Genomic DNA, 225,411 nt, shown 5'->3' on the forward strand with positions numbered 1-225,411 from the left:
GCGCTGGGCCGTCGTTCGAACATGCCGGCGATTCGAGTGGTCTGCGTGACCTTCATCGAATTCTGGCGCGGCGTGCCGTTGATTACGGTGCTGTTCATGTCCGGTGATGCTGCCGTTGTTCCTGCCTGAAGGCATGAACTTCGACAAACTGCTGCGGGCGCTGATCGGCGTGATCCTGTTCCAGTCGGCCTATGTTGCCGAAGTGGTGCGTGGCGGTCTGCAAGCGATTCCCAAAGGTCAGTACGAAGCAGCCGCAGCGATGGGCCTCGGTTACTGGCGCAGCATGGGGCTGGTGATTCTGCCGCAAGCCCTGAAGTTGGTGATTCCTGGCATCGTCAACACCTTCATTGCGCTGTTTCAAGGACACCAGCCTGGTGATCATCATCGGCCTGTTCGACCTGCTCAACAGCGTCAAACAAGCTGCCGCCGACCCGAAATGGTTGGGCATGGCCACCGAAGGCTATGTGTTCGCGGCCCTGGTGTTCTGGATTTTCTGTTTCGGTATGTCGCGCTATTCCATGCATCTGGAACGCAAGCTCGACACTGGCCACAAGCGTTAGGAGTTCTGTAATGAGCGAAGCAATCAAAAAGCCTGTGAGCCCTGAAGGCATTATTCAGATGCAGGGCGTGAACAAGTGGTACGGCCAGTTCCACGTGCTGAAAGATATCAACCTGAACGTCAAGCAGGGCGAGCGAATCGTCCTGTGCGGCCCGTCGGGTTCCGGCAAGTCGACCACCATCCGCTGCCTCAACCGTCTGGAAGAACACCAGCAGGGGCGCATCGTGGTCGATGGCGTGGAATTGACCAACGACCTCAAGCAGATCGAAACGGTCCGTCGTGAAGTCGGCATGGTGTTCCAGCACTTCAACCTGTTCCCGCACCTGACCATCCTGCAGAACTGCACGCTGGCACCGATGTGGGTGCGCAAGATGCCCAAGCGCCAGGCCGAAGAAATCGCCATGCATTACCTGGAGCGCGTCCGCATTCCGGAACAGGCGCATAAATTCCCGGGACAACTGTCCGGTGGTCAGCAGCAGCGTGTGGCGATTGCCCGTGCTTTGTGCATGAAACCGAAAATCATGCTGTTCGACGAACCGACTTCGGCACTCGACCCGGAAATGGTGAAAGAGGTGCTCGACACCATGATCGGCCTCGCCGAAGACGGCATGACCATGCTCTGCGTGACCCACGAAATGGGCTTCGCCCGCACCGTGGCCAATCGTGTGATCTTCATGGACAAGGGTGAAATCGTCGAGCAGGCTGCGCCGAACGACTTCTTCGACAACCCGCAGAACGATCGGACGAAGATGTTCCTGAGCCAGATCCTGCATTGATCGGCACTTGGCAGTGAAATAAACCCGGACAGTGTTCCGGGTTTATTTTTGTCTGCGGTTTGCAGTCAGGATGCGAGCGCGGAGGGGGGATGATCGATCGAGGTCCACCAATAGACGTTGCAAGTCTGCACCCTCTTGAAGTATTTGCACGTCGCCCAGTAATTCTGGATGCCGATCAAGCAAAGGGTAATTCTTACTAATCGAAAATCCCGCTTCCTCTCCTGCCCTTTGAACTTGGGCGGTTGCCGTCCTACGCATAGCTGACTAACATGTCAGAAAATTCATCCTATGATTGGATGAAAGGGCGAATCCTATGTCAGACATTTCTCCACTCGTTAAGCGATCCCTGGTCGATCAGGCCCTGGATCAACTGCGCCAACGCATCAACGCTGGCGCCTGGCAGGTCGGCCAGCGTTTACCCACAGAGCCAGAGCTGTCCGCCGAGTTGGGCATCAGCCGCAACACCGTGCGTGAAGCCATGCGTGTATTGGCGTTTTCCGGTTTGATCGAAATCCGTCAGGGCGACGGCAGCTATTTGCGGGCGGTGATCGATCCACTGGACACCATGAAAGCCTTGTCGCGCTGCTCCCATGAACAGGCCCGCGAGACCCGGCACATCCTTGAAGTCGAAGCCATCGGTCTCGCTGCTCTGCGCCGAACGGATGAGGATCTGGTGGCCTTGCGCGAAGCATTGGGTGTCAGCGGCAGCCACTATCACGGCGATCTCGACAGCTACATCGCCTGCGATCTGGTGTTCCACCGCCGTCTGGTGGACGCCGCGCACAACCCGACCCTCAGCGAGCTGTATCGCTATTTCTCCAGCATCGTCGGCGCGCATTTGCGCCAGACCCTGAACATCACCCCGCGACGCCAAGAGGTGTTCGACCTGCATATCGAACTGCTTGATGCCGTCGAGCAACGCGACCCGGAACGGGCCAAAGCCCTGTCTAGGCAGTTGATCAATGAACCTTGAAACCGAGAACTCCATGTCGAGCCGCAACAGCAACATCACTCAACCCAAGCGCACGGCAGAACTCGAAGAGCTGCTGATCGACGCCGAGGCCGATGACGAAGAGGTCCAGCAGCGTCATCCCGTCCTGCGTCGCCCATGGCTGTTGCTGCTGGGGCTGATCCTGGTGGCGCTGAACCTGCGTCCGGCGTTGTCGAGCATGGCGCCGATGCTCAGCGAAGTGTCGAAGACCCTCGGCCTGTCGGCGGCCCAGGCCGGGTTGCTGACGACGTTGCCGGTGCTCTGTCTCGGCTTGTTTGCTCCGCTAGCGCCCTTGCTGGCGCGACGTTTTGGCGCCGAGCGCGTGGTGTTGGGCATTCTGTTGATGCTGGCCGGCGGAATCATTCTGCGCAGTTCATTCGGTGAGATCGGCCTGTTCGCCGGCAGTGTGCTGGGCGGCGCGAGCATCGGTGTGATTGGCGTTTTGTTACCGGGCATCGTCAAGCGCGACTTCCCGAAACAGGCCGGCACCATGACCGGCGTGTACACCATGGCCCTGTGTCTGGGCGCGGCGATGGCGGCGGGGGCGACCGTGCCGCTGAGCGAGCATTTCGATAACAGCTGGGCCTTGGGCCTCGGTTTCTGGGTAGTGCCTGCGCTGGTCGCGGCGGTTTTCTGGTTGCCGCAAGTGGGGCAGAAACACGGCGCACATAACGTCGCGTATCGGGTTCGCGGCCTATTGCGTGATCCGCTGGCCTGGCAAGTCACGTTGTACATGGGCCTGCAATCATCCCTGGCGTACATCGTCTTTGGCTGGTTGCCCTCGATCCTGATCGGTCGCGGCCTGACCCCGACCCAGGCCGGTCTGGTGCTCTCGGGTTCGGTGATCGTCCAGTTGGCCAGTTCTCTGGCGGCGCCCTGGCTGGCGACGCGCGGCAAGGATCAGCGGCTGGCGATCGTGGTGGTCATGCTGCTGACCCTCGGCGGCCTGTTCGGCTGTCTCTATGCACCGATCGAAGGCCTGTGGGGCTGGGCGATCCTGCTCGGCCTGGGGCAGGGCGGTGCATTCAGTCTCGCGTTGACCCTGATCGTGCTGCGCTCGCGCGATGCCCATGTGGCGGCCAACCTGTCGAGCATGGCCCAGGGCTTCGGTTACACCCTGGCGTCGATGGGGCCGTTCGCGGTCGGGATCGTGCATGACTGGACGGGCGGCTGGACCGCGTTGGGCTGGATCTTTGGCGTGATCGGCCTCGGCGCCATCGTTGCCGGCCTCGGCGCCGGGCGTTCGCTGTACGTTCAGGTCGTCAGCGAAAAGGTCTGAACTACAGGTAAACAACGTCCAGGGTCGCCGAGCCGTCGAGTTGCACTTCGGCACTCAGGTCCAGTTCGGAGGTGGGCGCGATGACCGTTTCGACCGTCACCCGGCTGGTCAGGTTGCGGATGGCTATCGGGCCGGCGCTGCTGCCTGCGCTGTCGGTAAAGCCGAGATAGCTTCGGGAGCCCATCGGGATGGGCTGGCTGTTCGACGGGCTCCAGGCTTTGCCCCCCGTGGTCGAGTCGGTTCGATAGACCTGCGTCAGGTCGTCCACCACCGTGCTGGCAGGATCGAAGTTCAGCGAATACAAGCCGATTTTATTGTGGCTGTGGTCGTGGTTCAGGCCGTAGTAAATCTCGCTGTTGACGATGGCCGAGCCGTCGCGGTTGTCGCGCATCAGCAGAGCAAAACGCGTGAGCGCATTGCACTGAATGTTGAGGTCGAGTGTCTGGTCGCGCAGTCGAGTGCGTTTGTCGACGTTCAGGTCTTGCCGGGAGATTTTTCCGTAATCGACGAGGCCGCTGTTGGACAGCATCGGGGTGCAGGCAAGTGGGGTGATGAGGCCTGTGACCCTCAGGTCTGTCGATGAGGTGGCCAAGGTGAGCGGCGACGTCAGGACGAAGATCGCCATCGTCAGCGCGTGTGGAGTCTTTTTCATGGGACAGGTTTCGCTGTGTGTGGTGAGCGGAATCAGTCCTTGCCCGAAGCAGGACCTCGGGCAAGATGCACGGCTTACAGGTACTTCATTTCAAATGTGGCTGAACCGTCGATAGTGACATCGTCGGTTAAGGTGAGGCTATCGGCGCGGGCAATGAAGGTGTAGATCATCAGTTCCATCGTGAGGTCTTTCACGGAGATTGGCGTGAGAGTGCCGACAGCGCTTACCGATGTGAGGTTATCCTTCAGGATCTGATAGATGCGCGTCCAACTCGCACCGTTATCAGTTGATCTGATCGAGTGCACAGGTTGTCCGTCCGCAAGCGCGCTTTGGATCGATGGCGTGAAATAACCTATTTTTTCGTTATTGCTGGTCAGGCCCAATCCGAAATACAGGTTGGACGATGATGTTCCTGCTTTGTTATCAATACCGTTAAGTGCAAATGGCGTTGACGCGTCACACGCGACCGTCAGCTGTATCGGATGACTGCCTACTATCGTGTCACTTGTCAGGTTGAGGTCTTTTGCCTGCACCTGGCCGACGTCGACCGTTCCTCCATCGGACAACGAAGGAGTGCACGCTCTCGGCGTGATGAGACCTGTGACAGTCAGGTCAATGCTCGAAGCCGCCACTGCATAAGGCGCAACGCCAATCAGTGCGGTGGCGGAGAGTGCTGCAAAGTACTTTTTGATCATTATTTGCTCACTTCTAGGGTTGTGTCCTGACTGCCCCGGGCCGCTCAAGTGCGCCCCGAAACCAGCAGGATCGGGCTGGGTGTTACAGGTAAATAATCTCGATCGTCCCCGCGCCATCGAGCTCGATGGCGCGGCTCAGGTCCAGGCTGTGGGTGGGGGCGATAACGGCGTCGACGGTCACGGTGGTGCTGAGGTTCTGGATCAGCACCGGGCCGGCACTGCTGCCGTCGTTGTCGGTGAACGCCAGGTAACGGCTTTTGCCGATAGCGATCGGGTTGGCGCTGCCGGTGTTCCAGGCTGTGCCGGCGATGCTGGAGTGGGTTTGATAAAGGCGGGCGAAGCCGTCGGCATTGGCGTCGGCCGGGTCGACGTGCAGTGAAAAACGGCCAATCCTGTTGCCGCTGCCGTCCTTGCCCAGGCCGTAGTCGATCTCGCTATCGAGCATCGCCGAGCCTGAGCGGTTGTCGTGCATGATCAAGGCGAAGGACGTCGGCGCGTCGCAGCCGACCCTCAGCGTCAAGGACTTGGGCGGCAGGCGTGTGTCCTGGTCTGCGTGCAGGTCTTTTTTCGACAGGGTGCCGAAGTCGACCACGCCGCCGTTGGACAGCACCGGCTCGCAGGCCGCCGGAGCGAAGCGGGCGCGCAAGGTCGCCTCGCGGGTGCGTCCGGCGGCGACGGCGTCGAACACCCCGAAGGCTTCCCAGGTCACCGCGTCACGCACCTGCATGCCTTGCTCTTGAACCCAGGCCGTCAGCTGAAGCTGGGCCGAGAAACTGCGCCCTTGCACCGCCACGCCGGCCTGCACCGGGACGATCCCGTGCTCCGGTCGCCAGATCAGGCTCGACGCCATTTCTGCCGGCGGCTGACCGACCCCGGCAATCAACCCGATCTCGACCGATTGGCCATCGAGCACGGCATCGCGAATACGCATCTGATAGCTGCCGCGTTCGGCAAAGTGAAAGCGTTCGGCGGTCGCGGCCATCGCCCGGTAGAACAGGCTCATGTCGATGGGCTGCGCACAGCTCAAGGTCAGGCTGAGCTGGCGTTCACCGAGGTTGCGCTCCGGTGCGGCATCAGGCCGTATCGCCCGGTTCATCAGCCCGTAATCGAGCACCGGCTGGCTCAGGTTGAACTGGCAGTCGTCCATGGACGCCGAGGCCACTGGCGTGAATCCACTCAGTGCCAGGAGCGCGAGGGTCAATAGCAGAAAGTGCAACAGGTTCATGAAGTCATCCTCAGAGGGCTCGGCACTTGGCGGGGGCGGTTTCGTAGTACGCGTCGGCGTCGGCGTCGGTGGGCAGCTCGAAGCGCAGTTCGCAGCGCTCCAGCTCCGGCGCGCTGATCCACAACGCACGGCGGTCGAGCGCGTTGGGCAAGAACACCAGGCCGCCGTCCTGCACCAGGGTCACGAACTCGCCATCCTCGGTGTTCACGGAGGCACCGCGCGGCAGGGGCGCGCCGTTGGCGGTGGTGGCCTTGAGTAAGGCCCGGCGGGTCATCGTGATGCCGAATTCAACGTTGTCGACGGCGCCGCGACCGGCCGAAATCACCGCCAGCCCGTTGTGAATGTCGGCGTTGCGCGGCAGGGTTTTGGTGTCGACTTCCACCGGGCTTTTGCCATAAGCCGTCACTTGCGGGATCACCGCCTGACCTTGCCAGTCGGTCCAGACCGGACCGCTGGGCGTCGACACTTTGATGGAACCCATGTCACCGACCGACAGCAACGCAAAGGTGTCGCTCACCGGGTACGGCGACAGCGTCACGCCACCGCCATGCAGCACGGCGCCACCGCGAGCGCTGGCCTGATAGCTGGAGCGCTCGGCATCGGCGCGGGTGTAATTGAGATCGAGCTGGGTGTAGCGCGGTAGCAGCGACACGCCGGCCGTGGATTGCACCTGTTTGTCGCGCGTGTCGTGTTCGACGCCAACCCGGTAACCCAGCTGATCGTTGACCCGTTCACTCAAGCCCACGCCGCTGCGGTATTCGCCGGCGGAACGGCGTACCCAGCTGCGTGCCCGGCGGTTCTCGCCCAGCGGAATGCTGAGGTTCAGGTAGATGCTGTCATCGTTGCCGTTCGAACCGCTGAGCTGCCATTCGGCGGTCGCCGAGACGGATACGCCCGCGATGCTGGTGCCCCAGGATGCGAGGGCGCGGCTGCTGCTTTGGCCGTCGAACGAACTGGACCGGCTGAAGCCGCTGCTGAAGGCGCCGAGCCATGGATGCGACCATGACAGGGCCGCGCTTTGCTGATCGCGGTAACGTGACTGGCTGTTGTCGGACGTGTTGGCGAACACCGCCTCCTCCAGTTCCCGGTAGCCCAGGGTTCGGTAAGAACTGCCGGCACTGAGCGCCCACTGCTCGTTCAACCGATGCGAGACGTTCAGGTCGGCTTGAAGCCCCTGGCTGGCGTGTCTGCCGCTGGCGTCCGCGCCGGTCAGCGTGGCTTGCACCTGAGTGAACGGCGAGGGCAACAGGCCGACGCTGGCACCCACCGCGCGATAGTCGGCGGCGCCGGTGAGGCCGGCGCTGAGCAATAGTTGCGGGGCGAGCGCACCGCTCCAGCCGCCGCTGATGACCCAGGGATCGCCTCCCTGAGCGTCACCGACACTGCGCACCTGACCGGCGCCCAGCGAATAACCGGGCGCTGGCAAACTGACCCCCAACATCGCGGCCGGCACGGTAAAACGGCGCTCGCTGCCATCGGTCTCCTTGATCGTGACTTCCACGTCGGAACGCGTGTTGAGCCGCCGCACGTTGGTGAGCACGAACGGGCCGGCGGGTACCACCGTGGAATGGATCAGCGAACCGTTTTGCCGGACCTCGACCTGGGCCTGACTGTTGGCGATCCCTTCAATGACCGCGCTTTGCCCTTCGACCTGCAGGGCTTGTTCATTCAGCACTTGCACGCCGGTGATCTGCGCACCGGCGAGCACCGGGTTGTAGAGGTTGATCTGACCCGCCTGCAACACCGCTTCCTGGCTGGCGAAAGTCCGCTGGGCGTAGGCCGCAATATGAGTCGTTGTGGACACGTCGTCCTGCCAGGTCTGCACCTGGCGGCTGCGCACGATCCAGTCACCGGCATTGAAGCCGAGTTCGGTATTGGCCGAGGCGTAGCGGCTGGTGCTGTCACTGGAACGGCTGTGCAAACCGGTGACGTCGTAGTTGATCAAGCCGGCGAAACCACCGGTTTGATAGCCGGAAAAATCCCGGGCAGTGGGGCGTATCGCATCGGTGGGCACGATCAGCGACAGGGCCAGGCCAGCGGGGTTCGGTTCGATGACGGTCTGCGGCGCGCGGCCTAGAAAGTCGTGGCATGGGCCATCGTCCAGCGTAAGCGCGGGCACCGTTAGGTTCGCCGCATCGAGCAGCGTGCGATCGAAGCACAACGCCCCTTCGCGATCGAACGTGACGTCGACCCGGCCATGACGCTGGCCGTTGACGGTGAGCGTGACAGGGTGGCGGCCGGCCGTGAACTGCGGCGCCTGCATCAGCAGCGTCGCCAGCGCCGGATCGATGCCGCGCTGCCGTAACGTGTCTTTGTCGAACGACGCTGGCATCGACGCCTCACCGTAGGCATCGAGCATCATCAGCGCGTTGCTCAGCAGCACCGCCAATATGGTTCGCTGCCATGGATGAGGGCGAGCGCCGTCGCGAATAACGGGCACGGCTTCGCCATCACGGTAATTCGATACTGTGTTCATCAGGATCACTTGGGTTATTGCGGCGTGCGGTTACAAGCACGCCTGTGGCAACGACCTGGGGGCCGTCGCCTTGAAACATGGGCGCTCATCGTTCCTTGATGACGCCGTCAGGGTGGTTCAGGACTGGATGGGCGCCTCGTAATGCGGCACGGCAAAGCCGTAGACCGTCGCCGGTTGAAAACGCACCTGCGTGGCGGCGCCTTCGGGCACCTTGATGCTGATGTGCTCACCGGGCAGCACGTAGGTTTTCGGCAGCATCGCGTTGCCCGCGGCCGGCAACAATTGCACTTCCTGGCCCAGACGCACCACGTAAGGCGTGTCGTTGCGCACGGTCAGTTGACCGTCTTTCAGCGACCATTGCAGGTCGGTCCACGGCGTGCGATTGGGCGCCAGGCCTTTGGGGTGCAGGATCACCGGTAAGTTCTGGCGCACCGTCACGCCGACACGGGCCTGACCTGCCTCGGCAGGCGCTTTGCCTTGGGGGATGCCTTCGAAGATCACCCGCTTCAAGCGCTGAGTGAGCAGCGGTTTGTCCGTTTGCAGAATGAACCGCACCAATTGGGTTTTGCCCGCTTCGACGCGCGCCAGGGGGGGCGTCACGAACACCAGCGATTCGCTGTCTTCGGCAATGTCTTCGAGGGTGACGTGCATCAACGCCAGGTTGGCATCGGTGTTGGTCACCGACACGGACGCTTCACCGTCAGCCTCGTTGACGATGACCACCGAAGTGTTCGGCACCATGCCGTCGGCCTGGGCGTGTGCGGTCAGCAGCAGGGCGAATGCGCCGATGCCCGAATGGAACAGATGACGGGTGACACTGGAAAGCATCGTCATGACGTGTCTCGTTGAAAGTTTTAAAAAAGGAGCCTGGATTACCGGCCTATCGATAATTCAGCTGCACGGTGACATGCCCGTCGATGGGGATTTCGTCGGTCAGCGTCAGGTCGTTCGCGCGAACGATGGTGGTAAACGCCGTGAGCCGCGCGCGCAAATTCTTGATGGCGATCGGTGTACCCAGGTCGTTCAACGCCGCGAACGCGGTCCGGCCGGCGTGTCCCAGGTAGGAAGACACTCGCCAGGAGGCACCGTCGTTCAAGGACATGATGGTTTTCACCGCCGCCCCATCGGCCACCGTATCGAACAGGCCGAACGCAACACTGCCCAGGTTTTGGTCGTCATTGACGACGCCCAGCCCGTGACTGTTAGGGTGAAAGACGGAAGAGCCTTCGCGATTGTCGATCGTCGTCAGGGTAAACCGCGTGGCGGCATCACAATTCACCTCCAGATACAGCGTGCCGTTTTCCAGGGCCGTGGGCTGGTCAGGTCTCAGATCTTTCACCGTCACTTTGCCGTGGTCGACGATGCCGCCGCCGGACAGGCTGGGCGTGCAGGCGCCGGGTGTAATCAGGCCGGTAACGCTCAGCTCGGTGCTGCTGGCGGCCAGGGCTGCGGGGGCACAGATGAGCAACAGGGGCGCCAATCGAGCGAGGGAGCATCTTTCCATGATGGTTCGTCCTTTGAGTGAGCGGGCATTGCCGTGGGCCGGGCTTTGCTCGTTGATGACGGAGGGTTACAGGTACTTGATCTGTAGGGTTGCGGAGCCGTCGAGCGTCACTTCGTCGGTCAGGGTCAGGCCGTTGGTGGGGGCAATGCCGGTACGCACATACAGATCAAGGCTCAACTCCTTCATCGCGATGGGAGCAATGACGGTCCCCAGAGCACCGACACTCCAGATGTTGTCGACCCCCCAGAATGCTGTCGACCCTTCCTTAAGCCAGGTCTTGCCGCCATCAGTGGAGAGAATGGCTTGAGCTTGGGTGGCGTCCGCCATCACATTGCGCGGAGCAACGCGAAAGTGCCCCAGCTTTTCGTGGGTATTGATCAGCCCCAGACCAAAGTAATTGCCCGACGTGCCTGTGCCTGCACGGTTATCAATCGGGCTGATCGCAAACGGCGTAGCCGCATCGCAGTTCACTGTCATTTGCATGATTATTTCAGGCAAGTAAGTGTGCTTGTCGGGATTGAGGTCTTGTACGGAAAACTTGCCGTGATCGGCAATACCGCCGCCGGCCAGTGCTGGTGTGCATGCATTTGGCGTGATCAGACCCTTCACGGTCAGGTCCGTGCTGGAGGCGGCAATAACGGACGATGCGCCAGTCAGCAGCAAAGTAGCCGTCAGGAGGGTTATGTATTTGTTCATGCGTCGACGCTTCCTTGATGAAAGATGATTGAGGAGTTTGCCCGGAGCGGGCAGGGCGCAATCTATCGGTCGAGGTCGCCGGACGAAATGCAACTAATACGAAAAAGGCGGGGCGAGTGTATGAAAGGTCAGGGCGGGCTACAGAGCGTCATCGTTCGACCTGTTGTCTGTAGTCTTTTGGTGTGAGCTGCGTAGCTTTAAAACGTAGGGCGGTTCCTTTTGTTTTATCAGAGAAAGGACAGGGGCCCGGATCCGTTGAGGACGGTGGTTGAGCGGTCGAGATTGGTCGTTGTGGTCGGAATAGGACGGCGTTACTTTTCGCGTATTCCAGTCACCACACAGGATAAATCCGACAATGCGCGTAATTATTGCTGACGACCATCCTGTCGTCCGCATCGGGTTACGGATGCTCATCGATCTAAGCCGGACGTGTGTGATCGTGGGTGAGGCCGATGGCCCGGACAGCCTGTTGAGCCTGCTCTCGACCACGCCGTGCGATCTGTTGATCACGGACTTCTCCATGCCGGGCAACCAACAGGCCGACGGACTGAAGATGCTGAGCACGGTTCGACGTCACTACGCTTCGACGCCGATCATTCTGGTCACCATGTTTGCCAACGTTGCGACGCTCAGGGTGGCATTCGCGCAAGGCGTGATGGCGATCGTGGCCAAGGATGCCTCGGCGACGGAGCTCCCTCTGGCAATCAAATCAGTGGGTGAAGGGCGGCGTTTCATCAGCGAGTCCTTGCGTACCGCGCTGGCTCAGGCAGACGTCGAGGCTCATTCGCATTCCCCTTCGCTGTCGGCCAAAGAACATGAAGTGGTGAGAATGCTCGCCAGCGGCATGACCGTCAGTGAGATCGCGAGCTATTTCAAACGCAGTGTGTCGACCATCAGTAAACAAAAAAGCATGGCCATGCAGCGGCTGGGCATTTCCACGGATGTGGATCTCTTCGCTTATGCCCGGGACAACGGCATGGTGCACTAGGCGACAGCGGACCCCAGGGTATTCCCGCCACGAATGCCGATAGTGTTCCGCGCATTTGTTGACTATCGTGCAGGCAATCCTTCAAACGTCCGGAGCCTGCCCATGAGTGATGCCAACCGCGCATTGATCACCCAGTTCTACCAAGCCTTCCAGCGGCTGGATGCCGAGGCCATGAGCGCCTGCTATACCGATGATGTGCTGTTCAGCGATCCGGCATTCGGCGAATTGCGCGGACGCGATGCCGGGGACATGTGGCGCATGCTCACGACGCGGGCGAAGGATTTTTCCCTGACGTTCGACAACGTTCGCGCCGAGGACCGCACGGGCGGCGCGCATTGGGTCGCGACCTATCTGTTCAGCCAGACCGGCAACACGGTGGTCAATGATATTCAGGCGCAGTTCGTGTTTCGTGACGGCAAGATCTGCGAGCACCATGACAGCTTCGATATGTGGGCCTGGTCGCGCCAGGCGCTGGGTTTCAAAGGCCTGCTGCTGGGCTGGACTCCGGCGGTAAGAAATGCCGTTCGCGCTCAGGCGTTGAAGGGGCTGAAGGCATTCCAGGCCAGTCGCTGATAAGATCGCGGCTTGTTTCCTATCAAGCCTTGATCGTGACGTGACTACCCTCAGCGAAATCCCCGCCGATGCCGATACGCCGGTGAGTAAACCCTGGTTCGTCTACCTCGTTCGCGCGGCCAATGGTTCGCTGTACTGCGGGATCAGCGACGATCCTGTGCGCCGCTTCGCTACCCACCAAAGTGGCAAGGGCGCACGCTTCTTCCTCTCCAGCCCTGCCGTTGCCTTGGTCTACACAGAAGTCTGCCGCGACAAAAGCGAAGCCTTGCGTCAGGAACGCTTGATCAAAAAACTCAGGAAAAGCGCCAAGGAATGTCTGGTCGCAAGCGCCGTCGCGGGCTTATCAACCTGACTGATAAGTGCCCATCAGGCAGACCTGTAGGCTGCTCCCGAATTGCGCGCTAAGCTGCGGATTCCTAATCCGTGCGGCGGAGCCGAGCATGTCCGAGTTGATTCTTCATCATTACCCGACGTCCCCTTCGCCGAAAAGGCCCGCTTGCTGCTGGGTTTCAAGGGGTTGTCCTGGCGCTCGGTAAAGATCGCGCCGATCTTGCCAAAACCCGATCTGACCGCCCTGACCGGTGGCTACCGCAAGACGCCAGTGCTGCAGGTTGGCGCAGATATTTACTGCGACACATCGCTGATCGCCCGTCGACTGGAGCAGGAGAAAGCCTTGCCGGCCTTCTTTCCGGAAGGCCAGGAAATGATCGCCGCGACGTTCGCCGCCTGGGCCGATTCGGTGGTATTCCAGCATGCCGTGAGCCTGGTGTTTCAACCGGAATCGATCGCGGTGCGTTTCGGCAATCTGCCACCGGAAGCGATCAAGGCGTTTCTGGCTGATCGCGCCGGACTCTTCAGTGGCGGCAGCGCGACAAAGTTATCCGCCGAGCAAGCCCGGCATCAATGGCCGACAATCATGGCGCGCCTGGAGCAGCAGCTTGAGCGCGAGCAGGGCGACTTTCTGTTCGGCGAGCCATCGATTGCCGACTTCGCGCTGGCCCATCCGATGTGGTTCCTCAAGGCCACGCCCGTGACCTCGCCGTTGGTTGATGCATATCCGGCGGTGTCGGCGTGGTTGGGTCGCGTGATGGGGTTCGGGCATGGCGCGTTCAGCGAGATGACCTCCGAGGCCGCGCTGGACGTTGCGCGTAATGCCACACCCGCCGCGTTACCGGACGAGCAGTTCGATGAGCCGAACGGGTTTGAGCCTGGCCAGCAGGTGGTCATCGCGGCAACGGATTACGGCGTTGATCCGGTGGCGGGCGAGTTGTTGTTTGCGGGCAGAGAGGAATTGATTCTGCGTCGTGAAGACGAGCGGGCCGGAGTGGCGCATGTGCACTTTCCGCGGTTTGGGTTCCGAATCGACAAACGCGTATAAAACTGCCTGTGGCGAAGGGATAAATCCCCTCGCCACAGGTGTGTGAGCCTGATCAGTTACTTCAGGGCGGCGAGGATTTCATCCGGGTCATACCCGCGAATCAACGTCCCGTTCACATCGATCAGCGGAATCCCGCGTCCACCCAGCGCCTCATATGCCTTGCGTGCCTCGGCATCCTTTTCGATATCGAATTCCTTGTACGGAATGCCTTTCTGATCGAGAAAGCGTCGGGTCAGCTTGCAGTAGCCACACCATTCGGTCGCGTAGAGCACGACGTTGGCTTTGGCCTGGGTCTGCTCGGACACCACTTGGCTGGGACTGAACACCCGCTCGATCTTGCCCCAGTTCTGGTAAACCACGACCACCAGCAGGATCAGCAGGAATTTCTTCAGCACGCCGTTCAGCATCAGTTGCGTCGCTTCAGCTGATCGGTCAGCTGCGTGGGCAGGCCCTTGATAATCAGTGTGCCGGCCTCTTCGTCGTATTCGATCTTCGAGCCCAGCAGGTGCGCTTCGAAGCTGATGGACAGGCCCTCGGCGCGGCCAGTGAAGCGACGGAACTGGTTCAACGTGCGTTTATCCGCCGGGATCTCCGGAGACAAGCCGTAATCCTTGTTGCGGATGTGATCGTAGAAGGCTTTCGGGCGCTCTTCGTCGATCAGTTCGGAGAGTTCTTCCAGGCCCATCGGTTCGCCGAGCTTGGCCTGGCTGCTGGCGTAATCGACCAGGGTCTTGGTTTTCTCGCGGGCGGATTCTTCCGGCAAATCTTCGCTTTCAACGAAATCACTGAAGGCCTTGAGCAAGGTACGGGTTTCGCCAGGGCCGTCGACGCCTTCCTGGCAACCGATAAAGTCGCGGAAATACTCCGACACCTTTTTCCCGTTCTTGCCTTTGATGAATGAAATGTACTGCTTGGACTGCTTGTTGTTCTGCCACTCGGACACGTTGATCCGCGCGGCCAGGTGCAACTGGCCCAGATCCAGGTGACGGGACGGGGTCACGTCCAGCTGATCGGTCACTGCAACGCCTTCGCTGTGGTGCAACAGGGCGATCGCCAGGTAATCGGTCATGCCCTGCTGGTAATGCGCAAACAGCACGTGGCCGCCCACGGAGAGGTTCGACTCTTCCATCAGCTTTTGCAGGTGTTCCACCGCCACCCGGCTGAACGCCGTGAAATCCTTGCCGCCCTCGAGGTATTCCTTCAGCCAGCCGCTGAACGGATGCGCCCCGGACTCGGCATGGAAGAATCCCCAGGCCTTGCCTTGTTTGGCGTTGTAGCTCTCGTTGAGGTCGGCAAGCATGTTCTCGATGGCGCTCGATTCGGCCAGTTCCGAGTCGCGAGCGTGGAGAACTGCGGGTGTGCCGTCGGGTTTTTTGTCGATCAGGTGGACGATGCAATGACGGATCGGCATGGGCTTCTCGGCTGATTGAAGAGAGGAGGGCGTGCTCCCCCAAAAAGTGCCAAGTGTACCGCAACCACTGGTTTTGGCGCGGTTCGTAGGGTAATTCGCAGCCGTGCGACTGCCCTTATGCAGTTTTTTCCCGTTTTAGAGCAATAAAGCTGACCAAATGGGTAGCTAGAGGCGGATATTTCCCCGTCTCTGTGCTAGTTTTGCCCCGTCTTACGCGAAGTCACTGCGTTAAGCGTGCATTCAGCATTTGTCAGGTCGAACCAAACCCTGATTTCGGTATCTATAACCCCGATCCAGTGGTTATTGGCCGAGGGTGCCAGATCCAGAAGATCGGGCTCGATGGCTGACACTGCACTCTGCAATCCATATGAATTTGATAGGGAAGGAACACTACATGGCTCTTACTAAAGACCAACTGATCGCCGACATCGCTGAAGCTATCGACGCGCCAAAAACCACCGCGCGTAACGCTCTGGACCAACTGGGCCAAATCGTTGCCGATCAGCTGGAAAACGGCGGCGAAATCACTCTGCCAGGTATCGGCAAACTGAAAGTGACTGAGCGTCCAGCCCGTACCGGCCGTAACCCTTCGACTGGCGCTGCCATCGAAATCGCTGCCAAGAAAGTTATCAAGCTGGTTGTGGCCAAAGGCCTGACCGACGCTGTTAACAAGTAAGACGCAGTAAAAAAAGCCGTGCTCCGGAGCAATGCGGGCACGGCTTTTTTGTGTCTGTGATTCAGTGACTGACCTGAAAACACCGCTAACCCCATGTAGGAGTGAGCCTGCTCGCGATGGCGCTGCATCAGTCGACATCATCGTTAACTGACACGCCGCTATCGCGAGCAGGCTCACTCCTACAGTTGATCTGCGGTGGTCAGTGACTCAGCTCTTGCGAGCCCAACGTTCGCGCCAGACCTGCTGCTCGGACTTGGTCTGGAAGGTCCAGGCGACGAAGCGGCTTTGCTTCTGCCCCTGGGACATTTCCACGACCTGGCTTTCCAGAACACCGGCCTTTTTCAGCGCCGTCTGGATCGAAGGCAGGTTAGAAGCCTTTGACACCAACGTGCTGAACCACAAGACCTTGTGCTGGAAGTGCGCACTCTCGGCGATCAGTTGCGTCACAAACCGTGCTTCGCCACCCTCACACCACAATTCTGCCGATTGACCGCCAAAGTTCAGCACCGGCAGTTTGCGTTTAGGATCGGCGCGGCCCAAAGCGCGCCATTTACGCTCGCTGCCTTTGGTCGCTTCGTCCATCGAAGCATGGAACGGCGGGTTGCACATGGTCAGGTCAAAGCGTTCGCCGGGTTCCAGCAAGCCCAGCAGAATGTGCTTGGGATTGCTTTGCTGACGCAACTGGATGGCTTTGTTCAGTCCGTTGGATTGCACGATGGCTTTGGCCGCAGCCACCGCAGTCGGGTCGATTTCCGAACCGAGGAAGTGCCAGCGGTAGTCGCTGTAGCCGATCAACGGATAGACGCAGTTGGCGCCCATGCCGATATCGAGCACTTTGACCGGTGCGCCACGAGGGATTTCGCCGTCGTTGACGCTGGCCAGCAGGTCGGCCAGGAAGTGCACGTAATCGGCACGGCCCGGAACCGGTGGGCAGAGGTAATCGGCCGGGATATCCCAATGGGCGATACCGTAGAACGACTTGAGCAGCGCCCGGTTGAACACCCGCACCGCATCCGGGCTGGCGAAGTCGATGCTTTCCTTGCCATAAGGGTTGATGATCACGAACTTCGCCAGTTCCGGCGTGGTTTTGATCAGCGCCGGGAAGTCGTAGCGACCCTGATGGCGGTTGCGCGGGTGCAGGCTGGCCTTTTCGCGCGGCTCAACGGCTTTGGCCGGTGTCGCGGTGTCGGGCTTCTTGCGCGCAGGTCTTGGAGTGCGGGGGGCGTTCATGGGCGTGGTCGATTCGGGTATGGCTAAAAGTGGCGGGTATTGTCCCACAGTCGATAGCCGCGTGGGGATCCTGTAGGAGCGAGGCTTGCCCGCGAAAGCGATCTGTCTGCCACCTCAATGCCAGACATGACGGCCCCTTCGCGGGCAAGCCTCGCTCCTACAGGAAGTGGTTTGCGGTGTATGGGGGGAATGTGGCGGGCATAAAAAAGGGAGGCCGCTTGGCCTCCCTTTTCATCGCGATTAACCGTTACAGGCTGGCAATCCGCGCATGCTGCTCGGCCAACTTGCCCAAAGCCTGTTCAGCCTCAGCCAGTTTGGCGCGTTCTTTCTCGATGACTTCGGCCGGAGCCTTGTCGACGAAACCGGCATTGGACAGCTTGCCGCCCACCCGCTGAACTTCGCCCTGCAGACGCAGGATTTCCTTGTCCAGGCGTGCCAGTTCGGCGTCCTTGTCGATCAGGCCGGCCATCGGCACCAGCACTTCCATCTCGCCCACCAGTGCGGTGGCGGACAGCGGTGCTTCTTCGCCGGCAGCCAACACCGTGATCGATTCGAGGCGAGCCAGCTTCTTCAGCAGGGCTTCGTTCTCGGTGAGACGACGCTGGTCTTCGGCGCTGACGTTCTTCAGGAACAGGTTCAACGGCTTGCCCGGGCCGATGTTCATCTCGGCGCGAATGTTGCGCGTGCCGAGCATCAGCGTCTTCAGCCACTCGATGTCATCTTCGGCACCTTGATCGATGCGCGCTTCATTGGCCACGGGCCAAGGTTGCAGCATGATCGTCTTGCCTTCGATACCGGCCAGCGGCGCGACGCGCTGCCAGATTTCTTCGGTGATGAACGGCATGAACGGGTGCGCCAGGCGCAGGGCAACTTCCAGCACCCGAACCAGGGTGCGGCGGGTGCCGCGCTGACGTTCGACCGGGGCGTTTTCGTCCCACAGCACAGGCTTGGACAGTTCCAGGTACCAGTCGCAATACTGGTTCCAGATGAACTCGTACAAGGCTTGTGCGGCCAGGTCGAAGCGGAACTGGTCGAGCTGACGGGTTACTTCGGCTTCGGTGCGTTGCAGCTGCGAGATAATCCAGCGATCCGCCAGGGAGAGTTCGTAAGCCTCGCCGTTCTGGCCGCAGTCTTCGCCCTTGTCCAGAACATAACGCGCGGCGTTCCAGATCTTGTTGCAGAAGTTGCGATAGCCTTCTACGCGGCCCATGTCGAACTTGATGTCGCGACCGGTGGACGCCAGCGAGCAGAAGGTGAAGCGCAGGGCGTCGGTGCCGTAGCTGGCGATGCCGTCGGCGAACTCTTCGCGGGTCTGCTTCTCGATCTTCTTCGCCAGTTTCGGCTGCATCATGCCGGAGGTGCGTTTCTGCACCAGCTCTTCGAGCTCGATACCGTCGATGATGTCCAGCGGGTCCAGGACGTTGCCCTTGGACTTGGACATTTTCTGGCCCTGGCCATCGCGGACCAGGCCGTGAACATAAACGGTCTTGAACGGAACCTGCGGCGTACCGTCTTCGTTCTTCACCAGGTGCATGGTGAGCATGATCATCCGGGCGACCCAGAAGAAAATGATGTCGAAACCGGTCACCAGCACGTCGGTGGAGTGGAATTTCTTCAGGAATTCGGTCTGCTCCGGCCAGCCGAGCGTGGAGAAAGTCCACAGGCCCGAACTGAACCAGGTATCCAGAACGTCGTTGTCCTGTTGCAGCGCAACGTCCGGGCCGAGGTTGTTCTTGGCACGCACTTCGGCTTCGTCGCGGCCGACATAGACTTTGCCCGACTCGTCGTACCAGGCCGGAATCCGGTGGCCCCACCACAGCTGACGGCTGATGCACCAATCCTGGATGTCGCGCATCCACGAGAAGTACATGTTTTCGTATTGTTTCGGCACGAACTGAATGCGGCCGTCTTCAACCGCAGCGATGGCCGGCTCGGCCAATGGCTTGGTAGAGACGTACCACTGGTCGGTCAGCCACGGCTCGATGATGGTGCCGGAGCGGTCGCCTTTCGGCACTTTCAGGGCATGATCGTCGACGCTGACCAGCAAACCAGCGGCATCGAAGGCGGCCACAATCTGCTTGCGCGCTTCGAAACGGTCCAGACCGGCGTATTCGGCCGGAAGCGTGCCGTCGATGCTTTCGTTGAGCGTGCCGTCGAGGTTGAACACCTGACAGGCCGGCAGTACGGCGGCGTTCTTGTCGAAGATGTTCAGCAGCGGCAGGTTGTGGCGCTTGCCGACTTCGTAGTCGTTGAAATCGTGGGCCGGGGTGATTTTCACGCAACCGGTGCCGAATTCAGGATCGCAGTAATCGTCGGCGATGATCGGGATGCGGCGGCCGACCAGCGGCAACTCGACAAATTTACCGATCAGGGCCTGGTAGCGTTCGTCGTTCGGGTTAACCGCGACGGCGGCGTCGCCGAGCATGGTTTCCGGGCGAGTGGTCGCGACGATCAGGTAGTCCTTGCCTTCGGCCGTCTTGGCGCCATCGGCCAGCGGGTATTTCAGGTTCCACAGGAAACCTTTCTCGTCGTGGTTTTCCACTTCGAGGTCGGAAATCGCCGTGTGCAACTTGGTGTCCCAGTTGACCAGGCGCTTGCCGCGATAGATCAGGCCGTCTTCGTGCAAACGAACGAACGCTTCTTTAACGGCTTCCGAGAGGCCGTCGTCCATGGTGAAACGCTCGCGGCTCCAGTCGACGGACGAGCCGAGGCGGCGGATCTGACGGCTGATGTTGCCGCCGGACTGATCCTTCCACTCCCAGACTTTCTCGAGGAATTTTTCCCGGCCCAGATCGTGACGATTCTGGCCCTGGGCTTCGAGTTGGCGTTCCACCAGCATCTGCGTGGCGATACCGGCGTGGTCGGTGCCCGGCTGCCACAGGGTGTTGCGACCCTGCATGCGGCGGAAACGGATCAGGGCGTCCATGATCGCGTTGTTGAAGCCGTGACCCATGTGCAGGCTGCCGGTGACGTTCGGCGGCGGGATCATGATGGTGTAGGACTCGCCCGCGCCTTGCGGGGCGAAGTAATTCTCTGACTCCCAAGTGTTGTACCAGGAAGTTTCAATGGCGTGCGGCTGGTAGGTCTTATCCATGCGCGGCGGGACCCTATTGGCATTTATTCAGGAAAAGCCGGCAAGTATAGCGGGGCATGGGGCAGAGGGCGAGCAGGGGCAGACCGGGCGCAGATCAAATGTGGAATGATCCTGTGGCGAGGGAGCTTGCTCCCGCTGGGGCGCGAAGCGGCCCCGATAACAGCAAGTCAGGTGTGTCAGGTACATCGTGTGTTCAGGTTTTGCGGTTGCTTTGCAACCGAGCGGGAGCAAGCTCCCTCACCACAGACGCCCGCTCGACTCAGTGTTATTCGTACTGGCTGAGCAACCGTTCCATCCGCGCATCCAGCCGGCGCTTGATCTCGGTTTCGATATGCGGTGCGAAGTCGTCGATCACGTCTTGCATGATCAACAGCGCTGCCGCACGCAGTTCACTGTCCAGGTGCAGCAAGGCGTCGGGGCCTTTGCTGGCCGCGGGTGCCGGTTGCGCGGCAGGGGCGGGCGGTGTCGGTTCGACGGTCTGCGGCGCAGCGCTGACGGAGTCGAACAGCATGGGAATCTGTTCCTGATCACCTTCGATGACCGTGTCGGTCAGCAGCGGCGGTTGCAGGTTGTCATCGCCGAGCAGTTGGCGGATCGACTCGAGGTCATCCAGCAGGTGCGCGGACTTTTGCTGCGGTTTTGGAGTGTCCATCGGAATGCTCAGAGTCGCTGTAAACGGTGATCTTGCAGAGGATAGCCCTGTTCGCGATAGAAACGGAAACTCTCCCGCGCGGCCGCTCGAATCGTCGGATCCTCCACCACCACTTCCGCTACACGGGCGAACTTGCTGGCAAAGGCCGGGACTTTCAGGGCAAGGTTGACCAGCAGATCCTGATGCGGACCGCAGTCATCGCCAAGACCCAGGACAATCAAGCTATCCGGCTCACTTTCGGCAGGACCGTGAGGCACGAAGCTTTCGCCCTTGAAGGCCCACAAACGCGCGTCGAGATCCTCGCGTTGGGCGGCATCGCTGCAATGCAGGTAAATGCGGTGGCCCATGCGCCAGGCTTTTTCGGTGAGCTTGCAGGCGAAATCCAGCCGTGCCGACGGATCGGCGCTGGGCAGGACATAGAAGTCGACTTTGGTCATTGCGGTTCCTGAGCCCGGGGCTGCGTTACTCGAAAGCAACGCAGCCCGAGGTCATCGGTTTCAGGCTTTGGCGCGGTCCAGCAGGTATTGGGTCAGCAACGGAACCGGACGGCCAGTGGCGCCCTTGTCCTTGCCGCCGCTGGTCCATGCGGTGCCGGCGATGTCCAGGTGCGCCCAGTTCAGGTTCTTGGTGAAGCGCGACAGGAAGCAGGCGGCGGTGATGGTGCCGGCTTTCGGGCCGCCAATGTTGGCGATGTCGGCGAACGGGCTGTCCAGCTGCTCTTGGTACTCATCGAACAGCGGCAGTTGCCAGGCGCGGTCGTCGGCGGACTTGCCAGCGCTCAGCAGTTGAGCGATCAGTTCGTCGTTGTTGCCCAGCAGGCCGGAGGTGTGCGCGCCCAGTGCAACGACGCAAGCGCCGGTCAGGGTCGCGATGTCGATCACGGCTTGCGGCTTGAAGCGCTCGGAGTAGGTCAGGGCATCGCACAGCACCAGACGGCCTTCGGCGTCGGTGTTGAGGATTTCCACGGTCTGACCGCTCATGGTGGTGACGATGTCGCCCGGGCGCGAAGCATTGCCGCTCGGCATGTTCTCGGCGCACGCCAGGATACACACCAGGTTGATAGGCAGTTTCAGCTCGAGCACGGCACGCAGGGTGCCGAACACGCTGGCTGCGCCGCCCATGTCGTACTTCATTTCATCCATGCCCAAGCCAGGCTTGAGGCTGATGCCGCCGGTGTCGAACGTGATGCCTTTGCCGACCAGTGCGTAAGGTTTCTCGGATTTCTTGCCGCCGTTGTATTGCATGACGATCAGGCGCGGTGGCTGGGCACTGCCCTGGCCCACGGCGTAGAACGAACCCATGCCCAGGTCCTTGATCTTCTTCTCATCGAGGACTTCGACTTTGAGGGTCTTGAATTCCTTGCCCAGGTTCTTGGCTTGTTCGCCAAGGAAAGTCGGGTGGCAGATGTTCGGCGGCAGGTTGCCCAGGTTGCGGGTGAACGCCATGCCGTTGGCAATCGCAGTGGCGTGGGCCACGGCGCGCTCGACTTCGGCCTGTGCCGCCTTGATGGTCACCAGGGTGATTTTCTTCAGGGCGCGAGGTTCGGCTTTCTGGCTCTTGAACTGGTCGAAGGTGTATTCGCCATCCACCAGGGTTTCGGCCAGCAGGCGGGTCTTGCCGTAGCTGTCGCGGCCCTTGACCACGATTTCGTCCAGCGCCAGAACGGCGTCGGTGCCGCCCAGGCCTTTAAGGGTATTGAGGACGCCGGCGATGATTTTACGGAACGGGCGGTCGCCCAGCTCTTCGTCCTTGCCCACGCCGACCAGCAGAACGCGTTCGGCCTTGAGGTTCGGCAGGCTGTGCAGCAGCAGGCTCTGGCCGACTTTGCCGGCCAGGTCGCCGCGCTTGAGTACAGCGCTGAGGGCGCCGCCGCTCAGTTCGTCGAGTTGTCTGGCAGCGGCGCCGAGCTTGCGGCCTTCGCCGACGGCGACCACCAGAGTGGCGGTCTTCAACGTTTCTGGGCTAACGCTCTTTACAACCAGTTCCATGTCCGGGTCCCTGAATGAATGGTCAACGTGCGCGGGCAAAACGGCGGCGCACAGACGCTTGCTTATAGATAGAAAGACGCAGGTCACGGCCCGCGACAAAGGCCGCAGTTTGAACCTCGCTCCCTGCGCCTGACAACCCTCGGTTGTACGATCTTCAACGCATTACCCGCCTGCTTGAGCATGCGCAGTGACAGGCGCACCCAATCACAGGATAATGCGCCAACTTTTTCGGCGGCTCTGCCCTGCGGGCTGTCTGATACGTTTGCTTGTTTGGCCGCCTTAGCCTGACAACCCTGGAGTGTCTGGTTTGATTGTCTTCCGTTATCTGTCCCGCGAAGTCCTGTTGACCTTGAGCGCCGTCAGCGCCGTGCTGCTGGTCATCATCATGAGTGGGCGCTTCATCAAATACCTTGCCCAGGCGGCCTCGGGCCTGCTGGATCCGGGCTCCCTGTTCCTGATCATGGGCTTTCGTCTGCCAGGTTTCCTGCAACTGATCCTGCCGTTGGGCCTGTTTCTCGGGATCCTGCTGGCCTACGGTCGCCTGTACCTTGAAAGCGAAATGACCGTGTTGTCGGCCACCGGCATGAGCCAGCAACGTCTGTTTGCCATGACGCTGTTTCCGGCCACGCTGGTTGCGCTGGTCGTGGCCTGGCTGAGTCTGAGCCTGGCGCCACAAGGTGCCAATCAGTTCCAGTTGCTGCTGAACAAGCAGGATGCGCTGACCGAGTTCGATACCCTTGAGTCGGGTCGCTTCCAGGCGCTACGTGACGGGACTCGGGTGACCTACACCGAAACGCTGTCGGATGATCGCATCAACCTCGGTGGCGTGTTTATTTCGCAAAAGAACGTCTCGTCCGATAAGAAGGATCGCGGGATCTCCGTGCTGGTGGCCGAGAAGGGTCGTCAGGAAATCCGCCCTGACGGCAATCGCTACCTGATTCTCGACAACGGCTATCGCTACGACGGTAACCCGGGGCAGGCCGACTACCGGGCGATCAAGTACGAGGAATACGGCGTATTGCTGCCCAAGCCGGACGTCAGCGACGAAGTCACCGACCGCGATGCAATGACCACCCGTTCCTTGATCGGCAGCGATGACATTCGTTCGCGCACTGAGCTGCAATGGCGTCTGTCCCTGCCGTTGCTGGTGTTCATCGTGACCTTGATGGCGGTGCCGCTATCGCGGGTCAATCCACGTCAAGGCCGTTTCCTCAAGCTGCTGCCGGCGATTCTTCTTTATATGGCTTACCTGAGCATCCTGATTGCCGCGCGCGGCGCCCTCGAAAAAGGCAAGATCCCGCCGGCGCTGGGGTTGTGGTGGGTTCACGGCATCTTCCTGGCCATTGGCCTGGGCTTGCTCTACTGGGAGCCGTTGCGCTTGAAGATGGCGAGTCGCCGCAGTGCGCTGGAGGTGGCTCGTGGTTAAGCTCGATCGCTACATTGGTAGCAGCGTATTCGTAGCCATCCTGGCGGTGCTGGGGATTATCCTTGGCCTGGCGACCCTGTTTGCCTTCATCGATGAGATGAGTGAGGTCAGCGACACCTACACCTTGGTGGACGTCTTGAGCTACGTCTTGCTGACCGCGCCCCGTCGTTTGTACGACATGTTGCCGATGGCGGCACTGATCGGTTGCCTGATCGGCCTTGGTAGCCTGGCCAGCCACAGCGAACTGACGATCATGCGCGCCGCCGGTGTGTCGGTCGGCCGGATCGTCTGGGCCGTCATGAAGCCGATGCTGGTGCTGATGGTGGCGGGGGTGCTGATCGGCGAGTACGTCGCGCCGGCCACCGAAGTCACCGCTCAGGCCAACCGTTCCCTGGCTCAGGGTGGCGGCGATGCACAGAGCGCCAAGCATGGCTTGTGGCATCGCCAGGGTGACGAGTTCATTCACGTCAACTCTGTGCAGCCGAACGGTCTGCTGTACGGCGTCACCCGTTATCGTTTCGACAATGAGCGCCATATGCTGTCGTCCAGCTTCGCCAAACGGGCGAAGTTCGATCAGGATCACTGGCAGTTGAGCGACGTCACCACCACGCTGTTCCATGAAAAGAGCACCGAAGTGGTCACTGCACCGGAAGAGCGTTGGGATGTTGCCTTGAGTCCGCAGCTGCTGAGCACGGTGGTGATGTCGCCTGACACGCTGTCGATCAGCGGTCTGTGGGGTTACATCCACTACCTGGCTGATCAGGGCCTGAGCAACGGCCGTTACTGGCTGGCATTTTGGGTCAAGGTGTTACAGCCGCTGGTGACCGCCGCGCTGGTACTGATGGCGATTTCCTTCATCTTCGGGCCATTGCGCTCGGTGACCCTTGGTCAGCGGGTCTTCACTGGCGTGCTGGTCGGCTTCACCTTCCGCATCGTCCAGGATTTGCTGGGGCCTTCGAGCCTGGTGTTCGGTTTTTCGCCGCTGTTTGCGGTGCTGGTTCCGGCCGGTGTCTGTGCCCTGGCGGGTGTCTGGCTGTTGCGCCGAGCCGGCTGATCAGGGCGTTCCCCCGACCTCGCTGGTGATAAAAAACGCCCCTGTCGCAAGACCGGGGCGTTTTTGTAGGTGCCGTCTGACCTGCGAACGTGACGCTTGCGCCGTGGATCAGGTACAATTCCCGGCTATTTTTCGGCGGGCTATGCCTGCAGCCTTTTTGAGTGTTGATCCGTGAGTGATTTGAGTCATATCCGCAATTTCTCCATCATCGCCCACATTGACCATGGCAAGTCGACGCTGGCCGATCGCTTCATCCAGATGTGCGGCGGCCTTGCCGAGCGCGAAATGGAAGCCCAGGTGCTGGACTCCATGGACCTGGAACGTGAACGCGGGATCACCATCAAGGCCCACAGCGTCACCCTGTATTACACCGCTCGCGATGGCATCAAGTACCAGCTGAACTTCATTGACACCCCGGGCCACGTTGACTTCACCTACGAAGTCAGCCGGTCGCTGGCGGCCTGTGAAGGCGCGTTGCTGGTGGTCGATGCCGGTCAGGGCGTTGAAGCGCAGTCTGTAGCCAACTGCTACACGGCGATCGAGCAGGGCCTGGAAGTCATGCCGGTCCTGAACAAGATCGACCTGCCGCAGGCCGATCCGGACCGCGTCAAAGAAGAAATCGAAAAAATCATCGGCATCGATGCCACCGATGCGGTCGAGTGCAGTGCCAAGACCGGCCTGGGCGTCGACGAAGTGCTCGAACGCCTGGTTCACACCATTCCTGCGCCGACCGGCAACTACGAAGATCCGCTGCAAGCGTTGATCATCGACTCCTGGTTCGACAACTACTTGGGCGTCGTTTCCCTGGTCCGCGTGCGTCACGGTCGTGTGAAGAAGGGCGACAAGATCCTGGTCAAGTCCACCGGCAAGATCCACCTGGTGGACAGCGTCGGTGTCTTCAACCCGAAACACACCGCCACCGTTGACCTGAAAGCCGGCGAAGTGGGCTTCATCATTGCCGGCATCAAGGACATTCACGGTGCACCGGTCGGTGACACCCTGACCTTGAGCTCCACGCCGGACGTTGACGTGCTGCCAGGCTTCAAACGTATCCAGCCGCAGGTCTATGCCGGCCTGTTCCCGGTCAGCTCCGACGACTTCGAAGATTTCCGTGAAGCCCTGCAAAAGCTCACGCTCAACGATTCGTCCCTGCAGTACACCCCGGAAAGCTCCGACGCTCTGGGCTTCGGCTTCCGTTGCGGGTTCCTCGGCATGCTGCACATGGAAATCATCCAGGAGCGCCTGGAGCGCGAGTACGACCTGGACCTGATCACCACGGCGCCGACCGTAATTTTCGAGCTGTTGCTGAAAACCGGTGAAACGATTTACGTCGATAACCCGTCGAAGCTTCCAGACCTGTCCTCGATCGAAGACATGCGTGAACCAATCGTGCGGGCCAATATTCTTGTGCCGCAAGAGCACCTGGGCAACGTCATTACCCTGTGCATCGAGAAGCGTGGCGTGCAGCACGACATGCTGTTCCTCGGTACGCAGGTCCAGGTGACCTACGATTTGCCGATGAACGAAGTGGTCCTGGACTTCTTCGACCGTCTGAAGTCCACCAGCCGCGGCTATGCTTCGCTGGATTATCATTTCGATCGTTACCAGTCGGCTAATCTGGTGAAACTGGATGTGCTGATCAACGGTGACAAGGTCGACGCCCTGGCGCTGATCGTGCACAAGGATAACGCGCACTACAAAGGTCGCCAGTTGACCGAGAAGATGAAAGAACTGATTCCGCGCCAGATGTTCGACGTCGCGATCCAGGCCGCCATTGGCGGGCAGATCATTGCGCGGACCTCCGTCAAGGCACTCAGAAAGAACGTATTGGCCAAATGCTACGGCGGTGACGTTAGCCGTAAGAAAAAACTGCTTGAAAAGCAAAAGGCCGGTAAGAAACGCATGAAGCAAGTCGGCAACGTGGAAATTCCACAAGAAGCCTTCCTTGCGGTGCTCAGGTTGGATAGTTAGGTCCTATGTCACTAAATTTCCCGCTGTTGCTGGTCATCGCCGTGTTCGTCTGCGGCCTGTTGGCGTTGCTCGATCTGTTGTTCCTGGCGCCTCGGCGCCGGGCTGCCATCAACTCCTATCAGGGGAGTGTCAGCCAGGCTGACATGGTGGTCGTCGAGAAACTGAACAAAGAGCCGCTGCTGGTCGAATACGGCAAGTCGTTCTTCCCGGTGTTGTTCATCGTGCTGGTGCTGCGTTCGTTCCTGGTGGAGCCGTTCCAGATTCCTTCCGGCTCGATGAAACCGACCCTGGACGTCGGCGACTTCATTCTGGTGAACAAGTTTTCTTACGGGATCCGCTTGCCGGTGATCGACAAGAAAGTCATCGAAGTCGGTGATCCGCAGCGCGGCGATGTGATGGTGTTCCGCTACCCGAGCGATCCGAACGTCAACTACATCAAGCGTGTGGTGGGCCTGCCGGGTGACCAGATTCGCTACACCGCCGACAAGCGTCTGTTCGTCAACGGTGAATCGATTGCCGAACAACTGGTCGGCTCCGAGCCGGGCACGTTGGGCAGTGCCGAGCTCTACAAGGAAAAACTCGGTGTCGCCGAGCACCTGATTCGCAAGGAGATGAGCCGCTATCGCGCATCGCCGGACCGTTCATGGACCGTGCCGGCCGGGCATTACTTCATGATGGGCGACAACCGCGACAACTCCAACGACAGTCGCTACTGGGACGATCCGAGCATTCCCAAGGATCTGCTGGGCATGGTTCCCGACAAGAATATCGTCGGCAAGGCCTTCGCAGTCTGGATGAGCTGGCCGGAACCCAAACTCAGTCACCTGCCGAATTTCTCGCGGGTTGGCCTGATCAAGTAATCACGCACGGCGCTGTTGAACACAGCGCCGAATGCATTTCTGGAGTCGGCACAATCGGCGCCAGAGGCATGAAAACAACGATATTCAGGACGTAATTTTTGAACACAGCGTTAATTGTCCCAAGCCTGCGTCGTATCACGGCCATGGCGGTGGAATCCAGCCACGAACTCAGCGTGGGTAAACCGTGAGCGTCTCCTTAAGCCGTCTAGAGCGTCAGCTCGGCTACACCTTCAAGGATCAGGAGCTGATGGTCCTGGCCCTGACTCACCGCAGTTTTGCCGGGCGCAACAACGAACGCCTGGAATTCCTCGGTGATGCCATCCTCAACTTCGTCGCTGGCGAGGCGCTGTTCGATCGCTTCCCGCTGGCCCGTGAAGGCCAGTTGTCGCGTTTGCGCGCACGTCTGGTGAAAGGTGAGACGCTGGCCGTACTGGCCCGCGGTTTCGATCTGGGCGAATACCTGCGCCTGGGCTCCGGTGAGTTGAAAAGCGGCGGGTTCCGTCGCGAGTCGATTCTGGCCGATGCCCTCGAAGCGTTGATCGGTGCGATCTACCTGGACGCTGGCATGGACATGGCGCGCGAACGCGTGCTGGCCTGGCTGGCCGGTGAGTTCGAAGGCCTGACGCTGGTCGACACCAACAAAGATCCAAAAACCCGCCTGCAGGAATTCCTGCAATCGCGTGGGTGCGAGCTGCCGCGTTACGAAGTGGTGGATATCCAGGGTGAGCCGCATTGCCGGACGTTCTTCGTCGAATGTGAAATCACCTTACTGAATGAAAAAAGCCGAGGTCAGGGTGTGAGTCGTCGTATTGCCGAACAGGTAGCGGCCGCCGCAGCACTGATTGCCCTGGGTGTGGAGAATGGCAATGACTGATTCAACTGCAACTCGCTGTGGCTATGTTGCCATCGTCGGCCGTCCCAACGTGGGCAAGTCCACGCTGCTGAACCACATCCTGGGTCAGAAACTGGCGATCACCTCGCGCAAGCCGCAAACCACCCGCCATAACATGCTGGGCATCAAGACCGAAGGCGCCATCCAGGCCGTCTACGTCGACACCCCGGGCATGCACAAGGGCGGCGAAAAGGCCCTGAACCGCTACATGAACAAGACCGCCTCGGCGGCGTTGAAAGACGTCGACGTGGTGATCTTCGTGGTGGATCGCACCAAGTGGACCGACGAAGACCAGATGGTCCTCGAGCGCGTCCAGTACGTGACCGGCCCGCTGATCGTGGCGCTGAACAAGACCGATCGCATCGAAGACAAAGCCGAACTGATGCCGCACCTGAGCTGGTTGCAGGAGCAGCTGCCGAACGCGCAGATCATGCCGATCTCGGCCCAGCACGGGCACAACCTCGAAGCGCTGGAGCGGGTGATTGCCGGTTACCTGCCGGAAAACGATCACTTCTTCCCGGAAGACCAGATCACCGACCGCAGCAGCCGTTTCCTCGCCGCAGAACTGGTGCGCGAGAAAATCATGCGCCAGATGGGCGCCGAACTGCCGTACCAGATCACCGTCGAAATCGAAGAGTTCAAGCAGCAGGGCAAAACCCTGCACATCCATGCCTTGATCCTTGTCGAGCGTGACGGCCAGAAGAAAATCATCATTGGCGACAAGGGCGAGCGCATCAAACGCATCGGCACCGAGGCGCGCAAGGATATGGAATTGCTGTTCGACTCCAAGATCATGCTTAACCTGTGGGTGAAAGTGAAAGGCGGCTGGTCCGACGACGAGCGCGCATTGCGTTCGCTGGGCTACGGCGACCTGTAACACCGGATCCAGATACACCGAAGAACCCCTGTGGGAGCGAGCCTGCTCGCGATGAGGACCTGAAATTCAACATCACTGTTGACTGGCAGACCGCAATCGCGAGCAGGCTCGCTCCCACATTGGTTTCTGGTTGTTTATAAGATCGCGTTTCTTCATTGAGAACTCCATGTCCCAGCCCATTGGCCAACCCGCCTACGTCCTCCACTCCCGCGCCTACCGCGAAAGCAGCGCGTTGGTGGACTTCCTCACGCCGCAAGGTCGGCTACGGGCGGTGTTGCGCAGCGCGCGGGGCAAGGCCGGGACATTGGCGCGGCCCTTCGTGCCGCTGGAAGTGGAGTTTCGCGGGCGGGGCGAGCTGAAGAACGTTGGGCGAATGGAAGCCGCCGGTGTTTCAACCTGGCTCAACGGCGAGGCGCTGTTCAGCGGCCTCTACCTCAACGAACTGCTGATCCGCTTGCTGCCCGCCGAAGACCCGCACCCAGGCGTGTTTGATCACTACGCTGCGACGTTGCTGGCGCTGGCCGAAGGCCGACCGCTGGAGCCGTTGCTGCGATCCTTCGAGTGGCGCCTGCTCGACGATCTCGGTTACGGTTTTGCCCTGACCAGCGACATCCACGGCGAGCCCATTGCTCCGGACGGTCTGTATCGTTTGCAAGTGGATGCTGGCCTGGAGCAGGTCTATCTGCTGCAACCCGGTCTGTTCAACGGCACCGAGCTGTTGGCCATGGCTGAGGCTGACTGGACCGCACCCGGTGCGCTGTCCGCCGCCAAGCGTCTGATGCGTCAGGCATTGGCTGTTCACTTGGGCGGTCGTCCGCTGGTCAGTCGCGAGCTGTTTCGCAAGCCGTAGTCTCCCCGTATGCTGTGCGCCGAATCTTTAAATTCAGGAGCGCTTCCGTGACCACCAGCAATCGCATTCTTCTTGGCGTGAACATCGACCACGTTGCCACTCTGCGTCAGGCCCGGGGCACTCGTTACCCGGATCCGGTCAAGGCAGCGCTGGACGCGGAAGAGGCGGGGGCTGACGGCATCACCGTGCACCTGCGCGAAGACCGTCGACACATCCAGGAACGCGACGTGCTGTTGCTAAAGGATGTACTGCAAACCCGCATGAATTTCGAAATGGGCGTCACCGAAGAAATGATGGTGTTCGCTGAGCGCATCCGCCCGGCGCACATTTGCCTGGTCCCGGAAACCCGTCAGGAACTGACCACCGAAGGTGGCTTGGACGTGGCAGGGCAAGAGGCGCGGATCAAGGCGGCGGTGGATCGCCTGTCGAAGATTGGCTGTGAGGTGTCGCTGTTCATCGATGCAGACGAGCGGCAGATCGAAGCGTCCCGTCGTGTGGGTGCGCCGGCTATCGAGTTGCACACCGGTCGTTATGCCGACGCCGAGACACCGACCGACGTGGCGCAAGAGCTGAAGCGTGTGGCGGATGGCGTAGCGTTTGGCCTGGCTCAGGGGCTGATCGTCAATGCCGGCCACGGCCTGCATTATCACAACGTTGAAGCGGTGGCCGCGATCAAGGGCATCAACGAACTGAACATCGGCCATGCGCTGGTGGCGCATGCGTTGTTTGTCGGGTTCAAGTCGGCGGTGTCCGAGATGAAAGCAATGATCTTGGCTGCGGCCTTGAAGGGCTGAGACCGAGGTGCTGCCTTCGCGGGCAAGCCTCGCTCCTACAGGTCCGTGTTGTGCCGCAACTTTGCATACGACACCGGCCCTGTAGGAGCGAGGCTTGCCCGCGAAGGCGTCCTCAAAAGCAACCCAGATTTAAAGCTGCGGGGTTTCCTGATTCGGCTTGGTCTTGTCGACCCCTGGCACATGCAGGTTGCCTTCAGCCACCTGATTGCCTTCAAGCTGTGGCTGCGTGACCCACGTCAGGATGTCGTAGTAACGACGGATGTTCGCCACGAAGTGCACCGGCTCGCCGCCCCGGGCGTAGCCATAACGCGTCTTGCTGTACCACTTCTTCTCTGACAAGCGCGGCAGGATCTTCTTCACGTCCAGCCACTTGTCCGGGTTCAGGCCTTCTTTCGCCGCCAGTTTGCGCGCGTCATCCAGATGGCCGCTGCCGACGTTATAGGCCGCCAGTGCAAACCAGGTGCGATCCGGCTCCTGGATCGATTCGTCCAGCTGATCCTTCATGTAGGCCAGGTATTTGGCGCCGCCCATGATGCTTTGCTTGGGGTCGAGGCGATTGGATACGCCCATGGCCTGCGCGGTGTTCTGGGTCAGCATCATCAGCCCGCGAACGCCGGTCTTGGACGTGACCGCGGCTTGCCATAACGACTCCTGATAACCGACGGCCGCCAACAGGCGCCAGTCGACTTTCTCTTTCTTGGCGTAGGCCTTGAAGTGTTGCTCGTACTTGGGCAGGCGTTGCTGCAAGTGTTGTGCGAAGGTGGTGGCGCCCACGTAACCCAGTACGTCGACGTGCCCGTAATAGCGGTCCTTCAGGCGTTGCAAGGTGCCGTTTTTCTTCACCTTGTCGAGGTAGGCATTGATCTCGTTGAGCAAGCTGTTGTCGTCGCCAGCGGCCACCGCCCAGCTCTGGTTACTGGAGTCACCGAGGTCGAAGGCTACTCGCACGTTGGGGAAGTAGACCTGGTTCATCGCGACTTCGTTTGAATCGACCAGGGTCAGGTCGATCTGATCTTCATCGACCATCCGCAGCAAGTCGACGACTTCAACGGCGTCGGACTCTTCGTATTCAATGCCGGGGTATTTCTTTTTCAGCTCCGCCAATTGCTCGGCGTGGGTGCTGCCCTTGAGCACCATGATCTTCTTGCCGACCAGATCGCCAGCATCGGTCGGCCGCGATTGGCCGTTGCGGTAGATGACCTGTGGGGTGACTTCGAGATAGGAGTGGGAAAACCGCACCTGCTGTTTGCGTTTCTCGCTGCTGACCAGACCGGCAGCAGCCAGCACCGGGCCGTTAGGTTTGCCCACCTGATTGAACAGGTCGTCGAGGTTGTCGGCGGTCTCTATCTTGAGTTCCACCCCCAGATCGTCGGCGAAGCGCTTCACCAGCTCGTATTCGAAGCCGGTTTCACCGTTGCGATCCTGAAAGTAGGTGGCGGGGCTGTTTCGGGTAACCACCCGCAGCACACCATCCTCCTTTACGCGCTCCAGCGTGTTGGGTTTATCAACACAGCCACTGAGCATCAGGAAGAGTCCGGTTGCGATCAGCCATTTGGCGAACCGCGGACGCAAAGCCGTTGGGGAAAACATCTGCGCAGTATACGCAAAGGACCACGAGCGCCATATCTCGACAGCGAAGGGCTTGTCTGCTAGACAGCGTAAAACCCGCTTGGAGCCCGCAGGAATGGGCCCGAACGGTAATTTGTGACATAAAAAATAACCCTCGGCGAACCGCTGTTTAAGGTCCAAATGCCCGGCCCGACGTTCGGGTGCACCCGCGCGCACCGTTTCGGGTGATGTCGCGGGCGGTTTAGGCTAGAATGCACGGCCTCAAAGCACACCCCTTCCCGAGGCTGTCCCGAAGATGTTGATCCTGCGCGGCGCTCCTGCCCTTTCTGCCTTTCGCCACAGCAAACTCCTTGAGCAACTGAGCCAGAAGGTCCCGGCTGTCAGCGGCTTGTATGCTGAATTCGCTCACTTCGCCGAAGTCACCGGCGTCCTGACCGGCGACGAACAGCAGGTGCTCGCGCGCCTTCTGAAGTACGGCCCAAGTGTTCCGGTACAAGAGCCGACCGGTCGTCTGTTCCTGGTGTTGCCACGTTTCGGCACCATCTCGCCGTGGTCCAGCAAGGCCAGCGACATCGCTCGCAACTGCGGCCTGAGCAAGATCCAGCGTCTGGAACGCGGCATCGCGTTTTACGTGGCCGGTCAGTTCAGTGACGCCGACGCGCAACTGATTGCGGACGGTCTGCACGACCGCATGACTCAAATCGTGTTGGGCAACCTCGAACAAGCCGCCGGCCTGTTCAGCCACGCCGAGCCGAAACCGCTGACCGCGATTGACGTGCTGGGTGGCGGCCGCGCCGCGCTGGAAAAAGCCAACACCGAGCTGGGCCTGGCCCTCGCCGAAGACGAGATCGACTACCTGGTCAACGCCTTCGTCGGCTTGAAGCGCAATCCTCACGACATCGAACTGATGATGTTCGCCCAGGCGAACTCCGAGCACTGCCGTCACAAGATCTTCAACGCCAGTTGGGACATCGACGGTCAGAGCCAGGAAAAAAGCCTGTTCGGCATGATCAAGAATACCTACGTGATGCACAGCGAAGGCGTTCTGTCGGCTTATAAGGACAACGCTTCGGTGATCGTCGGTAACGTCGCCGGCCGTTTCTTCCCGGACCCTGAAACCCGCCAGTACGGTGCGGTGCAGGAACCGGTGCACATCTTGATGAAAGTCGAAACCCACAACCACCCGACCGCGATTGCCCCGTTCCCGGGCGCGTCCACCGGCAGTGGCGGCGAGATTCGCGACGAAGGTGCTACCGGTCGTGGCGCCAAGCCAAAGGCCGGCCTGACCGGTTTCACCGTCTCCAACTTGCAGATCCCGGGCTTCGAACAGCCGTGGGAAGTGCCGTATGGCAAGCCTGAGCGCATCGTTACTGCGCTGGACATCATGATCGAAGGCCCACTGGGTGGCGCCGCGTTCAACAACGAATTCGGCCGTCCAGCCCTGACCGGTTACTTCCGTACCTTCGAACAGTCGATCACCACCCCGCGTGGCGACGAAGTTCGCGGTTACCACAAGCCGATCATGCTGGCCGGCGGTATGGGTAACATCCGTGCCGAACACGTACAGAAAGGCGAGATCACCGTTGGCTCCAAGCTGATCGTCCTCGGCGGCCCGGCAATGCTCATCGGCCTGGGCGGCGGCGCCGCTTCCTCCATGGCCACCGGCACCAGCTCGGCAGACCTGGACTTCGCTTCCGTACAGCGCGAAAACCCTGAGATGGAACGTCGCTGCCAGGAAGTCATCGACCGTTGCTGGCAACTGGGCGACAAAAACCCGATCAGCTTTATCCACGACGTCGGCGCGGGTGGTCTGTCCAACGCCTTCCCGGAACTGGTCAACGATGGCGACCGTGGTGGCCGCTTCGAACTGCGCAACATTCCAAACGACGAGCCGGGCATGGCCCCGCACGAAATCTGGAGTAACGAATCCCAGGAACGCTACGTTCTGGCGGTCGGCCCGGCCGACTTCGAACGCTTCCAGGCGATCTGCGAACGTGAGCGTTGCCCGTTCGCCGTGGTTGGCGAAGCCACTGCTGAGCCGCAACTGACAGTCACCGACAGTCACTTCGGCAACAGCCCGGTGGACATGCCGCTGGAAGTGCTGCTGGGCAAAGCCCCGCGCATGCACCGTTCGGCCGTTCGTGAAAACGAACTGGGCGACGATTTCGATCCGTCGACCCTCGACATTGCCGACTGCGTCGAGCGCGTGCTGCATCACCCGGCCGTGGCGAGCAAAAGCTTCCTGATCACCATCGGCGACCGCACCATCACCGGCCTAGTGGCCCGTGACCAAATGGTTGGCCCGTGGCAGGTTCCGGTGGCTGACGTTGCCGTCACCGCCACCAGCTTCGACGTCTACACCGGTGAAGCCATGGCCATGGGCGAGCGTACTCCGCTGGCACTGCTGGACGCTCCGGCGTCGGGCCGCATGGCCATCGGCGAAACCCTGACCAACATTGCCGCTTCGCGCATCAACAAGATCTCCGACATCAAACTGTCGGCGAACTGGATGTCCGCTGCCGGTCACCCGGGTGAAGACGCGCGTCTGTACGACACCGTGAAAGCGGTCGGCATGGAGTTGTGCCCGGACCTGGGCATTACCATTCCGGTGGGCAAGGACTCCATGTCCATGGCCACGCGCTGGAACGACGAAGGCGTTGACAAGACCGTGACCTCGCCGATGTCCCTGATCGTGACCGGTTTCGCGCCAGTGGCTGACATCCGTCAGACCCTGACCCCGGAACTGCGCATGGACAAGGGCACCACCGACCTGATCCTGATCGACCTGGGCCGTGGCCAGAACCGCATGGGCGCCTCGATCCTGGCCCAGGTTCACGGCAAGCTCGGTTCGCAAGCGCCGGACGTCGATGATGCCGAAGACCTGAAAGCTTTCTTCGCCGTGATCCAAGGCCTCAATGCCGACGGTCACCTGCTGGCCTACCACGACCGTTCCGACGGTGGTCTGCTGACCAGCACCGTGGAAATGGCGTTCGCCGGTCACTGTGGCCTGAGCCTGAACCTCGACGGTCTGGCTGAAACCTCCGCCGACATCGCCGCGATCCTGTTCAACGAAGAACTGGGCGCCGTGATCCAGGTTCGCCAGGACGCCACGCCGGACATCCTCGCGCAGTTCAGCGCTGCCGGTCTGGGCGAGTGCGTGTCGGTGATCGGTCAGCCGATGAACAACGGCCAGATCAACATCACCTTCAACGGCGAAACCGTGTTCGAAGGTCAGCGTCGTTTGCTGCAACGTCAGTGGGCTGAAACCAGCTACCAGATCCAGCGTCTGCGTGATAACGCCGACTGCGCCGAGCAAGAGTTCGACGTGCTGCTGGAAGAAGACAACCCGGGCCTGAGCGTCAAGCTGAGCTACGACGTCAACCAGGACGTCGCCGCGCCTTACATCAAGAAAGGCATCCGCCCACAGGTTGCCGTGCTGCGTGAGCAGGGCGTCAACGGTCAGGTGGAAATGGCGGCCGCGTTCGACCGCGCCGGTTTCAACGCGATCGACGTGCACATGAGCGACATTCTGGCCGGCCGTGTCGACCTGAACGAGTTCAAGGGTCTGGTGGCTTGCGGCGGTTTCTCCTACGGCGACGTATTGGGTGCCGGTGAAGGCTGGGCCAAGTCCGCGCTGTTCAACAGCCGTGCTCGCGATGCGTTCCAGGGCTTCTTCGAACGCAACGACAGCTTCACCCTCGGCGTGTGCAACGGTTGCCAGATGATGTCCAACCTGCACGAGCTGATCCCGGGCAGCGAGTTCTGGCCGCACTTCGTGCGCAACCGCTCCGAGCAGTTCGAAGCGCGTGTGGCGATGGTTCAGGTCCAGGAGTCGAACTCGATCTTCCTGCAAGGCATGGCCGGTTCGCGCATGCCGATCGCCATCGCTCACGGTGAAGGTCATGCCGAGTTCGCCAGCGAAGAAGCGTTGCTGGAAGCCGATCTGTCGGGTTGCGTGGCGATGCGTTTCGTCGACAACCACGGCAAGGTCACCGAAAACTACCCGGCCAACCCGAACGGCTCGCCGCGCGGGATCACCGGTTTGACCAGCCGCGACGGTCGCGTAACGATCATGATGCCACACCCGGAACGCGTGTTCCGCGCTGTGCAGAACTCGTGGCGTTCGGAAGACTGGAACGAAGACGCTCCTTGGATGCGTATGTTCCGTAATGCGCGTGTCTGGGTGAACTAAGGGCTGTGTACAAGCTCAGTTTTTTTGTTCCGGCCAGCCATGTCGAGTTGGTCAAGAGTGCTGTATTCGCTGCCGGTGGTGGGCGGATCGGGGCTTATGATCATTGCGCGTGGCAGGTGCTTGGATTAGGCCAGTTTCGGCCTTTGGACGGCAGTCAGCCGTTTATCGGGGAAGCGGGGCAGGTCGAGCAGGTTGAGGAATGGAAGGTTGAGCTGGTGGTGGCGGATGAGTTGATCGTGGCCGTGGTGGCTGCGCTGAAACTCAGCCACCCCTATGAGACACCGGCTTATGAAGTGTGGCGGTTGGAGGATTTTTGATCTTCCTTTTGCTGTAAAAAACCCGTTGGTTTTCCAACGGGTTTTTTTTCATTCGCTAGATGCCGGCGCTTAAATTGCTCCTGCTGGCGAATCGAGTCTTTGAGCTCTCGAGCAATAGTAGCGGCGCAAAATGAAAAGGCCGGGCGACACCTTTGGCAGTCCGCTGGTTTTTGGTGTCCAGTGGGAGCTTTATACCTCCGGTCAGATAATCGTACATACCTGTTAGTTCTGACAGTTGTCGAAAATGGCGCACCACGATTTGATGGGCTTCCATAAATCAATTCTTAAAGGACTATTGCCATGGCTGTCGAAAATTCAATTTTAATACGTGATTCCAAAGGGAAAGAGATTGTTGAAGGAGCCCAAATCAAAGAGGGGGACGTTAAGTTTAGTGGTCAAACAAAGCCCTTTAGTCAAGTAAGCGTGTTCGATAATGGCCAACGAAGGTTTTCTTCAGAAGCCGGGCCGGATAATAGTTTTGGCACAGCCTTAATTCCTTTTAAAGCAGGAGCTCATACAGTCACTACCAAATTCGACCACTTAAATGAGGAGCAGAAGCTCTCTTTCACCGTGGTCTCTGATTGAAAAGGCTAGAAGCTGTCTGCTGCCTGAACAAAACACCGCAGACCTGACAGGTCAGCGGTGTTTTATTTTCCACTTTTTTAAACTATGACCAGGCAGCTCGGGATCGGTAGCGATGACGAGTGAACCTGTGGCATTAAACCTTGGCACTCACCTCACTACGATTAACCAACACCTCCAGCGCCCCACTCAAACTCGGCGCCTTGTCGCCAATCAGCAGGTGCCAGACACCACCGTCAAGCTGGCTGACCCCCTGACAACCCAGCGCCTTCAAATCACTCTCTGACAACGCTTTGCCATCCGCCAGGTGCAGTCGAATCCGGGTCATGGCCACGCAATCCATCTGCAGCACGTTGTCCCCACCGCCCAAGGCATCCAGCCATTGCTGCGCTTCTGCATTTGCCACCGCCGCAGGTTTCGGTGCATCGATCACCGCGGGAGGAGAGGACACCAGCGCACGACCCAGCGCCGGCATCGCCAGACGAATTTCATCGGCAATGCTGTCCGCCATCGGCCCAACCACCACTTGCAGGCTACCGCCCTTGCCAGGACGCACGACCGCCATCGCCCCCAGTGCTTTCAACTCGGCATCGTTGGCCTTGTTGCGATCCACCATGTCCAGCCGCAACCGCGTCGTACACGCGCCCACGGTAATCAGATTCTGCGCCCCACCCAGTGCCTTGATGTATGCCCCGGCTCGTTCATTCTCGGTGACCACAATCTTGTCACCCGTCGGCACCTCTTCACGCCCTGGCGTCTTGAGGTTGAAGCGGCGAATGCAGAAATCAAACACCCCGTAATAGACCACCGCATACGCCAAGCCTACCGGCACCACTAACCAGCCGTTGGTGGATTTCCCCCATCCGAGCACCATGTCGATGAAGCCGCCCGAGAAGGTGAAACCCAGGTGGATGTTCAGCGCATTGGTGATCGCCATCGACAACCCCGTCAGCAGCGCATGGAGCAAAAACAGAAACGGTGCGAGGAACATGAACGCAAATTCGATGGGTTCGGTGACGCCGGTCAGGAAGGAAGTCAGCGCCATCGACAGGAAGATCCCGCCCATGACTTTGCGGCGTTCCGGCAGGGCGTTGCGGTACATCGCCAGGCAGGCGGCGGGCAGGCCGAAGATCATCACCGGGAACATGCCGGTCATGAATTGGCCGCCCTTCGGATCACCGGCGAAGTAGCGCGACAGGTCGCCTGTGACCATGGCGCCCGTGGTCGGGTCGGTGAAGTTGCCGAAGACGAACCACGCCATGTTGTTGAGGATGTGGTGCAGGCCAGTGACGATCAGCAACCGGTTGAACACGCCGAAGACGAAGGCGCCGATGCTGCCGCTCTCCATCATCAGTGCGCCGAAACCGTTGATGCCGTGTTGGATCGGCGGCCAGATCAAACCGAAGATCACGCCCAGGCCGACGGCGGCGAAGCCGGTGACAATCGGCACGAAGCGCCGTCCGCCGAAGAACGCCAGGTACTCCGGCAGCTTGATGTCCTTGAAGCGGTTGTAGAGCGCGCCGGCCATCAAGCCGCTGACGATCCCGGCGAGCATGCCCATGTTGATGCTCGCATCCAACACCTTGAGCGTGGAGATCATCACCAGGTAACCAATCACCCCGGCGAGGCCTGCGGTGCCGTTGTTGTCCTTGGCGAAACCGACCGCGATGCCGATGGCGAAGATCATCGCCAGGTTGGCGAAGATCACCTGGCCGGCGTCATGGATGATGGCGATGTTCAGCAGGTCGGTGTCGCCCAGACGCAGCAACAGGCCGGCAATCGGCAGGATCGCGATCGGCAGCATCAACGCGCGGCCGAGACGTTGCAGGCCCTCGATGAAATATTGGTACATGGCGGTTCTCCCTGTGCTCTTTTTGTTTGAGAGGTGTTGTAGTTGTTCAGCTCAGAGGCCATTGCTGGTGACAGGCGTGACGCACCGCCCCGGCGCTGCTCAGCTTGAGCAGGTCGTGGCTGACGCTTCGGCATTGCGCGGCGTCGAGGTGGCGCACGCGATCCTTGATTTCACCGATCTGCACCGGGCTGACCGACAGCTCGCTGACGCCCAGGCCGATCAGGACCGGCGTGGCCAGCGGATCGGACGCGAGTGCGCCGCAGACGCCGACCCAACGGCTATGCACCGCCGCACCGGCGCAGGTCTGGGCGATCAGCCGCAGCAGGGCCGGGTGCATGGCGTCGACGCGCGAGGCGAGGCCGGCGTGGTCGCGGTCCATCGCCAGGGTGTATTGCGACAGATCGTTGGTGCCGATGGACAGGAAGTCCGCATGCTCTGCAAGCTGCTCGGCCAGCAGCGCAGCGGCCGGGACTTCGATCATCACCCCCAGCTCCGGGCGTTCATTTACCCCGAGTTCAAGGCACAACGCATCGAGGCGCTGGCGGATGTGCAGCAACTCATCGACCTCGGTCACCATCGGCAACAGGATCCGGCAGCGCGACAGCGGGCTGACGTGCAACAGTGCGCGCAGTTGCTGATCGAGTAATTCCGGCCGCACCTGAGCCAGGCGAATGCCGCGCAAGCCGAGCACCGGATTGGCTTCGACCGGCAATGGCAGGTAGTCGAGTTGCTTGTCGCCGCCAACGTCGATGGTTCGGATGATCACCGACTTGTCACCCATGGCGTCGAGCACGGCTTGATAGGCGAGGCGTTGCTCCTGTTCGTCCGGCGCGGTGTTGCGGTCGACAAACAGAAACTCGGTGCGCAGCAGACCGACGCCATCCGCGCCGTTGGCCAGCGCGTCTGCGGCTTCTGCGCTGGACGCGACATTGGCGGCGATTTCGATGTGCACGCCATCGCGTGTCAGTGCCGGGGTATGAGCCTGCGATTGTTGAAGCGCACGGCGTTGCTGATGATCGCGTTGCGCCTGATGCACGTCGGCCAGGCGTTCGGCCGTCGGCGCCCATTCGAGCCGACCACCGTCGGCGTCCAGCACCACCGCCTGGCCTTGTGCCTGATCCAGCAGCGCCGAACCCAGCGCCACCAGGCACGGCAAACCTTTACCCCGCGCCAGAATCGCGACGTGGGACGTCGCGCCACCCTCGGCCATGCACAACCCGGCGACCCCTTGCTCGCTCAGTTGCAGCAAGTCCGACGGCGTCAGCTCATGGGCGGCGACGATGGCGCCGGCCGGCACGTCGTAGTGCCAGGCTTCGCCGAGCAAGGCGCGCAGCACCCGTTGCTTGAGATCGCGCAGATCGTTGGCGCGTTCGGCCAGCAACGCGCTGCCGAGTTGTTGAAGGACGTCGCACTGCACGTCGATCGATTGGCTCCAGGCGTGCGTCGCGGCCATGCCTTGAGCGATGCAGGCGTTGGCCGCGTCCAGTAGCGCCGGGTCTTCGAGCAAGGCGAGGTGCGCGGTGAAAATCGCTTCTTCGTCAGTGTTTTTGTGTTTCCTGGCCTGGGCCAGGGTGTGCTCGATTTCGCCGCGCACGGAGGTCAGCGCGGTATCGAGGGCGTGCAGCTGTGGCTCGGGAGCGTGGTGGCCGGCATCCACCGGCAGGCTGATGGTATTCAAGCGAAACAAGGGGCCAGCGACCAGGCCGGGCGCGGCGCAAACGCCGTGCAGCACACCCGCTTCGGCAGTCCGAGTGCGTCGGGTGATCGGCGCAGGCGCAGCGGCATGGCTGTCTTCGGCCAACGCCGTGGACAAGGCGATCAGCAACGCTTGCAATGCCGCCTCGGCGTCCGGGCCCTGGCAGCTGACCTGAACCTCATCCTGCTCGCCGACGGCCAGGCTCATGAGCCCGATCAAGCTGTCACAGGTCGCCGATTTGCCAGCGAAATGCAGCTGCGATTTGCTCTTGAACCCTTGTGCGGTCTGACGAATCAGCGCAGCAGGGCGAGCATGCAGACCGCCACGATGAGCGATGCGCACGTGGCCGAAATGCGCTTCAGCCGAAAGGTCCGCCTCTGCCTGGGCGCCCGGCGCCGCCCGGCGAATGATGTGCAGCAGCGGGTCGCCGACTTTGACCGATTTCAGCGTGATGGGCCGCGCCTGAAACTCCTGGCTGTTGGTCAGGATCATCAGGCTGACCAGGCTTTTGCACTGCTGCGCGACCTTGTCCAGGTCGTAGCGCAGCAACGGTTGGCCATTGCTGACGCGGGCGCCTTCCTTGACCAGCATCGAGAAGCCTTCGCCCTGCAACTCGACGGTGTCGAGGCCCAGGTGCAGGAGCAATTCGGCACCGTTGTCGGCACGCAAGGTGACAGCGTGACCGCTACGGGCTACGTGCACCACGACGCCGGCGCAGGGGGCGTGAAGGGTGTCGTTCAGTGGATCGATAGCGATACCGTCGCCCATCGCGCCGCTGGCGAACACCGGGTCCGGGACTTTGGCGAGCGTGAGCACCGGACCGCTGAGCGGGGCGCTGAGGGTCAGCTCTTTATTGTTGTTATGCATGGCTCGGTCTCATCAGGAAATCGTTCGGGGCGGACTTAGTGCGTGCGCGTCACTTTGCTCAAATGCCGCGGCTGGTCCGGGTCCATGCCACGGGCCACGGCCAAACCGGCGGCCATGACGTAGAAACTCTGGATCGCCAGAATCGGGTCCAGGGCCGGGTGTTCGGCGCGGGTCAGCGTGAGGTCACGTTCGGCAATGTCATCTGGTGCCGCCAGCAGAACGCGAGCGCCGCGCTGGCGCATGTCGGCAGCAAGGCTCAGCAAACCGGCCTGCTCGGCACCCCGTGGAGCGAAGATCAGCAAGGGATAGTTCTCGTCGATCAATGCCATCGGGCCGTGACGCACTTCGGCGCTGCTGAAGGCTTCGGCCTGGATCGCCGAGGTTTCCTTGAACTTGAGGGCTGCTTCCTGAGCGATGGCAAAACCGGCACCGCGGCCGATTACCATCAAGCGTTGGCAATCGCGCAGGGCGTCGATGGCCAGGCTCCAATCCTGTTGCGCCGCCTCGCGCAGACCTTCCGGCAAGGCGTTGCCGGCTTCGAGCAATTCCACGTCTTCTTTCCAGTGGGCGATCAGACGGGCGCTGGCGCTGAGGGTGGCGATGAAACTCTTGGTGGCGGCAACGCTGCTTTCCGTTCCCGCGCACAGCGGCAGGCTGAATTCGCACGCGGCTTCCAGCGGCGAGCTTTCGGCGTTGACCAGGGCAATGCTCAGGGCCCCGCGTTTGCGTAACAGGCGCAGGCTGTTCACCAGATCCGGACTTTGCCCCGACTGCGAGAACGCGAACGCCACTTGGCCGCTGACCTTCAATGGTGCTTGCAGCATGGTCACCACCGACATCGGCAGCGACGCCACCGGGTAGCCCAGTTGCTGCATGGTCAGGTAGGCGAAGTAACTGGCGGCATGATCTGAACTGCCGCGAGCGACGGTCATCACGACTTGCGGCGGCTGACGGCGCAGGCGCCCGGCGATCTCGATCATCTGCGGGTCGAGTTGCTGCAGTTGGGCTTGCACGGCCTCGAACGAGGACAGCGCCTCTTCAAGCATTTTTGAAGTCAATGTCTTCTCCTTCGACCATGACGGCGGTGAGTGTGAGTGAGCGATCCAGTCGCACGCAGTCGGCCCAGCTGCCAGGTTGCAGGCGACCGCGTTCTTCGAGGCCGAGGTAATCGGCGGGGAATTGCGAAAGACGTTGCGACGCCTCGGCGATCGGCAGACCGATTTTCACCAGGTTGCGCAGGGCCTGATCCATGGTCAGTGTGCTGCCGGCCAGGGTGCCGTCGGGCAAGCGCACGCCGCCCAGGCACTTGGTGACCGTGTGGCTGCCGAGCTTGTATTCGCCGTCCGGCATGCCGGCGGCGGCGGTGGAATCGGTGACGCAATACAGGCACGGGATCGCGCGCAGGGCGACCCGCATGGCGCCGGGGTGCACGTGCAGCAAATCCGGGATCAGCTCCGCGTATTTGGCGTGGGCCAGCGCCGCACCGACGATGCCCGGCTCGCGGTGATGCAACGGGCTCATGGCGTTGTAGAGGTGAGTGAAACTGCTGGCGCCGGCCGCCAGCGCGGCGACGCCTTCCTCATAACTGCCGAGGGTGTGACCGATCTGCATGCGGATACCGCGTGCACTGAGGGTGCGGATCAAGGCATCGTGGCCGGCGATTTCCGGGGCGATGGTGATCACGCGGATCGGTGCCAGCGTGAGGTAGTCCTCGACTTCGGCCATCAGCGCGGTGTGGGCAAAGTTCGGCTGGGCGCCGAGTTTGCCGGGGTTGATGTACGGGCCTTCCAGGTGCACGCCGAGCACCCGGGCGCAGCCTTCCGGCCGCTGCTCGCAGAACTCGCCGACGGCTTTGAGCACGCTGGAAATCTCCTCCGGCGGCGCCGTCATGGTGGTCGCCAGCAGCGACGTGGTGCCGAAACGCACGTGGGTCTTGCTGATGGTTTCGAAGGCGGTTGCGCCTTCCATGATGTCTTTGCCGCCGCCGCCATGGACGTGCAGGTCGATGAAGCCGGGCAGCAGATAGGACAAGTCGTTGTCAGCCGGATCGCACGGCACGCCTTCGATGGACACGACCTTGCCGTGTTCGTGAATCAGCCGGCCGCGAACCCAGCCGTGGGCGGTGAGGATGTTGTCTTCGGACATGATCGGTTCTCGGTTTTAGCGGCGAAGCGGGTTATCGACGAAGCTCTGCAACAAAGTCGTAGTAGTCGTTGCGGCAGTAGGTGTCGGTGACTTCGATTGGCGTGTTGTCTTCCAGGTAGCCGACCCGGGTCATCAGCAGCATGGCGGTGCCGGGGGCGATGCCGACGAGGGCGGCGAATTCGTCCGAGGCGTTGATCGCCTGGATGTGCTGCAAGGCGCGGACGATCGGTTTGCCGATGCCGTCGAGGTATTCGTAGAGCGAATCGCCCACCGCTTGCGGCTTGGGAATGATCGAGGCGGGCAGGGTGCTCATCTCGATCGCCATCACCGTGTCGTCGGCTTTGCGCAGACGTTTGAGCCGCGCGACCTTGTCGTTGGGCGAGAGGCCGAGGCGGATCAGTTCTTCGTGGGTCGGCGGGGTGATCTCGCGTTCCAGCCATTGCGAGCCGGGAACGAAGCCCTTGAGGCGCAGCATCTCGCTGAAACCCGAGAGGCGCGACAGCGGTTGTTCCAGGCGCGGCGTGATGAACGTGCCGGAGCCTTGGTTGCGGCGGATCAGACCCTGTTCGAACAAGACTTCCAGTGCCTTGCGGGCAGTGACGCGGGAGATGCCCAGCAGCTCGCTGAGGTTGCGCTCCGAAGGCATGGCCTGCTCGGCTTTCCACTGCCCGGCATGGATCGCCGCTTCCAGATTGCGCGCCAGTTGCAGGTAGAGGGGCGTGGGCTGGGTGTCGTCAGGGCGTAGGGCCTGGAGGTCATTCATGTCAGGGATGTCCGATGCGGATATTGGAGTGTTGTGTTCCGCGAATGGCCGAAAATTAATACCACTTGAATACCATGTCAATGCCAGTACTTTGCCGTTGGCGTGGGAAAGGCGGCCCTGTTGAGTGCGGGAAATGGGGTTTGGTATCAAGTGGTATTAGAGGTGGGGGTTTTGAGCGCAAAGATCGCAGCCTGGGGTAACGCTTGCCGGGGAGATTGGTATCTTCCCGGCAGTCATTACTGCAGGCTGCGATCTTTTGAATTTATTTTTCGAGGAGCGACCGAAGGTAGCGCTAAGAAGAAGGACTCGGTGCTTTTGTGGCGAGGGAGCTTGCTCCCGTTGGGCTGCGAAGCAGTCCTGAAATCAGCGAATGCGGTGTCAGGTCATTTTTTGGGGCCGCTTCGCAGCCCAGCGGGAGCAAGCTCCCTCGCCACAGGTAAAGGGGTTACGGCCGAATCTCGATCATCGTGCCATCCGGCACCAGGCCCCAGACCTCACGCATGTCCATGTTGCGCATGGCAATGCAGCCGTCGGTCCAGTCCAGGGTGTGGAACAGGTCTTCCGGGTTTTCTTCGGTATCTGGTGTGCCATGGATCATGATCATGCTACCCGGATCGACGCCTTCACGCCGGGCGCGGGCAGCGTCGCTGATGTTGGGGTAGGAGATGTGCATCGACAGATTGAATTTATCGCTGACCTTGCGCCAGTCCAGCCAGTAAAAACCTTCAGGCGTGCGTCTATCGCCTTCCATCAGCTTTTGGCCTTTCGGATTTCTGCCCAGGGAAATGCGGTAGGTCTTGAGCGGCTTGCCGTCATTGATCAATTGCAATTGGTGGGCGGATTTGAGCACCAAAACTTTTTCGATGACTTTGCCGTTCAGGGTTTCCGCAACGGAAGCCTGTGACAGAGTGACGAACGACAAGCAAACCACGGCAAGCAACCAGCGCATTGAAACGATATCCCTGAAAGGTGTCGCGACTATTTAGTTATAGGTGATTCTGGAGCCAGGAGCTTTAGGTGATGGCAGGCTGAGCAAGCGGCGGGATCGACTCGGACCGCACGGGGTAGACCTCGGTCCGCCGGTCAGCGAAGAAGCATTCTAAGGTACGACCCACCGTGCGGAAAGCCAACTCGGACCACGGGATGTCGGCTTCGTCGAAAAGCTGCACTTCCAGGCTTTCGGGGCCGGCAGAAAAATCCGGGTCCACCAGCTCCGCGCGAAAGAACACATGCACCTGACTGATGTGCGGCACGTCGATCAACGTATAGATGCTCAGGTTACGCACCCGCGCACAGGCTTCCTCGGCGGTCTCGCGAATGGCCGCCTGCTCGATGGTTTCACCGTTTTCCATGAAACCGGCGGGCAGGGTCCAGTAACCGAGCCGAGGCTCGATGGCGCGTCGGCACAGCAACACTTTCGAGCCCCAGGTCGCCACGCAGCCGGCGACGATATTGGGGTTCTGATAGTGAATCGCCTGACAGCTGTCACAGACAAAACGCAGGCGCGAGTCGCCTTCGGGAATGCGTTGGGTGACCGGGTTACCGCACTGACTGCAAAATTTCATGCTGGGGTTCCTGAATGCTGCGCCTATCTTGGCGTGCGGCGGTGTCTGTCGGCAAGTTGTCGTTTAGCGACATGCAGTGGTTATGGGGTTGGGCGGCCGGTTCGATTGGTGCATGATGCATAGGGTCTGTTGACGTTTGCTGACGAACTGCGTTGGCGCGCAACGCGGTTCGTCAGCAAACGTCAACAGACCCTACGGCCAACAGATCGAGAAGACTCATGCTGGACGAGCTACTGCATCGAGTAAGCAACCACACCCCACGCACAATGGAAACCGACAAACGTTTCCCCGAAGCCGCGGTATTGGTACCCATCACCCGTAGTGACGAACCGGAGCTGGTTCTGACCCTGCGCGCCAGCGGGCTCTCGACCCATGGCGGTGAAGTCGCCTTCCCGGGTGGGCGGCGCGACCCCGAAGACCCGGATCTTATTTTCACCGCGCTACGGGAGGCTGAAGAAGAAATCGGCTTGCCACCGGGGCTGGTCGAGGTGATCGGCCCGCTGAGCCCGTTGATCTCCCTGCATGGCATCAAGGTCACGCCGTATGTCGGAGTGATTCCGGGTTTTGTCGAGTACCTGGCCAACGATGCCGAGATCGCCGCCGTGTTCAGTGTGCCTCTGGAGTTTTTCCGTGAGGACCCAAGGGAGCACACCCACCGCATCGATTACCAGGGGCGCAGTTGGTACGTGCCGAGTTATCGTTACGGCGAGTATAAAATCTGGGGCCTGACGGCAATCATGATTGTCGAGTTGATCAACCTGCTCTATGACGCCGACATCAGCCTGCACCACCCGCCCAAAAGCTTTATCAATACTTGAAGCCATCGTTCGTATGGCGTGAACCGCGGCTGCCTGAGCCTTGAGGACAACAAGATGAAATATCGCCTGGGCGATGCCCGCGTCGAAACCCATCCGCAGAGCTGGGTTGCACCCAATGCCGTGCTGGTGGGCAAGGTCAAACTGGAAGAGGGCGCCAACGTCTGGTTCAACGCCGTGTTGCGTGGCGACAACGAATTGATCCTGATTGGCAAGAACAGCAACGTCCAGGACGGCACGGTGATGCACACGGACATGGGCTACCCGCTGACCATCGGCACCGGCGTGACCATCGGCCACAACGCCATGCTTCACGGCTGCACCGTGGGCGATTACAGCCTGATCGGTATTAATGCAGTGATTCTCAACGGCGCGAAAATCGGCAAGAACTGCATCATCGGCGCCAACTCGCTGATCGGCGAGGGCAAAGAGATTCCCGACGGTTCGCTGGTCATGGGCTCGCCCGGCAAAGTAGTGCGTGAACTGACCGAGCAGCAAAAGAAAATGCTGGAGGCCAGCGCCGCGCACTATGTGCACAATTCGCAGCGTTACGCCCGTGATCTGGTCGAGCAGGAAGAATGAACGCCACCGAACGACCGGTCCTCTCGCCATGCGTGAACATCTGCGCGTTGGACGAAGATGATATTTGCACCGGGTGTCAGCGCACGGTCGAAGAAATCACGCGCTGGAGTCGCATGGACAACGAAGAACGCCGCAGGGTTTTGGGGCTGTGCCATGAGCGGGCCAAGTCGAGCGGGTTGATCTGGATGTTGCCTTCCAGATCCGATTCCTGAGCCCTGTGAGCTATTGTGGCTGATGAGGTTTCTTGTGGCTAGGGAGCTTGCTCCCGACGGGCTGCGAAGCAGCCCCATAGCTGACAAACACATTCAACCTGACACACCGCGCCCCCTGACTTCAGGGCCGCTGCGCGACCCAGCGGGAGCAAGCGCCCTCGCCACAGGCTATTTGTAAAGCCGAGATGGTAATCTGTGCGCCAAATTGACAGGTATCCCGCCACCTCATGTTCTTCCTGATCGCCTATATCAGCAGCGTCGTGCTGATCAACTACGCCTTCTCCACCGCCCCGCACCTGGACATCATCTGGTCGGCCTGGGGCGGGTTGGTGTTTGTCCTGCGCGACATGGTACAAACCCGCTTCGGCCACGGCGCGATCGCGGCGATGCTCGCAGCGTTGGTCCTGTCCTATGTCACCTCCGATCCGTCCATCGCGCTGGCCAGCGCCACGGCCTTCGCGGTGTCCGAATGCATCGACTGGCTGGTGTTCAGCATCACCAAGCGTCCGTTGCACGATCGCCTGTGGATAAGTTCGGCCCTGAGCATTCCCCTCGACACCTTCATCTTCTTCGGCATGATCGATGCTTTCACCCCGGCCGTAATCCTTACCGCCATGGGCTCGAAGTTCGCCGGCGTGACGGTCGTGTGGCTGATCATGGCCTGGCGCTTGCGCAAACAGGCTGTCGCCAGCTGAAGCCAAACCTTGCGGTTCATGTAAAATGCCGCGCTTTCTCCCCATGGGAAGCGCGCCAGACGCCGCGACCCTCGATGATCCGCTTCTTGAGGACCTGAGATGACCCGTATCGGAACTCCATTGTCGCCAACCGCGACCCGCGTATTGCTGTGTGGCTGTGGTGAGTTGGGCAAGGAAGTGGTAATCGAGCTGCAACGCCTGGGCGTTGAAGTGATTGCCGTCGACCGTTACGCCAACGCGCCGGCCATGCAAGTTGCGCATCGCAGCCACGTTATCAACATGCTCGACGGCGCCGCCCTGCGTGCCGTGATCGAAGCCGAAAAGCCGCACTTCATCGTGCCGGAAATCGAAGCGATCGCCACCGCGACCCTCGTGGAGCTGGAAGCCGAAGGCTTCACCGTGATCCCGACCGCTCGCGCCGCGCAGCTGACCATGAACCGTGAGGGCATCCGTCGCCTGGCTGCCGAAGAGCTGGACCTGCCGACCTCGCCGTACCATTTCGCCGACACTTTCGAGGACTACAGCAAGGCCGTCCAGGATCTGGGCTTCCCGTGCGTGGTCAAGCCAGTGATGAGTTCGTCGGGCAAAGGCCAGAGCCTGCTGCGCAGCGCCGATGACGTGAAATCCGCTTGGGATTACGCTCAGGAAGGTGGCCGCGCCGGTAAAGGTCGCGTGATCATCGAAGGCTTTATCGACTTCGACTACGAAATCACTCTGTTGACCGTGCGTCACGTCGGCGGCACGACCTTCTGCGCACCCGTCGGTCACCGGCAGGAGAAGGGCGACTATCAGGAATCCTGGCAGCCACAAGCCATGAGCCCGATTGCCCTGGCCGAATCCGAGCGCGTTGCCAAAGCCGTCACCGAAGCACTGGGCGGTCGTGGCCTGTTTGGTGTCGAGCTGTTCATCAAAGGTGATCAGGTGTGGTTCAGCGAAGTGTCGCCGCGCCCGCATGACACCGGTCTGGTCACCCTGATTTCCCAGGACCTGTCGCAGTTCGCGCTGCACGCACGGGCGATCCTGGGCCTGCCGATTCCGTTGATTCGCCAGTTCGGGCCATCGGCGTCGGCGGTGATTCTGGTGGAAGGGCAGTCGACCCAAACTGCGTTCGCCAACCTCGGTGCTGCGTTGAGCGAACCGGATACGGCACTGCGTCTGTTTGGCAAACCAGAGGTCATTGGCCAGCGCCGGATGGGCGTGGCGTTGGCGCGGGATGAGTCGATCGAAGCGGCTCGTGCCAAGGCAACCCGTGCTTCTCAGGCTGTCGTGGTAGAGCTGTAAACCGAGGCGCGGCAGGCTAGCTCTCACAGGGTTATTGGTTGGTCACAGATTTTGTGTACACCCTATTTCCATGGGGGAGCCAGCCTGCTGGCGATGCTTCTGCTTCAGGTCACCCGATTCAAATCGTTATGTCGCGTCTCCTTCAGACACAGCACCGCAATCAAGCTCAGCACCGCCGCCCCAGACACATACCCTCCGACATAACTCAGACCGCCCATCGCCACCAGTTTCTGCGCGAAAAACGGCGCCGCCGAGGCCCCGACGATTCCGCCCAGGTTGTAGGCTGCGGACGCGCCGGTATACCGCACATGCGTTGGAAACAGCTCCGGCAGCAACGCGCCCATCGGTGCAAACGTCACGCCCATCAGAAACAGCTCGATGCACAGGAAAAGCGCCACGCCCCAGGTCGAGCCTTGGGTCAGCAGCGGTTCCATCAAGAATCCCGACAGGATCGCCAAGACGCCGCCAATGATCAGCACCGGTTTGCGCCCGTAGCGGTCGCTGGCCCAGGCTGACAACGGCGTGGCGGCGGCCATGAACAGGACGGCGAAGCACAGCAGCCCAAGGAAGGTTTCGCGGCTGTAGCCGAGTGTCGACACGCCGTAGCTCAATGAAAACACCGTCGAGATGTAGAACAGCGCGTAGCACACGACCATCGACCCTGCCCCTAGCAACATCGGTACCCAGTACTGGCTGAACAGCTCGACCAGCGGGATCTTCACTCGCTCCTGACGTGCCATGGCGTTGGCAAACACCGGGGTTTCGTGGAGTTTGAGGCGCACATACAGGCCCACCATCACCAGTGCGGCGCTGAGCAGGAACGGAATCCGCCAGCCCCAAGAGCGGAACTGCTCGTCATTCAGGGTCATGGCGAGCGTCAGGAACAGTCCGTTAGCCGCCAGAAAGCCAATCGAGGGGCCGAGCTGCGGGAACATGCCGAACCAGGCGCGCTTGCCTTTGGGCGCATTCTCCGTCGCCAGCAGGGCCGCACCGCCCCATTCGCCGCCTAGCCCCAGTCCTTGGCCGAACCGCAGCACGCAGAGCAGGATCGGCGCCCAGGCTCCGATGCTGTCATAGCCCGGCAATACGCCGATCAACGTGGTGCACACACCCATCAATAGCAGCGAAGCGACCAATGTCGATTTGCGCCCGATGCGGTCACCGAAGTGCCCAAACAGCGCCGATCCCAAGGGGCGGGCGAGGAATGCGATGCCGAAGGTGAGGAACGCCGACAGCATCTGGGCGGTGCCGGAGGTCTGCGGAAAGAACACCGGACCGATCACCAGCGCCGCAGCGGTGGCATAGACGTAGAAGTCGTAAAACTCGATGGCGGTGCCGATAAAACTCGCCGTGGCCACGCGGGTGGCGGAGTTCGTCGGTTGGGTAGGCGCGTCGCTATAAGTCGTGCTGGTCGTCATGCGGTTATCCCTGACAGTCATGTGCCCCAGTGGAGCGAATTATTATGGTCGAACACCCAGGGATGTGGGAGTGAGGCGCGGCCGCTGTTCAAGGTAGGAACAGTCGTCGGTGTGGTGCGGAAAGTGCCGATGGTCTGGCCGGAACCTGCTGCGTGCGGGGTAAGCACGTGGTTCGGCCGGGGCTTGGGTAAGCGGATTCGATTATAGGAAGGTGGCTAACGATCTAACAAGGGGCTTGGGATTGGCGAGGTCTTTTTGGCGAGGGGGCGTTCCGACAAGCCTCTCGCCACGGTGTTATGTGTCCGACATCAAATCACTGTCGGAACGGAGCTGGTATGCCAGATCAAAACCTGAGTAACCCGATTGTCTTCCGTCTCCAGAATTTCCAGCCGATAACGCCCGATCTTCAGGCATACCGCACTTTCTGGAATGGTCTCCAGTGCCTCGGTCACCAAGCCGTTCAGGGTTTTCGGGCCGTCGCTGGGCAGGTGCCAGCCCAGGCTCTTGTTCAATTCGCGAATCGACGCCGCACCTTCGATCATCAGTCGGCCATCGGCCTGCGGGTGGATGTGCGGGTTGTCCAGGCTGTGCTGACTTTCGAATTCGCCGACGATTTCTTCGAGAATGTCTTCCAGGGTCACGATGCCAAGTACTTCGCCGTACTCGTCGACCACCATGCCCAGGCGCCGCTGCTGTTTGTGGAAATTCAAGAGTTGCAGTTGCAACGGCGTGCTTTCCGGCACGAAGTACGGTTCGTGGCTGGCGGCCAGCAACGCTTCCAGGGTCAGGCTCGCATCGGGTAGCAAGTGGCGGATCTGCCGGGTATTGAGCACGGCTTCGACCTGATTGATGTCGCTGTGAAACACCGGCAGGCGGGTGCGCTTGTTGTTGCGCAGTTGCTCGACGATCTCTGCGAGGGAGTCGTCGAGATTGATCCCGTCGACGTCACTTCGCGGCACCAGAATGTCGTTGACCGTGATGTTGTCGAGCGCGTGGATGCCCGTCAGCGGGTGAGGGCGGCAGACGGCTTCGTGATCGTCCTTGCGCTCGCCGGGGCTCTCGTCTTCGCTCTGTTGCACCACCTTGACCTTGCGGGCAAACGGTCGCATCAGCAGCCGGGTGAAGCCATTGAGCAGCCAGGCGGCCGGGTAGATGATTTTCAGCGGCGCACCGAGCAGCGTGTTGCCCAGGGCCAGGACGGCGTCGGGATAGCGCACGGCGAGGGCGCGCGGCAGGTAGTCGGCGAACACCAGCAGTGCGATCCCGGCGCCCAGGCAGGCAATCCACGGGCCGTTTTCCGCCCAGATGAAGATCGCCAGCAAGGTGCTGATGACCACTGCCAGTGCGCGGCACAGGGTATTGCAGAAGATCAGGCTGTTGAGCGGGAAGCTGAGCTTCGCGACCGGTTTGTCGCTGGAACGCGAGGCGGTGCGCTGGGCCAGCAAGTGCTGTTGTGCGGATTCGATGGCGGTAAACAGCCCCGACCATAAAATCAGCAGGGCCAATACCGCGAGCATCGGCCCTATGGGCAAGTCGTCCATTAATGCCGCCCGTCAGATGTGCAGGATGTATTCACGGACCAGCTTACTGCCGAAGTACGCCAGCATCAGCAGGCAGAAACCGGCGAGGGTCCAGCGAATGGCCTTGTGTCCGCGCCAGCCGAGGCGGTTACGGCCCCATAGCAGCACGCTGAAGACGATCCAGGCCAGGCAAGCCAGCAAGGTTTTGTGCACCAGATGCTGGGCAAACAGGTTGTCGACAAACAGCCAGCCAGAGAGCAGCGATAACGACAGCAGGGTCCAGCCGGCCCAGAGGAAGCCGAACAGCAGGCTTTCCATGGTTTGCAGCGGCGGGAAGTTCTTGATCAGGCCCGACGGGTGTTTGTGCTTGAGCTGATGGTCTTGCACCAGCAGCAGCAAGGCTTGAAACATCGCGATGGTGAACATGCCGTAAGCGAGGATCGACAGCAGGATGTGCGCGAGAATGCCCGGCTCTTCGTCGATGACCTGCACGGTGCCGGCAGGGGCGAACTGCGCCAGCAGCACCGTGGCGGCACCGAGCGGGAACAGCAATATAAGCAGGTTTTCCACCGGGATCCGCGAACAGGCCAGCAGGGTCAGGGCGATGACCGCCGCCGCAATCAGGCTGGCGGCGCTGAAAAAGTCCAGGCCCAGGCCGATCGGGGTCAGCAGGTGGGCGAACAGGCTGGCACTGTGAGCCAGCACGGCAAGCACGCCAAGCGTGACCAGCAGGCGTTTGTTCGCCTTGGCACCAGTGGCCAGGCGAGTGCCTTGATAGATAGTCGCAGCGGCATATAAGCAGGCGGCGGCGAGGGTAGTCAGCATACTGGGTGACAAGGGGAGCATAAATCCTGTTAGGCAAGCCCGAAAGGCGCTGAGTTTGGCATAGAACCCCCGCAGCACGAAAGACCATGCAACCTGACGACGAGGTGTCCGCCAGACGCAGTCTTCGCTATAATCCGCGACCTGCCCACGCCGCAGGCTCGCCGAGCACATGTTTATTCCGGTCTGGGCCGCCATTATCCCGGTCTACACAGGGCCTGAAAGGATCGCGCAATGTTTGAAAACTTAACCGACCGTCTCTCGCAGACGCTGCGCCATGTCACCGGCAAGGCCAAGCTGACCGAGGACAACATCAAAGACACCCTGCGCGAAGTGCGCATGGCGTTGCTCGAAGCCGACGTCGCCTTGCCGGTGGTGAAAGACTTCGTCAATTCGGTCAAGGAACGCGCCGTTGGCACCGAGGTGTCTCGCAGCCTGACGCCGGGCCAGGCCTTCGTGAAGATCGTCCAGGCCGAACTCGAAAGCCTGATGGGCGCGGCCAACGAAGACTTGAACCTGAGCGCCGTTCCGCCGGCCGTGGTCCTGATGGCCGGTTTGCAGGGTGCGGGTAAAACCACCACCGCCGGCAAACTCGCGCGTTTCCTTAAGGAGCGCAAGAAGAAGTCGGTCATGGTCGTGTCCGCGGACGTTTACCGTCCGGCGGCGATCAAGCAGCTGGAAATGCTCGCCGGTGAAGTCGGCGTCACCTTCTTCCCGTCCGACCTGAGCCAGAAGCCGGTCGACATCGCGCAAGCGGCTATAAAAGAAGCAAAGCTCAAGTTTATTGATGTGGTCATCGTCGATACCGCCGGTCGTCTGCACATCGACGAAGAGATGATGGGCGAGATCAAGGCCTTGCACGCCGCGATCAACCCGGTCGAAACCCTGTTCGTGGTCGACGCCATGACCGGCCAGGACGCCGCCAACACGGCCAAGGCCTTCGGCGACGCCTTGCCGCTGACCGGTGTGATCCTGACCAAGGTCGACGGCGACGCCCGTGGCGGTGCCGCGCTGTCGGTTCGCGCCATCACCGGCAGGCCGATCAAGTTCATCGGTATGGGCGAGAAGAGCGATGCGCTCGAACCGTTCCACCCGGAGCGTATTGCTTCGCGCATCCTCGGCATGGGCGATGTGCTCAGTCTGATCGAGCAGGCGGAAGCGACCCTCGACAAGGACAAGGCCGACAAACTGGCCAAGAAGCTGAAGAAGGGCAAGGGCTTCGACCTCGAAGACTTCCGCGATCAGCTGCAACAGATGAAGAACATGGGCGGCCTCGGTGGCCTCATGGACAAACTGCCGAACATCGGCGGCGTCAATCTGGCGCAGATGGGCAATGCCCAGGGCGCGGCAGAGAAACAATTCAAGCAGATGGAAGCCATCATCAATTCCATGACCCCGGCCGAGCGCCGCGACCCTGAGCTGATCAGCGGTTCGCGCAAACGCCGGATCGCCATGGGTTCCGGCACCCAGGTGCAGGACATCGGTCGCTTGATCAAGCAGCACAAGCAGATGCAGAAGATGATGAAGAAATTCTCCGCCAAAGGCGGAATGGCCAAAATGATGCGCGGTATGGGCGGTATGTTGCCCGGCGGCGGCATGCCGAAAATGTAAAGAATTCGCGCAATGGCTTGCTCTTGCGCAGCCCACACGGAAGTGGGATCTCCAGCAAACCCGCACTTGGCGGGAGCTGACTGGCCGTTTTCAACGACGGCTCTATAGCAAATCTTGATGGCGACCGGAAGGCCGCCGGAAAAAGACATTTGCAAAAGTCCGGATATTCCTTAGAATATGCGGCCTTTCGGGCACCTATGCCCGCTGTGCCTTTAGATTTGCAGCACCGACTACAGGAACGATGTTCACATGCTAACAATCCGTCTTGCCCTTGGCGGCTCCAAAAAGCGCCCGTTTTACCACTTGACCGTAACCGACAGCCGCAACCCGCGCGACGGTTCGCACAAGGAACAGGTTGGTTTCTTCAACCCTGTTGCTCGTGGTCAAGAAGTCCGTCTGTCCGTGAACCAAGAGCGCGTAGCCTACTGGCTGAGCGTTGGTGCACAACCTTCTGAGCGTGTTGCTCAGTTGTTGAAGGATGCATCTAAGGCTGCGGCCTGAGCAATATGAACGCGACGCCTGCCATTGCTGATGATTTGATCGTTATCGGCAAGATTTATTCTGTTCATGGCGTTCGCGGCGAAGTGAAGGTTTATTCCTTTACTGATCCGACTGAAAACCTGTTGCAGTACAAAACCTGGACGCTCAAGCGCGAAGGCAATGTGAAACAGGTCGAGCTGGTCAGCGGACGTGGGAACGACAAGTTCCTGGTCGCAAAGCTCAAGGGTCTTGATGATCGTGAAGAAGCTCGTCTTCTGGCCGGTTATGAGATCTGCGTGCCGCGCAACCTGTTCCCTGAATTGACCGACGGCGAGTACTACTGGTACCAGCTGGAAGGTCTGAAGGTTATTGATCAACTCGGGCAGTTGCTCGGGAAAATCGATCATCTTCTGGAAACCGGCGCCAATGATGTAATGGTGGTCAAGCCTTGCGCTGGCAGCCTGGATGATCGCGAACGCCTGTTGCCCTATACGGAGCAATGCGTGTTGGCCGTCGACCTTGCCGCAGGCGAGATGAAGGTGGAATGGGATGCGGACTTCTAAGCGTGGCTAACTTGCGCGTAGAAGTGATCAGTTTGTTTCCCGAGATGTTCTCCGCCATCAGCGAGTACGGCATCACCAGTCGTGCGGTGAAACAGGGGCTGTTGCAGCTCACCTGTTGGAATCCGCGAGACTACACGACGGATCGGCATCACACTGTGGACGATCGCCCATTTGGCGGTGGTCCGGGCATGGTGATGAAGATCAAGCCCCTGGAAGATGCTCTGGTTCAGGCCAAGGCAGCAGCCGGGGAGGCGGCGAAGGTGATTTACCTGTCCCCCCAAGGCCGTCAACTGACTCAGTCGGCGGTACGCGAGTTGGCGAATCTGGATGCATTGATCCTGATTGCCGGCCGCTATGAAGGCATTGACGAGCGTTTTATTGAAGCTCATGTCGATGAAGAGTGGTCGATTGGCGACTATGTACTGTCTGGCGGCGAGCTGCCGGCGATGGTCCTGATCGATGCGGTTACACGACTGCTGCCTGGAGCTTTAGGGCATGCGGACTCCGCCGAGGAAGATTCCTTTACGGATGGTTTGCTGGATTGCCCGCACTACACCCGACCGGAGGTGTATGCGGATCAGCGTGTTCCCGACGTGTTGCTAAGTGGCAATCACGCGCATATCCGGCGTTGGCGTTTACAGCAGTCCCTTGGTAGGACCTTTGAACGACGCGCCGATCTTCTGGAAAGCCGCTCGCTTTCTGGAGAAGAGAAGAAGCTGCTCGAGGAATACATCCGCGAGCGGGACGATAGTTAACAACGTATCGATGGTAGATCCGACGATCTACCTTAGGAGCACAGCATGACTAACAAAATCATCCTTGCACTCGAAGCAGAGCAGATGACCAAAGAGATCCCTACCTTTGCCCCGGGCGACACCATTGTCGTTCAGGTGAAAGTGAAGGAAGGCGACCGTTCGCGTCTGCAAGCGTTCGAAGGTGTTGTTATCGCCAAGCGTAACCGCGGCGTAAACAGTGCTTTCACCGTTCGTAAAATCTCCAACGGTGTTGGCGTAGAGCGTACTTTCCAGACCTACAGCCCGCAAATCGACAGCATGGCCGTTAAACGTCGCGGTGACGTACGTAAAGCCAAGCTGTACTACCTGCGTGACCTGTCCGGTAAAGCAGCTCGCATCAAGGAAAAACTGGCTTAAGTCCAGCTTCCGATGCAGAAAAAAGCAGCCTACGGGCTGCTTTTTTGTTGCCTGCGATTTATCTTTCGTGACCGTACTGTCGGTCTTGCCTGAGCTTATATGCCCGCCATCGATCATCCATTGATAGACCAATTCCTCGACGCGCTGTGGCTGGAAAAAGGTCTTTCCGATAACACTCGCGATGCCTATCGCAGCGACCTGGCCTTGTTCAATGGCTGGTTGCAGGAAAAGGGTCTGGAGCTGATCAGCGCCGGCCGCGAGTTGATCCTCGATCACCTGGCCTGGCGTCTGGAACAAAACTACAAACCCCGTTCGACGGCGCGATTCCTCTCCGGAGTGCGTGGGTTTTATCGTTATCTACTCAGGGAAAAGCTGATCGCGGTCGATCCGACCTTGCGCGTCGATATGCCCCAACTCGGTAGGCCTTTGCCTAAGTCTCTGTCGGAAGCAGACGTGGAAGCGCTGCTGAAGGCGCCGGACTTGAGCGAAGCTATCGGTCAGCGGGACCGCGCCATGCTCGAAGTGCTTTACGCGTGCGGCTTGCGGGTGACGGAGTTGATCAGCCTGACGCTGGAGCAGGTCAATCTGCGTCAAGGCGTGCTGCGGGTCATGGGCAAAGGCAGTAAGGAGCGCCTGGTTCCGATGGGCGAGGAGGCGATTGTCTGGGTCGAGCGATACATGCGCGATGGCCGCCAGGAACTGCTCGGCGGGCGTCCCAGCGATGTCATGTTCCCCAGCCAGCGCGGTGAGCAGATGACTCGCCAGACCTTCTGGCATCGCATCAAGCACCAGGCCAAGGTCGCCGGGATCGGCAAGTCGCTGTCGCCGCATACCTTGCGCCATGCGTTCGCCACACACCTGCTCAACCACGGCGCCGACCTTCGGGTGGTGCAAATGCTGCTCGGCCACAGCGACCTGTCGACCACCCAGATCTACACCCACGTCGCCCGCGCACGCTTGCAGGACTTGCACGCCAAACACCACCCGCGCGGCTGACGGATGGAACAAATCACCGGTGGCGAGGGCGCTTGCTCCCGCTGGGGCGCGAAGCGATCCCAAAACTATGGACCACGGCTAATCAGGAAAATCGAGGTGCCTGTCTTACGACTGCTGCGCAGTCGAGCGGGAGCAAGCTCCCTCGCCACAACACGTGTTATCAGATACGCACCATTATGTGTGTTGCGTCAGGCGCATTCGGCCACAGGAGCCTTATGTGGTAGGCTTTGCCGGTTTGCACGATGGGCGGTTATGACCCGGTGTTTCGGCACGGGCGTTCTGATCGTCCCATTTGTCCGCCTTCAGGAGTTCTCATGCGTCTGACCCAGATTTTCGCCGCCGCAGCCATTGCGTTGGTCAGTACCTTTGCCGTCGCCGATGACGCGGCCGACAAAGCCATTCGTAAAAGCCTGGAAAATCTCCAGCTGGAAGTACCGGTAGAAAGCATCTCCGCCAGTCCGTTGCCGGGCCTGTATGAAGTCAAACTGCAAGGCAGCCGCGTGCTCTACGCCAGCGCCGACGGCCAATACGTGGTGCAGGGCTACCTGTTCCAGCTCAAGGACGGCAAGCCGGTCAACCTGACCGAGAAGACCGAACGCCTGGGCGTGTCCAAACTGGTCAACGCCATCCCGGTTGCAGAAACCGTGGTCTACCCGGCGATCGGCGAAACCAAATCGCACATCACCGTGTTCACCGACACCACCTGCCCGTACTGCCACAAACTGCACGCCGAAGTGCCTGAGCTGAACAAGCGCGGCATCGAAGTGCGTTACGTCGCGTTCCCGCGCCAGGGCCTGGGCTCGCCGGGTGACGAACAGTTGCAAGCGGTCTGGTGCTCGAAAGACAAGAAAGCTGCCATGGACAAAATGGTCGACGGCAAGGAAATCAAGGCCGCCAAGTGTGATAACCCGGTTTCCAAGCAGTTCGCTCTCGGTCAGTCGATCGGCGTGAACGGCACACCGGCCATCGTTTTGGCTGACGGTCAGGTCATTCCGGGCTACCAGCCTGCGCCACAAGTCGCCAAACTGGCGCTGGGCGCGAAATAATTCGCATCGTCACGGCCAGCCTTTGACGATCATGGTCCGGCGGTACCATTTGCCGGGCCATTAATAGAGAGCCGCGAGTATGCGGCTGTTTTCACGGCCGGCCTTGAGTCGGCCGTTTTATGGGGAGTTCACAGTGAAACCGGTCAAAGTAGGCATCTGTGGGTTAGGGACCGTCGGTGGCGGTACCTTCAACGTACTTCAGCGCAACGCCGAGGAAATTGCTCGTCGTGCCGGGCGTGGAATCGAAGTGGCACAAATTGCCATGCGCACGCCAAAGCCTCAGTTCCAAACGACCGGTATTGCGATTACCAACGATGTCTTCGAAGTGGCCACGAACCCTGAGATCGACATCGTTATAGAGCTGATGGGCGGCTACACCGTTGCCCGCGAGCTGGTACTCAAGGCCATCGAGAATGGCAAGCATGTGGTCACCGCGAACAAGGCACTGATCGCCGTTCACGGTAATGAGATTTTCGCCAAGGCACGTGAGAAAGGCGTGATCGTGGCGTTCGAAGCGGCTGTGGCCGGTGGCATTCCGGTGATCAAGGCGATCCGTGAAGGCCTGTCCGCCAACCGCATCAACTGGGTCGCCGGGATCATCAACGGCACCGGCAACTTCATCCTCACCGAAATGCGCGAGAAGGGTCGCACCTTCGAAGACGTACTCGCCGAGGCGCAAGCCCTGGGTTACGCCGAAGCCGATCCGACCTTCGACGTTGAAGGCATCGACGCGGCCCACAAGCTGACGATCCTGGCCTCCATCGCCTTCGGCATCCCGCTGCAGTTCGACAAGGCTTACACCGAAGGCATCACCAAGCTGACCACCGCTGACGTGAACTACGCCGAAGCGCTGGGTTATCGCATCAAGCACCTCGGCGTCGCTCGCAGCACCGCGTCCGGTATCGAGTTGCGCGTGCACCCGACGCTGATTCCGGCCGATCGTTTGATCGCCAACGTCAACGGCGTGATGAACGCGGTGATGGTCAACGGTGATGCGGCCGGTTCGACCCTGTTCTACGGCGCGGGCGCCGGCATGGAGCCGACGGCTTCGTCGGTGATCGCCGACCTGGTGGACGTGGTTCGCGCCATGACCTCCGACCCGGAAAACCGTGTGCCGCACCTGGCCTTCCAGCCGGATTCGTTGTCGGCGCACCCGATCCTGCCGATCGAAGCGTGCGAAAGTGCTTACTACCTGCGCATTCAGGCGAAAGACCATCCGGGCGTACTGGCCCAGGTCGCGAGCATCCTGTCGGAGCGTGGCATCAACATCGAATCGATCATGCAGAAAGAAGTCGAAGAGCATGACGGTCTGGTGCCGATGATCCTGCTGACTCATCGTGTGCTGGAACAGCACATGAACGACGCGATCGCCGCGCTGGAAGCCCTGGCAGGCGTGGTCGGTCCGGTCGTCCGGATCCGCGTCGAGCACCTGAACTAAACAAAAGCAGCGGCAAGCTGCGAGCTTCAAGCGACAAGTCAAAGGCACTCTGGCTTTTACTTGCCGCTTGTAGCTTGAGACTTGAAGCTCAAACCAAAGGTTTGCCCCTATGCGTTATATCAGTACCCGCGGCCAGGCACCGGCCCTGAATTTCGAAGATGTCCTGCTGGCCGGTCTTGCCACCGACGGTGGTCTGTACGTCCCGGAAAACCTGCCACGTTTCACCCAGGAAGAAATCGCTTCCTGGGCTGGCTTGCCGTATCACGAGCTGGCCTTCCGGGTGATGCGCCCGTTCGTTACCGGCAGCATCCCTGATGCCGATTTCAAAAAGATCCTTGAAGAAACCTACGGTGTGTTCTCGCACAGCGCCGTGGCACCGTTGCGTCAGCTGAATGGCAACGAATGGGTGCTCGAGCTGTTCCACGGCCCGACCCTGGCGTTCAAAGACTTCGCCCTGCAACTGCTCGGTCGTCTGCTCGACTACGTACTGGAAAAACGCGGCGAGCGCGTGGTCATCGTCGGCGCGACCTCCGGTGACACCGGTTCGGCCGCCATCGAAGGCTGCAAGCACTGCGAAAACGTCGACATCTTCATCCTGCACCCGCATAACCGCGTGTCCGAAGTGCAGCGTCGCCAGATGACCACCATCTTCGGCGAGAACATCCATAACATCGCCATCGAAGGCAACTTCGATGACTGCCAGGAAATGGTCAAGGCCAGCTTCGCTGACCAGAGCTTCCTCAAGGGCACGCGTCTGGTGGCGGTGAACTCGATCAACTGGGCGCGGATCATGGCCCAGATCGTTTACTACTTCCACGCAGCCCTGCAGTTGGGCGGCCCGGCGCGCTCGGTATCGTTCTCGGTGCCGACCGGCAACTTCGGCGACATCTTCGCCGGTTACCTGGCACGCAACATGGGCCTGCCGATCAACCAGTTGATCGTCGCCACCAACCGCAATGACATCCTGCACCGCTTCATGAGCGGCAACCAGTACGTCAAGGAAACCCTGCACGCCACGTTGTCGCCGTCGATGGACATCATGGTGTCGTCGAACTTCGAGCGCCTGCTGTTCGATCTGCACGGTCGCAACGGCGCAGCGATTGCCGGTTTGATGGACAGCTTCAAGCAGGGCGGCGGTTTCAGCGTCGAACAGGAACGCTGGACCGAAGCCCGCAAATTGTTCGATTCCCTGGCCGTGGATGACGCGCAAACCTGCGAAACCATTGCCGAAGTCTACGAGCAAACCGGCGAACTGCTGGATCCGCACACCGCCATCGGCGTGAAGGCCGCGCGCGAATGCCGTCGTAGCCTGGATATTCCAATGGTGATCCTCGGCACGGCCCATCCGGTCAAATTCCCGGATGCAGTGGAGAAAGCCGGCGTAGGAAAAGCGCTTGAACTACCTGCACATCTTTCTGATTTGTTCGAGCGAAATGAGCGTTGCACCGTGTTGCCGAATGATTTGAAAGCCGTGCAGGCCTTTGTCAGTCAGCATGGCAACCGCGGCAAGCCGCTGTAACCACTCAAAGCTGTCACATTTTGAAGCCCGTCTCCTGACGGGCTTTCTCATTTCTGCATGCCACACTTGTCGTGTTTTCGCCCCAGAAAGGATGGGCGAGTTGATTGCGAAGGAAGTGGTAATGCGGTTTTTCAGAGGGTTCAAACCAGCCGTGTGCTGGATGTTTTTGATCGGCGTCCTGGGCTTGGATCAAGCAGGGACGGCCGCGCAATTGGCGACGCCCGAGTCCAGGGGGGCGGGCGTCGGCGCAATCATCGAACTGGATGCTCAGGAACTGAGGTGGGTTGCCGAGCATCCGCAAGTCATCGTCTCGTCGGTGCAATACCCGCTTTATCTGTTCAAGGATGAACACGGTCAGTGGAGCGGTCTGAACAACGATCTGCTCAATCGCATCAGTGCCATGACGGGTTTGCAGTTTGTTCACGAGGAGTCGTTTTCCACCGACCAACTGCTCGGGCGTCTGGAAAGTGCCGAGGCGGACATGAGCACAACGCTGGCGATGAATGACGAGCGTAAGGCGTTCCTGGATTTCAGTCATGCGTTCGGTGGCGCTGGATGGGTGTTTGTCGGACGGGCAGACGCACCGGTCGTGCACTCCCTGGCGCAGTTGGCTAAAAGAGTGCTGGTGTTGCCGGCCCGGCACGCACTCGAAGGCACGATTCGCCGCGACTACCCGGCGATAGAGTTGCGCACGGTCAAGACTTACGCCGAGGCCAGAGCGCTGGTTGAAAGTGGTGAAGCCTTTGCCACCATCGAAAATGAAATCGGGGCGCAGCTCTATCCATTGGGGCAACTCAAGGTCGGCCGGGCCGTGGAGGGCAAGTGGGAGGCTGATCACCTCGCGGTACGCAAAGGCCAGTCGCCGCTGCTGAGCATTCTTAACAAGGCGCTTGAGGCCTTCCCTGCGGCCGACTTGCGGGCCATTCGCCTGAAATGGCTCAGCGGTATCGCGCCCGTCGAGTCGCCTTCTCGCTGGCGGCAGCTGACTCACTGGTTTTGCTGGGGCATGTTTATCGTCAGCCTGTTCGGTCTGCTTTCCTTGCTCTGGAATCGCAGGCTCGCGGCACTCATCAAGCAGCGCGCAGACGCTGAGAAGGGGCTGGGCGATCAGCTTGCTTTCCAGCATGCATTGATCGACGCCATGCCCGATCCGATGTTTGTTCGTGATCTGCAAGGGCGGTTGATCATGTGCAACAAAAGTTATGAGGAGAGCCTCTGCACCCGTTTTGACCAGGTTCAAGGGCGACGGCTGGTTGAGCTCGATGTCCTGCCGGCGGAAACCGCAGCGCTGCTGCATGCCGAATTCATGGCGCAGATGGAGACTCGAAAGCCACGCTTCAGTGAACGTCAATTGCTGTTCAACAACGGGGTCAGGGACATCTACCAATGGACGGTGCCGTTCTACAGCGTCGACGGCCAATTGCGAGGGTTGCTGGGGGGATGGACTGATATCGGTCACCGGACAAGGCACCTGTGAACAGGCTGTTTTTTCCCTGTCATCTTTTCCGTGCATGCTCTATCGACCAGGGACGCCGACGCGTCTGCACCTGGAATCCAGAACTTTCTTCTCGGGTCGGTGGTCATTTACTGTGAACACACCCCAGGCACTTTGTTTTCGGACTATTGAGTGGTGATCGAGATGGAAAGTATCAGTCTATTGCTCGGTGAGGCTCTGAGCCCGTATCAGGTCAAGCTGACCCCGTCGGGCGCCCATGGCGAATGCCTGGTGACACTGAAGAATGCGACCGGCGCGATCGTGGTCGAACGGGCGTTCAACCAAGCCCAGTTAACCGATTACCGTCTGCTGACGGATGTCGTCGACGGCTTGCACCGCGACGTGCTGATTGCCGAAGGACGGCTGGAACCCTGCGTCATCGCGGCGCTGCGCAATGCGGCTCAGGATAAGGTCCTGGCCAGTCGAAATTGAATTGTTCTTTTGTGGGAACCTTCCTGCGCTCAGGTCGTCAGACCATGTAACAGCAGGATCAAGCATTGTGCTCCGGTGCTTGTAGCTTGCTGCCACTGGTCTTTATGTAGGCCACGTTTAACCCCGAGTCGTCTCCCCACTTCTCGGGGTTTCTTTTGCCTGCGATTTGTCATTGCCCAGCCTGATTCTCGAAAAAGGCTTTGGCTTCTTTCAGGTAGTCGTTGCGTCTTTCGGGGTCCAGCCACTCAGCGTACAGCTGGTCCAGTCGCTCATGGGGCAGGGTGCGTAACAGTTCATTGATCTCTTGGATGGCCTTGCGGCCCTGGACTGTACCGGAGCAGCCAATGTGCCCCGACAGGTATTTGCCCGTGCCCTTCACCGGGTAAAATTCCAGCTGATCGTCGGCGATGTGCTCTCGATTAGCCTGATAGCGAATTTCCGGCCAGTACCCCAGAACCATTTGCAAACGGCCCAGGCGCTGCATCTGCAACAGACTGGCAAGGGCATCGTTGCCGTAATGGGGAGCCAGTGCGTCCGGTGGCGCCAGTTTCAGCAGCGTGTCGAGGACTTGGCCGTAACTGCGCTCGGCGACGACCCCGATTTTCTTTTGGCCACTGGCCAGCAGAGCCGCAAGATCGACTTCGCCGTCGATCAGAAAAGGATCCAGCTGCGCGCGGTCTTCCCGGCGGACGACAAGTCCATTGCTCACCGCGCGGAAGGCCGGAATGGAGAACGCAATCCATTGTTCGCGCTCTTTGGTCCAGACCAGTGACGGATCGCAGGTAAACGATTCTTCGCGGAGCATTTGCATGGCGCGGGCCCGGTTGACTCGCATCAGGGTGTGCTCGTATTGCGGCATCCCGGCTATCAACAGCGGCAGGATCTGATCGACAATCCCCTGACCTTTTTTCGGACCTTCAAAGATCATCGTGGGTGGCAAGTCGCGGAGTAACCAGATCAGCGTCGCTTTGGGTTGTGCCCAAACGGGTGTCGCCAGCGCGGCCAATAGCCCCAATACCGCCGCTGTACGCCAGTTGCGGGTGTTGTGAGTGGCTGTTGAAAGCAGGCGTTTCAGCTTAGATGGCCCCGTCTTCGCGCAGCTTGGCAATCTGTTGCGGGTCGTAACCAAGATCGTTGAGTACCTGCGCGTTGTGCTCGCCTAACTGCGGCCCGACCCATTCGCAATCGCCGGGTGTCTCAGAGAGTTTCGGCACAATCCCCGGCATCTTGAAGTCTTTGCCGTCCGGCAGCTTGGCCTGCAGGAACATTTCCCGGGCCAGATACTGCGGGTCACTGAACATGTCTTCGGCGCTGAAGATCCGACTGACAGGTACATCGGCCTGATTCAGCTGCGTGAGCACGGTGTCCAGCGGCTGCGAATTGACCCAGCGATCGATCACCCCGTAAATCTCGTCACGGCGGCTGTCGCGGCCATCGTTGCTGGCCAGCACCGGGTCGTTGGCCAGGTCTTCGCGACCGATGACCAGCATGAAGCGTTTGAAGATTGCATCGCCATTGGCGCCTATCTGCACATGCTTGCCGTCGGCGCTGGTGTGAATCGAGGAGGGCGTGATGCCTGGCATGATGTTGCCGGTGCGCTCGCGAATGAAACCGAACACATCGAACTCCGGCACCATGCTTTCCATCATGGCGAAGATTGCTTCATACAGCGCCACATCAACCACCTGGCCCTGGCCACCGTTGACCTCGCGGTGACGCAACGCCATCAGTGCGCCAATCACACCCCATAGCGCGGCAATCGAGTCACCGATGGAAATCCCGGTGCGCACCGGTGGCCGGTCTTCGAAACCGGTGATGTAGCGCAGGCCGCCCATGGATTCACCAACGGCGCCAAAACCGGGTTGATCCTTCATCGGCCCGGTCTGGCCGAAGCCCGACAGCCGTACCATCACCAGTTTCGGGTTGAGGGCGTGCAAGACGTCCCAGCCCAGGCCGAGTTTTTCCAACACGCCAGGGCGAAAATTCTCGATCAGGATGTCCGCTTCGGCCAGCAGCTTTTTCAGGATTGCCAGGCCGTCAGGGTGTTTCAGGTTCAGGGTCAGGGATTTTTTGTTGCGGGCCTGGACGAACCACCACAGCGAGGTGCCTTCGTAGAGTTTTCGCCATTTGCGCAGCGGATCGCCGCCGTCGGGGGATTCGATCTTGATTACTTCGGCGCCGAATTCACCGCAAATGCGCGAGGCAAACGGGCCGGCGATCAAGGTGCCCAATTCGATGACTTTCAGACCTGAGAGCGGTTTGGCGGTGAGCGGCATGCTGGATCCTGTAGGACAAAGGCTGAGCGGATATAGCCTTTTAACATAGCCCAACGTCAGACGACCAAGGTTGATCGCCTTCTATTCGTTGATTGCCTACTGCATCGGTTAGACTTGCCGCCTTTCCTCGTATCAAGAAGCCCGTTCATGGCCCAGCCGTCCACGACCTACAAGTTTGAACTGAACCTCACCGACCTCGACCGCAGCATCTACGAGACCGTGAAGCAGACCATCGCCCGTCACCCTTCGGAAACCGAAGAGCGCATGACCGTGCGGCTGTTGGCCTACGCCTTCTGGTACAACGAGCAGCTGTCATTCGGTCGTGGTCTGTCAGACGTGGATGAACCTGCCCTGTGGGAAAAGAGCCTGGACGACCGCGTCCTGCACTGGATCGAAGTCGGCCAGCCGGACGCCGATCGCCTGACCTGGTGCTCGCGCCGTACCGAGCGCACCAGCCTGTTGGCTTACGGCAGTCTGCGCGTCTGGGAAACCAAAGTGATCCCCGCGATCAAGAACCTGAAAAACGTGCACATCGCAGCCGTGCCTCAGGACATCCTGGAAACCTTGGCCAAAGACATGCCCCGCGTTATCAAGTGGGACGTGATGATCAGCGAAGGGACGATTTTCGTCACCGACGACCGGGGTCAGCATGAAGTCCAGTTGCAGTGGCTGAGCGGCGAGCGCGGCTGATTTTTCGCCGTTTGTCCGTTTGATCCGGTTTTATCCTACGTATTCAAGAGAAGCACCTGTCACCCCATGCGCATCGAACCTCGCCTGTTGCCCGACACCCTGCCATTCCTCGGCGATCTGCCGCCGCTGCTGACGCGTCTTTACGCGGCGCGTGGCGTGCAATCCGAGGCGGAACTGGACAAGAGCCTGGCGCGGTTGATCCCGTTCCAGCAGCTCAAGGGCATGGATGCGGCGGTGGATTTGCTGGTCACGGCGTTGGAACAGCGCCAGCGGATTCTGATTGTCGGCGACTTCGACGCCGATGGCGCGACCGCCAGTACCGTGGGCGTGTTGGGTTTGCGGCTGCTGGGCGCGGCACATGTCGATTATCTGGTGCCGAACCGCTTCGAGTATGGCTATGGCCTGACCCCGGAAATCGTTGAGGTGGCGCTGACGCGCACGCCGCAGTTGCTGATTACGGTGGACAACGGCATCTCCAGCGTCGAAGGCGTGGCGGCAGCGAAAAAGGCAGGCCTGAGCGTGCTGGTCACCGACCACCACCTGCCCGGCGACGAACTGCCGTTAGCCGATGCCATCGTCAATCCGAACCAGCCGGGGTGCGAATTTCCGAGCAAGGCACTGGCCGGCGTCGGGGTGATTTTCTATGTATTGATGGCCCTGCGCGCACGCTTGCGTAGCCTCGGCTGGTACGCGAGCACGCCGCAGCCGAACATTGGCGAGCTGCTGGACCTGGTGGCGCTGGGCAGCGTCGCCGACGTGGTGCCGCTGGATGCCAACAATCGGATTCTGGTGCACCAGGGCCTGGAGCGGATTCGCGCCGGCCGCGCCCGTCCGGGCATCAAGGCGATTCTCGAAGTCGCCAAGCGCGAACCGGCACGCATCACCTCGACCGACCTGGGCTTCATTGTCGGCCCGCGCCTGAATGCGGCGGGGCGCCTGGATGACATGAGCCTGGGCATCGAATGCCTGATCACCGACGACGCCGGGTTGGCGCGGGAAATGGCCGTGCAGCTTGACGGCATGAACCAGGACCGCAAATCCATTGAGCAGGGCATGCAGCGTGAAGCGCTGGCTCAGCTCAAGGATTTGCCGGTCGAATCGATGCCGTTCGGCCTGTGCCTGTTTGATCCCGAGTGGCACCAGGGCGTCATCGGCATCCTCGCTTCGCGTATGAAAGAGCGCTATTTCCGTCCGACCATTGCCTTTGCCGATGCTGGCGATGGTTTGCTCAAAGGGTCAGGGCGTTCGGTTCAGGGCTTTCATATTCGTGACGCCTTGAGTGTGGTGGCCGCGCAGCATCCGAACCTGATCAGCAAGTACGGCGGCCACGCCATGGCGGCCGGTCTGACCTTGCCGGAAGCAAATTTTCCGTTGTTCGCCGAGGCCTTCGACGCTGAAGTGCGCCGGCAATTGCGCGAAGAAGACCTGACCGGGCGTCTGCTGTCGGACGGGGTTTTGGCGGTCGAAGAATTCCATCTCGAACTGGCCCGTGCGCTACGCCATGCCGGACCTTGGGGGCAGCACTTCCCTGAACCTTTGTTTCATGGCGTGTTTCAGTTGGTTGAACAGCGCGTCGTCGGCGAGCGACACCTCAAAGTGGTGCTCAGAAGCGAATGTGGCTCGGTGAAGCTCGATGGCATTGCCTTCGGCATCGACCGCGACATTTGGCCGAATCCGACCATCAAGTGGGTGGAATTGGCCTACAAACTCGACCTCAACGAGTTTCGCGGGAACGAGACGGTGCAGCTGATGATTGCCCACATCGAACCGCGTTGAGCCCTTCGCGAGCAGGCTCACTCCTACAGGATTTGCACAAAACCTGTGGGAGCGAGCCTGTTCGCGATAGCGATCTTTCTGACACCGAATCCCTCGGAACCCTCCCTCATCCCCCGATGTCGACTAGGCTCTAAGCACTGCTTGATTATCCTTGTGACGTCTTGTCCAATTTTTGCCCGCGGGGGCGGGTGCTGCGCCTTTTTCCTGTCACTCGTCGACTTTTCAAACAGAACCCTGGAGCCTGCCCACTGATTCGAGAGGTGCCCCATGAGTCTGCTGCTTGAACCCTATACCCTTCGTCAATTGACCCTGCTCAACCGCATTGCCGTATCACCGATGTGCCAGTACTCCAGCGTCGATGGGCTGGCCAATGACTGGCACCTGGTCCACCTCGGCAGCCGCGCCGTCGGCGGGGCCGGCCTGATTTTTACTGAAGCCACGGCGGTCACGGCCGACGGGCGCATCACCGCCGAGGACCTCGGCTTGTGGAATGACGAACAAATCGAACCCCTGCAACGCATCACGCGCTTCATCGCCGCTCAGGGCGCGGTGGCCGGTATTCAACTGGCGCACGCCGGGCGCAAAGCCAGCACCCATCGGCCGTGGATCGGCAAGCATGGCAGCGTCAAACCCGAAGACGGCGGCTGGGTGCCGGTAGGGCCGTCGCCGATTGCTTTCGACCCGCAGCACACACATCCCAAGCAGCTGGATGAAAGCGAGATTGCTGAGGTCATTCAGGCCTTTGTCGCCTCAGCCAAGCGAGCGCTGACTGCCGGTTTCAAAGTGGTCGAAGTCCATGCCGCTCACGGTTACCTGCTGCATCAGTTTCTTTCGCCCCTGAGCAATCAGCGACGCGATCAATATGGCGGTTCGTTCGAGAACCGGATTCGGCTGGTGCTGCAAGTCACCGAGGCGGTGCGTGCTGTCTGGCCGGAAGAGTTGCCGGTGTTTGTGCGAGTGTCGGCCACCGATTGGGTGGAAGATGGCTGGAACCCTGATGAAACAGTGGAGTTGGCGCGGCGCCTGAAAGATCTGGGTGTGGACCTGATTGACGTCTCGTCGGGCGGTACGGCGGCCAACGCCGAAATTCCTACAGGGCCGGGTTACCAGACCCGATTTGCCGAACGGGTGCGCAAGGAGTCAGGCATCGCCACCGGTACGGTCGGAATGATTACCGAACCGGCCCAGGCCGAACACATCTTGCGCACCTGCCAGGCGGACATCATCTTCCTTGCGCGGGAACTGTTGCGCGATCCGTATTGGCCGCTGCATGCCGATGATGATCTGGGCGGTCGCAAGGCGATCTGGCCGGCGCAGTATCAGCGGGCGACCCATCGGGATCAGCCGATTCATGAGTCGGATTTGCGAGACTGAATTCGGCTGTAAAAGCAAAAAGCCCCGATCGCTGTGATCGGGGCTTTTGTGTTTCTGTGCCGAAACATTTGTCGTCTGTCAGACCGTCTTCGCGGGCAAGCCTCGCTCCTACAGTTGATCGCATGCCCTGGTAGGAGCGAGGCTTGCTCGCGAAGGGGCCGGCCCAGACAACCTCTTGTTATCAGGTGTACTTACGCTTATCCGGCGCTGGCGGGAAATACTGGTACAACCAGGTCTCACTCAACGTCCGGTCATTAGTGCGAATGAACAACCGCAGCTCAACCGGCGCCACGCTGTCATTGGTCGGGTACCAATCGAAGGTAATCCGATAGCCCTTGATGTCATCCAGCACCAGCACGTTGAAGTCCTTCACCTCGCCGTTCGAGCAGGTCACCACGGGCTCGATCCCCGCGCCTTCCGGCAAGCGATCCAGGCCGCCACCGTTGAAGTCCACGGCAAAGCGTCGAGCCCAGACTTCCGGGTAATGCTCGCCCGGCGCCCAACCTTCGATAAACCCGCCCATGCCCGAACGGGTCGCATTGACCCGCGCCAGCGGCGTGCTCACCGGTGGCAGGGCGCTCCAGTAGAGCTTGTAGCCGTAGTTCAGGGAATCACCGGCCGCGACCGGCTTCTTCGGAGTCCAGAACGCGACGATGTTATCGAGGGTTTCGCCGGTTGTAGGAATTTCCAACAGATCGATAGAGCCTTCGCCCCACGCGGTCGTAGGTTCTACCCACAGGCTTGGACGCTTGCTGTACCAGTCGACAGTGTCCTGATAATTAGCGAACTCGTGATCGGTCTGCACCAGGCCGAAACCTTTCGGGTCGGTGTCGGCGAAGGCGTTGAACTGCAGGGTCGCCGGGTTGTTCAGCGGGCGGCAGATCCACTCGCCGTTACCGCGCCACATGGCCAGGCGATCCGAGTCGTGGATTTGCGGGTGAATGGTGTCGCACATCCGGCGCTCGTGGGTGCCGCAGCTGAACATGCTGGTCATCGGTGCGATGCCCAGTTGTTCGATGGCGGTGCGCGCGTTGATGTGGGCGTCAATCTCCATCACCACGCGTTCGGCCTGGCAATCGATGTCAAAGCGATAGGCGCCAGTGGCGCTCGGCGAATCCAGCAGCGCGTAGACCACAAAGCGGGTGCTGTCCTTGCCCGGCGTCTCGAACCAGAACTTGGTGAAGTCCGGGAATTCCTCACGCTTCTTGGCGTAGGTATCGACGGCCAGGCCGCGGGCCGACAGACCGTACTGGCCAGTGGCGTCTACCGCGCGGAAATAACTGGCGCCGAGGAAGGACAACACATCGTGCCTGTCCAGTTCCGGGGCCTTGAACAGCTTGAACCCGGAAAACCCCAGGTCGCCGGTGAGCTGCTTGGTGTCGACCGTGGTTTTTTCATAGTTGAACAGGGAAGGGCGGAAATGCACTTCCCGGGCCTGGCGGGTCTTGGGATCGACGCTGTACATGCGCACCGGCTGCTTGAAGCCCATGCCGACGTGGAAGAACTGCACGTCCAGCTGACCGTTCAAGTCTTTCCACAGCGAGTGGTTGCCGTCGTAGCGGATCGCGTTGAAATTCTGCGGCGTCATGGTCGCCAGCGTCGGCGGCAGCACCTGCTTGGTGTCCTGATAGCGATTGCCGGCGAGTTGCTTGGCCTGAATCTTCAGCGTCTCGAAATCGAACGCCTGGGCTGCGCCGTCAGCGGTGCCGCTGGCCGCCCAGGCACGGGAGGCGAGCAGGCCGGTGGCCGACAAACCGGTGTAGGCAGCGATGGCCATGGACGCTTTGAGCAAATTCCTGCGATGCATAAGTACAACCTGTCGTGAACAATCCCGCGCCGTTCCTGGCACGTGCTGGATCAAAAATATCGGTTCGGACATGCCTTCGGCCAAACGCAACGGACTTTAAACAGATAACAAATAGCTTAAACCGTTCGGTTGCAGAGAAAAAATGATTGGTAGCACTTTGATGATGCGGCAATGAAACAAGACATGTCGGTGAATTTTTCCGACAGCACTTTCTGATTTATAGGGCATTTCTGCTTTTTTTGACTAATTACTCTAAAAACCGCTTTTCAGCGCCGGGAATGTTCCTATCCTGTGTTCATGACCGGTTTCTGCCCTTCAGGCCGGCGGCTAATAAAAGGATAGGGCGATGCGGTTTTTGAAGTTTTCTCGGGCTTATAGAAGGACATCGTCCATGACGAAAGTACAAGGCATCACAGAAATGTTGGGAATCTTCCCTTGCCTGGCCACCGGGCGGCGAAGGCATCGCCTCAGTTCGGACGAAATGAAGCTGCTGGAGCGGTATCGCGAGTTGTCGGAAAACGACCGGATTGCGATGCGGTATCTGGTGGATGCGATGCGGAGTGTTTCGCGGTTTTGAGCGCTAAGCCAAGGGGCGGACTGTAAAGTCTGCCCCTTTTTCATTTTTCACCCTGCCTTCAACTGCAAGTGCCCACGATCGTGAACGGTCGCTGTACCTGCATCAGATCCGGCATGTCGCGCCACTTGATCCAGGCTTGATGCTGCCAGTGCAGCAGCGGCACCGAGATGCCTGCCCACTGCAACGAGCTCAGACTTGGAATGTTATCCACAGCCGCTTTCGACTCGCGCAGCGTCGGGATGACTTCGTTGCTTAGCCACTGACGCAGGTTTCGGTTTTCCGGGATGAAATGGTGGACTAGCAGCGCATACATTCCCGATTCGCTGACCATCAACGATTCGACGGTTTTGCCATCCTTCAGCAACCAGACGTATCGGCGTTGATCGGGATCGAGTTTCAGGGTGAGACGTTGGTCCAGCGGACGGCCCATCAAGCGACCGAGGTCCTGGACGCAGAACCAGGCTTGGTTGTCCTGCATGAAGGCGTGGAGGAAGCGGTTGTGGCGGGTGAAGACGGTAGGGATGAAATGAGGATGGGTTTCAGACGGATTTAGCGGGTGCTTGAGCATTTTTCGACTCCATGTTGAAAAGGGAGCCGCCACTAATCCTTCGACAGATTATGGGTGGCGGACCGTGCGGCGTTCGAAGTCGGGACATTCTCGATCAACATGCAAGCCAAGAGGCCCGCGCCACACGGCCCACCATAAAGCAAAACTGAAAGGCAAAAAATTGCCCCAGTTCATATGGGGGCGCGGATGCGCCATGTTGATGATTTACCGGCTTCGACACCGGGTCGCTGATTTGGCAGCGACGAGGTAAAGCCTATCGTTCAGGCGCTCGCGGCGCCAAGTCTACTCTGGCGCCGCGCGTTGTAGGAATTGGAGCTTCTAACGGAAGGCTCGGTCTGTAGGAATTTCCTGTTTTTGCGTGAAGTGCAGTGCGACTGCGCCGAACGGCTGTTTTTTCCTTTATTTTTTGGCCTTTCAGGACTGAACTGCGGGTTCGCTGCATGCTGATTGAATTTTCTGTTTCCAACTATCGCTCCTTCCGCGACAGGCAAACCCTGTCCATGGCTGCGACGCCGCGCTTGAGTAAAAAACGCAACCTGTTTACGCCGCCCTTAAATGGAGAAAAACTACCGGATTTGTTGAAGGTGGCTGCGATCTACGGGCCGAATGCGTCCGGTAAATCTTCGCTCATCCGGGCGATGGGGATCATCGGACAGCTGCTCACCGCATTACCTTCCTCAAATGATGAACCGCTACCGGTCTCGCCATTTCGTTTTGACTCGCAACTTCAAAACGAACCCAGTTCTTTTGAGTACAACTTCATTCAGCGCGGGCTCCGATATCGCTTTGTTCTACGCCTGACGGCTCAGCGGATTATCGAGGAACAACTGATTTCCTATCCCAACGGTAAGGAAACGCTGCTGTATCAGCGTCTTTTGGGGGAGAAGGGGGAGCAATATGCCTTTGGGGCAAGTCTTGAGGGTGGTAAAGAAGTCCACAGTGCATGGCGGCGCCTGACGAGCCCAAAAATGTTGTTTATTTCACAGGCGGTGGCGAACAGTAGCGAAGAGCTGACCCAGTTGCGGGCCCCGTTTAGCTGGTTTCAATCAGGTCTGTTGGTTATTGAGCAGAACAACATGATGGGGCTGTCTGCTGCGTCCATCAGATTTCTGAAGATGGCCTCGGATCACACTGGCAATTTGCGAGACTTTCTAAAGGAAGTGGATATCCCGGTGTCAGCTATTCACCTCAACACCGAAGACGCAGAATCTTTTCACCGTACAAAAAAACTCACACTTAAGGAGTTCTTTGCGGAGACCCAAAAAGACAAAGTCACCCTGACGCATACGAGCCTTTTAGGAAAAGCCGAGTTCGATTTTTCAGAGGAGTCCGGCGGTACAAAAAACCTGATCGGTTTCTGGCTGCCCTGGTTCATGATCAATCACGCCGATGGGAGCGGGATTCTTTCTGTCGATGAATTGGACAGCAGCCTTCATCCCTCAATAGTCGATGGTCTGATTGAGAAACACTTGGACAGTGGGCTAGGTACTCAACTGATCTTTACCACCCACGACACTCATCTAATGAATACCAAAGCACTTCGGCGCGATCAGTTCTGGATTACCGAACGCGATGCTAAGGGTGCGACCTGTCTTTTTTCGGTTCACGATTTTGAAGGCAGGGAAGGAGAAAACGTCGAAAAACGCTACTTTGAGGGCCGTTATCGTGGGTTACCGTTGATAAGGCGAGGTTGAACATGGCGCGTTCAATACGGCTGTTTGATCGGAAGGCACCCCGGTTCAAGCCTCAACCCAAAGTGCTGATTCTCTGTGAAGACAGCAAGTCAGGAAAACGATATCTGGAGGAGGCCGCATTCCATTTTCGTGCCAGCGCTCTAGTAGAAATTGCCCACTGCGGCATCACACACCCAAGCGGCATTGTTGAAACAGCTATCGCCCGTCAGAAAGGCTTCGACAAGGTGTTTTGTGCATTGGATCGCGATACGCATTTGTGTTTTGAGCGAGCCATCAATCTGGCGAGACCGCATCCGAAAATCAAAGTCATCGCGTCGTATCCTTGCTTTGAGTTTTGGCTGCTTCTGCACTTCGGATTCAATCGAAAGCCTTTCCGTGCAGTCGGGAAGCGTTCTCCCGGCGACCTGGTCGCCAAGAGCCTCAGAAAAAAGCCCAACATGGATAAGTACGCCAAGGGCGAAGATGTCAATTATTTCGCCCAACTCCTGGGTGAGCCATTTCAAAAGGCGAGAGCTTTAGCGCCAAAGATTATCGAGGATGTCGCCATCAGCGGCGAACCCAACCCGAGCACCGAAATCCATTTGCTGATGGACGAATTCGAAACCCTCTCCAAACTTCAGCCGATCTAACACCAAGCGTCCAGCCGGCATCGCTGCGGGCTGGACACTGGCTATTACCGACTAACCTTCCACGCATCCCCCGCTGGCGCAGTCCCGTGGTCATACGGCTTGGCCAACCACATGTACAACAACCCCAACCCAATAACGATCGCTGTACTCAACACCATCGCATAGTTGATGTACCACGCCGCATCCGGTGTGCGCGGCCAGGCCATGTTGATGATCGCGCCGACGCCATAAACCAGCGCGCCGATGTTCACCGCCCACCCCCAACCGCCGAGGGTGAATTTGCCGCTTGGTTTCCAGCCTTTCAGGCGTGCGTATAGCGCGGCGAGGACGATCATCTGGAACGCCAGATAGATGCCGATCGCCGCGAAACTGACGATGGTGGCCACCGCATCTTGCAGGAAGAAGCCGAGAATGATGATCAGGGCCGGCAGGACGCCGGACACGAACAGCGCAGCCACAGGCACTTGGGTCGTAGGGGAAATCTTCTTCAGCAGTGAACTGCCAATGACCATTTCATCTCGGGCGTAGGAGTACAGCAGACGACTCGCCGCCGCTTGCAGGCTGATGACGCAGGAGATGAAGGAAATCATCACCACGCCCATGACCACTTTCGAGCCGACCGGGCCGAAGGCGTTGTTGAGGATGGTGGTGACCGGGTCTTTGTCGGTGCCGTTGATTACCGCTTGCATGTCCGGCACGGCGAGGATCAGCGCCAGGCAGGCGAACATCGCCGCGATGCCGCCGATGTAGATGGTCATGCGCATGGCCACCGGAATCTGCTTGCTTGGGTTCGGGGTTTCTTCGGCCACGTCGCCGCAGGCCTCGAAGCCGTAGTACAGGAACATCCCCGCCAGCGAGGCGGTGAGGAAGGCCGGCAGGTACGAGCCGTCAATGCTGATATCGAAGGTGTTGAACAACACGCTGATCGACTGGTGACGCTCGAAGATCAGCAGGTAGACGCCAACGATCACTGCGCCGACCAGCTCGCAAAGGAAGCCGAACATGGCGATCCGCGCCAGCATTTTGGTGCCGCTGAGGTTGACCAGGGTGGCGAACAGCGTCAGGAACAGCGCGATGACGATGTTGGTGTTATTGCTCGGTTCAAAGCCCATCATTGCGGCCAGGTACGGACCGGCACCGACGGCAACGGCAGCGATGGTCACGCACAGGGCGATGGAGTAGATCCAGCCGACCATCCACGCCCAGCGCTTGCCCACCAAGCGACGAGCCCAGGGGTACACGCCGCCGGAAATCGGGAACTGCGAGACCACTTCACCGAAGATCAGGCACACCAGCAACTGGCCGCAACCGACCAGTAAATAAGCCCAGAACATCGGCGGTCCACCGGCGGCCAAGCACAGGCCGAAGAGGGTATAAACCCCGACGACCGGGGAGAGGTAAGTGAAGCCCAGGGCGAAGTTTTCCCACAGGCTCATGCTGCGGTTGAAGTTCGAGGTGTAACCCAGCTTGCGTAGCTGCTCGGCGTCGCTGTCGGCAACGGCTACAGAGAGTTCGGGTGATGCGCTCATGGTGTGTCAGCTCCGGAAAATCGGCAGATTTCGGATGTCCGAAACCGTGGCGGGGCCTTGGAGGCGCTGCCCGGATCGGTGGTTATTGTTTTGGTTTTCTGGCGTTGAACCCTGATGGTGCTTGGTGCCGGTTTCGACCTTGAAACCGTGGTGATGCCTTCGTGGGCAAGCCTCGCTCCTACAGGTACTGCGGCGAACCTGTAGGAGCGAGGCGTGCCCGCGAAGCTTTTAATGCTTGAACATTACATGCCGCACAACGGTGTAATCCTCCAGCCCATACATGGACATGTCCTTCCCGTAGCCAGACAGTTTCTGACCGCCATGGGGCATTTCGCTGACCAGCATGAAGTGCGTATTCACCCAGGTGCAGCCGTATTGCAAGCGGGCAGACAAGCGATGCGCGCGACCGACGTCAGAGGTCCAGACCGACGACGCCAGGCCGTAGTCCGAATCGTTGGCCCAACCCAGCACCTGCGCTTCATCGATGAATTTGGTCACCGACACCACGGGCCCGAACACTTCGCGACGGACGATTTCGTCGTCCTGTTGAGCGTCCGCAAGCACCGTCGGCTCGAAGAAGAAACCATTCCCCTCCACAGACTTGCCACCGGTGACCAGGCGGATATGCGGTTGCGCCACGGCACGTTCGACAAAACCGGCCACGCGATCACGGTGCTGCGCAGTGATCAGCGGCCCCAGCTCGGTCGACGGGTCATCCTGCAACCCATACTTGATGCTGCTGACCGCTTCGCCAAGCTTCTCGACGAATTTGTCGTAGATGCCTTCCTGCGCGTAGATGCGGCAAGCGGCGGTGCAATCCTGGCCAGCGTTGTAGAAGCCGAAGGTGCGAATGCCTTCCACGGCGGCGTCGATGTCGGCGTCGTCGAAGATGATCACCGGGGCCTTGCCGCCCAGTTCCATGTGCATGCGTTTGACGCTGTCGGCGGTGCTGGAAATGATGTTCGATCCGGTGGCGATCGAGCCGGTCAGCGAGACCATGCGCACTTTCGGGTGCGTGACCAATGGGCTGCCAACGGTAGGACCACGGCCGAAGACGAGGTTGAGCACGCCGGCCGGGAAGATTTCCGACGCCAGTTCCGCCAGACGCAGCGCGGTCAGCGGGGTTTGTTCTGACGGCTTGAGCACCACGGTATTACCGGCGGCGAGGGCCGGGGCGATTTTCCAGGCGACCATCATCAGCGGGTAGTTCCACGGCGCGATGGAGGCGATCACGCCAACCGGGTCGCGGCGGATCATCGAGGTGTGGCCGGGCAAGTACTCGCCACCCGCCGAACCGCTCATGCATCGGCTGGCGCCGGCGAAGAAACGGAACACGTCAGCAATCGCCGGGATCTCATCGTTCAGCGCAGCGCTGTAGGGTTTGCCGCAGTTGTCCGACTCCAGCTTGGCCAGCTCTTCGCCGTGGGCTTCGATGGCGTCGGCGAGTTTGAGCAGCAGCAGCGAGCGTTCCTTCGGCGTGGTTTGCGACCAGCTTTCGAAGGCGCTGTCGGCGGCTTGCACGGCGGCATTGACCTGGGCTTCGCTGGCTTCGTTGATTTCCACCAGCACACGGCCGAGGGCCGGGTTGAACACCGGTTGGGCGGGGCCGTCGCCGTCGATCAGTCGGCCGTTGATCAAGAGTTTGGTTTGCATGGCATTGTCCTCTTCAAACTATTGTTTTTCTCTGAAGGAACCGGTTCAAACTGTGGGAGCGAGCCTGCTCGCGAATGCGGTTTAACATTCAACATTGATGTTGGCTGACACACCGCTTTCGCGAGCAGGCTCGCTCCCACATTCGATTCGGTTACGACAGGGAGTAATCGTTGTTCGTTATTTCCCGCCGCTACCCGCCACGCTCTCACCGCCCCGGGTCAGGTAATAAGCACCGAGAATCGGCAGCATGGTCACCATCATCACCAGCATCGCGACAACGTTGGTCACTGGCACGTCCCGTGGGCGGCTGAGCTGGTTGAGCAGCCACAGCGGCAGGGTGCGTTCATGGCCGGCGGTGAAGGTGGTGACGATGATTTCGTCGAACGACAGCGCAAACGCGAGCATGCCGCCGGCCAACAGCGCCGAGCCAAGGTTCGGCAGGACGATGTAACGGAAGGTCTGCCAACCGTCGGCGCCGAGGTCCATCGACGCTTCAATCAAACTGTGCGAAGTGCGGCGTAAACGGGCGATGACGTTGTTGTAGACGATCACCACGCAGAAGGTCGCGTGGCCGACGATGATGGTGAACATCCCCGGCTCGATCCCCAGTGTCTTGAAGGTCGCCAGCAACGCGATCCCGGTGATGATCCCGGGCAACGCAATCGGCAGGATCAGCATCAACGAGATGCCTTGCTTGCCGAAGAAATCCCGCCGGTACAACGCCGCTGACGCGAGGGTGCCGAGGACCATCGCAATCAGTGTCGCGATGGCGGCGATTTCGGCCGACAACTTGATCGCTTCCAGTACATCGGGCCGAGAAAACGCCACGCTGAACCAATGCAGGGTGAAGCCCTTGGGTGGAAAGCTGAACGCCGCTTCTTCGGTGTTGAAGGCGTAAAGGAAGATGATCAGGATCGGAAAGTGCAGGAACACCAACCCGCCCCAGGCTGCGATTTTTAATCCGATAGAAGCCTGCCCCTGTGATGAAGAGTCAGAGTGCATCGAAAGCCCCCAGTCGTTTGACGATAGTCAGGTAAATGGCGATTAACACAATCGGCACCAATGTGAAGGCCGCGGCCATCGGCATGTTGCCGATTGCGCCCTGCTGCGCGTAAACCATGCTGCCCACAAAGTAGCCCGGCGGGCCCACCAGCTGCGGCACGATGAAGTCGCCCAGGGTCAGCGAAAAGGTGAAGATCGAACCAGCCGCGATGCCTGGAATCGACAGCGGCAGAATCACCTGCATGAAAGTCTGGCGTGGCTTGGCACCCAGGTCCGCAGACGCTTGCAACAACGACGGCGGCAGGCGTTCCAGCGAAGCCTGGATTGGCAGGATCATGAACGGCAGCCAGATGTAGACGAACACCATGAAACGGCCCAGGTGCGAGGTCGATAAAGTGCTGCCGCCTACGCCGGGAATGCCCAGCACGAATTGCAACACCGGCTCCAACCCCAGGTGTTGAACGAACCACTGCGCGACGCCGCCCTTGGCCAGCAGCAAGGTCCAGGCATACGCCTTGACGATGTAACTGGCCCACATCGGCAGCATCACCGCGATGTAGAAAAACGCCTTGGTTTTGCCAGTGGTGTAACGCGCCATGTAATAGGCAATCGGGAACGCGACGATCGCGCTGGCGAGCGACACGGCGACGGCCATGCTCAGCGTGCGCAGGATGATGTCGAAGTTCGACGGCTGGAACAGCGCTGCGAAGTTCGCCAGGGTCAGGTCGGGGGTGACCGCCATGGTGAAGTCATCGAAGGTGTAGAAGCCTTGCCACAGCAGCACCAGCAGCGAGCCGAGATAAATTGCACCGAACCACAGCAGCGGCGGCACCAGCAGCAGCGACAGGTAAAAATTCGGTCGGCGATACAGCAGGTTGGAAAACCTGCGCAGCGGCGAACCGCCGGCCGGGGTTTGAGGGATAGCCACGCTGGTCATCTCACACCCCACCGACAACGTTGTCGTGCAGCGGGACCATCGCCTCGCGCGCCCAGCGTGCGCTGATGCGTTGCCCGGTCTGGTGCTGGGCGCTGACGTCCAGCCACTGCACGTTGGCCTGGCTGATGTTCAGGGTCTGGCCGTTTTCCAGTTTCAGTTCATAGCGCGTGGCGCTGCCCTGGTACTGAATGTCGTGGAGCAAGCCGCTGACTTCAATCTCGTGGCTGGCCAGCGGGCCTTCGGCAAAACGCACGTGTTCCGGGCGAATCGAAAACGGCTGTGGATTGCCACTCAATTGCTTGGCCAGATCGCCGCGAATCACGTTGGACGTGCCGACGAATTCCGCGACGAACGTGGTGGCCGGTTTCATGTACAGGTTGCGCGGGGTGTCGACCTGCTCGATGCGTCCTTTGTTGAACACTGCTACACGGTCGGACATCGACAGCGCTTCAGTCTGGTCGTGGGTGACGAAGATAAAGGTAATGCCGAGCTGGCGTTGCAGCTTCTTCAACTCGCTCTGCATCTGTTCGCGCAGCTTCAAGTCGAGCGCGCCCAACGGCTCGTCGAGCAGCAGCACGCGAGGGCGATTGACCAGGGCGCGGGCCAGGGCCACACGCTGGCGCTGGCCACCGGACAGTTGCACCGGTTTGCGCTCGCCGTAGCCGCCGAGGGCGACCATGTCGAGGGCTTCTTCGGCGCGTTTCTGCCGTTCGGCTTTACCGACGCCTTTGACTTTCAAGCCATAGGCGACGTTGTCGAGCACGTTCATGTGCGGGAACAGCGCGTAATCCTGAAACACCGTGTTGACGTCACGCTCATACGGCGGCAGTCCGGCGGCTTCCTCGCCATGAATTCGGATGGAGCCTGCACTCGGTTGTTCGAAACCGGCGATCAGGCGCAAACAGGTGGTTTTGCCCGAGCCGGAAGGGCCCAGCATGGAGAAGAACTCGCCGTCCTGGATATCGATGGAAACCCGGTCAACGGCCTTCACTTCGCCGAACTGACGGGAAACGTTGGTGAACTGGACTGCAAGCGTCATGGTGCGGTGCTCCAAAAAGGCGAGGGCCGTCACAGCGGCCCTGCCTGGACTTCTGAAAAATCTGAATCAACTTTCTGGTTGGAAAACTTATTGTGGCGAGGGAGCTTGCTCCCGCTGGAGTGCGCAGCACTCCCAAAAGGACTGATGCGGTCTCTCTGATAGACCGCATTAACTGGTTTTGGGGCAGCTTCGCCACCCAGCGGGAGCAAGCTCCCTTGCCACAGGGGCCGGTGGGTTAGCGGCCGCCCATAATCGCGATGTAGTCCTGGGTCCAGCGGCTGTAAGGCACGAACTTGCCCCCTTCAGCCTGCGGGGTTTTCCAGAAGGCGATTTTCTCGAACTGGTCGAAGCCGTTGGTCTTGCAGCCTTCGGCACCCAGCAATTCACTGCCGGTACAGGCCGCTGGCACCGCTGGCAACGAACCGAACCAGGCCGCCACATCACCCTGGACTTTCGGTTGCAGTGACCAGTCCATCCATTTGTAAGCGCAGTTCGGGTGCTTGGCTTCGGCGTGCAACATCGTGGTGTCGGCCCAACCGGTGGCGCCTTCTTTCGGGATGGTCGAGGCGATCGGTTGTTTCTCGTTGATCAGGCCGTTGACCTGATACGGCCAGGCGCTGGATGCGACCACGCCTTCGTTTTTGAAGTCACTCATCTGCACGGTGGTGTCGTGCCAGTAGCGATGGATCAACGGCTGCTGGGCGCGCAACAGATCGAGTACCGCCTTGTACTGGGCTTCGGTGAGTTGGTACGGGTCCTTGATGCCCAGTTCCGGCTTGGTGGTCTTCAGGTACAGCGCCGCGTCGGCGATGTAGATCGGGCCGTCGTAAGCCTGCACGCGGCCCTTGTTCGGTTTGCCGTCCGGCAGGTTCTGCGCATCGAACACCACGCCCCAGCTGGTCGGCGCAGTTTTGAATACGTTGGTGTTGTACATCAGCACGTTCGGGCCCCACTGATACGGGGTGCCGTAGGTCTGCTTGTTGACCACGTACCACGGCGCATCTTTGAGGCGTGGGTCGAGGCTTTTCCAGTTCGCAATCAACGCCGTGTTGATCGGCTGTACACGCTTGCCGACGATCAACCGCAACGAGGCGTCGCCCGACGCCGTCACCAGGTCATAACCGCCCTTGGCCATCAGGCTGACCATTTCATCGGAAGTCGCCGCAGTCTTCACATTGACCTTGCAGCCGGTTTCCTTCTCGAAACCGGTCACCCAGTCGTAGGCCTTGTCGCTTTCGCCACGTTCGATGTAGCCGGGCCACGCCACGATATCCAGCTGGCCTTCGCCGGCACCGACGGCTTTCAGCGGTTCGGCGGCCTGGAGACTGGCGCTGGCCAGCAGCGCCGTGGTGATTGCACTGAGCAGTGCGGTCTTGTGCACGAACATGGGGATTCCCTCTTCTTTAATTATGGTCGGGGCAGTTGTGAACGTGGTGAAGCATGCCGTTAGCGGCTTGTTATTAGCGTAGTCAGAGATGCTGTCCGTGGCGCGCCATGATGTGCCGCACCACGCTGTAGTCCTGAAGCGAATCGCTGGATAAGTCTTTGCCATACCCGGACCGCTTGAGGCCGCCGTGGGGCATTTCGCTGACCAGCATGAAATGGCTGTTGATCCAGGTGCAGCCGTACTGCAACCGCGCCGCGACCTGCATGGCCTTGTCGAGGTTCTGCGTCCAGACCGAGGAGGCGAGGCCGTATTCCGAATCGTTGGCCCAGTCCACGGCTTGTTCGAGCTGATCGAAACGGGTCACGGTGACCACCGGCCCGAATACTTCGCGCTGGACGATCTCGTCGCTCTGCTTGCAACCGGCCAGCAGCGTCGGCTGGTAATAGAAGCCGGCACCGGAATGCACCGCCGCGCCGGTCACCCGCTCGATGTGCGGCTGGCCGAGGGCGCGCTCGACGAAACTGGCCACGCGGTCGCGCTGGCGGGTGCTGATCAGCGGGCCGATTTCGTTGTCGGCGTCGCGTTTACCGGCAAAGCGCAGGCTGCTGACCGCCGCGCCGAGTTCCGCCACCAGGCGGTCGTGAATCCCGGCCTGTGCATAAATCCGGCATGCCGCGGTGCAATCCTGCCCCGCGTTGTAATAACCGTAAGTGCGCACACCTTCGACCACGGCTTGAATGTCGGCATCGTTGCAGACGATCACCGGCGCTTTGCCGCCGAGCTCAAGGTGCGTGCGTTTCAACGTCTTGGCGGCGGCCTGGAGGATTTTCTGCCCGGTGACGATATCGCCGGTCAGCGACACCATGCGCACTTTGGGATGGCTGACCAAGTGGCTGCCGACGCCTTCACCGCCGCCGCAGACGATGTTGATCACGCCACGTGGAAGGATCTCGGCCAACGCCGGCGCCAGGGCCAGAATCGACAGCGGCGTGTGTTCGGACGGTTTGAACACCAGCGTATTGCCGGCGGCGAGGGCCGGGGCGATTTTCCACGCGGCCATCATGATCGGGTAGTTCCACGGCGCAATCGAGGCGACCACACCAATCGGATCGCGCCGGACCATGCTGGTGTAGCCCGGCAGGTATTCGCCGCTGAGCTGGCCGGTCTGGCAACGCACGGCACCGGCAAAAAAACGGAACACATCGACCGTCGCGCTCAAGTCGTCCTGACGGGCCAGGTGCAACGGCTTGCCGCAGTTCAGGGATTCGAGTCGGGCGAGGAGGTCGGCTTGTTTTTCGATGGCGTTGGCGATGTCCAGCAACAGGTTCGAGCGTTGCTGCGGTGTGGTCCGCGACCAGCCGGCAAAGGCGCGGTGGGCGGCAAGGATGGCGGCTTCGACTTGCTCGGTGCTGGCTTCGGCGATGTGAGTCAGCACTTCCCCGGTGGCGGGGTTGAGGATCGGCTCGACAAAACCCTGACCCGCGACCAATTCGCCATCGATCAACAACGCGGTGAACAACGGGGTCTGCGCGCCAGCCATTTTTCGGGTTCTCTTTTCTTGTGTGGCCATGGTGCTCCCAGTGACTGGGCCCGGCCGTCTTATTGATGGAGCAAGACTAGTGCGCGGGCCCGAGGTCGACAAATTCTAAATACTGAAGGTGGCGTTCGATTAAATAGATGGCTTGCGCCCGCCGTGGGGTTGTTCGCGGGCCACGGTCAAAAACGGGTCCACCAACGCCGGACGCGCCGTGCCACGGCGCCATGCCAGGCCGACGTCGAGGGTCTGGCTCAGGTCGGCAATCGGGCGGGCTTCGATGATGTCGCCCTCCAGTGACCAGGGTCGGTAGGTCATGTCGGGCTGGATCGATACACCCAGGCCTGCGGCCACCAGGCTCCGAACGGCTTCCGTCGACGCGGTTTTCAGGGTGATGCGCGGTTGCAGCCCGGCACCGCTCCACATGCGGTGGGCGTTGCGGTCCATTTCGTCGACGTTGAGCTGAATCAGCGGTTCGCGGGCCACATCGGCAAGGTTGATGCTGTCGTGTTCCAGCAACGGATGCTGGGCCGGCAACCACAACCGGTGGGGCGAATGAGTCAGCACTTCAGTCTGCAAGGCATGGCGGTCTTCGAGGTTGGACAGGATCAGCACGCCGACATCGATCTCACCGCTGACCAGCAAATGTTCGATGTATGGGCGTTCGTCCTCCATCACCCGGATTTCGACGTTGGGATAGGCGCGCTGGAAACGGGTGAGCAAATCCGCAAGGTAATAACCGGCCACCAGGCTGGTCACGCCGATGATCAGCTGCCCGGCGACCTGATCGGTGCTTTGTTGCAGGCTGCGTTTGGCGTTGTCCACCGTGGCCAGAATCAGGTGCGCCTGGCGCAGGAATTGGTGGCCCTGATGGGTCAGGCTCATGCCCTTGGCGTGTCGGTTGAACAGGCCGACGCCAATCTCCTCTTCCAGTTGCTGGATCGCCAGGGTCAAGGTTGATTGGGAAATGAACGCGGTTTGCGCGGCGGCGGAGATCGATCCGGTCTCGGCCACGGCGATGAAGTGACGGATCTGACGCAAGGTCATCATGGGGAGTTACCCGGTGGGCGGTTTTTATAGATTCGCTTGAGTGTATATCGCTTTAATCGATGGCCCGTTTTTTTCAGGCAACATCCAGAAGCACTCTCGTCCCCGGTCGCCGGGCACTTTCGTTCTAGGCTGGTGGCCTTATGTGTCCGGTTAACCCCTTTCGTGGAGGCGGCAAAATGAATACGCGTGGATTGCTCGATCAACTACTCAAGTCCGGTCAGGACCTGATGAAGAACAAGGCCGGCGCAAATCAAAACAAGTCGTCCAGCGGTGGATTGGGCGGATTGCTCGGTGGCAGCGGTGGTTCGGGCGGCCTCGGCGGTTTGCTCTCAGGCGCGGGCGGTGGTGCCTTGGCGGCTGGTGCCATGGGCCTGTTGCTCGGCAGCAAAAAGGCCCGCAATGTCGGCGGCAAAGTCGCCATCTACGGTGGTCTCGCGGCGCTCGGCGTGATTGCCTACAAGGCTTACGGCAACTGGCAGGCCCAGCAGGGCACCGCGCCGAAGACCGAGCCGCAAACACTCGACCGCCTGCCACCTGCGCAGGTTGAGTTGCACAGCCAGGCGATTCTCAAGGCATTGGTGGCTGCGGCCAAAGCCGATGGCCACGTTGATGATCGCGAGCGTGCATTGATCGAAGGCGAATTCACCAAGCTCGACAACGATCAGGAATTGCAGCAGTGGCTGCATGCCGAACTCAGCAAGCCGCTCGACCCGACAGAAGTCGCCCGCGCGGCCAGCACGCCGGAAATGGCGGCCGAGATGTACATCGCCAGCGTGATGCTGGTGGATGAGGAGAGCTTCATGGAGAAGTCCTACCTGGATGAACTGGCACGGCAGTTGAAGCTGGAGCCGGGATTGAAGGCGGAGCTGGAAAAGCAGGTGCGGCAGGCTTCCCTTTAATTGCGCAGTCAGGTCAGTTAAACCGTGTCATCGTTTTTCGCGAGCAGGCTCGCTCCCACAAAGGACCGCGTTCGATTGATCAACCCGGTCAATGGAGCGAGCCTGCTTGCGAAGGCGTTTGCTTGTCTCATCCCGTGATCCATTCACCGCACGCGCCTGCCAATTCGCTTTCATCGCGACGAAATAGAAGCATGACACCCGTCTTATAAATGAAACACCCTCAGCTATACTCCCCGGCATTTGAATCGCCCGAGGATTGACCCGTGAAGAACTGGACGTTGCGCCAACGCATCTTGGCGAGCTTTGCGGTGATTATCGCCATCATGTTGTTGATGGTGGTTGTCTCCTATTCGCGGCTCTTGAAGATTGAGGTCAGCGAAGCCAGTGTGCGTGAGGACGCGTTGCCCGGGTTGTATTACAGCTCGATGGTTCGCAGTGCCTGGGTCGACACGTACCTTCGAACCCAGGAGATGCTCGGTTTGAAAGAGGGGCAGGGTTTCAGCGCAGAAGAAGCCGACAGCTTCAAAAGCTTCGAAGCTCATCTGCAGGAGCAAATGAAGAACTACCAGGCCACCGTCACCACGGATGAAGACAAGGTCGAATACGCCGTTTTTGAAAAACTCCATGCCGATTACAACAAGGTCCTGGCCGCTGTGCTCGACTTGCACAAGCGCAATCAGGGAGCCGACGCGATCAAACTGTTCAACGAGCAACTGACCCCGGCCTGGACCGCAGGTCGCATGAAGCTCAATGACATCATCCGCGAAAACAAAGCGGTCGCCGACCAGAGCATCGCGGCCATTGATGACGCCGTGATCACCGCGAAAGTCATCATGGGCATTTCCCTGTTGGTCGCGGTATTGGCCGCCGGCCTCTGCGGTTTGCTGTTGATGCGCGCGATCATGGCGCCGATGAACCGGATTGTGCAGATCCTCGAAATCATGCGCACTGGTGATCTCAGCGGCCGTCTGAACCTGGAACGCAAAGACGAATTCGGGGCCGTGGAAACCGGCTTCAACGACATGATGACCGAGCTGACGTCGCTCGTGTCCCAGGCCCAACGCTCTTCCGTCCAGGTCACCACGTCGGTGACCGAAATCGCCGCCACCTCCAAGCAACAACAGGCCACCGCCACCGAAACCGCCGCCACCACCACCGAAATCGGCGCGACGTCCCGCGAAATCGCGGCCACCTCTCGTGATCTGGTGCGCACCATGACCGAAGTCTCTACCGCCGCCGACCAGGCCTCGGTCGCGGCCGGGTCCGGGCAGCAAGGCCTGGCGCGCATGGAGGAGACCATGCACTCGGTGATGGGCGCGGCCGATCTGGTCAACGCCAAACTGGCGATCCTCAACGAGAAGGCCGGCAACATTAACCAGGTGGTGGTAACCATCGTCAAAGTCGCCGATCAGACTAATCTGCTGTCTCTGAATGCCGCGATCGAAGCCGAAAAGGCGGGTGAATACGGGCGCGGGTTTGCCGTGGTCGCCACCGAAGTGCGGCGTCTGGCGGACCAGACCGCCGTGGCCACGTATGACATCGAGCAAATGGTCCGTGAAATCCAGTCGGCGGTGTCGGCCGGGGTCATGGGCATGGACAAGTTCTCCGAAGAAGTGCGGCGCGGCATGTCTGAAGTGCAACAGGTCGGCGAGCAGTTGTCGCAGATCATCCACCAGGTCCAGGCGCTGGCGCCGCGGGTGTTGATGGTCAACGAAGGCATGCAGGCGCAGGCCACCGGCGCCGAACAGATCAACCACGCGCTGGTGCAGTTGGGTGATGCCAGCAGCCAGACCGTCGAGTCCCTGCGCCAGGCCAGTTTCGCCATTGACGAGCTGAGCCAGGTGGCCGTGGGGCTGCGGGGCGGCGTCTCGCGATTCAAAGTCTGATGAGCGAACTCGCGGCCAAACACAGCACGGTGATGCCGGCCAGACAGGCGTTGTTTCTGCTGTTTCGCATCGGCAACGAACGTTATGCCTTGCAGGCGCGCGAGGTGGCCGAGGTGCTGCCGCGTCTGCCATTGAAGCCGATTGCCAAGGCGCCTGACTGGGTCGCCGGGGTGTTTGCCTATCGCGGCGCGGTGGTGCCGGTGATCGACCTCAGCGCGCTGACCTTTGGCGAACCGGCGCAATCGCGCACCAGCACACGGCTGGTGCTGGTGCACTATTGGCCGGACGAGCAGACGCCTTCTCAGTTGCTCGGACTGATTCTTGAGCAGGCCACCGACACCTTGCGTTGCAATCCGGCGGACTTTAAGCCCTATGGCCTGGACAATCGCCAGGCGCCGTACCTGGGGCCGGTCCGTGAAGATGCCCAAGGCTTGCTGCAATGGGTGCGGGTGGCCGATCTGCTCGATGAACAGGTACGCGCGCTGCTGTTTCCTTCGCCACCGCTGGCCCCGGCGCTGCTTGAGGACGGGCCATGAGCAGTGATCAGCGGTTCTTCGATTTCCTCAAGGAACGCATCGGCCTCGACGTGACGTCGGTGGGGCCGGCAATCATCGAGCGCGCGGTGCGCCAGCGCAGCACCGCCTCCAGGGTGCTGACGGCCGATGAGTATTGGCACACATTGCAAGGTTCGCAGGACGAACAGCAGGCGTTGATCGAAGCGGTGATCGTTCCCGAGACCTGGTTCTTCCGCTACCCGGAATCCTTCGCAACCCTGGCGAAACTGGCCGTCCAGCGTTTAGCCGACATCAATTACATGCGCGCGCTGCGGATTCTCAGTCTGCCGTGCTCCACGGGCGAGGAGCCGTACTCCATCGCCATGGCCTTGCTCGATGCCGGACTCAAGCCGCATCAGTTCAAGGTCGAAGGCATGGACGTCAGCCCGCTGTCGGTGGAAAAAGCCAAGCGTGCGCTGTACGGCAAGAATTCGTTTCGTGGCCAGGACATCGAATTTCGCGAGCGACATTTCAGCGCCGAAGAAGACGGCTACCGCCTCAACGAGCGAGTGCTTGAACAGGTGCGTTTGCAAGTCGGCAATCTGCTGGATCCGGCGCTGCTGGCCAGCGAGCCACCCTATGATTTTGTGTTCTGCCGCAACCTGCTGATCTATTTCGATCTGCCTACCCAGCAACAAGTCTTCGAAGTGCTCAAGCGCCTGACCCATGTCGACGGCGTGCTGTTTATCGGCCCGGCCGAAGGCAGTTTGCTCGGTCGATTTGGCATGCGCTCGATTGGCATCCCGCAGTCGTTTGCCTTCAGTCGTCAGAGCGCGCCCGAGCCTCTGCCAGTCTTTGTTCCGACACCGCTGCCAGTGCGTCAGCCGGTGCGTAGCGTGACTCCGCCGCCCGTGCGCCATCGTCCGTTCGCAACGCTCACACCGCCGGCCGTCACGCCAAAAGCTTCGGACGCTGCCGCCTTGCTGGCCAACATCGCTGCCCTCGCCAACGAAGGCAAAAGTGCCGAAGCTCGCGCCGCCTGTGAGGGTTATTTGCGCAGCCACGAGCCTGTGGCCCAGGTGTTTTATTGGCTGGGGTTACTCAGCGATGTCGCTGGCCGAGCCCTCGAAGCCCAGGGATTTTATCGCAAGGCCCTGTACCTCGAACCGCAACATCCCGACGCGTTGATGCATCTGGCAGCCTTGCTGCAATCCCAGGGCGACACGGCGGGTGCGAAAAGATTGCAGGACCGCGCCGCCCGCAGCGAACGCGCCGCCGACAGTGAGCGTAAACGATGAACGCCTCCGACACTTTGAACCTCACCCATAAAGATGCCCAGGCCATCGATGACTGCTGGAACCGCATCGGAATCCACGGCGACAAGTCCTGCCCGCTGCTGATCGAACACATTCACTGCCGCAACTGCGCGGTGTATTCCGCCGCGGCCACGCGCTTGCTCGACCGCTACGCCTTGCAACAGGACGATCGCGAGCAGGTCTCGGTGGCGGTGGAAATCGACGTGAAAACCCGCTCGCTGCTGATGTTTCGACTTGGCGAAGAATGGCTGGGCCTGGCCACTCGCAGCCTGGTCGAAGTGGCACCGCTGCAAGCGATTCATTCGTTGCCGCACCAGCGCTCTCGGGCCTTGCTCGGCGTGGCGAATGTGCGCGGTGCGTTGGTGGCGTGCCTGTCACTGGTGGAACTGCTCGGTCTCGATGGCACTGCCAGCGTGACGTCAGGCGCGCGCGTGATGCCGAGGATGCTGATCATCGCCGCCCACGGCGGACCAGTGGTGGTGCCGGTGGACGAAGTGGACGGGATTCACGCCATCGACGAACGCATTCTCGAGGCCGCCTCGCAGTCCGGCACCCAAGCCAGCGCCAGATACACCCGGGGCGTGTTGCAATTCAAGGGTCGCAGCCTGCGTTGGCTGGATGAAGAACAGCTATTGTCCGCCGTGACCCGGAGCCTCACATGACCCCCGAGCAACTGCGCGACGCCTCGTTACTGGAGCTGTTCAGCCTCGAAGCCGAAGCTCAGACCCAGGTGCTGAGCGCAGGTCTTCTGGCGCTGGAACGCGATCCGACCCAGGCCGATCACCTCGAATCGTGCATGCGCGCGGCTCACTCGCTCAAAGGCGCGGCGCGGATTGTCGGGGTTGATGCCGGCGTCAGCGTCGCCCATGTGATGGAAGATTGCCTGGTCAGCGCGCAGGAAGGGCGCCTGTACCTGCGGCCCGAGCACATTGACGCCTTGCTGCAAGGCACTGATTTGCTGATGCGCATTGCGACGCCGAGTAACAATCCCGAATCGGCGGATATCGAGGCCTATGTGGCACTGATGGCGCGGTTGCTGGATCCAAATGCGCTCGCCGCGCCGATCAGCACGCCGATCGCCCCGTTTATGACCGAGTCCGAGCCGGAGCCTGAAGCACTCGCGCCCAAAGTCGAGGAACTGATTCCGGTCGCCGAACCGCCACCCGTCGAACCGCCGAGAAAGCTCCGGCGCACCACTGAAAATGGCGAACGCGTGTTGCGCGTCACGGCCGAACGCCTGAACAGCCTGCTCGATCTGTCGAGCAAGTCCCTGGTGGAAACCCAGCGACTCAAGCCGCACCTGGCCACGATGCAGCGCCTCAAGCGCATGCAGAACAATGGCCTGCGGGCGCTGGAAAACCTCAACGTCCACCTCAAGGAACATGCCTTGAGCCTTGAAGCTCAGGAGGCCCTGGGCGATGCCCGGCGGCTGCTGGCCGAAGCGCAGCAATTGCTGGTGGAAAAAAACGCCGAACTGGACGAGTTTGCCTGGCAGGCCAGTCAGCGGGCGCAGGTCTTGTACGACACTGCGCTGGCCTGTCGCATGCGGCCGTTTGCCGACGTGTTGAGCGGGCAAGTGCGCATGGTCCGCGACCTCGGTCGCAGCCTCGGTAAACAGGTGCGGCTGGAGATCGAGGGCGAGAAAACCCAGGTCGATCGCGACGTCCTGGAAAAGCTCGAAGCGCCGCTGACGCATTTGCTGCGCAACGCTGTCGATCACGGCATCGAATCCCCCGAGCAGCGTTTGCTCGCCGGCAAGCCTGAAGAAGGGCTGATTCGTCTGCGCGCCTCTCATCAAGCCGGTCTGCTGGTGCTGGAATTGAGCGATGACGGTCACGGCGTCGATCTGGAAAAGGTCCGTCGCAGCATCATCGAACGGCAGCTATCCCCCGCTGAAACCGCTGCCCAGTTGAGTGAAGAAGAGCTGTTGACCTTCTTGTTTCTGCCGGGTTTCAGCCTGCGCGACCGGGTCACCGAAGTGTCCGGTCGCGGTGTCGGCCTGGACGCGGTTCAGCACATGGTCCGTCAGTTACGCGGCGCGGTGGTGCTGGAGCAGACCGCAGGCGAGGGCAGCCGCTTTCATCTCGAAGTGCCGCTGACGCTGTCGGTGGTGCGCAGTCTGGTGGTGGAAGTCGGTGACGAGGCGTATGCGTTCCCGCTGGCGCACATCGAGCGCATGTGCGACCTGGAGCCGGCGGACATTGTTCAGGTCGAAGGGCGTCAGCACTTCTGGCACGAAGGCCGGCATGTCGGGCTGGTCGCTGCCAGTCAGTTGTTGCAGCGTCCGACGGGTGCGAGCAGTCAGCAAACCCTGAAAGTCGTGGTGATCCGCGAGCGCGAGGCGATTTACGGGGTGGCGGTCGAGCGGTTTATCGGCGAGCGGACATTGGTCGTATTGCCGCTGGACGAACGTCTGGGCAAGGTGCAGGACATTTCCGCCGGGGCCTTGCTCGACGACGGGTCGGTCGTGCTGATCGTCGACGTCGAAGACATGCTGCGCTCGGTGGACAAACTGCTCAACACCGGGCGTCTGGAGCGGATTGCCCGTCAGGGCAGCCAGGCCGTCGAAGCGGCCCGCAAACGGATTCTGGTGGTCGACGATTCGTTGACCGTTCGCGAGTTGCAGCGCAAGTTGCTGCTCAATCGCGGCTACGACGTGGCCGTAGCGATCGACGGTATGGATGGCTGGAACGCCCTGCGTTCGGAGGATTTCGATCTGCTGATCACCGACATTGATATGCCGCGCATGGACGGCATCGAACTGGTGTCTTTACTGCGCCAGGATAATCGCCTGCAATCGCTGCCGGTTATGGTGGTGTCCTATAAAGACCGCGAAGAAGACCGTCGTCGTGGACTGGACGCCGGAGCCGACTATTATCTAGCCAAAGCCAGTTTTCATGACGACGCCCTGCTTGATGCAGTGGTTGAGCTCATCGGAGGAGCGCGGGCATGAAAATAGCGATCGTCAACGACATGCCCATGGCGGTTGAGGCCCTGCGCCGCGCCCTGGCATTCGAACCGGCGCATGAAGTGGTCTGGGTCGCCGGCAATGGCGCGGAGGCGGTGCAGCGTTGCGCCGAAAATACCCCGGACCTGATCCTGATGGACCTGATCATGCCGGTGATGGACGGCGTCGAGGCCACCCGGCGGATCATGGCCGACACTCCCTGCGCCATCGTCATTGTCACGGTTGACCGTCAGCAGAACGTGCACCGGGTGTTCGAGGCCATGGGCCACGGTGCGCTGGACGTGGTCGACACCCCGGCCCTCGGTGCCGGCAATGCCCAGGAGGCAGCGGCGCCGTTGTTGCGCAAGATCATGAACATCGGCTGGCTGATTGGTGACAAGGGCAATCGTGAGCGATCGGCCCCCAGCCCGCTGCGTAGCTCGGCCTCGCGCCAGCGCCTGATTGCGATCGGCTCGTCGGCAGGCGGACCAGCAGCGCTGGAAGTCTTGCTGAAAGGGCTGCCACGGGATTTTTCGGCCGCGATCGTGCTGGTGCAACATGTTGACCAGGTGTTCGCCGCCGGCATGGCCGAATGGCTCAGCAGCGCCAGCGGCCTGAAGGTGCGCCTGGCTCAGGAAGGCGAGCCTCCTTTGGCCGGCACAGTGTTGCTGGCGGGCACCAACCACCATATTCGCTTGCTGAAAAACGGCACGCTGGCCTATACCGCCGAACCGGTCAACGAGATCTATCGGCCCTCGATCGACGTGTTTTTCGAGAGCGTGGCCAGTTACTGGAATGGCGATGCCGTGGGCGTATTGCTCGCCGGCATGGGACGCGACGGCGCGCAGGGGCTTAAACTCATGCGCCAACAGGGCTACCTGACCATCGCGCAGGACCAACAAAGCAGTGCGGTTTACGGAATGCCGAAAGCGGCAGCGGCCATCGACGCCGCCGTGGAAGTTCGCCCACTGGACAAGATAGCGCCACGATTGCTGGAGATTTTCCCAAAATGAAGACTTTTCGCAGCAATCCTGGCCCAAGCAGTATTCAGGTGACCGCACATGACTGACCTACAGCTCGACGACTTCAAGACCGACGAAAACGCCGCCATGGTGTTGCTGGTGGACGATCAGGCGATGATCGGCGAGGCGGTGCGTCGCGGGTTGTCGAATGAAGACAATATCGACTTCCACTTCTGCGCCGATCCACACCAGGCCATTGCGCAGGCGATCCGCATCAAGCCAACGGTGATCCTGCAGGATCTGGTGATGCCCGGGCTGGACGGCCTGAGCCTGGTACGTGAGTACCGTAATCATCCGGCGACCAAGAACATTCCGATCATTGTCCTGTCGACCAAGGAAGACCCGCTGATCAAGAGCGCGGCGTTCGCGGCCGGGGCCAATGATTACCTGGTCAAGCTGCCGGACAACATCGAGCTGGTGGCGCGAATTCGCTACCACTCGCGGTCCTACATGACGCTGTTGCAGCGCGATGCGGCCTACCGCGCGTTGCGGGTCAGCCAGCAGCAGTTGCTCGACACCAACCTGGTGTTGCAGCGGTTGATGAACTCCGACGGCTTGACCGGGCTCTCGAACCGTCGGCACTTCGACGAATACCTGGAGCTGGAATGGCGCCGCTCCCTGCGTGATCAGAGCCAGCTGTCGCTGCTGATGATCGATGTCGACTACTTCAAGTCCTACAACGACAGCTTTGGCCACCTCGAAGGCGATGAAGCCCTGCGTAAAGTCGCGACCGCGATTCGCGACGCGAGCGCCCGGCCCTCGGACCTGCCAGCCCGTTACGGCGGGGAAGAGTTCGCCTTGGTGTTGCCCAACACCACGCCGGGCGGGGCGCGGCTGGTGGCGGAAAAACTCCGCCTCACCGTGGAAGCGCTGAAGATTCCGCACATTGTCCCCAGCGAAGGCTCTGGCCTGACCATCAGCATCGGCCTGTCGACCATGATCCCGCAGCCGGGCAGCGATTGCCGGCAACTGATCTCGGCGGCGGACAAGGGGCTTTACCTGGCGAAGAACAATGGGCGCAATCAGGTGGGCATCGAGTAGCGGACGACCGAAATTGCGAATATTGATCTCTTGGATGGCAAATACCCCCAGTGGCGAGGGCGCTTGCCCCGCTGGGCCACGAAGCGGCCCCTCTTCTGCGCAAAAAGAAGGGGACTGCTGCGCAGTACAATGGGAGCACGCTGCCTCGCCACAGATTACTCGGCGTCCGCTTTAATCATTCGCCCCTAAAGCCGCCAGGCGGGCTGCCGTGACAGCTTGATTACGTTATACTCGCCGGCTTTCAAAAGTTCGCCAACGAGTGCTGCCCGCCATGGAAATCAACCCGATCCTTAACAGTATCAAGGACCTGTCCGAGCGCTCCGAAACTATTCGGGGGTATCTTTGACTACGATCAAAAGCATGAGCGTCTGACTGAAGTCAATCGCGAGCTTGAAGATCCGGCTGTCTGGAACAACCCGTCGTACGCTCAGGAACTGGGCCGCGAGCGGTCGCTGCTGGCTCAGATCGTCGAAACTCTCGACGAAATGCACAGCGGTCTGGCCGATGCCAAAGATTTGCTGCTGATGTCCGCCGAAGAAGAAGACCAGGCCGCCGTCGATGACGTCGCTGCCGAAGTCGAGCGCCTGCGCGAGTCGCTGGAAAAACTCGAATTCCGTCGCATGTTCAGCGGTGAGATGGACGCCAACAACGCCTACCTGGACATCCAGGCCGGCTCCGGTGGCACCGAGGCCCAGGACTGGGCCAACATCCTGCTGCGCATGTACCTGCGCTGGGCTGACAAACGCGGTTTCGACGCGACCATCATGGAACTGTCGGCCGGTGAAGTCGCCGGGATCAAGGGCGCCACGGTCCACATCAAGGGCGAATACGCCTTTGGCTGGCTGCGCACCGAGATCGGCGTGCACCGTCTGGTGCGCAAGAGCCCGTTCGACTCCGGCAACCGCCGCCACACCTCGTTCTCGGCCGTGTTCGTGTCGCCGGAAATCGATGACAACATCGAAATCGACATCAACCCGTCGGACCTGCGCATCGACACCTACCGCTCCTCCGGTGCCGGTGGTCAGCACGTAAACACCACCGACTCGGCCGTACGTATCACCCACGTACCGACGAACACCGTGGTCAGCTGCCAGAACGAACGCTCCCAGCACGCCAACAAAGACACCGCGATGAAAATGTTGCGGGCGCGCTTGTACGAGCAGGAAGTGCAGAAACGCAACGCCGCCTCCCAGGCCCTGGAAGACACCAAGTCGGACATCGGCTGGGGTCACCAGATTCGCTCTTACGTGCTCGATGCGTCGCGAATCAAGGATTTGCGCACTAACATCGAACGCAGTGACTGCGACAAGGTGCTCGACGGCGATATCGACGAATACCTGGTGGCCAGCTTGAAACAAGGGCTTTAACGCACGCCCTGCGGGGGTCAATACGACCCTGTAGGAGCGAGGCTTGCCCGCGAACCCCGGCGAATGCCGGGGGCAACGAACCTGATGGAATATTTAAAGACATGAGCGACCTACAACTCGACCCGCAAGCCCTGCAACAGGAAGAAAACTCCCTGATCGCCCTGCGCAAGGAAAAGCTTGCTGCCGAGCGCGCCAAGGGCAATGCCTTCCCCAACGACTTCCGCCGCGACAACTACTGTGAAGACTTGCAGAAACAGTACGCGGACAAGACCAAGGAAGAGCTGGCAGAGGCTGCAATCCCGGTCAAGGTTGCCGGTCGCATCATGCTCAACCGCGGCTCGTTCATGGTGATCCAGGACATGACCGGGCGCATCCAGGTCTACGTCAACCGTAAGACCCTGTCCGAAGACACCTTGGCCGCGGTGAAGACCTGGGACATGGGCGACATCATCGCAGCCGTTGGTACCCTGGCCCGTTCCGGCAAGGGCGACCTGTACGTTGAAATGACCGAAGTGCGCCTGCTGACCAAGTCGCTGCGCCCGCTGCCGGACAAGCACCACGGCCTGACCGACACCGAGCAGCGCTACCGTCAGCGTTACGTTGACCTGATCGTCAACGAAGAGGTACGCCAGACCTTCCGCGTTCGTTCCCAAGTGATCGCGCACATCCGCAGCTTCCTGATGAAGCGTGACTTCCTCGAAGTCGAAACGCCGATGCTGCAAACCATCCCGGGTGGCGCAGCAGCCAAGCCGTTCGAGACGCACCACAACGCGCTGGACCTGGAAATGTTCCTGCGTATCGCGCCTGAGCTGTACCTCAAGCGCCTGGTGGTTGGCGGTTTCGAGAAAGTGTTCGAGATCAACCGCAACTTCCGTAACGAAGGCGTTTCGACGCGTCACAACCCTGAATTCACCATGTTGGAGTTCTACCAGGCGTACGCCGACTACGAAGACAACATGGACCTGACCGAAGAACTGTTCCGCGAACTCGCGCAGCTGGTCCTGGGCAGCACCGACGTGCCGTATGGCGACAAAGTGTTCCACTTCGGCGAACCGTTCGTGCGTCTGTCGGTGTTCGACTCGATCCTCAAGTACAACCCCGAGCTGACCGCTGACGACCTGACGGACATCGAGAAGGCTCGCGCCATCGCCAAGAAAGCCGGCGCCAAGGTGCTGGGCTTCGAAGGTCTGGGCAAGTTGCAGGTGATGATTTTCGAAGAACTGGTCGAGCACAAGCTGGAGCAGCCGCACTTCATCACTCAGTACCCGTTCGAAGTGTCGCCGCTGGCCCGTCGTAACGACGACAACCCAAGCGTCACCGACCGTTTTGAACTGTTCATCGGCGGCCGTGAAATCGCCAACGCCTACTCCGAGTTGAACGACGCGGAAGACCAGGCCGAGCGCTTCATGGCGCAGGTGGCCGACAAGGACGCGGGCGACGACGAAGCCATGCACTACGACGCCGACTTCGTTCGCGCGCTGGAGTACGGCATGCCGCCAACGGCTGGTGAAGGGATCGGTATCGATCGTCTGGTGATGTTGTTGACCAACTCACCGTCGATCCGCGACGTGATCTTGTTCCCGCACATGCGGCCACAAGCGTAAGTGTTTCAATAAAAAAGCCGCCTATAACAGGCGGCTTTTTATTGCCTGTCTGGTACAAACGTATCAAATGGTTACTTTTGAAGTAAGAGAGGAATACCTGTCGTGAACCGTGCAATTGCTCAAGAAGGTGCAGCGGGCGTCGCCACTGCGGTCGCTGAAAGCGTTCAGTACCAGGGCCGCAAGGCCAGCCGACAGGGCAGCGAGCAGCGTCGACAGGACATTCTCGATGCGGCGATGCGCATTGTCGTGCGCGATGGCGTGCGGGCCGTGCGTCACCGAGCGGTAGCGGCCGAGGCCGGTGTGCCGCTGTCGGCCACCACTTATTACTTCAAGGATATCGATGACTTGCTCACCGATACCTTCGCCCAATACGTGGAACGCAGCGCCGCGTTCATGGCCAAGTTGTGGATCAATAACGAGGGCCTGCTGCGCGAGATGGTGGTCAGCGGCGACGGCAGCCCCGAGTCGCGCTCGCAGCTGGCGGACGACATTGCGCGGTTGATGTCGGACTACGTTCACCGGCAGCTGATCAACCGTCGGGAGCACTTGATGGCCGAACAGGCGTTCCGCCAGGAAGCGCTGCTGAACCCGCGCCTTGCTGAGCTGGTACGTTCACATCAGCAGATTCTGCTCCAGGGCACATGCCAGCTTTTCCAGGTATTGGGTTCGCGCGAACCACAACAGGATGCCAAAGTGTTGACGGCGATTATCGGACGGATGGAATATCAGGGCCTGCTCAACGACGCCGAGCCTGTCGCCGAAGCCGAAATGCTCGGCATCCTGACCCGCTACATGCATTTGGTATTGGCGTCGGTGTAATTCCTGCGGGGCACTCGACCCTGTAGGAGCGAGGCTTGCCCGCGAAGGCGGTATAACATTCAACCTATGTGTTGACTGACACAACGCCTTCGCGGGCAAAACTCGCTCCTGCAAGGTCGGTGACCATTCGGGGCTGTGTGTTCATAGGGAGTGTTGAATGAAAGCCTGGCGTGTCGTTGTGATCGCCTTGTCGTTCCTGCTGCTCAGTGGCTGTCTGGTGACCTTCAGGGACCCACTGCCCGCCAGCGACCCCGCGCCCAAAGGTCTGCTCGGCAAATGGACCAGCACCAACGCCTGGGGCGAGCCGATGAACCTGGAGCTGACCCGTCTGGGCGACAGTCGTTACCAGGCGGTCAGCTACCTCAAGGCCAAACCCAAAGAGCGCGAGGCCTACCCCTTTACGGTGTCGCGCCACGGCAGCCGCTGGTACCTGTCGGCGAAGGTGCCGGCGCAGTTCGGCGGGCATTTCATCATCGCCGGGTTTGAACTGACCGATAAGCACGAATTGGTGGTCTACAACCTCGATCTCGAACAGATCAATCAAGCCCTCGGACAAAAAGTCCTGAGCGGTGAAGGTTTCCAGACCGATGATGGCGACGGCGTATTGATCAATAGCAGCATGGATCAGGTCTTTGCCTACCTGGATGACCCGGCCAATTCCGATGTCTTCGTCGAGGCCGTGCGCTATCAGCGCCTGGCCAAAGCCAACGTTAAATAAAGCCAGCACCTAACGGTTTTTCTACAGGAGTTTCGGGTGGACGATTACCAGCAGACGATACGCATTTTGTCCGATCGCATTGTGCTGGCGCAGACGCCGATTCGCGTCCTCGATGCGGTCAAGTGGGACGACAGCATCCGCAAGGGGTTCCTCAAGGCCAAGGGCAAGGAAATGCCCGCTGTAGATCGCGATTATTACCTCAATCGGCCGCTGTCGTTCGATTCCAGCAAAGTGAAGCTGGAGTTCCAGAACATCGAGCGTGACATCACCCGTCAGCTCGGCCAGTTCAACCCGGTCGGCCAAATCATGCGGCGCATGTGCAAGGAATACCGGATGGTGTTGCGCATGCTCGAAGCGCGCGGCACCGAAGATTTCGGCCTGATTTCCCAGGAGTTGTACGGCGCTGCGTCCGACGCGTTCCATGCCGGTGACCCGACCCTGTCCGACCTCGGCCTGATGCTCTCCGATTACCTGAACAACATCGATGGCCGGGGTGACCTGAAGGACGAGCCGAAAATCCTCACCGCCAAGGATGCCGTGCATTTGTTGCAAACCCGGCTGAGCAAAGTGTTTGGCGAGGCCGAAGAAACCATTCGGGTGTTCGAGTCCGACGGCATTGTCGCCGATGCGGCGGCCGGCGCCGACTACATCAAGATTCGCACCGACGCGATGTTCAACGAACGTGACGTGCGCGCCCTGGAAGTTCATGAAGGGCTGGTCCACGTCGGCACCACGCTCAACGGGCTGAACCAGCCGATCTGCACCTTCCTGTCCAAAGGCCCGCCGTCGTCGACGGTGACCCAGGAAGGGCTGGCGATCCTGATGGAAATCATCACCTTCGCGTCCTACCCGAGCCGCCTGCGCAAACTGACCAACCGCACCCGGGCCATTCACATGGTAGAGGAGGGCGCGGACTTCTTGCAGGTCTTCGAATTCTTCCGCGAGCAAGGCTTCGAAATGGCCGAAAGCTACGGAAATGCCAGCCGGGTGTTCCGTGGTTCGATACCGACCGGCCTGCCCTTTACCAAAGACTTGTCCTACCTCAAGGGCTTTATCATGGTTTACAACTACATTCAGTTGGCCGTGCGTAAGGGCAAGCTTGAACAGATTCCGCTGCTGTTTTGCGGCAAGACCACGCTGGAAGACATGCGTACCTTGCGTCAGTTGGTGGACGAAGGGCTGGTGGTGCCGCCGAAGTATTTGCCGGATCAGTTCCGCGACCTGAACGCACTGTCGGCGTGGATGTGCTTCTCCAACTTCCTCAACCACCTGAGCCTGGACCGGATAGAAGCGGATTACTCCAACATTCTCTAACGATTACGAAATCCCCTGTGGGAGTGAGCCTGCTCGCGATAGCGGCCGAACATTCAACATTGATGTTCTGACACACCGCCTTCGCGAGCAGGCTCACTCCTACAGGGGAATGTGTTTCAACTCCAATTCTTGCGAGGTTTCAACGGATGAGAATCCTCGGCATCCTTTGCCTTCTCCTGACCCTGAGCGGTTGCAGCTCCCTGCTGTTCTACCCTGAGCCGGGCCAACTGTTCACCCCGGAAAAAGCCAAGCTCGACTACCGCGAAGTGACCCTGACCACCGCCGATGGCCTCAGGCTGAACGCCTGGTGGCTGCCGGCGAAAAAAGGTGTCGAGGTCAAGGGCACGGTGCTGCATCTGCACGGCAATGGCGGCAATCTGCCGATGCATCTGGGCGGCAGTTGGTGGTTGCCGGAGGAAGGCTATCAAGTGCTGTTGATCGATTATCGCGGTTACGGGTTGTCCGAAGGCGAACCGAGTCTGCCGGCGATATATCAGGACATCGACGCCGCGTTCAAGTGGCTCGACCAGGCACCGGAAGTCAAAGGCAAACCGTTGATCCTGCTGGGCCAGAGCCTCGGCGGTTCCATGGCGGTTCACTACCTGGTCCAACATCCCGAACGGCAGAAACAACTCAAGGCTTTCGTCCTCGACGGCGTGCCCGCCAGTTATCGCAGCATCGGCCGGTTCGCCCTGAGCAATTCCTGGCTGACCTGGGCGTTCCAGGTGCCGCTCTCGTGGCTGGTGCCGGACGGTGACAGCGCGATTAACTCCATGGCGCAGCTCAACGACGTACCGAAACTGATCTACCACAGCATCGACGATCCGATCGTGCCCCTTTCCAACGGCATCCGTCTGTATCAAGCTGCGCCGCCGCCACGCGTGCTGCAATTGACCCGCGGTGGTCATGTGCAGACATTTGCCGACCCGGTCTGGCGCAAGGTCATGCTGCGGTATCTCGACGACCCGCAGCATTTCAACGGCCTGCGCCGCTTGGGTGAAATCCCCAACTACCCGGCACCCCCGAATTCAGAAGATGAACCATCAGAGAGTCCGCAATGAGTGAAGAACGTAACGCCATCCCGCTGATCATCACCGGTATCTGCAGCATCCTCGGCACGGTGGGTGCCCTGTGGTTCTACGGCTACCTGCACTTCGCCAAACCGGAAGATGCGCTGCTGCTCAGCGACTTCACCATGATCAAGACCGTGCCGGGAGAGGACTACAAAGTCTCCCTGGAGCCTGCCTCGCAAGTGGCCCAGTGCATCGATGGCGTGCTGGTGATGTTTGACACTGAACAGAAAGGCCTGACGGGCGTCTTGGTCAACAACAAGAAAAAAGCCGTGCGCTGCATGGGCGAAGAAACTCCGCAGAAGCTGGAGCAGTAACCCGGTCCTGCATTCACTGAAGATCCTTGTAGGAGTGAGCCTGCTCGCGATAGCGGTTTAGCATTCAACACTTCTGTTGTCTGACACACCGCTATCGCGAGCAGGCTCACTCCTAAAAGGGGTGTGTGAACTGCGGACGTAAAAAGCCCCGCCTGATCGACTCAGGCGGGGCTTTTGTGTTTCAGCGGGTGAAGCTTAGTTCGAGCTGATCGCCGAACGCGGCATCACGGGCTGGTTGTCGTTGGAAATGGTCACTTCCACACGACGGTTCATCGCACGACCCGAGGTGCTGGTGTTTTCCGCAACCGGGTATTCCTTGCCATAACCCTGCGCAACGACGCGCGCTGGATCAACGCCCATCTTCACCAGCGCCATGCGCACGGAACCGGCACGACGCTCGGACAGCGACTGGTTATGCGAAGCCGTACCGGTGCTGTCGGTGTAGCCTTCGACGATCACTTTGCGATCAGGGTTTTCCTGAAGGAACTGCGCCAGTTTGTTGATGTTCACCAGACCGCTGGATTTCAGGTCGGCACGGTCGGTGGCGAACAGCACGTCACCGAAAGTCACCAGCGTACCGCGATCGGTCTGCTTGGCGTTGAGGCTGTCTTGCAGCTGCTTGATCTGCTGATCTCGAGCGTCGAGGCGGGCCTGGGCACGTTGCGCTGAAGCATTTTTCAGGTTGGCTTCAGCGGTGCGCAGGGCGATGGTTTGCTTCGCCACTTCAACACGCTGATTGGTCAGGTAAGCCAGTTGGTCGACCTCGTTCGGGTCTTTCTTGTCCATATAGGCCTTGTCGGCCTTGTCCAGGTAATCGCTGGCGTCTTTGGTTTCCAGTGCCGCCACTTTGCTGGCTTGCGGGTTGGCTTGCAGGCCGCTGTAGTTGGTGCGTGCCTGTTCCAGGTTCGCGTTAGGCGGTGTGGAGCAGGCAGCCAGTGCAACGCTTGCGGCCAGGAGAGCGGGGATCATCAATTGTGTACGCATAATAATTCGTCCTTTCTATCGATAAGAGCTTCAAGTCTGGTGTCGGGATGCGCGCTTACTGCACGGTGCGCTGGCTTTCCTGACGCAGTTCCTGAACCCCTTTCTGAGAGTCCTTCACAGCTTGTTCGGCTTTCATCGCCTGAGCTTTGCGTTCGGCTACGCGAGCGTCCCACTCAGCCTGCTCGGCCAGCACTTTGGCCTCGGCATACTTTTTGTCGTGCATGGCGATTTCGGCTTGCTTGAGCTTGTCCTGCGCGGACTTCATTTCCACGGCGGCGAACTCGGTGCCGCCGGCGCTGACGGCGCCATTCACAGCCGATTGGGTCACGGCGAATTGCTCGGTCGGCGGATTGCCAGCACAACCGGCCAGTACGAAGCTGCTGCCGATTGCCAGGGCAGCCAGTTTCAGACTGCGCAGGTGGGTGAACGAGGATTTGGCAGTTCGGGTCTTCATGGTCTTCAACTCCATTGGTGTAACTCCTGAAAAACTTAAAATCCATGCTGGGCAAGGAGCCGTAACCGTCAATTTCCGGGGGTGTTTTGAAACGGCCGTCCCAGGCGTGGTTAATGGCTGTGACCCGAGGGGTTTTTCAAAAGTTCAGAGAAGATGGCCTATCGCCCGAAAATACTTTGACCGAACGGACAAGGCTCTAAATCGGGAACTTTGGCGATGTGCAGCGGTATGCCCGACCTTTTCAAGGCTCGGGAACACGCAATTATCGAAGGGATACGCAGGCTAAATGTGGGAGCGAGCCTGCTCGCTAGCGGTGTATCAGCCAACAGAAACGTTGAATGTTCAACCACATTCGCGAGCAGGCTCGCTCCCACAGGGTTCGGCGGGGGGATCAGTGTTTCTGCTTGTCATCGCTCGATGACAAATCGTGCAAATGACGCCGTGACAACGCGAGAAAACGCGGTGTCGGGCCGATGTCTTCGTACAGCGGATCACCTTCTTCATCGGTGGCGACCACGGTCGATCCCTTCACGTATGGAAAGCTCTTTTCGAGCTCTTCCAGCGCGGCGCCGATCAGTTCGCCAAGCAGTTCTTCGGGTTGGCGTTTGGGATACATCTCGGTAATCGCCGCCAGCCGTGCGGCCGCTTCCATGTCCAGATGAATCCTGTAACCGGTGTCGGTCAGGCGACCCTTGGCGTTTTCTTCCCAATGCTGGGCAAGTTCGCGGATTTTCATAAAAACCTCATTTCGCTCCTGCTCGTGGCAGGCGTGTGAGTGTCCGCCAGTGGCCGGCGGCAAGCCGTTGTACGGCTTACTCTTCAGACTAGCTCGAACCCATAAGGTTTACCGCCCCTTCGTCGTCTGCTTGTAAGAAGCGCTTTAGAGCGGCACTCTCTGTGGTCAGAGCATGGCATTCATAGACACCCGGATTTTCGCTGGAGAACTGCTGATGACCGATATTGATGCACGCTTGCGCGAGGACGTTCACCTGTTGGGTGAGCTGTTGGGCAACACCATTCGTGAACAGTACGGGGACGGCTTTCTCGACAAGATCGAGCAGATCCGCAAGGGCGCCAAAGCCGACCGTCGCGGTTCGATGGACGCCGAGCTGAGCGCCAGCCTCAACCAATTGAGCGAAGACGAGTTGTTGCCGGTGGCGCGGGCGTTCAACCAGTTTCTCAACCTGGCCAATATCGCCGAGCAGTATCAGCTGATTCACCGCCGGGAAGAGTCGCAACCGGCGCCGTTTGAAGCACGGGTGTTGCCGGAACTGCTCGCGCGCCTGCGTGCCGAGGGGCATAGCGCCGAATCCCTGGCCCGGCAACTGGGACGGCTGGAAATCGAGCTGGTCCTCACCGCGCACCCGACCGAAGTGGCGCGCCGCACGCTGATCCAGAAGTACGACGCCATCGCCGCGCAACTGGCCGCTCAGGATCATCGCGACCTGACGACAGCCGAACGCGAGCAGATCCAGGCGAAGTTGCAGCGCCTGATCGCCGAAGCCTGGCACACCGAAGAAATCCGCCGCACCCGCCCGACGCCAGTCGACGAAGCCAAATGGGGTTTCGCGGTGATCGAGCATTCGTTGTGGCAGGCGATCCCCAACTACATGCGCAAGGCCGATAAAGCCCTGCACGCCGCCACCGGCCTGCATCTGCCGCTGGAAAGCGCGCCGATTCGCTTTGCCTCGTGGATGGGCGGCGACCGTGACGGCAACCCGAACGTGACGGCCGCCGTGACCCGTGAGGTGTTGCTGCTGGCGCGCTGGATGGCTGCGGATTTGTACGTGCGCGACATCGATCACCTCGCCGCTGAACTGTCGATGCAACAGGCCAGCGATGCACTGAAAGCCAAGGCAGGGGACAGCGCCGAACCTTATCGCGCGGTGCTTAAGCAGTTGCGTGAACGTCTGCGGGCCACGCGTAATTGGGCGCATGCCTCTTTGACGGCCACCACCCCGGCACCGGCCGATGTGCTGCAAAACAACCGCGACCTGCTGGATCCGCTGGAGTTGTGTTACCACTCCTTGCACGAGTGCGGCATGGGCGTGATCGCTGACGGTCCATTGCTCGATTGCCTGCGTCGGGCGGTGACCTTCGGGCTGTTCCTGGTGCGGCTCGATGTGCGCCAGGATTCGTCCCGTCACACGGCGGCGATGACTGAAATTACCGACTACCTCGGCCTCGGTCGCTACGAAGACTGGAGCGAGGAAGAGCGCATCGCCTTCCTGGTGCGTGAGCAGAACAATCGGCGGCCGTTGCTGCCAGCGTACTTCAAGCCGTCGGCCGACACCGCCGAAGTGCTGGCGACGTGCCGGGAAATTGCTGCCGCCCCGGGGGCCTCGCTCGGCTCTTATGTGATCTCCATGGCCGGTGCCGCTTCCGACGTGCTCGCCGTGCAACTGTTGCTCAAAGAGTCCGGCGTATTGCGGCCGATGCGTGTGGTGCCGCTGTTCGAAACCCTCGCCGACCTCGACAACGCCGGCCCTGTGATTGAAAAGCTGTTGCTGCTGCCGGGCTATCGCTCGCGCCTGCAAGGGCCGCAGGAAGTGATGATCGGCTATTCCGACTCGGCCAAGGACGCAGGCACCACCGCCGCGGCCTGGGCGCAGTATCGGGCGCAGGAGCGTTTGGTCGACATCTGCCGCGAGCAGCAAGTCGAGCTGCTGTTGTTCCACGGTCGCGGCGGCACCGTGGGGCGCGGTGGTGGTCCGGCGCACGCGGCGATTCTGTCGCAGCCGCCCGGTTCAGTGGCGGGACGTTTCCGCACCACCGAGCAGGGGGAAATGATTCGTTTCAAATTCGGCCTGCCGGACATCGCAGAGCAGAACCTCAATCTGTACTTGGCGGCGGTGCTGGAAGCGACACTGTTGCCACCGCCGCCACCGGAACCGGCGTGGCGCCATTTGATGGACGAATTGGCCGCTGACGGCGTCAAGGCTTACCGCGCCGTGGTGCGGGAAAATCCGCAGTTCGTCGAGTACTTCCGCCAATCCACCCCGGAGCAGGAGTTGGGTCGCTTGCCGTTGGGCAGCCGCCCGGCCAAGCGCCGCGCCGGCGGGATTGAAAGCCTGCGCGCCATTCCATGGATCTTCGGCTGGACCCAGACGCGCCTGATGTTGCCGGCCTGGCTCGGCTGGGAAGCGGCGCTGAGCAAGGCGCTGGAACGTGGCGAGGGCGAGCTGCTGGGGCAGATGCGCGAACAGTGGCCTTTTTTCCGCACGCGCATCGACATGCTGGAAATGGTCCTGGCCAAAGCCGATGCCGACATCGCCCGATCCTACGATGAGCGTCTGGTCGAGCCTGATTTGCTCCCTTTGGGTGCGCATTTACGCGACCTATTGTCGCAGGCGTGCGCTGTGGTCCTCGGGTTGACCGGTCAGTCTCAGCTACTGGCACATAGCCCAGACACCCTCGAATTCATCCGCTTGCGCAACACCTATCTCGACCCGCTTCATCTATTGCAGGCCGAACTGTTGGCGCGTTCGCGGCAACAGGAAGTGGCGCAGGGCAGCCCGGTAGAACAGGCGCTGCTGGTGTCTGTGGCGGGGATTGCTGCCGGTTTGCGAAATACCGGCTAAGGTTTTCGTCGTGGGGGGAAGGCACCCGGCGCGAGCTTCGGGTGCCAGTGGACAAGGGGCTGAAAAGGTCTGACAAGCGACAGTTAATGACGGGGTTGCGACTAGGAGTACCCCGTCCCAAGGTCACGCAAGGCGCGGGTTTCTCCGACTTTCGGCGGCTTGTGTGGTCCGGGCCTGCTGTGTATCTTGATCAGCCTTTGGCCGTTTGGGCGGTCACGACCCTGTTTTTGAGATTGGCCCCACGAGGCGAATCCGTTGTTATCTATATAAAAAATTGAGGAGCACATCGATGCGCGTCATTCTGCTGGGAGCTCCCGGGGCCGGTAAAGGTACTCAGGCTAAGTTCATCACCGAAAAGTTCGGCATCCCGCAAATCTCCACCGGCGACATGCTGCGTGCCGCAGTCAAGGCCGGCACCGAGCTGGGCCTGATCGCCAAGAGCGTCATGGACAGCGGTGGCCTTGTGTCCGATGACCTGATCATCAATCTGGTCAAGGAACGCATCAGCCAGGCCGATTGCGCCAACGGTTTCCTGTTTGACGGTTTCCCGCGCACCATTCCCCAGGCTGAAGCCCTGGTGAAAGCCGGCGTCGAGCTGGATCACGTGGTTGAGATCGACGTCAAGGACGAGGACATCGTCCAGCGTATCGCCGGTCGTCGCGTGCATGAGGCTTCAGGTCGCGTGTACCACATCGTCTACAACCCGCCGAAAATTGCCGGTAAGGACGACATCACTGGCGAAGAGCTGGTACAGCGCAAAGACGATACCGAAGAAACCGTGCGTCATCGTCTCTCCGTCTACCACGCTCAGACCGAGCCTTTGGTGAAGTTTTACCAGGAGCTGTCCACCGCTCAAGGCAAACCGAAGTACAGCCACATCGAAGGTGTTGGCTCGGTTGAAGCGATCACCGGCAAGGTGCTTGAAGCGCTGAACTGAAAAGTCTGAATCGCTTCATCTTCTACGGCCCGCTTGCGGGCCGTAGTTGTTTATACTGGCGCACTTTTTCTGACCTCTCTTACGGAAACATCGATGAGCACCTTGCTGGCCCTGGACACCGCGACTGAAGCTTGCTCCGTTGCCTTGCTGCATGACGGCAAGGTCACGAGCCATTACGAGGTGATCCCGCGCCTGCATGCGCAAAAGCTGTTGCCGATGATCCAGCAGTTGCTCGCCGACGCCGGGACCACCCTGCAAGCGGTTGATGCCATTGCCTTCGGTCGTGGGCCGGGCGCATTCACCGGCGTGCGGATCGCCATTGGTGTGGTGCAGGGCCTGGCGTTTGCGCTGGATCGCCCGGTGTTGCCGGTCTCCAACCTGGCGGTACTGGCACAACGGGCTTATCGCGAACACGGCGTCAGCCAGGTCGCAGCCGCCATCGATGCGCGCATGGATGAGGTGTATTGGGGGTGCTACCGCGAAACGGCAGGGGAGATGCGCCTGGTCGGCAATGAAGCGGTGTTGGCGCCGGAAGTGGCCGCATTGCCGGCTGATGCCAGCGGCGAATGGTTCGGCGCCGGCACGGGGTGGGGGTATGCCGAGCGCATCGCTGTCAATCTGAGTGGGCAGGATGCAGGCATGCTGCCGCACGCCGAAGACCTGCTGACGCTGGCGCGGTTTGCCTGGGCGCGTGGAGAGGCAATCGTGGCGGACGAGGCTCAGCCGGTTTATCTGCGCGACAAAGTGGCGACGCCGAAAGCGCGTTGATCCCAATGCTGTTGTGGCGAGGGAGCTTGCTCCCGTTGGGTTGCGAAGCGACCCCAGGATTCCATCAGCAACACCGAGCCGGCAGGTTTTGCGACGGCTGCACAGCCGAACGGGAGCAAACTCCCTCGCCACAATGGACATTCCAACTGCGGCCAATCGTCGATTTATCCCCCGGCTTTTAAACCTTTTCGTATTTCTGTGTTCTAGTTATCACTCGGTGGTTTGCGAAGTGGGTTATGTGCCACTAAACTGCCATTACTGATACCGGACATGTACTTATGCGTATAGACGGCCTTTCCTCCCAGTCCTACCCCCTCAAGCGCAAGCCTCGCAAAGGCCCTGTGGCGGATGACGACTACGTCGATATCGACGGCGAGCTGGAAATCCCATCCGAAGAGCAAATGGCCGCCCGTGCCGCCAAGGCTTCCGCGCAACGCCTGAGCAATCTCCCGGCCCGTCAGCAAGACATGATCTACCACCGCGCCATGAGCAAAAGCGTCGCCACGGCACTCGCCAGCTACCTGAGCACTGCCGGTTTTGTCGATTGGGATACCGATGTAATGGGCCTCGACCTGTACATCTGATGCGGCTGCCTTATTACCTCGGCTGCCCGTCCTGGAGTGAAAACGCCTGGCGCGATTATCTTTATCCGCCAGATGCCAAGCCCGCTGACTTCCTGAATCTCTATTCCCAAGTATTCAACGCCGTAGAAGGCAATACGACCTTCTACGCGAGCCCGGCTGCCAGCACCGTGCAGCGCTGGGCCGAAATCATGCCCGAACACTTTCGCTTCACCGCCAAGTTTCCCGGCGACATCAGCCACGGCGGTGACCTGCGCGAGCAACTGACCGCCGCCGACACCTTCCTGCAATTGCTCAGCCCGCTCGGTGAACGGGTTTCGCCCCTGTGGCTGCAACTGTCGAAAAGCTTCACGCCACACCGATTGCCCGAACTGGCCGGCTTCATCGATGCACTTGAGCGACCGCTGGCCGTTGAAGTGCGGCATGACGAGTTCTTTGCCAAAGGCGATAGCGAGCGCCGGCTCAATCGTCTGCTGCTGGATCGGGGCGTAGAACGCATCTGCCTTGATCCGCGAGCCCTGTTCAGTTGCACGTCGACCGATCCTTCGGTCCTCCACGCCCAATCGAAAAAGCCCAGGGTGCCGCCACGTCCGGCAGCGTTTACCCAGTTTCCGCAGGTGCGTTTCATCGGCCATCCGCAGCTTGAGGCGAACGATCCGTTTCTGGAGCCGTGGGTCGAGAAAATCGCTTTGTGGATCGAAGAGGGCCGCACACCCTACATCTTCCTGCACACTGCCGATAACTTGCTGGCGGCCAAACTGGCGCAACGTTTTCACGCAAAACTGATGGTGCGTTTGCCTGGCTTGCCGCCGTTGCCTGAGCTATACAGAGAACCCGCCGCCGAGCAACTTGGCCTGCTCTGAGGCGGATTCGTTCCCCTTTTCAGGAGCCTGCCAATGGATGCGCAAACCCTTCGAGCCCAGGCGTTCAAAGCACTGCACGAACGCGAGGGCGCTTTTGTCATTCCCAATCCGTGGGACGCCGGCTCGGCGAAGATGCTCGCCAGCCTGGGTTTCGAGGCGCTGGCGACTACCAGTGCCGGTTATGCCTTTTCCAACGCACGCCCTGATGGAGGGTTGACGCTCGACGATACGCTGGCGAACGTGCGAGCGATTGTCGCGGCCACCGATCTGCCGGTGGCAGTGGATCTGGAAAACGGTTTTGCGGACGACCCGGCTGAGTGCGCACAAAGCATTTTGGCGGCCGCGGCGGCCGGTGCGGTCGGGGGCTCGATCGAAGATGCCACCGGTCATGAAGACGCGCCGATCTACTGTTTCGAACATGCCGTGGCGCGCATTGAAGCCGCCGTCGCAGCGGCTCGCAGCCTTCCTTTCCCTTTTATGCTGACCGCCCGTGCCGAGAATTTTCTGCACGGCAATCCTGACCTGGCCGATACCATTCGCCGTTTGCAGGCGTTCGCCGAAGCGGGCGCCGACGTGTTGTACGCGCCGGGGCTGCGCAGCGCTGAAGACGTGTTGGCGGTGGTCCGCGCCGTGGCGCCGAAACCGGTCAACGTGTTGATGTCCGGGGGGCTCAAATTGACGGTGGAGCAATTGAGCGAGATGGGCGTCAAACGCATCAGCGTCGGCTCGGCCCTGGCCTTGGCGGCCTACGGCGAGTTTTACCGCGCGGCCGAAGAGATCAAGACGTCGGGCACCTTTGGGTTCACGTCACGGTCGATGCCATATGCCAAGGCCAATCAATTGTTCAAAGGCTGACGATGCGGTTTCGGTGGTGGCTGTTGTTGATGCTGTTAATGATCGGTGCGGCGGGCGTGAGCGTCTGGCGCGGCTGGATCTCGCTGCCACCCCAGTGGAACCCTTGGGCGCCGCTGGACGTGAAGGCCGCCCCGAACTTTCTGACACGCTACAAACTGATGCGCCTGCGCGATGATCCGCAATTGTGTGATCAGGCCTTGAGCAGCTCCGGTTTACGCGTTGCGCATCAGGCCGACAGCCCCGGCGCGACGTGCCCATTGATCAACACCTTGCGTGTCCAGGGCGGCGATGTGGCGTTGAGCAGCAGTTTTCTCGCCAGTTGCCGTTTGGCGGTGTCGTTTGCCCTGTTCGAGCACCACGCCCTGCAACCCGCCGCGCAAGCGGTGTATGGGCAGCCTGTCAGCCGGGTCGATCATCTTGGCAGCTTCGCCTGTCGCAACGTCTATGGCCGCGAAAACGGCAGGCGAAGCCAGCACGCCAGCGCCGATGCGCTGGACATCGCCGGTTTCCGCCTGGCGGATGGTCGCTCCATCAGCGTGCTCAAGGATTGGCCCAAGGATAATCAGGACGCCCAGTTTCTGCGCCAGGTCCGCGATGGCGCCTGTGGCGTGTTCAGTGTGGTGTTGAGCCCGGACTACAACGCCGCCCATCGCAATCACTTTCATGTCGATGTCGGGCCGTGGTGGGTGTGTCGCTGAGGGCTTTTGTTGAAGGTCAGGCGGCGATGCGCAGATTTTGCAGGACGATCGGGCGAGCCCAGCCAGTATCGAAATCGAAGTGTTTTTGTTGCTCGACCAATTCTTCGGGGGAGAACGGCGGGAACGGTTTGTCCAGCAGGTCGAGTTCGAATTCGGCGATCGGCAAGTGCAGAGGACGCGGTTGTGGTGCCGGGCCGGCTTCTGGCGCAGGCTGACCGGCGGTGAGCACGATCGGCCGCACCCAGCCACTTTCAAAGTCTTGTTGCTTCTGCTGGGCGACGATTTCTTCAGCCGGGAACGGCGGGAAAGGCTTGTCGGCCAGGTCCATTTCGAACTCGGCAATCGGCAAGAACAGCGGCTCGGGTGGTTTGACTTCGGTTTCTTTCACATCGCATTCGCGTTGGCTGACGATGTGCGCCAGCAGTTCGCTGCCGACGGTCGGCTCCACCGGGCTTTCGAGATCAACCGGAGGAAACGTGCCACACGCCGGCACCACATCCGTCGACTGTTCGGCCAGGGCCTGGGCAAAAAAATCCTGCCACAGGTGACTGACGCCGCTCAGTGCCTGGGAATTTCGCAGGCCATAATCGCCATGACGCGATATGTAGCCTACGGATGTGGATTGAATGCCTGACATTTTTCTCGGTCGACGCTCAGCTCTGGCAAAATGCTCGTTAGTTTTGTTATCGGCCGTTTTTGCCGATCATTAATTTTTTGAGCGTGTTTTCCCATGATTGAGCAACCTGCGGCCTGCCGCATCCATGTCGAGGCCTCAGCCCCGGCGTTTCAGCCACAAGCCGAGCAGTGGGCCGAACGCCTGGGCTTGCCTTTGCACGTGGATGACGGCGAGTTTGCCTTGCAGGTGGGCGAACAAGGTTTGCAGCTGCAACAACTGGGGCCGGACGCACCGGGGCCGGTGCGGGTGGACTTCGTCGAGGGTGGCGCGGCGCATCGACGGTTGTTCGGCGGTGGCACTGGGCAAATGATCGCCAAGGCGGTGGGCATCGCCCAGGGCGTGCGTCCGCGTGTGCTGGATGCCACGGCGGGGCTGGGCAAGGATGCGTTCGTGCTGGCGAGCCTTGGCTGCGAGATGAGCCTGATCGAGCGTCAGCCGCTGATTGGCGCGTTGCTCGAGGATGGACTGGCCCGTGGCGCGGAGGATTTCGACGTGGCGCCAATCGTGGCGCGGATGAAGTTGCTCAAGGGCAACTCAATCGAGGTCATGCGCAACTGGGAAGGCGAGCCGCCGCAAGTGATCTACCTCGACCCGATGTTTCCGCACCGTGAGAAAACGGCGTTGGTGAAGAAGGAAATGCGTCTGTTCCGGCCGTTGGTCGGCGATGATCCCGATGCGCCGGCACTGCTCGAGGCCGCATTGGCACTGGCCAGCCATCGGGTGGTGGTCAAGCGTCCGCGCAAGGCACCGTGTATTGCCGGACCCAAGCCCAGTCATGCGCTGGACGGCAAATCCAGTCGGTATGACATTTATCCGAAGAAAGCGCTCAAGCCGTAAGACCGCGTTGCACCATTCGCGGGCAAGCCTCGCTCCTACAGGGCCTGCGTTAAACCTGTCGGAGCGAGGCTTGCCCGCGAAGGCGCCAGACCAGACAACCAAGCCTTATCAGGCTGTCTCTGGTCGATAAGCCCGCATAAACAACCCCACCACTTCCCGTACATGTTCCTCGGCCGCATCGCCCGTCACCGGCTCTCCGCAGCCATACAGCAAGCGGAAATTGCCCGCGCCCTTGAGCAGGCAGAAGAAATGCTCGGCCGCATTGCGCGGTTTATCGATGCTCAACGCGCCGCTCTGATCAACCTTGGTCAGCAACCGTTCCATGCCATGCAACATGCGTTGCGGCCCGGCCTCGAAGAAGATCAGTGAGAGTTTCGGGTCCTGGCTGCCCAAGGCCATTATCAGCCGATGCAGGTTCACCGATTCATCGCTGTTGATCAGCTGGTGAAAGCCGCGTGCGATGTTCAGCAGCACCGTTTCTACCGAAATGCCATCCGGCAACTCGAAAAACAGCGTGGGCAACTGCTCTTCGCACTTGGCCATCACGGCGGCGGAGAACAGCGTCTCCTTGTCGTTGAAATGGCTGTAGACCGTCAACTTCGACACGCCGGCTTCAGCCGCCACGGCATCCATGCTGGTGCTGGCGTAACCATTACTCAGAAACAAAATTTTCGCCGCATCGAGGATGGCCTGGCGCTTGGCCAGATCCTTGGGGCGGCCCGGGCCGTTGGGTGCTGAAAGATTGTTCGACATTCTTCGCTTTAATACTGGACTGGTGAGTTTGCTATTAATAACATACTCGCCAGTATAATTATTCCAAGCACCATTAGCGAAAGGTCCTTCACCATGTTCCGCTATGCCTTGCCCCTCGCGTTGCCAGTGTGTCTGGCGTTTTTATTGTCTGCGTGTGGCCACGAAGAGGCGCCGAAAACCACTGTCCGCCCGGCCATGGTGGTGCAGCCAGAGCCTTCGGCCCAGGCAATGGAAAGCTATCCGGGTGAAGTGCGGGCTCGTTATGAGCCGGACCTGGCGTTTCGCATCGGCGGCAAGGTAAGTCGACGACTGGTAGAAGAAGGGCAGCGGGTCAAGGCCGATCAGCCTTTGGCCGAACTCGATCCCCAGGACGTGCGCCTGCAACTGGAAGCCACCCGTGCCCAAGTGGCCGCCGCCGAGGCCAATCTGAGCCTGGTGCGCGCCGAGCGTGATCGCTACAAGACGCTGATGGACCGTCAGATGGTCAGCCGTTCGCAGTACGACAACGCCGAAAACCTTTACCGATCCGGTGAAGCACGCCTCAAGCAAATCAAAGCCGAATTCAACGTCTCGACCAATCAGGCCAGCTACGCGGTGCTACGAGCGCCCCAGGATGGCGTGGTGGCCAAGCGTGCGGTGGAAGTCGGGCAAGTGGTGGCGGCCGGGCAAACCGTGTTCACCCTCGCCACCGATGGCGAGCGTGAAGTGTTGATCAGCTTGCCGGAGCAGAGCTTCGGCCGCTTCAAGGTCGGCCAGCCCGTCTCGGTAGAACTCTGGACCCAGCCCGATCAGCGTTTTGCCGGGCGCATCCGTGAGCTGTCGCCGGCTGCCGATCCAAAGTCCCGCACCTTCGCTGCCCGGATTTCATTCACCGGCGGCAAGGTCCCGGCCGAACTCGGCCAGAGCGCCCGGGTGTTCGTCCAGACAACTGACGTGATACCGCTGTCCGTACCGCTATCGGCACTGACGGCGGAAAACGGCGCGACCTATGTCTGGGTCGTCAGTGCCAACAATACCTTGAAGAAAACCCCGGTCCGGGTCGGTGCCTTCGGCGAAAAAACCGTCCCGGTGCTCGAAGGCCTGAATGCCAGCGACTGGGTGGTGGCCGCTGGCGTCCATGTTTTGCTTGAAGGGCAGCAAGTGCGCCCGGTGGATCGCTCCAACCGCGTGGTCAATCTGGCGGACAAGGAGTAATCCCCGATGGGTTTCAATCTTTCCGAATGGGCGCTGCGCAATCGCCAGATCGTACTGTTCCTGATGCTCTTGCTGGCCGTCGTCGGCGCGCTTTCCTACACCAAGCTCGGCCAGAGCGAAGACCCGCCGTTCACCTTCAAGGCCATGGTGATCCGCACCAACTGGCCGGGCGCCACGGCGCAGGAAGTCTCGCGCCAGGTCACCGAGCGCATTGAAAAGAAACTGATGGAAACCGGGGAATACGAACGCATCGTGTCGTTCTCCCGTCCGGGCGAATCCCAGGTGACGTTCATTGCTCGTGACTCCCTGCATTCGGTGCAAATACCGGACCTTTGGTATCAGGTTCGCAAAAAGGTCAGTGACATTCGGCATACGTTGCCGCCGGGCATCCAGGGGCCGTTTTTCAACGATGAATTCGGCACCACCTTCGGCAATATCTATGCGCTGACCGGCGATGGATTTGATTACGCGGTGCTCAAGGATTACGCCGACCGCATTCAGATCCAGCTGCAGCGGGTGAAGGATGTGGGCAAGGTCGATCTGCTCGGGCTGCAAGACGAGAAGATCTGGATCGAACTCTCCAACGTCAAACTTGCCACGCTCGGTCTGCCATTGGCCGCCGTGCAGCAAGCCCTTGAAGAGCAGAACGCGGTGTCCACGGCCGGGTTCTTTGAAACCACCAGCGAGCGATTGCAGCTACGGGTCTCGGGGAATTTTCAGACAGTCGATGAGATCAAGAACTTCCCGATCCGCGTCGGTGATCGCACTTTCCGTATTTCCGATGTGGCGGACGTGCGTCGCGGCTTCAACGATCCACCGGCGCCGCGAATGCGCTTCATGGCGGAAAACGCCATCGGTCTGGCCGTCGCGATGAAGGACGGCGGCGACATTCTGGTGTTGGGCAAGGCGCTGGAGATCGAGTTTGACCGCATCCAGAAAAACCTTCCGGCCGGCATGCAGCTGCGCAAGGTCTCCGATCAGCCCGCAGCGGTGAAAACCGGTGTCGGCGAGTTCGTTCAGGTGTTGGTGGAGGCCCTGGCGATTGTGTTGCTGGTGAGTTTTTTCTCCCTAGGTGTGCGCACCGGCATGGTGGTGGCGCTGGCGATTCCGCTGGTGTTGGCGATGACCTTCGCCTGCATGTATTACCTAGGCATCGGCTTGCACAAGATTTCCCTCGGCGCGTTGGTGCTGGCCTTGGGCTTGTTGGTCGACGACGCGATCATCGCCGTGGAAATGATGGCGATCAAAATGGAGCAGGGCTTCGACCGCATCAAGGCCGCCAGTTACGCCTGGACCAGCACCGCGTTCCCGATGCTTACCGGCACGCTGATTACCGCCGCCGGATTCTTGCCCATAGCCACGGCGCAATCGGGCACTGGGGAATACACGCGCTCAATCTTCCAGGTGGTGACCATCGCGTTGCTGGCTTCGTGGATTGTGGCGGTGGTGTTTGTGCCGTACCTGGGGGAAAAACTCCTGCCGGACCTGGCGAAGATTCATGCCGCCAAACATGGCACGGGTCAGCCCGACCCTTATGGCACGCCGTTCTATCAACGGGTCAGGCGCTTGGTGGAGTGGTGCGTGCGCTGGCGTAAAACTGTCATCGTGCTGACCGTGGTGTTGTTCATCGGCTCGATCGTGCTGTTCCGCTTTGTGCCGCAACAATTCTTCCCGGCCTCGGGTCGGCTCGAATTGATGGTCGATCTGAAACTCGCCGAAGGCGCGTCCCTGAGCAACACCGCCGACGAAGTCAAACGCCTTGAAGCCTTGCTGAAGGATCACGCCGGTATCGACAACTACGTGGCCTACGTCGGCACCGGTTCGCCACGTTTCTACCTGCCGCTGGATCAGCAACTGCCGGCGGCCAGCTTTGCTCAGTTTGTCGTCCTGGCCAAGACCATTGAGGAGCGTGAAACCCTGCGCACCTGGCTGATCGAAACCCTCAACGAACAATTCCCGGCCTTGCGCTCTCGGGTCACACGCCTTGAAAACGGTCCGCCGGTTGGCTATCCGGTGCAGTTCCGGGTGACCGGTGAACACATCGAGGAAGTCCGCGCATTGGCCCGCAAAGTGGCGGCCAAGGTTCGCGAGAACCCGCACGTGGCGAACGTCCATCTGGACTGGGAAGAACCGAGCAAAGTCGTCTACCTGAACGTCGATCAGGACCGCGCCCGGGCCTTGGGCGTGAGCACGGCGAACCTGTCGAAGTTCCTGCAAAGCTCCCTGACGGGGTCCAGCGTCAGCCAGTACCGCGAAGACAACGAGTTGATCGAGATCCTGCTGCGCGGCACCCTGCATGAGCGCACCGAACTGTCGTTGTTGCCGAGCCTGGCGGTGCCGACCGACAACGGCCGCAGCGTCGCGCTGTCGCAGGTCGCGACGCTGGAATATGGCTTTGAGGAAGGCATCATCTGGCACCGTAATCGCCTGCCGAACGTGACGATTCGCGCCGACATCTACGGCAAGGAACAGCCGGCGACGCTGGTGCAGCAGATCTTGCCGACCCTCGACCCGATTCGCGCCGAATTGCCGGACGGTTACTTGCTGGACGTCGGCGGCACGGTCGAAGACTCGGCCCGTGGCCAGAACTCGGTGAAGGCCGGCGTGCCGCTGTTTATTGTGGTGGTGCTGACCTTGCTGATGCTGCAACTGCGCAGTTTCTCGCGCACGGTGATGGTGTTCCTGACTGCACCGCTGGGTCTGATTGGCGTGACGCTGTTCCTGATGGTGTTTCGTCAGCCGTTCGGTTTTGTCGCGATGCTCGGGACCATCGCACTGTCCGGGATGATCATGCGTAACTCGGTCATTCTGGTGGACCAGATCGAGCAGGACATCGCCGCCGGGCTCAAACCGTGGCAAGCAATCATCGAAGCCACGGTGCGACGCTTCCGACCAATTGTGCTGACCGCGCTCGCGGCGGTACTGGCGATGATTCCGCTGTCTCGCAGCGTATTCTTTGGGCCAATGGCGGTAGCGATCATGGGTGGGTTGATCGTGGCGACGGCACTGACATTGCTGTTTTTGCCGGCGTTGTATGCGGCGTGGTTCAGGATCAAGAAAGAGTCGGTGTAATCTCGGCGGCCTTCGGGCCGCCCGCTCTCTTGCTGACGTTCACCGCTCTAAATTGTGGGAGCGAGCCTGCTCGCGATGGCGTCGTGTCAGGCAATACATTTCGCAAATGGACGACCGCTTTCGTCGGAACGCCGCCCGGAGCCGGCTCGCTCCCACAGTTAATCTTCTGAATACAAATACCGTGTACGACACAAAACCCTGTGGGAGCGGGCTTGCCCGCGATGGCGATCTGGCAGGCGACTATGTTTAAAGATCTGCCAAAACATCAGAACCTTCCCACGAAATTTTCAGGTTGTCTGTCGGAAGCGCGATCTCTAGGCTTTTGGGTGTCGCTGCAAAAAGCAGCGACCGGGTTTCGCAGCCCGGTTAAACTTCAGACGCACAGCGTCCACCATCCGAAAGCGGGCGTTTTTTTATGCCTGTGTTATGGCGGCTGTGCGCGGGAGATCTTCGGGTCTGCCGGGTTCCTGAAGTCCCGGTCTGCGAACCTGCGTACAGCTGCCACCTTATGTTCGTTTCGCAGCGAACGGTGACAGCTCCACTACTTCAGGAGTTACACGATGATTAAAGACAGCCCAAATCCTCCAGACACGGAAGCAGAACTGGAAAAAGAAACCGACCCGGTTTCCCCTTACGCCTTTCTCGATTCCAAAAAACTCCACGACGCGGCAATTCGCGCTCTTGATCACTATTTGGCGCCACCACCCGAAAAAAAGGCTAAAGCTGACCGTCGTCCCAGCTCGGTTTTCGTCATCGCCCCCAACGTTGATTCCGAAACCCTTTTGGCTCACGCCTGCGAAACCCTCGCTTCGGCAAATGTGATGGCCAGTGAGTTAGCCTTCGGTCTGAACGGACCGACATGCAATCTTATGTTGGCGGTTCAACAGATGATTTCGCTGGCGGAGTTATCGGTAAATCGCGTTCTGGATCAGGTTGATCCGCACCAGTAGCGCAAACGGAAAAAGCCCACTGACCTGTAAAGACCAGTGGGCTTTTTTGCGAGTTTCAATTGCCTGGAATTAAAGCGTACCAAACACCTTCTTCGCCAGACTCGTCGCCGCCGCCGCAGGGTTCTTGCGAATGGCTTCTTCCTGCTTGCCGATCATCTCGAACAAGCCGTTCAGTGCCTGCTCGGTCACGTAGCTTTCGATGTTGGCGTTCTTGGTATCCAGCACGCCCATGGTCGCTGCCTGGCCTGCGAAGGTGTTGTATTGCTTGGCCAGGCCGACCTGGTCGGTGGCTTGTTTCACGATCGGCAGAAACTTGACCCGAATCTGTTCACGGCTGGTTTTGCTCAGGTACTGGGTGGCCGAGTCGTTGCCGCCGCTGAGAATCCCTTTGGCGTCATCGACGCTCATCTTCTTCACGGCATCCACCAGTATTGGCTGGGCCTGGGTCACGGCGGTTTCGGCCGCTTTGTTCATGCTGGTTTCGAGCTCAGTGACCTGATCGCCCATGCCGAACTGTTTCATTTTGCTGGCGACTTTGCCCAGTTTGCCCGGCAGTTCGATTTTCACGTCCGGGTTGTTGCTGAAGCCGCCTGGCGTGCCGAGTTGTTTGACGGCCAGTTGCGCGCCTTGGGTCAGGGCATCCTTGAGGCCACCGGTGGCGTCTTTTTGCGACAGGTCATTGAGCGACAGCGCCAGTGCGCTGGCGGAGATCATCAAGCCTGCACACAGGCCGGCAAAGCGAAGGGTAGGGCGGAGCATGGCGGCTTCCTTGTTCAAAAAAGAGACATTAGCGAATGGCGTCGACGCGGATTTTCAGTGGCTGCGGATCGCTGCCATCCAGCTGTACGGCGTGGTGTTCGGTGGTGATGAACATCAGTTTGCCGCCGACTTCGATGCGCGCGCTGACGGAGTAGCGATGGCCGGGTTTGACCTGGGCCGGATCGTAACTCAGATGAAACGGCAGCGGCACCTGGCCTTTGACCGGGCCTTTCTGTTCGTCGAGGACCACGGCAGGTGCATCGGCCAGGGACACGTCCTGCAAGCTGACGCTTAAGGTGGCACTCGGTGGCAGGGCAATGCGTTGCAGGTAGAAGACTTCGCCATCGAGGGCGGTTTTAGCGGCGGGTTGCATCGTCTGACAGGCGCCCAATAAAGTGGTCATTGCCAACAAAGAGAGTTTTTTCATCGCCGATCTCCGGTCAATGTGGGCGCGAGCAAGCTCGCTCCCACAGGGATTACATTAAGCCTCGGGCTGAGGGGCGACCTGATCCGCCGCATCTTCGCTGCGATGCAACGCCACCTGACGGATCGACAAACGAATCTCCGCCGGCAACACCCGTTTCGCCGCGCCTTCGGCCAGTTCGCCCAGCAGTTCGTGATAACTCAGCTTGCCGGCTTCGTCGCGTTTGAGCACGTCAAGATCCAGCATGGTTTGAATGAAGTGGCGGAACAGGCTCTTGTCGAAGAACTCCGGGGCATTCAGTCCGTGCAGGATCGACAGGCGCTGGGCCATGACGGTGCACAGGTCTTCCAGTTCTTCGGCGCTGATGCTGTTCTGGCCGCTGTTGAGCAGCAGGGACACGGTCATGTAGAAGCGTTGCAGTGTCTGGGCGATGCTCTTCGACAACAACGTCAGCAACACGAAATGCCGCGAACTCGGCGCCGGGCGCAGGTAGACGTCGTTCTCGAAACGCAGTAACCCTTGTTCGACGAACGCTTCGAGCCATTGATCGATCACGCCATCCAGCTCGTCCAGCGACCAGCGAATGAACAGCTCCGATTGCAGGTACGGATACAGCGCCCGGGTGTAACGCAGGATCTGTTCGCGGCTCATGCGCGAGGCGCTCTGGAAGAAACTCGCGAGCAAGGCGGGCAGGGCGAAGATGTGCAGCACGTTATTGCGGTAGTAGGTCATGAGGACGGCGTTCTGCTCGTCCAGATACAAAATCTTGCCCAGGGCATCGCTTTGCTCGGACAACAGGTCCATGTCCTTCACATGCTCGATCAACGCCCGGCCGTCACCGTCCGGCAGCGTGGTGTGCGGCGAATACGGGACCTTGCGCAACAGCGCCAGATACAAATCAAGCACCCGCGCCATGGCGCGATCATCCAGCGCCAAGCGGGTGGTGGACAGCAACGCCAGGGCCACCAGGTTGACCGGGTTGATCGCCGCCGCCTCGTTCAGATGCTGTGCGACTTTTTCGCCGAGACGGTTGGTGGTTTCGTTGAGCCAGGCCGGTTTGAACTGCGGGCCGAGTTCCTGTTTACGCCAGTCGGGCTGTTCGCTGTCGAGGAATTCCGCGAGTTTGATCGGTTCGCCGAAGTTCACCGCCACCTGGCCGAAACGCTGCTTGAGCGCACCGATGACTTTGAAGATGTCGAAGATCGATTCTTTCTTCTTGCTCGCACCACGCAGTTCGCCGAGGTAGGTTCGGCCTTCCAGCACACGCTCGTAGCCGATGTAGACCGGAATGAACACGATGGGCATGCGCGATGAACGCAGGAAGCTGCGCAGGGTAATTGCCAGCATCCCGGTTTTCGGTTGCAGCATGCGCCCGGTGCGCGAGCGGCCGCCCTCGACGAAGTACTCGACCGGGAAACCTTTGGTGAACAGAGTGTGCAGGTATTCGTTGAATACCGAGGTGTACAGCGGATTGCCCTTGAAGGTGCGGCGCATGAAGAACGCGCCGCCACGACGCAGTAGGCTGCCGATCACCGGCATGTTGAGGTTGATCCCGGCGGCGATGTGCGGCGGGGTCAGGCCATTGCGGAACAGCAAGTAGGACAGCAGCAGGTAGTCGATGTGGCTGCGGTGGCACGGCACGTAAATCACTTCGTGGCCCTGGGCAACTTTCTGCACGCCTTCGATGTGGTTGACCTTGATGCCGTCGTAGATCTTGTTCCAGAACCAGCTCAGCACTACTTCCAGGAAGCGGATCGCGGTGTAGGTGTAGTCCGAAGCGATCTCGTTGCCATAGCGCAGCGCCTGGGCCTTGGCTTTCTCCGGAGAGATGTTCTCGCGCTCGGCTTCGTCGAGGATCGCTTGCTTGACCAGCGGTTGATTGAGCAGGCCTTTGACCAGGTTGCGACGGTGGGAAATGTCTGGGCCGATCACCGCGGCTTTCAGGTTGCGGAAGTGTACCCGCAGGATCCGCTGGGCCATGCGCACCGTGCGCTCGTGGCCTTTGTTGTGGTCGATCAGCTCTCGCAAGTGAATCGGTGCCGAGAACTGCACGCGGGTCTTGCGCCCCAGCACGATGACGCTCAGCAATCGACGCAGGCGACCGGTAACGGCCCAACTGTCGGCGAAGAGCAATTTCCACGGGCTCGATTCGCTGTCGGGTGACTGCCCCCAGAACACGCTGACCGGAATGATCTGCGCGTCTTCGGCGGCGTTCTGGCTCAGGGCACTGACCAAGCGGGTCAGGGTGGGCGGCGCACCACGTTTGTCCTGTCGGCCGAGCCAGTCGGGCTCCGGTGTCAGGTAGAAAAATGCGGCGGGTTCCACCAGATTACCCACCGACACAGGCAGCACCGGACGGGGCAGGCCGGCTTTGCTGCATTCGGTGTCGACCACGGCCAGGTCGGTCAGCGAAGGGTTTTGCAGGACGTAGAACACCGGACGACTGCGGTCGAGGTTGAGGGTGAACGACGACTGGTTGATCGTCTCCGAGCGAACCCAGAGATAGAGCAGTCGGCGCAGGGTGCCAAAAACAAGACGGCGGAACGGGGAACGGGTCATACGGCTTCTGCGTGAGTGAGTAAAACCAAGCAATTGCTCGGGCGGCCGATAGTGTGCCGTATTCGTCGAAAATCGGCAAAAAAGCGGGTAAGTAAAGTTGAGTTGAGAGTTTTGGCGCCTGTCATATACTCGGCGCCTCAACAATAAAAAGAAGGGGGTATCGATTCATGGCTACGCGCGAAACCGGCAATGTGAAGTGGTTCAACGACGCCAAGGGCTACGGCTTCATTCAGCGCGAGGACGGGGTGGACGTGTTCGTGCACTACCGCGCGATCCGCGGCGAAGGGCATCGCTCGCTGGCTGAAGGTCAGCAGGTGGAATACGCCGTGGTGACCGGCGAGAAAGGCTTGCAGGCAGAGGATGTGGTGGGTTTGTAACCCCGCTCCTCATATCACACAAAAAACCTGTGGGAGCGAGGCTTGCCCGCGAAGGCGTCATCACTGGCGCTAAAAGCTTCGCGGGCAAGCCTCGCTCCTACAAGTTTTGTGGGAACGTGGATTACGCGGTTTTCCAGATGATTTCTTCTTCACCGTCAGCGCTGATGCGCATCCAGCGATCGGCCGTTTCTTCACCTTCTTCCTCAACCCAGCTGCCCGGTGCGCAACGCACTTCGACATTCAGTGCGGCAAACGCGGCGCGGGCGCAGGCGATGTCGTCTTCCCACGGGGTCTGGTCGCTGTCCAGGAACAGGCTGTTCCATTTGCCCACGGCTTTCGGCAGCCAGGTGACCGACACGTTGCCGGCCTTGCACTTGTAGGTCTGGCCCTTCTTGACCCATTCACTGCACTGGCCCAACGCTTCGCTAAGCCAGTCTGCAACGGCCTTGTAGTCGACGTCAGCGTCTTTCAGGTAAATCTCGATATCGGGTTGGCGCATGGATGTCCTCACTGCGGTCTTGAAAAATCCATTCGCGGATTTAGCCGGCCTCAAGCTGTTGCTCAAGACCAAAAATTATTGAAGTACGAAATAATCGTAGCGCATCGACACGGTGACCTCGAACGGCTCCGCCTGCTCGATGACCGCCGTCCGGCGTTCGGCACTGGCACGCCAGCCGTGTGGCGTCATGGCCAGCAGGTTGGCGCGATCCTGACCCTTTTCCAGCGTCAGTCTGAATTCCAGGGTCTCGCTGTGTTGCAGCGCCATGCCTTCCGGCACCAGGGCCAGATGCTTGTCGTCGGTGTATTCACGGACTTCGTCGTACAGCCGCTCGCGCAATTCCATCAGGTGGCCGCTGGTCGGCCCGACTTTCATCAAACCGCCGCCGGGGCTGAGCAGGCGTTTGGCTTCTTCCCAATCCAGCGGACTGAAGACGCTGGCGAGAAACTGGCAGCTCCCCGAGGCCAACGGCACCCGGGCCATGCTGGCGATCAACCAGGTCAGCTGCGGGTTGCGTTTGCAGGCGCGTTTGACCGCTTCCCGGGAGATGTCCAGCGCATAACCATCGGCATTGGGCAGGGCTTCGGCAATTTGCGCGGTGTAGTAACCCTCGCCGCAACCGATGTCCAGCCACCGCTGGGGCGCGTACTGCGCGGCCAGTTCGGCCAGGCGCTTGGCCACCGGCGCGTAATGGCCGGTGTTCAGGAAGTCGCGACGGGCCTCGACCATGGCGAGGTTATCCCCAGGGTCGCGGCTGTTCTTGTGCTGCACCGGCAGCAGATTCAGGTAACCCTGCCGCGCACGGTCGAAACGATGCCCGGCGGGGCAGGCCACGCCGTTGTCCACCGCGTTGAGCGGTTCGCTGCAGATCGGGCAGGCGAGCATCAGGCGAGCAACTTGATCAGGGTCTGGTAGTAGATTTCGGTCAGCACATCGAGGTCGGCGGCCAGTACACGCTCGTTGACCTGGTGAATCGTCGCGTTGACCGGGCCCAGTTCAACCACTTGGGTGCCCATGGTTGCGATGAAGCGCCCGTCGGAGGTGCCACCGCTGGTGGAGGCTTTGGTTTCACGCCCGGTGATGTCCTTGATGCTCGACGCCACGGCATCCAGCAATGCACCCGGCTCGGTCAGGAACGGCAGGCCGGACAATGCCCAGTCGATGTGCCAGTCCAGGCCATGTTTGTCGAGGATGTCGGCGACGCGCTTTTGCAGGCCTTCAACGGTGGACTCGGTGGAGAAGCGGAAGTTGAACACCGCCACCAGGTCGCCCGGAATCACGTTGGTCGCGCCGGTGCCGGAATTGACGTTGGAAATCTGGAAACTGGTCGGCGGGAAGAAATCGTTGCCGTGGTCCCAATGCTCGGCGGCCAGTTCGGCCAGGGCCGGGGCAGCGAGGTGGATCGGGTTCTTCGCCAGGTGTGGATACGCCACGTGACCTTGCACACCGCGAACGGTCAGCTTGGCACCGAGTGAACCGCGACGGCCGTTCTTGACCACGTCACCCACCAATGTAGTGCTCGATGGTTCGCCGACGATGCACCAGTCCAGACGTTCCTTGCGCGCGGCGAGGCGTTCAACCACGGCCTTGGTGCCATGGTGCGCCGGGCCTTCTTCGTCGCTGGTGATCAGGAACGCGACCTTGCCCTTGTGATCCGGGTAGTCGGCGACGAAGCGCTCGGCGGCCACGGTCATGGAGGCCAGGCTGCCTTTCATGTCGGCCGCGCCACGACCGCAGAGCATGCCGTGTTCGTCGATCAGCGCGTTGAACGGGTCGATCTGCCAGGCAGACACCGGGCCGGTCGGCACCACGTCGGTGTGTCCGGCGAAGCACAGCACCGGGCCGTCGTGTTTACCGTGGGTCGCCCAGAAGTTATCCACATCTTCGATGCGCATCGGCTCCAGGGTGAAACCGGCATCGCCCAGGCGCTGCATCATCTGCTTCTGGCAATCGGCGTCGACCGGCGTCACGGACGGACGGCGGATCAGGTCGATGGCGAGTTGAAGGGTCGGCGAAAGGTCGGCGTGGGCCGTCATGTAAGACTCCGGAGCTTTATTTGTAGGAGCGAGGCTTGCCCGCGAAGAACGATAGTGAGGTGTATCTGTTACACCGAGTCGCTTCATTCGCGGGCAAGCCTCGCTCCTACAGGAATTGAGGCAAGGCGCGCAAAATGGCGGTTATCTTAAAGCAAAACGGCGGCCATTGGCCGCCGTTTAGTGCATCTGTACTGATTTAGACAGCCGGTGCGGTCGCGGCTTCGGCCACCGGTTTCGGCAGCGAAGACAGGAACGCCATGATCAGCGCCGCCAGGTACGGCAGCGACTGCACCAGCAACATGGTCACCCAGAAGCGCATGTCGTTGCTCGGCATGCCGTTCACCAGGTAAATCCCCAGCGCCGCACCCCACAACAGCAGCATGATGAACACCTCTTCGCGCGCCTCCGAAATCGCCACCCAGAAGCCGTGGTTATCGGCGTTCTTTGGTGTGCGGAAAAACGGAATGCTGCTGGTGAAGAAACCGTACAGCACTGCTTTGGCGATGGTGTGCGACAACGCCAGCCCGGCCAGCGCCGCGCAGAACGCATCCTTGAGGTTGACCCCCACCGCACGACGGTAGAGGAAGATGATCTTGCCCACCTTGAACACGAACAGCGCCAACGGCGGGATGGCGAAAATCAGCAACGGCGGATCGACCCGCTGCGGCACGATAATCATCGCCGCCGACCACAACAGGGCGCCCACGGTGAAGAAGATGTTCATGCCGTCCGCTACCCACGGCAACCAGCCCGCGAGGAAGTGGTAACGCTGGCCACGGGTCAGCTCGCTGCCTTTGCCGCGCAGCAGGCTGGTGGTATGACGCTTGATGATCTGAATCGCACCGTAAGCCCAGCGGAAACGCTGTTTCTTGAAGTCGATAAAGGTATCGGGCATCAGGCCTTTGCCGTAGCTGGTGTGGTAATACGCCGCCGACAGGCCTTTTTCGAACACCCGCAGACCCAACTCGGCGTCTTCACAGATGCACCAGTCGGCCCAGCCCAGTTCCTCGAGCACCGAACGTCGGGTCATGGTCATGGTGCCGTGCTGGATGATCGCGTCACGGTCGTTGCGGGTGACCATGCCGATGTGGAAGAAGCCTTTGTATTCCGCGTAGCAGAGCTTCTTGAACGTGCTTTCGTTCTGATCGCGGTAATCCTGCGGCGACTGCACCACGGCGATTTTCGGGTCGGCGAAGTGCGGCACCATGTGCTTGAGCCAGTTCGGGTCGACGCAGTAGTCCGAGTCGATCACCGCAATCACTTCGGCATCCTTGGCGGTGTGCGGAATCAGGTAATTCAGCGCGCCACCCTTGAAGCCGGCCAGTGGCGCGACGTGGAAGAACTTGAAACGCGGGCCCAGGGTTGCGCAGTAATCGCGCACCGGTTCCCAGACCGCCGGGTCCTTGGTGTTGTTGTCGATGATCAGGACTTCGAAGTCCGGATAGTCGAGGTTGGCCAGGGCGTTGAGGGTCTGTTTGACCATCTCCGGCGGCTCGTTGTAGCAAGGGACATGAATCGACACTTTCGGTCGGTAGTCCGATTCGCCCACCACCGGCAGGAATTCGCGCCGACGCTTGTGGGTCCAGACCGCTTCGGCCAGTTCATGCGCCTCGGTCAGCAATACGATAAAGACCCCGAGTGCGCCCAAGGCAAGGAGAAATCCTATCGTCAGGCTGAACCAGGTGCTGTATTGCAGGCTGTAGTCGTAACCGATCCACACCAGCACCGATCCGCAGAGGAAGGCGATAAAGGTCAGGAAGGTACGACCGCGTTGACGCAGGGCCGAGCCGTCGATCATCAGCAGGGTCAGGGACAGCAGCGCCAGGACCACCGAACCGACCGCCAGCACGCGCCATTGCGGAATCGCGACAACCGGGCCTTCGAAGTTGAATTTCTGCTGGCGCGCGGCGTTGAAAACACCCCAGTAAGCGCCCACCGAACCTTCGTCGCTGGCCTTCCAGGGTTGGTCAAACGCTTCGATCACGAAGTAGTTGAAACCCTGGCGGTTGAGCTTGTTGACCAGCGTGCGCAGGTAAATCGCCTGGTCTGCCGGCGACGCATCGGCGCCACCGCGCATACGGCCGTTGCTCGGCCAGCCGACTTCCGACAGTAACAGCGGTTTTTTCGGGAACATCTTTTTCAGATCACGGGCACGGTCGAGTACGAACTGCCCGGATTGCTCCATCGGCACATGTTCCCAATACGGCAAGACGTGGGCGGCGATCAGGTCGACGTGCTTGGCCAGGCTCGGGTTTTCTTCCCAGACGTGCCATTGCTCGGACGTGGTCACCGGCACTTTCACTGCCGCGCGGACGCGATCCAGAATGATGCTGAGTTCTGCGGCGGTAATTTCCTTACGGAAGATCGCTTCGTTGCCTACAACCACGCGAACCACGCTGCGGGAGGTATTGGCGAGTTCGATGGCGCGCAGGATCTCACGCTCGTTGCGTTCCTCGTCCGGGCTGATCCAGATACCGAGGGTGACCCGCAAGCCGAATTCTTCCGCCAGTTTGGGAATGTCTCCCAGAGAGCCATCGACCGAGTAAGTACGGATGTTGTCCGTCAGCTTGCTCATGATCTCCAGGTCGCGACGCATTTCATCGTCGGTCGGGTACTGCTCCTTCTGCGGATACTGGCCTTGCTGGAACGGCGAGTATGAGAAGCCGGAGATCTGTTCGGGCCAGTTGGGGGCGGTGACCGGGCGATTGATCAGCGCCCAGAAGCCGGTAAACAAGGCGGCGATGGCGAGCACCACGACCAGGTTGAGTCCAAATTTACGCGATGACATAGCTATTTCAGGTTCCAAAGGCTGTGGAACGAAGGACCGGTCGGCGTGTGCCAAGGGGCGCGCATCCTACACCGGGCATTCCCTGAGCGTATAGCTGACAGGGAAATGCCCTACGTTTGGCAATCCCGTTTCGCATAAGTTCTTACACTTGTCGCGGGAACTTAGATCTTGTCGCTGTCTGGCCCTATAATGCGCGCCGGTTTTTAGGGTTATGGTCATGAGTACAGAAGATCCGCGGTTTGCAGGCATCGCCCGTTTGTATGGCATCGAAGGCTTGGAGCGTCTGCGCGCAGCCCATGTGGCCATCGTCGGTGTCGGTGGCGTCGGTTCCTGGGCAGCGGAAGCCATTGCCCGTTGTGGCGTCGGCGAGATTTCGCTGTTTGACCTGGACGATGTTTGCGTCAGCAACGCCAACCGCCAACTGCACGCGCTGGACAGCACTGTCGGCAAACCCAAAGTCGAGGTGATGGCAGAGCGGTTACGCGGGATCAACCCGGACTGCACGGTGCACGCGGTGGCGGATTTTGTGACGCGCGAGACCATGGCCGAGTACATCACGCCAAACATCGACTGCGTGATCGATTGCATCGACAGCGTGAATGCCAAGGCAGCGCTGATCGCCTGGTGCAAGCGCCGCAAGATCCAGATCATTACTACCGGCGGGGCAGGCGGGCAGATCGACCCGACACTGATCCAGGTCTGCGACTTGAACCGCACCTTTAATGACCCGTTGGCATCGAAAGTGCGCTCGACCCTGCGCCGTGACTACGGCTTCTCGCGCACCGTGACGCGTCATTACAGCGTGCCGTGCGTGTTTTCGACCGAGCAACTGCGCTACCCGAAACCGGACGGCAGCATCTGTTTGCAGAAGAGTTTTGTCGGCGATGGCGTGAAGCTCGACTGCGCCGGCGGGTTTGGCGCAGTGATGATGGTGACGGCGACGTTCGGCATGGTCGCGGCGACCAAGGCTGTGGATAAGATTGTGGCGGGTGTGCGGCGGCCGGCGGATCGGGTCAAGCCTGAGGTTTAAGGTTGCAGTTGTCGGCCTCATCGCGAGCAGGCTCGCTCCCACAGGTGAACGCGTTCCAATGTGGGAGCGAGCCTGCTCGCGATGGCGATTAACCAGCCAACTCATTCATCCGCTGAAGCACCGCGTTGAGGCCATTACTGCGCGAAGGCGACAGTTGCCGCGAAAGCCCAAGTTGATTGAACCACTCCGGCAAATCCACCTGGCGCAACTCATCCGCCGACAAGCCGTTGACCCGCGCCAGCAGCAACGCCACCAACCCGCGAATCAACCGCGCATCGCTGCTCGCTGCAAACTGCCAGTGACCGTCATTCAACGAACCCACCAGCCACACCTGACTTTCACAGCCATGCACGCGGTTGGCGTCGACTTTATCCACATCACTCAACGCAGGCAGACGGTCGCCCCATTGCATCAGCAGCCGCGCCCGCTGCTCCCAACCGGCGGCAGCCTGAAAGGTGTCGAGTGCCATGACGGCATCAGCCGGTAAGCTCATCGCAACAACTCCAGCGCCTGATCCAGCGCTTCAAAGAACCGTTCGAGGTCTTCGGAGTCGTTGTACAGCGCCAACGACACCCGGATCGCCCCGGCCAGTTCGAAGCTTTTGAGCAACGGCATCGCACAGTGATGACCGGCGCGCACGGCGATGCCCTGTTCGGTCAGCAAATGCGCCAGGTCAGAGTTATGCACACCCTCGACGACAAAACTGGCCAACGCCAATTGCGGTTTGCCCAGCAGTCGAATGCCATTGCGCGCTTCAAGCCCTTTCAATAAATAGTCATGCAGCGCCGCTTCATGGGCCGAGACCGCGTCCTGATCAATCCCCGCGAGATAATCCAGCGTCGCCCCCAGGCCGATCACACCGGCAATCGGCGGAGTACCGGCCTCGAAACCCAGAGGCGCAGGGCGAAAGCGTGCGCTGTGGTAATCCGCATCCAGCACCATTTCACCGCCGAACTGCCAATGGCGCAGTTGTTTCAGCGCCTCATGGCGACCGAACAGCACGCCCAGACCGTCGGGGCCATAGAGTTTGTGGCTGGAAAATACATAGAAGTCGCAACCCAGCGCCTGCACGTCATGCCGACCATGAACCACGCCTTGCGCGCCATCGACCACGGTCAACGCGTCGTGCGCCTTGGCCATCGCCAGCAAGGCGGGTAACGGCTGCCAGACACCGAGCACATTCGACAGCTGACTGACCGCCAGCAAACGGGTTCTTGGGCCGATCAATTGTGTGGCGGCGTCGAGGTCGATCACCCCGTCGGCGTCCAACGGCAGGACCACCAGTTTCAAGTCGCGCCGGTGCGCCAGTTGCTGCCACGGCAGCAGGTTGGCGTGATGCTCCAGGGCGCTGATGACAATCTCATCGCCCGGATTGAATAGATGCTCAAGGCCATAGGCCAGGAGGTTCAGCGCGGAGGTCGCGCCGTGGGTAAAGATGATCTGCCCGCAATCGCCGGCATTCAGCCATTGCGCGACTTTGCTGCGGCTGGCCTCGAATGCCTGGGTGGCATGGGCGCCGGGCAAGTGTTGCGCCCGATGTACGTTGGCCGCGCCGTTGGTGTAGTAATGCGTCAGCGCATCCAGCAAGGCTTGAGGTTTTTGCGTGGTGGCGGCGTTATCCAGATAGGTCTGGTCTTGCCGTTGGAGCGCGGCGATAGCCGGAAAGTCGGCGCGCCAGGGAGAGAGAATCATCATGCTGTCGGGCCCTGGTCAACATGGGCGGGTGAACACCTGACCTGATGGTCTGGTCTACGCCGAACCTGTAGGCGCGAAGCTTTTGGCAGCCTCAAGGGCCCCTTCGCGAGCAAGCTTCGCGCCTACAGGGTAATCCGTGTGACGCCGCTTAGTTGTGAGCGTGCAGCGCTTCGTTCAGTTCGATCGCCGATTTGTGGGTTTTGCATTCCACGGCACCGGTTTCCGAATTGCGACGGAACAGCAAGTCAGGCTGGCCAGCAAGTTCACGGGCCTTCACGACTTTCACCAGCTGGTTCTTTTCGTCCAGCAGTGCGACTTTGGTACCGGCGGTCACGTACAGGCCCGACTCGACGGTGTTGCGATCGCCCAACGGAATGCCGATACCGGCGTTCGCACCGATCAGGCAGCCTTCGCCCACCTTGATCACGATGTTGCCGCCGCCCGACAGGGTGCCCATGGTCGAGCAACCGCCACCCAGGTCAGAACCCTTGCCGACGAAGACGCCAGCGGAAACGCGGCCTTCGATCATGCCCGGGCCTTCGGTGCCGGCGTTGAAGTTGACGAAACCTTCGTGCATCACGGTGGTGCCTTCGCCGACGTAGGCGCCCAGACGAATTCGTGCCGCGTCAGCGATACGCACGCCGGCCGGAACCACGTAGTCGGTCATTTTCGGGAACTTGTCTACCGAGAACACTTCCAGCAGCTCGCCGCGCAGACGGGCTTCCAGTTGGTGCTCGGCCAGTTCTGCCAGGTCGATGGCACCCTGGCTGGTCCAGGCTACGTTCGGCAGCAGCGGGAACACGCCCGCCAGGTTCAGGCCGTGCGGCTTGACCAGACGATGGGACAGCAGGTGCAGCTTGAGGTAGGCCTCAGGCGTGGAGGTCAATTGGGCGTCTTCGGCCAGGATGGTCGCGACCAACGGCTTGTGGCTCTCGGCCAGACGGGTCAACAGGGCGGCTTGGGCAGCGTCGACGCCTTTTAGCGCTTCAGCCAGTTGCGAAGCTTGGGCGGTGCTGAATGCGATGGCCTGATTGCCTTCGGTGTAGCCCAGAACCGGCGCGATGGCCGCGACCAGTTCGGCTGACGGGTTAAGCAGTGGCTGTGCGTAAAACACTTCCAGCCATGCGCCTTGACGGTTTTGAGTGCCGACACCAAAGGCCAGGCTGAACAGGGTAGTGGACATGTAAATACCTCTAACAAAATTGAACGGGCAGGCTTACTTGAGCGCCGCCGCGTAGATATCTGGCTTGAAGCCAATCAGGGTTCGGTCACCGAGATCGAGCACCGGGCGCTTGATCATCGAGGGTTGTGCGAGCATCAGTTCGATCGCTTTCGCTTGGTCGAGATCGGCTTTGCGTTCGTCGTCGAGCTTGCGAAAGGTCGTGCCTGCACGGTTCAACACCACTTGCCAGCCGTGCTCGTCGCACCATTGGGTCAGGTGTTCACGGTCGATTCCGGCCGTCTTGTAATCATGGAAGTCATAGCTGACAGCGTGTTCATCGAGCCAGGTGCGCGCCTTTTTCATGGTGTCGCAGGCTTTGATGCCGAAAAGGTGCAACGTTTTGCTTGAAACGGTCAAGGAATTGCCCCCTTTGCAGGTGCTGGAAATAAAAGGTGAAGGATTATGCCATGACCGGACGGTTTCGCGGCGGCCGCGGTCGTTTAGTCATCGTAAGCCCGCTGGGTTTGCGCTGTTTCAGGGTGATGCGACATTGGTGCAACGGTCAGCCCGCAGTCTAAGCGGCTAATATGGCACTTCAATGCTGTCGATTACCTGGGAACCGCGCTTTATGCAAACCGCCTACACCGTCCTGATCCTGCTGATGCTGGTGGGCCTTTCACGCCTGATCGGACGGGTGATCCCGCTGCCGTTGCCCTTGGTGCAAATTGCCGCGGGTGCGTTGCTCGCCTGGCCGACCCTGGGTCTGCATGTGGCGCTGGATCCGGAATTGTTCCTCTTTCTGTTCCTGCCGCCGCTGCTGTTCTCCGACGGCTGGCGTATGCCCAAACGTGAACTGTGGCGCCTGCGCGGGCCGATTCTTACCCTGGCGGTGGGGCTGGTGTTGTTTACGGTGGTCGGCGCTGGCTATTTCATACACTGGTTGTTGCCGAGTATTCCACTGCCGGTGGCCTTTGCGCTGGCGGCCGTGCTGTCGCCGACGGATGCCGTGGCGGTCTCGGCGATTTCCCAGAACCGCTTGCCGACGCCGCTGATGCACATGCTGCAAGGCGAGGCGTTGATGAACGATGCCACGGGCCTGGTGACGTTCAAGTTTGCGTTGGCCGCAGCGGTGACCGGGGTGTTTTCGCTGGCGAATGCCAGTGTGACCTTTGTGCTGGTGGCGCTCGGCGGCCTGGCCGTCGGTGTGGCTTTGAGCTGGCTGGTGGGACGTCTGCGTTCCTGGATGATCGCTCGCGGCTGGGATGATCCGGCGACGCATGTGGTGTTCATGTTGCTGCTGCCGTTCGCGGCTTATGTGCTGGCTGAGCGTCTTGGCGCTTCCGGCATCTTGTCCGCCGTGGCTGCGGGGATGATGCAGAGCTGGCTCGACCTGCTCCCGCGCCAGACCAGCACTCGATTGCTCAACCGCAGCGTCTGGTCGTTGCTTGAGTTTGCTTTCAACGGCTTGATCTTTCTGCTGCTGGGATTGCAACTGCCGGACATCATCAAGGCGGTGGTCAGCCACGAAACATCGCTATGGCCGACGTTGCTGTATCGCTGTCTGGACGTAGTGGCGATTTTTCTGGTGCTGCTGTTGTTGCGGTTTGTCTGGGTGCAGAGCATCTGGCGCTTGTCTGTTTTGCTGCGACGCCTGCGCGGTAAAGGCGAAGTGACTCAAGTGCCGACCGCGCGCTCCTGCTGGCTGCTGACGGTCGGTGGCGTGCGCGGCGCCGTGACGCTGGCGGGGGTACTGTCGGTGCCGTTGCTGATGGGCGGCGACGCGTTTCCCGAGCGGGACCTGCTGATTTTCATCGCCGCCGGGGTGATTCTGCTGTCCCTGATCTCCGCCTGCATCGCTTTGCCGCTATTGCTGCGCGGCATCGAAAAAAGCCCTGACGACAAGCGCCGCAATGAAGTGCGTGATGCCTGGCGCAAAACCGCTGAAGCGGCGATTCATGCGCTGGAAGTCGAGGAAGCCAAGCCTGCGGATGCGGCCGAGGCCGCGTTGGCCGTCGAACTCAAAGCGCGGATCATGTCCGAATATCGGCATCAACTGGAGGTCTTCAATGACTCGGCCGAGGCCCAGGCATTGGCATTTCAGATGGACTTGCTGGAGCGGCGTCTGCGGTTGAAGGCGCTGCGAGCGCAGCGCCTGGAGTTGTACAAACTCAGTCGTCATCACCAGATTGGTGATGACGTGTTGCGAGAAGTGTTGGGTGAGCTGGATTTGAGTGAGGCCAACCTGGGTCAAGTGAAGGCGTGAGCGAAGGGGCGACCTGACGGTTTTCAGCGTGGGTAAACCGAGCTGATGAACTTGATATCTTGCTCGGACAGTTGGTTGTTTTGAGGGACTTCGATCTTGTCCCACATGACACTCGCAGGAAAGGCGTAGTGCATGATTGATTTCGGGTCGTAGGGTGTTTGCCGGGTGTGGCTGTAATCAAATTTTTTCAGGACATTCCGGTAAATCTCTTCTTCGGTCCAGCCGTGTTCTTTGAATTCGCGATAGAGAGCGGATAAATTCCAGTCCAGTGGCGCGTCGGGATGCTGATGTTCATGTTCAACCCCTAGTGCATGGCCGAACTCATGCAAGGCAGCTACCGTGAAAAAAGAAGACTGGTAGTCGGTGCCCAGCACCATTGTGGGCAGGTGCGGGAGAATGTCTCGTGCGTCTGTCCCAATGACAGAGCTGCCTGCGCCATCTTTGAAGTGAGACAGTAATATTCGTATGTCCCCGTCATACAACTCGTCGTTATCGTCCAGCTCGATGAATTCAAAGTTCAGGTTTACGTGGGGCGCCCATTGGTTGATGGCGGCGACGACGGTCTGGAACATGGCTTCGTCATAGCGTGTGATAGCAATGCGCAGCGTTTGGCCGTTGGTCCAGAATTTGGCGGGCGCCGCGACGCTTCGTGTCGTGCGGGAAAGGGAGTTGCCAATAGCCTCGTGATCGAGTGCTTCGGAGGCGTTAGTAGTAGAGCCGGCATCGATGAGGCCGTAAGTGCGGCAGCAGGGTTTTGGGATATTCATATATTATTGCTACTTGTGGGTGTTTAAATATTTTGATGTTTTTAAGGCGCAAAAAAACTGCTCGCATGGCAGTTACATGTGTTCTGCGTTCGATAAGTAGTAATCGATATAAAGACAAGTAGCGAATATTGTGGTGTTTCAGTATGTTTTGGTTTGAAGGTGTTGTGTTGTGCGTTGTGAATGCTAAAGGTTTTTTGCGTGTTTATATATTTAGGAGTGGCTATATATACTGAGTGGTTTCTTTTGTTTCGAGTATGCAGAAGTGCTACTGGTAAGAAGTGCATTCAAGTAATTTGAATGTCTGTAACGGGGTGAGTTCGGCTTTATAAACAAGCCCCACGCCATGGGGTATGGCGCGGGGTGTCAGTGTTATTTATGGCGCGTAATAAAGGCGCGGATGCGTTCTGCGGCTTCTATGCATTCTGCCAGTGGCGCAACCAGCGCCAAGCGTACACGGCCTGCGCCCGGGTTGAAGCCATCAACTGCGCGGGACAGATAAGAACCCGGCACCACGGTCACGTGTTCTTCCACAAACAGATCACGGCAGAACGCCTCGTCATCGCCTTCAACATTCGGCCACAGGTAAAAACCACCGTCCGGACGCTGCACATCCATCACCGGGCTGAGGATTGCCAGCACCGCATCGTACTTCTCGCGGTACAGCGCACGGTTGGCGCGCACATGTACTTCGTCATTCCACGCGGCGACGCTGGCCAGTTGGGTTTGAACGGGCATGGCGCAGCCGTGGTAGGTGCGATAGAGCAGGAAGCCCTTGAGGATGTCGGCGTCACCGGCGACAAAACCTGAACGCAGGCCCGGCAGGTTGGAGCGCTTGGACAGGCTGTGGAACACCACGCAGCGTTTGAAGTCCTTGCGGCCCAGTTCCACGCAAGCGCTGAGCAGGCCCGGCGGCGGTGTCTGTTCGTCGAAATACAGCTCGCTGTAGCATTCGTCAGCGGCGATCACGAAGTCGTATTCGTCAGCCAGGGCGATCAGTTTTTTCAGGGTGTTCAGCGGAATCAGCGCGCCGGTCGGGTTGCCTGGCGAGCACAGGAAGAGGATCTGGCAGCGTTTCCAGATGTCCGGCGAGACAGCGTCGAAATCCGGGTTGAAGCCGTTTTCGTCCAGGCACGGCAGATAGTGCGGCTTGGCTCCGGCGAGGAACGCCGCGCCTTCGTAGATCTGATAGAACGGATTCGGGCTGACCACCAGCGCGTCTTCGCCACGGTTGACCACGGTCTGGGTGAAGGCAAACAGCGCCTCGCGGGTGCCATTGACTGGCAACACGTTGCGCGCCGGGTCGAGCCAGCCGGTCGGAACGCTGAAGCGGCGTTCACACCATGCAGCGATAGCTTCACGCAGGGCCGGGATTCCGAGGGTAGTCGGATACACGGCCATCTGATCCAGATTGCTTGCCAGGGCTTCAGCGACAAAGCTTGGGGAGCGGTGCTTCGGCTCGCCGATGGACAGCGCGATGGCGCGCTTTTCCGGGTTTGGCGTGACGCTGCCGAGCAGGGCGCGGAGCTTCTCGAACGGGTAGGGCTGCAACTGGTTCAGAGCGTTGTTCATGAGGGGGCCTCGTTCATTGTGGGAGCGAGCCTGCTCGCGAAGGCGGTGTGTCAGAAACGATGATGTTGACTGACCCTCCGCTATCGCGAGCAGGCTCGCTCGCACAGGGGAAAATTGTGAGTTCAGATACTGATGCGTGACAATTTGATATCGGGTTCGTTACTGACGGTCAGCTGTTCAACGATCGCATCTTGCAAGCGGGTACACAGCAGCGGGTCGGACAATGGCTGGTTGTTCGCGTCGGTGATAAAGAACACGTCTTCCACGCGTTCGCCCAAGGTCGCAATCTTGGCGTTCTGCAGCGACAGGTCGAACTCGAGGAAGATCGTGCCGATCCGCGCCAGCAGACCCGGGCGGTCCGGAGCACTGAGTTCCAGCACCGTCACCGGACGCTGAGCGTCGTTGTGGATCGTCACCTGTGGCGCAAACGCGAAATGCTTGAGCTGACGCGGCACGCGGCGCTGGATGATGGTCGGGTAGTCGTCCGGGTTGCGCAGGGCTTCGGTCAGACCCTCGCGGATCTGTTTGACCCGCGCCGGGTTATCACCGATCGAGTCGCCGTCAGTGTCGAGCACGATATAGGTGTCGAGGGTGAACTGGCTGCTGGAGGTGATGACCCGAGCGTCGTGAATGTTCAGGTTGAGCTGGTCCATCGCGGCCACGGTCACGGCGAAGAAGTCATGCTGGTCAGGTGCGTAGATGAAGATCTGCGTACCCCCCTCGAATTCACGCTGGGTGGTTTCCTTGATCAGCACCAGCGGCCCGCCATCGGCCGGTTGCTGGAGGATCGCGTCACTGTGCCAGGCGACGTCGCCGGCGGTGTGACGCAGGAAGTAGTCATCGCCCAATTGCGACCACAGCTGTTCGACATCGTCCGGGTCGGTACCGCCGCGCACCAGGATATCCAGGGCTGCGCTCTGGGTCTGGCGGATCTGCATTTCGCGGTCCACCGGGTTTTCCAGGCCGCGTCGCAAGGCGCGCTTGGTCTCGGTGTAGAGCTGGCGCAAGAGGCTGGCGCGCCATGAGTTCCACAGGGTCGGGTTGGTGGCGTTGATGTCGGCCACGGTCAATACGTACAGGTAGTCGAGACGGGTTTCGTCGCCGACGGCCTGGGCGAAATCGTGGATCACCTGCGGGTCGGACAAGTCCTTGCGCTGGGCGGTGGTCGACATCACCAGGTGATTCTGCACCAGCCAGACGATCAGGCGAGTGTCCCATACCGGCAATTGGTGGCGCTGGCAAAAGGCTTCGGCATCCACCGCGCCGATTTCCGAGTGGTCGCCATGCCGGCCTTTGCCGATGTCGTGGTACAGGCCTGCCAGGTAAATCAGCTCGGGTTTGGGCAGCTTGGCCATGAGCTTGCTGGCCAGCGGGAATTTTTCCGATACCTGGGTGTACTGCAACTTGCGCAGGTGCTTGATCAGATTCAGGGTGTGGGCGTCGACCGTATAGATATGAAAGAGGTCGTGTTGCATCTGCCCGACAATGAAGCCGAACTCCGGCAGGTAACGCCCGAGGATGCCGTAGCGGTTCATCCGGCGCAGGTTGCGGTGGATACCGATCTTGCACTTGAACAGCTCGATGAACAGGCTGGTGTTGCGAATGTCATTGCGGAAATCGTCGTCGATCAGGTGACGATGCTCGCGCAGCAGACGAATGGTGTCGGCGCGCACGCCTTTGATTTCCGGTTGCTGGGCCATCAGCACGAAGATCTCGAGCATGGCGAACGGCGTGCGACGGAACACGTTGTCGTTGCGCGCTTCGATATAGCCATCGTGTAGCTGGAACCGCGAGTTGATCGGCTGCGGCGGCGCTTCGTCTTCCGGGGCGAGGATGACTTCTTCGAAGTGCTGAATGATCAGGTCGCTGAGCTGGGCAATGCTCATGACCACCCGGTAATACTGCTGCATGAAGTTTTCGATGGCTTGCTTGGCGTCATCGCCCTCGAAACCCAGTAGCCCGGCAATCGAGCGCTGGTGGTCGAACAGCAAGCGGTCTTCGGAACGACCGGCGAGCATGTGCAGCGCGTACCGGACCTTCCACAAAAACTCCTGGGACGAGGCGAGCAGGGCGTTTTCGCTTTCGACCAGAAAGCCTTCGCCAGCCAGTGCTCGCAGGTTCAGGGTGCCATATTCGCGACGGGCCACCCACAGAATCGTCTGAATGTCCCGCAGGCCGCCGGGCGAACCTTTGACGTTGGGTTCCAGGTTGTATTCGGTGTCGTTGTATTTGTGGTGACGGGCCTTTTGCTCGGCACGCTTGGCCAGGAAGAACTCCTTGCTCGGCCACATGTGCGCGGTGCTGGTGACGTCAAGCATGCGTTGGCGCAAACGCTCGGGACCGCAGATGGTGCGGCTTTCCATCAGGTTGGTGACCACCGTCAGGTCGGCGCGGGCTTCAATGGCGCATTCGTCCACCGAGCGAACGCTCTGGCCGACTTCCAGGCCGATGTCCCACAACAGCGTCAGAAAACGCTCGATGGAATCGCGGAAAACTTCGTGATCGGCGCTGTCCAGCAGGATCAGCAGGTCGATGTCGGAATAAGGGTGCAACTCACCGCGACCGTAGCCACCGACCGCGACCAGCGCGATGTCGGCGTCTTCGCTCCAGTTGAACTGCTCCCAGGCTTTTTGCAGGATGTTATCGACGAACCAGGCGCGATCCTCGATCAGCCGGCGAATGTCCCGGCCGCTGCGAAAGCGCCCGTCGAGCACCTCGCGGGCCTGGCGGATCGCCTTCTTGAAGGCCGCGATCGGGCTTGCCTTCAGGGCCAGTTCAGCCTGGAACTGGCCGCGGTCGAAGAGTTCGGGATCCACCTGCGGCATCGATTGGCTTTCCTATCTATCTATTAGGCTGGGAGCTGCCTGGGTTCGGATCAGGCCGAAACGCGCGGGATGGTGTCATCGGCGCGCAAGGTGAAGATCTCGTAACCGGTCTCGGTCACCAGCAGGGTGTGCTCCCACTGGGCCGACAACTTGCGGTCCTTGGTGATCGCGGTCCAGCCGTCGCCCAATACCTTGGTGTCAGCCTTGCCCTGGTTGATCATCGGCTCGATGGTGAAGGTCATGCCCGCTTTCAGCTCCATGCCGGTGCCGGCGCGGCCGTAATGCAGGATTTGCGGCTCTTCGTGAAACACCTTGCCGATGCCATGGCCGCAGAACTCGCGAACCACCGAGAAACCGTTCTTTTCAGCGTGTTTCTGGATGATTTCACCGATGTCGCCCAGGCGGCAGCCGGGTTTGACGATCTCGATGGCCTTGTACATGCATTCCTGAGTCACTTGCGACAGGCGCTCGGCCCAGACCGGCACGCTGCCGACGTGGAACATGCGGCTGGTGTCGCCGTGGAAACCGTCCTTGATGACGGTGACGTCGATGTTCAGGGTGTCGCCATCCTTCAGCGGCTTCTCGTTCGGGATGCCGTGGCAGACCACGTGGTTGATCGAGGTGCAGATCGACTTCGGGTAGCCTTTGTAGTTGAGCGGGGCAGGGATGGCTTTCTGCTCGTTGACGATGTAGTCGTGGCAGATGCGGTCCAGCTCTTCGGTGGTGATCCCCGGCTTGACATGTTCGGCAATCATTTCCAGCACATCGGCGGCCAGTTTGCCGGCGACACGCATCTTTGCGATGTCCTCGGGGGTTTTGAGGGTGACGGTCATACAGGCTCTCTCTGCGCTCAATGGCGCTTGCTAAAACGAAATGGGCATTGCGCGTTCGATCTTCGCGGCCCTGAAAAACGCAATTCTAACAGACGATCAGCGCAAATCTGAGCCTCTGTGCATCGCTTCTCTCTATAGATTGGCGCATTCTTGGGCGATTCCAAGTGCGCGGTTGAAGTCACGCATCAGGAATTGAGAATCCGGGTTCCGTTTTTTGCATCCCTGTGATATAAAATGCGCCGCTTTCCGGGGATACCCCGAAAGGCTTAAATCCACACACGTGTCGACACGATGACCTGGGTGCCTTCAGCTGATGCTGCTGGTTGGTCATTGGGATACGTGGAGGCCAAACCCGACTTATTAAGGAACTATCATGTCCCAAGTCAACATGCGCGATATGCTGAAGGCCGGTGTGCACTTCGGTCACCAGACCCGTTACTGGAACCCGAAAATGGGTAAGTACATTTTCGGCGCGCGTAACAAGATTCACATTATCAACCTTGAAAAAACCCTGCCAATGTTCAACGAAGCTCTGACTTTCGTAGAGCGTCTGGCCCAGGGCAAAAACAAGATCCTGTTCGTCGGCACCAAGCGTTCCGCTGGCAAGATCGTTGCTGAAGAAGCAGCACGTTGCGGTTCGCCGTACGTCGATCACCGCTGGTTGGGCGGCATGCTGACCAACTTCAAAACCATCCGTGCTTCCATCAAGCGTCTGCGTGACCTTGAAGTGCAAGCCGAAGACGGTACTTTCGCCAAGCTGACCAAGAAAGAAGCGCTGATGCGCACTCGCGATCTTGAGAAGCTCGATCGTTCCCTGGGTGGTATCAAGGACATGGGCGGTCTGCCAGACGCTCTGTTCGTTATCGACGTTGATCACGAGCGCATCGCGATCACCGAAGCCAACAAGCTGGGCATCCCGGTTATCGGCGTAGTCGATACCAACAGCAGCCCGGAAGGCGTTGACTACATCATCCCAGGCAACGATGACGCAATCCGCGCTATCCAGCTGTACATGGGTTCGATGGCTGACGCAGTCATCCGCGGTCGCAACCACGTTGCTGGCGGCACCGAGCAGTTCGTTGAAGAAGCTCCGGCGGCTGCAGCTGAGTAATTGACGCCCTGGCGTTGACTCAGTAAGCAAAAAGGGGGCTTGGCCCCCTTTTTGCCACCTCGAAAACCGTTTGTGGGCAGCGCAGCTACAGCCTTTGTAACGTGCAGCCGCTAACAAATGGGGTCGGGAAGAATTGATCGCCCGTTTGATCGGGTGGAATGGTTGAAAACCTATCCAAGAGGATTTTGAAATGGCAGAGATTACTGCAGCGTTGGTTAAAGAACTGCGTGAGCGTACCGGCGAAGGCATGATGGATTGCAAAAAGGCCTTGACCAAGGCCGGCGGCGACATCGAAAAAGCCATTGATGACATGCGTGCTTCCGGCGCCATCAAGGCTGCCAAGAAAGCAGGCAACGTAGCTGCTGAAGGCGCTATCGCTCTTAAAGAAGACGGTAAAACCGCCGTTCTGTTGGAAGTTAACTCGCAGACTGACTTCCTGGCCCTGCAAGACGACTTCAAGGCATTTGTTGCTTCCAGCGTTGAAAAAGCGTTCGCTGACAAGCTGACTGATGTCGCTCCGCTGATCGAAGCTCAAGAAGCCGATCGCCTGGTTCTGGTCGGCAAGGTTGGCGAAAACGTCAACATCCGTCGCCTGGCTCGCGTTGAAGGTGATGTTGTTGGTGGTTACCTGCACGGCAACAAGATCGGTGTTGCGGTTGTTCTCAAAGGCGGCACCGTTGAGCTGGCCAAAGACATCGCCATGCACGTAGCGGCCACCAACCCTGAATTCCTGCTGCCATCGGAAGTTTCCGCTGAAGCGGTCGAGCGCGAAAAAGGCGTTTTCCTGACCCTCAACGCTGACAAGATCGCTGGCAAGCCAGAAAACATCGTTGAAAACATGGTCAAAGGCCGTATCAGCAAGTTCCTGGCTGAAGCGAGCCTGGTTGAACAGGCGTTCGTCAAGAACCCTGAAATCAAGGTCGGCGAACTGGCCAAGAAAGCCGGTGCTGAAATCGTTTCTTTCACCTACTTCAAAGTAGGCGAAGGCATCGAGAAGCCGGTCGACAACTTCGCTGAAGAAGTTGCTGCCCAGCTGGCTGCCGCCAAGCAATAAGACGGTTTTTAACTGTCGCCCTGAAGAGGCTGCCCGCTTACGCGCGCAGCCTCTTTTCAGATGGGGCACCAATTTTTATTGGTTTCCCTTTGGAACTGGCTTACAAAGCCATGTTCCGATGGCGCTGAAGCAGCGCCAAGCTAGAGTGAACGCCAGCTGTAAACAGCTCGCAAAGAATTTTTAAAAATACGCCGCAGGAGAGATTCGCAATGGCTCAGCAGGGCAGTGGTTATCAGGCTCGCTATAAACGCATTCTACTCAAGCTTAGCGGCGAGGCCCTGATGGGCTCGGAAGAGTTCGGGATCGATCCGAAAGTTCTGGATCGCATGGCGCTTGAAGTCGGCCAACTGGTCGGCATCGGTGTTCAGGTCGGTCTGGTGATCGGCGGTGGCAACCTGTTCCGCGGTGCAGCGCTGAGCGCGGCGGGCATGGATCGGGTAACGGGCGACCACATGGGCATGCTGGCCACTGTGATGAACGCCTTGGCCATGCGCGATGCACTGGAACGTGCCAATATCTCGGCCATCGTGATGTCGGCCATTTCCATGGTGGGCGTGACGGATCACTATGATCGTCGCAAAGCCATGCGTCACCTGAACGCCAAGGAAGTGGTGATTTTCGCCGCCGGTACCGGGAATCCGTTCTTCACTACGGATTCGGCAGCCTGCTTGCGAGCAATCGAAATCGACGCCGATGTCGTGCTCAAGGCGACCAAGGTCGATGGCGTCTACACCGCTGACCCATTCAAAGACCCGCATGCCGAGAAGTTCGATCATCTGACTTACGATGAAGTGCTGGATCGCAAGCTGGGCGTGATGGATTTGACGGCCATTTGCCTGTGCCGCGACCACAAGATGCCGTTGCGCGTCTTTAACATGAACAAGCCCGGCGCCCTGCTGAACATCGTGCATGGCGGCGCTGAAGGGACCCTGATCGAGGAAGGCCAACAATGATCAATGAAATCAAGAAAGACGCTCAAGAGCGCATGAAAAAATCCGTGGAATCGCTGCTGCACAACTTCGGCCGTATTCGTACCGGCCAGGCGCACCCAAGCATTCTTGAAGGCGTGATGGTGCCGTATTACGGTTCCGACACCCCGATCAAGCAGGTGGCGAACATCACCGTCAAAGACGCCCGTACCCTGCAAGTCGTGGCCTTTGAGCGCAACATGCTGGGTGCCGTCGACAAGGCCATCGGTAGTGCGGGTCTGAACCTCAACCCGACCAACCTGGGCGAGTTGTTGCTGATCTCCATGCCGGCCCTGACCGAAGAAACCCGCAAGGGCTTCACCAAGCAGGCTCGTGACGTCGCTGAAGATGCCCGTGTTGCCGTGCGCAACATCCGTCGCGATGCCAACAGCTCGCTGAAGGATCTGGTCAAGGAAAAAGAAATCAGCGAAGACGAAGAGCGTCGCGCCACTGGCGAGATCGACGATTTGACCAAGAAGTATGTGGCTGAAATCGACGCGCATCTGGCACAGAAAGAAAAAGACCTGATGGCCGTATAAGGGTCGCGTTTTCATGGAAAAGACTAAGCAGACTGCGCCGTCCGCGGTGCCGCGCCATGTCGCGATCATCATGGATGGTAATAATCGCTGGGCGAAAAAACGCTTTATGCCGGGTGTCGCCGGGCATAAAGCGGGCGTGGATGCAGTTCGCGCAGTGATTGAGGTGTGTGCCGAGGCCGGGGTCGAGGTATTGACCCTGTTCGCCTTCTCCAGTGAGAACTGGCAGCGCCCGGCCGATGAAGTCAGTGCCTTGATGGATCTGTTCTTCAAGGCGTTGCGTCGCGAGGCCAAGCGCCTCAATGACAACAACATCAGTCTGCGCATCATCGGTGATCGTTCGCGCTTTCATCCCGAGCTTCAAGTGGCCATGCGTGAAGCCGAGGCGATGACTGCTGGTGCCAACCGCTTTGTCCTGCAGATTGCCGCCAACTACGGCGGCCAGTGGGACATTGCGCAAGCCGCGCAGCGTCTGGCGCGGGAGGTTCAGGCCGGGCACCTGCGTCCGGAGGACATCACTCCGGAGCTGTTGCAGACCTGTCTGGCCACCGGCGATCTGCCGTTGCCAGATTTGTGCATCCGCACCGGTGGCGAGCACCGCATCAGTAACTTCCTGCTCTGGCAACTGGCTTATGCCGAGTTGTACTTCTCCGACCTGTTCTGGCCGGACTTCAAACACGACGCCATGCGTAACGCGCTGGCCGATTTCGCTTCTCGCCAGCGTCGCTTCGGTAAAACGAGCGAGCAGGTCGAGGCTGGAGCCCGGGTTTAATGCTCAAACAACGAATCATCACCGCGCTGATCCTGCTGCCGATCGCTTTGTGCGGGTTTTTCCTGCTCGAAGGCACAGGTTTTGCGCTGTTCATCGGGCTGGTCGTGACCCTCGGCGCATGGGAGTGGGCTCGCCTGGCAGGCTTCAACGCCCAGCCGATTCGCGTGGCCTACGCGGTTGTGGTCGCCTTGATGTTGTTTGTCATGCACATCCTGCCGGGGCTCGCGCCCTGGGTATTGGGCGCTTCGGTGCTCTGGTGGGGTGTGGCGACGTATCTGGTGCTGACCTACCCGCGTTCCAGCGAGCACTGGTCCAGCGCCGCCTGCAAGCTGGTGATCGGTTTGCTGATCCTGCTGCCGGCCTGGCAGGGGCTGGTCCAGATCAAGCAGCAACCTTTGGGTAACTGGTTGATCATGGCGGTGATGGTCCTGGTCTGGGGTGCCGATATCGGCGCGTATTTTTCCGGCCGGGCCTTTGGCAAGCGCAAGCTGGCGCCGCAGGTCAGTCCTGGCAAGAGCTGGGAAGGCGTGTACGGCGGCTTGCTGTTGAGTCTGGTGATCACGGCGATCGTTGGTTTTGTGCGTGACTGGAGTTTCGTGCAAATGCTGATGGGCCTGATCGGTGCGGCAGTGATCGTTTTCATCTCGGTCGTGGGCGACCTCACCGAGAGCATGTTCAAGCGTCAATCGGGGATCAAGGACAGCAGTAACTTGCTGCCGGGCCACGGCGGGGTGCTGGATCGCATCGACAGCCTGACGGCCGCGATCCCGGTCTTTGCCGTGTTGTTGTGGATGGCTGCACCGTGAACCGCCCACAACAAATTACCGTTCTGGGGGCGACCGGCTCCATCGGTCTGAGCACCCTGGACGTGATCGCTCGCCATCCCGAGCGTTATCAGGTGTTCGCCTTGAGCGGTTTTACTCGCCTGAGTGAGCTGCTGGCTTTGTGCGTGCGTCATACGCCGCAGTTTGCCGTCGTGCCGGAAGCGGGCGCAGCCCGAGCCTTGCAGGTCGACTTGCGCGCCGCAGGCCTCTCGACCCGCGTGCTGGTTGGGGAGGAGGGGCTGTGTCAGGTGGCTTCCGACCCTGAGGTCGATGCGGTCATGGCGGCCATCGTCGGCGCGGCGGGCTTGCGTCCGACCCTGGCGGCAGTCGAGGCGGGCAAGAAGATTCTGCTGGCCAACAAAGAAGCGCTGGTCATGTCGGGTGCGCTGTTCATGCAGGCCGTGCGCAAAAGCGGTTCAGTGCTGCTGCCGATCGATAGCGAGCACAACGCGATTTTTCAATGCATGCCACAGGATTTCGCCCGCGGACTTGGCGCGGTGGGCGTGCGTCGGATTCTGCTGACAGCTTCTGGTGGTCCGTTCCGACAGACACCGATGGCCGAACTGGTGCATGTTTCCCCTGAGCAAGCGTGCGCTCATCCGAACTGGTCCATGGGGCGTAAGATTTCGGTTGATTCGGCCAGCATGATGAACAAAGGGCTCGAGTTGATCGAGGCCTGCTGGCTGTTCGACGCCAAGCCATCCCAGGTCGAAGTGGTGATTCATCCTCAGAGCGTGATTCATTCGCTGGTCGACTATATCGATGGCTCGGTACTGGCCCAGTTGGGCAATCCTGACATGCGCACGCCGATCGCCAACGCCCTGGCCTGGCCAGAGCGCATCGATTCTGGTGTGGCGCCATTGGATCTGTTTGCCATCGCGCGACTGGACTTCCAGGCGCCCGATGAAGAGCGTTTCCCTTGCCTGCGCCTTGCGCGTCAGGCTGCCGAAGCCGGCAATAGCGCGCCGGCCATGCTCAATGCGGCGAATGAAGTGGCTGTCGCGGCGTTTCTCGACGAGCGGGTTCGCTACCCGGAAATCGCGAGTATCATCGAGGAAGTGTTAAACCTTGAGCCGGTCGTTGCGGTGGATGATCTCGAGGCGGTGTTTACCGCCGACGCGAAAGCGCGGGTACTCGCCGAACAATGGTTGAGTCGTCACGGGCGGTAAGTGCTGCAATACGTTGACCCATGCGGCATTGGACAGGATTGCGGAGAAAGTAGATGAGCGCGCTCTATATGATTGTCGGCACCCTGGTTGCACTGGGCGTGCTGGTCACCTTCCACGAGTTTGGCCATTTCTGGGTCGCACGTCGCTGTGGGGTCAAAGTGCTGCGTTTCTCCGTAGGCTTCGGCATGCCGCTGCTGCGCTGGCACGACAAGAAAGGCACCGAGTTCGTGGTGGCTGCCATTCCGTTGGGCGGCTACGTGAAGATGCTCGACGAGCGCGAAGGTGATGTGCCAGCCGATCAGCTCGATCAATCCTTCAATCGCAAATCGGTCCGCCAGCGCATTGCCATCGTGGCTGCCGGACCGATCGCCAACTTTTTATTGGCAATGGCTTTTTTCTGGGTATTGGCCATGCTCGGCAGCGAGCAGGTGCGGCCGGTCATCGGTGCGGTCGAGTCCGGCAGTATCGCCGCCAAGGCCGGTCTGGGTGCTGGTCAGGAAATTATTGCCATCGATGGCGAGCCAACTTCTGGCTGGGCCGCAGTGAATCTGCAGCTGATCCGTCGTCTTGGCGAGAGCGGTTCTATTCAATTGCTGGTGCGTGAGCAGGGCTCCACGGCGGATTCACCCCGTGAGCTGATGCTGGATAAATGGCTCAAGGGTGCTGACGAACCGGATCCGATTCGTTCGCTGGGTATTCGCCCTTGGCGTCCGGCGTTGCCGCCCGTGCTGGCTGAGCTTGATTCGAAAGGGCCGGCACAGGCAGCGGGCCTGAAGACCGGTGATCGGTTGTTGGCACTTGATGGCAAGTCACTTGATGACTGGCAGCAGGTGGTCGACACAGTCCGTATGCATCCGGATACCAAAATCATGCTGCGCGTTGAGCGTGATGGTGCTCAAATCGACGTCCCTGTGACCTTGGCCGCTCGCGGCGAAAGCAAGGCGCCCACCGGTTATCTGGGCGCGGGGGTGAAAGCGGTTGATTGGCCACCAGAGATGATTCGCGAGGTCAGTTATGGCCCCGTGGCCGCAATTGGCGAGGGTGCACGACGCACCTGGACCATGAGCGTGCTGACCCTCGATTCGCTAAAGAAAATGTTGTTCGGCGAGCTCTCGGTAAAAAACTTGAGTGGACCGATAACCATTGCTAAAGTGGCGGGCGCTTCTGCCCAGTCGGGTGTCGCTGATTTCCTGAATTTCCTTGCTTATCTGAGTATTAGCCTGGGGGTTCTGAATTTGTTGCCCATTCCTGTACTGGATGGGGGACATTTGTTGTTTTATCTGATCGAGTGGGCGCGTGGTCGTCCCTTGTCGGATCGGGTGCAGGGTTGGGGGATACAGATCGGTATCAGTTTGGTGGTCGGGGTGATGTTGCTTGCTCTGGTCAATGATTTGGGCCGTCTGTAACACTTCGCTGAATTGCGAATCTGCCGCATTTTGCGGCAGTTTGTTTATTGCCAGTTGGAATAAGAAAGGACTTCATGAAACGTCTGCTGCTAACTGCGGTTCTCACCGTATTGATGATCGCCGAAGTTCACGCCGAGTCCTTCACTATCTCTGATATTCGCGTCAATGGCCTCCAGCGGGTCTCCGCGGGTAGCGTCTTTGGTGCTTTGCCGTTAAACGTCGGTGAACAGGCGGATGATCGTCGCCTGGTGGAATCCACTCGTGCGCTGTTCAAAACCGGGTTCTTTCAAGATATCCAGCTGGGCCGCGATGGCAACGTCCTTGTCATCACGGTAGTCGAGCGCCCGTCAGTCGCCAGTATCGAGATCGAAGGTAACAAGGCGATCTCTACTGAAGACCTGATGAAGGGACTCAAACAATCCGGTCTGGCCGAAGGCGAGATCTTCCAGCGTGCCACCCTCGAAGGTGTACGTAACGAACTGCAGCGCCAATATGTCGCCCAGGGTCGCTACTCCGCCACCGTCGACACCGAAGTGGTGCCGCAGCCGCGTAACCGCGTCGGCCTGAAGGTCAACATCAACGAAGGCACCGTTGCGGCTATCCAGCACATCAACGTGGTGGGTAACACGGTCTTCCCTGACGAAGACCTGATCGACCTGTTTGAATTGAAGACTACCAACTGGCTGTCGTTCTTCAAGAACGATGACAAGTACGCCCGTGAAAAACTGTCCGGTGACCTGGAGCGTCTGCGCTCCTACTACCTGGACCGTGGCTATATCAACATGGATATCGCTTCGACCCAGGTGTCCATTACTCCAGACAAGAAACACGTCTACATCACCGTCAACGTCAACGAAGGCGAGAAGTACACCGTTCGTGACGTCAAGCTGAGCGGCGACCTGAAAGTCCCTGAGGACCAGGTCAAGTCCCTGCTGCTGGTTCAGAAAGGCCAGGTATTCTCGCGCAAGCTGATGACCACCACGTCCGAGCTGATCACACGTCGCCTGGGTAACGAGGGTTACACCTTCGCCAACGTCAGCGGCGTGCCTCAGCCGAACGATGAAGACCACACGGTCGACATCACTTTTGCCGTCGATCCGGGCAAGCGTGCTTACGTCAACCGCATCAACTTCCGTGGCAATACCAAGTCCGAAGACGAAGTGTTACGCCGTGAAATGCGTCAGATGGAGGGCGGCTGGGCTTCGACCTACCTGATCGACCAATCCAAGACCCGTCTTGAGCGTCTGGGCTTCTTTAAAGAAGTCAACGTCGAAACCCCGGCTGTACCGGGTGTCGACGACCAGGTTGACGTGAACTACAGCGTTGAAGAACAGGCTTCCGGTTCCATTACCGCCAGCGTCGGTTTCGCTCAGAGCGCCGGTCTGATCCTCGGTGGTTCGATCACCCAGAACAACTTCCTGGGTACCGGTAACAAGGTCAGCATCGGTTTGACCCGCAGTGAATACCAGAGCCGTTATAACTTCGGTTATGTCGACCCGTACTGGACTGCAGATGGCGTGAGCCTGGGCTACAACGCTTTCTATCGCACCACTGACTACAAAGACCTTGATGTCGACGTAGCCAGCTATGCCGTAGACAGCCTGGGTGCTGGCGTCAACGTCGGCTACCCGATCAGCGAGACGTCGCGACTGACCTTTGGCCTGAGCGCGCAACAGGACAAGATCAAGACCGGTCAGTACACCGTTGACGAGATTTTCGACTTCGTTAACCGTGAAGGCGACAGCTACCTGAACTTCAAAGCGTCGGCCGGGTGGTCCGAGTCGACTTTGAACAAAGGTGTGCTGGCGACCCGTGGCCATTCCCAGAGTCTGACTCTGGAAACCACTACGCCGGGTAGCGACCTGTCGTTCTTTAAACTGGATTACCGTGGTCAGCTGTTCCAGCCAATCACCGAAAACTACACCGTTCGTCTTCACACCGAACTGGGCTACGGCGACGGTTACGGTTCGACCGATGGCTTGCCGTTCTATGAAAACTACTATGCTGGTGGTTTCAACTCGGTTCGTGGCTTTAAGGACAGTACCCTGGGGCCGCGCAGTACACCTAGCCGTGGTCAGGATGCAACGGGTAACGCCGGTACACTCGCCGACCCGGACCAGGATCCGCTGCCGTTCGGTGGTAACGTTCTGATCCAGGGTGGGGTCGAGTTGCTGTTCCCGCTGCCATTCGTCAAGGATCAGCGTTCCCTGCGTACTTCGGTATTCTGGGACGTGGGTAACGTATTCGATTCCAAGTGCGACAAAACGACAAACGCCAATGTCGGTTCGACCTCTCAAACAGAGTGCAACGACATCAGCTTGAGCAACGTTGCGAGCTCTGTCGGTGTCGGCGTGACCTGGGTCACCGCACTGGGTCCTCTGAGCTTCGCGTTGGCCATGCCGATCAAGAAACCGGATGACGCTGAGACTCAAGTGTTCCAATTCTCTCTCGGCCAGACGTTCTAAGCGTCTGCCCCAAAATAACGACAATGGATTTTGTAGGAGTACATCGTGCGTAAGTTGACTCAATTGGTTCTCCTGGCGACCGTACTGGTAGCAGGTCCGGCTTTTGCCGACATGAAAATCGCCGTTCTGAACTATCAGATGGCCCTGCTGGAATCCGACGCGGCCAAGAAATACGCCGTGGACGCCGAGAAGAAGTTTGGTCCGCAACTGTCCAAGCTCAAGACGCTGGAAAGCAGCGCCAAAGGCATCCAGGACCGTCTGATGGCTGGCGGCGACAAGATGCAGCAAGGCGAGCGTGAACGCCTTGAGCTCGAGTTCAAGCAAAAGGCCCGCGACTTCCAGTTCCAGTCCAAGGAGCTGAACGAAGCCAAAGCCGTTGCCGACCGTGAAATGCTGAAGCAGCTCAAGCCGAAACTGGACAGCGCTGTGGAAGAAGTCATCAAGAAAGGTGCTTTTGACCTGGTCTTCGAGCGTGGCGCAGTGATTGATGTCAAACCTCAGTACGACATCACTCGCCAGGTTATCGAGCGCATGAATCAGCTGAAGTAATCCATGACAGCGACTATAAAGCTCGGCCAGTTGGCCGAGTTCCTCGGCGCCACGCTACGTGGCGACCCGGAGAAAGAAATTACTGGGCTAGCCACTTTGCAAGAGGCTGGCCCAGCTCAGTTGAGCTTTCTCGCAAACCCCCAATACCGAAAATACCTGGCGGACTGCCGGGCTGCAGCGCTGTTGCTGAAGGCCGCTGACGCTGAAGGTTATGCCGGTAATGCGCTGGTGGTGCCTGATCCGTATCTGGCCTATGCGCGTATTTCCCATCTGTTCGATCCCAAGCCCAAGGCGCCGGCCGGTATTCATCCGACAGCGGTAGTGGCCGCGGACGCAGTGGTTGATCCGGCTGCGAGCATCGGTGCCTTTGCGGTGATCGAAAGCGGCGCGCGTATTGCTGCCGGTGTGACCGTGGGGGCGCATTGCTTCATCGGTGCCCGTAGCGAAATCGGCGAAGGCGGCTGGCTGGCCCCGCGGGTCACGCTGTACCACGACGTGCGCATCGGCAAGCGGGTAGTGATTCAGTCCGGTGCCGTGCTGGGTGGCGAAGGCTTCGGCTTTGCCAACGAGAAAGGTGTCTGGCAGAAAATCGCCCAGATCGGCGGTGTATTGGTCGGTGATGATGTGGAGATTGGCGTGAATACCGCTATCGATCGCGGTGCGCTGGCCGATACCTTACTGGGTAACGGTGTGAAGCTCGACAATCAGATTCAGATCGCCCACAACGTACAGGTTGGTGATCACACCGCCATGGCCGCGTGTGTGGGGATCTCCGGCAGCACCAAAATCGGCAAGCATTGCATGCTCGCCGGGGGCGTTGGGCTGGTGGGGCATATCGAAATTTGCGACAACGTTTTTATCACCGGGATGACCATGGTGACCCATTCGATTACCGAAAAGGGTTCCTATTCTTCCGGTACGGCGATGCAACCAGCCGCCGAATGGCGCAAAAGCGCGGCCCGTATCCGTCAGCTCGATGACATCGCGCGACGTCTGCGACAGCTGGAAAAGCGTGTAGGGGACGTGACCCCTGACGGTAATGCTTCATCAGATGGCTGATACCATTTCCATATCAAGTGTGCACAGCCGCTAGACTGCCTCCTTGATTTGCTAGAGGGGTGCGCGTCAGTCGCGCGCTCCCAATCTTTACATAGGCTTCCCCCCGAAATGATGGACATCAACGAGATTCGCGAATACCTGCCTCACCGTTACCCGTTCCTGCTGGTGGATCGGGTCGTGGATCTGGATGTGGAAGGCAAGCGCATTCGCGCCTACAAGAATGTCAGCATCAACGAACCGTTCTTCAATGGTCACTTCCCCGCGCATCCAATCATGCCGGGCGTACTGATCATCGAAGCGATGGCTCAGGCTGCCGGTATCCTTGGTTTCAAAATGCTCGACGTGAAGCCTGCCGACGGCACGCTCTACTACTTCGTCGGCTCCGACAAGCTGCGTTTTCGCCAGCCCGTCACTCCAGGCGATCAATTGATCCTCGAAGCCCGTTTCATCAGCTGCAAGCGTCAGATCTGGAAGTTCGAGTGCCAGGCTTCGGTCGATGGCAAGCCAGTCTGCTCCGCTGAAATCATCTGCGCGGAACGCAAACTATGAGTTTGATTGACCCTCGCGCAATCATCGATCCGACGGCCGTTCTGGCTGAAGGTGTCGAGGTCGGCCCATGGTCGATCGTCGGCGCAGGTGTGGAAATCGGCGAGGGGACAGTGATCGGGCCGCATGTGATTCTCAAGGGCCCGACCCGAATCGGTAAGCACAACCGTATCTACCAGTTTTCCTCGGTAGGTGAGGACACGCCCGATCTGAAATACAAAGGCGAAGAAACACGTCTGGTCATCGGTGACCACAACATCATCCGTGAAGGCGTGACGATTCACCGTGGCACGGTTCAGGACCGTTCGGAAACGACCCTGGGCGATCACAACCTGATCATGGCCTATGCCCACATCGGCCACGACAGTGTCATCGGTAACCACTGCATCCTCGTCAACAACACTGCGTTGGCTGGCCATGTGCACGTTGAAGACTGGGCGATCCTGTCCGGCTTTACCCTGGTTCACCAGTATTGCCACATCGGCGCCCACAGCTTTTCCGGCATGGGTACCGCCATTGGCAAGGACGTTCCAGCCTACGTCACGGTGTTCGGCAACCCGGCCGAAGCCCGTAGCATGAACTTCGAAGGCATGCGCCGTCGTGGTTTCAGCGAAGACGCGATCCACGCCCTGCGTCGTGCCTATAAGGTGGTTTACCGCCAAGGCCTGACGGTTGAGCAGGCACTCACCGAATTGGCCGAGCCTTCGGACCAGTTCCCGGAAGTCGCGGTGTTCCGTGATTCCATCCAGTCTTCGACCCGCGGCATCACACGTTAATCATGGCTAATCTGCGTATTGCGCTGGTGGCGGGTGAGGCTTCCGGTGACATTCTGGGCGCGGGCATCATGCGCGCACTCAAGGCTCAGCATCCGGCAGTGGAGTTCATCGGTGTCGGTGGTCCGCTGATGCAGGCCGAAGGCCTGACTTCGTATTTCCCGATGGAACGTCTTTCGGTCATGGGCCTGGTGGAAGTGCTGGGTCGATTGCGTGAACTGATGGCGCGTCGCAAAAAGCTGATCGCCGACCTGATCGCCGAAAAGCCGGACGCATTTATCGGCATCGATGCCCCGGACTTCAACCTCACTATCGAACTCAAGCTGCGTCAGGCCGGGATCAAGACCGTGCATTACGTCAGCCCGTCGGTGTGGGCGTGGCGGCAGAAGCGGGTGCTGAAGATTCGCGAAGGCTGCGACCTGATGCTGACGCTGTTTCCATTCGAAGCGAAATTCTACGAAGAAAAGGGCGTGCCGGTGCGGTTTGTCGGGCATTCCCTGGCTGATGCGATCCCGCTTGAAGCCGATCGCGCCGCCGCTCGGGCCGAACTCGGCTTGCCGGACGGACCGCTGGTTGCGTTGATGCCGGGCAGTCGTGGCGGCGAAGTCGGCCGTCTCGGTGCGTTGTTCCTCGATACCGCCCAACGCCTGCGGGCCTTGCGCCCCGGCGTTCGGTTCGTCATGCCTTGCGCCAGCCCGGAACGCCGCGCGCAGCTTGAAGAGTTGCTGGCCGGTCGCGATCTGCCGCTGACCCTGCTCGATGGCAAATCCCATCTGGCCCTTGCCGCCTGCGACGCCGTGTTGATTGCCTCCGGCACGGCGACCCTTGAAGCGCTGTTGTACAAGCGGCCGATGGTGGTCGCTTATCGCCTGGCGCCGCTGACGTTCTGGATTCTCAAGCGCATGGTGAAAAGCCCCTACATCTCGTTGCCGAACTTGCTGGCCCAACGCCTTTTGGTGCCCGAGTTGCTGCAAGACGACGCAACGGTCGAAGCCCTGGCCCAGACCTTGTCACCGTTGATCGAGGGTGGCGAAGAACAGACCCGTGGCTTCGACGAAATCCACCGGACCTTGCGTCTGGATGCCTCCAACCAGGCGGCGGATGCCGTGCTGAAACTGATTGGCCCAGTACAATGAGTAAAACAAGCATGCAAATGGGGCTGGATTTCACCTTGGTCGCTGAAGTGGAAGATCTGGTTGCCGGTGTCGACGAAGTCGGTCGCGGCCCGCTCTGCGGCGCCGTGGTCACGGCTGCGGTAATTCTCGATCCGAATCGGCCGATTCTTGGTCTGAACGACTCGAAGAAACTCACCGAAGCCCGCCGCGAAAAGCTCTACGACGAAATTTGCGAAAAAGCCCTGAGCTGGTGCATCGCCCGGGCCGAAGTTGAAGAAATCGATGAGCTGAATATTCTGCATGCCACCATGTTGGCCATGCAGCGCGCGATCGAAGGGCTGCACATCCAGCCGAAACTGGCGATGATCGACGGCAACCGCTGCCCGAAACTGTCCATGCGCGCCGAAGCGGTGGTGCAGGGCGACGGCAAGGTGCCGGCCATCGCTGCGGCGTCGATTCTGGCCAAGGTCAGCCGTGACCGTGAAATGGCCGCTTTCGAATTGATTTACCCGGGTTACGGGATCGGCGGCCACAAAGGCTACCCGACCCCCGTTCATCTGGAAGCTCTGGCCCGATTGGGGCCAACGCCGATTCACCGTCGTTCTTTCGCCCCGGTGCGCCTGGCTTACGAGGCTCGCGAAAACCTGATCGAGAGTTAGTCGCGAGGCTGATGTTTTACTCAAGGCCCGGTACAATCCGGGCCTTGTTGTCTTCACGTTTCTAGACAGGATCACTATGCCGGCTTCATTCGTTCATCTACGCCTGCACACTGAATACTCCCTGGTCGACGGTCTGGTGCGGATCAAACCGCTGGTCAAGACCCTGGTCGGCATGAACATGCCTGCCGTCGCGGTCACCGACCAGAACAACATGTGTTCCCTGGTCAAATTCTATAAAGCCGCCATGGGCGCAGGCATCAAGCCGATCTGCGGTGCCGACCTGTGGTTGTCGAACAAGGACCCGGACAACGCCCTGAGCCGGATCAGCCTGCTGGTGATGAACGCTGTCGGCTATCGCAACCTCACCGAACTGATTTCCCGCGGCTTCATCGACGGCCAGCGCAATGGCTCGGTCATCATCGAGCGCGAGTGGGTGGCCGAAGCCAGCGAAGGCTTGATCATGCTGTCGGCGGCCAAAGAGGGCGAGATCGGCCTGGCCATGCTCAGCGGCAATCCGGCAGAAGCGGAAAACCTCGCGCGCGAATGGATGGCCGTGTTCCCGGATCGTTTCTATCTGGAGATCCAGCGCACCAACCGCCCCAACGACGAAGAGCAGTTGCACGGCGCCGTGGCGCTGGCCGAGAAGATCGGTGCGCCGCTGGTCGCCACCAACGACGTGCGTTTCATCAAGCAGGAAGACTTTGCCGCTCACGAAACCCGCGTCTGCATCGGTGAGGGTCGCGCCCTCGACGATCCGCGGCGTTCGAAGAATTACAGCGATCAGCAATACCTCAAAAGCGCCGAGGAAATGGCCGAGCTGTTCAGCGACATTCCCGAAGCGCTGGCCAACACCGTCGAGATCGCCAAGCGCTGCAACATCGAAGTGAAGCTGGGCACTCATTTCCTGCCCAACTTCCCGATCCCTGATGGCATGACCATCGACGAGTATTTCCGCAAGGTCTCGTTCGATGGCCTGGAAGAGCGCCTCAGCGTTCTGCTGCCCCGAGACACCACCGAAGACTACGAAACCAAGCGTCAGGTCTACGTCGACCGGTTGAATTTCGAACTGGATATCATCATCCAGATGGGCTTCCCCGGTTACTTCCTGATCGTGATGGACTTCATCCAGTGGGCCAAGAGCAACGGCGTGCCGGTCGGGCCTGGCCGGGGGTCGGGTGCCGGGTCGCTGGTGGCCTATGTGCAGAAGATCACCGACCTCGATCCGCTGGAATATGACCTGCTGTTCGAACGTTTCCTTAACCCGGAACGGGTTTCCATGCCCGACTTCGACGTCGACTTCTGCATGGACGGTCGTGACCGTGTGATCGACTACGTGGCCGAGAAATACGGCCGTAATGCGGTGAGCCAGATCATCACCTTCGGTTCCATGGCCGCCAAGGCGGTGGTCCGAGACGTGGCGCGGGTGCAGGGCAAGTCCTACGGTCTGGCGGATCGTCTGTCGAAGATGATTCCGTTCGAAGTCGGCATGACCCTGGAAAAAGCCTACGAGCAGGAAGAAATCCTGCGCGACTTCATCAAGGTCGATGAAGAAGCCGCAGAAATCTGGGAAATGGCGCGCAAGCTTGAAGGCGTTGTACGTAACGTCGGCAAGCACGCCGGTGGTGTGGTGATCGCGCCGACCAAGCTGACTGACTTCTCGCCGATTTATTGCGATGAGGCCGGCGACGGTCTGGTGACCCAGTTCGACAAAGACGACGTTGAAGCCGCCGGCCTGGTGAAGTTCGACTTCCTGGGCCTGCGGACCCTGACGGTCATCGACTGGGCGCTGAAAACCATCAACCGCGACCGCGCCAAGGTCGATCAGCCGCCGCTGGATATCGCGTTCATCCCGCTGGATGACAAACCGACCTACCAGCTGCTGCAAAAAGCTGAAACCACCGCGGTGTTCCAGCTTGAATCGCGCGGCATGAAAGAGCTGATCAAAAAGCTCAAGCCCGACTGCCTGGAAGACTTGATCGCACTGGTGGCCCTGTTTCGTCCGGGCCCTTTGCAATCGGGCATGGTGGACGACTTTATCAACCGTAAGCACGGTCGCGCCGAACTCGCGTACCCGCACTCGGACTACCAGTACGAAGGCCTCAAGCCCGTATTGGCACCGACTTACGGCATCATCCTGTATCAGGAACAGGTGATGCAGATTGCCCAGGTCATGGCCGGTTACACCCTCGGCGGCGCGGACATGCTGCGTCGGGCCATGGGTAAGAAAAAGCCGGAAGAAATGGCCAAGCAGCGCGGCGGTTTCATTGACGGTTGCAAGACCAACAATATCGACGCCGACCTGGCCGGTAACATTTTCGACCTGGTAGAAAAATTCGCCGGTTACGGCTTCAACAAATCCCACTCCGCCGCTTATGGCCTGGTTTCATACCAGACCGCTTGGCTGAAGACGCACTACCCGGCGCCGTTCATGGCCGCGGTACTGTCTGCGGATATGCACAACACCGACAAGGTCGTGACCTTGATCGAAGAAATTCGCACCATGAAGCTGCGTCTCGACGCGCCGGATGTGAATACTTCCGAGTTCAAGTTCACGGTGAATGACGAAGGCCGGATTATTTACGGCCTCGGTGCGATCAAGGGGGTGGGCGAAGGCCCGGTCGAGGCGATTACCGAGGCGCGTCAGGACGGTCCGTTCAAGGACCTGTTCGATTTCTGTGCCCGTGTCGACCTCAAGCGAATCAACAAGCGCACCCTGGACGGTTTGATCCGCAGCGGTGCACTGGATCGTCTGGGGCCTTATTTCCATGACGAGCAGAAAGCCTATCAGGCCAATATCGACCGTAACCGGGCGGTCTTGCTGAACGCCATGGAAGGGGCGATCAAGGCGGCCGAACAAACCGCGCGTACCCATGACAGCGGTCATGTCGACCTGTTTGGTGGTCTGTTCGTTGAAGAAGACGCCGACGTCTACGCCAATCACCGCAAAGCCAAGGAGCTGACCCTCAAGGAGCGCCTGAAAGGGGAGAAAGACACCCTCGGCCTGTACCTGACTGGTCACCCGATTGACGAGTACGAAGGCGAAATCCGCCGTTTTGCCCGTCAGCGCATCATTGACCTGAAGCCGGCTCGTGATACGCAAACCGTCGCCGGCATGATCATCGCCTTGCGGGTGATGAAGAACAAAAAGGGCGACAAGATGGGGTTCATCACCCTCGACGATCGCTCCGGGCGGATCGAGGCTTCGCTGTTTGCCGAAGCGTTCCACTCGGCGCAATCGCTGTTGCAGACCGATGCGATGGTGGTGGTCGAAGGCGAAGTCAGCAACGACGACTTCTCCGGCGGCCTGCGGCTGCGGGTCAAGCGGGTGATGAGCATGGAAGATGCGCGCACCAACCTCGCCGAAAGCCTGCGCCTGAAGCTGCAGACCAAGGATTTGAAGGGCGATCAGCTACGCTGGCTGGGTGAGTTGTTCAAGCGTCATCGCGGCGCGTGCCCGATCACCATGGAGTACACGAGCCCCGATGCGAAGGCCTTGCTGCAGTTTGGCGAGACCTGGCGGATCGATCCGGCGGATGCGTTGATTCAAGCCCTGCGTGACCAGTTCGGGCGAGACAACGTCTTCCTCCAATACCGTTGACGGTCGGGGCTGTCTGTAGGCTCCGATCTCGACCAGAATTTTTAATCTCGACCTGAACGCGCCTGTCCCTTAAGGTAGGGCGCGAATAGACAACCGGCCGGCCCAAGCTCTCTTGGACGTCGACCCAAGACGGACGCCTATGAACCCGAATTTTCTAGATTTCGAACAGCCGATCGCCGACCTGCAAGCCAAGATCGAAGAGTTGCGCTTGGTCGGTAACGACAATTCGCTGAATATCGGCGATGAGATCTCCCGCCTGCAGGACAAAAGCAGCACGCTGACCGAAGACATCTTCGGCAAGCTGACCAGCTGGCAGATCGCACGTCTCGCGCGTCACCCGAAACGTCCGTATACCCTGGACTACATCGAACACATCTTCACCGAGTTCGACGAACTGCATGGCGACCGTCACTTCTCCGACGACGCTGCGATCGTCGGCGGCATTGCCCGTCTGGACGATCAGCCGGTGATGATCATCGGCCACCAGAAAGGCCGTGAAGTGCGCGAGAAAGTCCGCCGCAACTTCGGTATGCCGCGTCCGGAAGGCTACCGCAAGGCGTGCCGCCTGATGGAAATGGCCGAACGTTTCAAAATGCCGATCCTGACCTTCATCGACACGCCGGGCGCTTACCCTGGCATCGATGCTGAGGAGCGTAACCAGAGCGAGGCGATTGCCTGGAACCTGCGCGTCATGGCCCGCCTGAAAACCCCAATCATCGCCACCGTGATCGGTGAAGGTGGTTCGGGTGGCGCGCTGGCGATCGGCGTCTGCGATCAACTGAACATGCTGCAGTACTCGACCTACGCGGTGATCTCGCCGGAAGGTTGCGCTTCGATTCTGTGGAAGACCGCCGAGAAAGCGCCGGACGCGGCTGAAGCCATGGGCATCACCGCCGAGCGCCTGAAAGGCCTGGGCATCGTCGACAAAGTGATCGGCGAGCCATTGGGCGGCGCTCACCGCGATCCGGCAGCGGCGGCGGCTTCGATCCGTGCCGAGCTGAGTTCGCAACTGGCGATGCTGAAGAAGTTCGATAACGAGGCGCTGCTGGCCCGTCGTTACGAGCGTCTGATGAGCTACGGTCTCTGATCTGACCGCGCTTCACCCATGTGGGAGCGAGCCTGCTCGCGAAAGCGGTATAACAGCCAACAGATAAGTTGAATGTTAAGCCGCCATCGCGAGCAGGCTCGCTCCCACATTTGATTTGTGCGAAGTGATGGATATGAGTCTGCCAACCCGTGATCTCTCCACCAGGCTTCTGCTGAATCTCGCGCCGTGGCGCAACGCCACAACCTGGCGCGTCGCCTTCTCCGGCGGACTCGACTCCACCGTCCTGCTGCACCTCCTTGCCCACCTCGCAAAAACCCAATCCCTGCCGGCGCTCAGCGCCATTTATGTTCACCACGGCCTTCAGGCTGCGGCTGATGCGTGGCCGCAACATTGTCAGTCGGTCTGTGACGCGCTGGGTGTGCCGCTGCAGGTGGTTCACGTTCAGGTTCAGCCCGGCGCCAGCCTTGAGCGTGCCGCCCGGGATGCGCGCTATGGCGCCTTCGTTGAAGCCACTCAAGCCAATGAGCTGCTTCTCACCGCGCAGCACCGGGACGACCAAGCGGAAACCCTGTTGTTTCGGCTGTTGCGCGGGGCAGGGGTGAGGGGCTTGTCGGGCATGCCGCGCGAGCGCGTCCTGGGTCGCGGGCATCTTTTGCGTCCGTTGCTCGATGTCACACGCGCCGAGCTTGAGGCTTTTGCGGCCGAGCACCGGTTGAGCTGGATCGAGGACCCTTCGAACCAGGACCGTCAGTTCTCACGCAACTATCTGCGGCATCAAGTGTTCCCGGTATTGACCGAGCGCTGGCCGCAAGCGACGGCGACCATGGCTCGCACTGCCGCGCATCTGAGCGAAGCGCAGGGGTTGCTCGATGAGCTGGCCCACATCGATCTGGCCAGCGCCAATACCGCCAATGAATTCGATTGGCTGGGTTTGCCATCCCTGGAGTTGGCGCCGCTGGTCAGGCTTTCTGCCGCGCGCCAGCGCAACGCATTGAGTCACTGGCTTGCAGCATTGACGCGACTGCCGGATAGCGACCATTGGTCGGGTTGGGATGATTTGCGCGATGCCACGGGGGATGCCCGTCCGGTCTGGCGATTGGCGGAGGGCGAATTGCATCGGGCGGGCGGGCGTATCTGGTGGCTGTCGGGTCGTTGGCTGCGCGTTCCCCCCCCAGTTGGCCTTTGGACTGATCCTTCGACAACGCTGGTTTTACCGGAAAACGGCGAGCTTACGATCACCGGCCAAATCCCCGCCGGCCCGCTGCAAATCCGCTATCGTGAAGGAGGCGAGGTCATGAATCTGCCTGAGCGCGGCCACCGGGATCTCAAGCGTTTGCTCAACGAACGCGGGGTTCCGGGCTTCGTCCGTGGCAGATTGCCGCTGCTTTACCGGGACGCGCAATTGCTGGCGGTGGCCAACCTGCGGGGCCTCGATGGCAACGAGCAGGAGGGCTGGCATTTGCAGTGGGACCCACTGAGCGAAGATCAAGGTTTGAGCTGAAAGGGGCTTTCCGGTAGACTACGCTCCCTTCTTGATACAACTTCTGTGGATTCGCCTGAATTACAGAAGTTGCCGATTACCAAGCAGTCTTTGCTGGGCGATTCCAAAAAATGTGTAGCGAGCAACGTACCGGTGTTTCATCTGCCGGTCTGTCCCAACGCGGCGGTTTTTTTGAAAGGTGCACTGTGATTAATGCAGGTGATCGGGGGCTTCGGCCTTCCTTCGCTTTCCCCGGCGGCTCGGACCGCTTTAACGCAGACTTCTAGGGTTTTTCATGACGCGCTACATATTCGTCACGGGCGGTGTTGTTTCTTCATTGGGGAAAGGCATTGCCTCGGCTTCATTGGCGGCCATCCTGGAGGCGCGGGGACTTAAGGTCACCATGCTGAAGCTGGACCCGTACATCAACGTTGACCCGGGCACCATGAGCCCGTTCCAGCACGGTGAAGTGTTCGTCACCCACGACGGCGCCGAGACCGACCTGGACCTGGGCCACTACGAGCGGTTCATCCGCACGACCATGACCCAGAACAACAACTTCACCACCGGCCGTGTCTACGAACACGTCCTGCGCAAAGAGCGCCGTGGTGATTACCTGGGTGCAACCATCCAGGTGATCCCGCACATCACCGACGAAATCAAGCGCCGCATCATCAAGGGTGCCGGCGATGCCGACGTGGCGATGGTCGAGATCGGTGGCACCGTGGGTGACATCGAGTCGCAACCGTTCCTCGAAGCGATCCGTCAATTGCGTTTCGAAGTCGGCGCCAAGCGCGCGATGCTGATGCACCTGACGCTGGTGCCGTACATCGCCACTGCCGGCGAAACCAAAACCAAACCAACCCAGCACTCGGTCAAGGAACTGCGTTCCATCGGCCTGCAGCCAGACGTGCTGGTGTGCCGTTCCGATCACCCGATCGACATCTCGTCGCGTCGCAAGATCGCGCAGTTCACCAACGTTGAAGAACGTGCGGTGATCGCGCTGGAAGATGCCGACACCATCTACAAGATCCCGGGCATCCTGCACTCCCAGGGCCTGGACGATTTCGTCGTCGAGCGTTTCGGCCTGCAATGCGGCAGCGCGGACCTGTCCGAGTGGGAAGCGGTGGTTGACGCCAAGCTGAACCCGGAACACGAAGTCACCATCGCGATGGTCGGCAAGTACATGGAACTGCTGGACGCCTACAAGTCGCTGATCGAAGCGATGAGTCACGCCGGCATCAGCAACCGCACCAAGGTCAACCTGCGCTACATCGATTCCGAAGACATCGAAAACCAGGGCACCGCGCTGCTGGAAGGTGTCGACGCGATCCTCGTACCGGGCGGCTTCGGTCTGCGTGGCGTGGAAGGCAAGATCACCGCCGTTCAATACGCTCGCGAAAACAAGGTTCCGTACCTCGGCATCTGCCTGGGCATGCAAGTGGCCGTGATCGAGTTCGCTCGTAACGTGCTGGGCTGGAAAGACGCCAACTCCACCGAGTTCGATCGCGCCAGCGGTCATCCGGTCGTGGGTCTGATCACCGAGTGGGAAGATGCCACCGGCGCCGTCGAAACCCGTACCGAATCGTCCGACCTGGGCGGCACCATGCGCCTCGGCGCTCAGGATTGCCTGCTGGAACCGGGTTCCCTGGTGCACGATTGCTACGCCAAGGACGTGATCGTCGAGCGTCACCGTCATCGCTACGAAGTGAACAACAACCTGCTGCCGCAAATCATGGAAGCCGGCCTGAAAATCTCCGGTCGTTCCGGTGATGGCGCGCTGGTCGAAGTGGTTGAAGCCCCGGATCATCCATGGTTCGTCGCTTGCCAGTTCCACCCTGAGTTCACCTCGACACCACGCGACGGTCACCCGTTGTTCAGCGGTTTCGTTAAAGCAGCTTTGGTTCAACACCAGAAGAAGGCGTAAATCCGATGGCGCAGAAGATCATCCGTGTAGGCGATATCGAGATTGCCAACGACAAGCCAATGGTGCTTTTCGGTGGCATGAACGTGCTGGAAAGCCGCGACATGGCGATGCAGGTCTGCGAAGAATACGTAAAGGTCACCGAGAAACTCGGTATCCCTTACGTGTTCAAGGCCAGCTTCGACAAGGCCAACCGTTCCTCCGTGGCCTCTTACCGTGGCCCCGGCCTGGAAGAGGGCATGCGGATTTTCCAGGACATCAAGCAAGCCTTCGGCGTGCCGATCATCACCGACGTCCACGAGCCTGACCAGGCCGCGGTCGTCGCTGAAGTCTGCGACATCATCCAGCTGCCGGCCTTCCTGTCGCGCCAGACTGATCTGGTGGTCGCGATGGCCAAGACCGGCGCGGTGATCAACATCAAGAAAGCCCAGTTCCTCGCCCCGCATGAGATGAAACACATCCTGAGCAAATGCGTGGAAGCGGGTAACGATCAGTTGATCCTCTGCGAACGCGGTTCGAGCTTTGGCTACAACAACCTGGTCGTCGACATGCTTGGCTTCGGCATCATGAAGCAGTTCGAATACCCGGTGTTCTTCGACGTGACCCACGCGCTGCAAATGCCCGGTGGTCGCTCCGATTCCGCCGGCGGTCGTCGCGCCCAGGTCACTGACCTGGCCAAGGCAGGCATGAGCCAGTCGCTGGCCGGTCTGTTCCTCGAAGCCCACCCGGACCCGGACAACGCCAAGTGCGACGGCCCTTGCGCCTTGCGCCTGGACAAACTGGAGCCATTCCTGGCCCAGCTCAAAGCCCTGGACGAACTGGTGAAGAGTTTTCCGACGGTAGAGACCGCGTAAACCTCATTTCTCCGGTAAAGTACCGCACGATTTGTTACTCAGGCCCTCGGGCCTGAGCCTTATCGTCCGCAAGTCTGCCCGCTGCACACCACTTGCCGACGGTAAAAGATTTCCTCTAGCTGCGTCGTTTTCGTCAACTTTGGAGTGTTTACAACAATGGCAAAAATCGTCGACATCAAAGGTCGTGAAGTTCTCGACTCCCGTGGCAATCCCACCGTGGAAGCGGACGTGCTTCTCGATAACGGCATCATCGGTAGCGCGTGCGCGCCGTCCGGTGCTTCCACTGGCTCGCGTGAAGCGCTCGAGCTGCGTGATGGCGACAAGAGCCGTTACCTGGGCAAAGGCGTACTCAAAGCCGTTGCCAACATCAACGGTCCGATCCGCGATCTGTTGCTGGGTACAGACCCAAGCGACCAGAAAGCACTGGATCACGCGATGATCAAGCTTGATGGCACCGAAAACAAAGGCTCCCTGGGCGCCAACGCGATCCTCGCCGTTTCCCTGGCCGCCGCCAAGGCCGCCGCACAGGACCAGGACCTGCCGCTGTACGCGCACATCGCCAACCTGAACGGCACCCCGGGTGTCTACTCGATGCCGGTTCCGATGATGAACATCATCAACGGTGGCGAGCACGCCGATAACAACGTCGACATCCAGGAATTCATGGTTCAGCCGGTTGGCGCCAAGTCTTTCTCGGAAGGCCTGCGCATGGGCACTGAGATTTTCCATCACCTCAAAGCTGTTCTGAAGGCCCGTGGCCTGAGCACCGCAGTGGGTGACGAAGGTGGTTTCGCACCGAACCTGGCTTCCAACGAAGACGCGTTGAAAGTGATCTCCGAGGCCGTGGCCAACGCCGGTTACAAGCTGGGCACCGACGTGACCCTGGCACTGGACTGCGCGGCCAGCGAATTCTACGAAGATGGTAAATACAACCTGTCCGGCGAAGGCCAGGTGTTCACCGCCGAAGGTTTCGCTGACTACCTGAAAGGCCTGACCGAGCGTTATCCGATCATCTCGATCGAAGACGGCCTGGACGAGTCCGACTGGGCTGGCTGGAAAATCCTCACCGACAAGATCGGCGAGAAGACCCAACTGGTGGGCGACGACCTGTTCGTGACCAACACCAAGATCCTGAAAGAAGGCATCGATAAAAAGATCGCCAACTCGATCCTGATCAAGTTCAACCAGATCGGCACCCTGACCGAAACCCTGGAAGCCATCCAGATGGCCAAGGCCGCTGGTTACACTGCCGTGATCTCGCACCGCTCCGGCGAAACCGAAGATTCGACCATTGCCGACCTGGCGGTGGGCACTGCGGCTGGCCAGATCAAGACCGGTTCCCTGTGCCGTTCGGACCGCGTGTCCAAGTACAACCAACTGCTGCGTATCGAAGAGCAGTTGAATGGCAAAGCCAAGTACAACGGTCGCAGCGAATTCCGCGGTTAATCGTTAACTGGTAAAAAGACACCGGATTGTGTCGGAAAAATCGCTACAGCGATGGATTTGCCACTAATCTGATGCCTTATAAGCACAAGCCTGGGTCTTCCAGGCTTCGTGCTATCAGAAGCTTCAAAGTTTTGGCATGGCTGTCTTTTTTCACTGGATACCTGATATTCGATGCGCAGTCCCAATTGGTTGTTCCTCGTCTTGCTCTTGTTGCTGGCTGGCCTGCAATACCGCCTGTGGGTGGGAAATGGCAGTCTGGCGCAAGTGGCTGAGCTGACTCAGCAGATCGCAGATCAACACGCTGAGAACGAAGGGTTGCTGGAACGCAATCGGGTCATGGACGCCGAAGTCAGCGAGTTGAAAAAAGGCATGGAGACCGTGGAAGAGCGGGCTCGTCATGAGTTGGGCATGGTCAAGGACGGTGAAACCCTTTACCAGTTGGCTCAATGAATAACTCGTTACCGGCCTTCTGGGCCGTGATTCCTGCCGCGGGCGTCGGTGCCCGTATGGCCGCAGACCGTCCCAAGCAATACTTGCAATTGGGCGGGCGCACTATTCTAGAACACAGCCTTGGCTGTTTCCTTGATCATCCTGCCCTGAAGGGGTTGGTGGTCAGTCTTGCTGTTGATGATCCCTACTGGCCGAACCTGGCGTGTGCTGCCGATCCGCGTATTCAGCGGGTCGAGGGCGGCGACGAGCGTTCCGGGTCAGTGCTCAATGCCTTGCTGCATCTGCACGCTCAAGGTGCTGACGATGAAGACTGGGTGCTGGTTCACGATGCTGCACGGCCGAATCTTTCGCGTGATGATCTTGATAAGTTGCTGGGTGAGTTGGCGGACGATCCAGTGGGCGGGCTGCTGGCAGTTCCTGCCCGCGATACGCTCAAACGGGTCGACAAGCACGGTCGTGTGGTTGAAACCGTGGATCGCAGCGTGATCTGGCAGGCGTACACGCCGCAGATGTTTCGCCTCGGCGCGTTGCATCGGGCATTGGCGGACAGTCTGGTGGCGGATGCTTTGGTGACTGATGAAGCGTCGGCCATGGAGTGGGCTGGATTGGCGCCGCGTCTGATTGAAGGGCGGTCCGATAATCTCAAGGTTACTCGCCCTGAAGATCTTGAATGGCTTCGTCAGCGTTGGGCTAATCGCCGCTGAGTCGCTCATTGGCTGTTCAACCGCCATCGCGAGCAGGCTCACTCCTGCATTGGAATGAATTTCCCTGTAGCACTGAGCCTGCTCGCGATGGCGTTCTCTCAGTCAGCAAAACTGTCACTGAAAGCGGCAATCCGAGCTAAGTTCGATACTCCGGCCGCTCAGCCAACCCTTGCTTCAAATAATCCACCAACTTGCGCACCTTCGGCGACAGATGCCGCTGCTGTGGATACAGCGCCCAAACCGCCGTGTTCGGTGGCTGGTGCGCCTCCAGCAATGAAATCAATTCGCCGTTTTTCAGGTGCTCCAGCACGTAATAGTCTGGCAGCTGACACAACCCGACACCCTGTAGTGCCGCATCCAGAACCGCTTGCCCACTGTTGCAGCGCCAGTTTCCCTGCACCCGTTGTGAAAATTCCCGCCCGTTCTGCTCCAGTTGCCACATGTCCGAACTGCCGATCAGGCAATTGTGGCGGCTGAGTTCCGACAAACTGTGTGGGCGACCATACCGTTCCACGTAGGACGGCGACGCGCACAAATACATCCGCCGTGGTGCCAGGCGCGTGGCGACCAGTCGCGAATCCTGGAGACGCCCGAGGCGGATTGCCAGGTCCAGCCCTTCGTGCACCAGGTCGAGAGGACGGTTGCTCAATTCAATGTCGACGCGCAGTTGTGGATAAAGGCCCATGAAACGGGTTACCAATGGCACGATGAAGCGTTCGCCATACGCCACGGCGCAGGTCATGCGCAGCATGCCCTTAGGCTCGCTGGTCAGGTCGCCGACCGCGCGCAAGGCTTCTTCGCGACCGTCCTGCAAACGCTGGCAATGTTGCAAAAAGGTTTGCCCGGCTTCGGTCAGCGTCACCCGGCGAGTGCTGCGGTAAAGCAGTCGCGTCTGAAGGCGCTCTTCGAGGCGTGCGATTTGTCGACTGATGTGAGAGGAAGAAACTCCAAGGCGTTCCGCCGCCGCCGTGAATTGGCTGCACTCGGCCACGGCGACGAACTCGTCGATTCCTTCCCAGCGGTTTTCAGACATCCAGGATTATCCCTGTGTGGCAATAATGTTTTGCTTTTGCCCGGATTATTCCTCGTAGCGCGCTGTATTACACTCCTTGTCTCGTTTTTATTCACTGGAGAATCCACATGATCAAGTCGCGCGCTGCCGTTGCCTTCGAGGCCAAGAAACCCCTCGAGATCGTCGAAGTCGATGTCGCCATGCCCAAGGCCGGTGAAGTTCTGCTGCGAGTGGTGGCCTCCGGTGTCTGCCATACCGATGCCTACACCCTGTCGGGCGCTGACCCGGAAGGCATCTTCCCGTCGATCCTCGGTCACGAAGGTGGCGCGGTGGTTGAGGCGATCGGTGAGGGCGTGACCTCCGTCGCGGTCGGCGACCATGTGATCCCGCTGTACACCCCGGAATGCCGTCAGTGCAAATTCTGTCTGTCGGGCAAAACCAACCTGTGTCAGGCGATTCGCGCGACTCAAGGCAAGGGCCTGATGCCGGATGGCACTTCGCGCTTTTCCTACAAGGGTCAGCCAATTTTCCACTACATGGGGACTTCGACATTCTCCGAATACACCGTGCTGCCGGAAATCTCCGTCGCCAAAATTCCAAAAGAAGCACCACTGGAAAAAGTCTGCCTGCTGGGCTGCGGTGTCACCACCGGTATCGGTGCAGTCCTCAATACCGCCAAGGTAAAACCAGGTGATACCGTCGCCATTTTCGGTCTGGGCGGCATCGGTTTGTCAGCCATCATCGGTGCGGTCAAGGCCAAGGCTGGTCGCATCATCGCCATCGACATCAACCCGGCGAAGTTCGAGATCGCCAAGCAGCTCGGTGCAACCGACTGCGTGAACCCGAAAGATTTCGACCGTCCTATCCAGGAAGTCATCGTCGACATGACTGACGGCGGCGTCGACTTTTCCTTCGAGTGCATCGGCAATGTGCAATTGATGCGTGCGGCCCTTGAGTGCTGCCACAAGGGTTGGGGTGAGTCGGTGATTATCGGTGTGGCCGGTGCCGGCCAGGAAATCTCAACCCGTCCATTCCAGCTGGTGACCGGTCGTGTCTGGCGCGGTTCGGCATTCGGCGGCGTGCGCGGTCGTACCGAATTGCCAAGCTACGTCGAGATGGCCGAAACCGGCGAAATCCCGCTGGATACGTTTATCACCCACACCATGGGCCTGGAAGATATCAACAAGGCTTTCGACCTGATGCACGAAGGCAAAAGCATCCGTAGCGTCATCCATTTCTGAGGTCGGTCATGAGCCTGGAAAATATCTCCTGCCAGAAAAGCTTCGGTGGCTGGCACAAACGCTACAAGCACCGCTCCGATGTCCTCGGCTGCGACATGGTGTTCGCCGTGTACCTGCCGCCGCAGGCGGAGCAGGGCGGCAAGTTGCCGGTGCTGTATTGGTTGTCCGGCCTGACCTGTACCGACGAAAACTTCATGCACAAGGCCGGCGCGATGCGCATGGCCGCCGAGCTTGGGTTGATCATCGTTGCGCCGGACACCAGCCCTCGCGGACCCGATGTTCCAGGTGATCCGGACGGCGCCTGGGACTTCGGTCTCGGTGCCGGGTTTTATCTGAATGCCACGCAGGAACCCTGGTCCCGGCACTATCGGATGCATGACTATGTCGTGCAGGAATTGCCGGCATTGGTCGAAGCCCATTTCCCGGCGTCGGACAAGCGCGGCATCAGCGGTCACTCCATGGGTGGCCACGGGGCGCTGGTCTGCGCCTTGCGCAATCCGGGGCGTTACCAATCGGTGTCGGCGTTCTCGCCGATCAACAATCCGATGGATTGCCCGTGGGGGCAGAAAGCGTTTTCCCGCTACCTGGGCGAAGACCGCTCGAAGTGGCGCGAATGGGATGCCTGCGCACTGATCGCCGAGGCCGACGAAAAGTTGCCGTTGCTGGTCGATCAAGGTGATCGTGATGATTTCCTGGCGACTCAACTCAAGCCTGAAGCCTTGCAACAGACGGCCAAACTGGCCGGTCATCCGCTGACGTTGCGCCTGCAACCGGGCTACGACCACAGCTATTTCTTCATCGCCAGCTTCATTGACGACCACTTGCAGCATCACGCACGCGCTCTAGGCGCCTAATGCAGGTAGAATCACGCCCTGACAAAAATCGGGGCGTTTTTTTATGCGTATTGGCCACGGCTATGATGTGCACCGTTTCGCTGAAGGCGATTTCATTACTCTGGGCGGTGTGCGCATTGCACACGGCTTCGGGCTGCTCGCTCACTCCGACGGTGACGTCCTGCTGCACGCCTTGAGCGATGCCTTGCTCGGCGCCGCTGCGCTGGGTGATATCGGCAAGCACTTCCCGGACACCGACCCGACGTTCAAGGGCGCCGACAGCCGCGTGCTGTTGCGTCACGTCGTCGCACTGATCCACGCCAAAGGCTGGAAAGTCGGCAACGTCGATAACACCATCGTCGCCCAGGCGCCGAAAATGGCCCCGCATATCGAATCGATGCGCGCGCTGATTGCCGCGGATCTTCAAGTTGAGTTGGATCAAGTGAACGTGAAAGCTACCACCACCGAAAAGCTTGGCTTTGTCGGTCGCGAAGAAGGCATTGCCGTGCATTCCGTTGCCTTGTTGCTGCGCGCATGAACGAAGCGCAATTGCTCGGCCCGCGAGCCTATGGCGACGCCCTCGGTACGGCGGTTCTGAAAGCCACCGCAGAAGATTTTCAGGTCGATGAAGTACTCGATATCCCCCTCAGTGGCGATGGCGAACACTTGTGGATCTGGGTGGAAAAGCGCGGTCTCAATACCGAAGAAGCGGCACGGCGCATTGCCAAGGCGGCGGGTGTGCCATTGCGCACCGTCAGCTATGCAGGCCTCAAGGATCGTCAGGCGCTGACTCGCCAGTGGTTCAGCGTGCAGCTGCCGGGCAAGGCCGACCCTGATTTGTCGGCGGCCGAAAACGACACGCTGAAAATCCTCAAGACCGGTCGGCACAAGCGCAAGCTGCAACGCGGTGCCCATTCGGCGAATGGCTTCACCTTGCGCCTGACGCAATTCGCTGGCGACAAAGCCGCGATTGAAGAGCGGCTGCAGCTGATCGCCAAGCAAGGTATTCCCAATTATTTCGGTGCCCAGCGTTTCGGCTTTGATGGCGGTAACGTGGTCGATGCCCGTGCCTGGGCCGCGCGCAAGGCGTTGCCGGAGCAGCGCAATGTCCGTTCGCGTCTGCTCTCCACTGCCCGCAGCTTCCTGTTCAACCAGGTATTGGCGGCGCGTGTGGCCGATGGCACCTGGCAGCAAGCGCAGGTTGGCGATCTGCTGGCCTTCACCGACAGCCGCAGTTTTTTTCCGGCAGGTGAAGCCGAGTGCAACGACCCGCGTCTGGCAATTCTCGACCTGCACCCGACCGGACCCCAGTGGGGCGAAGGTGACTCGCCGGCGACCGGCGCTGTCCATGTACTGGAGCAGGCAATCGCCGCTCGCGAAGCGGATCTGCGCGATTGGTTGATTAACGCCGGAATGAACCACGAACGTCGCATCCTGCGGCTGCCCATTGGTGGGTTGACGTGGCATTATCCGGAGCCTGACATTCTGCAACTGGAATTCGTCCTCCCGGCCGGATGCTTTGCCACCGTATTGGTGCGCGAGCTTGTTGATCTGGTGCCGGTGGGGCAGACGGACAGCCCATGCGTATTCTGATTTCTAACGACGATGGGGTAGCCGCACCCGGTCTCGCCGCGCTTTATGCTGCGCTGGCGGATTACACCGAGTGCGTGGTTATCGCCCCGGACCAGGACAAAAGCGGCGCCAGCAGTTCGCTGACGCTTGACCGTCCGTTGCACCCGCAAACCCTGGCCAACGGCTTTATCAGCCTGAACGGCACACCCACCGATTGCGTGCACCTGGGCCTTAACGGCTTGCTGGAGCGCGAACCGGACATGGTGGTTTCCGGCATCAACCTGGGCGCCAACCTGGGCGACGACGTGCTGTATTCCGGCACCGTTGCGGCGGCACTCGAGGGGCGTTTCCTTGAGCGTCCTTCGTTCGCCTTTTCGTTGGTCTCACGGCAAGTGGAGAACCTTCCCACGGCCGCTTACTTTGCGCGCAAACTGGTCGAGGCCCACGCTGACCTCGACTTGCCACCGCGTACGGTACTGAGCGTGAATATTCCCAATTTGCCGCTGGACCACATTCGCGGAATTCAGCTGACCCGTCTCGGGCACCGCGCACGTGCTGCGGCACCGATGAAAGTGGTCGACCCGCGCGGCAAGTCCGGTTACTGGATCGCCGCCGCCGGGGACGCCGAGGATGGTGGCCCGGGCACCGACTTTCATGCGGTGATGCAGGGCTTTGTCTCGATTACTCCGCTGCAACTGGATCGCACCTTCAATGATGCCTTCAGAAGTCTCGATGGCTGGTTGGAGGGGTTGCGCTAATGGCTCGTGAACAAGACGATATTCTGCGTCGCGGCATCGGGATGACCTCGCAACGAACCCGCGAGCGCCTGATTCAGCGTCTGTATGAGGAAGGGGTTTCCAACGCCAAGGTGCTGGAAGTCATCCGTCGTACACCGCGTCACCTGTTCGTCGACGAAGCGCTGGCTCATCGCGCCTACGAAGACACGGCCCTGCCGATCGGACACAACCAGACCATCTCCCAGCCTTATATGGTGGCGCGCATGAGCGAGCTGCTGCTGGAGGCCGGTCCCTTGGACAAGGTGATGGAAATCGGTACCGGCTCGGGTTACCAGACGGCGGTGCTGTCGCAGCTGGTTGAACGGGTGTTCTCCGTGGAGCGCATCAAGGTGTTGCAGGACCGGGCCAAGGAACGCCTGGTGGAGCTGAACCTGCGCAACGTGGTGTTCCGCTGGGGCGATGGCTGGGAAGGCTGGCCGGCACTGGCGCCATACAACGGCATTATCGTGACCGCAGTGGCGACCGATGTACCCCAGGCGTTGCTGGATCAATTGGCGCCTGGCGGGCGGCTGGTGATTCCTGTCGGCTCCGGTGAGGTGCAGCAACTGATGCTGATCATCCGCGAAGAACAAGGCTTTTCACGTCGTGTTCTGGGGTCGGTTCGCTTCGTGCCACTGCTCAACGGGCCGCTGGCCTGAGCATTTGTTCAAGTACGCTGAATTCTCTTCGATTGCCCGGGTCTTACTGCGGCATAGATGGGTTAAACAGGATTCATCGGCCGGCAGCAAACGTGTGCGCGAAGCGATTTCGCTTCATTAAAGGTAAAGCCTGTTCGGCCCGTTATACTTGCGACATTTCGTGCCGAAACACGGCAATCCACTATTTCAGCCACCAAAAAGGGAGCGGCGGGTGAGTCTCACAGTCATTGCGCAGCGTATGGGTACAAAGAGCTTTCAGCGCCTGGTGACTGGCCTCGTCTTGAGCACCTTGCTGGTCGGTTGCTCCAGTTCCAAAACGAGTGACGTGCGTGTCGTCGATCGCAACAAGTCCGTCGCCCAGCGTCCGGCGGTGACCACGGGTCAATACGTCGTTCGACCAAAAGATACGTTGTTCTCGATCGCTTTTCGCTACGGCTGGGACTACAAAGCCCTCGCCGCACGGAACAATATTCCTACGCCGTATACGATCCATCCGGGTCAGACAATTCGCTTTGACGGTCGCACCGGATCAACGTCGGCGCCGGTAGCCAGTGCTACCGATTCAACGCCTTCGTCGTCGCTGAAAACCACGGTAATCCGGCGCCAGCCAAATGGCGCAACCACCAGCACAGCGGTGGTTGCACCGTCCGTCGCCAGCAAGCCGACCCCCGCTCCGATGCCTCCTGCCGGCCCGGCCCCGACCGGCTGGGGATGGCCATCTAATGGCATTCTGATTGGAAAGTTCTCCTCAAACGGTAGTTTGAATAAAGGAATTGATATCGCCGGGGATTTGGGACAGCCTGTTTTAGCTGCGTCTGATGGGACGGTGGTATACGCCGGGAGTGGCTTAAGGGGCTACGGCGAATTAGTCATCATCAAACACAGCGACACCTACGTCAGTGCCTACGGACATAACCGCAGGCTGTTGGTTCGGGAGGGGCAGCAGGTCAAGGTCGGACAGACAATTGCCGAAATGGGGTCAACGGGTACAGACCGGGTGAAACTGCATTTTGAGATTCGCCGACAAGGTAAACCTGTAGATCCACTGCAGTTCCTGCCACGTCGTTGATTTGTTACCAGCCTGTTCCGTCACGTAGAGGGGACAGGCTCCAGCGTTGCCAAGGATAAAGGCGCCGCTTGAGCTTGGGGTCGAACTCACCAAAGGACTATAACAATGGCTCTCAGTAAAGAAGTGCCGGAGTTTGACATCGACGATGAGGTTCTCCTTATGGAGACCGGCATCGCTACGGATTCGATGTCGAATGATGAAGGGGCTGCTCCACCTTCCGTTCGTGCCAAATCCAAACACTCCGCTTCGCTAAAGCAACACAAGTACATCGACTACACGCGGGCACTTGATGCCACGCAACTGTACCTCAATGAAATCGGCTTTTCCCCGCTGCTCTCCCCGGAAGAAGAAGTTCATTTTGCGCGTCTGTCGCAAAGTGGTGATCCGGCCGGGCGCAAACGCATGATTGAAAGCAACCTGCGGCTGGTGGTGAAAATCGCCCGGCGTTACGTCAATCGTGGGTTGTCGCTGCTGGACCTGATCGAAGAGGGCAACCTCGGACTGATCCGGGCAGTGGAGAAATTCGATCCTGAGCGCGGCTTCCGCTTTTCAACCTACGCAACCTGGTGGATTCGTCAGACCATCGAGCGCGCAATCATGAATCAGACCCGGACCATCCGGTTGCCGATCCATGTGGTCAAAGAGCTCAACGTGTACCTGCGGGCTGCACGAGAGCTGACCCAAAAACTCGATCACGAACCCTCACCCGAAGAAATCGCCAACCTGCTGGAAAAACCAGTGGCAGAGGTCAAGCGCATGCTCGGCTTGAACGAGCGGGTTTCTTCGGTCGACGTCTCGCTGGGTCCGGATTCGGATAAAACCCTGCTGGACACCCTTACAGATGACCGACCAACCGATCCATGTGAGCTGTTGCAGGATGACGACCTGTCCCAGAGCATCGATCAATGGCTTTCGGAACTGACCGACAAGCAACGCGAAGTGGTGGTACGCCGCTTCGGCCTGCGCGGTCACGAGAGCAGCACACTTGAAGACGTGGGCCTGGAGATCGGCCTGACCCGGGAACGGGTCAGACAGATTCAGGTGGAAGGCCTGAAACGTCTTCGGGAGATTCTCGAGAAGAACGGCCTGTCGAGCGAGTCGCTGTTTCAGTAAGCAACGCGCTTGAGTAGCATTAAAAAACCTCGACTGGTTCGGGGTTTTTTAATGCCTGGGAGATGGCTGGCAAGCGCCTCAGGATTGTAGTTTCGCGCTGTAAGTCTTTGCTTACTCTTTCGTAAGTGTTCGTTATTTTTACAGTGTGGCAGTCGCTCATCTGTTACGTCTGTTCGAGTTATCTAGTTGATTTATATAGTTATTAATAAAGATTAAAAGCATATGACAGAGAGTTTTGCGGATTGGGAGCGATTGCGCTTGGTGGGGAACTCTCTAGTATCTGAACTGTGTCAACGGACAGACACACCCTTCAAGGATGAGGGGAATGGACATCGCAGGGAAGCGATTCATCAGGACGATGAAAAGGAACACAGGGAATAGGGAAAAAATGTGGGCGGGTCAAACCGCCCCTTTTTTTTTCCTGCAGAAAAGCAAAAAGGCCCGCTAGGGGCCTTTTCGAGAACGCGGGGGAAATCAGCGTTCGAGGTCTTTGATCTTGCCTTTGACGCCATCCCACTCTTCAGCGTCGGGCAGCGATTCTTTCTTCTCGGTGATGTTGGGCCAGATTTCGGCCAACTCAACGTTCAGCTGAATGAACTGCTGCATGTCTTCCGGGACTTCATCTTCAGAGAAGATGGCCACGGCAGGGCATTCTGGTTCGCACAATGCGCAGTCGATGCACTCATCCGGGTGAATCACCAGGAAGTTCGGGCCTTCGTAAAAGCAGTCCACCGGACAGACTTCTACGCAGTCGGTGTACTTGCACTTGATGCAGTTGTCGGTGACGACGAAGGTCATTTCTAATTTTCTCCTCAGGCGGCGGCAGCGGAGCCCCTTCTTGTTGGGGTCGCCAGGTTTGGGAGCGATAGTCTGCAGGCCAGGCTATTAGCCTGCAGCATCCCAAACCGCGCGAGATTCTAACAGCTTGCAGGCAAGTGCGTTAGATCCGTGTCTTTAGTGTATAGAGCATTTCTAACGCGCGACGCGGTGTCATGTCATCCAGATCCAGTTTGGCCAGTTCATCCAGCACCGGATGCGGCAGGCTGGCGAACATATCGCTCTGCTGCGGCGCGGCCGGTTTGCCTCTGGTTGGTTTCGGAACTTCATGGGGCAGGGCAGTCGCTTCCAGTCGGCCCAGGTGCTCGCGAGCACGCACGATCACTTCACTCGGCACACCGGCCAACTGCGCAACTGCCAGGCCGTAGCTCTGGCTGGCAGGCCCGGGCAGCACGTGGTGCAGGAACACGATGCGCTCGTTGTGCTCGGTGGCATTAAGGTGAACGTTGGCCACCAGCGGCTGGGCTTCCGGTAACACCGTCAGCTCAAAGTAGTGGGTGGCAAACAGCGTGTAAGCCCGCAGATGCGCCAGGCGTTCGGCGGCAGCCCAGGCCAGGGACAGGCCATCGAAGGTGCTGGTGCCGCGACCGACTTCGTCCATCAGTACCAAGCTACGTTCGGTGGCGTTGTGCAGAATGTTCGCGGTTTCGCTCATTTCGACCATGAAAGTCGATCGCCCGCCCGCCAGGTCATCGCTGGAACCGATCCGGGTGAAGATCCGGTCCACCAGAGACAATTCGCAACTGGCTGCCGGCACGAAACTGCCAATGTGCGCCAGCAGCACGATCAACGCGGTCTGGCGCATGTAGGTGGATTTACCGCCCATGTTCGGACCGGTGATCACCAGCATGCGCGTGTTGTCGTCGAGGCTTAGGTCGTTGGCCACGAACGGCGTGGTCAGCACTTGCTCGACCACCGGGTGGCGACCCTGGGAGATGCGCATGCACGGCTCGTCAACGAAGCGCGGGCAGTTCAGGTCGAGGTTCAGCGCACGTTCGGCAAGGTTGCTCAGCACGTCCAGCTCGGCCAGTGCCGCGGCGGTGTCTTGCAACGGCGGCAATTGGGCGATCAGGTCTTCGAGCAGTGCTTCGTACAGCATCTTCTCGCGGGCCAGTGCGCGGCTCTTGGCTGACAACGCCTTGTCCTCGAACGCTTTCAGTTCCGGCGTGATGAAGCGCTCGGCACCTTTGAGCGTCTGGCGGCGGATGTAGTCGGCCGGGGCCGATTCAGCCTGCTTGCTCGGCAACTCGATGAAGTAACCGTGAATGCGGTTGTAGCCGACCTTCAGGTGCGACAGGCCGGTGCGAGCCTTCTCCCGTGCTTCCAGGTCGATCAGGAACTGCCCGGCGTTTTCGCTGAGCGATTGCAGGTCGTCCAACTCGGCGTCGTAACCGGTTTTCAACACGCCGCCGTCACGGATCACCGCCGGCGGGTTGTCGATGATGGCTTTTTCCAGCAGCGCCGCAAGTTCCGGGTAGGTGCTGGTGGTCTTCGCCAGTTGAATGATGTGCGGCGCTTCCAGTTCAGTCATGGCCACTTGCAATTCTGGCAATGCACCGAGCGCATCGCGCAGGCGAGCCAAGTCGCGAGGACGGGCATTGCGCAGGCCGATCCGCGCCAGAATCCGCTCGATGTCACCGATTTCCTTGAGCTGCGGTTGCAGTTTTTCGAAACGGTAACCGTCGAGCAGGCAGGTGATCGAGGTCTGTCGCGCCAGCAATACGGTCAGATCCCGCAGCGGACGGTTCAGCCAGCGGGTCAGCAGGCGGCTGCCCATGGCGGTCTGGCAGCGGTCTACCACCGACTGCAACGTGTTGTCGCGGCCTCCGGCCAGGTTGGTGTCCAGTTCCAGGTTGCGACGGCTCGCGCCGTCCAGCACCACGGTGTCATCCAGGCGTTCATGGCGCAGGCTGCGCAAATGGGGCAGGGCGGTGCGCTGGGTTTCCTTGGCGTAGCTGAGCAGGCAACCGGCGGCGCCGATGGCCAGGGTCAGGTTCTCGCAACCGAAGCCTTTCAGGTCCTGGGTGGAGAATTGCTGGCAAAGGCTTTTCAGTGCCGAGTCGCGTTCGAAATCCCACGGCGCACGGCGACGAACCCCGCGACGTTTTTCCGCCGGCAGGTCCTTTGGCCAGTCATCGGGAATCATCAGCTCCACCGGATTGACCCGCTCCAGCTCCGCCAGCAGGTTTTCCCAGCCCTTTATTTCCAGCACGGTGAAGTTGCCGCTGGTGATGTCCAGCACCGCCAGACCGAACAGACGTTCGTCACCCAACACCGCCGCGATCAGGTTGTCCCGGCGCTCATCCAGCAGCGCTTCATCACTGACCGTGCCCGGCGTGATGATCCGCACCACCTGACGATCCACCGGCCCCTTGCTGGTGGCCGGATCGCCGACCTGTTCACAGATCACCACTGACTCGCCGAGCTTCACCAGTTTCGCCAGGTAGCCTTCGGCCGCGTGGTAAGGAATCCCACACATCGGAATCGCCTGACCGGCCGACTGCCCACGGGCCGTCAGGGTGATGTCCAGCAACTTGGCGGCCTTCTTCGCGTCTTCATAGAAGATCTCGTAGAAGTCGCCCATGCGGTAGAACATCAGCTGGTCGGGGTGCTGGTTCTTCAGGCGCCAGTATTGCTGCATCATTGGCGTGTGGGAGGACAGATCGGACAGTGCTTTATTCATCGGATATCAGGCAAATTCGTTGAAAGGTGTAGGGCAAAGGAGGGACATCAGCCCGGCTTTTCCGCGATGGGCGCAAGGTTAACATGAGCGGTCTGCCGGACGCAGGCATGAAAGCCCTGCCGCACATTTCCAATATTTATGCATGATTTATGCGAATCAGCATTTGTCTTCCGAAAAAAGTTCAAGCACTATGCCCGTTATGCAAAAACGCAATGTTTCTACCGTCTTAAGAGCGCTGCTCGATCAGCACGGGATCTCCCCCACGGAGCTTCACCGTCGCACCGGCGTGCCTCAATCCACTCTCTCGCGAATCCTCAGCGGGAAGATCGTCGACCCTTCGGATAAACACATTTCGAAGATCGCCGAGTACTTCGCTGTGAGCACCGATCAGTTGCGCGGGCGTGCGGATGTCGCTGCCACCGGCAATGCCGGGCGCGATCAATTGCATTCCGAACTCAAGGACATAAGTCTGTGGGACGACGACACGCCCGTCGATGATGACGAGGTGTCGGTCCCCTTTCTTCGCGAGGTTGAATTGGCTGCTGGATCAGGAAGATTCGTTATCGAAGAAAGCGAACGCTCTAGCCTGCGCTTCGGCAAGCGCAGCTTGCGCCATAACGGTGTGCAATTCGATCAGGCCAAATGCGTGACCGTGCGCGGCAACAGTATGCTGCCGGTGCTGCGCGATGGCGCCACCGTTGGCGTGAATGCGGGCAAGTGCGGGATTGGCGACATCATTGATGGCGACTTGTATGCCATCAATCACAATGGCCAATTGCGGGTGAAACAGCTTTATCGCTTGCCGACCGGTATTCGCCTGCGCAGCTTCAATCGGGATGAACACCCGGACGAGGACTACACCTTTCAGGAAGTCCAGGAAGAGCAAATCGTCATCCTCGGTCACGTCTTCTGGTGGGGCATGTACGCCCGTTAACCTCACCGCCCTGCAATAAAACCCGCCACCGAGCGGGTTTTTTTTCGCCTGCCACAAACCGTCAGCGCCTTTGTTTGCAGGGCTTTCATGCGCCAGTGCATTTATAACGCATAAATAAATGCATTTACGCATTGACTGTATATGCATCCATGCATATTCTTTGTCTCAAGCCGCTCAACAAAGCAGCTCGAAACGAAGCTCTTTAGTTCCACCACAAAAGGCAGCGATGAACCGGCCTCAACGGTTCAGAGGGTTGGCAACTGACCCGGGTGTGCAGCGTAAAGCACCAGAAGCAGTTATCCGGCGGGCAGGGACCGCGGTCGGAAAAACAATCTGAATGGACTCGTACCGCGCCAGTAGCGCCGAAAAGTCAGCAGGACCGCATTACTGAAAAGCCCGGAACGCTCCGGGCTTTTTGGAATGCCTACCTTCAACACCCCAAGAGACACCGTTTGAAAGAACCACACATCACTCATCAATCACCCCGGGAGGCGTGACATGACAAACGAGCAACAAGCGTTGCTGGACATGCCGATCTGGCTTGTCATCGTGCTCGCCCTGGTGGGCGGGGTGTCCGGCGAAATGTGGCGCGCCGACAAGGACGGCGCCCGCGGCTGGTCACTGCTGCGGCGTCTGGCCTTGCGCTCCGGGGCCTGCGTGATCTGCGGGGTCTCGGCCATCATGCTGCTGTATGCCGCCGGCGTGTCGATCTGGGCCGCTTGCGCATTTGGCTGCCTAACGGCGATGGCCGGGGCGGACGTGGCCATTGGTCTCTATGAGCGCTGGGCGGCCAAGCGGATTGGCGTTTGCGAAGTGCCGCCGCGCGATTCTCGCCAGGATCACTGAAACCCAAGACCAATGGATTGGCGAGCAGCGGTGCCGACCGGCATCCGCCCCGCAAGGACGCGGGTTTCCCATGGCCAGTACCTTTGAATCAAACCCGCCCTCAGCGGGTTTTTAATGCCCGGTGAAAACCCATGAAAATCACTCCACTGATTTCGCAACTGCGTGATCACTGCCCAACCCTCGCCAATCGCGTGGCCGCCGGCATCGACCTCACCACACTGCAAGCCGACAACCCACTGCAAACCCCTTGCGCCTACGTCGTACCGATCGCCGATCTGGCGAGCAAAAGCGTGGCGCAGAACCTGAACCTGCAACCGATCCGCGACAACTTTGAAGTGACCCTGGTGCTCGACACCACGGACGCTACAAAAGCGCTGGATCTGATGCACGACCTGCGGGCCGAGCTGTGGCGTGCGCTGGTGGGTTTCAAGCCCGGCAGCGACTACCAGGCCATCGCGTATGACGGTGGCGAACTGGTTTCCATTAACAGCAGCCGTGCGCTGTATCGCCTGCGCTTTTTTACCGAGTTCCAGCTCGGCCGCAATCTGCCTGGTCAGCCTGCGGAGAGCTGGCACGAACGTGAACTGGACGGCTTGTCGTCCTTTACCGGGGTCACGGTGCGGGTCGATGCGATCGATCCGGCGGACCCCAATCTGAAACGCCCGGGGCCCGACGGGCGCCTGGAACTGACTTTCTCTGGAGACGTAACCCCATGAGCAAACGCATCACCGTGCTGCCGGCCCCAGGCCGTGCCGTGCCCGACCCGGAAGCGGGCGATCTGTTGCCCCTCGAGGGCCGTGAAGTGCCGGACAACGCCTGGTGGCGTCGACGTCTGGCTGATGGCGATATCACTACCAAAGCCGTGAAAGCGGCAAAACCACAGGGAGCCCAATAATGGCGATCGGATTCAGCAACATCCCCGCGGACATTCGTGTTCCGCTGTTCTACGCCGAGATGGATAACTCGACGGCCAATAGCGCATCCTCGGCCATGCGCCGTCTGATCGTCGCCCAGGTCAACGACAACATTGCGCCGGCCGACGTCGGCAAGCTGGTGCTGGTGTCCAGCGTGGCGCTGGCCAAAAGCGTCGGTGGCCAAGGCTCGATGCTGGCCTCTATGTACGAGACGTTTCGCAAGACCGATCCGGTCGGCGAGATCTGGTGTCTGCCGCTGCACAACACAGAAGGCAGCATTGCCAAAGGCGTGCTGACCCTGACTGGCGCGGCCACCCAAAGCGGTGTGCTCAACCTCTATGTGGGTGGCGTTCGCGTTCAAGCGGCCATCGTCAACGGCGCGACGGCGACTCAAGCGGCAACGACGCTGGCGCTGAAAATCAACGCAGCTGCCGATCTGCCGGTCACCGCCGCTGCGGCTGAAGGTGTCGTGACCCTGAGTGCCAAGTGGACCGGCGACAGCGGCAACGACATCAGCCTGCAATTCAATCGCCTGGGCAAGAGCAATGGCGAAGAAACGCCGGCCGGCCTGACCTCGGCAATCACCGCCATGACCGGCGGCGCCGGGGTCCCGGATCAGGTTGGAGCCGTGGCAGCGCTGGGCGATGAGCCGTTCGAGTTCATCTGCATGCCGTGGTCGGACCTGTCGACCCTCAACACCTGGCAAGCCGTCATGGATGACAGCACCGGTCGTTGGTCCTGGGCCAAGCAATTGTTCGGTCACGTCTACAGCGCCAAGCGCGGCACTATCGGAACACTGGTTGCCGCTGGTCAGGCGCGTAACGATCAGCACATGACCATTCAGGCGCTGGAACCGGGCGTACCGCAACCGTTCTGGGTTCAGGCCGCTGCACTGGCTGCACGCACGTCGGTGTTCATCTCCGCCGATGCCAGTCGTCCGACTCAAAGCGGTAGCCTGCCAGGTCTCGATCCGGCTCCGGCGAGCGAACGTTTTACCCTGACTGAGCGTCAGTCGCTGCTGAACTACGGCATCGCCACTGCCTACTACGAAGGCGGCTACGTGCGCATTCAGCGCTCGATCACCACCTACCAGAAGAATGCCTACGGCCAAGCCGACAATTCCTACCTGGACAGCGAAACCATGCACCAGTCGGCGTTCATTGTGCGGCGCCTGCAAAGCGTGATTACCAGCAAGTACGGTCGCCACAAACTGGCTTCCGACGGCACCCGTTTCGGCGCCGGCCAGCCGATTGTGACCCCGAGCACTATTCGCGGTGAGCTGATTGCCCAGTACGCCAAGCTCGAACTGGAAGGCCACGTCGAAAACGCCGAGCTGTTCGCCCAGCACCTGATCGTCGAGCGCGACGTGCAGGACCCGAGCCGGGTCAACGTGCTGTTCCCGCCGGATTACATCAACGGCTTGCGCGTGTTCGCGCTGCTCAACCAATTCCGTCTGCAGTACGACGACGCGGCGTGATCGCTGCCGTTCTCTGACTGTAAAGACTGTGTGATTTCAGCCCACCGCGCGTGGGCTTTTTATTTGAAGGGAGAAACACCATGGGTCAACTGATTGCAGGCACCTGCTACGTCAAAGTGGACGGCGCTCAACTGACCATCAACGGCGGCTGCGAAGCGCCTCTGATGGCGGTGAAACGGGAAACCGTCGTACCCGGCTTCTACAAGGAAACCGATATCGCACCGTCGTTTAAAGTCACAGCGCTGCACACCGCGGACTTCCCGCTCAAACAGCTGGTAGCCGGTTCCGACATGACCGTCACCTGCGAGTTCAGCAACGGCAAAGTCTACGTGCTGGCCGGTGCCTATCTGGTTGAAGAGCCAGCCTCCAAGGGCGATGACGCCACCATCGAACTGAAATTCGAAGGCATCAAGGGGACCTGGCAATGAGCGGCGCCGTGAAGCTTCAGGTTGCGATCGAAGCTCACGGCGAGCCCTTGACCGAACTCAACCTGCGCCGTCCGACGGTGCAGGAAGTTCGAGCGATAAAGGCGCTGCCGTACAAGATCGACAAGAGCGAAGAAGTGAGCCTGGACATGGACGTCGCGGCCAAATACATCGCGATCTGCGCCGGCATCCCGCCGTCGTCGGTCAACCAGTTGGACCTGGCTGACCTCAACGCGCTGAGCTGGGCCGTCGCCAGTTTTTTCATGAGTGCGGCGTCGGCGCCATCACCGACCTGATCGCAGTCGCCTATGACCTGGCCTGGTTCTGGAAGGTTGACCCCGAACAGATGATGGCCAGGCCACTGGATGTGCTCCGCGAATCGCTGGAGCACGCGCAACGGATCAATGCGATGCAGCAGGTGCAGTGATGGCGAATACACAGATAAACATGAGCCAGACGAATATCCAGGCCACGGTGAACATGATCGTGGTGATGCAGGGCGCCAAGAAACTGGACGCCGAGCTGAAGGGCATTCGTGGCAAGGTCGCATCGTTTAAAAAGAGCATGGAGGACAGCGGTCTCAAGCCGCTGGATCTCTCTGGATTTATCTCCGGCGGCGGTTTGCTGAAGCCGTTTCAGGACAGCATCAAAAAAGCGATCGCGTTTCAGGATGAGTTGGCGAAAAAGGCCAGCAGTCTCAAAGGGCTCAAAGTCCCCAAAGTCGGCCTCGGGGAAACGTCCGCCAACCTCGCCAAATTCAACAAGGCGCTGGATGACATTTCGTTGAAAGTCGGCCAGGCATTGCTCCCGGCCCTCAACAGCATCGTCACTGCGCTCGCGCCGGTAATGACCTCTATCGGCCAGTTTGTGGCGGCCAACCCTTATCTGGTGGAAGGATTGGCCGCCGCCGCGGTGGCTTTCACCGTTGTCACGGTGGCAGCGATGGGCCTGGCCACGGTGATGGGCATTTTGACCTCGCCGATTGGCTTGATTGCCGCTGCTGTCGCGGCGGTCGTCGCGGTCCTCGTTATCGGCGCCCGATTGATAATGGACAACTGGCAGCCGATTTCAGGATTTTTCACCGGGCTCTGGCAAGGCATTTCAAGTGAGTCCGACGCTGCGATTACCCGGGTCAAGGCACTGTTCGACTGGAAGCCGGGTGAAGTTGTGAAGAAATATTGGAATGAAGCGGGCGACTATATGTCCGGCGCCATAGACAGGGGTGGCGCCTTCACCCGCAAGTCACTGGATGAGGTGAAGTCTGCCTTCTTCGAAGCCGGTATCAGCGTCACCACCACGGTTGCCGGATGGCTGGGCACAATCAAACCCTACTTTGACTGGTCGCCAAAAGAGCAGGTCGACAAGGCGATTGGGGCGGTCGTTCGTATTTACAACGATGTCGGTAACAACTTGATCAACACAGTTGCCGGATGGCTGGACACACTCAAATCGTACTTCGACTGGTCGCCAAAAGGGCAAATCGACAAGGCGATGAGCGCGGTCGTCGGCGTCTATACCGATGTCTTTGACGGCATTACCGCTCGTGTCGTTGCGGGGCTGGAAACCCTCAAGTCAGTGTTCACCTGGTCGCCCAAGGCGCTCATCGAAGAAACCTGGCAACCGGTGGCGGGTGTTTTCACTGCGCTATGGGACGTCATCTGGGCACTGAGCGCGCCGGTGGCGGACCGTCTCAAAGGTTTGTTCGATTGGTCGGCGCAGGAACGGGTCCGCGTTTGCTGGGAAGGCGTGGAAGGTTTTTTTGCCGGTTTGTGGGAATCCTTGACTGGCCCGCTACAGACAGTAAAAGACCTGTTCCAGTCGCTATTCGGTTGGTCGCCCAAGGACCAGTTCACAGCAAACTGGGAACCCCTGTTGGGTTGGTTCAGCGATTTGTCGGCGAAACTACAGGCTGTGATAGGGCCAATCAGAGCGCTGCTGGATGGCAACCTTTCCGGTTTTGTCGCGACAATCACCGGCAACGTTGACAGTGTCACCGAGCAGAGTGGCAAGCCAGGTGCTGACGGCGAAAATGGCCTGGCGCCTTCGTTCTTCCGCAAGAACACGCCGGCCCCGCAAACGACTTCAGTGTCGTCCGGCAGTCTCCCCCAACACTCCAGCGCCCTGATCCAGCAAACCGCTACCAACAACCGCACGCAACTCGAAGGCGGCCTGACCGTGCGCTTCGAAAATGCGCCGGCGGGCATGCGCACCGATCAACCACAAACCAATCAACCGGCGCTGGCGCTCACTTCGCGCATCGGCTACCGCTCACTTTCACTTGGAGGTTCCAATGAGCTGGCGTGATCGTTTGATGCCGGCGTCCTTTCGGGGTGTCGGATTCTGGGTTGATCAGGCGAAATCCCCGGTCGGCCAAAAAGGCCAGTTGCACGAGTATCCGCAGCGAGACCTGCCGTACTTCGAAGGCCTTGGCCAACAGGCGAAGATTCACGATCTGACGGCGTTCATCGTCGGCCCCGATTGCCTGGAGCAGCGCGACAAGTTGCTCAAGGCGCTGGAGCAGGGCAGTGGCGAGCTGGTCCATCCGTGGCTCGGACGGCTACAGGTCAAGGTCGGCGAATGCGACATGACCCACACCCGCCAGGACGGCGGGTTGGTGACGTTTGCCCTGAAGTTCTACCCGGATGTGCCGGTGCCGTTTCCGGTCGCGGCGATCAGTACACAGAAACTGTTGCTGGCGTCCGCGGACACTTTCCTGGGCTCGGCGGTGGCGCGCTTCGAAGATGCCATGAGCCTGATCCAGGCGGCGCGGATTGGCATTGCCGACCTGCGCAACAGCATCAAGGACATCTACGGGGTGATCCAGCAACAGCTGCAACCGTTGATCGACCAATACCGCCAGATCAGCGACCTGGTCAAAGCCGTGAAGGAATTGCCCAAGGAAGTAGCGGCGGAGTTCAAGGCGTTGCTCGGCGACATCAAGGAGCTCAAGGACTTCGCTCGTGAGGGGTATCGTGGCGTGATTGCCAACGTCTCCCAGCAGGTCGAAGCGATCCGCAAGGCCGATGCACCGAAGCTGACTACCGGCAAAGACACCATGGCCGCGGCTCAGGCACTGACCAACCTGGTGCAGGATGCCTTGGTGGTGCAGGCCGCCAAATGGGTGGCCTTGTTGCCGATTGCGACGTTGCCGGTGAAGGTTTCTCCGTCACCGCTGGATCTGCAGGTAGAGCAGCCGGTCACCCGCCCGGAGGTGCCGGTGATTGATGATGTGCAAAGGGCGCTCAAGGAAATTGAAGAGGCGATCAAACTGGTCGAGGACAAGGCCAATCCTGCGCACTATCAGGCCGCGGCTGATCTGCGCCAGAAGCTGAAAGCGCACCTCAAGGCCGTTGCATCGTCTGGCATCAGGCTGGTGAGCAAGTCTTTTCAGGACAGCCTGCCGGCGCTGGTTGCGATCTACAGACAGGTGGCTGACGCCACTCGGGTCCTGGAAGTGACTCAGCGCAACGGCATTGTCCACCCAGGCTTTCTCCCGCCGCGCGAACTCAAGATCTCCGGGGAGTAGCCATGAACGAGCAGGATAACCGCGTCACGCTGACCGTCGACAATCTGGAATACGGCGGGTGGAAAAGCGTAGAAATCACGGCGGACCTGGAGCGTCAGTTCCGCACCTTCAAACTCGACATCACCTGGCAATGGCCGGGGCAGACCGAGGTGCGCCGGATTCAGCCCGGCGCACCCTGCGAAGTGCGCATCGGCAGTGATCTGGTGCTGACTGGTTATGTGTTCAAGGCACCCATCAGCTATGACGGGCAACGCATCAGCCTGAGCATTGAAGGCAGCTCAAAGACCCAGGACCTGGTGGATTGTGCCGCGACCAATAAACCCAACCAGTGGCACCAGCAATCGCTGCTGCGAATCGTGCAAGACCTGGTCTCGACCTACGGCGGTTATGTCGTCAGTGAAATCCCAGAAACGGCTCGGCGAGACAGTCACACCATTGTGCCCGGCGAGACGGTTTTCCAGTCCATCGACCGATTGCTGTCGTTGTTCCGAGTGTTTTCCACCGATGATGCGCAAGGCCGGGTCGTGCTCGCACGGCCGGGCAGCGGTGGGCGTGCCAGTGAAGCGCTGGAGTTGGGCAAGAACATTCTCTCGGCCAACGCGCCGACGGACTACAGCCAGGTGTTTTCCGAATACCGGGTGATTGGCCAGCAGAAGGGTGACGACAAGAAAAGCGGGGCGGCGGTCAGCGAGGTCGAGGCGGTTTCCACGGACCTTGGCTTCAAGCGACGGCGAACCACGGTGATCAATGAAGGCATGCAGATCACCCCAGAACTGGCCCTGCAAAGGGCCAACTGGGAAAGCGCCACCCGTATGGGCAAGGCCCTGACCACGACCTATCAAGTGCAAGGCTGGCGGCAAGCGAACGGCGATTTGTGGCGACATAACACACTGGTGCGGGTCAAGGATCCGGTGTTGGAAGTGGATGGCGACATGCTGATTTCCAAGGTCACTTACTCGCTTTCGCAGCAGGGCTCAATCACAACCCTGCAAGTCGCGCCACCTCACACGTTCGACGCCAACCCCGCGCCGCCCAAGAAAGCCTGAACTTGGCGCCGGATCTTCCGTGCGTCCCATTCTGTGAATGATCGCGTTCGGGCCGATTATCCGAAGGAAACCCAATGAGCCTACTGACACGCCTCCTGGCGCGCGGCACCGTCGTGCTCGCCAACTCGGCCACCAAGCTTCAATCGCTGCAAATGCGCCTCACCGCCGGCGAAGTGAACGACGACATGGAGCACTTTGAACCCTACGGTTTCACCAGCAACCCGCTGGCCGGCGCCGAAGGTATCGCCACGTTTCTGGGCGGTGACCGTTCCCACGCCATCGTGTTGGTGGTCGCCGACCGTCGCTATCGCCTCAAGGCCCTGGCCCAGGGCGAAGTGGCGATCTACACCGACGAGGGCGACAAGATCCACTTCAAGCGCGGGCGGGTCATCGACATCGAAACCGCGACCCTGAACATCCGCGCCAGTACCGCCGTAAACATCGACACGCCGGTGATCAATCAGACGGGCAAGGTCGTCTCCACTGGCGATCAGATTGCCGGCGGCATCAGCCAGATCAAGCACGTGCACGTCGGCGTGCAGGCGGGCAACGGCCAGACCGGTGTACCGGCAGGAGGGCAGTGATGTTCATCAGTCAGAACCTCCACGCCGCGCTGACCCGTTCAGTGCTGATCAGCCTGTTCACCTGGCGCCGCGCCGCCGATGACGATGCCCTCGATGACGAAGAACGTTTCGGCTGGTGGGGCGACACCTTTCCGACAGTGGCGGACGACCGGATCGGCTCGCGGCTGTGGCTGCTGCGCCGGGTCAAGTTGACCCGCCAGACCCAGATGGACGCCGAGTTCTATGCCCGTGAAGCCTTGCAATGGCTGCTCGATGACGGCCATTGCAGCGCCATCGACATCATCAGCGAACGCCTCGACGCCCAGCGCCTGAGCCTGCGCACGGTCCTGACCCTGGCCGACGGCGAGCGCCTGGACATCAATCCTGATAACAGTTGGCAGGTGATTTATGCCGTTTGAAACTCCTTCGCTGCCGGTGCTGATCAAACGCGCCCAAAGCGACCTGGCCAGCGATTCGCTGCGCCAGTCCGATGCGCAAGTGCTGGCCCGAACCCTCGGCGGCGCGGCTTATGGTCTGTATGGCTACCTTGACTGGATTGCCGAGCAGATTCTGCCAGACAAAGCCGATGAGTCGACGCTGGAACGGATCGCCGCATTGCGCCTGAACCAGCCACGTAAAGCGGCGCAAGCGGCGACGGGCAGTGTCAGTTTTACCGCCAGCGCCGGTGCTGTGCTGGACGTCGACACGTTGCTGCAATCGAGCGACGGTCGCACGTATAAAGTCACCGCTTCACGCACCACCAGCAATGGCCTCAACAGCACGACCATCGCAGCGCTCGACGCTGGCAGCCTGGGCAATGCCGACGCCGGCCTGACGCTGATTCCGGTGCAGCCGATTCTGGGCATTGTCGGCAGCAGCTTCACTGTTGAGGCTCCGGGATTGATCGGTGGTGTCGCGCAGGAAAGTCTGGAGTCCCTGCGGTCCAGGGTGATCAGTTCCTATCGCATCATCCCCCATGGTGGTTCGGCGCAAGATTACGAAACCTGGGCGCTGGAATTTCCCGGGGTCACCCGTGCCTGGTGCCGCGGCAGTTACCTGGGCCCAGGCACCGTTGGCTTGTTCATCATGCGCGATGACGATCCACAACCGTTGCCCACCCCCGTGCAACTGGCTGAAGTCCAGGCCTACATCGAACCGCTGCGCCCGGTTACCGCCGAGTTGCACGTGTTGCCACCGGTACAAAAGCCAGTCACCTATCAACTGAGTCTGACGCCCGATACCAGCGCTGTCCGCGCCGCTGTCGAGGCGCAACTGCGCGATCTGCACAACCGCGAAGCCGGCCTGGGTGACACCTTGCTGATCAGCCACATCCGTGAAGCGATCAGCAGCGCCACGGGTGAAAGCGATCATGTACTGGCCAGTCCGTCAGCCAATGTGCAAGCCGCCGTCAACCAGTTGCTGACCTTCGGGGGTTGCGTATGGCAGTGATCAGAACCGCCGCGCAGTACCAGGCGCAACTGCGCAGTTTGCTGCCCAGCGGCCCGGCCTGGGATCCCGAACGAGTGCCGGAACTCGAGGAGGTCCTCGAAGGCGTGTCTCAGGAACTGGCTCGCCTCGACGCTCGCGCCGCCGACCTGCTCAACGAGATGGACCCGGCAGGCGTCAGCGAACTGGTGCCGGACTGGGAGCGAGTGATGAACCTGCCCGACCCGTGTCTTGGCGCCACGCCGCTGTTCGACGACCGACGACTTGCCGTGCGCCGCCGACTGCTCGCGGTCGGCAGTCAGGCCGTCAGCTACTACATCGAGATCGCCCGCACTCAAGGCTACCCGAACGCGACCATCACCGAACACGAAGCCCCGCGGATGGGGCGCGCACGATTCGGTGCGGCGCATTTTGGCACATGGCAGGTGCAGTTCATGTGGACGCTCAACACTGGCGGGCGTTTGTTGCTCGGTCGACGTTTCGGTGCCAGTTACTGGGGCGAACGCTTCGGCATGAACCCGGGTTCAGCCCTGGAATGCCTGATCCACCGCAGTGCCCCGGCGCATACCAAGGTGCACATCAATTATGACTAGGAAGTAGAGAGATGGATTTTCCAACGAAAGTGCCCAGCGCCGGGTTGGTGGACGGCAAGTTTATCGATGAGAACCCGATGACCGGGACGCCGGGGTCACTGATTCCGGCAAGCTGGGGCAATGGGGTGACGCAGGAAATTGTGAACGTGATTAAGGCCGGAGATTTGACACCGGACGAGACGAAGTATGACCAATTGCTGCAAGCCATTCAGAGCGTTTCGGCCAAGGGCTGGAATCTCGATTCAGCGTTGCCGATTGGCTCGCTGCCGACACCCACTGTGGCTACAGCTGACGGGCGTCTGTCGGTGACTCCGATGGCGGTGTCTACCAGCGGCGGGAAAGTGTCAATTCCGGCCGGGGTGTTGGTCAGCCTGGGCCAGGAAGTGGTGGCGGGGCAGTTGGGACGGTTACGCACGTTTACCACCCAGGCCTGGAGCAGTGCGGAGATGTTGCCGAATGCCTGGTATTTCTTGAGGGCTCAGGTGGTGGGGGGTGTGCTCAAGTTCTATACCCAGCGCGGCAGTCTGTATGACCTTGCCCCCGCTTCCTTGAAAGGCACGCCAGATGGGGCGGGGGGAGGCGGTTTTCAATCGACTCCGCTGGACATGTGTCTCGCCTGGATCATTAGCAGCACACCTGGATCGGTGCCGTCAGTGTTCCCTATTTACAACCGTTCGAGACTCACTTGGACGCAAACCGTAAATGGCACAGGCGCCATTTATCTACCTCTCGATCCCCATGCGCGTTCGGCACGCCTGATCGTCGGTAACCCGACGCCCTCGTCGACGGATATCTCCGGTGTAGCTTTTGCGCTGTCGGGTTGGGTGGGTGGCAACTACTGCTTTCTCTCACCGGCGCTGACGACCAGCTCCAACCATGACGGCGGTTGGACAACACCGCTGCCGTGTACGATTTTCACCAATAACTTTGTCAACGATGTAACGGTTACCACCCTGACCGCCAGTTTTGACCATTCGCAATTACGCTCGTTGTGGCAGTCCTACCAGGCGGAACACACATTGGGTTCGACCAGTGCCGTCAGCGATGAACTGTTGTTCAGCATGGGCATCAAGAACCATCCCGTGACTGACTATGTTTCGGGTATCGCGGTCAATTTCAGTGCCGCCGTCAATATCAGTTTTTCTTGGGAGCTGATTCGATGAACGTTATTCAAGAGCTTCATCAATTCGAGGACGGACTTCGTCCCCCACAACCTTCTGTTGCGCACGCATGGGATGGAGAAAAGTGGGTGCCGGATGCTTCGAAAGTCGCGCTAATGGAACAGCTGAACATCGAACGCCTGTGCGCCAGAGTTGATGCGGCGGCGGACTATGCGCGCAATGCTCTGGCCGGTGATCCGCTCAAGGCCATGGAATACGCACAAGCCGCTGCCGAGGCTCAGGCTTACATAGACGAAGGCTATCCGAAAAAAGCGGTGCCCCTCTCGGTGTCTGCCTGGGTCGTCAAAGGACGTACCGCCAGGCAGGCGGTAGATCAGATCATTGCCAAGGCAGCTCGATTCAAGGAGGGGCTGCTGACACTTCGAACCCTTCGTTTGAAAGCGAAAGAACAAATCAAAGTTCATATCGCCAAGGGTAAAACCGATCTCGCCAATCAAGTCAGTGAAGACGCGATTGCCGCAATACGTGCTGTGGCGAACGACCTCGCTGGCTAATCCATTCGAAATATCCGCTGTACCCAACGCCCACACTTCCGTGGGTGTTTTTGTTTTTTTCAAACATGACCTGCATTGCCGTTGTGCCATGGCCATGCAGGACTTTATTAAAGGGAGCAGAACGATGGATTATCCAAAAAGCATCCCCAGTGTCGGATTGGTGGCCGGCCGGTTTGTCGATGAAAACCCGGTGGCCGGTACGCCGGGATCTTTGATTCCGGCGGTGTGGGGCAACGCAGTTACGCAAGAGATTCTGGGTGTTGTGGCCGGGGCCGGAATGGCCGCGTCGGAAGCGGACAACGGTCAGTTGCTCAAGGCGATCCAGGCGATTATCGGCGTGACCAGTCCGATGCGCTCGGTGGTCACCCGATTGGCTGCATCGAAAATGCTGGTGCCAGAAGAACTTGGTCTGGTGTTGATTGACGCCAGCTCCGCAGCCGCCACTATCACGCTTGCGCCGGCCAACGTTGCCATGGGCATTCGCGACGTCATTGTGCGACGCGTGGACAACAGCGGCAACCGACTGGTTATCCAGGCTGCCGGCACTGATCGCATCAGATTTCACACCCATTTATCTGCGACCGGTTACACGTTCCTGGTGTTGATGGGCGGCGGCGACTGGTGGCATTTGCGCAGCGATGGCGCCGGTAGTTGGTGGCCTGTGGGGCGGTTTGACAATACCCCTTTGGGTCGACCGTTTTTCGAAACCACCACGTTGCTCAGCCCCGGTGGCTATGGGGCGCTCAACGGTACGGTCATGAACCGTGCGCAATGGCCTTGGTTGTGGGATCACGCCCAACAATCGGGAATGCTTGGCACCGAGGCTGCGCGAGTGGGCAACGAAGGCAAGTGGACCAGTGGTGATGGTGCGTTGACGTTTCGTGGTCCTGAAAACCGCGGGGAGTTCTTGAGGGTTCTGGACGAAGGACGTGGCGTTGATACGGATCGGGCCATGGGCGCCTTCCAGCGCGGCTCGATCCATTCCTATGCACAAGGGGCTAACGGTGGCGGTGCGGTGGGTTCGCGATGGTCCGATAGCCTGGCCGCATTTGGCGCAGATACCCGTGAGGAAATTCAGTATGTATCGGGGTTAAGCAACGGTGGTCCTATCTACCCTGCGGGCACCTCTTACCAAATGGATGCTGCCAATACCTTGCTTTTCGCCTTCAAATCCCGCCCTCGCAACATCGCCTATCCCGGCCGCATCAAACTTATCTGAGGTGTCCATGTTTAATTATCTGATTGATAACTCGGGGGCCTTGTCCGGGCCTGTCGAGTTTTTTGTGACGCCGGGTATTGGCATTCAACTTCCTGGTAATGCCGTGGAGCTTTCATTTGAATTACCTCCGGCGGAACAAGGCCGTAGCTGGGCGCTGGTCAATGATGTTCCGCGCGAAGTGATTGACCGGCGTGGCGTGGTTTATCGCAAAGAAGGTGGAGCCCGGCAGGTCTGGAATGAACTCGGGGAGTTGCCCGACACCTTTACTACTGCTCCGTGGCCGGGAGAGTTTTATATCTGGCGCGATAACACCTGGGAGTTGGACGAACAGGCGCGGTTGGCAGATTTGAGGAATCAGTTGCTGGCCAAGCGCGACGCACTGCTTGGTGACGCGGTCTTGCGCATAGCCCCTCTTCAATATGCCGAAGATATGGGTGACGCCACTCATGATGAGCAACTGGCATTGATGGAGTGGAAGCTCTACAGCGTTGAGTTGAATCGTCTTGAACGGCAAGCAACCTTTCCAGCTGAGATTGACTGGCCGCAACTTCCAGGTTCGACCGAGTGACCCCAACAGCCTCTATGCCCTACAACCAGAGTAGATAAGATGGACTATCCAAAAAGCGTAACCAGCGCGGGGCTGGTCAACGGCCAATTTGTCGATGAAAACCCGGTCGCCGGAACCCCCGGTTCCCTGATTCCTGCCACTTGGGGCAATGCCGTCACCCAGGAAATCGTCAACACCATCACAGCTGCCGGACTGATGCCTTCCGAAAATCAAACGGATCAGTTGAGCCTGGCCATTAAGGAGTTGGCGAAACTCGACCCGCAACAGAATTTTCCTGTACAGGTTTATCGCAAAAACCTGCTGATTAATGGCAACTTCGATATCTGGCAGCGCGGGACAGCCAACTTGGGACCTTATACCGGGGCCTATATTGCTGACCGTTTTCGTTGCGACTGGAACGGGAGCGCCGGGGTGAATATTTCCAGGCAGAATTTTGCACTGGGTCAGACCGAGGTCCCCAATGAACCCCGTTACTTTATGCGTTGGCAGCAAATCACCGCGGGAGTTGGCGCCAGCGTACATAAGATCTCCCAGGCTATCGAATCGGTCAGGACCTTGGCGGGAAGAACCGCGACGTTGACGTTCTGGGCCAAGGCCGACACGGCGCGTCAAATCAATGTGACGATCGCACAGTATTTCGGTGCGGGCGGTAGCGTGGATACGGTGACACCGGTGGGCAGCTTTCAACTCAAGACTTCGTGGTCCCGATACAGTGCAACGATTCAAGTTCCGTCCTTGGCGGGTAAGTCATTAGGAAGTAGTGGTAATGACTTTCTCCGGCTGTCCTTCGACCTGCCTATGAATGTTTTGCAAGTCATTGACCTGGCGCAGGTTCAGTTGGAAGAGGGGCGAGTGTCAACGCCGTTCGAGCTCCGTAGCCCGGGCGATGAGTTGATGATGTGCCAGCGTTATTACGAAAAAACCTACAGTCAGGATGTGCCGCCGGGCACCGTGGCAGGTCCCTACGGTGCACTGATATCCACAGTGAAGCAGGGGCAAACAGGGTTCGCCTCGCAGCCCATGGCTCAGTGGACTTTCAAGGTTGAAAAGAGAGGTACTCCAAGTCTCAGTTTGTATACCACCACGTCAAAGGGGATTGCTGGGCAATGGCGTTCGGGAAGTGACGATATGTCATCGGCTAATGCGCGGGCGCTTGGGGTTTCGACTCGCGGCGTCTGGGTGGATAACTCCGATATCGGGTTGATCACTCAGACGTACTACATCCACGTCACCGCCGACGCCGAACTTTAAGGAGGTTTCTTATGAGCTATCAACTTACTCAAGATCCGGACACTGTCATCCGTCTGCCTGACGGGGCAACCGTTCCCCTTCATCACCGTTTCTGGGATGAATATCAGCAATGGTTGGCGAGCGGTGGTGTGCCGTTGCCTGTGATTCTGGACAGTGCTTCAGAAGCGAAACCCGAACCAGCGACTGTTGCTCGAGCCTGGCGGGATCAAGCATTGGCCGCCAGCCAATGGCTGGTCGACCGTGATCGCGATCAGCAAGCGGCGGGCACTCCGATGACCTTGAACAGCGATCAATATCATGAACTGCTGGATTACCGGCAGGATCTGCGTGACTGGCCCTCAACGGCCAACTTTCCAAAAGACTTCAGCAAACCCCTGGCGCCTGTCTGGTTAAAAACAACGGCCAATGGAACATGACCCATGTCTCTCACTTCAGCTCAGTTACAACAAATATTTCCTAACGCCCGCTCCCAAGCGGGCGTTTTCATTTCTGCCCTTAACAGCGCCATGATCCATCGAAGTATCAATACGGCGAAACGCATCGCTGCGTTCCTCGCACAAGTCGGCCATGAATCCGGGCAGTTGCAGTACGTGCGTGAATTGGGCAACAGCCAATACTTGAGCCAATACGACACCGGCACTTTGGCCTTGCGTTTGGGCAACACGCTGGAAGCCGACGGTGACGGGCAGAAATACCGCGGTCGAGGCCTGATCCAGATCACCGGTCGTGACAACTACCTCCAATGCAGCCTCGGACTGTTCGGCGATGATCGCTTGGTGTTTGTTCCGCAGCTATTGGAACAACCCCAATGGGCCGCCGAATCAGCCGCGTGGTTCTGGGAGCAAAACGGCCTCAATGAACTGGCCGACCGCGATCAGTTCAACAGCATCACCCGGCGCATAAACGGTGGGCTTAACGGTCTGCAAGATCGTCTGCAGCTGTGGGCGCGGGCGAGGGCGGTGCTATGTCAGCCTTCGGTCTGATGCCGATTTCTTACCGGGTGATCGGCCTTGTTGTGTTACTGGCAGTGCTGGCCGGCGGATCGGCGGCGCTGGCCTGGCACTTTCAGGATTGGCGCTATGGCCGGCAACTCGCGGAGCTGGCCAGGCTGCATGCCGAGGCACTGAATCAGCTGACGCTGGCCGCCGCCACGCAGCAACAGGCCGAGCAGGACAAGCGTCTGGCGCTGGAGCAGCGTCTGTCGGCCAGCGAACAAACCCATTACCGAGCGCTTAGCGATGCCCAACGTGATCAAGGTCGCCTGCGCGATCGTCTTGCCACTGCTGATGTGCGCTTGTCAGTCCTCCTCGATGCCGGCGACGTTGCCTCAGGCAATTCAGTGCCAGCCTCCGCCAGCACCCGCAGCCTGGATAATGGCGCCCCGCGAGCCCGACTTGACCCGGCGCATGCTCAACGAATTATCGCCATCACCGATGCCGGCGACAGCGGACTGATTGCCTTGCAGGCTTGCCAGGCCTATGTCAGAGCCATCGCTCGATAACATTTTGACCGATCCTGTGCCTTGCAAGCGCAATCCGCTCGTGTACGGTAGTGCTCATTCCGCTCGCTCAGGAGATGACCGTGAAAGAAATCACTCAACTGGCCGCTGAACTTGGCAGGCGCTTGCAGGTTCTGAATGCCCACGTCGCCGCAGCCGAGTCGTGTACCGGCGGCGGCATCTCAGAGGCGATCACTCGCATTCCGGGGAGTTCGGCGTGGTTCGAGGCCGGTTATGTGACGTATTCCAACCGACAGAAAACCGAGCAGTTGAACGTGCCTCCCGAATTATTCGAAACGGTCGGCGCCGTCAGTCGCGAGGTGGTCGAGGCGATGGTTCGCGGCGCTCAGGAAAAAAGTCAGGCGCATTTTGCCGTGGCGGTCAGCGGTGTGGCCGGCCCCGATGGCGGTTCGCCGAACAAACCGGTCGGCACGGTCTGGCTGGCCTGGGGCGTCGGTGAGCAGGTGTTCAGCGAGGTGCAGCACTTCGCCGGTAACCGCGATGAGGTCCGCCGACAAACGGTTAAGGCCGCGCTAGAGGGGCTGCTGCGTCATGCCGCTGGAGAAATCTCAAATCAGGGGTAGGCGATCCTGAAACGCTGTGGAATAATACTGGCTACTTATACAGGTGTTGGCCGTCAGGCCTTATTGATTACGTGAGGACTTTAATGGACGACAACAAGAAGAAAGCCTTGGCTGCGGCCCTGGGTCAGATCGAACGTCAATTCGGCAAGGGTGCCGTAATGCGTATGGGCGATCAGGACCGTCAGGCGATCCCGGCTATCTCCACTGGCTCTCTGGGTCTGGACATCGCGCTCGGCATTGGCGGTCTGCCAAAAGGTCGTATCGTTGAAATCTACGGTCCTGAATCCTCCGGTAAAACCACGCTGACGCTGTCGGTGATCGCCCAGGCTCAAAAAGCGGGCGCGACCTGCGCATTCGTCGACGCCGAACACGCCCTCGACCCTGAGTACGCCGGCAAACTGGGCGTCAACGTCGACGACCTGCTGGTTTCCCAGCCGGACACCGGCGAGCAAGCCCTGGAAATCACCGACATGCTGGTGCGTTCCAACGCGGTTGACGTGATCATCGTCGACTCCGTGGCCGCGCTGGTTCCGAAGGCTGAAATCGAAGGCGAAATGGGTGACATGCACGTGGGCCTGCAAGCCCGTCTGATGTCCCAGGCGCTGCGTAAAATCACCGGTAACATCAAGAACGCCAACTGCCTGGTAATCTTCATCAACCAGATCCGTATGAAAATCGGCGTGATGTTCGGCAGCCCGGAAACCACCACCGGTGGTAACGCGTTGAAGTTCTACGCTTCGGTTCGTCTGGATATCCGTCGTACCGGCGCGGTGAAAGAAGGTGATGAAGTCGTCGGTAGCGAAACCCGCGTCAAAGTCGTGAAGAACAAGGTGGCTTCGCCGTTCCGTCAGGCCGAGTTCCAGATTCTTTACGGCAAGGGCATCTACCTCAACGGCGAGATGATCGACCTGGGCGTGCTGCACGGTTTCGTTGAGAAGTCCGGCGCCTGGTATGCCTATGAAGGCACCAAGATCGGTCAGGGCAAGGCCAACTCGGCCAAGTTCCTGGCAGACAATCCGGAAATTGCCGCCAAGCTCGAGAAGCAACTGCGTGACAAGTTGCTGACCCCGGCGCCGGACGTCAAAGCATCGCCGGTCAAAGAGACGGCTGATGACCTGGCTGACGCTGATATCTGATTGATCCGATGACCGCCGTACTCGATACACTCGTCGCAGTGCGGCGAACCGCCATGGACCTGCTCGCACGACGCGAGCACGGTCGAGTCGAGCTGACGCGTAAACTGCGTCAGCGCGGTGCTCTCCCTGAAATGATTGACACAGCACTCGACCGTTTGACGGAAGAGGGCCTGCTGTCCGAAGCCCGTTACCTCGAAAGCTTTGTTTCCTACCGTGCTCGCTCCGGCTACGGCCCTTTGCGTATTCGTGAAGAACTGAATCAGCGCGGCCTGCAACGTAACGACATCGAACTCGCCTTGCGCGAGAGCGGTATCAATTGGCAGGAGCAACTGGAAGATACCTGGCGGCGCAAATTTGCCGGGCATCTGCCGATAGACGTTCGGGAACGTGCCAAGCAAGGGCGTTTCCTGAGTTATCGGGGATATTCCATGGAAATGATCGGCCGCTTGTTCAGCGGTCGGGGAATGGATGATTGAATAATAACGGCCCGCTATTTCGATAGCGGGCCGTTTTTTTTTGCCTCGATTTTGCCTCACGTCACCTTGGACGGCTCTCGCGTGCGCTGTTGCGCCTGGGGTTTGGAGTCGGCCCAGTTTTCCGGCAGGTTGATATAGTCCACCAATTCCCGCAGGCGGCCATGATCCCTGGCGTTGAAGTTGAAGGCCAGTCGCGCCAGATGACTGAACTGCGCTTCATCGTGCTCCTCGCCGCTATAGGCGTGCTGATGAAAGTGATCGCTCAGGCACAGGTCGGCGAACGCTTCCTGCATGTGTTCGAGCGCCTGGTCGCTGAGCTTGTGGTTCATGCGGATCACGAACTGATGCTTGAGCCAGCGACTGGAGTGGAAGTTGCCGTAGAACTGATTGATCTGCTCTACCGCTTCTTCGGCGCTGTAGACCAGGCTCACGAGCTTCATGTCGGTGGGCAGGATGTAGCGATTTTCCTCCAGTTGATGATGAATGAAATCCAGCGCGCCTTGCCAGAACTTGCCGCCCGGCGCATCCAGCAGCACTACCGGCACCAATGGGCTTTTGCCGGTCTGAATCAACGTCAACACCTCGAGTGCTTCATCCAGGGTGCCGAAACCACCTGGACACAGGACCAGCGCATCGGCTTCCTTGACGAAGAACAGTTTGCGGGTAAAAAAGAAGTGGAAGGGCAGCAGGTTGGCGGTGCCTTGAACCGTGGGGTTGGCATGCTGCTCGAAGGGCAGGGTGATATTGAACCCCAGGCTGTGTTCCAGGCCGGCACCTTCATGGGCCGCCGCCATGATGCCGCCACCGGCACCGGTGATGACCATCAGGTCCGAGCGCGCGAGCGCGGCGCCGAGTTCCCGGGCCAGGCCATACAGCGGGTGTTCGATCGGTGTGCGCGCCGAGCCGAAAACCGTGACCTTGCGTCGCCCCCTGAACTGTTCGAGCACGCGAAAGGCATGCTCCAGTTCGCGCAGGGTTTGCAGGGTGATCTTGGCGTTCCAGCGGTTGTGGTCTTCCTGGGCCATGCGCAGCACGGTCAGGATCATGTCGCGGTAAATCGGAGTGTTGGGGCTGTTGGGTGAAACCAGGTTGAGTTGCTCTTCGACCTTGCTGATGAGGTCATGGCCGCTTTCTTCGAAATGACGGCTCAGGAGGTCATTCGGTTGGTAAGGCATTCAACTTCTCCTTCTGCACAGAACCCTTGGCACCGACAAAACAGTCGTCAGCGCCGCGACACTTCATGTGTCGCTGTCTGCCCAAGCCCATGCCTGGGCGCTCCACTCGACTCGGTTCGAGTCGTCCATACAGGCTCTGTTTTTCCCTTGGATGAAAGAAACGTTCGCACAACAAGACACGCGATGGGCAGCCCCTTTCCTGCCCTGAAAAGTGATCGTGAACACTCTGAATCTAGACCCTTGCAGAGATTCTCGCTGCCTTGATCATTGCGCCGCAAAGTCTTTCCTGGCAACCGCTTATTGACGATTTGCAAGGTGAATTCACCGTTCGTCCGAACGCAAGCCGCAGGCCTCGCGCTCTGATTTACTAAGTTACAGGCATGACACGACAACTTTGCGTCAAAGGCAGGGCGCACGGTTCAAGCGGTTTAAGGATTTTTCGCTCAAAAAGGGGCGAGGTGCAGGGAGGCTGGAAGCTATGGCCAGAGTCATTCTGGAAATCGATACGCATCTGTATCGATTACTGAAGTCATCCGCCGAGACCAATCATTTGAGTCTTGAGGAGGAGTGTTGCCGGCGTCTGGAAGGCGCCGAGCGGCGTTCGCGATACTTGCAGGCGTTGGTGGCAGAACTGCGCGCCGAGGATGAACAGCGGCGCGCCAATTCCCGATGATTACTTCTTCTTGGCCGGTGCTGCTTTCGGGCAATCCGATTCCTGATAGCTGGCGGAACCGACGGAACGGTTGGTCTTCACTTCAGTGAAGTCGTAGCGCATGACTGCGCCCTTGGCCATCAGTTTACGGAACGATGGGTTGTTGCACACAGAGGCGCCCAGCTGGAAATACACGGCTTTGGGGTCGGCGCGCATCTTGTTGGCGTGGCTGCTTTGTACACTCAGGTGGTTGATCAGCGTGTTGCCTTCAACGGTGTAGCCCTGATCAAGAATGTCTTCGTTGATCGCCCGTGGAGTACCGACACTGCTTTGTGTGGCGACGTTTCGCAGTTCTCTGTTGAGATTCTGCTCACTCAAGGACGCAGCCTGAGCGCTGAAGGACGACGCCAGCAAAATGGCAGCGGTGGGAACGATAAGGCGCAGCATGAAACTCTCCTGGTTCAGTGACTGATGGTTCGACCCGTCACATGACTGTGCGTTCAGTGGCGGCGAATTATAGGGGACGAGGCCTGGACGGTACAGGCTTGCGCCGGCCGCTCTGATAAACTGCCGCCACTTTCTGACTTGCCGAGCGTTATTCGTGTCGATTTCCCCTCCGGTGCTGCCTGCGATGAGCCCTGTAACCCCAACCTTTGCTGCAAACGCCGTCGCCCGCTTGCGCGACGAGCGAGAGGAGGAGGGCATCAAGCCGATCCAGGCCCGTGGCTGGAGGGCGCCGCGTTGCCGTGCCTGCCGCGTGATCGAGAGTCACTGCCTGTGCGCCTGGCGTCCGCAGGTTGAGGCCCGCTCCGGCGTGTGCCTAATCATGACTAACAAAGAAGTGTTCAAGCCGAGCAACACCGGTTGGCTGATCGCCGATGTGGTGCGCGACAACCATGCCTTTATCTGGTCACGCACGGAAACGGATCCGCAGTTGCTGGCGTTGCTGGCCGACCCGCAATGGCAACCGTATCTGGTCTTTCCGGGTGAGTACGTCGAGCCTGAGCGAGTGACGAACACCGTCGAAGCCGATAGCACCAAGCGGCCATTGTTTATTCTGCTCGATGCGACCTGGACCGAAGCCCGGAAGATTTTCCGCAAAAGCCCTTACTTTGATCGGTTGCCGATCCTGAGCCTGTTGCCCGAGAAGCTGTCACGGTACCGGTTGCGCCGCTCGACCCGCAGCGAGCACTTGTGCACCGCCGAAGTGGCGGCACTGTGCCTTGATCTGGCGGGCGATACCGAGGCGGCCTCGGCGCTGGACGCTTATTTCGACGTGTTCAGCCAGCATTACCTTGATGCGAAACATCAGCTGGACATGAACGTGGCAACGCCGGCCCACACCGAACTGATGCCTTTCGTGCAGAACGCGGCGCCGGTGGCCTGCTGATTGTCGCCCATACTGCAAAGAACTGTACCGGCCATGCACCTTGACCACCCCGGTTTCGCTGGGCATGCTTGGCGCCGATTAGGGCGCGGCCAAAGTTTGATACGCCGTATTCTTTGCGTGATAGCCACGTAATTGGCGTTGAACGTGCCCTGCTGGTGCAGCTCCGTGGCTGTGCCTTGAGTTGTTTGAAAACAGGATCATTAGAAAAATGGCCACATACGAAATCCTGATTGCCGATGACCACCCTCTTTTTCGTAGCGCCCTGCATCAAGCATTGACCCTGGGCCTGGGTCCGGATGTCCGTCTGGTGGAAGTGGCAAGCATTGCCGAACTGGAAACCCGGCTGGACGAAAAGTCTGACTGGGACCTGGTACTGCTCGACCTCAACATGCCGGGGGCCTACGGTTTTTCCGGGCTGGTGCTGCTTCGCGGTCAATACCCGCAGATCCCGGTGGTGATGGTGTCGGCTCAGGAAGAGGCCTCGATCATGGTGAAGTCCCGTGAGTTCGGCGCCAGCGGCTTCATTCCCAAGTCCAGTGACCTGAGCGTCATCCAGAAAGCCGTGCGAGCGGTGCTCGATGGCGATGTGTTCTGGCCGCCTCAGGCGTTCGAAGCCGTGAGTGTTTCCGCTGAAGCCAAGGCCGCCAGTGAAGGCCTTGCCAGCCTGACACCTCAGCAGTTCCGGGTGCTGACCATGGTCTGTGAAGGGCTGCTGAACAAGCAGATTGCTTATGAGTTGAGCGTTTCCGAAGCGACGATCAAGGCGCATGTTACGGCTATATTCCGCAAGCTGAATGTGCGCACTCGCACCCAGGCGGCGTTGCTTCTGCAACAACTTGAGTCAATTTCAAGCCACTAAGCGTTGGCATCTTCACGCTTTTTTGACTTTGGTTGATCTAGCTTTCCCACTCCTTTTTGGTCAGTTGCCCACTCTATGTCACCTTTCAAAGGCCAAACCGGCCTCAAACGCATTCTCAACGCTTCCGGTTACTCGCTGGATGGCCTGCGCGCAGCCTTCACCGGTGAAGCGGCTTTTCGGCAGCTGGTGTTGCTCAATGTCATCCTGATCCCGCTTTCGTTCTTTCTGAACGTCAGTCGTGTCGAGCAGGCATTGCTGATCGCGGTCTGCCTGTTGGCGTTGATCGTCGAGCTGCTGAATTCGGCAGTGGAAGCGGCCATCGACCGCATTTCCCTTGAGTTGCACCCGCTGTCCAAGAACGCCAAGGACATGGGCAGCGCCGCTCAATTCGTGGCGTTGAGCATGATCGGGCTGGTGTGGGCGGTGATTCTGCTTTAAGCGATGCTGGGCAGCACGATCTCGTCGCTGCGCTGAACCCCGGCGGTGAACGCGCGGCACAGGTCGAGGAATTCGCGCATCGCCGAGGTCTGATATTTCTGTTTGTGCCAGATGAAATAGAACTGCCGCGCCAAGTCCAGATCCGGTGTCTCCACCGGCACCAGACTGCCGCGGCGGAATGCATCGCGCAGCGCCAGACGCGAAATACAGCCAATCCCCAGGCCTGATTCCACCGCGCGCTTGATCGCTTCGGTGTGTTCCAGCTCCAGTCGGATATTCAGCGCGCTGCGATGATGACGCATGGCCTGGTCAAAGGTCAGCCGCGTGCCAGAGCCTTGTTCCCGCAGAATCCAGGCCTCGTGGGTCAGTTCTTCCATGCTCGCGCTGCCACGCTGGGCCAGCGGATGCTGCGGCGCGCAGAACACCACCAGCTCATCCTCGACCCAGCTCTGCACCTCGATGTCTGGATGACTGCAATCGCCTTCGATTAGACCCAGATCAATTTCATAGTGCGCGACTTGCTGCACGATGTTGGCAGTGTTCTGCACGTGCAGCTTCACCTGACTTTCCGGATGGCGCTGCATGAAGCTACCGATCAGCAAGGTGGCCAGGTAATTGCCGATGGTCAGGGTCGCGCCGACGGCCAGGGAGCCGAAACCGGACTTGCCGTTGAGCAGGTCTTCGATTTCCTTGGCCTGGTCGAGCAGCGCCACAGCTTGTGGCAATAGCTGTTTGCCGAGGGCGTTAAGGCTCAGCCGTTTGCCGGCGCGGTCGAACAGCTGGCAGCTGCACTGACGCTCTAGCTCGGTGATCGAGGTGCTCGCCGCCGATTGCGAAAGGTTGAGCGTCAGGGCAGCACGGGATACGCTTTCCTGCTGGGCGACGGCGACGAATACTTGAAGTTGACGGAGAGTAAATCGCATATCTATATAACCGATAACCCTTATCTTAATAATCCATTTAACAGATATTGTCGCTGCCATTAGAATGCGATGCAATTGCGCACATCAGCGGCGCAGGCAAAATCTCCAGGAGTCCCACGTACATGAGCAACATGAACCACGAGCGTGTCCTCAGTGTTCATCACTGGAACGACACTCTGTTCAGCTTCAAGTGCACCCGCGATCCGGGCCTGCGCTTCGAGAACGGTCAGTTCGTGATGATCGGCCTGCAACAGCCCAACGGCCGGCCGCTCATGCGCGCTTACTCGATTGCCAGCCCGAACTGGGAAGAGCATCTCGAGTTCTTCAGCATCAAGGTGCCTGATGGCCCGCTGACTTCCCAGTTGCAGCATCTGAAGGAAGGCGACGAGATCATCATCAGCAAGAAGCCTACCGGCACCCTGGTGCTGGATGACTTGAAGCCTGGCAAACATTTGTACCTGCTCAGCACCGGTACTGGCCTGGCGCCGTTCATGAGCGTCATCCAGGACCCGGAAACCTACGAGCGTTTCGAAAAAGTGATCCTGTGCCACGGCGTGCGTTACGTCAACGAAGTCGCTTACCGCGAGTTCATCACCGAACATCTGCCGCAGAACGAGTTCTTCGGCGAGGCGTTGCGTGACAAGTTGATCTACTACCCGACCGTGACACGCGAGCCGTTCGAGAACGAAGGTCGCCTGACCGATCTGATGCGCAGCGGCAAGCTGTTCAGCGACATCGGCCTGCCACCGATCAACCCGCAGGACGACCGCGCCATGCTGTGCGGCAGCCCGAGCATGCTCGACGAGACCAGCGAAGTGTTGAACAGCTTCGGCCTGAAAGTTTCGCCGCGGATGCGCGAGCCGGGTGATTACCTGATCGAGCGTGCGTTCGTCGAGAAGTAAGCACAACGCCTGACGGCTTTGCTTTCCCTGTGGGAGCGAGCCTGCTCGCGATAGCGGTGTATCAGTCAGCATTATTGCCGACTGCCACACCGCTATCGCGAGCAGGCTCGCTCCCACAGTGGTTTCTGGCGTTCAGGTTTTTGCGGGAATGACTTCCAGGACGCGGATGACGCCCGCCTCGGGATAATGCCAGCGCACATCCAGATCCCAGAACTGCGCTCCATATTCCCGCTCAGGTGTAGGCGTCTGGTACGCCGGACGTGGGTCTTGTGCCAGGCATTGATCAATCAGGGCAACCAACGGCTCGCCGAGGCGCTGAGCGTGCTCGTGAGCTTGTTGCAGCGCTGTCTCCGTCCACCGCACAGGAATCAACTGCGGCGCGGCGCTGGCGATGCTGTTGGAGGCGCTGTCGATGATGTCGGCGTAAGGCACGTAGGGTTTGATGTCGAGAACCGGCGTGCCGTCCAAGAGGTCGATACCGGAGATAAACAACCGGTTGGCTTCGACCTTGTCCAGTTTCACCACGGATTGGCCGATGCCATTGGGCCGATGTGTCGCACGGGTGGCGAACACGCCCATGGATTTGTTGCCGCCCAGGCGAGGAGGGCGGACTTTCAGGCGTGGCTTCTCTTCCAGGGCCTGATGAAACAGGAACAGCAGCCAGACGTGGCTGACCTGCTCGAGACCTTGCACCGCATCGCCCTGATCGAACGGCGCCACCAGTTCCAGCACGCCACGAGCGGCCGGGGCCAGCTGAGGCTGGCGCGGGATGGCGAACTTCTCCTTGAAGCAGGAGCGCACGAAGCCGATGGGGGAAACGCTGTAGGTCATGGTTTGGGTCGAGGCGGGATAGGGCGGGCATGATAACCCGGCGGGCCTCAAGGCGGGGGGTGACTGAGCGGGCCTCTTCGCGGGCAAGCCTCGCGCCTACTGGGTTATCGAGCGAACACGGCGTTTGTGTACGCCAAAGAACCTGTAGGAGCGAGGCTTGCCCGCGAAGGCCGCACCGCCAATCTCAGAGACTGAACCCACCATCCAGCGGAATAACATTCCCGGTCATATAAGCCCCCGCCGTACTTGCCAGACTGATTGCCAGCGCCGCCATCTCTTCCTCCCGGCCCCAGCGCTTCATCGGAATCAGCGCCGTATCCTCCGCCAGCGCTTGCTCATCGTTACCAATGTGCTGCGTCATCTTGCTCGGGAAGCGCCCCGGCGCAATCACGTTGACGTTGATGTGCTGGCTCACCAGCTCCCGCGCCAGAATCCGCGACAGTTGATGGAGGGCAGCCTTGCTCGGCCCGTAGGCATACGCCTGTTCGCCAAAGGACGAAATCCCCGCCACCGAACCGATGTTGATGATCCGCGCCGGATTCGCCTCTGAACCCGCCTTGCGCAGCAAAGGCAAAAACTGCTGGATGCAGTTGAACACCGAGGTCACGTTAAGCTGCATGACCTTCTCCCAGCCCTTGACCGGATAGCTTTCCAGCGGAGCGCCCCATGTGGTGCCGGCGTTGTTCACCAGAATGTCCAGATGACTGATTTGCTCGCCCAGCCGCATGGCCAAGTGCTGCACGCCTTCTTCAGTCGCCAGATTGGCGGCCACGGCATGGCAGGTTCCCAAGGCGCTCAACTCGTCAGCCGTTTGCTGACACGCTTCGGCATCCCGGGCACAGACGTACACGGTGGCGCCGGCCTCGACATACGCCTTGGCGATCATTTTGCCGATACCACGGGTGCCACCGGTCACCAGAGCGGTGCGGCCTTGCAGGGAAAAGTACGGGTGCATGGCGAATCCTGAGAGCTGAGGGTCAATACACCCTAGTCGTCAGCCGCCAGAAGCGGAGCCACTATTTTTGCGAGGAATGAGGGGCCATACGGCCCAGCTGCAAGTTTCAAGCTACAAGCTACAAGCTAGACACCATCCGCTTGCGGCTTGTAGCTTGCAGCTGCTTTACGCTCTCACTCGAAGAGTGAGGCCCTTGAGGAAGTTGCGCAGCAACTGGTCGCCGCACGGGCGATAGTTGGTGTGGCCGAACTTGCGGAACAGTGCGCTCAGCTCAGGCTTGGACACCGGAAACTCGGACGCCTTGAGGATCGCGTGCATGTCGTCTTCTTTCAGTTCGAAGGCCACGCGCAGTTTCTTCAGGATGATGTTGTTGGTCACCGGCACTTCGATCGGCTGCGGCGGACGGCTTTCGTCCTTGCCGCGCTTGAAGATCACCAGGCCGTCGAGGAAGTGCGCCATGACTTCGTCCGGGCAGCGCACGAAGCCTTCCTCGTCTTCCTCTTTCTTGTCGAGGTAGGTCAGCAGGTCTTCCAGGGACACGTCCATGCCGCCGATCTTGATGATCTCGATGACTTTCTTGTCGCTGATGTCGAGCATGTAGCGCACGCTGCGCAGTACGTCGTTATGAATCATGGTGTGCAATCCTGATATTCAGCAGTGGGCGCCGCGTAAGCAGCGGCGCCGGAATGTGTGGCGGCGTGAAAAGTCTCAGAACTTCTCTTTGCCGGACAGGTAGCGCCATTGCCCCAACGGCACTTTGCCGATGGACACGCCGCCAATGCGGATGCGGCGGATGGCGACGACCTTCAGGCCAACGGCCTGGCAAAACAGGGCGATCACGCCCGGTTGCGGGTTCTTCATCGCGAAACGCAGGCGGTTTTCGTTCTGCCAGCTGGCTTTGACCGGCGGCAGTTCCTTACCTTTGTAAGTCAGGCCGTGGTTCAGGCGGTTGAGGCCGTGAGCCACCATGTCGCCTTCTACCTCGACGACATATTCTTGTTCGATCTTGGCGGAGTCGGCGGTGAGCTTGCGCAGGATCTTCCAGTCCTGGGTGAACACCAGCAGACCGCTGGCGTTGGCCTGCAAGTCAGTGCTGGCGGTCAGGCGCAGGAAGTGGCCCTTGAGCGGACGTTTGCTGAAGCGGTGTTCTTCGCTCAGGGTCTCGGCGCTGATGGTCGCCATTGCGGTTTCCGCGTCCATGCCCACGGGCACGTTCAGCAGGATGGTCACCGGTTCCGGCGCAGTGGCCTTGGCCTCGGGGTCGAGCTCGACTTTCTGGGTGTCGACCTTGAATTGCGGCTCGTCGATGACTTCACCGTCCACGGTGACCCAGCCGCCCTCGATGAACAGCTCAGCCTCCCGACGGGAACAGCCGACGAGTTCGATGAGGCGTTTGGAGAGACGAATCGGGTCAGTCATGACAGGGCCGTAACAAAAAAGGGGTGGGCATTGTACCTGCTGGGCGCTGGTTAATCCCGGCTCCATTTGCCGCAGGTGCTTTTAATGTGGGGGCGAGCCTGCTCGCGAAAGCGTCTTCAGCTTCAACATCAATGTCGATTGATAGACCGCTTTCGCGAGCAGGCTCGCTCCCACAAGGGTTTCATGTTGTGTCAGCCGTTGCGCGTCTTTTGTTGCGCCTGGCGCAAACGCATGTGCAGCAACGGATAAGGCTGACCCATGCCATCGACCTCCGAACGACCAATCACTTCGAACCCCTGCTTGAAGTAAAACCCCAAGGCCTGCGGATTCTGCTCGTTGACGTCCAGCTCGTTGGCGTTCAGGTGTTCCATGGCGTAACGCAGCAACTGCTTGCCCAAACCCTGACCCCGGTGGGCCGGGTCGATGAAGAGCATCTCGATCTTGCCCGCCGCCACCCCGGCAAACCCGGTGATGCGCTGGCGCGAGTCCTTGGTGCAGATCAGCATCACCGCGTCGAGGTAGCGGGTCAGCACCAGGTTCTTCAATAATTCAATGTAGCTGTCCGGCAGAAAATCATGGGTGGCGCGCACCGAAGCTTCCCAGACTTGTGTGAGTTCTTCGTAGTCGCTCTGTTTCGGCGTGTGAATGACCGAATGTTGGCGCATGGCCGGATGCCCCTTTTACCGTGGAGTGTGCGAGTCCTTTCTTCCACAAAACGATAGACCTAAAAAAGCCCCATCTCGTCAAGAGAGCAGGGCTTTTCGTATTTTTTGCGTTTAGATCTGTTCAGCCCACAGGTCGTATTCGTCGGCGTCGGTCACTTTGCACCAGACCTTGTCGCCTGGCTTGAGGTTGCTGCCGTTGTCGATGAACACGTTGCCGTCGATTTCCGGGGCATCAAAGAAGCAGCGGCCAACGGCGCCTTGCTCGTCGACTTCGTCCACCAGCACTTCGATTTCACGGCCGACGCGCATTTGCAGGCGCGCCGAGCTGATGGCCTGCTGGTGCGCCATAAAGCGATCCCAACGGTCTTGCTTGACGTCGTCCGGCACGATGGCCGCGTCCAGCAGGTTGGCCGGTGCGCCTTCGACTGGCGAGTACTGGAAGCAGCCGACGCGGTCGAGTTGCGCTTCGGTCAGCCAGTTCAGCAGGTACTGGAAGTCTTCTTCGGTTTCGCCGGGGAAGCCAACGATGAAGGTCGAACGGATGATCAGGTCCGGGCAGATCTCCCGCCAGTTCTTGATGCGCGCCAGGGTCTTGTCTTCGAAGGCCGGGCGTTTCATGGCTTTCAGGACTTTCGGGCTGGCGTGCTGGAACGGGATGTCCAGGTACGGCAGGATTTTCCCGGCGGCCATCAGCGGGATCAGCTCGTCGACGTGCGGGTACGGGTAAACGTAGTGCAAGCGGACCCAGACGCCGAGGGTGCTCAGGGCTTCGCAGAGTTCGGTCATGCGGGTTTTCACCGGCGCGCCGTTCCAGAAACCGGTGCGGTATTTCACGTCGACGCCGTAGGCGCTGGTGTCTTGCGATATCACCAGCAGCTCCTTGACGCCGGCCTTGACCAGGCGCTGGGCTTCGTCGAGCACGTCACCGACCGGACGGCTGACCAGCTTGCCGCGCATCGACGGGATGATGCAGAAGCTGCAACTGTGGTTGCAGCCTTCGGAAATCTTCAGATAGGCGTAGTGGCGCGGGGTCAGCTTGATGCCTTGCGGCGGCACCAGGTCGATCAGAGGGTTGTGATCCTGGCGCGGTGGCACGGCGTCGTGCACGGCGTTGACCACTTGCTCGTACTGCTGCGGACCGGTCACGGCCAGCACGCTCGGGTGCACCTTGCGGATGTTGCCTTCTTCGACGCCCATGCAGCCGGTCACGATGACCTTGCCGTTTTCCTTGATGGCTTCGCCGATCACTTCCAGGGACTCAGCCTTGGCCGAGTCGATGAAACCGCAAGTGTTGACCACCACGACATCGGCGTCCTCGTAAGTGGACACGACGTCATAGCCTTCCATGCGCAGCTGGGTAAGGATGCGCTCGGAGTCGACCAGTGCTTTGGGGCAACCCAGGGATACGAAGCCAACTTTTGGATTGGCCGGCGCAGGAGTGGTGGACATGTCTAACCTCGGTATTTGGGACGCCTCCAGCCGAAGACGGCAAGGCGACAGACGGGCGCTATGTTGCGCCTCTGGTCAAAAAGTGCGCAATTCTAGCGATGAGACGCGCACTTGACCAGCTTTATGCAGGGAAATACGACGAGTGCTGCGCTATGCTTCGCGCCTTTACGCTTTACCGATTTTTTACAGTCAATGAAACGTCTGTAACGTCATGTAAAACAGCGCATGCTGCACGGCAAAGCATAGTGCTTCTTATAAGAAGTCCGGGTCTGAGTAGTAGGAGTTTTGGATGGGGCAGGCAAGTAGTCAGGCAGCGGGTGCCGAGCATTCGGCGGCAAAGCCGATCGGCATGCTGGTCGCGGCGGTCGGGGTGGTTTATGGCGATATCGGCACGAGCCCGCTGTACACCCTCAAAGAAGTGTTTTCCGGTGGCTATGGCGTACCGGTCAACCATGACGGCGTGTTGGGCATCCTGGCACTGATCTTCTGGTCACTAATCTGGGTCGTCTCGATCAAATACATGATGTTCGTGCTGCGTGCCGACAACCAGGGCGAAGGCGGGATCATGGCCTTGACCGCGCTGGCCCGGCGAGCAGCAGCGGGGCATCCGAAGTTGCGGGCGTTGCTGGTGGTGTGTGGGTTGATCGGTGCGGCGCTGTTCTATGGCGACAGCATGATCACCCCTGCGATTTCGGTGCTCTCGGCGATTGAAGGCTTGGGGCTGGCGTTCGAAGGCATCGACCATTGGGTGGTGCCGCTGTCCTTGGTCGTGCTGGTGGCGCTGTTCCTGATTCAGAGCCACGGCACCGCGCGCATCGGCATTCTGTTCGGGCCGATCATGGTCACCTGGTTTGTGGCGCTCGGTGCACTGGGTGTCCACGGCATCTTGCAGCACCCGGAAGTGTTGCAAGCGCTGAACCCGGTCTGGGGCGTGCGTTTCTTCACCCAGCATCCGGGCATGGGTGTGGCGATCCTCGGCGCAGTGGTGCTGGCGTTGACCGGTGCCGAAGCGCTGTACGCCGACATGGGCCACTTCGGGCGCAAGCCGATTGCCCGTGCGTGGTTCATCCTTGTGCTGCCAGCGCTGGTACTGAACTACTTCGGCCAGGGAGCGCTGTTGCTGGGTGATCCGGAAGCCGCTCGTAACCCGTTCTACCTGTTGGCGCCAAGCTGGGCGTTGCTTCCATTGGTGGGGTTGTCGACGATGGCCACGGTGATTGCCTCGCAAGCGGTCATCTCCGGCGCGTTTTCCCTGACCCGTCAGGCGATCCAGCTCGGCTACATTCCGCGCATGCACATCCGCCACACCTCCAGCGCCGAGCAGGGCCAGATCTACATCGGTGCGGTGAACTGGGCATTGATGGTCGGCGTGATCCTGTTGGTGCTGGGTTTCGAGTCCTCAGGCGCCCTGGCCTCGGCCTACGGCGTGGCGGTGACCGGCACGATGCTGATGACCACCATCCTGGTGTCGGCGGTGATATTGCTGTTGTGGAAATGGCCGCCGGTGCTCGCTGTTCCGCTGTTGCTCGGCTTCTTGTTGGTGGACGGTCTGTACTTTGCCGCCAACGTGCCGAAAATCATTCAGGGCGGGGCGTTCCCGGTAATTGCCGGTATCGCGCTGTTCGTGCTCATGACTACCTGGAAACGCGGCAAACAACTGCTGGTGGAACGCATGGACGAGGGTGGCCTGCCCCTGCCGATTTTCATCAGCAGTATCGCCGTGCAACCGCCGCATCGCGTGCAGGGTACCGCCGTGTTCCTGACCGCACGCCCGGATGCCGTACCGCACGCGCTGTTGCACAACCTGCTGCATAACCAGGTACTGCACGAGCAAGTGGTGCTGTTGACCGTGGTCTACGAAGACATCCCGCGGGTACCGTCGAGCCGACGCTTCGAAGTCGATTCCTACGGCGAAGGGTTCTTCCGGGTGATCCTGCACTTCGGCTTCGTCGACGAGCCGGACGTGCCGCAAGCACTGAAACTGTGCCACCTCGATGACCTCGACTTCAGTCCGATGCGCACCACCTACTTCCTCAGCCGCGAGACGGTGATCGCCTCCAAACTCGAAGGCATGGCCCGTTGGCGCGAGGCGCTGTTCGCCTTCATGTTGAGGAATGCCAATGGCAATTTGCGCTTCTTCAATCTGCCGCTGAACCGGGTGATTGAGCTGGGTACTCAGGTCGAGATGTAAGCCCCCCATTGAAAAGCCCCCGTTGCCAGTGCGGCAGCGGGGGCTTTTTTGTGCCTGGAATCTCGCCCTGAAGGCCAAGAAGGTCCCTTGTGGGAGCGAGCCTGCTCGCGAAAGCGGTGTATCAGTCAACCTTGATAGTGGCTGACACGACGCCTTCGCGAGCAGGCTCGCTCCCACAAGGGGCGGCGGTGTTCCATGCCTGTGCGCTTACTGGCACTCAGGCAGCCCTTCTTCTGATTCGGTCTTCGTCCGGGCCGGTCGCGGCGTCAGCACCTTCACAACATCATCAATCACGGCTTTGCCCATCGCCGTCAGATAGTGAGCGGCCCAGGCGTGGCGGTCGGTGTCTCTTGCGTAGGCAGCATCCTCGGCAAATGATTTGCCGAGGAACAGCAGGTCAGAGGCTTGTGACAAGGCATCAACGATGGGGACGCCGGCGCGGACGTTGAATAGCGCCTGATCCGGGCAGTAGATGAGTGGGGTGTAGCCTATGGTTTTTAATTCTGAGATCGCGGTTGAATCAATTTTTGTCATGGTCATTCTCCAGCATTAGAGGAGTCGCCACGTTCGTTTCCAAGCGAATGGGTGGCGGCTGTACGCAGGTTGGAAACCGGGGACCATAGAACCGGCACGCCCGAAGGCGTCCCACGCACAGCCGCCATAACACCAAGTTCGCAGTCGTTAAAACGTCTGGAATCGAGGTGGAGGTGCTGTTGCGCTGTGATCCGACGGGTTTCCAAGCCCGATCGCTGAATGGTCAGCGACGTCCGGAGAGTATCCCGTCGAAGAAAAACGCAACAAGGCGGCAAAGTGCCCAAACACGAGATTCGGAGTTTGCCTACAAGGTCCGCGGGCGTCTTCCGATATTGCGACACGTTAAGTAAACGGTACGTTGAGCTGCGCGTTCAGATTTGCAGTATTTGAGAGAGGTGAGTATGGCGGCATCATCAGTGCGTGCTGTCCAAGCAGTATCGACAACTGCAATGGTCAGGGGCTTCAGTACGAAACTCAAGGAGATCTCTAGCCGTGCCATTGAGTGCATGGTCATTGTCCAAAATAATCAGCCAGCAGCGGTCATTATCAATGTCGATGCCTATCAGGAAATGCTCGACGAGATTAATGATCTTTGCGTTGAAGCAGCAGCTGCGGAGCGCTTGGCCGGTTTTGATCAGGCCAGTGTAATTTGTCACGACGATATGAGAACACGGTTCGCCAGGAAAGACTAAGTGCCAGTATCGAGGGTGGTAGACGCATCCGCACAGGCGGCACGTGGATCCTGTGGGAGCGGGCTGTGGTGTTCAGTTGAATCAGTAACTATAAAAAAGCCCCTGCAGCCTTTCGGCTGCGGGGGCTTTTTCGTGGGCGCGCCTCAGATCACTCCTGAGCCGTCTCACCCTTGGCCTGACGCTTCTCGATGATGTCCACCAAGCGCTTTGCCAGCGCCGGGTAGTTCTCGTCGAAGTGGTGGCCGCCCGGTAGCTTCATCGCTTCGCCCACGGCGGTCTTGTCGGTGCAGCCGCTTTCGTCGACTTCTTCTTCGCCGTAGATGCACACCACTTTCTCCGGTGGCAGCTTGGCCATTTCCGGGCCGGTGGCGGCTTCTTTGCCGGCGTTGCCGAGCCAGCCTTCGACTTCGATTTCGAAGCTGCCGGTGCGGGCGAAGGCGAGCAGGATGATGGCGTCGACGCGTTGTTGTTCTGCGGGTTCCAGGCGGTTGTAGATCGCTGGCAGGACATCGGCGCCGAACGAGTAGCCGGTCAGGATGAAGCGCTTGGTGCCCCATTTCTGCCGGTAGTGTTGCATCAGCTCGGCCAGGTCCAGGGCGCTTTGCTCCGGGCTCTTGTGCTGCCAGTAGTAGCGCAGAGTGTCGATACCGACCACCGGGTAGCCGATCTTGGCCATCTCGCCCGCGACGTCGCGGTCCAGGTCACGCCAGCCGCCGTCACCGGACAGGAACAGGGTCACGGTGTCCTTGGCTTGGCCGGCCGGGACTTCGACCACGGGGATTTGCAGGCCGCCAGCGGCTTTGTCGCCGCCGACCAGGAGTTTACGCAGTTCGTTGTTCAGCACTTGCGGCAGGTTGATGTCGTAGTCGCTGATGCTGGTTTCGGCGTTGGCTTGATCGCGCACGAAGCCGGCGCTGGTGTCGTCCGGGTTGTCGTTCCAGGCCACCAGCCAGTGACCGTGAGCGGCACTTTTTGGCAGCAAGTGGGTGCAGCCGGGTTTTTCCAGTGCCAGGTCGACGGAGACAGCCTGGGCCTTGTCGTCCTTCTGCTCGGACAACCAGCGCCACGCCAGCACCGCGCCAGGGCCGATACCGCTGACCAGGGTCGCCGGGCCTTTGAGTTCTCGCAGGCCTGATTGCAGGGCACGACTTTGCAGCAGGCAGTCCTTGGGCAGGATCACCTGAACAATCTGCGCCGAGCCGGTGCGGCTCAGGGTCATCAACTGTTTGTCGCTGAGTTTCTGGTCTTCATTGACCGCCACCAGCACCTGGGCGCGTGGCGTGTTGCCGGGAATGACGCGCGTCATCGCCGTGCCATCAGCCGGCTTCAGCTGTTCGAGGGTCGGTTCGGGGGCCGGGCGCTTCAGGTACCAGTAGCCGCCACCGATAATCAGGGCCAACACGACCAGTGTGCCCAGTACGTACCGCAAGGAGCGTTGAATCATCAGCGTTTCACCAATCCAGTCAAGCCGCCCGCAATCAGGGCAGCAGTATCGGCCAGGGCAACCAGCGGATCGAGTCCGGCGGGCACGGCCATATAACGGGGTTCCCAGTCAGGCTGGAATTTGTCTTTGAAGCGGCGCAAGCCTTGGAAGTTGTAGAGCTGCTCACCACGGCGGAAAACCATCGAGCCCAGGCGCTGGGTCAGCGGTGCACCACGCCGGGGTTGCAACCCCGACAGCGGCACCATGCCCAGGCTGAAACGCGCGTATCCATGATTTTTATAATGTTGAATCAGGCCGACCATCATGAACTCCATGGTCAGCTTGGGCGCGTCCGGGTGCGCGCGCATCAGGTCGAGGCTGGCCAGGTCATGGCCGTAAGTCTCGAGCAGGTTGGCAAATGCCACCGGGCGCCCTTCGAAACGAATCACCGCGACGCGGAAATGCTTGATGTAATCGTCACTGAAACGCCCGAGCGAGAAGCCTTTCTCGCGCACGTTCTTGCCGGTCAGCCAGGCATCGGAAATCACCTTGAGCTCATCCATCGGCGCATGGCCCGGTTCAAAGATCTCCAGCGACAACCCATCACGGGTCCCGCGATTCCAGGTGTAACGCAGGTCCTTCATCTCTTTGCCCTTGGCTTCGAGATCAAAACGCTTCAGGTCGACCCGGGCTTCTTCGCCGAGCTTGATCGCGGTCAGGCCGATGTCCATGTAGTACGGCAGGTTTTCGGCGCGCACTTGATAGAACACGGGGCGGGCGTGGTGGATGTCGCAGAGGTCGCGGAACTGCCAGATCATTTCCGCCCGTTGCTGGGTCGGGCCGATCGGGTCGTACAAGGCCACCAGGCTGCGGCCACGGCGGGCGTACATCAGGAACGCCTCGTCGTTGGGATGAAACAGCAGCGCCTTGTCACCGGTCAGGGCGAGGCCGCCGTCCGGTTGGGAGGAGGCCATCAGGATCTTTATGGCGCGATCCAGCTCGTCAGGTGTCGGCAAGTGAATCACCGGGCGCGCGGTGCGCAGCAACCAGGTCAGCGACACGACCACCAGCAGGACGGCGGCCCCCAACAATGAGCGCAAGCCACGCGGGGCGTCGGCGTCGAGGGTGAATTGCCACCAGAGTTGATGGCTGTACGGGACGTCCTGGTACGCAAACAGCAGCAACCAGATCGAGGCGCCGAGCACGCACAGGCTGGAGACCAGATAGAGCGGCGAGAACGGCAATTCAGTCAGGCGACTCGGGCGGTAGAACGAGCGGCGAAATACGCCCAGCAGGCTTGCCGTCAGGGTCATCAGGCAAGCTTCTTCCCAGTCAAAGCCTTTGAGCAGGGAGAGCAGGGCGCCGACCAGCAATAGAATGGTGGTCAACATCCAGGCGGCGGACAGTCGACGACGCAGGCCTTGAGCCAGCAACAGGCACAGCACGCCGACCAGACTGGCACCGAAGTGCGAGGCGTCGACCAGGCGGTGCGGGATCAGAAAGCCGATGTGTTCCAGCCGGGTGTCGATTTCCGGGGTGACGCCGGAGAACAGCAGCACCACGCCGGACAGGAACACCAGCACCGCCAGGATCGGCGCCGCCAGACCGGACGCGGCCCTCAGGGATTGGCGCGACTGAAACAGACGCTGGCCTTCGTTGATCAACAGGAGCACACACGCCACCAGCAGCGGCAGCACGACGTAGATCAGGCGATAGAGCAGCAGCGCAGCGGCCAGTGGTGCGGCGCCGAGTGTGTCGGCGAAGGCGGCCAACAGAATGGCTTCAAATACGCCGACCCCGCCGGGCACATGGCTGAGCACACCGGCGGCCAGGGCTAGCAGGTACACCAGCAGGAACGCACCGAAGGGCGGCGCTTCGGGCAGCAACAAATAGAGCACGGTCGCGGCGGCGGCCACGTCCAGTGCGGTGATGATCAGTTGCAGAAAAGTCAGGCGGCGACCGGGGAGGCGCAAGTTGCGGCGTCCGACCTTGACCAGCAGGTTATCCGGGGAAGGTTGTTCCGGCAGGCGACGGCGGTAGATGCCGATGGCCAATACACCGAACAGCAGCAAAACCGCCGCGGCAACGCCCCCCAGCAAACCTTCGGACAATCCCAGGGCCGCCGAAGCGGCAGGCAGATTGCTGAGGGTCGCCAAGGCGGCCAGTGGTGGCAGCGCGCAGCCGAGCGAGAGGCTGGCGAATAACGTCATGTGAGCGACATCTGACGCCCCCAGACCGTGACGTGCATATAAACGGTAGCGGACCGAGCCCCCCGAGAGCATCGAAAGACCGATGGCGTTGCCGATGGCAAATGCCGTGAAGCCCCCCAGCGCAAGAATTCGCGGCGCCAGCGTCACGCCCGCGTAGCGACTGGCGGACCATTCATACCCCAGCAGAATGATGAAGCCGACCACGGTCGCCGCCAATGCGCCCAGCAGTGCCGGTTTAGGGACTTCAAGAATCGAGTCGTGCAAAGCGTACAGATCGAGTTCGCTCAGCAGATGACGACAGGCAATCAGCGCGATAGCGAACAACAGCAGCGTCACCGCCAGGCCTATGGGCTGGCGATATTTGCTGGCCAGATCCAGCAAGCGCAGGCGCTCTGCCTTGATCGGTTGGGTCGCTGTGACGGTGTCTTGTGGATCAGACGAGTTGGCGCGCATCAATCACCTCTTGGATTGTGCGCGACAGGATGGGGGTATCCAGCCAAGTTACCAATCCCTGTAGAAAAAAATAATCACAAATATTAACGCCTCTCACCGGTTGACGGCGATGGCATGTCATTGGGCGTCGGGGGGGATCTGTCTGCGAATCAGCATAGTCTGAACTCATCGCATTGGAGATCCCGAACGTTTCGCTACACAGTGACAGGTCATTGTTGCGAAAGGACTTTTTCAACAGATACAAAAAAGGCCACTCTTTCGAGTAGCCTTTTTTGATGTTTGGTTGCGGGAGCCGGATTTGAACCGACGACCTTCGGGTTATGAGCCCGACGAGCTACCAGACTGCTCCATCCCGCGTCTGTGTGGCGGCATTCTATAGAGATACGCCTGTGTGTCAACCGTTAATCTGCAACCGGGTCAAATAAGCGTAAAAAAGCGGCGAACGGTCGCGGAGCAGACTTAAGTTTCGGAATCAGAACGATTTCTCGCATCTGTTCATGAAGAGGGCACAAAACAGGCGCGCACAAAAAAGGCCACTCTTTCGAGTAGCCTTTTTTGATGTTTGGTTGCGGGAGCCGGATTTGAACCGACGACCTTCGGGTTATGAGCCCGACGAGCTACCAGACTGCTCCATCCCGCGTCTGTGTGTCGGCATTCTACAGAGGATCGCTGGGCTGTCAACCTTCAATCCAGATAAAACCTGTTCTGGTTCAATCGCTTAGCGGCAAGGAAGGGCTGGGCGATCGTCTGCGAGGCAGGCATGGCAAGGCTTGCAGCTCTATCGAGTGACGCTTTTCGATTGAGAAAATAAATTCATCGGTTACTTTTCCTACCGGTGGGGAAGAAGATTCAGACTACTGGTGCTATATACAGGTGTCAGTGAGATACTGCCGATCCGGCACGCCATGACTCCATTTCTTCACCATGAACACCGCTTTTATATGAGCCAGCGAAAAATCATCCACGTCGATTGCGACTGCTTCTACGCTGCCATCGAGATGCGTGACGACCCGCGCCTGGCGGGTAAACCGCTGGCGGTGGGTGGTTCGGCGGACCGGCGCGGGGTGATCGCCACTTGCAACTATGAGGCGCGGGCCTATGGCGTGCGCTCGGCCATGTCTTCCGGGCAAGCCCTGAAGCTGTGTCCGGACCTGACTATCGTCAAGCCGCGCATGGACGCCTATAGAGAAGCGTCGAAGGAAATTCATACGATCTTTCGCGATTACACCGACCTGATCGAGCCGCTTTCCCTCGACGAGGCTTACCTCGACGTGTCGGACTGTGCGCATTTCGGTGGCAGCGCCACGCGCATCGCCCAAGACATTCGCCGCCGAGTCTCCAATCAGTTGCACATCACGGTCTCGGCTGGCGTGGCGCCGAACAAGTTTCTGGCCAAGATCGCCAGTGACTGGAAGAAGCCCAACGGTTTGTTTGTGATCACGCCTGATCAGGTTGAAGACTTTGTCAGTGGTTTGCCCGTCAGCAAGCTGCACGGCGTTGGCAAAGTGACCGCCGACAAGCTGGGCAGGCTCGGTATTGTCGATTGCTCGCATTTGCGCGAGTGGGGCAAGTTGGCGCTGGTGCGTGAATTTGGCAGCTTCGGCGAGCGACTCTGGAGCCTGGCCCGGGGGATCGATGACCGTCAGGTGCACAACGACAGCCGCCGGCAATCGATCAGTGTTGAAAACACCTATGACGTGGACCTGCCGGATCTGGTCAGCTGCCTGGATAAGTTGCCCGAGCTGCTGGAAACCCTGGCGGGCCGAATGGCGCGGATCGACAGCAGCTATCGGCCGGGCAAGCCGTTCGTCAAAGTGAAGTTCCATGACTTTACCCAGACGACGCTGGAACAAGCCGGGGCAGGGCGGGATTTGGGCAGTTATCAGTTGTTGCTGACCCAGGCGTTCAATCGCGGCGGGAAACCGGTGCGGTTGTTGGGGATTGGCGTGCGGCTGGAGGATTTGCGGGGTGGGTTTGAGCAGATGGAGTTGTTTGAGCGGTAGTTTTGCGGTGAATGTGAGGGCCTCTTCGCGGGCAAGCCTCGCTCCTACAGGTATCGCATCTTGTAGGGGCGAAGCTTTTGCTTTTAATTCGGTCCAGGATCCGCCACCAGTCGCCCGGCATCCTTGGTCAATGACTTGAGGAATTCGGTCTGCAACTCTGGATCGTTGCGGGTCAGTTCGATCAGGCTTTGTTCCAGCTCGCTGGCTTCTTCTTCAAGACCCAGTTCCGACAAGCGCTTGACCCGGTGTACCCACTGGCTCACTTCGTCGTCTTCGAGGTCGTCATAAATCAGGCCATGGGCTTCGAGCAGTTTGCCGCGCAATGAACTGCTGACTGCCAGGGACGAATCGCTGTGTACATCGTCCTGGCCGTCTTCGACGCTGATCAGCAGTCGGCTCAGATGATTGATGTCATGTTCGGCGAATGGGCTGTCCAGCAGGTTCAGGCGCAGAACACCGTTTTTGTCGGTGCTCAGATCAAACGTTTCCTTGCCGGCTTTCACCACCACCGGGCGCTCGCTCCAGGGCAGGCTCGAGTATTCGGTGCGCTTGTCGAGCTGGATCTCATCGATCCCGGCCAGGTTTTGTTGCGCCCGACCGTTGGACTGCACGTTCATGAGCGGGTTGAGCCCGGCAAAACCGTAGCTCAGCCAATCCTTGGTCACGCTGTCCGGCAGACTGCCGAGGGTGAATACGTTGACCACATTCGCCCCGACACCGCCCACCACCGCGACCGCGCCCAGCGGGATCTCGTAGACCTCCCGCCAGGGTTGGTAAGGCGTGTAGCGATCATAGTGACGCGTGACTTCGAATTCGGTGACTTCGAACGTTTTCTGCTCGTGGATTTTCACCCGACGTTGCGGCAACTCAAGTACCTTGGGCTCGCCGACATCGATCTGCAGGCTGTGATCGAGCAATTTGCGCTCGACACGCTCCTCGTGCTCGCTGCGTTGCGACATGTGATTGGCACAGCCGCTGACCAGCAGGGTGACGCACAGGGCGCCACCACCGAGGCCTAAGGTGTTTCGCTTGAACATGACTTCTCTATCTGGTGTCAGCGGCGGATACGGGCCTGGAGGAAAGACAGCACGTCAGCAACCGGCAGCGCTTGCGCTTCAGGTTCGGTACGGCTCTTGTATTCCAGATTGCCTTCGGCGAGGCCGCGGTCACTGACCACGATCCGGTGAGGAATGCCGATCAGCTCCATGTCCGCGAACTTGATGCCCGGGCTGGTTTTCTTGTCGCGATCGTCCAGCAGCACCTCGAAGCCGGCTGCAGTCAGTTCTGCATACAGCTTGTCGGTGGCTTCACGAACCTGTTCGGTTTCGTAGCGCAATGGCACCAAAGCGACCTGGAATGGAGCCAGTGTGTCGCTCCAGATGATCCCGTTGGCGTCGTTGTTCTGCTCGATGGCCGCAGCCACCACGCGGGAAACGCCGATGCCGTAGCAACCCATTTCCAGGGTAACCGGCTTGCCGTTCTCGCCCAGCACTTCGCACTTCATCGCCTTGCTGTACTTGTTGCCCAGCTGGAAGATGTGCCCGACTTCGATGCCGCGCTTGATTTCCAGGGTGCCCTTGCCATCCGGGCTTGGGTCGCCGGCGACAACGTTACGCAGGTCGGCAACGGTCGGAACCGGCAGATCACGCTCCCAGTTCACGCCGAAGTAGTGCTTGTCGTCGATGTTGGCACCGATGCCGAAGTCGCTCATCAGCTCTACGGAACGGTCGATGATGATCGGCAGTGGCAGGTTCAATGGGCCGAGGGAACCGGCGCCGGCGCCAATGGCGTCGCGCAATTCGCTTTCGGAAGCCATGACCAGCGGGCTGGCAACGCCTGGCTGGTTGCCGGCCTTGATTTCGTTCAGCTCGTGGTCGCCACGGATGATCAGGGCAATCAGCTTGCCTTGCTCTTCAGCGTGAACCACGAGGGTCTTGATGGTCTTTTCAATCGGCAGGTTGAAGCCTTCGACCAGTTGCGCAATGGTCTTGGCGTTCGGCGTGTCGACCAGGCGCAGTTCTTCAGTCGGTGCGGCGCGGGAGGTTTCACGCGGCACGGCTTCGGCTTTCTCGATGTTCGCGGCGTAGTCGGAACCGTTGCTGAAGACGATATCGTCTTCGCCGGACTCGGCCAGTACATGGAACTCGTGGGAGCCGGCACCGCCGATGGAGCCGTTGTCGGCTTCTACAGGGCGGAACTTCAGGCCCAGACGGGTAAACACGTTGCAGTACGCCTGGTGCATGCGGTCGTAGGTGATCTGCAGCGAAGGCTGATCAGCGTGGAACGAATAGGCGTCCTTCATGATGAACTCGCGGCCGCGCATCAAACCGAAGCGTGGGCGGATTTCGTCGCGGAATTTGGTCTGGATCTGATACAGGTTGATCGGCAGCTGTTTGTAGCTGCTCAATTCGTTGCGCATCAGGTCGGTGATCACTTCTTCGTGGGTCGGGCCGGCGCAGAAGTCGCGACCGTGGCGATCCTTGAAGCGCAGCAATTCAGGGCCGTATTCTTCCCAGCGACCGGATTCCTGCCACAGCTCAGCCGGTTGGGTGCTCGGCATCAACACTTCGAGAGAGCCTGCGGCGTTCATTTCTTCACGAACGATGGCTTCGACCTTGCGCATCACTCGCAAGCCCATCGGCAGCCAGGTGTAGAGGCCCGAGGCGAGTTTGCGGATCATGCCGGCGCGCAGCATCAGCTGATGGCTGATGACGACCGCGTCGGAAGGCGTTTCTTTCTGTGTGGCGAGCAAAAATTGACTGGTGCGCATGGTTGGCCGTTGTCGGTTGCTGATGACGAGAAATGACGGAGCATTGTACGGGCGAGATCCGCTGGCGTACAGGCGTGCGGTCGGCGGTGTGGCACGAGGGCGGGAATCGTCGCGCCCTCTGCGAAATGTCCTACGATTCTTCCGCGACCTGGGTCGGCACCGGTTCGGGTGTCGGCGTCGGACCTGCGCGACGGCTCTCCTGGTACCAGTGCAGGGCGATCAACAGCAGGGTCGGAACACCCAGCAGCGCCGTGATCAGGAAGAAGTTGTGGTAACCGAATTTCTCCACCATGACCCCTGAATAACCGCCGATCAAGCGTGGCAGCAGGAGCATGATCGAGCTGAGCAGGGCGTACTGGGTGGCCGAGAATTTCAGGTTTGTCAGGCTCGACAGGTACGCGACGAACGCTGACGTCGCCAGGCCCGAGCTGAAGTTGTCCAGGGAAATGGTCAGGATCAGCATGTTCAGGTTGGCGCCCATGTCGGCGAGCATCAGGAACAGCAGGTTGGTGCCGGCCGATGTAATGCCGCCGATGAGCAGGATCGGCAGGATGCCGAAACGCACGATCAGCAGGCCGCCCATGCCGGCGCCGACCAGGGTCATGATCAGGCCGAAGATTTTGCTGACACTGGCGATCTGGTCCTTGGTGAAGCCCTGGTCGATGTAGAACACGTTGGC

At 59.8% G+C, this 225,411-nt stretch carries 208 protein-coding genes, 2 tRNA genes and 2 pseudogenes (2 of these 212 running past the window's edge); 135 read left to right on the forward strand and 77 right to left on the reverse strand.

Features of this window, described 5'->3' with window-relative positions; genetic code table 11:
• The 4 genes and pseudogenes from JIO00_RS05290 to JIO00_RS05305 form a co-directional block, all read left to right on the forward strand.
• A pseudogene (locus JIO00_RS05290) lies at positions 1–560 on the forward strand (amino acid ABC transporter permease) (it extends 537 nt beyond the left edge of the window).
• 10 nt (positions 561–570) lie between these two features.
• On the forward strand, positions 571–1,335 hold the full coding sequence (locus JIO00_RS05295; RefSeq protein WP_010463090.1) for an amino acid ABC transporter ATP-binding protein: 765 nt from the start codon (positions 571–573) through the stop codon (positions 1,333–1,335).
• Positions 1,336–1,648: 313 nt separating this feature from the next.
• A complete protein-coding gene (locus JIO00_RS05300) occupies positions 1,649–2,308 on the forward strand; it encodes a FadR/GntR family transcriptional regulator (RefSeq protein ID WP_010463089.1) in 660 nt (219 codons plus the stop codon).
• A complete protein-coding gene (locus JIO00_RS05305) occupies positions 2,298–3,605 on the forward strand; it encodes a CynX/NimT family MFS transporter (RefSeq protein WP_010463088.1) in 1,308 nt (435 codons plus the stop codon). Before JIO00_RS05300 ends, JIO00_RS05305 begins: the two co-directional genes overlap by 11 nt.
• Position 3,606: 1 nt before the next feature.
• On the opposite strand, the gene JIO00_RS05310 is transcribed toward JIO00_RS05305, so the two are convergent.
• The 7 genes from JIO00_RS05310 to JIO00_RS05340 form a co-directional block, all read right to left on the reverse strand.
• On the reverse strand, positions 3,607–4,257 hold the full coding sequence (locus JIO00_RS05310) for a DUF1120 domain-containing protein (protein ID WP_010463087.1): 651 nt from the start codon (positions 4,255–4,257) through the stop codon (positions 3,607–3,609).
• 74 nt (positions 4,258–4,331) lie between these two features.
• Positions 4,332–4,952, reverse strand: a complete 621-nt coding sequence (locus JIO00_RS05315; protein ID WP_010463086.1) for a DUF1120 domain-containing protein — start codon at positions 4,950–4,952, stop codon at positions 4,332–4,334.
• An 82-nt stretch (positions 4,953–5,034) separates the two neighbouring features.
• Entirely contained in the window at positions 5,035–6,177 is a 1,143-nt protein-coding gene (locus JIO00_RS05320) for a DUF1120 domain-containing protein (RefSeq protein WP_077748271.1), read from the reverse strand.
• Positions 6,178–6,187: 10 nt separating this feature from the next.
• Positions 6,188–8,653: a fimbria/pilus outer membrane usher protein gene (locus JIO00_RS05325; protein ID WP_200667769.1), complete on the reverse strand. Its 2,466-nt coding sequence runs from the start codon at positions 8,651–8,653 to the stop codon at positions 6,188–6,190.
• Positions 8,654–8,770: 117 nt separating this feature from the next.
• Positions 8,771–9,487 (reverse strand): fimbria/pilus chaperone family protein, encoded by a 717-nt coding sequence (locus JIO00_RS05330; RefSeq protein WP_102593957.1) that lies wholly within the window; start codon positions 9,485–9,487, stop codon positions 8,771–8,773.
• Positions 9,488–9,533: 46 nt separating this feature from the next.
• On the reverse strand, positions 9,534–10,157 hold the full coding sequence (locus JIO00_RS05335; RefSeq protein ID WP_010463082.1) for a DUF1120 domain-containing protein: 624 nt from the start codon (positions 10,155–10,157) through the stop codon (positions 9,534–9,536).
• 66 nt (positions 10,158–10,223) lie between these two features.
• On the reverse strand, positions 10,224–10,853 hold the full coding sequence (locus JIO00_RS05340; protein ID WP_145306876.1) for a DUF1120 domain-containing protein: 630 nt from the start codon (positions 10,851–10,853) through the stop codon (positions 10,224–10,226).
• 355 nt (positions 10,854–11,208) lie between these two features.
• Here JIO00_RS05340 and JIO00_RS05345 point away from each other — a divergent pair, with 355 nt between their 5' ends.
• The 4 genes and pseudogenes from JIO00_RS05345 to JIO00_RS05360 all read left to right on the forward strand — a co-directional run bounded on the left by JIO00_RS05345 (position 11,209) and on the right by JIO00_RS05360 (position 13,792).
• Complete coding sequence (locus JIO00_RS05345) at positions 11,209–11,841, forward strand: response regulator transcription factor (RefSeq protein WP_077748275.1); 633 nt, start codon at positions 11,209–11,211, stop codon at positions 11,839–11,841.
• 102 nt (positions 11,842–11,943) lie between these two features.
• Positions 11,944–12,414 carry a nuclear transport factor 2 family protein gene (locus tag JIO00_RS05350; protein ID WP_010463079.1) on the forward strand — a complete coding sequence of 157 codons (471 nt, stop codon included), beginning with the start codon at positions 11,944–11,946 and terminating at the stop codon, positions 12,412–12,414.
• A 40-nt stretch (positions 12,415–12,454) separates the two neighbouring features.
• Positions 12,455–12,766 (forward strand): GIY-YIG nuclease family protein, encoded by a 312-nt coding sequence (locus JIO00_RS05355; RefSeq protein WP_154911841.1) that lies wholly within the window; start codon positions 12,455–12,457, stop codon positions 12,764–12,766.
• 88 nt (positions 12,767–12,854) lie between these two features.
• Positions 12,855–13,792, forward strand: a pseudogene (locus JIO00_RS05360) (glutathione S-transferase family protein).
• Positions 13,793–13,848: 56 nt separating this feature from the next.
• Here JIO00_RS05360 and JIO00_RS05365 read toward each other — a convergent pair.
• Positions 13,849–14,199, reverse strand: coding sequence for a glutaredoxin family protein (locus JIO00_RS05365; RefSeq protein ID WP_010463076.1), 351 nt, complete (start codon positions 14,197–14,199; stop codon positions 13,849–13,851).
• On the reverse strand, positions 14,199–15,203 hold the full coding sequence (yejK, locus tag JIO00_RS05370) for a nucleoid-associated protein YejK (RefSeq protein ID WP_010463075.1): 1,005 nt from the start codon (positions 15,201–15,203) through the stop codon (positions 14,199–14,201). The genes JIO00_RS05365 and yejK overlap by 1 nt, the downstream gene beginning before the upstream one ends.
• A 394-nt stretch (positions 15,204–15,597) precedes the next feature.
• Here yejK and JIO00_RS05375 point away from each other — a divergent pair, with 394 nt between their 5' ends.
• The gene (locus JIO00_RS05375; RefSeq protein WP_007905514.1) at positions 15,598–15,879 is read left to right on the forward strand and encodes an HU family DNA-binding protein; all 282 of its coding nucleotides are present in this window, start codon (positions 15,598–15,600) and stop codon (positions 15,877–15,879) included.
• 207 nt (positions 15,880–16,086) lie between these two features.
• Here the strand turns inward: JIO00_RS05375 and rlmF are convergent, their stop codons facing one another.
• The 5 genes from rlmF to JIO00_RS05400 form a co-directional block, all read right to left on the reverse strand.
• Positions 16,087–17,109, reverse strand: a complete 1,023-nt coding sequence (gene rlmF / locus JIO00_RS05380) for a 23S rRNA (adenine(1618)-N(6))-methyltransferase RlmF (protein WP_010463074.1) — start codon at positions 17,107–17,109, stop codon at positions 16,087–16,089.
• A 247-nt stretch (positions 17,110–17,356) separates the two neighbouring features.
• Positions 17,357–20,203 (reverse strand): valine--tRNA ligase, encoded by a 2,847-nt coding sequence (locus tag JIO00_RS05385; RefSeq protein WP_010463073.1) that lies wholly within the window; start codon positions 20,201–20,203, stop codon positions 17,357–17,359.
• Between the two features lie 265 nt (positions 20,204–20,468).
• The gene (locus JIO00_RS05390) at positions 20,469–20,855 is read right to left on the reverse strand and encodes a hypothetical protein (RefSeq protein ID WP_010463070.1); all 387 of its coding nucleotides are present in this window, start codon (positions 20,853–20,855) and stop codon (positions 20,469–20,471) included.
• Between the two features lie 8 nt (positions 20,856–20,863).
• On the reverse strand, positions 20,864–21,292 hold the full coding sequence (locus JIO00_RS05395) for a DNA polymerase III subunit chi (protein WP_102593949.1): 429 nt from the start codon (positions 21,290–21,292) through the stop codon (positions 20,864–20,866).
• A gap of 60 nt (positions 21,293–21,352) precedes the next feature.
• The gene (locus JIO00_RS05400; protein ID WP_010463067.1) at positions 21,353–22,843 is read right to left on the reverse strand and encodes a leucyl aminopeptidase; all 1,491 of its coding nucleotides are present in this window, start codon (positions 22,841–22,843) and stop codon (positions 21,353–21,355) included.
• A gap of 307 nt (positions 22,844–23,150) precedes the next feature.
• Between JIO00_RS05400 and lptF the strand changes: the two genes are divergently transcribed.
• The 8 genes from lptF to pdxJ all read left to right on the forward strand — a co-directional run bounded on the left by lptF (position 23,151) and on the right by pdxJ (position 31,567).
• Positions 23,151–24,269 carry an LPS export ABC transporter permease LptF gene (lptF, locus tag JIO00_RS05405; RefSeq protein ID WP_200667770.1) on the forward strand — a complete coding sequence of 373 codons (1,119 nt, stop codon included), beginning with the start codon at positions 23,151–23,153 and terminating at the stop codon, positions 24,267–24,269.
• A complete protein-coding gene (gene lptG, locus JIO00_RS05410) occupies positions 24,262–25,323 on the forward strand; it encodes an LPS export ABC transporter permease LptG (protein WP_077748280.1) in 1,062 nt (353 codons plus the stop codon). The genes lptF and lptG overlap by 8 nt, the downstream gene beginning before the upstream one ends.
• A 171-nt stretch (positions 25,324–25,494) precedes the next feature.
• On the forward strand, positions 25,495–27,294 hold the full coding sequence (gene lepA / locus JIO00_RS05415; RefSeq protein WP_042932348.1) for a translation elongation factor 4: 1,800 nt from the start codon (positions 25,495–25,497) through the stop codon (positions 27,292–27,294).
• 5 nt (positions 27,295–27,299) lie between these two features.
• Positions 27,300–28,154: a signal peptidase I gene (lepB, locus tag JIO00_RS05420; RefSeq protein ID WP_010463058.1), complete on the forward strand. Its 855-nt coding sequence runs from the start codon at positions 27,300–27,302 to the stop codon at positions 28,152–28,154.
• 184 nt (positions 28,155–28,338) lie between these two features.
• Complete coding sequence (gene rnc, locus JIO00_RS05425) at positions 28,339–29,028, forward strand: ribonuclease III (RefSeq protein ID WP_010463056.1); 690 nt, start codon at positions 28,339–28,341, stop codon at positions 29,026–29,028.
• Positions 29,021–29,923, forward strand: a complete 903-nt coding sequence (gene era, locus JIO00_RS05430) for a GTPase Era (RefSeq protein ID WP_010463054.1) — start codon at positions 29,021–29,023, stop codon at positions 29,921–29,923. Before rnc ends, era begins: the two co-directional genes overlap by 8 nt.
• A 166-nt stretch (positions 29,924–30,089) precedes the next feature.
• Positions 30,090–30,773, forward strand: a complete 684-nt coding sequence (gene recO / locus JIO00_RS05435; protein ID WP_200667771.1) for a DNA repair protein RecO — start codon at positions 30,090–30,092, stop codon at positions 30,771–30,773.
• Between the two features lie 47 nt (positions 30,774–30,820).
• Positions 30,821–31,567, forward strand: a complete 747-nt coding sequence (pdxJ, locus tag JIO00_RS05440) for a pyridoxine 5'-phosphate synthase (RefSeq protein ID WP_010463049.1) — start codon at positions 30,821–30,823, stop codon at positions 31,565–31,567.
• A 129-nt stretch (positions 31,568–31,696) separates the two neighbouring features.
• On the opposite strand, the gene mltF is transcribed toward pdxJ, so the two are convergent.
• Positions 31,697–33,157, reverse strand: a complete 1,461-nt coding sequence (mltF, locus tag JIO00_RS05445) for a membrane-bound lytic murein transglycosylase MltF (RefSeq protein WP_010463047.1) — start codon at positions 33,155–33,157, stop codon at positions 31,697–31,699.
• Between the two features lie 274 nt (positions 33,158–33,431).
• On the opposite strand from mltF, the gene purL reads away from it, so the two are divergent.
• The 3 genes from purL (at position 33,432) to JIO00_RS05460 (ending at position 38,230) form a co-directional block, all read left to right on the forward strand.
• Positions 33,432–37,328 (forward strand): phosphoribosylformylglycinamidine synthase, encoded by a 3,897-nt coding sequence (gene purL / locus JIO00_RS05450; RefSeq protein WP_077748283.1) that lies wholly within the window; start codon positions 33,432–33,434, stop codon positions 37,326–37,328.
• Between the two features lie 5 nt (positions 37,329–37,333).
• Positions 37,334–37,645 (forward strand): Nif3-like dinuclear metal center hexameric protein, encoded by a 312-nt coding sequence (locus JIO00_RS05455; protein WP_102595436.1) that lies wholly within the window; start codon positions 37,334–37,336, stop codon positions 37,643–37,645.
• 300 nt (positions 37,646–37,945) lie between these two features.
• Positions 37,946–38,230, forward strand: coding sequence for a hypothetical protein (locus tag JIO00_RS05460; RefSeq protein ID WP_200667772.1), 285 nt, complete (start codon positions 37,946–37,948; stop codon positions 38,228–38,230).
• Between the two features lie 133 nt (positions 38,231–38,363).
• On the opposite strand, the gene nagE is transcribed toward JIO00_RS05460, so the two are convergent.
• The 7 genes from nagE to JIO00_RS05495 all read right to left on the reverse strand — a co-directional run bounded on the left by nagE (position 38,364) and on the right by JIO00_RS05495 (position 47,115).
• Entirely contained in the window at positions 38,364–40,079 is a 1,716-nt protein-coding gene (gene nagE / locus JIO00_RS05465) for an N-acetylglucosamine-specific PTS transporter subunit IIBC (RefSeq protein ID WP_200667774.1), read from the reverse strand.
• 46 nt (positions 40,080–40,125) lie between these two features.
• Positions 40,126–42,642 carry a phosphoenolpyruvate--protein phosphotransferase gene (gene ptsP, locus JIO00_RS05470; protein WP_200667776.1) on the reverse strand — a complete coding sequence of 839 codons (2,517 nt, stop codon included), beginning with the start codon at positions 42,640–42,642 and terminating at the stop codon, positions 40,126–40,128.
• A gap of 35 nt (positions 42,643–42,677) precedes the next feature.
• Positions 42,678–43,688, reverse strand: a complete 1,011-nt coding sequence (locus tag JIO00_RS05475; protein ID WP_010463037.1) for an SIS domain-containing protein — start codon at positions 43,686–43,688, stop codon at positions 42,678–42,680.
• Positions 43,681–44,787: an N-acetylglucosamine-6-phosphate deacetylase gene (gene nagA, locus JIO00_RS05480; protein WP_200667777.1), complete on the reverse strand. Its 1,107-nt coding sequence runs from the start codon at positions 44,785–44,787 to the stop codon at positions 43,681–43,683. Before nagA ends, JIO00_RS05475 begins: the two co-directional genes overlap by 8 nt.
• A 31-nt stretch (positions 44,788–44,818) precedes the next feature.
• Positions 44,819–45,550 carry a GntR family transcriptional regulator gene (locus tag JIO00_RS05485; protein WP_010463034.1) on the reverse strand — a complete coding sequence of 244 codons (732 nt, stop codon included), beginning with the start codon at positions 45,548–45,550 and terminating at the stop codon, positions 44,819–44,821.
• A gap of 445 nt (positions 45,551–45,995) precedes the next feature.
• Positions 45,996–46,499 carry a L,D-transpeptidase family protein gene (locus JIO00_RS05490; RefSeq protein WP_083374948.1) on the reverse strand — a complete coding sequence of 168 codons (504 nt, stop codon included), beginning with the start codon at positions 46,497–46,499 and terminating at the stop codon, positions 45,996–45,998.
• 64 nt (positions 46,500–46,563) lie between these two features.
• Complete coding sequence (locus JIO00_RS05495; protein WP_010463029.1) at positions 46,564–47,115, reverse strand: NUDIX hydrolase; 552 nt, start codon at positions 47,113–47,115, stop codon at positions 46,564–46,566.
• Positions 47,116–47,333: 218 nt separating this feature from the next.
• Between JIO00_RS05495 and JIO00_RS05500 the strand changes: the two genes are divergently transcribed.
• The 5 genes from JIO00_RS05500 to purT all read left to right on the forward strand — a co-directional run bounded on the left by JIO00_RS05500 (position 47,334) and on the right by purT (position 50,700).
• On the forward strand, positions 47,334–47,933 hold the full coding sequence (locus JIO00_RS05500; RefSeq protein ID WP_010463027.1) for a CoA pyrophosphatase: 600 nt from the start codon (positions 47,334–47,336) through the stop codon (positions 47,931–47,933).
• 54 nt (positions 47,934–47,987) lie between these two features.
• Positions 47,988–48,512, forward strand: a complete 525-nt coding sequence (locus JIO00_RS05505; protein WP_007944857.1) for a gamma carbonic anhydrase family protein — start codon at positions 47,988–47,990, stop codon at positions 48,510–48,512.
• Positions 48,509–48,724: a DUF1289 domain-containing protein gene (locus JIO00_RS05510; RefSeq protein WP_010463023.1), complete on the forward strand. Its 216-nt coding sequence runs from the start codon at positions 48,509–48,511 to the stop codon at positions 48,722–48,724. Before JIO00_RS05505 ends, JIO00_RS05510 begins: the two co-directional genes overlap by 4 nt.
• A 227-nt stretch (positions 48,725–48,951) precedes the next feature.
• The gene (locus JIO00_RS05515) at positions 48,952–49,419 is read left to right on the forward strand and encodes a preQ0 transporter (protein ID WP_010463021.1); all 468 of its coding nucleotides are present in this window, start codon (positions 48,952–48,954) and stop codon (positions 49,417–49,419) included.
• Between the two features lie 99 nt (positions 49,420–49,518).
• Entirely contained in the window at positions 49,519–50,700 is a 1,182-nt protein-coding gene (purT, locus tag JIO00_RS05520; RefSeq protein ID WP_200667778.1) for a formate-dependent phosphoribosylglycinamide formyltransferase, read from the forward strand.
• 104 nt (positions 50,701–50,804) lie between these two features.
• On the opposite strand, the gene JIO00_RS05525 is transcribed toward purT, so the two are convergent.
• The 3 genes from JIO00_RS05525 to JIO00_RS05535 all read right to left on the reverse strand — a co-directional run bounded on the left by JIO00_RS05525 (position 50,805) and on the right by JIO00_RS05535 (position 54,484).
• Positions 50,805–52,118, reverse strand: a complete 1,314-nt coding sequence (locus JIO00_RS05525; protein WP_010463018.1) for an MFS transporter — start codon at positions 52,116–52,118, stop codon at positions 50,805–50,807.
• Between the two features lie 308 nt (positions 52,119–52,426).
• Complete coding sequence (locus tag JIO00_RS05530; RefSeq protein ID WP_200667779.1) at positions 52,427–53,659, reverse strand: transporter associated domain-containing protein; 1,233 nt, start codon at positions 53,657–53,659, stop codon at positions 52,427–52,429.
• A gap of 12 nt (positions 53,660–53,671) precedes the next feature.
• On the reverse strand, positions 53,672–54,484 hold the full coding sequence (locus tag JIO00_RS05535; protein WP_042932342.1) for a cytochrome C assembly family protein: 813 nt from the start codon (positions 54,482–54,484) through the stop codon (positions 53,672–53,674).
• Positions 54,485–54,694: 210 nt separating this feature from the next.
• Here JIO00_RS05535 and ffh point away from each other — a divergent pair, with 210 nt between their 5' ends.
• From ffh to JIO00_RS05590, 11 genes are all read left to right on the forward strand, one after another.
• Complete coding sequence (gene ffh / locus JIO00_RS05540; protein WP_077748289.1) at positions 54,695–56,071, forward strand: signal recognition particle protein; 1,377 nt, start codon at positions 54,695–54,697, stop codon at positions 56,069–56,071.
• Between the two features lie 249 nt (positions 56,072–56,320).
• Positions 56,321–56,572: a 30S ribosomal protein S16 gene (gene rpsP / locus JIO00_RS05545; RefSeq protein ID WP_010463010.1), complete on the forward strand. Its 252-nt coding sequence runs from the start codon at positions 56,321–56,323 to the stop codon at positions 56,570–56,572.
• Positions 56,573–56,577: 5 nt separating this feature from the next.
• On the forward strand, positions 56,578–57,114 hold the full coding sequence (gene rimM / locus JIO00_RS05550; RefSeq protein ID WP_010463008.1) for a ribosome maturation factor RimM: 537 nt from the start codon (positions 56,578–56,580) through the stop codon (positions 57,112–57,114).
• Positions 57,096–57,869 (forward strand): tRNA (guanosine(37)-N1)-methyltransferase TrmD, encoded by a 774-nt coding sequence (trmD, locus tag JIO00_RS05555; protein ID WP_154503229.1) that lies wholly within the window; start codon positions 57,096–57,098, stop codon positions 57,867–57,869. Before rimM ends, trmD begins: the two co-directional genes overlap by 19 nt.
• 45 nt (positions 57,870–57,914) lie before the next feature.
• Positions 57,915–58,265 (forward strand): 50S ribosomal protein L19, encoded by a 351-nt coding sequence (rplS, locus tag JIO00_RS05560; protein WP_003175895.1) that lies wholly within the window; start codon positions 57,915–57,917, stop codon positions 58,263–58,265.
• Positions 58,266–58,364: 99 nt separating this feature from the next.
• Positions 58,365–59,261, forward strand: a complete 897-nt coding sequence (gene xerD / locus JIO00_RS05565) for a site-specific tyrosine recombinase XerD (RefSeq protein WP_154911832.1) — start codon at positions 58,365–58,367, stop codon at positions 59,259–59,261.
• A 314-nt stretch (positions 59,262–59,575) separates the two neighbouring features.
• Positions 59,576–60,307 carry a bifunctional protein-disulfide isomerase/oxidoreductase DsbC gene (gene dsbC, locus JIO00_RS05570; protein WP_010462985.1) on the forward strand — a complete coding sequence of 244 codons (732 nt, stop codon included), beginning with the start codon at positions 59,576–59,578 and terminating at the stop codon, positions 60,305–60,307.
• 133 nt (positions 60,308–60,440) lie between these two features.
• Positions 60,441–61,745, forward strand: a complete 1,305-nt coding sequence (locus JIO00_RS05575) for a homoserine dehydrogenase (RefSeq protein ID WP_010462982.1) — start codon at positions 60,441–60,443, stop codon at positions 61,743–61,745.
• A gap of 109 nt (positions 61,746–61,854) precedes the next feature.
• Complete coding sequence (thrC, locus tag JIO00_RS05580) at positions 61,855–63,264, forward strand: threonine synthase (RefSeq protein WP_010462981.1); 1,410 nt, start codon at positions 61,855–61,857, stop codon at positions 63,262–63,264.
• 121 nt (positions 63,265–63,385) lie between these two features.
• Positions 63,386–64,741 carry a transporter substrate-binding domain-containing protein gene (locus JIO00_RS05585; RefSeq protein ID WP_077748290.1) on the forward strand — a complete coding sequence of 452 codons (1,356 nt, stop codon included), beginning with the start codon at positions 63,386–63,388 and terminating at the stop codon, positions 64,739–64,741.
• A 162-nt stretch (positions 64,742–64,903) separates the two neighbouring features.
• Positions 64,904–65,191: a DUF3509 domain-containing protein gene (locus tag JIO00_RS05590; protein WP_010462977.1), complete on the forward strand. Its 288-nt coding sequence runs from the start codon at positions 64,904–64,906 to the stop codon at positions 65,189–65,191.
• A 169-nt stretch (positions 65,192–65,360) separates the two neighbouring features.
• On the opposite strand, the gene JIO00_RS05595 is transcribed toward JIO00_RS05590, so the two are convergent.
• On the reverse strand, positions 65,361–66,320 hold the full coding sequence (locus JIO00_RS05595) for a TIGR02285 family protein (protein WP_049870738.1): 960 nt from the start codon (positions 66,318–66,320) through the stop codon (positions 65,361–65,363).
• Positions 66,268–67,467 carry a CaiB/BaiF CoA transferase family protein gene (locus JIO00_RS05600; RefSeq protein WP_200667780.1) on the reverse strand — a complete coding sequence of 400 codons (1,200 nt, stop codon included), beginning with the start codon at positions 67,465–67,467 and terminating at the stop codon, positions 66,268–66,270. The genes JIO00_RS05595 and JIO00_RS05600 overlap by 53 nt, the downstream gene beginning before the upstream one ends.
• Before the next feature lie 147 nt (positions 67,468–67,614).
• On the opposite strand from JIO00_RS05600, the gene JIO00_RS05605 reads away from it, so the two are divergent.
• From JIO00_RS05605 to JIO00_RS05615, 3 genes are all read left to right on the forward strand, one after another.
• Positions 67,615–68,157, forward strand: a complete 543-nt coding sequence (locus JIO00_RS05605) for a YaeQ family protein (RefSeq protein ID WP_200667781.1) — start codon at positions 67,615–67,617, stop codon at positions 68,155–68,157.
• Between the two features lie 66 nt (positions 68,158–68,223).
• Entirely contained in the window at positions 68,224–69,933 is a 1,710-nt protein-coding gene (gene recJ, locus JIO00_RS05610) for a single-stranded-DNA-specific exonuclease RecJ (protein WP_077748292.1), read from the forward strand.
• A 267-nt stretch (positions 69,934–70,200) separates the two neighbouring features.
• Positions 70,201–71,307, forward strand: a complete 1,107-nt coding sequence (locus JIO00_RS05615) for an NADH:flavin oxidoreductase/NADH oxidase (protein WP_010462966.1) — start codon at positions 70,201–70,203, stop codon at positions 71,305–71,307.
• A gap of 181 nt (positions 71,308–71,488) precedes the next feature.
• On the opposite strand, the gene JIO00_RS05620 is transcribed toward JIO00_RS05615, so the two are convergent.
• Positions 71,489–73,114 carry a glucan biosynthesis protein D gene (locus tag JIO00_RS05620; RefSeq protein ID WP_077748293.1) on the reverse strand — a complete coding sequence of 542 codons (1,626 nt, stop codon included), beginning with the start codon at positions 73,112–73,114 and terminating at the stop codon, positions 71,489–71,491.
• A gap of 391 nt (positions 73,115–73,505) precedes the next feature.
• Here JIO00_RS05620 and JIO00_RS05625 point away from each other — a divergent pair, with 391 nt between their 5' ends.
• Positions 73,506–73,691 (forward strand): hypothetical protein, encoded by a 186-nt coding sequence (locus tag JIO00_RS05625; protein ID WP_010462962.1) that lies wholly within the window; start codon positions 73,506–73,508, stop codon positions 73,689–73,691.
• A gap of 58 nt (positions 73,692–73,749) precedes the next feature.
• Here the strand turns inward: JIO00_RS05625 and JIO00_RS05630 are convergent, their stop codons facing one another.
• On the reverse strand, positions 73,750–74,259 hold the full coding sequence (locus JIO00_RS05630) for a BRO-N domain-containing protein (RefSeq protein WP_077748294.1): 510 nt from the start codon (positions 74,257–74,259) through the stop codon (positions 73,750–73,752).
• Between the two features lie 440 nt (positions 74,260–74,699).
• Here JIO00_RS05630 and JIO00_RS05635 point away from each other — a divergent pair, with 440 nt between their 5' ends.
• A complete protein-coding gene (locus tag JIO00_RS05635; RefSeq protein WP_200667782.1) occupies positions 74,700–75,953 on the forward strand; it encodes an AAA family ATPase in 1,254 nt (417 codons plus the stop codon).
• Between the two features lie 2 nt (positions 75,954–75,955).
• Positions 75,956–76,582: an RloB family protein gene (locus tag JIO00_RS05640; protein ID WP_077748296.1), complete on the forward strand. Its 627-nt coding sequence runs from the start codon at positions 75,956–75,958 to the stop codon at positions 76,580–76,582.
• Between the two features lie 44 nt (positions 76,583–76,626).
• On the opposite strand, the gene JIO00_RS05645 is transcribed toward JIO00_RS05640, so the two are convergent.
• The 8 genes from JIO00_RS05645 to JIO00_RS05680 form a co-directional block, all read right to left on the reverse strand.
• Positions 76,627–78,111 carry an APC family permease gene (locus JIO00_RS05645; protein ID WP_169856294.1) on the reverse strand — a complete coding sequence of 495 codons (1,485 nt, stop codon included), beginning with the start codon at positions 78,109–78,111 and terminating at the stop codon, positions 76,627–76,629.
• Between the two features lie 228 nt (positions 78,112–78,339).
• A complete protein-coding gene (locus tag JIO00_RS05650; RefSeq protein ID WP_200667783.1) occupies positions 78,340–79,764 on the reverse strand; it encodes a gamma-aminobutyraldehyde dehydrogenase in 1,425 nt (474 codons plus the stop codon).
• A 177-nt stretch (positions 79,765–79,941) separates the two neighbouring features.
• Positions 79,942–80,766, reverse strand: a complete 825-nt coding sequence (locus JIO00_RS05655) for an ABC transporter permease (RefSeq protein WP_042932340.1) — start codon at positions 80,764–80,766, stop codon at positions 79,942–79,944.
• The gene (locus JIO00_RS05660) at positions 80,756–81,703 is read right to left on the reverse strand and encodes an ABC transporter permease (RefSeq protein ID WP_077748299.1); all 948 of its coding nucleotides are present in this window, start codon (positions 81,701–81,703) and stop codon (positions 80,756–80,758) included. Before JIO00_RS05660 ends, JIO00_RS05655 begins: the two co-directional genes overlap by 11 nt.
• 1 nt (position 81,704) lies before the next feature.
• On the reverse strand, positions 81,705–82,742 hold the full coding sequence (locus tag JIO00_RS05665) for an ABC transporter ATP-binding protein (protein ID WP_010462946.1): 1,038 nt from the start codon (positions 82,740–82,742) through the stop codon (positions 81,705–81,707).
• Between the two features lie 235 nt (positions 82,743–82,977).
• Complete coding sequence (gene ydcS, locus JIO00_RS05670; protein ID WP_145306844.1) at positions 82,978–84,129, reverse strand: putative ABC transporter substrate-binding protein YdcS; 1,152 nt, start codon at positions 84,127–84,129, stop codon at positions 82,978–82,980.
• A gap of 82 nt (positions 84,130–84,211) precedes the next feature.
• Complete coding sequence (locus tag JIO00_RS05675; RefSeq protein WP_077748302.1) at positions 84,212–85,699, reverse strand: gamma-aminobutyraldehyde dehydrogenase; 1,488 nt, start codon at positions 85,697–85,699, stop codon at positions 84,212–84,214.
• A 99-nt stretch (positions 85,700–85,798) separates the two neighbouring features.
• Positions 85,799–86,713 carry a LysR family transcriptional regulator gene (locus JIO00_RS05680; RefSeq protein ID WP_010462940.1) on the reverse strand — a complete coding sequence of 305 codons (915 nt, stop codon included), beginning with the start codon at positions 86,711–86,713 and terminating at the stop codon, positions 85,799–85,801.
• 176 nt (positions 86,714–86,889) lie between these two features.
• Between JIO00_RS05680 and JIO00_RS05685 the strand changes: the two genes are divergently transcribed.
• The 15 genes from JIO00_RS05685 (at position 86,890) to JIO00_RS05755 (ending at position 103,527) form a co-directional block, all read left to right on the forward strand.
• The gene (locus JIO00_RS05685) at positions 86,890–87,612 is read left to right on the forward strand and encodes a tellurite resistance TerB family protein (RefSeq protein ID WP_010462938.1); all 723 of its coding nucleotides are present in this window, start codon (positions 86,890–86,892) and stop codon (positions 87,610–87,612) included.
• A gap of 263 nt (positions 87,613–87,875) precedes the next feature.
• Positions 87,876–89,498: a methyl-accepting chemotaxis protein gene (locus tag JIO00_RS05690; protein ID WP_200667784.1), complete on the forward strand. Its 1,623-nt coding sequence runs from the start codon at positions 87,876–87,878 to the stop codon at positions 89,496–89,498.
• Positions 89,498–90,034 (forward strand): chemotaxis protein CheW, encoded by a 537-nt coding sequence (locus tag JIO00_RS05695; protein ID WP_200667786.1) that lies wholly within the window; start codon positions 89,498–89,500, stop codon positions 90,032–90,034. The genes JIO00_RS05690 and JIO00_RS05695 overlap by 1 nt, the downstream gene beginning before the upstream one ends.
• Entirely contained in the window at positions 90,031–91,290 is a 1,260-nt protein-coding gene (locus JIO00_RS05700) for a CheR family methyltransferase (protein WP_200667787.1), read from the forward strand. Before JIO00_RS05695 ends, JIO00_RS05700 begins: the two co-directional genes overlap by 4 nt.
• On the forward strand, positions 91,287–91,970 hold the full coding sequence (locus JIO00_RS05705; protein WP_010462930.1) for a chemotaxis protein CheW: 684 nt from the start codon (positions 91,287–91,289) through the stop codon (positions 91,968–91,970). Before JIO00_RS05700 ends, JIO00_RS05705 begins: the two co-directional genes overlap by 4 nt.
• Positions 91,967–94,261: a hybrid sensor histidine kinase/response regulator gene (locus tag JIO00_RS05710; RefSeq protein WP_169856284.1), complete on the forward strand. Its 2,295-nt coding sequence runs from the start codon at positions 91,967–91,969 to the stop codon at positions 94,259–94,261. The genes JIO00_RS05705 and JIO00_RS05710 overlap by 4 nt, the downstream gene beginning before the upstream one ends.
• Positions 94,258–95,268, forward strand: coding sequence for a chemotaxis response regulator protein-glutamate methylesterase (locus tag JIO00_RS05715; RefSeq protein ID WP_200667788.1), 1,011 nt, complete (start codon positions 94,258–94,260; stop codon positions 95,266–95,268). Before JIO00_RS05710 ends, JIO00_RS05715 begins: the two co-directional genes overlap by 4 nt.
• A 48-nt stretch (positions 95,269–95,316) precedes the next feature.
• Positions 95,317–96,318, forward strand: a complete 1,002-nt coding sequence (locus tag JIO00_RS05720) for a diguanylate cyclase domain-containing protein (RefSeq protein WP_010462924.1) — start codon at positions 95,317–95,319, stop codon at positions 96,316–96,318.
• 271 nt (positions 96,319–96,589) lie between these two features.
• Positions 96,590–97,685 (forward strand): peptide chain release factor 2 gene (prfB, locus tag JIO00_RS05725; protein WP_102593528.1). Its coding sequence is split into 2 segments (ribosomal slippage): positions 96,590–96,661 and positions 96,663–97,685, totalling 1,095 coding nucleotides; the frame shifts between segments, so codons are not numbered across the junction.
• Between the two features lie 101 nt (positions 97,686–97,786).
• Positions 97,787–99,289, forward strand: a complete 1,503-nt coding sequence (lysS, locus tag JIO00_RS05730; RefSeq protein ID WP_010462916.1) for a lysine--tRNA ligase — start codon at positions 97,787–97,789, stop codon at positions 99,287–99,289.
• A gap of 102 nt (positions 99,290–99,391) precedes the next feature.
• Complete coding sequence (locus tag JIO00_RS05735; RefSeq protein WP_010462913.1) at positions 99,392–100,108, forward strand: TetR/AcrR family transcriptional regulator; 717 nt, start codon at positions 99,392–99,394, stop codon at positions 100,106–100,108.
• Positions 100,109–100,265: 157 nt separating this feature from the next.
• The gene (locus tag JIO00_RS05740) at positions 100,266–100,826 is read left to right on the forward strand and encodes a hypothetical protein (protein ID WP_010462911.1); all 561 of its coding nucleotides are present in this window, start codon (positions 100,266–100,268) and stop codon (positions 100,824–100,826) included.
• A gap of 36 nt (positions 100,827–100,862) precedes the next feature.
• On the forward strand, positions 100,863–102,140 hold the full coding sequence (locus tag JIO00_RS05745) for a flavohemoglobin expression-modulating QEGLA motif protein (RefSeq protein WP_200667789.1): 1,278 nt from the start codon (positions 100,863–100,865) through the stop codon (positions 102,138–102,140).
• 146 nt (positions 102,141–102,286) lie between these two features.
• Complete coding sequence (locus JIO00_RS05750; RefSeq protein WP_154503267.1) at positions 102,287–103,201, forward strand: alpha/beta hydrolase; 915 nt, start codon at positions 102,287–102,289, stop codon at positions 103,199–103,201.
• Entirely contained in the window at positions 103,198–103,527 is a 330-nt protein-coding gene (locus JIO00_RS05755) for a hypothetical protein (protein WP_010462905.1), read from the forward strand. Before JIO00_RS05750 ends, JIO00_RS05755 begins: the two co-directional genes overlap by 4 nt.
• A gap of 195 nt (positions 103,528–103,722) precedes the next feature.
• Here the strand turns inward: JIO00_RS05755 and JIO00_RS05760 are convergent, their stop codons facing one another.
• The 3 genes from JIO00_RS05760 to JIO00_RS05770 form a co-directional block, all read right to left on the reverse strand.
• Positions 103,723–104,511, reverse strand: a complete 789-nt coding sequence (locus JIO00_RS05760) for an OmpA family protein (RefSeq protein ID WP_172792322.1) — start codon at positions 104,509–104,511, stop codon at positions 103,723–103,725.
• Between the two features lie 55 nt (positions 104,512–104,566).
• Complete coding sequence (locus JIO00_RS05765; RefSeq protein ID WP_010462902.1) at positions 104,567–104,980, reverse strand: DUF4398 domain-containing protein; 414 nt, start codon at positions 104,978–104,980, stop codon at positions 104,567–104,569.
• Positions 104,981–105,356: 376 nt separating this feature from the next.
• The gene (locus tag JIO00_RS05770; protein ID WP_010462899.1) at positions 105,357–105,701 is read right to left on the reverse strand and encodes a hypothetical protein; all 345 of its coding nucleotides are present in this window, start codon (positions 105,699–105,701) and stop codon (positions 105,357–105,359) included.
• 214 nt (positions 105,702–105,915) lie between these two features.
• Here JIO00_RS05770 and ppc point away from each other — a divergent pair, with 214 nt between their 5' ends.
• From ppc to JIO00_RS05805, 7 genes are all read left to right on the forward strand, one after another.
• Positions 105,916–108,546: a phosphoenolpyruvate carboxylase gene (gene ppc / locus JIO00_RS05775; RefSeq protein WP_077748312.1), complete on the forward strand. Its 2,631-nt coding sequence runs from the start codon at positions 105,916–105,918 to the stop codon at positions 108,544–108,546.
• Between the two features lie 289 nt (positions 108,547–108,835).
• The gene (gene adk / locus JIO00_RS05780) at positions 108,836–109,483 is read left to right on the forward strand and encodes an adenylate kinase (protein ID WP_010462894.1); all 648 of its coding nucleotides are present in this window, start codon (positions 108,836–108,838) and stop codon (positions 109,481–109,483) included.
• 93 nt (positions 109,484–109,576) lie between these two features.
• Complete coding sequence (gene tsaB, locus JIO00_RS05785; protein ID WP_010462892.1) at positions 109,577–110,251, forward strand: tRNA (adenosine(37)-N6)-threonylcarbamoyltransferase complex dimerization subunit type 1 TsaB; 675 nt, start codon at positions 109,577–109,579, stop codon at positions 110,249–110,251.
• A 278-nt stretch (positions 110,252–110,529) separates the two neighbouring features.
• Positions 110,530–110,835 carry a hypothetical protein gene (locus JIO00_RS05790; protein WP_010462890.1) on the forward strand — a complete coding sequence of 102 codons (306 nt, stop codon included), beginning with the start codon at positions 110,530–110,532 and terminating at the stop codon, positions 110,833–110,835.
• The gene (locus JIO00_RS05795) at positions 110,835–111,695 is read left to right on the forward strand and encodes a DUF72 domain-containing protein (protein ID WP_102593523.1); all 861 of its coding nucleotides are present in this window, start codon (positions 110,835–110,837) and stop codon (positions 111,693–111,695) included. Before JIO00_RS05790 ends, JIO00_RS05795 begins: the two co-directional genes overlap by 1 nt.
• Before the next feature lie 33 nt (positions 111,696–111,728).
• Positions 111,729–112,550, forward strand: a complete 822-nt coding sequence (locus tag JIO00_RS05800; RefSeq protein ID WP_077748313.1) for an isocitrate lyase/PEP mutase family protein — start codon at positions 111,729–111,731, stop codon at positions 112,548–112,550.
• 2 nt (positions 112,551–112,552) lie between these two features.
• Entirely contained in the window at positions 112,553–113,248 is a 696-nt protein-coding gene (locus JIO00_RS05805; RefSeq protein ID WP_077748314.1) for an extensin-like domain-containing protein, read from the forward strand.
• A gap of 16 nt (positions 113,249–113,264) precedes the next feature.
• Here JIO00_RS05805 and JIO00_RS05810 read toward each other — a convergent pair whose 3' ends face one another.
• Complete coding sequence (locus JIO00_RS05810) at positions 113,265–113,885, reverse strand: energy transducer TonB (RefSeq protein ID WP_077748315.1); 621 nt, start codon at positions 113,883–113,885, stop codon at positions 113,265–113,267.
• A gap of 93 nt (positions 113,886–113,978) precedes the next feature.
• Between JIO00_RS05810 and JIO00_RS05815 the strand changes: the two genes are divergently transcribed.
• Complete coding sequence (locus tag JIO00_RS05815; RefSeq protein WP_010462878.1) at positions 113,979–114,761, forward strand: class I SAM-dependent methyltransferase; 783 nt, start codon at positions 113,979–113,981, stop codon at positions 114,759–114,761.
• Positions 114,762–114,869: 108 nt separating this feature from the next.
• On the opposite strand, the gene JIO00_RS05820 is transcribed toward JIO00_RS05815, so the two are convergent.
• On the reverse strand, positions 114,870–115,514 hold the full coding sequence (locus JIO00_RS05820; RefSeq protein ID WP_083374923.1) for a TetR/AcrR family transcriptional regulator: 645 nt from the start codon (positions 115,512–115,514) through the stop codon (positions 114,870–114,872).
• A 93-nt stretch (positions 115,515–115,607) separates the two neighbouring features.
• Between JIO00_RS05820 and JIO00_RS05825 the strand changes: the two genes are divergently transcribed.
• From JIO00_RS05825 to JIO00_RS05835, 3 genes are all read left to right on the forward strand, one after another.
• Positions 115,608–116,708 carry an efflux RND transporter periplasmic adaptor subunit gene (locus JIO00_RS05825; RefSeq protein WP_083374922.1) on the forward strand — a complete coding sequence of 367 codons (1,101 nt, stop codon included), beginning with the start codon at positions 115,608–115,610 and terminating at the stop codon, positions 116,706–116,708.
• A gap of 6 nt (positions 116,709–116,714) precedes the next feature.
• The gene (locus JIO00_RS05830) at positions 116,715–119,780 is read left to right on the forward strand and encodes an efflux RND transporter permease subunit (protein ID WP_200667790.1); all 3,066 of its coding nucleotides are present in this window, start codon (positions 116,715–116,717) and stop codon (positions 119,778–119,780) included.
• Between the two features lie 560 nt (positions 119,781–120,340).
• The gene (locus tag JIO00_RS05835) at positions 120,341–120,730 is read left to right on the forward strand and encodes a DUF6124 family protein (RefSeq protein ID WP_077748318.1); all 390 of its coding nucleotides are present in this window, start codon (positions 120,341–120,343) and stop codon (positions 120,728–120,730) included.
• A 69-nt stretch (positions 120,731–120,799) separates the two neighbouring features.
• On the opposite strand, the gene JIO00_RS05840 is transcribed toward JIO00_RS05835, so the two are convergent.
• Genes JIO00_RS05840 through plsB form a run of 3 tightly spaced genes read right to left on the reverse strand, consistent with a single transcriptional unit; the run spans position 120,800 to position 124,472 of the window.
• The gene (locus JIO00_RS05840; protein ID WP_010462869.1) at positions 120,800–121,489 is read right to left on the reverse strand and encodes a DUF4197 domain-containing protein; all 690 of its coding nucleotides are present in this window, start codon (positions 121,487–121,489) and stop codon (positions 120,800–120,802) included.
• A 28-nt stretch (positions 121,490–121,517) separates the two neighbouring features.
• Positions 121,518–121,916 carry a YbaY family lipoprotein gene (locus tag JIO00_RS05845; protein WP_010462866.1) on the reverse strand — a complete coding sequence of 133 codons (399 nt, stop codon included), beginning with the start codon at positions 121,914–121,916 and terminating at the stop codon, positions 121,518–121,520.
• Positions 121,917–121,970: 54 nt separating this feature from the next.
• Positions 121,971–124,472 (reverse strand): glycerol-3-phosphate 1-O-acyltransferase PlsB, encoded by a 2,502-nt coding sequence (plsB, locus tag JIO00_RS05850; protein WP_077748320.1) that lies wholly within the window; start codon positions 124,470–124,472, stop codon positions 121,971–121,973.
• Positions 124,473–124,639: 167 nt separating this feature from the next.
• Here plsB and JIO00_RS05855 point away from each other — a divergent pair, with 167 nt between their 5' ends.
• Complete coding sequence (locus JIO00_RS05855) at positions 124,640–124,849, forward strand: cold-shock protein (protein ID WP_010462862.1); 210 nt, start codon at positions 124,640–124,642, stop codon at positions 124,847–124,849.
• A gap of 121 nt (positions 124,850–124,970) precedes the next feature.
• Here JIO00_RS05855 and JIO00_RS05860 read toward each other — a convergent pair whose 3' ends face one another.
• The 4 genes from JIO00_RS05860 to JIO00_RS05875 all read right to left on the reverse strand — a co-directional run bounded on the left by JIO00_RS05860 (position 124,971) and on the right by JIO00_RS05875 (position 130,172).
• Complete coding sequence (locus JIO00_RS05860; protein ID WP_010462860.1) at positions 124,971–125,348, reverse strand: hypothetical protein; 378 nt, start codon at positions 125,346–125,348, stop codon at positions 124,971–124,973.
• 75 nt (positions 125,349–125,423) lie between these two features.
• Positions 125,424–126,233, reverse strand: coding sequence for a putative RNA methyltransferase (locus JIO00_RS05865; protein WP_200667791.1), 810 nt, complete (start codon positions 126,231–126,233; stop codon positions 125,424–125,426).
• The gene (gene dapE, locus JIO00_RS05870) at positions 126,233–127,384 is read right to left on the reverse strand and encodes a succinyl-diaminopimelate desuccinylase (protein WP_010462857.1); all 1,152 of its coding nucleotides are present in this window, start codon (positions 127,382–127,384) and stop codon (positions 126,233–126,235) included. The genes JIO00_RS05865 and dapE overlap by 1 nt, the downstream gene beginning before the upstream one ends.
• Positions 127,385–127,580: 196 nt before the next feature.
• Entirely contained in the window at positions 127,581–130,172 is a 2,592-nt protein-coding gene (locus JIO00_RS05875; protein ID WP_010462855.1) for a glycosyltransferase, read from the reverse strand.
• 217 nt (positions 130,173–130,389) lie between these two features.
• On the opposite strand from JIO00_RS05875, the gene tcdA reads away from it, so the two are divergent.
• Positions 130,390–131,202, forward strand: coding sequence for a tRNA cyclic N6-threonylcarbamoyladenosine(37) synthase TcdA (gene tcdA, locus JIO00_RS05880; protein WP_010462854.1), 813 nt, complete (start codon positions 130,390–130,392; stop codon positions 131,200–131,202).
• Positions 131,203–131,290: 88 nt separating this feature from the next.
• Here tcdA and JIO00_RS05885 read toward each other — a convergent pair whose 3' ends face one another.
• The 4 genes from JIO00_RS05885 to JIO00_RS05900 form a co-directional block, all read right to left on the reverse strand.
• Positions 131,291–131,695 carry a SufE family protein gene (locus JIO00_RS05885; protein WP_010462851.1) on the reverse strand — a complete coding sequence of 135 codons (405 nt, stop codon included), beginning with the start codon at positions 131,693–131,695 and terminating at the stop codon, positions 131,291–131,293.
• Positions 131,692–132,897 (reverse strand): aminotransferase class V-fold PLP-dependent enzyme, encoded by a 1,206-nt coding sequence (locus tag JIO00_RS05890; protein WP_200667792.1) that lies wholly within the window; start codon positions 132,895–132,897, stop codon positions 131,692–131,694. Before JIO00_RS05890 ends, JIO00_RS05885 begins: the two co-directional genes overlap by 4 nt.
• Positions 132,898–133,045: 148 nt before the next feature.
• The gene (gene dapD, locus JIO00_RS05895) at positions 133,046–134,080 is read right to left on the reverse strand and encodes a 2,3,4,5-tetrahydropyridine-2,6-dicarboxylate N-succinyltransferase (RefSeq protein WP_200667793.1); all 1,035 of its coding nucleotides are present in this window, start codon (positions 134,078–134,080) and stop codon (positions 133,046–133,048) included.
• A gap of 33 nt (positions 134,081–134,113) precedes the next feature.
• Positions 134,114–134,422 (reverse strand): arsenate reductase, encoded by a 309-nt coding sequence (locus JIO00_RS05900; protein WP_229801834.1) that lies wholly within the window; start codon positions 134,420–134,422, stop codon positions 134,114–134,116.
• Between the two features lie 265 nt (positions 134,423–134,687).
• Here JIO00_RS05900 and JIO00_RS05905 point away from each other — a divergent pair, with 265 nt between their 5' ends.
• A complete protein-coding gene (locus tag JIO00_RS05905; RefSeq protein WP_200667794.1) occupies positions 134,688–136,322 on the forward strand; it encodes a Na+/H+ antiporter in 1,635 nt (544 codons plus the stop codon).
• A gap of 23 nt (positions 136,323–136,345) precedes the next feature.
• On the opposite strand, the gene JIO00_RS05910 is transcribed toward JIO00_RS05905, so the two are convergent.
• The 4 genes from JIO00_RS05910 to map form a co-directional block, all read right to left on the reverse strand.
• On the reverse strand, positions 136,346–137,089 hold the full coding sequence (locus tag JIO00_RS05910; RefSeq protein ID WP_200667795.1) for a M12 family metallopeptidase: 744 nt from the start codon (positions 137,087–137,089) through the stop codon (positions 136,346–136,348).
• Between the two features lie 369 nt (positions 137,090–137,458).
• A complete protein-coding gene (dapC, locus tag JIO00_RS05915; RefSeq protein WP_200667797.1) occupies positions 137,459–138,658 on the reverse strand; it encodes a succinyldiaminopimelate transaminase in 1,200 nt (399 codons plus the stop codon).
• Positions 138,659–138,780: 122 nt separating this feature from the next.
• Entirely contained in the window at positions 138,781–141,483 is a 2,703-nt protein-coding gene (locus JIO00_RS05920; RefSeq protein WP_010462838.1) for a [protein-PII] uridylyltransferase, read from the reverse strand.
• Between the two features lie 50 nt (positions 141,484–141,533).
• Positions 141,534–142,316 (reverse strand): type I methionyl aminopeptidase, encoded by a 783-nt coding sequence (map, locus tag JIO00_RS05925; protein WP_010462836.1) that lies wholly within the window; start codon positions 142,314–142,316, stop codon positions 141,534–141,536.
• A 373-nt stretch (positions 142,317–142,689) separates the two neighbouring features.
• On the opposite strand from map, the gene rpsB reads away from it, so the two are divergent.
• From rpsB to ispD, 23 genes are all read left to right on the forward strand, one after another.
• On the forward strand, positions 142,690–143,427 hold the full coding sequence (gene rpsB / locus JIO00_RS05930; protein ID WP_007907989.1) for a 30S ribosomal protein S2: 738 nt from the start codon (positions 142,690–142,692) through the stop codon (positions 143,425–143,427).
• A 190-nt stretch (positions 143,428–143,617) separates the two neighbouring features.
• Positions 143,618–144,481, forward strand: a complete 864-nt coding sequence (tsf, locus tag JIO00_RS05935; protein ID WP_010462832.1) for a translation elongation factor Ts — start codon at positions 143,618–143,620, stop codon at positions 144,479–144,481.
• Positions 144,482–144,690: 209 nt separating this feature from the next.
• Positions 144,691–145,434: a UMP kinase gene (pyrH, locus tag JIO00_RS05940; protein WP_003172271.1), complete on the forward strand. Its 744-nt coding sequence runs from the start codon at positions 144,691–144,693 to the stop codon at positions 145,432–145,434.
• The gene (gene frr, locus JIO00_RS05945) at positions 145,431–145,988 is read left to right on the forward strand and encodes a ribosome recycling factor (RefSeq protein ID WP_010462824.1); all 558 of its coding nucleotides are present in this window, start codon (positions 145,431–145,433) and stop codon (positions 145,986–145,988) included. Before pyrH ends, frr begins: the two co-directional genes overlap by 4 nt.
• A gap of 13 nt (positions 145,989–146,001) precedes the next feature.
• A complete protein-coding gene (gene uppS / locus JIO00_RS05950; protein ID WP_010462822.1) occupies positions 146,002–146,757 on the forward strand; it encodes a polyprenyl diphosphate synthase in 756 nt (251 codons plus the stop codon).
• Positions 146,757–147,563: a phosphatidate cytidylyltransferase gene (locus JIO00_RS05955; protein WP_010462821.1), complete on the forward strand. Its 807-nt coding sequence runs from the start codon at positions 146,757–146,759 to the stop codon at positions 147,561–147,563. The genes uppS and JIO00_RS05955 overlap by 1 nt, the downstream gene beginning before the upstream one ends.
• Positions 147,560–148,750, forward strand: coding sequence for a 1-deoxy-D-xylulose-5-phosphate reductoisomerase (gene ispC / locus JIO00_RS05960; protein WP_010462818.1), 1,191 nt, complete (start codon positions 147,560–147,562; stop codon positions 148,748–148,750). The genes JIO00_RS05955 and ispC overlap by 4 nt, the downstream gene beginning before the upstream one ends.
• A 53-nt stretch (positions 148,751–148,803) precedes the next feature.
• The gene (rseP, locus tag JIO00_RS05965; protein WP_010462816.1) at positions 148,804–150,156 is read left to right on the forward strand and encodes a sigma E protease regulator RseP; all 1,353 of its coding nucleotides are present in this window, start codon (positions 148,804–148,806) and stop codon (positions 150,154–150,156) included.
• Between the two features lie 74 nt (positions 150,157–150,230).
• Complete coding sequence (bamA, locus tag JIO00_RS05970) at positions 150,231–152,621, forward strand: outer membrane protein assembly factor BamA (RefSeq protein ID WP_200667799.1); 2,391 nt, start codon at positions 150,231–150,233, stop codon at positions 152,619–152,621.
• Between the two features lie 45 nt (positions 152,622–152,666).
• Positions 152,667–153,170 (forward strand): OmpH family outer membrane protein, encoded by a 504-nt coding sequence (locus JIO00_RS05975; RefSeq protein ID WP_010462812.1) that lies wholly within the window; start codon positions 152,667–152,669, stop codon positions 153,168–153,170.
• Positions 153,171–153,173: 3 nt separating this feature from the next.
• Entirely contained in the window at positions 153,174–154,229 is a 1,056-nt protein-coding gene (lpxD, locus tag JIO00_RS05980; RefSeq protein WP_200667801.1) for a UDP-3-O-(3-hydroxymyristoyl)glucosamine N-acyltransferase, read from the forward strand.
• 108 nt (positions 154,230–154,337) lie between these two features.
• A complete protein-coding gene (gene fabZ, locus JIO00_RS05985; RefSeq protein ID WP_008154051.1) occupies positions 154,338–154,778 on the forward strand; it encodes a 3-hydroxyacyl-ACP dehydratase FabZ in 441 nt (146 codons plus the stop codon).
• Positions 154,775–155,551, forward strand: a complete 777-nt coding sequence (lpxA, locus tag JIO00_RS05990; RefSeq protein WP_010462807.1) for an acyl-ACP--UDP-N-acetylglucosamine O-acyltransferase — start codon at positions 154,775–154,777, stop codon at positions 155,549–155,551. Before fabZ ends, lpxA begins: the two co-directional genes overlap by 4 nt.
• Before the next feature lie 2 nt (positions 155,552–155,553).
• Entirely contained in the window at positions 155,554–156,684 is a 1,131-nt protein-coding gene (gene lpxB / locus JIO00_RS05995) for a lipid-A-disaccharide synthase (RefSeq protein WP_077748331.1), read from the forward strand.
• A gap of 11 nt (positions 156,685–156,695) precedes the next feature.
• Positions 156,696–157,322, forward strand: a complete 627-nt coding sequence (gene rnhB, locus JIO00_RS06000) for a ribonuclease HII (RefSeq protein WP_010462803.1) — start codon at positions 156,696–156,698, stop codon at positions 157,320–157,322.
• A 76-nt stretch (positions 157,323–157,398) separates the two neighbouring features.
• Complete coding sequence (gene dnaE / locus JIO00_RS06005; protein WP_010462801.1) at positions 157,399–160,920, forward strand: DNA polymerase III subunit alpha; 3,522 nt, start codon at positions 157,399–157,401, stop codon at positions 160,918–160,920.
• Positions 160,921–161,059: 139 nt separating this feature from the next.
• The gene (locus JIO00_RS06010; RefSeq protein ID WP_010462799.1) at positions 161,060–162,007 is read left to right on the forward strand and encodes an acetyl-CoA carboxylase carboxyltransferase subunit alpha; all 948 of its coding nucleotides are present in this window, start codon (positions 161,060–161,062) and stop codon (positions 162,005–162,007) included.
• Positions 162,008–162,140: 133 nt separating this feature from the next.
• Positions 162,141–163,469, forward strand: coding sequence for a tRNA lysidine(34) synthetase TilS (tilS, locus tag JIO00_RS06015; protein WP_200667803.1), 1,329 nt, complete (start codon positions 162,141–162,143; stop codon positions 163,467–163,469).
• Positions 163,470–163,743: 274 nt separating this feature from the next.
• Entirely contained in the window at positions 163,744–165,375 is a 1,632-nt protein-coding gene (locus JIO00_RS06020) for a CTP synthase (protein ID WP_010462795.1), read from the forward strand.
• A 5-nt stretch (positions 165,376–165,380) separates the two neighbouring features.
• Positions 165,381–166,226, forward strand: coding sequence for a 3-deoxy-8-phosphooctulonate synthase (kdsA, locus tag JIO00_RS06025; protein ID WP_010462794.1), 846 nt, complete (start codon positions 165,381–165,383; stop codon positions 166,224–166,226).
• A 156-nt stretch (positions 166,227–166,382) separates the two neighbouring features.
• On the forward strand, positions 166,383–167,672 hold the full coding sequence (eno, locus tag JIO00_RS06030; protein WP_010462792.1) for a phosphopyruvate hydratase: 1,290 nt from the start codon (positions 166,383–166,385) through the stop codon (positions 167,670–167,672).
• A gap of 171 nt (positions 167,673–167,843) precedes the next feature.
• Positions 167,844–168,122 carry a cell division protein FtsB gene (gene ftsB, locus JIO00_RS06035; protein WP_008028992.1) on the forward strand — a complete coding sequence of 93 codons (279 nt, stop codon included), beginning with the start codon at positions 167,844–167,846 and terminating at the stop codon, positions 168,120–168,122.
• Positions 168,119–168,826 (forward strand): 2-C-methyl-D-erythritol 4-phosphate cytidylyltransferase, encoded by a 708-nt coding sequence (gene ispD, locus JIO00_RS06040; protein WP_010462788.1) that lies wholly within the window; start codon positions 168,119–168,121, stop codon positions 168,824–168,826. The genes ftsB and ispD overlap by 4 nt, the downstream gene beginning before the upstream one ends.
• A gap of 136 nt (positions 168,827–168,962) precedes the next feature.
• On the opposite strand, the gene JIO00_RS06045 is transcribed toward ispD, so the two are convergent.
• Positions 168,963–169,859 carry a LysR substrate-binding domain-containing protein gene (locus JIO00_RS06045; protein WP_010462786.1) on the reverse strand — a complete coding sequence of 299 codons (897 nt, stop codon included), beginning with the start codon at positions 169,857–169,859 and terminating at the stop codon, positions 168,963–168,965.
• A gap of 107 nt (positions 169,860–169,966) precedes the next feature.
• Between JIO00_RS06045 and JIO00_RS06050 the strand changes: the two genes are divergently transcribed.
• The 8 genes from JIO00_RS06050 (at position 169,967) to rpoS (ending at position 177,101) form a co-directional block, all read left to right on the forward strand.
• Positions 169,967–171,079: an S-(hydroxymethyl)glutathione dehydrogenase/class III alcohol dehydrogenase gene (locus JIO00_RS06050; protein WP_010462785.1), complete on the forward strand. Its 1,113-nt coding sequence runs from the start codon at positions 169,967–169,969 to the stop codon at positions 171,077–171,079.
• 8 nt (positions 171,080–171,087) lie between these two features.
• On the forward strand, positions 171,088–171,933 hold the full coding sequence (gene fghA, locus JIO00_RS06055; RefSeq protein WP_154503315.1) for an S-formylglutathione hydrolase: 846 nt from the start codon (positions 171,088–171,090) through the stop codon (positions 171,931–171,933).
• Between the two features lie 43 nt (positions 171,934–171,976).
• A complete protein-coding gene (ispF, locus tag JIO00_RS06060; protein WP_010462780.1) occupies positions 171,977–172,450 on the forward strand; it encodes a 2-C-methyl-D-erythritol 2,4-cyclodiphosphate synthase in 474 nt (157 codons plus the stop codon).
• Positions 172,447–173,505 (forward strand): tRNA pseudouridine(13) synthase TruD, encoded by a 1,059-nt coding sequence (truD, locus tag JIO00_RS06065; RefSeq protein ID WP_010462778.1) that lies wholly within the window; start codon positions 172,447–172,449, stop codon positions 173,503–173,505. Before ispF ends, truD begins: the two co-directional genes overlap by 4 nt.
• Complete coding sequence (gene surE / locus JIO00_RS06070; RefSeq protein ID WP_077748335.1) at positions 173,493–174,242, forward strand: 5'/3'-nucleotidase SurE; 750 nt, start codon at positions 173,493–173,495, stop codon at positions 174,240–174,242. The genes truD and surE overlap by 13 nt, the downstream gene beginning before the upstream one ends.
• A gap of 41 nt (positions 174,243–174,283) precedes the next feature.
• A complete protein-coding gene (locus JIO00_RS06075; protein WP_010462773.1) occupies positions 174,284–174,919 on the forward strand; it encodes a protein-L-isoaspartate(D-aspartate) O-methyltransferase in 636 nt (211 codons plus the stop codon).
• Positions 174,920–175,130: 211 nt separating this feature from the next.
• Entirely contained in the window at positions 175,131–175,988 is an 858-nt protein-coding gene (locus JIO00_RS06080; protein WP_083374911.1) for a peptidoglycan DD-metalloendopeptidase family protein, read from the forward strand.
• Between the two features lie 105 nt (positions 175,989–176,093).
• Entirely contained in the window at positions 176,094–177,101 is a 1,008-nt protein-coding gene (gene rpoS / locus JIO00_RS06085; RefSeq protein WP_010462770.1) for an RNA polymerase sigma factor RpoS, read from the forward strand.
• Positions 177,102–177,575: 474 nt separating this feature from the next.
• On the opposite strand, the gene fdxA is transcribed toward rpoS, so the two are convergent.
• Both fdxA and mutS read right to left on the reverse strand, forming a co-directional pair.
• The gene (gene fdxA, locus JIO00_RS06090; RefSeq protein WP_008154011.1) at positions 177,576–177,899 is read right to left on the reverse strand and encodes a ferredoxin FdxA; all 324 of its coding nucleotides are present in this window, start codon (positions 177,897–177,899) and stop codon (positions 177,576–177,578) included.
• A gap of 142 nt (positions 177,900–178,041) precedes the next feature.
• Positions 178,042–180,609, reverse strand: a complete 2,568-nt coding sequence (gene mutS / locus JIO00_RS06095) for a DNA mismatch repair protein MutS (protein ID WP_191650639.1) — start codon at positions 180,607–180,609, stop codon at positions 178,042–178,044.
• Between the two features lie 211 nt (positions 180,610–180,820).
• Between mutS and JIO00_RS06100 the strand changes: the two genes are divergently transcribed.
• The 25 genes from JIO00_RS06100 to recX all read left to right on the forward strand — a co-directional run bounded on the left by JIO00_RS06100 (position 180,821) and on the right by recX (position 200,798).
• Positions 180,821–181,555 (forward strand): LexA family transcriptional regulator, encoded by a 735-nt coding sequence (locus tag JIO00_RS06100; RefSeq protein WP_042932336.1) that lies wholly within the window; start codon positions 180,821–180,823, stop codon positions 181,553–181,555.
• A gap of 498 nt (positions 181,556–182,053) precedes the next feature.
• On the forward strand, positions 182,054–182,401 hold the full coding sequence (locus JIO00_RS06105; protein WP_010462762.1) for a phage holin family protein: 348 nt from the start codon (positions 182,054–182,056) through the stop codon (positions 182,399–182,401).
• 131 nt (positions 182,402–182,532) lie between these two features.
• Positions 182,533–183,117: a phage tail terminator protein gene (locus tag JIO00_RS06110; RefSeq protein ID WP_010462760.1), complete on the forward strand. Its 585-nt coding sequence runs from the start codon at positions 182,533–182,535 to the stop codon at positions 183,115–183,117.
• The gene (locus JIO00_RS06115; RefSeq protein ID WP_010462758.1) at positions 183,114–183,296 is read left to right on the forward strand and encodes a DUF2635 domain-containing protein; all 183 of its coding nucleotides are present in this window, start codon (positions 183,114–183,116) and stop codon (positions 183,294–183,296) included. Before JIO00_RS06110 ends, JIO00_RS06115 begins: the two co-directional genes overlap by 4 nt.
• A complete protein-coding gene (locus JIO00_RS06120; protein ID WP_077748339.1) occupies positions 183,296–184,792 on the forward strand; it encodes a phage tail sheath subtilisin-like domain-containing protein in 1,497 nt (498 codons plus the stop codon). Before JIO00_RS06115 ends, JIO00_RS06120 begins: the two co-directional genes overlap by 1 nt.
• 80 nt (positions 184,793–184,872) lie before the next feature.
• A complete protein-coding gene (locus JIO00_RS06125; protein WP_109628232.1) occupies positions 184,873–185,220 on the forward strand; it encodes a phage tail tube protein in 348 nt (115 codons plus the stop codon).
• Positions 185,217–185,513, forward strand: a complete 297-nt coding sequence (locus tag JIO00_RS06130) for a phage tail assembly protein (RefSeq protein WP_172792335.1) — start codon at positions 185,217–185,219, stop codon at positions 185,511–185,513. Before JIO00_RS06125 ends, JIO00_RS06130 begins: the two co-directional genes overlap by 4 nt.
• Positions 185,514–185,643: 130 nt before the next feature.
• Complete coding sequence (locus JIO00_RS06135; RefSeq protein WP_010462750.1) at positions 185,644–187,521, forward strand: hypothetical protein; 1,878 nt, start codon at positions 185,644–185,646, stop codon at positions 187,519–187,521.
• Positions 187,508–188,743 carry a DNA circularization protein gene (locus tag JIO00_RS06140; protein ID WP_010462749.1) on the forward strand — a complete coding sequence of 412 codons (1,236 nt, stop codon included), beginning with the start codon at positions 187,508–187,510 and terminating at the stop codon, positions 188,741–188,743. The genes JIO00_RS06135 and JIO00_RS06140 overlap by 14 nt, the downstream gene beginning before the upstream one ends.
• Before the next feature lie 2 nt (positions 188,744–188,745).
• On the forward strand, positions 188,746–189,789 hold the full coding sequence (locus JIO00_RS06145; protein ID WP_010462746.1) for a phage baseplate assembly protein: 1,044 nt from the start codon (positions 188,746–188,748) through the stop codon (positions 189,787–189,789).
• 74 nt (positions 189,790–189,863) lie between these two features.
• A complete protein-coding gene (locus tag JIO00_RS06150; protein WP_010462745.1) occupies positions 189,864–190,373 on the forward strand; it encodes a phage baseplate assembly protein V in 510 nt (169 codons plus the stop codon).
• The gene (locus tag JIO00_RS06155; RefSeq protein ID WP_172792338.1) at positions 190,373–190,771 is read left to right on the forward strand and encodes a phage GP46 family protein; all 399 of its coding nucleotides are present in this window, start codon (positions 190,373–190,375) and stop codon (positions 190,769–190,771) included. Before JIO00_RS06150 ends, JIO00_RS06155 begins: the two co-directional genes overlap by 1 nt.
• Positions 190,761–191,801 carry a baseplate J/gp47 family protein gene (locus JIO00_RS06160; protein ID WP_010462741.1) on the forward strand — a complete coding sequence of 347 codons (1,041 nt, stop codon included), beginning with the start codon at positions 190,761–190,763 and terminating at the stop codon, positions 191,799–191,801. Before JIO00_RS06155 ends, JIO00_RS06160 begins: the two co-directional genes overlap by 11 nt.
• Positions 191,792–192,391: a YmfQ family protein gene (locus JIO00_RS06165; protein ID WP_010462739.1), complete on the forward strand. Its 600-nt coding sequence runs from the start codon at positions 191,792–191,794 to the stop codon at positions 192,389–192,391. Before JIO00_RS06160 ends, JIO00_RS06165 begins: the two co-directional genes overlap by 10 nt.
• 11 nt (positions 192,392–192,402) lie before the next feature.
• Complete coding sequence (locus tag JIO00_RS06170; RefSeq protein ID WP_010462737.1) at positions 192,403–193,554, forward strand: hypothetical protein; 1,152 nt, start codon at positions 192,403–192,405, stop codon at positions 193,552–193,554.
• Positions 193,551–194,066 (forward strand): hypothetical protein, encoded by a 516-nt coding sequence (locus tag JIO00_RS06175; protein WP_042932334.1) that lies wholly within the window; start codon positions 193,551–193,553, stop codon positions 194,064–194,066. Before JIO00_RS06170 ends, JIO00_RS06175 begins: the two co-directional genes overlap by 4 nt.
• A gap of 124 nt (positions 194,067–194,190) precedes the next feature.
• On the forward strand, positions 194,191–195,285 hold the full coding sequence (locus JIO00_RS06180; RefSeq protein WP_200667805.1) for a phage tail protein: 1,095 nt from the start codon (positions 194,191–194,193) through the stop codon (positions 195,283–195,285).
• A 7-nt stretch (positions 195,286–195,292) separates the two neighbouring features.
• A complete protein-coding gene (locus JIO00_RS06185) occupies positions 195,293–195,853 on the forward strand; it encodes a tail fiber assembly protein (protein ID WP_010462731.1) in 561 nt (186 codons plus the stop codon).
• A gap of 39 nt (positions 195,854–195,892) precedes the next feature.
• Positions 195,893–197,104, forward strand: coding sequence for a carbohydrate-binding protein CenC (locus tag JIO00_RS06190; protein WP_200667807.1), 1,212 nt, complete (start codon positions 195,893–195,895; stop codon positions 197,102–197,104).
• An 11-nt stretch (positions 197,105–197,115) separates the two neighbouring features.
• A complete protein-coding gene (locus JIO00_RS06195) occupies positions 197,116–197,520 on the forward strand; it encodes a phage tail assembly chaperone (protein WP_200667809.1) in 405 nt (134 codons plus the stop codon).
• Positions 197,521–197,523: 3 nt separating this feature from the next.
• Positions 197,524–198,087, forward strand: coding sequence for a glycoside hydrolase family 19 protein (locus JIO00_RS06200; RefSeq protein ID WP_145307543.1), 564 nt, complete (start codon positions 197,524–197,526; stop codon positions 198,085–198,087).
• Complete coding sequence (locus tag JIO00_RS06205) at positions 198,069–198,605, forward strand: lysis system i-spanin subunit Rz (RefSeq protein ID WP_200667811.1); 537 nt, start codon at positions 198,069–198,071, stop codon at positions 198,603–198,605. The genes JIO00_RS06200 and JIO00_RS06205 overlap by 19 nt, the downstream gene beginning before the upstream one ends.
• 80 nt (positions 198,606–198,685) lie before the next feature.
• Complete coding sequence (locus tag JIO00_RS06210; RefSeq protein ID WP_010462721.1) at positions 198,686–199,186, forward strand: CinA family protein; 501 nt, start codon at positions 198,686–198,688, stop codon at positions 199,184–199,186.
• A gap of 83 nt (positions 199,187–199,269) precedes the next feature.
• Positions 199,270–200,322, forward strand: a complete 1,053-nt coding sequence (gene recA, locus JIO00_RS06215) for a recombinase RecA (protein WP_007907270.1) — start codon at positions 199,270–199,272, stop codon at positions 200,320–200,322.
• Between the two features lie 8 nt (positions 200,323–200,330).
• Entirely contained in the window at positions 200,331–200,798 is a 468-nt protein-coding gene (gene recX, locus JIO00_RS06220) for a recombination regulator RecX (protein ID WP_200667813.1), read from the forward strand.
• A 56-nt stretch (positions 200,799–200,854) separates the two neighbouring features.
• Here recX and JIO00_RS06225 read toward each other — a convergent pair whose 3' ends face one another.
• Positions 200,855–201,973: a TIGR00730 family Rossman fold protein gene (locus JIO00_RS06225; protein WP_083374902.1), complete on the reverse strand. Its 1,119-nt coding sequence runs from the start codon at positions 201,971–201,973 to the stop codon at positions 200,855–200,857.
• Between the two features lie 478 nt (positions 201,974–202,451).
• On the opposite strand from JIO00_RS06225, the gene JIO00_RS06230 reads away from it, so the two are divergent.
• Complete coding sequence (locus JIO00_RS06230) at positions 202,452–202,646, forward strand: hypothetical protein (protein WP_010462709.1); 195 nt, start codon at positions 202,452–202,454, stop codon at positions 202,644–202,646.
• Here JIO00_RS06230 and JIO00_RS06235 read toward each other — a convergent pair whose 3' ends face one another.
• Positions 202,647–203,072, reverse strand: coding sequence for a PA3611 family quorum-sensing-regulated virulence factor (locus tag JIO00_RS06235; RefSeq protein ID WP_008153984.1), 426 nt, complete (start codon positions 203,070–203,072; stop codon positions 202,647–202,649). It abuts the gene before it with no gap.
• Between the two features lie 184 nt (positions 203,073–203,256).
• Between JIO00_RS06235 and JIO00_RS06240 the strand changes: the two genes are divergently transcribed.
• From JIO00_RS06240 to JIO00_RS06250, 3 genes are all read left to right on the forward strand, one after another.
• On the forward strand, positions 203,257–204,015 hold the full coding sequence (locus JIO00_RS06240; RefSeq protein ID WP_145307539.1) for a tRNA-uridine aminocarboxypropyltransferase: 759 nt from the start codon (positions 203,257–203,259) through the stop codon (positions 204,013–204,015).
• Positions 204,016–204,223: 208 nt separating this feature from the next.
• Positions 204,224–204,874 carry a response regulator transcription factor ErdR gene (gene erdR, locus JIO00_RS06245; RefSeq protein ID WP_010462704.1) on the forward strand — a complete coding sequence of 217 codons (651 nt, stop codon included), beginning with the start codon at positions 204,224–204,226 and terminating at the stop codon, positions 204,872–204,874.
• 75 nt (positions 204,875–204,949) lie between these two features.
• Complete coding sequence (locus tag JIO00_RS06250; RefSeq protein ID WP_010462702.1) at positions 204,950–205,312, forward strand: diacylglycerol kinase; 363 nt, start codon at positions 204,950–204,952, stop codon at positions 205,310–205,312.
• Here the strand turns inward: JIO00_RS06250 and JIO00_RS06255 are convergent.
• A complete protein-coding gene (locus JIO00_RS06255) occupies positions 205,309–206,235 on the reverse strand; it encodes a LysR family transcriptional regulator (RefSeq protein ID WP_010462700.1) in 927 nt (308 codons plus the stop codon). The genes JIO00_RS06250 and JIO00_RS06255 overlap by 4 nt on opposite strands.
• Before the next feature lie 122 nt (positions 206,236–206,357).
• Between JIO00_RS06255 and fpr the strand changes: the two genes are divergently transcribed.
• The gene (gene fpr / locus JIO00_RS06260; RefSeq protein WP_003443014.1) at positions 206,358–207,137 is read left to right on the forward strand and encodes a ferredoxin-NADP reductase; all 780 of its coding nucleotides are present in this window, start codon (positions 206,358–206,360) and stop codon (positions 207,135–207,137) included.
• Between the two features lie 132 nt (positions 207,138–207,269).
• Here fpr and tsaA read toward each other — a convergent pair whose 3' ends face one another.
• The 6 genes from tsaA to rimO form a co-directional block, all read right to left on the reverse strand.
• On the reverse strand, positions 207,270–207,968 hold the full coding sequence (gene tsaA, locus JIO00_RS06265; protein WP_010462693.1) for a tRNA (N6-threonylcarbamoyladenosine(37)-N6)-methyltransferase TrmO: 699 nt from the start codon (positions 207,966–207,968) through the stop codon (positions 207,270–207,272).
• 184 nt (positions 207,969–208,152) lie between these two features.
• Entirely contained in the window at positions 208,153–208,923 is a 771-nt protein-coding gene (locus tag JIO00_RS06270) for an SDR family oxidoreductase (protein ID WP_077748351.1), read from the reverse strand.
• A 165-nt stretch (positions 208,924–209,088) separates the two neighbouring features.
• On the reverse strand, positions 209,089–209,556 hold the full coding sequence (locus tag JIO00_RS06275) for a DUF1456 family protein (RefSeq protein ID WP_010462689.1): 468 nt from the start codon (positions 209,554–209,556) through the stop codon (positions 209,089–209,091).
• 75 nt (positions 209,557–209,631) lie between these two features.
• Positions 209,632–210,342 carry an rRNA pseudouridine synthase gene (locus tag JIO00_RS06280; protein ID WP_010462687.1) on the reverse strand — a complete coding sequence of 237 codons (711 nt, stop codon included), beginning with the start codon at positions 210,340–210,342 and terminating at the stop codon, positions 209,632–209,634.
• 191 nt (positions 210,343–210,533) lie between these two features.
• Positions 210,534–211,007 carry an acetyltransferase gene (locus tag JIO00_RS06285; protein WP_010462685.1) on the reverse strand — a complete coding sequence of 158 codons (474 nt, stop codon included), beginning with the start codon at positions 211,005–211,007 and terminating at the stop codon, positions 210,534–210,536.
• 111 nt (positions 211,008–211,118) lie between these two features.
• Positions 211,119–212,456, reverse strand: coding sequence for a 30S ribosomal protein S12 methylthiotransferase RimO (rimO, locus tag JIO00_RS06290; protein WP_010462684.1), 1,338 nt, complete (start codon positions 212,454–212,456; stop codon positions 211,119–211,121).
• A 289-nt stretch (positions 212,457–212,745) separates the two neighbouring features.
• On the opposite strand from rimO, the gene JIO00_RS06295 reads away from it, so the two are divergent.
• The gene (locus tag JIO00_RS06295) at positions 212,746–214,647 is read left to right on the forward strand and encodes a potassium transporter Kup (RefSeq protein WP_077748352.1); all 1,902 of its coding nucleotides are present in this window, start codon (positions 212,746–212,748) and stop codon (positions 214,645–214,647) included.
• 207 nt (positions 214,648–214,854) lie between these two features.
• On the opposite strand, the gene JIO00_RS06300 is transcribed toward JIO00_RS06295, so the two are convergent.
• Positions 214,855–215,181 (reverse strand): DUF3077 domain-containing protein, encoded by a 327-nt coding sequence (locus JIO00_RS06300; protein ID WP_010462680.1) that lies wholly within the window; start codon positions 215,179–215,181, stop codon positions 214,855–214,857.
• A 401-nt stretch (positions 215,182–215,582) separates the two neighbouring features.
• Between JIO00_RS06300 and JIO00_RS06305 the strand changes: the two genes are divergently transcribed.
• A complete protein-coding gene (locus JIO00_RS06305) occupies positions 215,583–215,873 on the forward strand; it encodes a Phd-YefM (RefSeq protein WP_077748353.1) in 291 nt (96 codons plus the stop codon).
• 148 nt (positions 215,874–216,021) lie between these two features.
• On the opposite strand, the gene JIO00_RS06310 is transcribed toward JIO00_RS06305, so the two are convergent.
• From JIO00_RS06310 to JIO00_RS06325, 4 genes are all read right to left on the reverse strand, one after another.
• Positions 216,022–217,317: a virulence factor family protein gene (locus JIO00_RS06310; RefSeq protein WP_010462677.1), complete on the reverse strand. Its 1,296-nt coding sequence runs from the start codon at positions 217,315–217,317 to the stop codon at positions 216,022–216,024.
• On the reverse strand, positions 217,317–219,959 hold the full coding sequence (gene mprF / locus JIO00_RS06315) for a bifunctional lysylphosphatidylglycerol flippase/synthetase MprF (RefSeq protein ID WP_200667815.1): 2,643 nt from the start codon (positions 219,957–219,959) through the stop codon (positions 217,317–217,319). The genes JIO00_RS06310 and mprF overlap by 1 nt, the downstream gene beginning before the upstream one ends.
• A gap of 280 nt (positions 219,960–220,239) precedes the next feature.
• Positions 220,240–220,316, reverse strand: a tRNA-Met gene (locus JIO00_RS06320).
• A 206-nt stretch (positions 220,317–220,522) separates the two neighbouring features.
• Positions 220,523–220,599, reverse strand: a tRNA-Met gene (locus JIO00_RS06325).
• A 301-nt stretch (positions 220,600–220,900) separates the two neighbouring features.
• Here JIO00_RS06325 and dinB point away from each other — a divergent pair.
• Positions 220,901–221,962, forward strand: a complete 1,062-nt coding sequence (dinB, locus tag JIO00_RS06330; RefSeq protein ID WP_010462672.1) for a DNA polymerase IV — start codon at positions 220,901–220,903, stop codon at positions 221,960–221,962.
• An 83-nt stretch (positions 221,963–222,045) separates the two neighbouring features.
• On the opposite strand, the gene JIO00_RS06335 is transcribed toward dinB, so the two are convergent.
• From JIO00_RS06335 to JIO00_RS06345, 3 genes are all read right to left on the reverse strand, one after another.
• Positions 222,046–222,999 carry a hypothetical protein gene (locus JIO00_RS06335; RefSeq protein ID WP_077750278.1) on the reverse strand — a complete coding sequence of 318 codons (954 nt, stop codon included), beginning with the start codon at positions 222,997–222,999 and terminating at the stop codon, positions 222,046–222,048.
• 17 nt (positions 223,000–223,016) lie between these two features.
• On the reverse strand, positions 223,017–224,732 hold the full coding sequence (locus JIO00_RS06340; protein WP_010462669.1) for a proline--tRNA ligase: 1,716 nt from the start codon (positions 224,730–224,732) through the stop codon (positions 223,017–223,019).
• A 130-nt stretch (positions 224,733–224,862) separates the two neighbouring features.
• On the reverse strand, positions 224,863–225,411 hold the final stretch of the coding sequence (locus JIO00_RS06345; RefSeq protein ID WP_010462667.1) for an AmpG family muropeptide MFS transporter. 1,011 nt of this gene lie beyond the right edge of the window; only the last 549 of its 1,560 coding nucleotides appear in the window; its start codon lies off the right edge, out of view — the gene reads right to left on this strand; its stop codon occupies positions 224,863–224,865.

Source organism: Pseudomonas sp. SW-3 (assembly GCF_016615645.1).
Taxonomy (GTDB): Bacteria; Pseudomonadota; Gammaproteobacteria; order Pseudomonadales; family Pseudomonadaceae; genus Aquipseudomonas; species Aquipseudomonas mandelii.

What these genes read in the sequence shown, in the direction of transcription:
- JIO00_RS05400 (WP_010463067.1), bottom strand. Translation starts at nt 22,843, where the DNA reads ATGGAACTGGTTGTAAAGAGCGTTAGCCCAGAAACGTTGAAGACCGCC.
- JIO00_RS05740 (WP_010462911.1), top strand. Translation starts at nt 100,266, where the DNA reads ATGAAAGCCTGGCGTGTCGTTGTGATCGCCTTGTCGTTCCTGCTGCTC.
- JIO00_RS05795 (WP_102593523.1), top strand. Translation starts at nt 110,835, where the DNA reads ATGCGGCTGCCTTATTACCTCGGCTGCCCGTCCTGGAGTGAAAACGCC.
- JIO00_RS06175 (WP_042932334.1), top strand. Translation starts at nt 193,551, where the DNA reads ATGAACGTTATTCAAGAGCTTCATCAATTCGAGGACGGACTTCGTCCC.
- JIO00_RS05325 (WP_200667769.1), bottom strand. Translation starts at nt 8,653, where the DNA reads ATGAACACAGTATCGAATTACCGTGATGGCGAAGCCGTGCCCGTTATT.
- JIO00_RS05375 (WP_007905514.1), top strand. Translation starts at nt 15,598, where the DNA reads ATGGCTCTTACTAAAGACCAACTGATCGCCGACATCGCTGAAGCTATC.
- JIO00_RS05790 (WP_010462890.1), top strand. Translation starts at nt 110,530, where the DNA reads ATGCGTATAGACGGCCTTTCCTCCCAGTCCTACCCCCTCAAGCGCAAG.
- JIO00_RS05825 (WP_083374922.1), top strand. Translation starts at nt 115,608, where the DNA reads ATGTTCCGCTATGCCTTGCCCCTCGCGTTGCCAGTGTGTCTGGCGTTT.
- JIO00_RS06275 (WP_010462689.1), bottom strand. Translation starts at nt 209,556, where the DNA reads ATGATTCATAACGACGTACTGCGCAGCGTGCGCTACATGCTCGACATC.
- JIO00_RS05530 (WP_200667779.1), bottom strand. Translation starts at nt 53,659, where the DNA reads ATGGACGACTTGCCCATAGGGCCGATGCTCGCGGTATTGGCCCTGCTG.
- JIO00_RS06255 (WP_010462700.1), bottom strand. Translation starts at nt 206,235, where the DNA reads ATGCGATTTACTCTCCGTCAACTTCAAGTATTCGTCGCCGTCGCCCAG.
- JIO00_RS05600 (WP_200667780.1), bottom strand. Translation starts at nt 67,467, where the DNA reads ATGCCGCTCACCGCCAAACCGCTCTCAGGTCTGAAAGTCATCGAATTG.
- JIO00_RS05500 (WP_010463027.1), top strand. Translation starts at nt 47,334, where the DNA reads ATGCTGGACGAGCTACTGCATCGAGTAAGCAACCACACCCCACGCACA.
- JIO00_RS05680 (WP_010462940.1), bottom strand. Translation starts at nt 86,713, where the DNA reads ATGATGACCTTGCGTCAGATCCGTCACTTCATCGCCGTGGCCGAGACC.
- JIO00_RS05810 (WP_077748315.1), bottom strand. Translation starts at nt 113,885, where the DNA reads ATGTCAGGCATTCAATCCACATCCGTAGGCTACATATCGCGTCATGGC.
- JIO00_RS05860 (WP_010462860.1), bottom strand. Translation starts at nt 125,348, where the DNA reads ATGCGCCAACCCGATATCGAGATTTACCTGAAAGACGCTGACGTCGAC.
- JIO00_RS06225 (WP_083374902.1), bottom strand. Translation starts at nt 201,973, where the DNA reads ATGCCTTACCAACCGAATGACCTCCTGAGCCGTCATTTCGAAGAAAGC.
- dinB (WP_010462672.1), top strand. Translation starts at nt 220,901, where the DNA reads ATGAGCCAGCGAAAAATCATCCACGTCGATTGCGACTGCTTCTACGCT.
- era (WP_010463054.1), top strand. Translation starts at nt 29,021, where the DNA reads ATGACTGATTCAACTGCAACTCGCTGTGGCTATGTTGCCATCGTCGGC.
- JIO00_RS05845 (WP_010462866.1), bottom strand. Translation starts at nt 121,916, where the DNA reads ATGAAAAAACTCTCTTTGTTGGCAATGACCACTTTATTGGGCGCCTGT.
- trmD (WP_154503229.1), top strand. Translation starts at nt 57,096, where the DNA reads ATGGGATGCGGACTTCTAAGCGTGGCTAACTTGCGCGTAGAAGTGATC.
- JIO00_RS06250 (WP_010462702.1), top strand. Translation starts at nt 204,950, where the DNA reads ATGTCACCTTTCAAAGGCCAAACCGGCCTCAAACGCATTCTCAACGCT.
- JIO00_RS05655 (WP_042932340.1), bottom strand. Translation starts at nt 80,766, where the DNA reads ATGCACTCTGACTCTTCATCACAGGGGCAGGCTTCTATCGGATTAAAA.
- JIO00_RS05485 (WP_010463034.1), bottom strand. Translation starts at nt 45,550, where the DNA reads ATGAATGACCTCCAGGCCCTACGCCCTGACGACACCCAGCCCACGCCC.
- JIO00_RS05865 (WP_200667791.1), bottom strand. Translation starts at nt 126,233, where the DNA reads ATGCTCGCCTGCCCGATCTGCAGCGAACCGCTCAACGCGGTGGACAAC.
- JIO00_RS06010 (WP_010462799.1), top strand. Translation starts at nt 161,060, where the DNA reads ATGAACCCGAATTTTCTAGATTTCGAACAGCCGATCGCCGACCTGCAA.
- JIO00_RS06180 (WP_200667805.1), top strand. Translation starts at nt 194,191, where the DNA reads ATGGATTATCCAAAAAGCATCCCCAGTGTCGGATTGGTGGCCGGCCGG.
- JIO00_RS05900 (WP_229801834.1), bottom strand. Translation starts at nt 134,422, where the DNA reads ATGAAAAAGGCGCGCACCTGGCTCGATGAACACGCTGTCAGCTATGAC.
- JIO00_RS06105 (WP_010462762.1), top strand. Translation starts at nt 182,054, where the DNA reads ATGACAAACGAGCAACAAGCGTTGCTGGACATGCCGATCTGGCTTGTC.
- rpsP (WP_010463010.1), top strand. Translation starts at nt 56,321, where the DNA reads ATGCTAACAATCCGTCTTGCCCTTGGCGGCTCCAAAAAGCGCCCGTTT.
- JIO00_RS05615 (WP_010462966.1), top strand. Translation starts at nt 70,201, where the DNA reads ATGAGTCTGCTGCTTGAACCCTATACCCTTCGTCAATTGACCCTGCTC.
- JIO00_RS05820 (WP_083374923.1), bottom strand. Translation starts at nt 115,514, where the DNA reads ATGTCGAACAATCTTTCAGCACCCAACGGCCCGGGCCGCCCCAAGGAT.
- ffh (WP_077748289.1), top strand. Translation starts at nt 54,695, where the DNA reads ATGTTTGAAAACTTAACCGACCGTCTCTCGCAGACGCTGCGCCATGTC.
- lpxA (WP_010462807.1), top strand. Translation starts at nt 154,775, where the DNA reads ATGAGTTTGATTGACCCTCGCGCAATCATCGATCCGACGGCCGTTCTG.
- JIO00_RS05300 (WP_010463089.1), top strand. Translation starts at nt 1,649, where the DNA reads ATGTCAGACATTTCTCCACTCGTTAAGCGATCCCTGGTCGATCAGGCC.
- JIO00_RS06100 (WP_042932336.1), top strand. Translation starts at nt 180,821, where the DNA reads ATGCAAAAACGCAATGTTTCTACCGTCTTAAGAGCGCTGCTCGATCAG.
- truD (WP_010462778.1), top strand. Translation starts at nt 172,447, where the DNA reads ATGAACGAAGCGCAATTGCTCGGCCCGCGAGCCTATGGCGACGCCCTC.
- JIO00_RS06165 (WP_010462739.1), top strand. Translation starts at nt 191,792, where the DNA reads ATGGCAGTGATCAGAACCGCCGCGCAGTACCAGGCGCAACTGCGCAGT.
- JIO00_RS05755 (WP_010462905.1), top strand. Translation starts at nt 103,198, where the DNA reads ATGAGTGAAGAACGTAACGCCATCCCGCTGATCATCACCGGTATCTGC.
- fpr (WP_003443014.1), top strand. Translation starts at nt 206,358, where the DNA reads ATGAGCAACATGAACCACGAGCGTGTCCTCAGTGTTCATCACTGGAAC.
- lpxD (WP_200667801.1), top strand. Translation starts at nt 153,174, where the DNA reads ATGACAGCGACTATAAAGCTCGGCCAGTTGGCCGAGTTCCTCGGCGCC.
- JIO00_RS06115 (WP_010462758.1), top strand. Translation starts at nt 183,114, where the DNA reads ATGAGCAAACGCATCACCGTGCTGCCGGCCCCAGGCCGTGCCGTGCCC.
- fghA (WP_154503315.1), top strand. Translation starts at nt 171,088, where the DNA reads ATGAGCCTGGAAAATATCTCCTGCCAGAAAAGCTTCGGTGGCTGGCAC.
- JIO00_RS05605 (WP_200667781.1), top strand. Translation starts at nt 67,615, where the DNA reads ATGGCCCAGCCGTCCACGACCTACAAGTTTGAACTGAACCTCACCGAC.
- JIO00_RS05955 (WP_010462821.1), top strand. Translation starts at nt 146,757, where the DNA reads ATGCTCAAACAACGAATCATCACCGCGCTGATCCTGCTGCCGATCGCT.
- adk (WP_010462894.1), top strand. Translation starts at nt 108,836, where the DNA reads ATGCGCGTCATTCTGCTGGGAGCTCCCGGGGCCGGTAAAGGTACTCAG.
- ptsP (WP_200667776.1), bottom strand. Translation starts at nt 42,642, where the DNA reads ATGCATAACAACAATAAAGAGCTGACCCTCAGCGCCCCGCTCAGCGGT.
- rlmF (WP_010463074.1), bottom strand. Translation starts at nt 17,109, where the DNA reads ATGAACGCCCCCCGCACTCCAAGACCTGCGCGCAAGAAGCCCGACACC.
- JIO00_RS05335 (WP_010463082.1), bottom strand. Translation starts at nt 10,157, where the DNA reads ATGGAAAGATGCTCCCTCGCTCGATTGGCGCCCCTGTTGCTCATCTGT.
- JIO00_RS05665 (WP_010462946.1), bottom strand. Translation starts at nt 82,742, where the DNA reads ATGACGCTTGCAGTCCAGTTCACCAACGTTTCCCGTCAGTTCGGCGAA.
- JIO00_RS06075 (WP_010462773.1), top strand. Translation starts at nt 174,284, where the DNA reads ATGACCTCGCAACGAACCCGCGAGCGCCTGATTCAGCGTCTGTATGAG.
- bamA (WP_200667799.1), top strand. Translation starts at nt 150,231, where the DNA reads ATGAAACGTCTGCTGCTAACTGCGGTTCTCACCGTATTGATGATCGCC.
- pyrH (WP_003172271.1), top strand. Translation starts at nt 144,691, where the DNA reads ATGGCTCAGCAGGGCAGTGGTTATCAGGCTCGCTATAAACGCATTCTA.
- JIO00_RS05695 (WP_200667786.1), top strand. Translation starts at nt 89,498, where the DNA reads ATGAGCGAACTCGCGGCCAAACACAGCACGGTGATGCCGGCCAGACAG.
- JIO00_RS05505 (WP_007944857.1), top strand. Translation starts at nt 47,988, where the DNA reads ATGAAATATCGCCTGGGCGATGCCCGCGTCGAAACCCATCCGCAGAGC.
- dnaE (WP_010462801.1), top strand. Translation starts at nt 157,399, where the DNA reads ATGCCGGCTTCATTCGTTCATCTACGCCTGCACACTGAATACTCCCTG.
- JIO00_RS05640 (WP_077748296.1), top strand. Translation starts at nt 75,956, where the DNA reads ATGGCGCGTTCAATACGGCTGTTTGATCGGAAGGCACCCCGGTTCAAG.
- JIO00_RS05905 (WP_200667794.1), top strand. Translation starts at nt 134,688, where the DNA reads ATGCAAACCGCCTACACCGTCCTGATCCTGCTGATGCTGGTGGGCCTT.
- JIO00_RS05535 (WP_042932342.1), bottom strand. Translation starts at nt 54,484, where the DNA reads ATGCTCCCCTTGTCACCCAGTATGCTGACTACCCTCGCCGCCGCCTGC.
- eno (WP_010462792.1), top strand. Translation starts at nt 166,383, where the DNA reads ATGGCAAAAATCGTCGACATCAAAGGTCGTGAAGTTCTCGACTCCCGT.
- JIO00_RS05920 (WP_010462838.1), bottom strand. Translation starts at nt 141,483, where the DNA reads ATGCCGCAGGTGGATCCCGAACTCTTCGACCGCGGCCAGTTCCAGGCT.
- yejK (WP_010463075.1), bottom strand. Translation starts at nt 15,203, where the DNA reads ATGCCGATCCGTCATTGCATCGTCCACCTGATCGACAAAAAACCCGAC.
- JIO00_RS05855 (WP_010462862.1), top strand. Translation starts at nt 124,640, where the DNA reads ATGGCTACGCGCGAAACCGGCAATGTGAAGTGGTTCAACGACGCCAAG.
- JIO00_RS06140 (WP_010462749.1), top strand. Translation starts at nt 187,508, where the DNA reads ATGAGCTGGCGTGATCGTTTGATGCCGGCGTCCTTTCGGGGTGTCGGA.
- JIO00_RS06240 (WP_145307539.1), top strand. Translation starts at nt 203,257, where the DNA reads ATGAGCCCTGTAACCCCAACCTTTGCTGCAAACGCCGTCGCCCGCTTG.
- JIO00_RS05715 (WP_200667788.1), top strand. Translation starts at nt 94,258, where the DNA reads ATGAAAATAGCGATCGTCAACGACATGCCCATGGCGGTTGAGGCCCTG.
- rnhB (WP_010462803.1), top strand. Translation starts at nt 156,696, where the DNA reads ATGCAAATGGGGCTGGATTTCACCTTGGTCGCTGAAGTGGAAGATCTG.
- JIO00_RS06185 (WP_010462731.1), top strand. Translation starts at nt 195,293, where the DNA reads ATGTTTAATTATCTGATTGATAACTCGGGGGCCTTGTCCGGGCCTGTC.
- JIO00_RS06300 (WP_010462680.1), bottom strand. Translation starts at nt 215,181, where the DNA reads ATGACAAAAATTGATTCAACCGCGATCTCAGAATTAAAAACCATAGGC.
- JIO00_RS05385 (WP_010463073.1), bottom strand. Translation starts at nt 20,203, where the DNA reads ATGGATAAGACCTACCAGCCGCACGCCATTGAAACTTCCTGGTACAAC.
- JIO00_RS05340 (WP_145306876.1), bottom strand. Translation starts at nt 10,853, where the DNA reads ATGAACAAATACATAACCCTCCTGACGGCTACTTTGCTGCTGACTGGC.
- JIO00_RS05495 (WP_010463029.1), bottom strand. Translation starts at nt 47,115, where the DNA reads ATGAAATTTTGCAGTCAGTGCGGTAACCCGGTCACCCAACGCATTCCC.
- JIO00_RS05815 (WP_010462878.1), top strand. Translation starts at nt 113,979, where the DNA reads ATGATTGAGCAACCTGCGGCCTGCCGCATCCATGTCGAGGCCTCAGCC.
- thrC (WP_010462981.1), top strand. Translation starts at nt 61,855, where the DNA reads ATGCGTTATATCAGTACCCGCGGCCAGGCACCGGCCCTGAATTTCGAA.
- JIO00_RS05700 (WP_200667787.1), top strand. Translation starts at nt 90,031, where the DNA reads ATGAGCAGTGATCAGCGGTTCTTCGATTTCCTCAAGGAACGCATCGGC.
- JIO00_RS05390 (WP_010463070.1), bottom strand. Translation starts at nt 20,855, where the DNA reads ATGGACACTCCAAAACCGCAGCAAAAGTCCGCGCACCTGCTGGATGAC.
- JIO00_RS05750 (WP_154503267.1), top strand. Translation starts at nt 102,287, where the DNA reads ATGAGAATCCTCGGCATCCTTTGCCTTCTCCTGACCCTGAGCGGTTGC.
- JIO00_RS05625 (WP_010462962.1), top strand. Translation starts at nt 73,506, where the DNA reads ATGACGAAAGTACAAGGCATCACAGAAATGTTGGGAATCTTCCCTTGC.
- purL (WP_077748283.1), top strand. Translation starts at nt 33,432, where the DNA reads ATGTTGATCCTGCGCGGCGCTCCTGCCCTTTCTGCCTTTCGCCACAGC.
- tilS (WP_200667803.1), top strand. Translation starts at nt 162,141, where the DNA reads ATGAGTCTGCCAACCCGTGATCTCTCCACCAGGCTTCTGCTGAATCTC.
- JIO00_RS05510 (WP_010463023.1), top strand. Translation starts at nt 48,509, where the DNA reads ATGAACGCCACCGAACGACCGGTCCTCTCGCCATGCGTGAACATCTGC.
- erdR (WP_010462704.1), top strand. Translation starts at nt 204,224, where the DNA reads ATGGCCACATACGAAATCCTGATTGCCGATGACCACCCTCTTTTTCGT.
- JIO00_RS05630 (WP_077748294.1), bottom strand. Translation starts at nt 74,259, where the DNA reads ATGCTCAAGCACCCGCTAAATCCGTCTGAAACCCATCCTCATTTCATC.
- tcdA (WP_010462854.1), top strand. Translation starts at nt 130,390, where the DNA reads ATGAGTACAGAAGATCCGCGGTTTGCAGGCATCGCCCGTTTGTATGGC.
- JIO00_RS05395 (WP_102593949.1), bottom strand. Translation starts at nt 21,292, where the DNA reads ATGACCAAAGTCGACTTCTATGTCCTGCCCAGCGCCGATCCGTCGGCA.
- JIO00_RS05705 (WP_010462930.1), top strand. Translation starts at nt 91,287, where the DNA reads ATGAACGCCTCCGACACTTTGAACCTCACCCATAAAGATGCCCAGGCC.
- JIO00_RS06195 (WP_200667809.1), top strand. Translation starts at nt 197,116, where the DNA reads ATGAGCTATCAACTTACTCAAGATCCGGACACTGTCATCCGTCTGCCT.
- JIO00_RS05620 (WP_077748293.1), bottom strand. Translation starts at nt 73,114, where the DNA reads ATGCATCGCAGGAATTTGCTCAAAGCGTCCATGGCCATCGCTGCCTAC.
- JIO00_RS06160 (WP_010462741.1), top strand. Translation starts at nt 190,761, where the DNA reads ATGCCGTTTGAAACTCCTTCGCTGCCGGTGCTGATCAAACGCGCCCAA.
- JIO00_RS05890 (WP_200667792.1), bottom strand. Translation starts at nt 132,897, where the DNA reads ATGATGATTCTCTCTCCCTGGCGCGCCGACTTTCCGGCTATCGCCGCG.
- ftsB (WP_008028992.1), top strand. Translation starts at nt 167,844, where the DNA reads ATGCGCAGTCCCAATTGGTTGTTCCTCGTCTTGCTCTTGTTGCTGGCT.
- JIO00_RS06050 (WP_010462785.1), top strand. Translation starts at nt 169,967, where the DNA reads ATGATCAAGTCGCGCGCTGCCGTTGCCTTCGAGGCCAAGAAACCCCTC.
- JIO00_RS06145 (WP_010462746.1), top strand. Translation starts at nt 188,746, where the DNA reads ATGAACGAGCAGGATAACCGCGTCACGCTGACCGTCGACAATCTGGAA.
- rplS (WP_003175895.1), top strand. Translation starts at nt 57,915, where the DNA reads ATGACTAACAAAATCATCCTTGCACTCGAAGCAGAGCAGATGACCAAA.
- JIO00_RS06285 (WP_010462685.1), bottom strand. Translation starts at nt 211,007, where the DNA reads ATGCGCCAACATTCGGTCATTCACACGCCGAAACAGAGCGACTACGAA.
- JIO00_RS05490 (WP_083374948.1), bottom strand. Translation starts at nt 46,499, where the DNA reads ATGCGCTGGTTGCTTGCCGTGGTTTGCTTGTCGTTCGTCACTCTGTCA.
- rpsB (WP_007907989.1), top strand. Translation starts at nt 142,690, where the DNA reads ATGTCCCAAGTCAACATGCGCGATATGCTGAAGGCCGGTGTGCACTTC.
- kdsA (WP_010462794.1), top strand. Translation starts at nt 165,381, where the DNA reads ATGGCGCAGAAGATCATCCGTGTAGGCGATATCGAGATTGCCAACGAC.
- JIO00_RS05675 (WP_077748302.1), bottom strand. Translation starts at nt 85,699, where the DNA reads ATGGCCACACAAGAAAAGAGAACCCGAAAAATGGCTGGCGCGCAGACC.
- JIO00_RS05910 (WP_200667795.1), bottom strand. Translation starts at nt 137,089, where the DNA reads ATGAATATCCCAAAACCCTGCTGCCGCACTTACGGCCTCATCGATGCC.
- JIO00_RS06230 (WP_010462709.1), top strand. Translation starts at nt 202,452, where the DNA reads ATGGCCAGAGTCATTCTGGAAATCGATACGCATCTGTATCGATTACTG.
- JIO00_RS06340 (WP_010462669.1), bottom strand. Translation starts at nt 224,732, where the DNA reads ATGCGCACCAGTCAATTTTTGCTCGCCACACAGAAAGAAACGCCTTCC.
- JIO00_RS06020 (WP_010462795.1), top strand. Translation starts at nt 163,744, where the DNA reads ATGACGCGCTACATATTCGTCACGGGCGGTGTTGTTTCTTCATTGGGG.
- fabZ (WP_008154051.1), top strand. Translation starts at nt 154,338, where the DNA reads ATGATGGACATCAACGAGATTCGCGAATACCTGCCTCACCGTTACCCG.
- recA (WP_007907270.1), top strand. Translation starts at nt 199,270, where the DNA reads ATGGACGACAACAAGAAGAAAGCCTTGGCTGCGGCCCTGGGTCAGATC.
- mprF (WP_200667815.1), bottom strand. Translation starts at nt 219,959, where the DNA reads ATGCGCGCCAACTCGTCTGATCCACAAGACACCGTCACAGCGACCCAA.
- nagA (WP_200667777.1), bottom strand. Translation starts at nt 44,787, where the DNA reads ATGTCCGAAGACAACATCCTCACCGCCCACGGCTGGGTTCGCGGCCGG.
- JIO00_RS06190 (WP_200667807.1), top strand. Translation starts at nt 195,893, where the DNA reads ATGGACTATCCAAAAAGCGTAACCAGCGCGGGGCTGGTCAACGGCCAA.
- JIO00_RS05835 (WP_077748318.1), top strand. Translation starts at nt 120,341, where the DNA reads ATGATTAAAGACAGCCCAAATCCTCCAGACACGGAAGCAGAACTGGAA.
- lepB (WP_010463058.1), top strand. Translation starts at nt 27,300, where the DNA reads ATGTCACTAAATTTCCCGCTGTTGCTGGTCATCGCCGTGTTCGTCTGC.
- plsB (WP_077748320.1), bottom strand. Translation starts at nt 124,472, where the DNA reads ATGACCCGTTCCCCGTTCCGCCGTCTTGTTTTTGGCACCCTGCGCCGA.
- JIO00_RS05765 (WP_010462902.1), bottom strand. Translation starts at nt 104,980, where the DNA reads ATGGAGTTGAAGACCATGAAGACCCGAACTGCCAAATCCTCGTTCACC.
- JIO00_RS05645 (WP_169856294.1), bottom strand. Translation starts at nt 78,111, where the DNA reads ATGAGCGCATCACCCGAACTCTCTGTAGCCGTTGCCGACAGCGACGCC.
- rseP (WP_010462816.1), top strand. Translation starts at nt 148,804, where the DNA reads ATGAGCGCGCTCTATATGATTGTCGGCACCCTGGTTGCACTGGGCGTG.
- JIO00_RS05720 (WP_010462924.1), top strand. Translation starts at nt 95,317, where the DNA reads ATGACTGACCTACAGCTCGACGACTTCAAGACCGACGAAAACGCCGCC.
- JIO00_RS05635 (WP_200667782.1), top strand. Translation starts at nt 74,700, where the DNA reads ATGCTGATTGAATTTTCTGTTTCCAACTATCGCTCCTTCCGCGACAGG.
- JIO00_RS06305 (WP_077748353.1), top strand. Translation starts at nt 215,583, where the DNA reads ATGGCGGCATCATCAGTGCGTGCTGTCCAAGCAGTATCGACAACTGCA.
- ispF (WP_010462780.1), top strand. Translation starts at nt 171,977, where the DNA reads ATGCGTATTGGCCACGGCTATGATGTGCACCGTTTCGCTGAAGGCGAT.
- frr (WP_010462824.1), top strand. Translation starts at nt 145,431, where the DNA reads ATGATCAATGAAATCAAGAAAGACGCTCAAGAGCGCATGAAAAAATCC.
- ispD (WP_010462788.1), top strand. Translation starts at nt 168,119, where the DNA reads ATGAATAACTCGTTACCGGCCTTCTGGGCCGTGATTCCTGCCGCGGGC.
- JIO00_RS05345 (WP_077748275.1), top strand. Translation starts at nt 11,209, where the DNA reads ATGCGCGTAATTATTGCTGACGACCATCCTGTCGTCCGCATCGGGTTA.
- JIO00_RS06125 (WP_109628232.1), top strand. Translation starts at nt 184,873, where the DNA reads ATGGGTCAACTGATTGCAGGCACCTGCTACGTCAAAGTGGACGGCGCT.
- JIO00_RS05650 (WP_200667783.1), bottom strand. Translation starts at nt 79,764, where the DNA reads ATGCAAACCAAACTCTTGATCAACGGCCGACTGATCGACGGCGACGGC.
- JIO00_RS05840 (WP_010462869.1), bottom strand. Translation starts at nt 121,489, where the DNA reads ATGCTCCGCCCTACCCTTCGCTTTGCCGGCCTGTGTGCAGGCTTGATG.
- JIO00_RS05830 (WP_200667790.1), top strand. Translation starts at nt 116,715, where the DNA reads ATGGGTTTCAATCTTTCCGAATGGGCGCTGCGCAATCGCCAGATCGTA.
- uppS (WP_010462822.1), top strand. Translation starts at nt 146,002, where the DNA reads ATGGAAAAGACTAAGCAGACTGCGCCGTCCGCGGTGCCGCGCCATGTC.
- rpoS (WP_010462770.1), top strand. Translation starts at nt 176,094, where the DNA reads ATGGCTCTCAGTAAAGAAGTGCCGGAGTTTGACATCGACGATGAGGTT.
- JIO00_RS06135 (WP_010462750.1), top strand. Translation starts at nt 185,644, where the DNA reads ATGGCGAATACACAGATAAACATGAGCCAGACGAATATCCAGGCCACG.
- lpxB (WP_077748331.1), top strand. Translation starts at nt 155,554, where the DNA reads ATGGCTAATCTGCGTATTGCGCTGGTGGCGGGTGAGGCTTCCGGTGAC.
- dsbC (WP_010462985.1), top strand. Translation starts at nt 59,576, where the DNA reads ATGCGTCTGACCCAGATTTTCGCCGCCGCAGCCATTGCGTTGGTCAGT.
- JIO00_RS05315 (WP_010463086.1), bottom strand. Translation starts at nt 4,952, where the DNA reads ATGATCAAAAAGTACTTTGCAGCACTCTCCGCCACCGCACTGATTGGC.
- recJ (WP_077748292.1), top strand. Translation starts at nt 68,224, where the DNA reads ATGCGCATCGAACCTCGCCTGTTGCCCGACACCCTGCCATTCCTCGGC.
- JIO00_RS05585 (WP_077748290.1), top strand. Translation starts at nt 63,386, where the DNA reads ATGCGGTTTTTCAGAGGGTTCAAACCAGCCGTGTGCTGGATGTTTTTG.
- JIO00_RS05800 (WP_077748313.1), top strand. Translation starts at nt 111,729, where the DNA reads ATGGATGCGCAAACCCTTCGAGCCCAGGCGTTCAAAGCACTGCACGAA.
- xerD (WP_154911832.1), top strand. Translation starts at nt 58,365, where the DNA reads ATGCCCGCCATCGATCATCCATTGATAGACCAATTCCTCGACGCGCTG.
- JIO00_RS05660 (WP_077748299.1), bottom strand. Translation starts at nt 81,703, where the DNA reads ATGACCAGCGTGGCTATCCCTCAAACCCCGGCCGGCGGTTCGCCGCTG.
- JIO00_RS05525 (WP_010463018.1), bottom strand. Translation starts at nt 52,118, where the DNA reads ATGACGACCAGCACGACTTATAGCGACGCGCCTACCCAACCGACGAAC.
- JIO00_RS06130 (WP_172792335.1), top strand. Translation starts at nt 185,217, where the DNA reads ATGAGCGGCGCCGTGAAGCTTCAGGTTGCGATCGAAGCTCACGGCGAG.
- JIO00_RS06110 (WP_010462760.1), top strand. Translation starts at nt 182,533, where the DNA reads ATGAAAATCACTCCACTGATTTCGCAACTGCGTGATCACTGCCCAACC.
- JIO00_RS05685 (WP_010462938.1), top strand. Translation starts at nt 86,890, where the DNA reads ATGAATACGCGTGGATTGCTCGATCAACTACTCAAGTCCGGTCAGGAC.
- JIO00_RS06150 (WP_010462745.1), top strand. Translation starts at nt 189,864, where the DNA reads ATGAGCCTACTGACACGCCTCCTGGCGCGCGGCACCGTCGTGCTCGCC.
- JIO00_RS05365 (WP_010463076.1), bottom strand. Translation starts at nt 14,199, where the DNA reads ATGCTGAACGGCGTGCTGAAGAAATTCCTGCTGATCCTGCTGGTGGTC.
- JIO00_RS05770 (WP_010462899.1), bottom strand. Translation starts at nt 105,701, where the DNA reads ATGAAAATCCGCGAACTTGCCCAGCATTGGGAAGAAAACGCCAAGGGT.
- lysS (WP_010462916.1), top strand. Translation starts at nt 97,787, where the DNA reads ATGAGCGACCTACAACTCGACCCGCAAGCCCTGCAACAGGAAGAAAAC.
- JIO00_RS05350 (WP_010463079.1), top strand. Translation starts at nt 11,944, where the DNA reads ATGAGTGATGCCAACCGCGCATTGATCACCCAGTTCTACCAAGCCTTC.
- fdxA (WP_008154011.1), bottom strand. Translation starts at nt 177,899, where the DNA reads ATGACCTTCGTCGTCACCGACAACTGCATCAAGTGCAAGTACACCGAC.
- JIO00_RS05590 (WP_010462977.1), top strand. Translation starts at nt 64,904, where the DNA reads ATGGAAAGTATCAGTCTATTGCTCGGTGAGGCTCTGAGCCCGTATCAG.
- JIO00_RS05875 (WP_010462855.1), bottom strand. Translation starts at nt 130,172, where the DNA reads ATGTCATCGCGTAAATTTGGACTCAACCTGGTCGTGGTGCTCGCCATC.
- JIO00_RS05805 (WP_077748314.1), top strand. Translation starts at nt 112,553, where the DNA reads ATGCGGTTTCGGTGGTGGCTGTTGTTGATGCTGTTAATGATCGGTGCG.
- JIO00_RS06235 (WP_008153984.1), bottom strand. Translation starts at nt 203,072, where the DNA reads ATGCTGCGCCTTATCGTTCCCACCGCTGCCATTTTGCTGGCGTCGTCC.
- dapD (WP_200667793.1), bottom strand. Translation starts at nt 134,080, where the DNA reads ATGTCCACTACCCTGTTCAGCCTGGCCTTTGGTGTCGGCACTCAAAAC.
- map (WP_010462836.1), bottom strand. Translation starts at nt 142,316, where the DNA reads ATGACCGTCACCCTCAAAACCCCCGAGGACATCGCAAAGATGCGTGTC.
- JIO00_RS05460 (WP_200667772.1), top strand. Translation starts at nt 37,946, where the DNA reads ATGGCTGTCGAAAATTCAATTTTAATACGTGATTCCAAAGGGAAAGAG.
- ppc (WP_077748312.1), top strand. Translation starts at nt 105,916, where the DNA reads ATGACCGATATTGATGCACGCTTGCGCGAGGACGTTCACCTGTTGGGT.
- JIO00_RS06270 (WP_077748351.1), bottom strand. Translation starts at nt 208,923, where the DNA reads ATGCACCCGTACTTTTCCCTGCAAGGCCGCACCGCTCTGGTGACCGGT.
- rimM (WP_010463008.1), top strand. Translation starts at nt 56,578, where the DNA reads ATGAACGCGACGCCTGCCATTGCTGATGATTTGATCGTTATCGGCAAG.
- JIO00_RS05305 (WP_010463088.1), top strand. Translation starts at nt 2,298, where the DNA reads ATGAACCTTGAAACCGAGAACTCCATGTCGAGCCGCAACAGCAACATC.
- JIO00_RS05760 (WP_172792322.1), bottom strand. Translation starts at nt 104,511, where the DNA reads ATGCGTACACAATTGATGATCCCCGCTCTCCTGGCCGCAAGCGTTGCA.
- JIO00_RS05310 (WP_010463087.1), bottom strand. Translation starts at nt 4,257, where the DNA reads ATGAAAAAGACTCCACACGCGCTGACGATGGCGATCTTCGTCCTGACG.
- surE (WP_077748335.1), top strand. Translation starts at nt 173,493, where the DNA reads ATGCGTATTCTGATTTCTAACGACGATGGGGTAGCCGCACCCGGTCTC.
- tsf (WP_010462832.1), top strand. Translation starts at nt 143,618, where the DNA reads ATGGCAGAGATTACTGCAGCGTTGGTTAAAGAACTGCGTGAGCGTACC.
- JIO00_RS06120 (WP_077748339.1), top strand. Translation starts at nt 183,296, where the DNA reads ATGGCGATCGGATTCAGCAACATCCCCGCGGACATTCGTGTTCCGCTG.
- tsaA (WP_010462693.1), bottom strand. Translation starts at nt 207,968, where the DNA reads ATGACCTACAGCGTTTCCCCCATCGGCTTCGTGCGCTCCTGCTTCAAG.
- JIO00_RS06045 (WP_010462786.1), bottom strand. Translation starts at nt 169,859, where the DNA reads ATGTCTGAAAACCGCTGGGAAGGAATCGACGAGTTCGTCGCCGTGGCC.
- JIO00_RS06200 (WP_145307543.1), top strand. Translation starts at nt 197,524, where the DNA reads ATGTCTCTCACTTCAGCTCAGTTACAACAAATATTTCCTAACGCCCGC.
- recO (WP_200667771.1), top strand. Translation starts at nt 30,090, where the DNA reads ATGTCCCAGCCCATTGGCCAACCCGCCTACGTCCTCCACTCCCGCGCC.
- JIO00_RS06170 (WP_010462737.1), top strand. Translation starts at nt 192,403, where the DNA reads ATGGATTTTCCAACGAAAGTGCCCAGCGCCGGGTTGGTGGACGGCAAG.
- purT (WP_200667778.1), top strand. Translation starts at nt 49,519, where the DNA reads ATGACCCGTATCGGAACTCCATTGTCGCCAACCGCGACCCGCGTATTG.
- JIO00_RS06335 (WP_077750278.1), bottom strand. Translation starts at nt 222,999, where the DNA reads ATGTTCAAGCGAAACACCTTAGGCCTCGGTGGTGGCGCCCTGTGCGTC.
- dapE (WP_010462857.1), bottom strand. Translation starts at nt 127,384, where the DNA reads ATGACGGCCCACGCCGACCTTTCGCCGACCCTTCAACTCGCCATCGAC.
- JIO00_RS06155 (WP_172792338.1), top strand. Translation starts at nt 190,373, where the DNA reads ATGTTCATCAGTCAGAACCTCCACGCCGCGCTGACCCGTTCAGTGCTG.
- JIO00_RS05295 (WP_010463090.1), top strand. Translation starts at nt 571, where the DNA reads ATGAGCGAAGCAATCAAAAAGCCTGTGAGCCCTGAAGGCATTATTCAG.
- recX (WP_200667813.1), top strand. Translation starts at nt 200,331, where the DNA reads ATGACCGCCGTACTCGATACACTCGTCGCAGTGCGGCGAACCGCCATG.
- JIO00_RS05330 (WP_102593957.1), bottom strand. Translation starts at nt 9,487, where the DNA reads ATGACGATGCTTTCCAGTGTCACCCGTCATCTGTTCCATTCGGGCATC.
- JIO00_RS06310 (WP_010462677.1), bottom strand. Translation starts at nt 217,317, where the DNA reads ATGATTCAACGCTCCTTGCGGTACGTACTGGGCACACTGGTCGTGTTG.
- ydcS (WP_145306844.1), bottom strand. Translation starts at nt 84,129, where the DNA reads ATGTTCGTGCACAAGACCGCACTGCTCAGTGCAATCACCACGGCGCTG.
- mltF (WP_010463047.1), bottom strand. Translation starts at nt 33,157, where the DNA reads ATGTTTTCCCCAACGGCTTTGCGTCCGCGGTTCGCCAAATGGCTGATC.
- dapC (WP_200667797.1), bottom strand. Translation starts at nt 138,658, where the DNA reads ATGAACAACGCTCTGAACCAGTTGCAGCCCTACCCGTTCGAGAAGCTC.
- JIO00_RS05320 (WP_077748271.1), bottom strand. Translation starts at nt 6,177, where the DNA reads ATGAACCTGTTGCACTTTCTGCTATTGACCCTCGCGCTCCTGGCACTG.
- JIO00_RS05710 (WP_169856284.1), top strand. Translation starts at nt 91,967, where the DNA reads ATGACCCCCGAGCAACTGCGCGACGCCTCGTTACTGGAGCTGTTCAGC.
- JIO00_RS05475 (WP_010463037.1), bottom strand. Translation starts at nt 43,688, where the DNA reads ATGCTTGAAGAGGCGCTGTCCTCGTTCGAGGCCGTGCAAGCCCAACTG.
- nagE (WP_200667774.1), bottom strand. Translation starts at nt 40,079, where the DNA reads ATGTACCAATATTTCATCGAGGGCCTGCAACGTCTCGGCCGCGCGTTG.
- tsaB (WP_010462892.1), top strand. Translation starts at nt 109,577, where the DNA reads ATGAGCACCTTGCTGGCCCTGGACACCGCGACTGAAGCTTGCTCCGTT.
- JIO00_RS06205 (WP_200667811.1), top strand. Translation starts at nt 198,069, where the DNA reads ATGTCAGCCTTCGGTCTGATGCCGATTTCTTACCGGGTGATCGGCCTT.
- JIO00_RS05515 (WP_010463021.1), top strand. Translation starts at nt 48,952, where the DNA reads ATGTTCTTCCTGATCGCCTATATCAGCAGCGTCGTGCTGATCAACTAC.
- JIO00_RS05885 (WP_010462851.1), bottom strand. Translation starts at nt 131,695, where the DNA reads ATGAGCTTACCGGCTGATGCCGTCATGGCACTCGACACCTTTCAGGCT.
- JIO00_RS06295 (WP_077748352.1), top strand. Translation starts at nt 212,746, where the DNA reads ATGGGGCAGGCAAGTAGTCAGGCAGCGGGTGCCGAGCATTCGGCGGCA.
- JIO00_RS06280 (WP_010462687.1), bottom strand. Translation starts at nt 210,342, where the DNA reads ATGACTGACCCGATTCGTCTCTCCAAACGCCTCATCGAACTCGTCGGC.
- rimO (WP_010462684.1), bottom strand. Translation starts at nt 212,456, where the DNA reads ATGTCCACCACTCCTGCGCCGGCCAATCCAAAAGTTGGCTTCGTATCC.